At 39.0% G+C, this 230686-nt stretch carries 240 protein-coding genes, 3 tRNA genes, 1 other RNA gene, 5 pseudogenes and 2 other annotated features (2 of these 251 only partly in view); of the genes and pseudogenes, 187 read left to right on the plus strand and 62 right to left on the minus strand.

All coding sequences use genetic code 11. The annotated features are described in order from the left end of the window. Window positions 1-1417, plus strand: partial view of an ABC transporter substrate-binding protein gene (locus BQ5341_RS06250; protein WP_071131174.1) — the 3' portion only. The gene continues 281 nt to the left of window position 1, outside the view; 1417 of the gene's 1698 nt are visible here — the last part of the coding sequence; the start codon falls outside the window, past its left edge; it ends in the stop codon at window positions 1415-1417. A gap of 80 nt (window positions 1418-1497) precedes the next feature. On the opposite strand, the gene BQ5341_RS06255 is transcribed toward BQ5341_RS06250, so the two are convergent. Both BQ5341_RS06255 and BQ5341_RS06260 read right to left on the minus strand, forming a co-directional pair. Next, the gene (locus tag BQ5341_RS06255) at window positions 1498-1971 is read right to left on the minus strand and encodes a glutathione peroxidase (protein ID WP_071131175.1); all 474 of its coding nucleotides are present in this window, start codon (window positions 1969-1971) and stop codon (window positions 1498-1500) included. Next, complete coding sequence (locus tag BQ5341_RS06260) at window positions 1972-2343, minus strand: Lin0512 family protein (protein ID WP_071131176.1); 372 nt, start codon at window positions 2341-2343, stop codon at window positions 1972-1974. A 90-nt stretch (window positions 2344-2433) separates the two neighbouring features. Between BQ5341_RS06260 and BQ5341_RS06265 the strand changes: the two genes are divergently transcribed. Next, a complete protein-coding gene (locus tag BQ5341_RS06265) occupies window positions 2434-2751 on the plus strand; it encodes a hypothetical protein (RefSeq protein ID WP_106396180.1) in 318 nt (105 codons plus the stop codon). Window positions 2752-2940: 189 nt separating this feature from the next. Here the strand turns inward: BQ5341_RS06265 and BQ5341_RS06270 are convergent, their stop codons facing one another. From BQ5341_RS06270 to BQ5341_RS06300, 7 genes are all read right to left on the minus strand, one after another. After that, window positions 2941-4239: a dihydrolipoyl dehydrogenase family protein gene (locus tag BQ5341_RS06270; protein ID WP_071131177.1), complete on the minus strand. Its 1299-nt coding sequence runs from the start codon at window positions 4237-4239 to the stop codon at window positions 2941-2943. A gap of 1 nt (window position 4240) precedes the next feature. Further along, on the minus strand, window positions 4241-5188 hold the full coding sequence (locus BQ5341_RS06275) for an ABC transporter ATP-binding protein (protein ID WP_071131178.1): 948 nt from the start codon (window positions 5186-5188) through the stop codon (window positions 4241-4243). Next, a complete protein-coding gene (locus BQ5341_RS06280) occupies window positions 5188-6714 on the minus strand; it encodes an ABC transporter permease/substrate-binding protein (protein WP_071131179.1) in 1527 nt (508 codons plus the stop codon). The genes BQ5341_RS06275 and BQ5341_RS06280 overlap by 1 nt, the downstream gene beginning before the upstream one ends. Window positions 6715-7079: 365 nt before the next feature. Further along, window positions 7080-7718: a FusB/FusC family EF-G-binding protein gene (locus BQ5341_RS06285; protein WP_071131180.1), complete on the minus strand. Its 639-nt coding sequence runs from the start codon at window positions 7716-7718 to the stop codon at window positions 7080-7082. 183 nt (window positions 7719-7901) lie between these two features. After that, complete coding sequence (locus tag BQ5341_RS06290; protein ID WP_071131181.1) at window positions 7902-9185, minus strand: NAD(P)H-dependent oxidoreductase; 1284 nt, start codon at window positions 9183-9185, stop codon at window positions 7902-7904. Between the two features lie 14 nt (window positions 9186-9199). Beyond that, window positions 9200-9808: an NADPH-dependent FMN reductase gene (locus BQ5341_RS06295; protein ID WP_071131182.1), complete on the minus strand. Its 609-nt coding sequence runs from the start codon at window positions 9806-9808 to the stop codon at window positions 9200-9202. A gap of 23 nt (window positions 9809-9831) precedes the next feature. Continuing rightward, on the minus strand, window positions 9832-10737 hold the full coding sequence (locus tag BQ5341_RS06300; RefSeq protein ID WP_106396202.1) for an FAD:protein FMN transferase: 906 nt from the start codon (window positions 10735-10737) through the stop codon (window positions 9832-9834). Window positions 10738-11197: 460 nt separating this feature from the next. Between BQ5341_RS06300 and BQ5341_RS06305 the strand changes: the two genes are divergently transcribed. Next, the gene (locus BQ5341_RS06305; RefSeq protein WP_071131183.1) at window positions 11198-11596 is read left to right on the plus strand and encodes a VOC family protein; all 399 of its coding nucleotides are present in this window, start codon (window positions 11198-11200) and stop codon (window positions 11594-11596) included. 235 nt (window positions 11597-11831) lie between these two features. Here the strand turns inward: BQ5341_RS06305 and rlmH are convergent, their stop codons facing one another. Then, window positions 11832-12311, minus strand: coding sequence for a 23S rRNA (pseudouridine(1915)-N(3))-methyltransferase RlmH (gene rlmH / locus BQ5341_RS06310; protein WP_071131184.1), 480 nt, complete (start codon window positions 12309-12311; stop codon window positions 11832-11834). Window positions 12312-12563: 252 nt separating this feature from the next. On the opposite strand from rlmH, the gene BQ5341_RS06315 reads away from it, so the two are divergent. Next, complete coding sequence (locus tag BQ5341_RS06315; RefSeq protein ID WP_071131185.1) at window positions 12564-13886, plus strand: S1C family serine protease; 1323 nt, start codon at window positions 12564-12566, stop codon at window positions 13884-13886. 69 nt (window positions 13887-13955) lie between these two features. Here the strand turns inward: BQ5341_RS06315 and rlmD (BQ5341_RS06320) are convergent, their stop codons facing one another. Then, window positions 13956-15308: a 23S rRNA (uracil(1939)-C(5))-methyltransferase RlmD gene (rlmD, locus tag BQ5341_RS06320; protein ID WP_235836377.1), complete on the minus strand. Its 1353-nt coding sequence runs from the start codon at window positions 15306-15308 to the stop codon at window positions 13956-13958. Window positions 15309-15401: 93 nt separating this feature from the next. Between rlmD (BQ5341_RS06320) and BQ5341_RS06325 the strand changes: the two genes are divergently transcribed. From BQ5341_RS06325 to ntdP, 3 genes are all read left to right on the plus strand, one after another. Next, a complete protein-coding gene (locus BQ5341_RS06325) occupies window positions 15402-16190 on the plus strand; it encodes a RecX family transcriptional regulator (RefSeq protein ID WP_071131187.1) in 789 nt (262 codons plus the stop codon). Then, on the plus strand, window positions 16183-17328 hold the full coding sequence (gene mutY / locus BQ5341_RS06330; RefSeq protein WP_071131894.1) for an A/G-specific adenine glycosylase: 1146 nt from the start codon (window positions 16183-16185) through the stop codon (window positions 17326-17328). Before BQ5341_RS06325 ends, mutY begins: the two co-directional genes overlap by 8 nt. A gap of 127 nt (window positions 17329-17455) precedes the next feature. Further along, on the plus strand, window positions 17456-17989 hold the full coding sequence (ntdP, locus tag BQ5341_RS06335; protein ID WP_071131188.1) for a nucleoside tri-diphosphate phosphatase: 534 nt from the start codon (window positions 17456-17458) through the stop codon (window positions 17987-17989). A gap of 40 nt (window positions 17990-18029) precedes the next feature. On the opposite strand, the gene ndk is transcribed toward ntdP, so the two are convergent. Both ndk and BQ5341_RS06345 read right to left on the minus strand, forming a co-directional pair. Continuing rightward, window positions 18030-18437, minus strand: coding sequence for a nucleoside-diphosphate kinase (gene ndk, locus BQ5341_RS06340; RefSeq protein WP_071131189.1), 408 nt, complete (start codon window positions 18435-18437; stop codon window positions 18030-18032). Window positions 18438-18457: 20 nt separating this feature from the next. Beyond that, entirely contained in the window at window positions 18458-18895 is a 438-nt protein-coding gene (locus BQ5341_RS06345; protein ID WP_071131190.1) for a GNAT family N-acetyltransferase, read from the minus strand. Window positions 18896-19014: 119 nt separating this feature from the next. On the opposite strand from BQ5341_RS06345, the gene BQ5341_RS06350 reads away from it, so the two are divergent. The 4 genes from BQ5341_RS06350 (at window position 19015) to BQ5341_RS06365 (ending at window position 24002) form a co-directional block, all read left to right on the plus strand. Further along, window positions 19015-20142, plus strand: coding sequence for an AI-2E family transporter (locus BQ5341_RS06350; RefSeq protein WP_071131191.1), 1128 nt, complete (start codon window positions 19015-19017; stop codon window positions 20140-20142). A gap of 121 nt (window positions 20143-20263) precedes the next feature. Next, entirely contained in the window at window positions 20264-21646 is a 1383-nt protein-coding gene (locus tag BQ5341_RS06355) for a hemolysin family protein (RefSeq protein ID WP_071131192.1), read from the plus strand. After that, window positions 21636-21835: a binding site (T-box leader), on the plus strand. Its footprint overlaps the gene before it by 11 nt. 43 nt (window positions 21836-21878) lie before the next feature. After that, window positions 21879-23318 (plus strand): proline--tRNA ligase, encoded by a 1440-nt coding sequence (gene proS, locus BQ5341_RS06360; RefSeq protein ID WP_071131193.1) that lies wholly within the window; start codon window positions 21879-21881, stop codon window positions 23316-23318. A gap of 60 nt (window positions 23319-23378) precedes the next feature. After that, on the plus strand, window positions 23379-24002 hold the full coding sequence (locus BQ5341_RS06365) for an NAD(P)-dependent oxidoreductase (protein ID WP_071131194.1): 624 nt from the start codon (window positions 23379-23381) through the stop codon (window positions 24000-24002). A gap of 408 nt (window positions 24003-24410) precedes the next feature. Here the strand turns inward: BQ5341_RS06365 and BQ5341_RS06370 are convergent, their stop codons facing one another. Together BQ5341_RS06370 and BQ5341_RS06375 are read right to left on the minus strand one after the other, a co-directional pair. After that, a complete protein-coding gene (locus BQ5341_RS06370) occupies window positions 24411-25007 on the minus strand; it encodes an FUSC family protein (protein ID WP_071131195.1) in 597 nt (198 codons plus the stop codon). A 66-nt stretch (window positions 25008-25073) separates the two neighbouring features. Then, window positions 25074-26021, minus strand: coding sequence for a Gfo/Idh/MocA family protein (locus BQ5341_RS06375; protein WP_071131196.1), 948 nt, complete (start codon window positions 26019-26021; stop codon window positions 25074-25076). A gap of 186 nt (window positions 26022-26207) precedes the next feature. Here BQ5341_RS06375 and BQ5341_RS06380 point away from each other — a divergent pair, with 186 nt between their 5' ends. The 8 genes from BQ5341_RS06380 (at window position 26208) to BQ5341_RS06415 (ending at window position 32673) form a co-directional block, all read left to right on the plus strand. Continuing rightward, window positions 26208-26825: a hypothetical protein gene (locus BQ5341_RS06380; RefSeq protein WP_071131197.1), complete on the plus strand. Its 618-nt coding sequence runs from the start codon at window positions 26208-26210 to the stop codon at window positions 26823-26825. 106 nt (window positions 26826-26931) lie between these two features. After that, on the plus strand, window positions 26932-27594 hold the full coding sequence (locus BQ5341_RS06385) for a M15 family metallopeptidase (RefSeq protein WP_158661750.1): 663 nt from the start codon (window positions 26932-26934) through the stop codon (window positions 27592-27594). Window positions 27595-27610: 16 nt separating this feature from the next. Then, window positions 27611-28291 (plus strand): glycoside hydrolase family 73 protein, encoded by a 681-nt coding sequence (locus tag BQ5341_RS06390; RefSeq protein ID WP_071131198.1) that lies wholly within the window; start codon window positions 27611-27613, stop codon window positions 28289-28291. A 15-nt stretch (window positions 28292-28306) separates the two neighbouring features. After that, window positions 28307-28996, plus strand: coding sequence for a beta/alpha barrel domain-containing protein (locus BQ5341_RS06395; RefSeq protein WP_071131199.1), 690 nt, complete (start codon window positions 28307-28309; stop codon window positions 28994-28996). A gap of 187 nt (window positions 28997-29183) precedes the next feature. Next, complete coding sequence (locus BQ5341_RS06400; RefSeq protein ID WP_071131200.1) at window positions 29184-29786, plus strand: xanthine phosphoribosyltransferase; 603 nt, start codon at window positions 29184-29186, stop codon at window positions 29784-29786. After that, the gene (locus tag BQ5341_RS06405; protein WP_071131201.1) at window positions 29776-30897 is read left to right on the plus strand and encodes an ATP-grasp domain-containing protein; all 1122 of its coding nucleotides are present in this window, start codon (window positions 29776-29778) and stop codon (window positions 30895-30897) included. The genes BQ5341_RS06400 and BQ5341_RS06405 overlap by 11 nt, the downstream gene beginning before the upstream one ends. A 4-nt stretch (window positions 30898-30901) precedes the next feature. Then, entirely contained in the window at window positions 30902-32197 is a 1296-nt protein-coding gene (gene purB, locus BQ5341_RS06410; protein ID WP_071131202.1) for an adenylosuccinate lyase, read from the plus strand. A gap of 11 nt (window positions 32198-32208) precedes the next feature. Then, entirely contained in the window at window positions 32209-32673 is a 465-nt protein-coding gene (locus tag BQ5341_RS06415) for a DUF441 domain-containing protein (protein ID WP_071131896.1), read from the plus strand. A 68-nt stretch (window positions 32674-32741) separates the two neighbouring features. Here the strand turns inward: BQ5341_RS06415 and BQ5341_RS06420 are convergent, their stop codons facing one another. The 5 genes from BQ5341_RS06420 to BQ5341_RS06440 form a co-directional block, all read right to left on the minus strand. Continuing rightward, window positions 32742-33212, minus strand: coding sequence for an SRPBCC family protein (locus BQ5341_RS06420; RefSeq protein ID WP_071131203.1), 471 nt, complete (start codon window positions 33210-33212; stop codon window positions 32742-32744). A gap of 231 nt (window positions 33213-33443) precedes the next feature. Beyond that, window positions 33444-34109: an amino acid ABC transporter permease gene (locus BQ5341_RS06425; RefSeq protein ID WP_071131204.1), complete on the minus strand. Its 666-nt coding sequence runs from the start codon at window positions 34107-34109 to the stop codon at window positions 33444-33446. 14 nt (window positions 34110-34123) lie between these two features. After that, window positions 34124-34834 carry an amino acid ABC transporter permease gene (locus tag BQ5341_RS06430; RefSeq protein WP_071131205.1) on the minus strand — a complete coding sequence of 237 codons (711 nt, stop codon included), beginning with the start codon at window positions 34832-34834 and terminating at the stop codon, window positions 34124-34126. Beyond that, window positions 34834-35646 carry a transporter substrate-binding domain-containing protein gene (locus BQ5341_RS06435; RefSeq protein WP_071131206.1) on the minus strand — a complete coding sequence of 271 codons (813 nt, stop codon included), beginning with the start codon at window positions 35644-35646 and terminating at the stop codon, window positions 34834-34836. The genes BQ5341_RS06430 and BQ5341_RS06435 overlap by 1 nt, the downstream gene beginning before the upstream one ends. Before the next feature lie 13 nt (window positions 35647-35659). Beyond that, a complete protein-coding gene (locus tag BQ5341_RS06440; protein WP_071131207.1) occupies window positions 35660-36388 on the minus strand; it encodes an amino acid ABC transporter ATP-binding protein in 729 nt (242 codons plus the stop codon). A 272-nt stretch (window positions 36389-36660) separates the two neighbouring features. Here BQ5341_RS06440 and BQ5341_RS06445 point away from each other — a divergent pair, with 272 nt between their 5' ends. The 27 genes and pseudogenes from BQ5341_RS06445 to BQ5341_RS06580 all read left to right on the plus strand — a co-directional run bounded on the left by BQ5341_RS06445 (window position 36661) and on the right by BQ5341_RS06580 (window position 65362). Beyond that, window positions 36661-38016 carry an LCP family glycopolymer transferase gene (locus BQ5341_RS06445; RefSeq protein ID WP_071131208.1) on the plus strand — a complete coding sequence of 452 codons (1356 nt, stop codon included), beginning with the start codon at window positions 36661-36663 and terminating at the stop codon, window positions 38014-38016. Window positions 38017-38619: 603 nt separating this feature from the next. Further along, window positions 38620-40956 carry a UvrD-helicase domain-containing protein gene (locus tag BQ5341_RS06450; protein ID WP_071131209.1) on the plus strand — a complete coding sequence of 779 codons (2337 nt, stop codon included), beginning with the start codon at window positions 38620-38622 and terminating at the stop codon, window positions 40954-40956. Between the two features lie 2 nt (window positions 40957-40958). Beyond that, on the plus strand, window positions 40959-42980 hold the full coding sequence (ligA, locus tag BQ5341_RS06455) for an NAD-dependent DNA ligase LigA (RefSeq protein WP_407920138.1): 2022 nt from the start codon (window positions 40959-40961) through the stop codon (window positions 42978-42980). Beyond that, a complete protein-coding gene (locus BQ5341_RS06460) occupies window positions 42973-44064 on the plus strand; it encodes a CamS family sex pheromone protein (RefSeq protein ID WP_158661751.1) in 1092 nt (363 codons plus the stop codon). Before ligA ends, BQ5341_RS06460 begins: the two co-directional genes overlap by 8 nt. Before the next feature lie 53 nt (window positions 44065-44117). Continuing rightward, on the plus strand, window positions 44118-44423 hold the full coding sequence (gene gatC, locus BQ5341_RS06465) for an Asp-tRNA(Asn)/Glu-tRNA(Gln) amidotransferase subunit GatC (RefSeq protein ID WP_071131211.1): 306 nt from the start codon (window positions 44118-44120) through the stop codon (window positions 44421-44423). Beyond that, window positions 44423-45886 (plus strand): Asp-tRNA(Asn)/Glu-tRNA(Gln) amidotransferase subunit GatA, encoded by a 1464-nt coding sequence (gatA, locus tag BQ5341_RS06470; RefSeq protein WP_071131212.1) that lies wholly within the window; start codon window positions 44423-44425, stop codon window positions 45884-45886. Before gatC ends, gatA begins: the two co-directional genes overlap by 1 nt. A 1-nt stretch (window position 45887) precedes the next feature. Continuing rightward, window positions 45888-47324 carry an Asp-tRNA(Asn)/Glu-tRNA(Gln) amidotransferase subunit GatB gene (gene gatB, locus BQ5341_RS06475; RefSeq protein ID WP_071131213.1) on the plus strand — a complete coding sequence of 479 codons (1437 nt, stop codon included), beginning with the start codon at window positions 45888-45890 and terminating at the stop codon, window positions 47322-47324. Between the two features lie 9 nt (window positions 47325-47333). Continuing rightward, a complete protein-coding gene (locus BQ5341_RS06480) occupies window positions 47334-48356 on the plus strand; it encodes a diacylglycerol kinase (RefSeq protein WP_071131214.1) in 1023 nt (340 codons plus the stop codon). A 97-nt stretch (window positions 48357-48453) separates the two neighbouring features. Then, window positions 48454-49830 (plus strand): 23S rRNA (uracil(1939)-C(5))-methyltransferase RlmD, encoded by a 1377-nt coding sequence (gene rlmD / locus BQ5341_RS06485; protein WP_071131215.1) that lies wholly within the window; start codon window positions 48454-48456, stop codon window positions 49828-49830. 342 nt (window positions 49831-50172) lie between these two features. Further along, a protein-coding gene (locus tag BQ5341_RS06495; protein WP_106396145.1) for an IS3 family transposase occupies window positions 50173-51344 on the plus strand; the annotation gives its coding sequence in 2 pieces (ribosomal slippage) (window positions 50173-50449 and window positions 50449-51344; 1173 coding nt in all). A 119-nt stretch (window positions 51345-51463) separates the two neighbouring features. After that, a pseudogene (locus tag BQ5341_RS10315) lies at window positions 51464-51613 on the plus strand (ssDNA-binding protein); the annotation flags it as partial. 72 nt (window positions 51614-51685) lie between these two features. After that, entirely contained in the window at window positions 51686-53626 is a 1941-nt protein-coding gene (locus tag BQ5341_RS06500) for a DNA polymerase (RefSeq protein ID WP_071131216.1), read from the plus strand. Between the two features lie 55 nt (window positions 53627-53681). Beyond that, window positions 53682-53897, plus strand: a complete 216-nt coding sequence (locus BQ5341_RS06505) for an SHOCT domain-containing protein (RefSeq protein ID WP_071131217.1) — start codon at window positions 53682-53684, stop codon at window positions 53895-53897. Between the two features lie 58 nt (window positions 53898-53955). After that, window positions 53956-55521 carry a recombinase family protein gene (locus BQ5341_RS06510; protein ID WP_235836378.1) on the plus strand — a complete coding sequence of 522 codons (1566 nt, stop codon included), beginning with the start codon at window positions 53956-53958 and terminating at the stop codon, window positions 55519-55521. Continuing rightward, a complete protein-coding gene (locus BQ5341_RS06515) occupies window positions 55522-55938 on the plus strand; it encodes a serine integrase family protein (protein WP_071131219.1) in 417 nt (138 codons plus the stop codon). 19 nt (window positions 55939-55957) lie between these two features. After that, on the plus strand, window positions 55958-57502 hold the full coding sequence (locus BQ5341_RS06520) for a recombinase family protein (RefSeq protein WP_071131898.1): 1545 nt from the start codon (window positions 55958-55960) through the stop codon (window positions 57500-57502). 142 nt (window positions 57503-57644) lie between these two features. Next, a complete protein-coding gene (locus BQ5341_RS06525; RefSeq protein ID WP_071131220.1) occupies window positions 57645-57869 on the plus strand; it encodes a helix-turn-helix domain-containing protein in 225 nt (74 codons plus the stop codon). A 14-nt stretch (window positions 57870-57883) separates the two neighbouring features. Continuing rightward, complete coding sequence (locus BQ5341_RS06530) at window positions 57884-58228, plus strand: hypothetical protein (protein ID WP_071131221.1); 345 nt, start codon at window positions 57884-57886, stop codon at window positions 58226-58228. Between the two features lie 84 nt (window positions 58229-58312). Continuing rightward, the gene (locus tag BQ5341_RS06535; protein WP_158661752.1) at window positions 58313-59635 is read left to right on the plus strand and encodes a cellulose synthase; all 1323 of its coding nucleotides are present in this window, start codon (window positions 58313-58315) and stop codon (window positions 59633-59635) included. 135 nt (window positions 59636-59770) lie between these two features. Next, a complete protein-coding gene (locus BQ5341_RS06540) occupies window positions 59771-60676 on the plus strand; it encodes an AbiJ-NTD4 domain-containing protein (RefSeq protein ID WP_071131223.1) in 906 nt (301 codons plus the stop codon). 153 nt (window positions 60677-60829) lie between these two features. Continuing rightward, on the plus strand, window positions 60830-61612 hold the full coding sequence (locus BQ5341_RS06545; protein ID WP_071131224.1) for a hypothetical protein: 783 nt from the start codon (window positions 60830-60832) through the stop codon (window positions 61610-61612). A gap of 241 nt (window positions 61613-61853) precedes the next feature. Then, window positions 61854-62372 carry a ClbS/DfsB family four-helix bundle protein gene (locus BQ5341_RS06550; protein ID WP_071131225.1) on the plus strand — a complete coding sequence of 173 codons (519 nt, stop codon included), beginning with the start codon at window positions 61854-61856 and terminating at the stop codon, window positions 62370-62372. Between the two features lie 394 nt (window positions 62373-62766). Continuing rightward, complete coding sequence (locus tag BQ5341_RS06560) at window positions 62767-63189, plus strand: GNAT family N-acetyltransferase (RefSeq protein ID WP_071131227.1); 423 nt, start codon at window positions 62767-62769, stop codon at window positions 63187-63189. 90 nt (window positions 63190-63279) lie between these two features. Beyond that, window positions 63280-63822 (plus strand): HNH endonuclease, encoded by a 543-nt coding sequence (locus BQ5341_RS06565; RefSeq protein WP_071131228.1) that lies wholly within the window; start codon window positions 63280-63282, stop codon window positions 63820-63822. Between the two features lie 51 nt (window positions 63823-63873). Further along, window positions 63874-64293, plus strand: a complete 420-nt coding sequence (locus tag BQ5341_RS06570; RefSeq protein ID WP_071131229.1) for a cytidine deaminase family protein — start codon at window positions 63874-63876, stop codon at window positions 64291-64293. Window positions 64294-64309: 16 nt separating this feature from the next. Then, window positions 64310-64756 (plus strand): GNAT family N-acetyltransferase, encoded by a 447-nt coding sequence (locus BQ5341_RS06575; RefSeq protein ID WP_071131230.1) that lies wholly within the window; start codon window positions 64310-64312, stop codon window positions 64754-64756. A gap of 45 nt (window positions 64757-64801) precedes the next feature. After that, window positions 64802-65362 (plus strand): ATP-binding protein, encoded by a 561-nt coding sequence (locus BQ5341_RS06580; RefSeq protein ID WP_071131231.1) that lies wholly within the window; start codon window positions 64802-64804, stop codon window positions 65360-65362. 77 nt (window positions 65363-65439) lie between these two features. Here the strand turns inward: BQ5341_RS06580 and BQ5341_RS06585 are convergent, their stop codons facing one another. Both BQ5341_RS06585 and recU read right to left on the minus strand, forming a co-directional pair. Next, window positions 65440-67683: a transglycosylase domain-containing protein gene (locus BQ5341_RS06585; RefSeq protein ID WP_071131232.1), complete on the minus strand. Its 2244-nt coding sequence runs from the start codon at window positions 67681-67683 to the stop codon at window positions 65440-65442. Continuing rightward, the gene (gene recU / locus BQ5341_RS06590; protein ID WP_071131233.1) at window positions 67676-68314 is read right to left on the minus strand and encodes a Holliday junction resolvase RecU; all 639 of its coding nucleotides are present in this window, start codon (window positions 68312-68314) and stop codon (window positions 67676-67678) included. The genes BQ5341_RS06585 and recU overlap by 8 nt, the downstream gene beginning before the upstream one ends. A 79-nt stretch (window positions 68315-68393) precedes the next feature. On the opposite strand from recU, the gene BQ5341_RS06595 reads away from it, so the two are divergent. The 6 genes from BQ5341_RS06595 (at window position 68394) to BQ5341_RS06620 (ending at window position 75084) form a co-directional block, all read left to right on the plus strand. Continuing rightward, window positions 68394-68918, plus strand: coding sequence for an SLOG family protein (locus BQ5341_RS06595; protein ID WP_071131234.1), 525 nt, complete (start codon window positions 68394-68396; stop codon window positions 68916-68918). 143 nt (window positions 68919-69061) lie between these two features. Further along, the gene (gene gpsB / locus BQ5341_RS06600; protein WP_071131235.1) at window positions 69062-69436 is read left to right on the plus strand and encodes a cell division regulator GpsB; all 375 of its coding nucleotides are present in this window, start codon (window positions 69062-69064) and stop codon (window positions 69434-69436) included. Window positions 69437-69553: 117 nt separating this feature from the next. Continuing rightward, window positions 69554-69913: RNase P RNA component class B (gene rnpB, locus BQ5341_RS06605), an RNA gene on the plus strand. Between the two features lie 64 nt (window positions 69914-69977). Next, window positions 69978-71132, plus strand: coding sequence for a THUMP domain-containing class I SAM-dependent RNA methyltransferase (locus BQ5341_RS06610; protein WP_071131236.1), 1155 nt, complete (start codon window positions 69978-69980; stop codon window positions 71130-71132). Then, the gene (locus BQ5341_RS06615) at window positions 71129-72634 is read left to right on the plus strand and encodes a carboxypeptidase M32 (protein ID WP_071131237.1); all 1506 of its coding nucleotides are present in this window, start codon (window positions 71129-71131) and stop codon (window positions 72632-72634) included. Before BQ5341_RS06610 ends, BQ5341_RS06615 begins: the two co-directional genes overlap by 4 nt. A 62-nt stretch (window positions 72635-72696) precedes the next feature. Next, window positions 72697-75084 carry an ATP-dependent DNA helicase gene (locus BQ5341_RS06620; RefSeq protein ID WP_083378627.1) on the plus strand — a complete coding sequence of 796 codons (2388 nt, stop codon included), beginning with the start codon at window positions 72697-72699 and terminating at the stop codon, window positions 75082-75084. A 22-nt stretch (window positions 75085-75106) separates the two neighbouring features. Here BQ5341_RS06620 and BQ5341_RS06625 read toward each other — a convergent pair whose 3' ends face one another. Together BQ5341_RS06625 and BQ5341_RS06630 are read right to left on the minus strand one after the other, a co-directional pair. Beyond that, entirely contained in the window at window positions 75107-75565 is a 459-nt protein-coding gene (locus BQ5341_RS06625; protein WP_106396182.1) for an ASCH domain-containing protein, read from the minus strand. Continuing rightward, complete coding sequence (locus BQ5341_RS06630; RefSeq protein ID WP_071131901.1) at window positions 75558-76184, minus strand: MBL fold metallo-hydrolase; 627 nt, start codon at window positions 76182-76184, stop codon at window positions 75558-75560. Before BQ5341_RS06630 ends, BQ5341_RS06625 begins: the two co-directional genes overlap by 8 nt. Window positions 76185-76332: 148 nt before the next feature. On the opposite strand from BQ5341_RS06630, the gene BQ5341_RS06635 reads away from it, so the two are divergent. The 8 genes and pseudogenes from BQ5341_RS06635 to BQ5341_RS10665 all read left to right on the plus strand — a co-directional run. Continuing rightward, window positions 76333-76680 (plus strand): putative DNA-binding protein, encoded by a 348-nt coding sequence (locus tag BQ5341_RS06635; RefSeq protein ID WP_071131238.1) that lies wholly within the window; start codon window positions 76333-76335, stop codon window positions 76678-76680. 31 nt (window positions 76681-76711) lie between these two features. Then, a complete protein-coding gene (gene ffh, locus BQ5341_RS06640) occupies window positions 76712-78133 on the plus strand; it encodes a signal recognition particle protein (protein WP_071131239.1) in 1422 nt (473 codons plus the stop codon). A 117-nt stretch (window positions 78134-78250) separates the two neighbouring features. Continuing rightward, on the plus strand, window positions 78251-78523 hold the full coding sequence (rpsP, locus tag BQ5341_RS06645; RefSeq protein WP_071131240.1) for a 30S ribosomal protein S16: 273 nt from the start codon (window positions 78251-78253) through the stop codon (window positions 78521-78523). A 13-nt stretch (window positions 78524-78536) separates the two neighbouring features. Beyond that, the gene (locus tag BQ5341_RS06650; RefSeq protein ID WP_071131241.1) at window positions 78537-78788 is read left to right on the plus strand and encodes a KH domain-containing protein; all 252 of its coding nucleotides are present in this window, start codon (window positions 78537-78539) and stop codon (window positions 78786-78788) included. A gap of 66 nt (window positions 78789-78854) precedes the next feature. Continuing rightward, a complete protein-coding gene (rimM, locus tag BQ5341_RS06655) occupies window positions 78855-79379 on the plus strand; it encodes a ribosome maturation factor RimM (protein ID WP_071131242.1) in 525 nt (174 codons plus the stop codon). Then, window positions 79369-80142, plus strand: a complete 774-nt coding sequence (gene trmD / locus BQ5341_RS06660) for a tRNA (guanosine(37)-N1)-methyltransferase TrmD (protein ID WP_071131243.1) — start codon at window positions 79369-79371, stop codon at window positions 80140-80142. The genes rimM and trmD overlap by 11 nt, the downstream gene beginning before the upstream one ends. A 124-nt stretch (window positions 80143-80266) precedes the next feature. After that, window positions 80267-80614, plus strand: a complete 348-nt coding sequence (gene rplS / locus BQ5341_RS06665; protein WP_071131244.1) for a 50S ribosomal protein L19 — start codon at window positions 80267-80269, stop codon at window positions 80612-80614. Between the two features lie 145 nt (window positions 80615-80759). Then, a pseudogene (locus tag BQ5341_RS10665) lies at window positions 80760-80840 on the plus strand (oxidoreductase); the annotation flags it as partial. A 91-nt stretch (window positions 80841-80931) separates the two neighbouring features. Here BQ5341_RS10665 and BQ5341_RS06670 read toward each other — a convergent pair. Further along, window positions 80932-82038, minus strand: a complete 1107-nt coding sequence (locus BQ5341_RS06670; RefSeq protein ID WP_071131245.1) for an NADH-dependent flavin oxidoreductase — start codon at window positions 82036-82038, stop codon at window positions 80932-80934. A 149-nt stretch (window positions 82039-82187) separates the two neighbouring features. On the opposite strand from BQ5341_RS06670, the gene BQ5341_RS06675 reads away from it, so the two are divergent. From BQ5341_RS06675 to BQ5341_RS06695, 5 genes are all read left to right on the plus strand, one after another. Beyond that, window positions 82188-83087 (plus strand): LysR family transcriptional regulator, encoded by a 900-nt coding sequence (locus tag BQ5341_RS06675; protein WP_071131246.1) that lies wholly within the window; start codon window positions 82188-82190, stop codon window positions 83085-83087. Window positions 83088-83296: 209 nt separating this feature from the next. Further along, entirely contained in the window at window positions 83297-83824 is a 528-nt protein-coding gene (locus tag BQ5341_RS06680) for a flavodoxin (protein ID WP_071131247.1), read from the plus strand. Between the two features lie 15 nt (window positions 83825-83839). Next, entirely contained in the window at window positions 83840-84175 is a 336-nt protein-coding gene (locus BQ5341_RS06685) for a carboxymuconolactone decarboxylase family protein (RefSeq protein WP_071131248.1), read from the plus strand. A 15-nt stretch (window positions 84176-84190) separates the two neighbouring features. Beyond that, window positions 84191-84607: a cupin domain-containing protein gene (locus BQ5341_RS06690; RefSeq protein WP_071131249.1), complete on the plus strand. Its 417-nt coding sequence runs from the start codon at window positions 84191-84193 to the stop codon at window positions 84605-84607. Window positions 84608-84698: 91 nt separating this feature from the next. Next, window positions 84699-86453 carry a 1-deoxy-D-xylulose-5-phosphate synthase gene (locus tag BQ5341_RS06695; protein WP_071131250.1) on the plus strand — a complete coding sequence of 585 codons (1755 nt, stop codon included), beginning with the start codon at window positions 84699-84701 and terminating at the stop codon, window positions 86451-86453. A gap of 88 nt (window positions 86454-86541) precedes the next feature. Here BQ5341_RS06695 and BQ5341_RS06700 read toward each other — a convergent pair whose 3' ends face one another. Further along, the gene (locus BQ5341_RS06700; protein ID WP_071131251.1) at window positions 86542-87156 is read right to left on the minus strand and encodes a TMEM175 family protein; all 615 of its coding nucleotides are present in this window, start codon (window positions 87154-87156) and stop codon (window positions 86542-86544) included. Between the two features lie 248 nt (window positions 87157-87404). Here BQ5341_RS06700 and BQ5341_RS06705 point away from each other — a divergent pair, with 248 nt between their 5' ends. The 6 genes from BQ5341_RS06705 to BQ5341_RS06725 are packed head-to-tail and all read left to right on the plus strand — an operon-like array spanning window position 87405 to window position 91265. Then, entirely contained in the window at window positions 87405-88043 is a 639-nt protein-coding gene (locus tag BQ5341_RS06705) for an NAD(P)H-binding protein (RefSeq protein ID WP_071131252.1), read from the plus strand. A gap of 31 nt (window positions 88044-88074) precedes the next feature. Continuing rightward, a complete protein-coding gene (locus tag BQ5341_RS06710; RefSeq protein WP_235836379.1) occupies window positions 88075-88665 on the plus strand; it encodes a flavodoxin in 591 nt (196 codons plus the stop codon). Beyond that, entirely contained in the window at window positions 88662-88832 is a 171-nt protein-coding gene (locus BQ5341_RS10670; protein ID WP_235836380.1) for a hypothetical protein, read from the plus strand. Before BQ5341_RS06710 ends, BQ5341_RS10670 begins: the two co-directional genes overlap by 4 nt. A gap of 27 nt (window positions 88833-88859) precedes the next feature. Further along, the gene (locus tag BQ5341_RS06715; RefSeq protein WP_071131253.1) at window positions 88860-89276 is read left to right on the plus strand and encodes a MerR family transcriptional regulator; all 417 of its coding nucleotides are present in this window, start codon (window positions 88860-88862) and stop codon (window positions 89274-89276) included. A gap of 49 nt (window positions 89277-89325) precedes the next feature. Then, window positions 89326-90168: an aldo/keto reductase gene (locus tag BQ5341_RS06720; RefSeq protein ID WP_106396183.1), complete on the plus strand. Its 843-nt coding sequence runs from the start codon at window positions 89326-89328 to the stop codon at window positions 90166-90168. A 59-nt stretch (window positions 90169-90227) separates the two neighbouring features. Then, complete coding sequence (locus BQ5341_RS06725) at window positions 90228-91265, plus strand: zinc-dependent alcohol dehydrogenase family protein (protein WP_071131254.1); 1038 nt, start codon at window positions 90228-90230, stop codon at window positions 91263-91265. 61 nt (window positions 91266-91326) lie between these two features. On the opposite strand, the gene BQ5341_RS06730 is transcribed toward BQ5341_RS06725, so the two are convergent. After that, entirely contained in the window at window positions 91327-92298 is a 972-nt protein-coding gene (locus BQ5341_RS06730) for a VOC family protein (protein WP_071131255.1), read from the minus strand. Between the two features lie 25 nt (window positions 92299-92323). Here BQ5341_RS06730 and BQ5341_RS06735 point away from each other — a divergent pair, with 25 nt between their 5' ends. From BQ5341_RS06735 to BQ5341_RS06745, 3 genes are all read left to right on the plus strand, one after another. Then, window positions 92324-92899, plus strand: coding sequence for an alpha/beta hydrolase (locus tag BQ5341_RS06735; RefSeq protein ID WP_235836381.1), 576 nt, complete (start codon window positions 92324-92326; stop codon window positions 92897-92899). A 321-nt stretch (window positions 92900-93220) separates the two neighbouring features. Next, window positions 93221-93937: a DNA alkylation repair protein gene (locus BQ5341_RS06740; RefSeq protein ID WP_071131257.1), complete on the plus strand. Its 717-nt coding sequence runs from the start codon at window positions 93221-93223 to the stop codon at window positions 93935-93937. 215 nt (window positions 93938-94152) lie between these two features. Beyond that, entirely contained in the window at window positions 94153-95439 is a 1287-nt protein-coding gene (locus BQ5341_RS06745) for an ISL3 family transposase (protein ID WP_071131258.1), read from the plus strand. An 83-nt stretch (window positions 95440-95522) separates the two neighbouring features. Here BQ5341_RS06745 and BQ5341_RS06750 read toward each other — a convergent pair whose 3' ends face one another. The 4 genes from BQ5341_RS06750 to BQ5341_RS06765 all read right to left on the minus strand — a co-directional run bounded on the left by BQ5341_RS06750 (window position 95523) and on the right by BQ5341_RS06765 (window position 99027). Beyond that, window positions 95523-96149, minus strand: coding sequence for a hypothetical protein (locus BQ5341_RS06750; protein ID WP_071131259.1), 627 nt, complete (start codon window positions 96147-96149; stop codon window positions 95523-95525). Between the two features lie 18 nt (window positions 96150-96167). Then, a complete protein-coding gene (locus BQ5341_RS06755; protein WP_407920127.1) occupies window positions 96168-96881 on the minus strand; it encodes an ABC transporter ATP-binding protein in 714 nt (237 codons plus the stop codon). Window position 96882: 1 nt separating this feature from the next. Beyond that, window positions 96883-97977: an ABC transporter permease gene (locus tag BQ5341_RS06760; RefSeq protein WP_071131260.1), complete on the minus strand. Its 1095-nt coding sequence runs from the start codon at window positions 97975-97977 to the stop codon at window positions 96883-96885. 72 nt (window positions 97978-98049) lie between these two features. Beyond that, window positions 98050-99027 (minus strand): ADP-ribosylglycohydrolase family protein, encoded by a 978-nt coding sequence (locus BQ5341_RS06765; RefSeq protein ID WP_071131261.1) that lies wholly within the window; start codon window positions 99025-99027, stop codon window positions 98050-98052. 210 nt (window positions 99028-99237) lie between these two features. Here BQ5341_RS06765 and BQ5341_RS10500 point away from each other — a divergent pair, with 210 nt between their 5' ends. From BQ5341_RS10500 to BQ5341_RS10680, 12 genes are all read left to right on the plus strand, one after another. Beyond that, window positions 99238-99411, plus strand: coding sequence for a hypothetical protein (locus tag BQ5341_RS10500; protein ID WP_158661753.1), 174 nt, complete (start codon window positions 99238-99240; stop codon window positions 99409-99411). A gap of 172 nt (window positions 99412-99583) precedes the next feature. Continuing rightward, window positions 99584-99943 carry a type II toxin-antitoxin system RelE/ParE family toxin gene (locus BQ5341_RS06770; RefSeq protein ID WP_071131262.1) on the plus strand — a complete coding sequence of 120 codons (360 nt, stop codon included), beginning with the start codon at window positions 99584-99586 and terminating at the stop codon, window positions 99941-99943. Further along, window positions 99943-100218 carry a helix-turn-helix domain-containing protein gene (locus tag BQ5341_RS06775; RefSeq protein ID WP_071131263.1) on the plus strand — a complete coding sequence of 92 codons (276 nt, stop codon included), beginning with the start codon at window positions 99943-99945 and terminating at the stop codon, window positions 100216-100218. Before BQ5341_RS06770 ends, BQ5341_RS06775 begins: the two co-directional genes overlap by 1 nt. A gap of 229 nt (window positions 100219-100447) precedes the next feature. After that, entirely contained in the window at window positions 100448-101335 is an 888-nt protein-coding gene (galU, locus tag BQ5341_RS06780; RefSeq protein WP_071131264.1) for a UTP--glucose-1-phosphate uridylyltransferase GalU, read from the plus strand. A gap of 122 nt (window positions 101336-101457) precedes the next feature. Beyond that, window positions 101458-102630 carry a hypothetical protein gene (locus BQ5341_RS06785; protein ID WP_158661754.1) on the plus strand — a complete coding sequence of 391 codons (1173 nt, stop codon included), beginning with the start codon at window positions 101458-101460 and terminating at the stop codon, window positions 102628-102630. Between the two features lie 270 nt (window positions 102631-102900). Beyond that, window positions 102901-103740: a dTDP-4-dehydrorhamnose reductase gene (rfbD, locus tag BQ5341_RS06790; RefSeq protein ID WP_071131266.1), complete on the plus strand. Its 840-nt coding sequence runs from the start codon at window positions 102901-102903 to the stop codon at window positions 103738-103740. 303 nt (window positions 103741-104043) lie between these two features. Continuing rightward, a complete protein-coding gene (locus tag BQ5341_RS06795) occupies window positions 104044-104736 on the plus strand; it encodes a WxL domain-containing protein (RefSeq protein WP_071131267.1) in 693 nt (230 codons plus the stop codon). A 51-nt stretch (window positions 104737-104787) separates the two neighbouring features. Next, complete coding sequence (locus tag BQ5341_RS06800) at window positions 104788-105843, plus strand: WxLIP family cell surface protein (RefSeq protein ID WP_235836382.1); 1056 nt, start codon at window positions 104788-104790, stop codon at window positions 105841-105843. Between the two features lie 13 nt (window positions 105844-105856). Further along, complete coding sequence (locus tag BQ5341_RS06805) at window positions 105857-106246, plus strand: EF2685/EF0750 family sortase-dependent surface protein (RefSeq protein ID WP_071131268.1); 390 nt, start codon at window positions 105857-105859, stop codon at window positions 106244-106246. After that, entirely contained in the window at window positions 106227-108677 is a 2451-nt protein-coding gene (locus BQ5341_RS06810; protein WP_083378628.1) for a hypothetical protein, read from the plus strand. Before BQ5341_RS06805 ends, BQ5341_RS06810 begins: the two co-directional genes overlap by 20 nt. Window positions 108678-109303: 626 nt before the next feature. Then, window positions 109304-109630, plus strand: a complete 327-nt coding sequence (locus BQ5341_RS10675) for an HTH domain-containing protein (RefSeq protein ID WP_106396184.1) — start codon at window positions 109304-109306, stop codon at window positions 109628-109630. A 6-nt stretch (window positions 109631-109636) separates the two neighbouring features. Next, window positions 109637-110839, plus strand: a complete 1203-nt coding sequence (locus BQ5341_RS10680; RefSeq protein WP_106396185.1) for a helix-turn-helix domain-containing protein — start codon at window positions 109637-109639, stop codon at window positions 110837-110839. A 166-nt stretch (window positions 110840-111005) separates the two neighbouring features. On the opposite strand, the gene BQ5341_RS06825 is transcribed toward BQ5341_RS10680, so the two are convergent. Next, on the minus strand, window positions 111006-112301 hold the full coding sequence (locus BQ5341_RS06825) for an ISL3 family transposase (RefSeq protein WP_071131270.1): 1296 nt from the start codon (window positions 112299-112301) through the stop codon (window positions 111006-111008). 1023 nt (window positions 112302-113324) lie between these two features. Between BQ5341_RS06825 and BQ5341_RS06830 the strand changes: the two genes are divergently transcribed. The 6 genes from BQ5341_RS06830 to BQ5341_RS06855 all read left to right on the plus strand — a co-directional run bounded on the left by BQ5341_RS06830 (window position 113325) and on the right by BQ5341_RS06855 (window position 119267). After that, window positions 113325-114200, plus strand: coding sequence for a substrate-binding domain-containing protein (locus BQ5341_RS06830; protein ID WP_071131271.1), 876 nt, complete (start codon window positions 113325-113327; stop codon window positions 114198-114200). A gap of 118 nt (window positions 114201-114318) precedes the next feature. After that, complete coding sequence (pstC, locus tag BQ5341_RS06835; protein ID WP_071131272.1) at window positions 114319-115170, plus strand: phosphate ABC transporter permease subunit PstC; 852 nt, start codon at window positions 114319-114321, stop codon at window positions 115168-115170. Further along, the gene (gene pstA / locus BQ5341_RS06840; protein ID WP_083378629.1) at window positions 115157-116041 is read left to right on the plus strand and encodes a phosphate ABC transporter permease PstA; all 885 of its coding nucleotides are present in this window, start codon (window positions 115157-115159) and stop codon (window positions 116039-116041) included. Before pstC ends, pstA begins: the two co-directional genes overlap by 14 nt. Next, window positions 116038-116787: a phosphate ABC transporter ATP-binding protein PstB gene (gene pstB / locus BQ5341_RS06845; RefSeq protein WP_071131273.1), complete on the plus strand. Its 750-nt coding sequence runs from the start codon at window positions 116038-116040 to the stop codon at window positions 116785-116787. The genes pstA and pstB overlap by 4 nt, the downstream gene beginning before the upstream one ends. Window positions 116788-116889: 102 nt before the next feature. Then, entirely contained in the window at window positions 116890-117585 is a 696-nt protein-coding gene (locus BQ5341_RS06850) for a winged helix-turn-helix domain-containing protein (RefSeq protein ID WP_071131274.1), read from the plus strand. A gap of 23 nt (window positions 117586-117608) precedes the next feature. Further along, window positions 117609-119267, plus strand: coding sequence for a sensor histidine kinase (locus BQ5341_RS06855; RefSeq protein WP_071131275.1), 1659 nt, complete (start codon window positions 117609-117611; stop codon window positions 119265-119267). 126 nt (window positions 119268-119393) lie between these two features. Here BQ5341_RS06855 and BQ5341_RS06860 read toward each other — a convergent pair whose 3' ends face one another. Beyond that, window positions 119394-120689 (minus strand): ISL3 family transposase, encoded by a 1296-nt coding sequence (locus BQ5341_RS06860; protein WP_071131276.1) that lies wholly within the window; start codon window positions 120687-120689, stop codon window positions 119394-119396. 138 nt (window positions 120690-120827) lie between these two features. On the opposite strand from BQ5341_RS06860, the gene BQ5341_RS06865 reads away from it, so the two are divergent. The 4 genes from BQ5341_RS06865 (at window position 120828) to msrC (ending at window position 123480) form a co-directional block, all read left to right on the plus strand. After that, window positions 120828-120901, plus strand: a tRNA-Pro gene (locus tag BQ5341_RS06865). A 105-nt stretch (window positions 120902-121006) separates the two neighbouring features. Further along, entirely contained in the window at window positions 121007-121606 is a 600-nt protein-coding gene (locus BQ5341_RS06870) for a hypothetical protein (protein WP_071131277.1), read from the plus strand. Between the two features lie 147 nt (window positions 121607-121753). Continuing rightward, window positions 121754-123016 (plus strand): MFS transporter, encoded by a 1263-nt coding sequence (locus BQ5341_RS06875; RefSeq protein ID WP_071131278.1) that lies wholly within the window; start codon window positions 121754-121756, stop codon window positions 123014-123016. Beyond that, complete coding sequence (gene msrC / locus BQ5341_RS06880; RefSeq protein WP_071131279.1) at window positions 123013-123480, plus strand: free L-methionine (R)-S-oxide reductase MsrC; 468 nt, start codon at window positions 123013-123015, stop codon at window positions 123478-123480. Before BQ5341_RS06875 ends, msrC begins: the two co-directional genes overlap by 4 nt. A 55-nt stretch (window positions 123481-123535) precedes the next feature. Here msrC and BQ5341_RS06885 read toward each other — a convergent pair whose 3' ends face one another. Beyond that, window positions 123536-125452 carry an ABC-F family ATP-binding cassette domain-containing protein gene (locus BQ5341_RS06885; protein ID WP_071131280.1) on the minus strand — a complete coding sequence of 639 codons (1917 nt, stop codon included), beginning with the start codon at window positions 125450-125452 and terminating at the stop codon, window positions 123536-123538. A 187-nt stretch (window positions 125453-125639) separates the two neighbouring features. Here BQ5341_RS06885 and BQ5341_RS06890 point away from each other — a divergent pair, with 187 nt between their 5' ends. Then, window positions 125640-126272 carry a redox-sensing transcriptional repressor Rex gene (locus BQ5341_RS06890; protein ID WP_071131281.1) on the plus strand — a complete coding sequence of 211 codons (633 nt, stop codon included), beginning with the start codon at window positions 125640-125642 and terminating at the stop codon, window positions 126270-126272. A 48-nt stretch (window positions 126273-126320) separates the two neighbouring features. Here BQ5341_RS06890 and BQ5341_RS06895 read toward each other — a convergent pair whose 3' ends face one another. The 3 genes from BQ5341_RS06895 to BQ5341_RS06905 all read right to left on the minus strand — a co-directional run bounded on the left by BQ5341_RS06895 (window position 126321) and on the right by BQ5341_RS06905 (window position 129801). Beyond that, entirely contained in the window at window positions 126321-128663 is a 2343-nt protein-coding gene (locus tag BQ5341_RS06895; RefSeq protein ID WP_071131282.1) for an ABC transporter ATP-binding protein/permease, read from the minus strand. A 238-nt stretch (window positions 128664-128901) separates the two neighbouring features. Next, window positions 128902-129123, minus strand: a complete 222-nt coding sequence (locus BQ5341_RS06900; RefSeq protein ID WP_071131283.1) for a hypothetical protein — start codon at window positions 129121-129123, stop codon at window positions 128902-128904. Window positions 129124-129135: 12 nt separating this feature from the next. Continuing rightward, window positions 129136-129801: a CPBP family intramembrane glutamic endopeptidase gene (locus BQ5341_RS06905; RefSeq protein ID WP_071131284.1), complete on the minus strand. Its 666-nt coding sequence runs from the start codon at window positions 129799-129801 to the stop codon at window positions 129136-129138. Between the two features lie 216 nt (window positions 129802-130017). On the opposite strand from BQ5341_RS06905, the gene groES reads away from it, so the two are divergent. The 4 genes from groES (at window position 130018) to BQ5341_RS10505 (ending at window position 132890) form a co-directional block, all read left to right on the plus strand. Further along, window positions 130018-130302: a co-chaperone GroES gene (gene groES, locus BQ5341_RS06910; protein ID WP_071131285.1), complete on the plus strand. Its 285-nt coding sequence runs from the start codon at window positions 130018-130020 to the stop codon at window positions 130300-130302. Window positions 130303-130329: 27 nt separating this feature from the next. After that, window positions 130330-131952, plus strand: coding sequence for a chaperonin GroEL (gene groL, locus BQ5341_RS06915; RefSeq protein WP_071131286.1), 1623 nt, complete (start codon window positions 130330-130332; stop codon window positions 131950-131952). A gap of 215 nt (window positions 131953-132167) precedes the next feature. Further along, entirely contained in the window at window positions 132168-132539 is a 372-nt protein-coding gene (locus BQ5341_RS06920; RefSeq protein WP_071131287.1) for a hypothetical protein, read from the plus strand. A gap of 183 nt (window positions 132540-132722) precedes the next feature. After that, window positions 132723-132890 (plus strand): hypothetical protein, encoded by a 168-nt coding sequence (locus BQ5341_RS10505; RefSeq protein WP_158661755.1) that lies wholly within the window; start codon window positions 132723-132725, stop codon window positions 132888-132890. Between the two features lie 25 nt (window positions 132891-132915). On the opposite strand, the pseudogene BQ5341_RS06925 reads toward BQ5341_RS10505, so the two are convergent. Continuing rightward, window positions 132916-133263: pseudogene (locus tag BQ5341_RS06925) on the minus strand (transposase); the annotation flags it as partial. Between the two features lie 37 nt (window positions 133264-133300). Here BQ5341_RS06925 and BQ5341_RS06930 point away from each other — a divergent pair. Beyond that, a complete protein-coding gene (locus BQ5341_RS06930; protein ID WP_071131289.1) occupies window positions 133301-133657 on the plus strand; it encodes a hypothetical protein in 357 nt (118 codons plus the stop codon). Window positions 133658-133667: 10 nt separating this feature from the next. Next, on the plus strand, window positions 133668-133925 hold the full coding sequence (locus BQ5341_RS10685; RefSeq protein WP_071131290.1) for a hypothetical protein: 258 nt from the start codon (window positions 133668-133670) through the stop codon (window positions 133923-133925). A gap of 354 nt (window positions 133926-134279) precedes the next feature. On the opposite strand, the gene BQ5341_RS06940 is transcribed toward BQ5341_RS10685, so the two are convergent. Beyond that, window positions 134280-134966, minus strand: coding sequence for a DNA-directed RNA polymerase subunit omega (locus BQ5341_RS06940; RefSeq protein WP_071131291.1), 687 nt, complete (start codon window positions 134964-134966; stop codon window positions 134280-134282). 125 nt (window positions 134967-135091) lie between these two features. Continuing rightward, window positions 135092-136261 (minus strand): IS256 family transposase, encoded by a 1170-nt coding sequence (locus BQ5341_RS06945; RefSeq protein ID WP_071131292.1) that lies wholly within the window; start codon window positions 136259-136261, stop codon window positions 135092-135094. A 16-nt stretch (window positions 136262-136277) separates the two neighbouring features. Here BQ5341_RS06945 and BQ5341_RS06950 point away from each other — a divergent pair, with 16 nt between their 5' ends. From BQ5341_RS06950 to BQ5341_RS06995, 10 genes are all read left to right on the plus strand, one after another. After that, window positions 136278-136919, plus strand: coding sequence for a C39 family peptidase (locus tag BQ5341_RS06950; RefSeq protein WP_071131293.1), 642 nt, complete (start codon window positions 136278-136280; stop codon window positions 136917-136919). A gap of 48 nt (window positions 136920-136967) precedes the next feature. Beyond that, window positions 136968-137693, plus strand: coding sequence for a response regulator transcription factor (locus BQ5341_RS06955; protein WP_071131294.1), 726 nt, complete (start codon window positions 136968-136970; stop codon window positions 137691-137693). Continuing rightward, window positions 137686-138768, plus strand: coding sequence for a sensor histidine kinase (locus BQ5341_RS06960; RefSeq protein WP_106396186.1), 1083 nt, complete (start codon window positions 137686-137688; stop codon window positions 138766-138768). The genes BQ5341_RS06955 and BQ5341_RS06960 overlap by 8 nt, the downstream gene beginning before the upstream one ends. 85 nt (window positions 138769-138853) lie before the next feature. Beyond that, complete coding sequence (locus BQ5341_RS06965) at window positions 138854-139180, plus strand: hypothetical protein (RefSeq protein WP_071131295.1); 327 nt, start codon at window positions 138854-138856, stop codon at window positions 139178-139180. 59 nt (window positions 139181-139239) lie between these two features. Then, window positions 139240-140196: a glycosyltransferase family 2 protein gene (locus BQ5341_RS06970; protein ID WP_071131296.1), complete on the plus strand. Its 957-nt coding sequence runs from the start codon at window positions 139240-139242 to the stop codon at window positions 140194-140196. Beyond that, window positions 140177-141652, plus strand: a complete 1476-nt coding sequence (locus BQ5341_RS06975) for a nicotinate phosphoribosyltransferase (RefSeq protein WP_071131297.1) — start codon at window positions 140177-140179, stop codon at window positions 141650-141652. Before BQ5341_RS06970 ends, BQ5341_RS06975 begins: the two co-directional genes overlap by 20 nt. After that, entirely contained in the window at window positions 141652-142470 is an 819-nt protein-coding gene (gene nadE, locus BQ5341_RS06980; protein ID WP_071131298.1) for an NAD(+) synthase, read from the plus strand. Before BQ5341_RS06975 ends, nadE begins: the two co-directional genes overlap by 1 nt. A gap of 101 nt (window positions 142471-142571) precedes the next feature. After that, complete coding sequence (locus BQ5341_RS06985; RefSeq protein ID WP_071131299.1) at window positions 142572-144395, plus strand: LTA synthase family protein; 1824 nt, start codon at window positions 142572-142574, stop codon at window positions 144393-144395. A gap of 334 nt (window positions 144396-144729) precedes the next feature. Continuing rightward, window positions 144730-147408, plus strand: coding sequence for a cation-translocating P-type ATPase (locus tag BQ5341_RS06990; RefSeq protein WP_071131300.1), 2679 nt, complete (start codon window positions 144730-144732; stop codon window positions 147406-147408). 64 nt (window positions 147409-147472) lie between these two features. Further along, complete coding sequence (locus BQ5341_RS06995; protein WP_071131301.1) at window positions 147473-147892, plus strand: hypothetical protein; 420 nt, start codon at window positions 147473-147475, stop codon at window positions 147890-147892. Window positions 147893-147936: 44 nt separating this feature from the next. Here the strand turns inward: BQ5341_RS06995 and BQ5341_RS07000 are convergent, their stop codons facing one another. Then, complete coding sequence (locus BQ5341_RS07000) at window positions 147937-148959, minus strand: lactonase family protein (protein WP_071131908.1); 1023 nt, start codon at window positions 148957-148959, stop codon at window positions 147937-147939. 115 nt (window positions 148960-149074) lie between these two features. Here BQ5341_RS07000 and BQ5341_RS07005 point away from each other — a divergent pair, with 115 nt between their 5' ends. Together BQ5341_RS07005 and BQ5341_RS07010 are read left to right on the plus strand one after the other, a co-directional pair. Continuing rightward, on the plus strand, window positions 149075-149434 hold the full coding sequence (locus BQ5341_RS07005; protein WP_071131302.1) for a PTS glucitol/sorbitol transporter subunit IIA: 360 nt from the start codon (window positions 149075-149077) through the stop codon (window positions 149432-149434). Window positions 149435-149443: 9 nt separating this feature from the next. Continuing rightward, entirely contained in the window at window positions 149444-150649 is a 1206-nt protein-coding gene (locus tag BQ5341_RS07010; protein ID WP_071131303.1) for an AI-2E family transporter, read from the plus strand. Window positions 150650-150673: 24 nt separating this feature from the next. On the opposite strand, the gene BQ5341_RS07015 is transcribed toward BQ5341_RS07010, so the two are convergent. Then, window positions 150674-150967: a hypothetical protein gene (locus BQ5341_RS07015; protein ID WP_158661756.1), complete on the minus strand. Its 294-nt coding sequence runs from the start codon at window positions 150965-150967 to the stop codon at window positions 150674-150676. Window positions 150968-151156: 189 nt separating this feature from the next. Between BQ5341_RS07015 and BQ5341_RS07020 the strand changes: the two genes are divergently transcribed. The 6 genes from BQ5341_RS07020 (at window position 151157) to manA (ending at window position 158322) form a co-directional block, all read left to right on the plus strand. Further along, on the plus strand, window positions 151157-151822 hold the full coding sequence (locus tag BQ5341_RS07020; protein ID WP_071131305.1) for a TetR/AcrR family transcriptional regulator: 666 nt from the start codon (window positions 151157-151159) through the stop codon (window positions 151820-151822). Continuing rightward, window positions 151823-153550 carry an ABC transporter ATP-binding protein gene (locus BQ5341_RS07025; RefSeq protein ID WP_071131306.1) on the plus strand — a complete coding sequence of 576 codons (1728 nt, stop codon included), beginning with the start codon at window positions 151823-151825 and terminating at the stop codon, window positions 153548-153550. Next, window positions 153550-155445 carry an ABC transporter ATP-binding protein gene (locus tag BQ5341_RS07030; RefSeq protein ID WP_071131307.1) on the plus strand — a complete coding sequence of 632 codons (1896 nt, stop codon included), beginning with the start codon at window positions 153550-153552 and terminating at the stop codon, window positions 155443-155445. The genes BQ5341_RS07025 and BQ5341_RS07030 overlap by 1 nt, the downstream gene beginning before the upstream one ends. A gap of 140 nt (window positions 155446-155585) precedes the next feature. Continuing rightward, window positions 155586-156344 carry a VOC family protein gene (locus tag BQ5341_RS07035; protein WP_071131308.1) on the plus strand — a complete coding sequence of 253 codons (759 nt, stop codon included), beginning with the start codon at window positions 155586-155588 and terminating at the stop codon, window positions 156342-156344. Further along, window positions 156302-157351, plus strand: a complete 1050-nt coding sequence (locus BQ5341_RS07040) for a serine hydrolase domain-containing protein (protein ID WP_071131309.1) — start codon at window positions 156302-156304, stop codon at window positions 157349-157351. Before BQ5341_RS07035 ends, BQ5341_RS07040 begins: the two co-directional genes overlap by 43 nt. A 2-nt stretch (window positions 157352-157353) precedes the next feature. Further along, a complete protein-coding gene (manA, locus tag BQ5341_RS07045; RefSeq protein ID WP_205408742.1) occupies window positions 157354-158322 on the plus strand; it encodes a mannose-6-phosphate isomerase, class I in 969 nt (322 codons plus the stop codon). Window positions 158323-158358: 36 nt separating this feature from the next. Here the strand turns inward: manA and BQ5341_RS07050 are convergent, their stop codons facing one another. Next, window positions 158359-159072, minus strand: a complete 714-nt coding sequence (locus BQ5341_RS07050) for a type 1 glutamine amidotransferase (protein ID WP_071131311.1) — start codon at window positions 159070-159072, stop codon at window positions 158359-158361. A gap of 1 nt (window position 159073) precedes the next feature. After that, complete coding sequence (locus tag BQ5341_RS07055; protein WP_071131312.1) at window positions 159074-160414, minus strand: Mur ligase family protein; 1341 nt, start codon at window positions 160412-160414, stop codon at window positions 159074-159076. 247 nt (window positions 160415-160661) lie between these two features. Between BQ5341_RS07055 and wrbA the strand changes: the two genes are divergently transcribed. Beyond that, the gene (gene wrbA / locus BQ5341_RS07060; protein WP_205408743.1) at window positions 160662-161267 is read left to right on the plus strand and encodes an NAD(P)H:quinone oxidoreductase type IV; all 606 of its coding nucleotides are present in this window, start codon (window positions 160662-160664) and stop codon (window positions 161265-161267) included. Between the two features lie 70 nt (window positions 161268-161337). On the opposite strand, the gene BQ5341_RS07065 is transcribed toward wrbA, so the two are convergent. Next, window positions 161338-162078 carry a hypothetical protein gene (locus tag BQ5341_RS07065; protein WP_071131314.1) on the minus strand — a complete coding sequence of 247 codons (741 nt, stop codon included), beginning with the start codon at window positions 162076-162078 and terminating at the stop codon, window positions 161338-161340. Next, window positions 162071-162625 carry a sigma-70 family RNA polymerase sigma factor gene (locus BQ5341_RS07070; protein WP_071131315.1) on the minus strand — a complete coding sequence of 185 codons (555 nt, stop codon included), beginning with the start codon at window positions 162623-162625 and terminating at the stop codon, window positions 162071-162073. The genes BQ5341_RS07065 and BQ5341_RS07070 overlap by 8 nt, the downstream gene beginning before the upstream one ends. Before the next feature lie 189 nt (window positions 162626-162814). On the opposite strand from BQ5341_RS07070, the gene BQ5341_RS07075 reads away from it, so the two are divergent. From BQ5341_RS07075 to upp, 6 genes are all read left to right on the plus strand, one after another. Further along, a complete protein-coding gene (locus tag BQ5341_RS07075) occupies window positions 162815-163399 on the plus strand; it encodes a thymidine kinase (protein ID WP_071131316.1) in 585 nt (194 codons plus the stop codon). Between the two features lie 54 nt (window positions 163400-163453). Next, a complete protein-coding gene (gene prfA, locus BQ5341_RS07080) occupies window positions 163454-164533 on the plus strand; it encodes a peptide chain release factor 1 (protein WP_071131317.1) in 1080 nt (359 codons plus the stop codon). Further along, window positions 164523-165356 (plus strand): peptide chain release factor N(5)-glutamine methyltransferase, encoded by an 834-nt coding sequence (gene prmC / locus BQ5341_RS07085; protein WP_071131318.1) that lies wholly within the window; start codon window positions 164523-164525, stop codon window positions 165354-165356. The genes prfA and prmC overlap by 11 nt, the downstream gene beginning before the upstream one ends. A 42-nt stretch (window positions 165357-165398) precedes the next feature. Then, complete coding sequence (locus tag BQ5341_RS07090; RefSeq protein WP_071131319.1) at window positions 165399-166424, plus strand: L-threonylcarbamoyladenylate synthase; 1026 nt, start codon at window positions 165399-165401, stop codon at window positions 166422-166424. Between the two features lie 56 nt (window positions 166425-166480). Further along, entirely contained in the window at window positions 166481-167728 is a 1248-nt protein-coding gene (gene glyA, locus BQ5341_RS07095; protein ID WP_071131320.1) for a serine hydroxymethyltransferase, read from the plus strand. Between the two features lie 112 nt (window positions 167729-167840). Next, a complete protein-coding gene (upp, locus tag BQ5341_RS07100) occupies window positions 167841-168470 on the plus strand; it encodes a uracil phosphoribosyltransferase (RefSeq protein WP_071131321.1) in 630 nt (209 codons plus the stop codon). A 118-nt stretch (window positions 168471-168588) separates the two neighbouring features. On the opposite strand, the gene BQ5341_RS07105 is transcribed toward upp, so the two are convergent. The 3 genes from BQ5341_RS07105 to BQ5341_RS07115 all read right to left on the minus strand — a co-directional run bounded on the left by BQ5341_RS07105 (window position 168589) and on the right by BQ5341_RS07115 (window position 171357). Continuing rightward, window positions 168589-169875, minus strand: coding sequence for an ISL3 family transposase (locus BQ5341_RS07105; protein ID WP_071131322.1), 1287 nt, complete (start codon window positions 169873-169875; stop codon window positions 168589-168591). 910 nt (window positions 169876-170785) lie between these two features. Beyond that, the gene (locus BQ5341_RS07110) at window positions 170786-171025 is read right to left on the minus strand and encodes a hypothetical protein (protein WP_071131323.1); all 240 of its coding nucleotides are present in this window, start codon (window positions 171023-171025) and stop codon (window positions 170786-170788) included. 259 nt (window positions 171026-171284) lie between these two features. Continuing rightward, a tRNA-Thr gene (locus tag BQ5341_RS07115) sits at window positions 171285-171357 on the minus strand. A gap of 145 nt (window positions 171358-171502) precedes the next feature. On the opposite strand from BQ5341_RS07115, the gene BQ5341_RS07120 reads away from it, so the two are divergent. The 6 genes from BQ5341_RS07120 to BQ5341_RS07145 all read left to right on the plus strand — a co-directional run bounded on the left by BQ5341_RS07120 (window position 171503) and on the right by BQ5341_RS07145 (window position 176363). Beyond that, entirely contained in the window at window positions 171503-172687 is a 1185-nt protein-coding gene (locus tag BQ5341_RS07120) for an FtsW/RodA/SpoVE family cell cycle protein (protein WP_071131324.1), read from the plus strand. Further along, the gene (locus tag BQ5341_RS07125; protein ID WP_071131909.1) at window positions 172687-173043 is read left to right on the plus strand and encodes a Spx/MgsR family RNA polymerase-binding regulatory protein; all 357 of its coding nucleotides are present in this window, start codon (window positions 172687-172689) and stop codon (window positions 173041-173043) included. Before BQ5341_RS07120 ends, BQ5341_RS07125 begins: the two co-directional genes overlap by 1 nt. Continuing rightward, window positions 173040-173351: a glycine cleavage system H family protein gene (locus BQ5341_RS07130; RefSeq protein WP_071131325.1), complete on the plus strand. Its 312-nt coding sequence runs from the start codon at window positions 173040-173042 to the stop codon at window positions 173349-173351. Before BQ5341_RS07125 ends, BQ5341_RS07130 begins: the two co-directional genes overlap by 4 nt. Window positions 173352-173468: 117 nt before the next feature. After that, window positions 173469-173711: a binding site (T-box leader), on the plus strand. A gap of 57 nt (window positions 173712-173768) precedes the next feature. After that, a complete protein-coding gene (locus BQ5341_RS07135) occupies window positions 173769-174800 on the plus strand; it encodes a methionine ABC transporter ATP-binding protein (protein ID WP_071131326.1) in 1032 nt (343 codons plus the stop codon). Then, a complete protein-coding gene (locus tag BQ5341_RS07140; protein WP_071131327.1) occupies window positions 174793-175482 on the plus strand; it encodes a methionine ABC transporter permease in 690 nt (229 codons plus the stop codon). Before BQ5341_RS07135 ends, BQ5341_RS07140 begins: the two co-directional genes overlap by 8 nt. A 29-nt stretch (window positions 175483-175511) precedes the next feature. Continuing rightward, window positions 175512-176363: a MetQ/NlpA family ABC transporter substrate-binding protein gene (locus BQ5341_RS07145; protein ID WP_071131328.1), complete on the plus strand. Its 852-nt coding sequence runs from the start codon at window positions 175512-175514 to the stop codon at window positions 176361-176363. Between the two features lie 45 nt (window positions 176364-176408). Here the strand turns inward: BQ5341_RS07145 and BQ5341_RS07150 are convergent, their stop codons facing one another. The 4 genes from BQ5341_RS07150 to BQ5341_RS07160 form a co-directional block, all read right to left on the minus strand. Then, window positions 176409-177023 carry a flavin reductase family protein gene (locus BQ5341_RS07150; RefSeq protein ID WP_071131329.1) on the minus strand — a complete coding sequence of 205 codons (615 nt, stop codon included), beginning with the start codon at window positions 177021-177023 and terminating at the stop codon, window positions 176409-176411. A 3-nt stretch (window positions 177024-177026) separates the two neighbouring features. Continuing rightward, window positions 177027-178001, minus strand: a complete 975-nt coding sequence (locus tag BQ5341_RS07155; protein WP_071131910.1) for a ring-cleaving dioxygenase — start codon at window positions 177999-178001, stop codon at window positions 177027-177029. A 107-nt stretch (window positions 178002-178108) separates the two neighbouring features. Then, the gene (locus tag BQ5341_RS10510) at window positions 178109-178300 is read right to left on the minus strand and encodes a hypothetical protein (protein WP_158661757.1); all 192 of its coding nucleotides are present in this window, start codon (window positions 178298-178300) and stop codon (window positions 178109-178111) included. Then, window positions 178276-178800 carry a hypothetical protein gene (locus BQ5341_RS07160; RefSeq protein WP_071131330.1) on the minus strand — a complete coding sequence of 175 codons (525 nt, stop codon included), beginning with the start codon at window positions 178798-178800 and terminating at the stop codon, window positions 178276-178278. The genes BQ5341_RS10510 and BQ5341_RS07160 overlap by 25 nt, the downstream gene beginning before the upstream one ends. Before the next feature lie 168 nt (window positions 178801-178968). Here BQ5341_RS07160 and trpS point away from each other — a divergent pair, with 168 nt between their 5' ends. The 3 genes from trpS to BQ5341_RS07175 all read left to right on the plus strand — a co-directional run bounded on the left by trpS (window position 178969) and on the right by BQ5341_RS07175 (window position 181127). Beyond that, window positions 178969-179979, plus strand: coding sequence for a tryptophan--tRNA ligase (gene trpS / locus BQ5341_RS07165; protein WP_071131331.1), 1011 nt, complete (start codon window positions 178969-178971; stop codon window positions 179977-179979). Between the two features lie 371 nt (window positions 179980-180350). Continuing rightward, window positions 180351-180423: transfer RNA gene (locus tag BQ5341_RS07170), tRNA-Thr, on the plus strand. A gap of 206 nt (window positions 180424-180629) precedes the next feature. Further along, window positions 180630-181127, plus strand: a complete 498-nt coding sequence (locus BQ5341_RS07175) for a GNAT family N-acetyltransferase (RefSeq protein WP_071131332.1) — start codon at window positions 180630-180632, stop codon at window positions 181125-181127. Between the two features lie 63 nt (window positions 181128-181190). On the opposite strand, the gene BQ5341_RS07180 is transcribed toward BQ5341_RS07175, so the two are convergent. Next, on the minus strand, window positions 181191-182576 hold the full coding sequence (locus BQ5341_RS07180) for a PH domain-containing protein (RefSeq protein WP_083378633.1): 1386 nt from the start codon (window positions 182574-182576) through the stop codon (window positions 181191-181193). Then, window positions 182573-182956 carry a GntR family transcriptional regulator gene (locus BQ5341_RS07185; protein ID WP_071131334.1) on the minus strand — a complete coding sequence of 128 codons (384 nt, stop codon included), beginning with the start codon at window positions 182954-182956 and terminating at the stop codon, window positions 182573-182575. Before BQ5341_RS07185 ends, BQ5341_RS07180 begins: the two co-directional genes overlap by 4 nt. A 174-nt stretch (window positions 182957-183130) precedes the next feature. Here BQ5341_RS07185 and BQ5341_RS07190 point away from each other — a divergent pair, with 174 nt between their 5' ends. Continuing rightward, window positions 183131-184462: a C1 family peptidase gene (locus tag BQ5341_RS07190; protein ID WP_071131335.1), complete on the plus strand. Its 1332-nt coding sequence runs from the start codon at window positions 183131-183133 to the stop codon at window positions 184460-184462. A 52-nt stretch (window positions 184463-184514) separates the two neighbouring features. On the opposite strand, the gene BQ5341_RS07195 is transcribed toward BQ5341_RS07190, so the two are convergent. The 4 genes from BQ5341_RS07195 to BQ5341_RS07210 all read right to left on the minus strand — a co-directional run bounded on the left by BQ5341_RS07195 (window position 184515) and on the right by BQ5341_RS07210 (window position 188437). Further along, window positions 184515-185711, minus strand: coding sequence for a tyrosine-type recombinase/integrase (locus BQ5341_RS07195; protein ID WP_071131336.1), 1197 nt, complete (start codon window positions 185709-185711; stop codon window positions 184515-184517). A 123-nt stretch (window positions 185712-185834) separates the two neighbouring features. Next, entirely contained in the window at window positions 185835-186719 is an 885-nt protein-coding gene (locus tag BQ5341_RS07200; protein WP_071131337.1) for a hypothetical protein, read from the minus strand. 142 nt (window positions 186720-186861) lie between these two features. Continuing rightward, on the minus strand, window positions 186862-187794 hold the full coding sequence (locus BQ5341_RS07205; RefSeq protein WP_158661758.1) for an ImmA/IrrE family metallo-endopeptidase: 933 nt from the start codon (window positions 187792-187794) through the stop codon (window positions 186862-186864). A gap of 217 nt (window positions 187795-188011) precedes the next feature. Continuing rightward, window positions 188012-188437, minus strand: a complete 426-nt coding sequence (locus BQ5341_RS07210) for a helix-turn-helix domain-containing protein (RefSeq protein WP_071131339.1) — start codon at window positions 188435-188437, stop codon at window positions 188012-188014. Between the two features lie 133 nt (window positions 188438-188570). Here BQ5341_RS07210 and BQ5341_RS07215 point away from each other — a divergent pair, with 133 nt between their 5' ends. From BQ5341_RS07215 to BQ5341_RS07445, 48 genes and pseudogenes are all read left to right on the plus strand, one after another. After that, window positions 188571-188780, plus strand: a complete 210-nt coding sequence (locus BQ5341_RS07215; RefSeq protein WP_071131340.1) for a helix-turn-helix transcriptional regulator — start codon at window positions 188571-188573, stop codon at window positions 188778-188780. A gap of 26 nt (window positions 188781-188806) precedes the next feature. Then, window positions 188807-189073, plus strand: coding sequence for an excisionase (locus tag BQ5341_RS07220; protein WP_071131341.1), 267 nt, complete (start codon window positions 188807-188809; stop codon window positions 189071-189073). Between the two features lie 17 nt (window positions 189074-189090). Then, window positions 189091-189231 (plus strand): hypothetical protein, encoded by a 141-nt coding sequence (locus tag BQ5341_RS10590; protein WP_162840226.1) that lies wholly within the window; start codon window positions 189091-189093, stop codon window positions 189229-189231. 13 nt (window positions 189232-189244) lie between these two features. Next, window positions 189245-189469 (plus strand): hypothetical protein, encoded by a 225-nt coding sequence (locus BQ5341_RS07225; protein ID WP_071131342.1) that lies wholly within the window; start codon window positions 189245-189247, stop codon window positions 189467-189469. A gap of 44 nt (window positions 189470-189513) precedes the next feature. Next, window positions 189514-190257, plus strand: coding sequence for a hypothetical protein (locus BQ5341_RS07230; protein WP_071131343.1), 744 nt, complete (start codon window positions 189514-189516; stop codon window positions 190255-190257). A gap of 13 nt (window positions 190258-190270) precedes the next feature. Next, window positions 190271-190765, plus strand: coding sequence for a hypothetical protein (locus tag BQ5341_RS07235; RefSeq protein ID WP_071131344.1), 495 nt, complete (start codon window positions 190271-190273; stop codon window positions 190763-190765). Then, the gene (locus tag BQ5341_RS07240; protein WP_071131345.1) at window positions 190765-191940 is read left to right on the plus strand and encodes a DUF2800 domain-containing protein; all 1176 of its coding nucleotides are present in this window, start codon (window positions 190765-190767) and stop codon (window positions 191938-191940) included. The genes BQ5341_RS07235 and BQ5341_RS07240 overlap by 1 nt, the downstream gene beginning before the upstream one ends. 36 nt (window positions 191941-191976) lie before the next feature. Then, window positions 191977-192552 (plus strand): DUF2815 family protein, encoded by a 576-nt coding sequence (locus BQ5341_RS07245; protein ID WP_071131346.1) that lies wholly within the window; start codon window positions 191977-191979, stop codon window positions 192550-192552. A 57-nt stretch (window positions 192553-192609) separates the two neighbouring features. Further along, the gene (locus BQ5341_RS07250) at window positions 192610-193158 is read left to right on the plus strand and encodes a hypothetical protein (RefSeq protein ID WP_071131347.1); all 549 of its coding nucleotides are present in this window, start codon (window positions 192610-192612) and stop codon (window positions 193156-193158) included. After that, window positions 193155-195116: a DNA polymerase gene (locus BQ5341_RS07255; RefSeq protein ID WP_071131348.1), complete on the plus strand. Its 1962-nt coding sequence runs from the start codon at window positions 193155-193157 to the stop codon at window positions 195114-195116. The genes BQ5341_RS07250 and BQ5341_RS07255 overlap by 4 nt, the downstream gene beginning before the upstream one ends. Window positions 195117-195124: 8 nt before the next feature. Further along, window positions 195125-195340, plus strand: a complete 216-nt coding sequence (locus BQ5341_RS07260) for a hypothetical protein (protein WP_071131349.1) — start codon at window positions 195125-195127, stop codon at window positions 195338-195340. A 134-nt stretch (window positions 195341-195474) separates the two neighbouring features. After that, window positions 195475-195863: pseudogene (locus tag BQ5341_RS07265) on the plus strand (class I SAM-dependent methyltransferase). A 27-nt stretch (window positions 195864-195890) separates the two neighbouring features. After that, window positions 195891-198323 carry a virulence-associated E family protein gene (locus BQ5341_RS07270; protein ID WP_083378636.1) on the plus strand — a complete coding sequence of 811 codons (2433 nt, stop codon included), beginning with the start codon at window positions 195891-195893 and terminating at the stop codon, window positions 198321-198323. A gap of 340 nt (window positions 198324-198663) precedes the next feature. Then, window positions 198664-198963 carry a PDDEXK family nuclease gene (locus BQ5341_RS07275; protein ID WP_071131350.1) on the plus strand — a complete coding sequence of 100 codons (300 nt, stop codon included), beginning with the start codon at window positions 198664-198666 and terminating at the stop codon, window positions 198961-198963. Continuing rightward, window positions 198956-199369 (plus strand): HNH endonuclease signature motif containing protein, encoded by a 414-nt coding sequence (locus tag BQ5341_RS07280; protein ID WP_071131351.1) that lies wholly within the window; start codon window positions 198956-198958, stop codon window positions 199367-199369. The genes BQ5341_RS07275 and BQ5341_RS07280 overlap by 8 nt, the downstream gene beginning before the upstream one ends. Before the next feature lie 108 nt (window positions 199370-199477). After that, complete coding sequence (locus tag BQ5341_RS07285; protein ID WP_235836404.1) at window positions 199478-200767, plus strand: SNF2-related protein; 1290 nt, start codon at window positions 199478-199480, stop codon at window positions 200765-200767. After that, window positions 200742-201281: a hypothetical protein gene (locus BQ5341_RS07290; RefSeq protein ID WP_071131352.1), complete on the plus strand. Its 540-nt coding sequence runs from the start codon at window positions 200742-200744 to the stop codon at window positions 201279-201281. Before BQ5341_RS07285 ends, BQ5341_RS07290 begins: the two co-directional genes overlap by 26 nt. Window positions 201282-201422: 141 nt before the next feature. Next, window positions 201423-201875, plus strand: a complete 453-nt coding sequence (locus BQ5341_RS07295) for a terminase small subunit (RefSeq protein ID WP_071131353.1) — start codon at window positions 201423-201425, stop codon at window positions 201873-201875. Further along, window positions 201844-203139 (plus strand): PBSX family phage terminase large subunit, encoded by a 1296-nt coding sequence (locus BQ5341_RS07300; protein ID WP_071131354.1) that lies wholly within the window; start codon window positions 201844-201846, stop codon window positions 203137-203139. The genes BQ5341_RS07295 and BQ5341_RS07300 overlap by 32 nt, the downstream gene beginning before the upstream one ends. After that, window positions 203130-204551 (plus strand): phage portal protein, encoded by a 1422-nt coding sequence (locus BQ5341_RS07305; RefSeq protein ID WP_071131355.1) that lies wholly within the window; start codon window positions 203130-203132, stop codon window positions 204549-204551. Before BQ5341_RS07300 ends, BQ5341_RS07305 begins: the two co-directional genes overlap by 10 nt. Beyond that, window positions 204544-206325, plus strand: coding sequence for a minor capsid protein (locus BQ5341_RS07310; protein ID WP_071131356.1), 1782 nt, complete (start codon window positions 204544-204546; stop codon window positions 206323-206325). Before BQ5341_RS07305 ends, BQ5341_RS07310 begins: the two co-directional genes overlap by 8 nt. Continuing rightward, window positions 206325-206576, plus strand: coding sequence for a hypothetical protein (locus BQ5341_RS07315; protein WP_158661759.1), 252 nt, complete (start codon window positions 206325-206327; stop codon window positions 206574-206576). Before BQ5341_RS07310 ends, BQ5341_RS07315 begins: the two co-directional genes overlap by 1 nt. A gap of 58 nt (window positions 206577-206634) precedes the next feature. Next, window positions 206635-206856 carry a hypothetical protein gene (locus BQ5341_RS07320; RefSeq protein ID WP_071131358.1) on the plus strand — a complete coding sequence of 74 codons (222 nt, stop codon included), beginning with the start codon at window positions 206635-206637 and terminating at the stop codon, window positions 206854-206856. A gap of 104 nt (window positions 206857-206960) precedes the next feature. Further along, window positions 206961-207545 carry a phage scaffolding protein gene (locus BQ5341_RS07325; RefSeq protein ID WP_071131359.1) on the plus strand — a complete coding sequence of 195 codons (585 nt, stop codon included), beginning with the start codon at window positions 206961-206963 and terminating at the stop codon, window positions 207543-207545. Then, complete coding sequence (locus BQ5341_RS07330; protein ID WP_071131360.1) at window positions 207545-208570, plus strand: head protein; 1026 nt, start codon at window positions 207545-207547, stop codon at window positions 208568-208570. Before BQ5341_RS07325 ends, BQ5341_RS07330 begins: the two co-directional genes overlap by 1 nt. A 14-nt stretch (window positions 208571-208584) precedes the next feature. Next, on the plus strand, window positions 208585-208962 hold the full coding sequence (locus BQ5341_RS07335) for a head-tail connector protein (RefSeq protein ID WP_071131361.1): 378 nt from the start codon (window positions 208585-208587) through the stop codon (window positions 208960-208962). After that, a complete protein-coding gene (locus BQ5341_RS07340; RefSeq protein WP_071131362.1) occupies window positions 208962-209327 on the plus strand; it encodes a hypothetical protein in 366 nt (121 codons plus the stop codon). Before BQ5341_RS07335 ends, BQ5341_RS07340 begins: the two co-directional genes overlap by 1 nt. Then, window positions 209324-209803, plus strand: a complete 480-nt coding sequence (locus tag BQ5341_RS07345; protein ID WP_071131363.1) for an HK97 gp10 family phage protein — start codon at window positions 209324-209326, stop codon at window positions 209801-209803. Before BQ5341_RS07340 ends, BQ5341_RS07345 begins: the two co-directional genes overlap by 4 nt. Window positions 209804-209807: 4 nt before the next feature. After that, window positions 209808-210230, plus strand: coding sequence for a phage tail terminator family protein (locus BQ5341_RS07350; protein WP_071131364.1), 423 nt, complete (start codon window positions 209808-209810; stop codon window positions 210228-210230). Beyond that, window positions 210223-210420: a hypothetical protein gene (locus tag BQ5341_RS07355; protein WP_071131365.1), complete on the plus strand. Its 198-nt coding sequence runs from the start codon at window positions 210223-210225 to the stop codon at window positions 210418-210420. Before BQ5341_RS07350 ends, BQ5341_RS07355 begins: the two co-directional genes overlap by 8 nt. Next, complete coding sequence (locus BQ5341_RS07360) at window positions 210420-211724, plus strand: phage tail sheath family protein (RefSeq protein ID WP_071131366.1); 1305 nt, start codon at window positions 210420-210422, stop codon at window positions 211722-211724. Before BQ5341_RS07355 ends, BQ5341_RS07360 begins: the two co-directional genes overlap by 1 nt. A gap of 15 nt (window positions 211725-211739) precedes the next feature. Continuing rightward, the gene (locus BQ5341_RS07365; RefSeq protein WP_071131367.1) at window positions 211740-212204 is read left to right on the plus strand and encodes a phage tail tube protein; all 465 of its coding nucleotides are present in this window, start codon (window positions 211740-211742) and stop codon (window positions 212202-212204) included. A gap of 16 nt (window positions 212205-212220) precedes the next feature. Then, window positions 212221-212628, plus strand: coding sequence for a phage tail assembly chaperone (locus BQ5341_RS07370; RefSeq protein WP_235836384.1), 408 nt, complete (start codon window positions 212221-212223; stop codon window positions 212626-212628). Between the two features lie 600 nt (window positions 212629-213228). Continuing rightward, window positions 213229-214377, plus strand: a pseudogene (locus BQ5341_RS10690) (phage tail tape measure protein); the annotation flags it as partial. Between the two features lie 3195 nt (window positions 214378-217572). Next, window positions 217573-218265 carry a hypothetical protein gene (locus tag BQ5341_RS07385; protein WP_071131371.1) on the plus strand — a complete coding sequence of 231 codons (693 nt, stop codon included), beginning with the start codon at window positions 217573-217575 and terminating at the stop codon, window positions 218263-218265. Next, window positions 218262-219236 carry an XkdQ/YqbQ family protein gene (locus BQ5341_RS07390; RefSeq protein WP_071131372.1) on the plus strand — a complete coding sequence of 325 codons (975 nt, stop codon included), beginning with the start codon at window positions 218262-218264 and terminating at the stop codon, window positions 219234-219236. The genes BQ5341_RS07385 and BQ5341_RS07390 overlap by 4 nt, the downstream gene beginning before the upstream one ends. After that, window positions 219236-219538: a DUF2577 domain-containing protein gene (locus tag BQ5341_RS07395; RefSeq protein ID WP_071131373.1), complete on the plus strand. Its 303-nt coding sequence runs from the start codon at window positions 219236-219238 to the stop codon at window positions 219536-219538. Before BQ5341_RS07390 ends, BQ5341_RS07395 begins: the two co-directional genes overlap by 1 nt. A gap of 4 nt (window positions 219539-219542) precedes the next feature. Next, window positions 219543-219911 carry a DUF2634 domain-containing protein gene (locus tag BQ5341_RS07400; protein ID WP_071131374.1) on the plus strand — a complete coding sequence of 123 codons (369 nt, stop codon included), beginning with the start codon at window positions 219543-219545 and terminating at the stop codon, window positions 219909-219911. Further along, on the plus strand, window positions 219908-221044 hold the full coding sequence (locus tag BQ5341_RS07405) for a baseplate J/gp47 family protein (protein ID WP_071131375.1): 1137 nt from the start codon (window positions 219908-219910) through the stop codon (window positions 221042-221044). Before BQ5341_RS07400 ends, BQ5341_RS07405 begins: the two co-directional genes overlap by 4 nt. After that, window positions 221041-221823: a putative phage tail protein gene (locus BQ5341_RS07410; RefSeq protein ID WP_071131376.1), complete on the plus strand. Its 783-nt coding sequence runs from the start codon at window positions 221041-221043 to the stop codon at window positions 221821-221823. Before BQ5341_RS07405 ends, BQ5341_RS07410 begins: the two co-directional genes overlap by 4 nt. 20 nt (window positions 221824-221843) lie before the next feature. Then, on the plus strand, window positions 221844-223613 hold the full coding sequence (locus BQ5341_RS07415; RefSeq protein ID WP_205408744.1) for a phage tail-collar fiber domain-containing protein: 1770 nt from the start codon (window positions 221844-221846) through the stop codon (window positions 223611-223613). A gap of 291 nt (window positions 223614-223904) precedes the next feature. Continuing rightward, window positions 223905-224963, plus strand: coding sequence for an RNA-directed DNA polymerase (locus tag BQ5341_RS07420; protein WP_071131377.1), 1059 nt, complete (start codon window positions 223905-223907; stop codon window positions 224961-224963). After that, the gene (locus tag BQ5341_RS07425; protein ID WP_071131378.1) at window positions 224960-225223 is read left to right on the plus strand and encodes a hypothetical protein; all 264 of its coding nucleotides are present in this window, start codon (window positions 224960-224962) and stop codon (window positions 225221-225223) included. Before BQ5341_RS07420 ends, BQ5341_RS07425 begins: the two co-directional genes overlap by 4 nt. Window positions 225224-225225: 2 nt before the next feature. After that, on the plus strand, window positions 225226-225363 hold the full coding sequence (locus tag BQ5341_RS10515; RefSeq protein ID WP_158661760.1) for a hypothetical protein: 138 nt from the start codon (window positions 225226-225228) through the stop codon (window positions 225361-225363). Window positions 225364-225396: 33 nt separating this feature from the next. Continuing rightward, window positions 225397-225615, plus strand: coding sequence for a hypothetical protein (locus tag BQ5341_RS07430; RefSeq protein WP_071131379.1), 219 nt, complete (start codon window positions 225397-225399; stop codon window positions 225613-225615). Window position 225616: 1 nt separating this feature from the next. Beyond that, window positions 225617-225877 carry a holin gene (locus tag BQ5341_RS07435; protein ID WP_071131380.1) on the plus strand — a complete coding sequence of 87 codons (261 nt, stop codon included), beginning with the start codon at window positions 225617-225619 and terminating at the stop codon, window positions 225875-225877. Continuing rightward, window positions 225877-226854, plus strand: a complete 978-nt coding sequence (locus BQ5341_RS10520) for an N-acetylmuramoyl-L-alanine amidase (RefSeq protein ID WP_071131381.1) — start codon at window positions 225877-225879, stop codon at window positions 226852-226854. Before BQ5341_RS07435 ends, BQ5341_RS10520 begins: the two co-directional genes overlap by 1 nt. A 553-nt stretch (window positions 226855-227407) precedes the next feature. Beyond that, the gene (locus BQ5341_RS07445) at window positions 227408-227839 is read left to right on the plus strand and encodes a hypothetical protein (RefSeq protein WP_071131382.1); all 432 of its coding nucleotides are present in this window, start codon (window positions 227408-227410) and stop codon (window positions 227837-227839) included. 177 nt (window positions 227840-228016) lie between these two features. On the opposite strand, the gene BQ5341_RS07450 is transcribed toward BQ5341_RS07445, so the two are convergent. Next, the gene (locus tag BQ5341_RS07450; RefSeq protein ID WP_071131383.1) at window positions 228017-228196 is read right to left on the minus strand and encodes a hypothetical protein; all 180 of its coding nucleotides are present in this window, start codon (window positions 228194-228196) and stop codon (window positions 228017-228019) included. A gap of 185 nt (window positions 228197-228381) precedes the next feature. On the opposite strand from BQ5341_RS07450, the gene BQ5341_RS07455 reads away from it, so the two are divergent. Then, window positions 228382-229959 (plus strand): peptide chain release factor 3, encoded by a 1578-nt coding sequence (locus BQ5341_RS07455; protein WP_071131384.1) that lies wholly within the window; start codon window positions 228382-228384, stop codon window positions 229957-229959. 68 nt (window positions 229960-230027) lie between these two features. Here BQ5341_RS07455 and BQ5341_RS07460 read toward each other — a convergent pair whose 3' ends face one another. Both BQ5341_RS07460 and BQ5341_RS07465 read right to left on the minus strand, forming a co-directional pair. Then, complete coding sequence (locus BQ5341_RS07460) at window positions 230028-230330, minus strand: DUF1827 family protein (protein ID WP_071131385.1); 303 nt, start codon at window positions 230328-230330, stop codon at window positions 230028-230030. A 164-nt stretch (window positions 230331-230494) separates the two neighbouring features. Further along, window positions 230495-230686, minus strand: partial view of an ATP-dependent Clp protease ATP-binding subunit gene (locus tag BQ5341_RS07465; protein WP_071131386.1) — the final stretch only. 2157 nt of this gene lie beyond the right edge of the window; only the last 192 of its 2349 coding nucleotides appear in the window; the start codon falls outside the window, past its right edge; the stop codon is at window positions 230495-230497.

A 230686-nucleotide genomic window follows, 5' to 3' on the forward strand; every position in this document is an offset into this window, starting at 1 on the left:
CGTGCCGGCTGAATGGTTGCAGCCTTTTTATCAAGAAATACAAAAACATTTTGGTGTGACAACTGATAATGAAGAGTTTACCGTGATGCGGCAATTTATGATCCGGCCCCTGACGACGCTTGATCCGCTGAAGACCTCGATTTTTCGCGAGGTGAATATTCTCTATCAGTTAGGCGATTGTCTAGTAAAAATCAATGACGGAAAGCTTTTGCCTGGTTTAGCTCATCATTGGCAATTTAATTCGGAGAATCTTAGTTGGACATTTTATTTGCGCAAGGGGGTTTTATTTCATCACGGAAAAATATTGACCAGTGAAGATATTAGCTATACTTTCAAACGAATTCTTGACAGCTTTCGTCCATGGCAACTGGAACACTTAGTAAAAATTGTGCCTGCGGGCCAGTATCGTGTGACTTTTTATTTTAACCAAGAAGAGCCGTTGTTTCCAGCTTATTTAATAAGTTCATTATTTATTATTTTACCTAGTGATCGGCCTTTTTCTCCGGAAAATTGGAGTGGGACCGGGGCTTTTCGTTTGAAAGAAAATAATCAACAGCAAAGTGTCTTACATGCGTTTGATCAATATTATGACAAGCGCCCGCTACTTGATGAGGTGCAATTAATTGTCATGGATACTGACGAAAAAAAAAATCGGCAAGAGCTTTTAAAACGTGGGTACAAATTAGTTCAACAAGAAACTAGTGGCGTGGAATTTTTAGTGACCAATATGAAAAAGAACTCTGTCTTGCAAAAGCAAAAAGTACGACAAGCACTTTATGAGATAGCCGATCTTGCAAACTATCCGAACCGTCATGGGGAACTAGCTAGTCATTATTTTTCAAGTGATGAAAATAAGGAGGAAATCCCTCAGAAAAGTTTGATAACAGCGCAACGATATTTAAAAGAAGCAAATTATCAAGGAGAAGAAGTGATCTTAGGATATGTGGAATATGCTCAAAAAGCCCAAGAGTTTGCCCAGTGGCTGCAAAAGCGAGCTAAAAAAGTTGGCCTTCATTTAAAAATTGTCGGTTTTTCTTTTACCAATGAATTTTATAATGATTTTATTGAAAAAAATGTCGATGTCGTCTCGTTAGGTGATATTCCAGTGGCAGGCTCACTTTTTCCTTATTTGGAGTTTATCGCCAGTCCGACTTTGTTGATTCAGCGCTTGTTAGATGAACCGGCGCAAAAATATTTGGCGGAAATGATTGAATCGTATAAATTAGCGCCGATTACGGAGCGGTGCGCTGAGGATTTACAAATTGATCAATGGTTGACTAGCACATACCGGGTAATTTATACCATTCACCCGCAAAAAGAACATTTTATTCATCCGGTATTGGCAGGGTTAAATGCGCTAGCTTTAGAAAATTATGATTACCGTTTGGCGTGGACGGGTGATGGAAATGATTTTTGAAAATCAAAAAAAGGAAGCAGCAGAGTGCTTCCTTCGTTGATCAGACAATATTATTTAAAAAAATTTTTTGGCGAATTTTTTTATTTTAAATATTCTTCAATTTTTTCAGTCATTTTTAATGGCGATGTTTGAGGAGCAAAGCGAGTGACGGTTTTTCCATCGGGGCTGATTAAAAATTTGGTGAAGTTCCATTTAATCGCCTCACCCAACGTTCCACCAGCCGCTTCTTTTAAATATTTGAAAACAGGTTGCGTATTCGGTCCGTTCACATCATTAATTTCATGCATTGGAAAAGTCACGCCATAAGTCAGGCGACACTGCTCTTCAGCTTTTTGGCTGTCGTCGACTTCTTGTTTAAATTGATTCGAAGGAAATCCTAACACCACTAAACCTTGAGGACCGTATTGTTGATATAATTTTTCCAAAATTTCAAACTGAGGAGCCAAGCCGCATTTGGTGGCGGTGTTGACAATCACGATGGGGTGTCCTTGGTATTTTTCCAGCGAATAAGTTGCACCATCTGCGGTGGTAGCATTCAAATCATAAATTGACATTTATTTTTCCTCCTCATAATAAACTTCAACTGAAGCAATCACGATATACATCAGCTCATTGTGATCATTTTTTTCCGACAAATAAATGCCGCTCGTAGTTTTCATTCCGCCAACTTGCAAATCTAGCGTGACAGTGCCATAAGGAATTAATTTTTTGACCGCCGCTTGATCCAGTTCGGAAAAATCAGCAGGAAGGGCGAGTTTAACCACAACTTCCATCGCATTTAAATTTCCATCTGGCAAAAGATCAACAATGCCCGGCATCGAATTATGATAAATGGCGTTGCGCACCGCACGTTCGCTAGCTTTTGTAACATCTTGCCCATGAACATCGACGCCCATCCCAGTTTGAATAAATAGTAATTTTTTCATAGTTCACCTCTTGTTATAGTTTACCACACGGCGAAATTTGTAGCCTATTAGAAAGTTTCCGCTTATAATAAATCGAAGGATGTGTTTGCTTTGTACAATGAAGAAAGTTTTTTAGAAATTGGTTTGCACGTGGTTTATTTACCAGCCGAAATGGAAAATGGCCAACTGACTTATCAAGTGTTTTTAAAAGAATTACCGCTATTTTTAGGTGCTGGTGCCTCAAAACAAGCGGCTTTAATGCAACTGACTGAAAAATATTTGGCTTATCGAGAAAAAGTATTAGCCGACCAAGCCTTAGAGCAAGAAGAAACCGAAGAAGAAAAAACAATGCAGTTAGCAATCGACGAATTATTGCGTTATTACGACGGAGAAACATTCGACGGCTTTCAACTGTCGGATAAAGAGTAGCGATGATTTGACTGACACGTAGCAAAATTAGGAGCTATTTTAAAATAATTATATTTAAGACGAGTAGCTAAAGTTAGATTTTTAATCTGACGACGGCTACTCGTCTTAAACGGAAACAAATGAAAAACCCAGAAAAAATTAGCACTTTTAGCTAATTTTTTCTGGGTATTTTTTTGAAACGATCCAATTTTATTGAAGAAAATAATCTAAATCTGAGGCAATGGTTGGATAAGCAAAGATTTTCTTGGCTAATGTTTCACTCGTCCATTTCTCATCAATCGCAATGGCGAAAAAATTAATCAGCTCTTCGGCGTTACGAGATAACACAGCGGCGCCAAGTAAAGTTTTATCAGCATTGAAACTCAATTTAACGAGCGCTTTTTCTTCTTTGATGCGAGCGGCGGTGTACCAATGCGTCATGTTTATTATTTTACTATCCGCTGCGACAGTTCCTACTTGGGCCAATTTTTCCCGGGCAAAAAGGACGGTGGGGATTGCCGGATAAGCGATAGGTTCTGAATGGCCTAATAAAAATTGAGCGATATAATTTCCTTCAAAACTGGAGACCGGCGTGAGCTTGGCTTGTTTTTTATCTAAAACATCCCCTAGCGCAAAAATATGCGGCTGATTCGTTTGCAAAAATTCATTCACGACAATTCCTTTTTTATTAAAAGTGACGCCGGCTTTTTCTAATCCCAAATCGGTGTTAGCAGGGCGTCCGGTCGCACTTAATACAAAATCAGCTTGTCCCGAAAAATCTCCGCCAGTAACTAAAAATCTGCCATCTTTTTCTACAATTTTTTCCACATCAATGTCGACAAGATATTGTCCTTGATTTTTTTTAAATAGCGCAATATATTCATCAGCCAACTTAGAATCGAATCCTTTTAAAGCCTGGGAGCTCCGATTTAAAATGGTCACTTCACTACCAAATCCAGCGGCTAAATGAGCAAGTTCAAAGGCGATGTAACCTGCACCAATAATAATTATTTTTTTCGGTAGCTTTTCTAAGGCGAGAAAATCAGTGCTAGTTTTTAAAAATTCACTTCCGGGAAATTTTGGCAAATTCGAATGAGCACCCGTAGCAATAATAAATTTTTCTGCCTCGATTTTTTCTTTGTCAACAAGAATTGTATGAGCATCTAAAAAATTTGCTTGGCCGAAGAAAGTTTTAATACCGGCGGCGTTAAACCCTTTTTTTGTATTCTTAGAAACAGGATCGGTGAAGGATTTTTTAAATGCAGCAGCTTGTGAAAAATCAACCTCACCGGCAACTTTTACGCCAAAGTCAACTAACGCTTCTCCAGCTGCTTGGGCTTCTAACGGCGCTAGCAAAACTTTTTTGGGATCACAGCCGTCATTAGGACACGTGCCGCCAAATAATCTACGTTCGATGACCGCAACACGTAAGCCGGATTTTTTTAGCGGGTAAGCACAACTTGAAGCGCCGGGGCCGCTACCAATAATGACTACATCGAATTTTTCCATGTTACACCTCTTCTTGACTAATTTTTTTCAAAAATTCTTGGATAGTTAAATAGCCTAAAACGCGCTGTCCTTGTGTGAGATTAACACCTTCAGTGGTAGAAAAAACTTGTAATATTTCTTTTATCGAGGTATCTACTGAAACTTTGGGCGCTTCTTTATTTTCTTTAGCTAAATCAAAATGATGGAGATGCTCAGCTAAAGTTTGTTTTAGAAAATGCTTTTCATCCGCAGTATCTTTAAAAAATTGTTGGACAAATTCCGTTGCCGGTTCATTAATAATTTTTTCTGGCCGATCGCATTGAACGATTTTTCCTTCGTGCATCACGGCAATTCGCGTCCCTAAACGCAAAGCTTCTTGCATATTGTGGGTAACAAAAACGATGGTCGTTTGTAATTTTTCATGCAACGACAATACTAAATCTTGCAAACTCGTGCGTGAAATAGGATCCAGTGCCGAAAAGGGTTCATCCATTAAAATAATATCCGGCTCACTAGCAATTGCCCGCAAAATACCAATCCGCTGTTGCTCACCGCCAGATAATTCTTCAGGCATCCGCTGAGCATAAACGTCTGGATCTAAGCCAACATCAGCTAACAGGTGGCGAGTAGTTTTATGGCGTTTTTCTTTACTCCAACCTAACATTTCCGGAATAACTTCAATATTTTCTTGGACGGTCATAGTAGGGAAGAGGGCAATTTCTTGAAGGACGTAACCCATTTGCCAACGAACTTTTTGCAAATTATAGCTACTTAAATTTTTTTCTTTAAAATAAATCTCACCACTACTAGGTTGAATCAAGCCGTTGATCATTTTTAAAGTGGTGGTTTTTCCGCTACCGGAAGGGCCGACGAGGACAAAAATTTCGCCAGTGGCAATTTCAAAATTTAAATCTTGCAAAACTTTCTGCTCACCATATATTTTTTCCACATCTTTCATAGCTAAAATCATTAGTCCACCTCCAGTAAATCATGTTGTTGTAAATAATCTTTAGCGACTTCTTGTGGGGTTTTCTTTTCCACATTGACGGCATAATTCATAGTTACCATTTCATCTTCGGTAATTTTTCCAGCGAGTTTATTTAAAGCTTCCACAATTTCTGGATGCGTTTTGGCGAAACTCGTTTTCATTAAAGGAGCGCCGCGATACGATGGAAATAACTGCAAATCATCCGTTAAAGTGATCAAATCATATTCTTTAATTTGGCTATCGGTGGAATAACCGTCGATAATGTCTACATCATCATTCATTAAAGCCTGATAACGCAAGGACGGTTCCATACTTTGCACCGAAGAAAATTCCAGTCCATATAAAGTTTGCATGCCGGCATAACCATCCGTCCGATCAATAAATTCTAACGTAAATCCAGCGCGAATTTCATTTTGAATCGGCAATAAATCAGAAATATTTTCCAAGCCATGTTCCTGGGCAAATGCTCTTGTCACAGCTACCGTATAAGTATTTTCATAAGCCATTGGTGGAAGTAAAGTCATGGAAAATTGTTCTTGGAGTAAATCGGTGGCCAAAGTGGCGGTCTCTTCTGGCGATAAACTGGCGGGATCTTGATCGTTTTTCACCAGACTCGCTAAGACAGTTCCAGTAAATTCAGGATAAATATCGATTTGATCATTTTCTAAGGCGCTAAATAAAAAGCTCGTTTTACCGAAATTTTCTTTAACGGTCACTTTTACATCAGAATTTTCTTCAATTAATTGCTGATACATCGCCGTTAAAATAGTCGGCTCAGCCCCTAATTTTCCAGCGATGACAATTTCTTCAGTAGCGCCAGGCCGATTTTGCGCCCAAGTTAAGCCACCGATACCTAGCAAAAAAATAAGTAAAACAGCTACCGTCACGCGCGGGCGCCGATTTTGTAAAAAACGAATGAGAAAACTAAAAGTAATTGCCAATAAAGCAGAACTGATGGCCCCGATAATTGTCAGCTGCGGCGTGTTGCGATCAATGCCCAATAAAATAAAAGTTCCCAAACCGCCAGCGCCAATTAAAGCCGCTAAAGTCGCGGTGCCAATAATTAAAACGAGGGCGGTGCGAATGCCAGAAATAATTACAGGTAGAGCAATCGGAATTTCCACTTTCCATAATTTGCGCCATTTACTCATACCAAAAGCAGTCGCCGCTTCTTCAATCGACGGCTGAATCCCAGAAAGACCCAGATATGTATTTTGAAAAATAGGTAATAGAGCATATATAATCAAAGCAATCAGCGCCGGCGTTGTGCCGATGCCGACAATTGGAATTAATAAACCTAACAATGCTAGTGACGGAATAGTTTGCAAGACGCTAGTAATTTGTAAAATAATCTCAGCACCTTTTTTATGAGGCGCCAAAATAATCCCCAAAGGAATGGCAATCAAACAAGCAATCAAAAGGGCAGTCAGTGAAATAATCAAATGTTGTAAAAGAGCGGCCAAAAGTTCCTCTCGACGCTCCACCAAAGTTGTCCAAAATGTATTCATATATCCTCCAAAGTAAAAGTTTCTCTTTTAAGTTTACCGCACAAAAAAGAAATCCGACAAACAAAAGGTCTGTCGGATAAAAAAGGTTGTTAAATTTGCGAATTGACTCGTAGGAAAATAGAAAAATGGTGAATGGACGCAAAGCGGTCAGCAGGCATTTTGTCTTTTTCAAAAGAGTCAGCAAATTTCACACCGAGAAATAGGTTGTGCAATTTGCGAAATGACTCGTAGGAAAATAGAAAAATGGTGAATGAACGCAAAGCGGTCAGCAGGCATTTTGTCTTTTTCAAAAGAGTCAGCAAATTTCACACCGAAAAAAAGGTTGTGCAATTTCCAAATCGCTCGCTAGATAATGAAAACCTTGTCTAGCGCAAATGGTCCAAAAATTTTTGAAAATGTTCGTAGTCATGAAGTTGCTGGTTACAAATCTCACCGTCCACGCAAATATAATTTCCCCGCTTCGTGTAAGTTCCTTCACTACCGGTTTTAGTCGTCGCCATAAAAAGCGCCACATTACTCGTGTGATGACAGATGGCACAAATATTTCGTTTAATATTTGGTGAAAAACTTCCGTAAATACCACGCAGTTGTCCATTTTCGCCGTCGCGTGCTAAAATAAATTTTTTCTGGCTACCGGGATCATTCCAACTCAAATAAGAATAATTTCTTAAATCCCAATTGGCAAAAGCTGGGGGATTTAATTTTTTTACTTTACGAAAAACTTTTTCCATTTGTTTTTGACTAGGCGCTTCAAAAGGACTGACGACATTTTTTAAAAGCACCAATTCTTTTTCTAGGCGAGTTGAATTTATCGTGACGTCATCTAAGTGATTGCAAAACATTACTATTTCTTCGTGATTGCCGCCAATATTGGTAATTCTTTCAAAGGTTAACGCTTGAAAGGTGGCGACTGTTTTTAAATCATTGACACTATTGTAAGCATTGATTAATTGGTGTGCTAAAGCTTCGATGGCGAAATATTCCGCCGGTTGTAAATAAGGCATAATCTTCCTCTTTTCTCAAATTTACTTGTCGAAAATGCCTTGGTCGTAAACAGGCACCGTTTGTACCATTTTGACCACCTCCTTAAAAACTTTATTCATTATAACTTATTTTTATTTAAAATAAAAAAAACAGCTCTTAAAAGATAGCTTGTTTCGCTAACGTTTAAGAGCTGCATATTTTAATTAATCTTTTTTAGAAGCAGAACTTGTAGCATCAGCTACTGGAGCTGCTGAAACTACGGGTGCTTCAGGTTTAGTAGCTGGAGCATCGTCTTCTTTTGAAGCGGAGCTTGTAGCATCAGCCACAGGAGCAACAGGTTTGCTATCAGATTTTGAAGCGGAACTTGTAGCATCGGTGCCGCCAACTAATTTTTGGCCAGTTTGTTTTAAATACCATTCAATAATTGGATTGAAATCTAAAATATATTCGTTGATGCCGACATAATTTCCATCTTCATCATGCATGGCTTGATAATTATGAACCACATATTTATCAGCGTGTTTCGGCACGTGCACCCGAACAACATCTTGTTTACCGCTGCGCAATTGTTGAATAACCCATTCCACATTTTTATAAGCTTTTGGTGGGTGACATTTGGATAAAGGATTCCCTGGTTGTCCTGGAACGCGACCAGCCAACATTTCTTCTTTTGGCTTAGTGTAGTTGTAATATAAAAATTGATTATTGGCATCGGCAAATGTTAATTCCATTGGCATGGAAGCGAGGAACCAATTTAGTTGATCGACGGTTAAAATACCGCGATTTAATTTGACATAACTTTTTCCAGAAACGGCATTGACCTTGGCTTCGGCTTGTTCCACCCAGTCGTCAGCTTCTTTATCTAAACCTTCAATTGTAGTATCCACTTTACCGCGGGCTTGCAAATCTTCAGGTTGAGGTTTCACTTCAAGAGGTGCATTCATAGCTTTAGCGACATTGACAAATTGAATAAATTTATCGATACATAAAGTTAAAAATTTAATCGTGCCTTCGCTAATTAAATCACCATTTTGATCAAAAGCATCTTTCACATTGCCCAATAAAAATTCATTACCAGGCATCACCATTGCGTTAACTCCAGGAGCGTCTAAAATTTGGCGCAAATGTAATTGAGCGCGGGAAGATCCTTGATCGTAATAAGAAGCGCCGACAATCATCACCGGTTTATTTTCCAGTGGATGAATTTTGTAGCTGAGCCATTCTAAAACAGATTTCAAACCAGCAGGAATCGTGTGGTTGTGTTCAGGAGTAGCGATAATCACGCCATCTGCAGTTAAAATTTTGCGGGCTAATCTTTGGATAACTTGTGAGTTGGTGGCATCTTCACTTTGGTTAAACATAGGTACGTCTTTGATTTCTAAAATTTCCAAATCAAATTTTTGATAATAATTTTTCTCGATAAATTCTAAAAGTTTACGGTTATAAGAAAGTTCTGCATTGGATCCAACAATTCCGACGATTTTCATAAATTTTTTCCTCCTTAAATGTTTTCCCAGCTAAAGTTTTCGGCTTCTTTTTTATGTGCTTCATGGGCGTGGTTCAATTGTTGTGAAATATCCACGAAGGTCAAAAAGTCAGCAAAAAGTCCATTTAATGTTTTGGCAACATCTGGATTTGTCAAATTATTATTTTCGTCAAAAGCTTGCAAGGAATGAGCCAATAAAAATTCTGAGCTCGGCATAATCCGCGCTTGTAATTCTGGCGCGTCTAAAATTTGGCGAAGATGAGCTTGCGCCCGGCTAGTTCCTAATGTGCCGTAAGAAGCGCCGACTAGCATAACGGGTTTGTCCACAAAAGGAAAAATCCCAAATGACAACCAGCTTAACGCGTTCATTAATGAAGCGGTAATGGCGTGATCGTATTCTGGTGCGGCGATAATCACACCGTCAGAAGCTTCGATTTTTTCGGCTAATTCAGCAACAACTTCTGGTAATGCTTGGCCTAGTGGTTTGTTGAACATTGGCAACTGTTTAATTTCAGTCACTTCGATTTCCGCTTCTCCTGCAAAATGTTGGCTCATGTATTGCAGCAATTGGCGATTGGTTGATTGATCTGAGTTGGTGCCGACTAATCCAATAAATTTTTTCATTTAAATGACTTCCTTTCAAAATGTTATCCAAAAATAATTTTTTCTTGTAATGCTGGGGTATAAAAAAGTTGTCCGTTCTTAAGAACCACAACCGATTCAATATTAGGAAGCGTAGTTACTGTCGCTAAAATCTTTTCGTAGGGCTGTCCAAATAAACGCGTCGTCCAAATTTCACCGTCGACAGATTTATCAGAAATAATTGTCAAACTGGCGACATTCGTTTCCACCGGATAGCCGGTTTCCGGATTGAAAATATGATGATACGTTTGACCGTGGTCAGTCAACTGTCTTTCATAAATTCCCGAAGTAACGACCGATTGATTGCTCACTTTTATTTGACACAATAAATCATCACGGGCACCTTTTGGATTTTGAATGCCAATATGCCAAGTGCCATCGGTTTGCCGCGGCGAATGGCCGAGCGTCATAACATTTCCGCCAAGATTCAAGAGGGCGGAGTCGACGTTTTCTTCTTTTAAATAATCGATTAAAAGATCGGCGATAAATCCTTTGGCCAGCGCCCCAAGATCGAGACGCATGCCGGCGCGCTTTAGAAAAACAGTCTGTGCTGATTTATTTAAAATAATTTGCGAAAGATCAATTAATTTTAATTTTTCAGCAATCGTGTCGGCAGTTGGAACATTTGCTTCTTTAAAACCAATCCGCCATGTTTGAATCAGCGGGCCAATGGCGATGTTCAGCAAGCTATCAGAAGCTTGACTATTTTCAAGACCAAGAGCAATCAGCTGAAATAATTCCGGCTGAACTTTCACCGGCTTGATGCCAGCAGAAAGATTGACCGCCATTAATTCAGAAGAATCATCATTGGCCGAAAAGCGATGTTCATACATTTTTATCCGGCGCGATAATTCATTTAAAATACGATCCACGTCTTCAGCTACAACGGTAAAATCAATTACTGTCCCCATTAAATGAAGCGTTCGTGTACTATTTTCCAAAATCTCCCCACTTCTTTCAAAAATTTCCAAAACTTCTCCAAATGAAGACATGAGAAAACAGCAACCTGCAAAAGTTAAGGGATTGTGCGCTAAAGATAGCATTTTTGCAAGCCACTGTCACGAAAGATCTCTGATTTCTTTGGAAAAAATTTTTGGCAAGTGGAAAGTAACGAAAAAAGCAGAACATGTATGTATTTTCACATTTGCCACGGATAAATGATACTATTAATGAATAATTTAGTCAATGAAATATTCAAAAATTATATAAATTTAATTTTCTGGAAGGTCGTTTATAGGCGTAAATAATTTTTTTTGAGTGAAAAAAGTAAAATTTTTTTAAAAATAATTAAGCTGGCGCGAAAAAAAAGCAAAAGTTTTGACGATAAAGGGCCATCATGAGACGATTAAAAAACAAAAGGAGGCGTTTTACATGGCAACAAAAGTTTTTGTAACATTTCCGGTTAGCGATTTAATGAAGTCGCGAGATTTTTATCAGGCGCTAGGTTTTAAACAAAATATGACTTATTCCGATGAAACCACCAGCTCAATGGTCTGGGATGAGCATTTTACAGTGATGTTGACGACAAAAGATTTTTATCAAAAATTTATTCCTGGCCGAACGCTAATTGATGCCCGCAAGCAAAATGGTGCTTTAGTAGCATTTTTAATGAATTCAGCCGATGAGGTGCGGGAGTTTGCCAAAGTCGCACAAGAAAATGGCGGATCATTTTATCATTATGAAAGCGGCATTCCGGAAACAGAAATGTTAGGCTATGAAGTAGAGGATTTGGACGGCAATATTTTAGAGCCCACTTGGATGAAAGGATAATAGAATGAAAGGATAAAAGAGAAAAGCGCCCAAAAATTTGGACGCTTTTTTTTGTGTTTTGATTTTGAAAGATTTTTTGATTTACTCATGTATAGAATGCTTTTTTCACAACCTTATTGACGGTGTGAAAAAAGCTGTGGTTAGGAGAATAGATAAAATTTTTAAAAATCCAAGGGCGGGATTTTCGAAAAATCTTCCTAATTCTCTACACCACAACCCGCTTTTTTCACAGCCTTTATTTATGATAGGGTTCGTGGTGGATGATTTTGAAGGCGCGGTAGATTTGTTCGGTGAAAATGAGGCGCATTAATTGATGGGGGTAGGTCATTTTGCCAAAAGAAATCAAAGTGTCAGCGCTTTGATACACTTCTGGACTTAAGCCCAGCGAGCCGCCAATAATAAAAACAAAACTACTTTTTCCGTGCAAAGTTAATTTTTCAATTTCTCCAGCAAAGTCAACACTAGTTCGCTCCACGCCTTCAATGGCTAGGGCAAATACATAATCATCGTCTTTAATTTTGCTTAAAATGCGTTGGCCTTCTTTTTCTTTTACGTTGAGCATTTGGGCGGCACTTAAATTTTCCGGCGCTTTTTCGTCAGGAACTTCAATCATGGAAAATTTTGTATAAGCACCAAGGCGCTTAGCGTATTCTTGAATCCCGGCGATTAAATATTTTTCTTTCAGTTTACCTACAGTAATTAATTTAATTTGCATAGCAATCTCCATTTTCTTTGTTTCTGACCTTTCTTCTATTGTAAAGATTTTTCAAATGAAAGCCAAGTAGTGCAAGCATTTTAAAAAAAATGTTATAGTAAATTTGCTGGAGAAAGAAATTTAGCAAAAAAAAAATCTGATTTTAATAAAAGTCTCTTCATAATTTCTTCAAAGCTTGGTTTTACAATGAACTTGTAGCTGAAAAGCAACTAAATGACTTGAAGGAGGGAACGGTTTTTTAACCGCAATCTGATGGAAAGAAAAGATATTACACCAAATAATCAAAATCCCAAAAAAGGACACAATAGCTTAGTTTCAGGAATTCTTGGAGGTGTCGTGGGCGGCGCAGTTTTGTTCGGCGTGCTTTATTTTTCAACTGATCTGGGCGCGACGAATAATAATAATACGGCCGCTGAAACAACTACTAGTGGTATCGTCGATAGTTCAGGCAACACAGCAGTTAGTCAAATTTCTTACGATGTTGAATCTGATACCACAAATGCCGTAGAAAAAGTGCAAGATGCAGTCGTCTCGGTTGTTAATTTGCAAAAACTGCAAGAATCTAATAATCCATTCGGCGATATTTTTGGATCAGGATCTTCTAGTGGCGACACTACTGAAGATAGTACAACTACTGATGCCGCCGATTTAGAAGCGGCCAGTGAAGGAAGCGGCGTGATTTATAAAAAAGAAGGCAATACCGCTTATGTCGTCACCAATAATCACGTGGTAGAAGGGCAAGATGGTTTGCAAGTTTTGCTAGCTGATGGAACCACGGTCACCGCTGAATTAGTGGGGACAGATTCTTACACTGATCTGGCCGTTTTGAAAATTCCCGCTGAACACGTAACGAAAGTTGCCGAATTCGGCGACTCAGACGCATTAAAAGTTGGGGAACCGGCGATTGCCATTGGTTCACCATTAGGATCTGATTATGCAAATTCAGTAACGCAAGGAATTATTTCTTCCTTGAATCGTGAAATTGATTCGACAAATGAATCCGGTGAGCCGGTAAATATTAACGCCATTCAAACGGATGCGGCCATTAATCCCGGAAACTCTGGCGGTCCGCTCATTAATGCGGGTGGTCAAGTCGTTGGGATTAACTCAATTAAAATTACCGATTCAAATTCAGAAGTCACCGTCGAAGGTTTAGGATTTGCTATTCCAAGTAATGATGTGGTGACAATTATTAATCAATTGGAAGCTGATGGTACCGTTGCTCGGCCAGTGTTGGGCATTCAAACGACGGAATTAGCAAATATTACGACGCAACAAAGGGAACAAATTTTAGGATTGACTGAAGATATTGAAAATGGTGTTGTGGTCGTTGAAGTGCAAAATGCCACTCCAGCTGAAAAAGCCGGACTTCAACAATACGATGTCATTGTTAAAGCGGATGACACGGATATTGACGGTTATTCAACTTTAACGAAACTCCTGAAAAATAAAAAAATCGGCGACACAGTAACTTTAGAAGTTTACCGGGGCGACGAGAAAAAAACTATCGAAGTGGAATTAACTTTAGATGGTAATGATTTAACAACAGATGAAGCAACGGAAAGTTCGAATTAGTTTTACAAATTAACAGGAAAAAAATGGCTGAGCATTTTAATTTGCTCGGCCATTTTTTTGTTTGAATTATTATTTTTTTAGTCGCAGCTGAACTACTACTTCGCAACGCGCGGTTTGTGGGAACATATCGACTGATTGTAAATAGTCAACTTCGTAAAGTGTGGCCAATTTTTTTAAATCTCTTGCTAAAGTAGAGATGTTACAAGAGACATAGACTAATTTTTTTACTGGAAATTTCAGGAGTGTATTTAAAAGGGCGTCATCAAGTCCAGTCCGCGGTGGATCAACGACGATTGCATCGGGAATAAAGCCGTCGCGGTTCCATTTCGGGATTAATTTTTCGGCGGTGCCTACTTCATAACGAGTATTGGTGAGATTTTTCCGTTGGGCATTTTTTTTGGCATCGGCAATTGCTTCAGGAACGGTGTCCATCCCGCGAACTTCTTTTGCTAAATGAGCCAAACTTAAACCGATTGTCCCCACGCCGCAATAAGCATCGATTAAAGTTTCATTTTTTGAAAGTTGCAAGGCCTTGCGAACTTCGTCATACAGAATGATGGTTTGGGCGGGATTTAATTGAAAAAATGCCCGAGCAGAAAGGTCAAAAGAGATTTCTGAAAGTTGTTCGGTGATAGTTGCTTTTCCCCAAAGTAAAATAGTCTTGTCGCCAAAAATTTTGGAAGAAGTGGTGTCTTGGATATTTTGCATGACCGAAACTAATTGTGGGAATTTATTGGTAAGACTGGCGATGATTTCTTTTTTATAAGGGAAGTCTGCAGTATGAGTGATAAAAACTAGTTGTACTTCATCAAAATCTTGCGTAGTGCGGACCATTAATGTTTTTAACACGCCAGATTTTTTTCCTTCATCAAAAATCGGTACTGGATATTTTTTAAGTAAGTTAACGACTTCATTAATAATTTCTTGGGTGATAGGCATTTGCACGAGGCAATCGGTTAAAGCGACTAGTCGATGAGAATTTTCTTGAAAGAGCCCGGCAGCAGGTTTTCCAGCTAGCATTCGCACTTGAAATTGAGCTTTATTACGGTAACGCCAAGGATCTTCCATGCCCAGCGTTTTTTTGATTTTAAAATCTTGATAGCCGGCAGGTTTGAATTTTGCTAAAGATTGTTTTAATAAATCCCGTTTGAAATCTAACTGGGCAGCATAGTTCAAATGTTGCAACTGGCAACCGCCACACGTGTCATAAATTGGACAAGGCGGTACGGCTCGGTCAGGACTTTTTTGAAAAATTTTAACTAATCGGCCTTCGCTAAATTTCTGGCCATTTTTAGTAATTTGAATGGCAACTTTTTCTTTAGGTAAGGCGCCGGGGATAAAAACAATTTTATTGTGATAATAGGCGATGCCTTCTCCATTGATTCCTAATTTTTTAACGCGAACGGTAATTGTTTCAGACATGTGCATTCTCCTTATTGACTTGATTTGCTTAGTTGTTCTCATTCTAAACTAAAAAACTCTGTGCTACAATGAAATAAAAAAGGAGGCGAACATGTGCTAACCATCGAAAAAGTAAGTCAACAAAAGATGGGCTACCAACTCCATTTATCCGACCAAAGCACGTTACTAGTTTCTGAAGATCAACTGGTGGAGCATCGGTTATTAAAAGGGGCCGAAATTTCTCCAAGTTTACTAGAAACAATTAAAAAAGAAGGCTCCAAAATGGTGGGCTTGCAACTGGCGTACCATTATTTAAATTACGGCTTGCGCACAGAGTCAGAAGTGCGGCGTTATTTAAAAGACAAAGAAATACCGTCAGCTGACATTAAAGAAATTATCGTTCGGCTGAAACAATTAGAACTGGTCAATGATCAATTTTACGCCCAAAGTTTTGTCCGCACGCAAATGAAAACCGGCACAGCGGGTCCTAAAGTAGTCAGCCAAAAGTTACGAGAAAAAGGGGTCAAAAGTGAACTCGTTGCTGAAAGTTTGACCTTGTTTGATGAAAAGACAGAAGAAAAAATTGCTACAAGAGTTGCTAAAGTTTATTTAAAACGGCCGCAAAAAGTTTCTAAACGGCAAAAAATACAAAAACTAAGAGTTCATTTAATGCAAAAAGGATTTAGCGCGCCTGTCATTAGTAATGTTATCGAAGAAATTCCGCAAGAAGTAGAAGATGAAACAGATTTAATCGCCGAACTAGGAGAAAAAGCATTTAGCAAGTACGCTAAAGAACTCCCTGGCAAACGTCGTCAAAAAGTAAAGGAGACTTTGTACCGAAAAGGATTTGCTCTAGAAGCAATTAATGCTTTTGTGGAACAATTTGAAATGGATAATGAGTGAATATTTAACAAGTGACCAATTAAAAGAATTTCAAGAGCAATTTTTGGCTTGGTATGAAGCAGCTGGCCGGACTTATTTACCATGGCGGCAAAATCGAACCGCTTATGGCACTTGGGTTTCAGAAATTATGCTCCAACAAACTCGCGTCGAGTCGGTAATTCCTTATTTCCAAAAATTTATGGCGGCATTTCCCACAGTTGAAGATCTGGCTAAGGCTCCTGAAGCAGAAGTATTGAAAAATTGGGAAGGGCTGGGCTATTATTCCCGCGCTCGCAATTTACAAATTGGCGCCGGTCAAGTGTTGGCAGAATTTTCCGGAGAGATTCCTCATGAAGTTGAAAATCTTTTAAAAATTAAAGGCATCGGTCCTTATACCGCCGGCGCTATTTCTAGCATGGCTTTTAATGAAAAAGTCCCCGCCATCGATGGCAATCATATGCGGATTATTTCGCGTCTTTTTCAAATTTCTGATGATTTATCATTAAGTAAAACGCCGAAAAAATTTGCTGAAATTAGCGAAAATTTACTACCAAAAAATCGAGCAGGGGATTTTAATGAAGCGTTAATGGATTTAGGATCAATGATTTGTACGCCAAAAAATCCGAAATGTGAAATCTGTCCTTTGAAAAATTTTTGCCAAAGTTATAAAGAGCAAACACAAGAAGATTTTCCAGTGAAAACACCAAAAACGAAAGCTAAAGATGTTTATTATGTGGCTTTGGCGCTAGGAAATTCCAGCAATGAATTTTATTTAGAGCAACGAGCCGATAGTGGCTTATTAGCTAATTTTTGGCAGTTTCCGTTAGTCGCAGTCACCAAAGAAGAATTTGCGAAACTATCAACAGAAACCGCGGATCTCGATCTGTTTTCTGTTGCTGAAGAAAATTTCAACGAAACAGAACTTTTTTTAAAGCAGCAGTTTTCACAGTTGGATTTTTCAAAAATTGTTTTACAAAAACGCAGTCTAGGAAATATTCAACATATTTTCAGCCATTTAAAATGGCACGTGACGCTTTTTTACGGCCGGACCACCGACAACGCTACCCCTTTAGTCAATTTACAAGATACAAAACTGCCTCTACCTAAAGCCCAACATAAATTAATGGCGCTCCTAGTCAAAAATGGCTATGATTTTTAAAAGCGCAACAGCGAAAAATTTATTTGTTGACAGAATTTTTCTCTATTTTTATATTTTTTTAAATCTATGCTATAATTGTCCCGAGTTGACTTATAAAGTCAAATTTTTCTAAGAAAGCAGGACCGCTATGCAAGTTCCTAAAGAAGGAGAGTTTATTACCATCCAAAGTTACAAACACGATGGACACTTGCACCGGGTATGGCGGGACACCATGGTCCTTAAAACCAGCGAACATTCACTAATCGGCTTAAATGATCACACCTTAGTTACCGAATCTGATGGCAGACGGTGGGTAACACGTGAGCCGGCGATTGTTTATTTTCATAAGAAATACTGGTTTAATATCATTGCCATGCTGCGAGAAAAAGGGGTTTCTTACTATTGTAATTTAGCGAGTCCTTATCTGTTAGATGAAGAGGCGTTAAAATACATCGATTACGATTTAGACATAAAAGTTTTTCCGGATGGGGAAAAACGCCTTTTAGATGTGGATGAATATGAAATGCATAAGAAAAAAATGCATTATTCTCCTGAGATTGATTATATTTTAAAAGAAAATGTCAAAATTTTAGTTGATTGGATCAATAATGAGTCCGGTCCTTTTTCTCAAGGTTATATCGACGTGTGGTATGACCGCTATCAAGAGTTGTCTCAGAAGTGAAAAAAAGATTCGCTAGATTTTTCTAGCGAATCTTTTTTATTTATTCATTTTCTGGAAAAAAGCGAGCAATTTCAATGACGGCCGTATCTTTAGAATCGGAAGCGTGAATAACATTTTGCGTACCAGGTAAACCATAATCCCCGCGAATTGTGCCAGGGAGCGCTTCGTGAGACTTAGTAGCGCCGGTCATCCGGCGCACAATATCAATGACTTCTTCGCCTTCTAAAACTAAATAAACAACTGGACCTGAAATCATATAATCCACAAGCTCTTTGAAAAAATGGCGGCTGCTGAGATGGGCATAATGAATTTTGGCAATTTCTTCGGTCATCATCCCATAACGCATAGCAACAATAGTCAAATTCTTATTTTCAAAGCGGCCTAAAATTTTTCCGACTAAGCGTCGTTTGACGCCGTCTGGTTTAATAATAACTAATGTTTTTTCCATGAAAACACTCCTTTAGATGATTAGATTATATTTTTTTGCATCATTTTGTGCTCAATACCTGCATCTAAGAAAATTTCGCTAGTCACTTGATAACCTAATTTTTCATAAAAACCTAGAGCGGTCAGTTGCGCTCCTAAAATAATTGTCTTTCCATCGTGAGTTTTGGAAAAATTTTCCGCCTCTTTAACGAGTGCATCACCAATTTGGTGATGGCGATATGGTTTTAAAACAGCCATTCGTTGTAATTTCATCACGTGATTTTCTTGGGGCAAAAGGCGACAAGTCCCACAAGCATTTCCAAAATCATCATAATAAACAAAGTGAATACAATATGCTTCGTACTGATCGACCTCTTCGTTTAAAGGGACGTGCTGCTCTTTCATAAAGACCTCGCTGCGAATTCTTAAAGCATCAATATAGATTGGACTTAGCCTATCTCTCGTTTGTACAATTTTCAAAAAAATCCCTCACTTTAATAGAATAAATCTTAACGGAAAAAAAAGTTTATCAGCAGTAATTTTCCCTTTTGTTTAGTATACTATAAAATAGGAACGACAACAGACTTGGAGGGTTGCTTTTGTTAGATAAAGTCAGAAATTCAAAAATTATGTTTTGGTCATTGGAACTATTAATTATCGCCACCTTGATTTTTGTTAGTCAAAAAATTGATGGGATATTTGATCCAATTGCTACTTTTTTCTCCACGTTATTTGCGCCTATTCTAATTGCTGGCTTTTTGTTTTATGTTTTAAATCCGCTAGTTAATTTACTGGAGAAAATAAAAATTAAGCGGGTTTGGGGGACAGTGATCGTTTTTATTTTGCTGATTGCCATTATTGTGATCGCCTCGCTCACTTTTATTCCTTATTTAATAAGTCAAATTTCCACTTTAGTTGAAAATGCCCCCGAGACGGCTAAACAAATCGAAACATGGGCGCGAGGAATTGCTGAAGAACCTTTTTTAAAAGATTTAGATTTGGAACAATATATTAATCAAATTGATCTGTCTTATTCGGAAATTTTAACGAATTTATTTAAAGGAATTTCTGGGGGCATCGGTTCGATATTTTCTACCGTAGCTTCGGCAGTGGTAGTTTTAGTTACCGCGCCTTTTGTTTTATTTTATATGCTCAAAGACGGCGAGCGTCTACAACCGGCCATAGAAAAAATTACCCCTGAAAAATCGCGGAAAGATGTGATTACTTTATTAGGGCAAATGAATGACACGATTGCTACTTATATTTCTGGGCAAGCAATTGAAAGTCTGTTTGTAGCTACCTTTACTTTTATTGGCTACAGTATTATTGGTGTTGATTATGCGTTATTGTTCGGGGTGATTGCCGGCTTAACGAATTTAATTCCTTATATTGGTCCATATCTTGGATTGCTGCCAGCCGTGTTAGTAACGGTTTTTGATTCACCAATTAAAGCTTTATTGTGTTGTCTAGTCGTCTTAATTGTTCAACAATTGGACGGAAATATTATTTATCCTAATGTTATCGGAAAAAAATTAAAAATTCATCCATTGACGATTATTTTAATTTTACTTGTAGCAGGGAATTTATCAGGATTACTAGGGATTTTTCTAGGGGTTCCCATCTATGCAGTGGCTCGGACGATTGTGATTTATGTTTTCAATATTTATAAATTGCGAAAAGGTGAGGTGAAAAGCCAATCACAGCGCCCGCGAGTCTATCGAAGATAAGCGAATAAAATTATATGAAATTAATTGTCAAAACGTATTTCTTATGCTAATATTTTAAGTGATTAGACTTAGGTTTAATCACTTTTTTACTATTTGAGAATTTTGAAGGAGAGATGAGTAAATGGGTAATTCTGACCCCGATAGTTCGTCGCTGGTTGGCCAGATTATTTTGTTAGTAGTTTTAACGATGCTGAATGCTTTTTTAGCGGCTTCTGAAATGGCGGTTGTGTCCGTCAATAAGAACCGAGTGGAGCAAAAAGCAGGTGAAGGGGATAAAAAAAGTCTGCGGTTATTAGGCATTTTGCGTGATCCCAATAATTTTTTATCCACCATTCAAGTTGGAATAACTTTGATAAATATTTTGTCAGGGGCCTCACTGGCCGATTCTTTGTCCAACCGTTTAGCAAGTGCTTTGGGAAATTCAGCTGTTGCCAAGAATGTCTCTAGTATAATTATTTTGGCATTATTGACTTATGTATCGATTGTTTTTGGGGAATTGTATCCGAAACGGATTGCTTTAAACAAAGCTGAAGAAATTGCCAATGTCGCGTCCCATGTGGTTAAAATATTAGGTACAGTGATGAAACCATTCGTTTGGTTGCTCACTGCTTCAACAAGTTTATTGGCGCGGATTACGCCTATGACTTTTGACGATGAAGATTCTAAGCTGACCCGTGAAGAAATGCGGTATATGTTAGAAACTGAAGGTGTCTTAGAAGATGACGAATTGGAAATGCTCCAAGGGGTCTTTTCTTTAGATAATAAAGTGGCTCGAGAAGTTATGGTGCCTAGAACTGATGCTTTCATGGTAGATATTGACGACGATACACAAGAAAATATTAACGCGATTTTAGGCGAAAGTTATTCGCGAATTCCAGTTTACAAAGAAGATAAAGATAAAATTATCGGTGTGTTACACATTAAAAATTTACTCAAAGCCGCCCATAAAGTTGGTTTTGAAAATATTAAGTTACATGATGTGTTGCAAGAACCACTCTTTGTGCCGGAAACAATTTTTATTGATGATTTATTGTACGAACTGAAAAAAACGCAAAACCAAATGGCCATTTTACTTGATGAGTATGGTGGCGTGGTTGGTGTGGTTACTTTAGAAGACTTATTGGAAGAAATCGTCGGAGAAATCGATGATGAATCTGATGAAGTTGAAAAATTATATACCCAAATTTCGGAAAATGAATATTACGTTCAAGGGCGGATGTCCATTGACGAATTCAATGAAGAATTTGACACTGAATTAGAAATGCCTGACGTGGATACGATGGCCGGTTACTTAATTACTGCCCTAGGAATGATTCCTGATGAAGGAGAAAAATTATCCTACAACGTGGATCATCTGACGTTAACTTCTGAAGAGATGGAAGGCGCGCGGGTTTTATTATTAAGAGTCACTTTCCATCCTGATCAAGTCGGCGAAGATCCTGAAGTTGCTGAAGTGAAACATGGATTTTTAAAAGCTAATGGAAAAAATAACGACCAAGATTAAGCAAATGAATTAGTAAAAAGCTCTTTTTTGAAAGCGAGACTGCACTAGGTGAAAGGCAGTTAAAAAAATCTTTTGAACCTCTCATTTTTATTTGCCAAAAGCACGTTGACAGGCGTTAACTGTTTTGAGCGGGTTGAAATATTCAACCAAGCAAGGTGGTACCGCGATGACTAAAGTCTCGTCCTTACATATAAGGACGGGACTTTTTTATTTATTTTTAGGAGGAAAACAAATGAGTAATTTACAAAAAGAAGATTTTTCTAAATGGTATTTACAAACGATTCAACAAGCGGACTTGATGAGTTATTCACCAGTGCGGGGCTGTATTATTTTTAAACCAGATGGCTTTGAATTGTGGGAACATATTCAAGAAGAATTCAATAAATTTTTAAAAGCAGAAGGGATTCGTAATGCGTATTTTCCAATGTTGATTCCTTATAGTTTTTTTGCCAAAGAAAGTGATCATATTGAAGGATTCGCGCCAGAACTTCCTTGGGTAACTAAAGTCGGTAACGAAGAATTAGAAGAACCACTAGCTTTGCGTCCAACTAGTGAAACGATGATTGGTTCTGCTTTTTCAGAATGGATTAATTCCTATCGCGATCTGCCTTATGAAATCAATCAATGGGCCAATGTTTTTCGTTGGGAGAAAAAAACTTTACCATTTTTGCGGACGTCAGAATTTTTATGGCAAGAAGGCCACACTGCTCACGCTGACGAAGAAGATGCTCGCAGACGGACAATGCGCGTCTTAGAAGCTTATCGCGATTTGGCAGAAAATTTCTTGGCAATTCCTGTTTACGTGGGACAAAAAACACCTAGCGAACGATTTGCCGGTGCGGTTGATACGTATTCCATTGAAGCGATGATGAAAGACGGGAAAGCTGTTCAAGCTGGAACAAGTCATTACATGGGGACAAAATTTGCCGAAGCTTTCGATATTAAATATTTGAACGCGGAAAATGAACATGTTTTTGCTCACACAACTTCTTGGGGAATTTCTACTCGTTTAATCGGCGCTTTAATTATGACCCACGGCGACGAACAAGGTTTGGTTTTCCCACCAAAAGTTGCCCCAACACAAGTGGTCTTGATGCCGGTTGGTCCTTGGAAAAAAAATCCAGCGATTTTAGAAAAACTTGGCGCAATTAAAGAAGAGCTAGCTGCGAAAAATTTGCGGGTGCGCTTGGATGATTCAGACAACACGCCAGGATTCAAATTCAATGAATGGGAATTAAAAGGCGCTTGTTTGCGAATTGAAGTCGGACCACGGGATTTGGAAAATCAACATGCGATGGTGAAAGTTCGCGACCTTTCAGAAAAAGTAGCCGTCGATTTTCCAGAACTGACTGACTATGTAGAAGAACAATTGGCACAAATGCAAGTTCGCTTGTTGGAAAACGCGCGGTTGCGTAACAAAGCCAATGAACATTTGGACATTAATACGTTGGATGAATTGAAACAACATATTAAAACTTGCCAAGAAAATAACGAACCGACTGGATTTGTTTTAATCGGTTGGGACGGCAGCGAAGAAACAGAAGCGAAAATTAAAGAAGAAACAGGCTTTACGACGCGTAATATTCCATTTGAAGCACCAATGGAAAAAGCGGTGGATCTTGTTACAGGACTTCCTGCAACACAAACGGTCTGGATTGCTCGGGCCTATTAAGCAAAAAACTTTTGAAACCTCCCAAGGCCGAGTACACTATGGCTAAAGGAGGTTTTTTAAATGAAAATTGCAATTATTGGTGCCACTGGTCGGGCTGGCGGATTTATTTTAAAAGAAGCATTGGCACGAGGCCTTGAAGTTACAGCGATTGTCCGTCATCCAGAAAAATTAACGGAGGATGTACCTGTGTTAGCCAAAGATTTATTTGCTTTAACGACGAATGATTTGGAAAAATTTGATGTGGTGGTGGATGCTTTTAACGCCCCCAATGGTAAAGAGGAATTACACGAAAAATCAGTCGATCATCTGGTCCAAATTTTAACTGGCACAAAGACCCGCTTAATTGTTGTCGGCGGCGCTTCGTCTTTATTTATTAACCAAGAAAAAACGATCCGAATGATTGAACAAGTACCTAAAGATGCACCATTTTATCCAGTTGGTTTTTATATGACTCAAAGTTTGCTAGATTTAAAAAAATCAACAGTGGACTGGACTTATTTGTCACCAGCGCTATATTTTAATCCCAATGGTGAAAAAACAGGAAAATACCGCGTCAGCGACGATTTTTTAGTAACCGATGAAAGAGGACGGAGTGAAATTTCCATGGCCGATTACGCCATCGCCCTAGTAGACGAAATCCAACAACCAAAACACCAACAAAAACACTTTTCCGTGTTGAAATAAGGTTGTCAAAGGCGCGTTTAGTGACGTAGAAAAATAGGGAAATCATTAAAAATTCCGCTATTGGATTTTCAATGATTTCATCTTTTTTCCTAGTCACTGCGCCTGAGACACCGTCAATAAGGTTGTGTTTTGAACGCTTAATGGCGCAGAAAATTAGGGTAATGGTGTATGACTGCAAAGCAGGCAGAAGGCATTGCGTCTATTTTCCAAGCCACTGTTCAAAACACACCGTCAAATAAGGATGTCGAAAGTGTGTTCAGCTGCGCAGAAAATTAGAAAAACTGAGGACGAATGGAACATTCGCCCTCAGTTTTATCTATTTTCCTAGCAGTTACCTTTGAGACACCGTCAAAAGAATGTAAAAAATAAACCACAACATCAAAAGTATTTTCCTTTTGATGTTGTGGTTTATTTTTGGTAGCCAGTTTCTTTCAGTTCTGCTTCGACTTTTTCTTTTAATTTTTCTAGTTCGTTTTCTTTTTGTTTTAAATTTTTTAAATCCTCAACAATCGCTCGCTTTTTAAGTTTCGGGTTGGGTTTGATGGCCGCATTAATAGTGATGGCAATCGTCGTACCAATAAAAGTATCTAATACGCGATTGACAGCATACAAAAAATTCGGTTCTTCAAACAATCCCAAGGAAACAAGCAGCAATGTGGAAATGGCTGAAACAATCCCCATATTATTTCCGATGCCATCAGAAAAGACAATCGTCAAAATGACAAAAATTGGTAAGCAAAAAATCACCCAATTAGAATTTTCCGGAAAAAACATTCCTAAACTACTTAAAACCAACCCAAAAAACGCCCCAATAACATTGCCCAAAATTTTCGATTTGGAAAAAGAAACGCTTCTTGTTAAATCTTGACGCAAGGCAAAGACGGCTGATAAAGCAGCAATAATTGGGGTTGATCGATTGGTCCATTGAAATAAAACTAAAACGATAAAGACAGCTAAGGCAGTTTTTATCGTTCGCATGCCTAAGCGAAATCGGCCAAGCTTCATGATGCTCAACTCCTTTATTCAATTGTAAAGGAGTTTTTCATTTTTGAAAAATAATTGTCCTATTTCTTATTGGTGCCAGCGTTGTTGCATCTCATCTAATAAGGCGATAACGTCTTGCGTTAAGTCTAGCGATGCATTGGAAGCTCCGGCGATGACTTTCAAAAAGTTAGTCACTTCATAATTTAGCGCCTCTGAACTTGCGCCAACTTCAATTATTTCAGTTGTGCCATCATTATAAAAAATTTCGCAATGATCCGCGCGAGGGTAATCAGGAATTTGAATATAAGCTTGTTCAAAAGAAACGATGCCGACTTTGGGCATTTTTGCTTGGAAAGTCAGATTGACAGTTCCCATCTCCGGTCCATTTTGAAAAATAGTAACTGATTGTTCATCAACACCAGTGGAAAAAGGTTCCATAGTTGTCGCGATAATTTTCGGTTGATTGGTCATAAATTTACGCAAAAAAGAAACCGCGTAAGTCCCGATATCTAATAAAGCACCGCCGCCTAAATCGGGATTGAAAAAGCGATTGCTGGCAATGGGTTCTTTAAAAGATCCAAAAGGGGCTTGAATCATTTTTAAGCGACCGAAATCGCCATTAGCAATTAATTTGGCTAGTTTATCGTATAAAGGCATATTAAAAATTGTCATGGCTTCTTGCAAGACGAGTTGTTTTTCTTCGGCCAGCGCAATCAAAGCTGCCAATTCCGTAAGATTTACCGTGATTGCTTTTTCGCACAAGACATGTTTGCCGGCAACTAAAGCTTTTTGGCAATAACTAAAATGTTGCAAATTTGGCACCGAAACATAGACCGCATCAATATTTGGATCTTGCAGCAATTCATCATAAGAATCATAAGCGTGAGGAATGGCCAATTTTTCTGCAAAGGCGCGGGATTTTTCTGGAGTTCGGGAAGCACAACCATATAAAGTTGCTTCTGATTGATTAAAACTCAGAGCAAAACTTTCAGCAATATCGCCTAAACCAACGATGCCAAAATTAATTTTTTTCAAAATAAAATTCCTCCAATACGTTTTCTTTAAGAATAACAGAAGATGAGAAATTTTTCTAAAATTTGACGGTCACCAATTGCTAAATTTTTCTTCAAAGAAAGGGAAATGAAAGGTAAATTCGTGCTTTTCTTGGCAATTTTCAGTAAAATAGAGGTATAGGTTCTTTTAAAGTGGGGAGGGATTTTTATGCATCAAGTTTTAATTAATATTATCGTGGAAGCCATTATTGAACAATATCGTAGTGAAGAATATTTTTATCAAGAAATTTTAGGCGTGGATCATGCTAGTTGGCAACAATTTAAAGCAGGAACTAAGGCTCTGTCAGAAGAAAAGATGCAGCAAGTCAAAAATTTATTTAGCGATTATGAATGGATGTTAGTCCAAAAAATTATTCGCCAAACAATTATTTTTCCTGAGCGGCGCAATTTTGCAGTGGCAGAATATCGTCGATTGAAAACAACGATCGCCAAACATTGGCTCAATAATGGCGGCGTGGCGGAATTAATTTCTAAAAAAACTGAAGATCCGCTTGGAAAAAATTCCAAAGGCTACATTGATTTAAAAGTCTCCTTAAATTATGATCAATGGGGCTTTGATGATATTTTGTCCTTCCGCCTGCCAGCTCAAATTCAACAACAATTAGACGGGGCGACCGTTAGTCTTTTGGCTTGGGTAAATGAAAATTTAACCGACACGTATTTGCATTTGGAAAAATTTGACGACCAGCACGAGGTAAATCCAAATTTTGAAAGTCAAAGCGAAAATCAAAGCGAAAATCAAAATGAGGACCAAGCGCGTGTCTAAGTCATTTAAAAAAATTTTCTGGGTCTTTCTCATTAGCGGAAGCATGTTGATCCTGCTTAGTCCGTTAAAGACAGGTCACACTCAGGAAGCCCCAGAAAAATTTAATGTGACAAATTTTCCTCAGATTCAAAAAAATCAAATTGGAGATTTTGTTCAGCGATTGAAAAAAGCCCGGGACAATCAGTTGCCAACAATAGATGTCACTGATTGGCGCTTAATTTTAGTCAATCGCAATTATCCGATTACAAGTGAGCCAACGCATTTAACAACTTTTGATAATCGCCAAGTCGATGAGCGAATTATTCCTGAACTGACCGCCATGTTTACGGCAGCGTCCAATCAGCAGATTCAGTTAGAAGTGGTCTCGGCTTATCGCTCGGTAGAATACCAGGCGAATTTATTTAATCAAAGTATTGAAAAAGCCAGCGCTGAAGGGATGACGCCAGAACAAGCCAAAGAAGAAGCGTTGCGTTATCGAACGGAGCCTGGAACTAGTGAGCATCACACAGGGTTAGCGATTGACGTCTTAGACCGCAATTGGTTAGCTCAAGGTGGATTACTAAGCGAAGATTACGGTCAAACAGCTGGCGGAAAATGGTTGGCTGAAAATGTGGCGACATTTGGATTTATAATTCGTTATCCAGAAAATAAAATAAGTTCGACCTTTATTGAATACGAACCATGGCATTTGCGCTATGTCGGCGTTGAAAATGCAAAATATATGACGGAGCATCAATTAAGTTTAGAAGAATATTTAAGTCAAGGGTGACTTGTTAGGAGGGATTATGGTCAAAAAAAATAAAAAAAGGCGGCGGAGAAATAATTTCACGAAAAAAACGGATCGTGCGCGTCTGTCTACGCACTTTCTTATTACCGTCTTAGTAGTTGTTTTAGTGGGCTTTATTGGTATTTATCAATTAGGGAAAAATATTCTTTCACCAAGTCCAACAGTTGTAGCCCAAAATGAAACCATTACAACTCAAACTGATTTTATTAATGAACTGGCTCCTGCCGCCCAAGAGTTGCAGCAACAATATGGCGTTTTGCCTTCGATTATTTTGAGCCAAGCTATTTTAGAATCTGATTTTGGGAAAAGTCGTTTGGCAGCCGAGTTTCATAATTTATTTGGAATTAAAGCCGGAGACAATCAAGAAAAAGTGCATTTAGAAACTCAAGAATATTATGACGGCAAATGGGAAACTGTGACAGCGGACTTTCGGGTGTTTTCTAGCAACCAAGAAAGTTTAGCCGCCCACACTCAACTTTTTGTTAATGGAACCACTTGGAATCCTCAGCAATACGCCGATGTGCTGGTGGCAACCAACTATCAAGAAGCCGCCGCCGCTTTACAAACATCAGGCTATGCTACTGATCCTGATTACACACAAAAAATTATTCAAGTCATCGAGTCTTACGATTTGCAGCAATATGATCAAGCCAGCACCGCCACTTCCATTGTTGAATAAAGAAAGGGTGAGGAGATGTCTGAAGAAAAATTTATCCCGGAAATTATGACGGAATTGCGCAAAGATATTATTCAAGTCCCAGATGTGATGCGTAGAGCTAGCGGTATTTTAATTTTTGGTAAACGGATCCGCTCGATTATTTTTACTACGGATATTGCGATTATTCGCAATACGAACGCTGATGCCGTGATTGCCGTTTATCCTTTTACGCCGCATCCGGCGATTACAAAAAGTATTATTGAAGCTGCCGATATTCCTGTTTTCTCTGGCGTTGGTGGTGGCTTAACGCAAGGAAGTCGTTGCGCTTTTATGAGTTTATTTGCCGAATCGCAAGGTTCAATTGGGGTTGTTTTAAATGCTCCTACCCCTCTTGAAACAGTGGAAATGGTAAATAACGTCGTAGATATTCCGATTATTAGCACAGTAACTAGTATTTTAACTCCGGTGGCTGAAAAAATTTCGGCTGGCGTGGCGATTTTAAATATTTCAGCTGGAAAAGATACCGTTGCAACAGTCAAACATTTCCGTAATCTGTATCCACAATTGCCAATCATTGCTACTGGCGGTAATACGGATGAACAAATTTGTAATACAATTGCTGCTGGAGCCAATGCGGTGACTTACACGCCACCATCTAATGGAGAATTATTCGCCAAAAAAATGGAGAAATATCGTAAAACAGAACAAGATGATGCTAAAAAATAAAAATGCGCCAAAAATTTTTAAAGTAAAAAGTTAAAAAACTGCCGAGAAGTCGGCGGTTTTTTTGAAAAACTTGCCAATTTTTTTTCCTAGTGTTTAAATAGAATAATAGAATTTAAAGAAATTTTAAGATAGTAGCAAAAAAAATTCGCTGAAACTTTGGTGACTAAAAAAACTTGTTGGAGGAATTATGAGAGAATTAGAGGAACGGATCAGACAAGATGGGCGCGTTTTAAGTGACGGCGTGTTGAAAGTTGACGGTTTTATTACCCACCAAGTGGATCCTTTTTTGATGAAAAAAATCGGACAACGATTCGGTGAAATATTTGCTAAAGAAAATATTACGAAAGTAGTAACGATTGAATCATCAGGAATCGCACCGGCCATTTATACAGCTGAAGCGTTGGGGGTGCCCATGATTTTTGCTCGCAAGGCGAAAAGTTTAACGATGACTGAAGAATTACTTTCCACTGATGTTTATTCTTTCACCAAACAAGTGACGTCGACCATTAGCATTTCGCGGCGCTTTTTGGATGCGACTGATCATGTGCTAATTATTGATGATTTTTTAGCCAATGGAATGGCCGCCAAAGGGTTAACCGAACTCTGCCAACAAGCTGGAGCTAGTGTCGCGGGTATCGGGATATTAATTGAAAAATCATTCCAAAATGGCCGCGAATTTTTAACTGATGCTGGGTTGCCGGTTGTTTCTTTAGCGCGGATTGCGAATTTAGAAAATGGCACGATTACATTTTTGCCAGCTGACGATCAGGAGGTAGACGGTGGACAATAAAATTCCAATCGGATCAACTGTCGGAATCATCGGCGGAAATGAAAAAGGGCGAGCATTAGCAATTGCGGCTAAAAAAATGGGGATGAATGTCGGCTTATTAGATCCTGATTCCAAGAGCCCAGCCTCACGTTTTGCCGATTGGCAGATCACGGCTGATTTTTTTTCGGAAGAAGCAATGGCTGAAATTGCCCAAAATTGCCAAGTCGTCACTTATGCTAACGAAGATTTGCCGCCAGAAGAATTGCGGGAATTTTCTTTTCGAGTGAATTTACCTCAAGGGGCTGATTTTTTGGAAATCACCCAAAATCGATCTTTTGAAAAAGCTTATTTTGAAGACAATAATTTAGTCGTGGCACCATACGCCACGATTGTTTTAGTAACTGATATTCAAGAAGCCATCGATGGCATTGGCTATCCTTGTGTTTTGAAACTTTCCGAAAAAAAATCGCTAGGTCGCGGGCAAATTGTTTTATATTCGCCAGCTGATCTTCGTTTCGCCTTGGATCTTTTGCGATTTGGTCCTTGTGTTTTAGAAGCTTGGATTCCTAAAGAGCGAGAAATTACCGCCACTGTTGTTCGCAATGAAGCAGGGGAGATTTCCGTTTTTCCGGTAGTAGAAACTGTTTATCGCAAAAATCAATTACATCAAGCTTTATTGCCAGCGCGGATTGAACCAGAAATTGAACTTGAAGCGCAACGAATTGCAACAGTTTTAGCCGAAAATTTTGGTGTTTGTGGTACTTTGACGGTTGAACTTTTTGTTGGAAAATTAGGCGCCTTATTTATTAATGAAATGAGTTCAGTGATGCCAACGAGTGCTTTTATTTTCGAAAAAACTTGCACAACGGATTTAGCGACGCAACATTGGCGGAGTTTATTTAATTGGTCGTTAGGAAAAAGTAAAGTCTTAACAGGCGGCGTGATGGTTTCGGTTCTCGGTTCTGAAGCATTAGCTGTCGCCGATTATGTCAGTGAAAGTTCAGTCGTTGATTTTCAATATTACCAACGGGAAGAATATTTGGCCAATGACCGCATCGGACAACTCACGATACTTGGCGATGATTTATACGAAACATTAGAAAACTTGTATCAAACAAAAATTTGGGAGTGAAAACATGTTAAGTCGGTATACAAAAGACGCGATGGGCAACATTTGGACGGATGAAAATCGTTATCAAGCTTGGCTAGAAGTTGAAATTTTAGCAGTGGAAGCTTGGGCCGAACTTGGAGAAATTCCCGAAAGCGACGCCAAAAAAATTCGCGAAAATGCTTCTTTTGACGTGGACAGAATTGTTGAACTGGAAGAACAAACTCGCCATGATGTAGTGGCTTTTACGCGAGCAGTTTCTGAAAAATTAGGGCCAGAAAAAAAATGGGTTCACTACGGTTTAACATCGACGGACGTTGTGGATACGGCTTACGGCTATTTGTACAAACAAGCGAATGCTATTATTTTAGATGATTTAGAAAAATTTTTAGAAGTCTTGAAAGAAAAAGCTTTAACTTATAAATACACAGTGACCATGGGCCGGACTCACGGTGTTCATGCGGAACCTACGACATTTGGTTTGAAAATTGCTACTTGGTATTCAGAAATGAAACGCAATATTGAACGATTTAAAGCTGCCGCCAAAGGAATTGAAGCCGGAAAAATTTCTGGGGCAGTGGGAACTTTTGCGAACATTCCGCCTTTTGTAGAAGAATATGTTTGCGAACATTTAGGTCTTACACCACAAGAAATTTCTACACAAGTTTTGCCGCGGGATCTTCATGCGGAATACATTGCGACGATTGCTTTAATTGGCACTTCGATTGAACGTTTCGCTACTGAAATTCGTTCTTTGCAAAAATCAGAAACCCGCGAAGTAGAAGAATTTTTCGCTAAAGGACAAAAAGGCTCATCGGCGATGCCTCATAAACGTAATCCCATTGGCTCAGAAAATTTAACAGGATTAGCTCGTGTTTTGCGTGGTCACGTGATAACAGCCTACGAGGACGTAGCGCTATGGCATGAACGAGATATTTCTCATTCCTCAGCGGAGCGAATTATTATGCCGGACTCGACCATTTTAATTGATTATATGTTGCAAAGAGTCACTAACATCATTAAAAATCTGACGGTTTTTCCTGAAAAAATGCGGGAAAATATGGACGATACATTTGGTTTAATTTATTCCCAAAGAGTTTTATTGAAATTAATTGACCATGGATTGTCTCGTGAAGAAGCTTATGATTTAGTTCAACCGCAAACGGCGATTAGTTGGGATCAACAAACTTCTTTTGAAAAATTAATTCGGCAAGATGAAACTATTGGCAAACTTTTGAGTTCGGAAGAAATTACCGAAGCTTTCGATTATCATTGGCATTTAACACGGGTGGATGAAATTTTTCATCGCGTTGGTTTAGATTAATGGGGGCAGCTTTGGAAAGTTGGTTGTTTGTTGGCGTTATTGCCCTAATTGCTTTTTTAGGAAAAAATCAAAGTTTGTTAATTGCTGCTGGTGTCGTTTTAATTATCAAAATTATTCCGCAAAACGAAAAAATTTTCCAACTGGTGCAAGCTAAAGGAATTAATTGGGGCGTGACGATTATTTCCATCGCCATTTTGGTTCCCATTGCCACGGGTGACATTACGTTTACCGATTTATGGAATGCTTTTAAATCACCAATCGGTTGGGTCGCTATTTTTTGTGGAATTCTGGTGGCCTTACTATCGGCCAAAGGGGTCAACTTGATTGCCGAAAGCCCAGAAGTTACGGTGGCGCTAGTTTTAGGGACAATTATCGGCGTTGTTTTCTTAAAAGGAATCGCTGCTGGTCCCGTGATTGCTGCCGGTTTAACTTATTGGTTGATGCAAATTATTTTAACCATTGCTGGTAAATTTTAAAAAAAATAATCGTCTGTGAACTGGATTCCAAAAGTAAATTTTGGAAAGTCAGTTCAACGGACGATTTTTTAGTTGCTTAAAATTTCTTGGTAACTTTTAGCAATAGTATCAAATTTTTCTTGATCAAAAGTGTAATCTTCTTTGAGACAATTTTGCTTTAAATGCTGAATTTGTAACGTCCAACCAGCCAGATCTTTTACTAAATCTGGAAAAGTCGTCGGAATAATTTCTTGAAAGGTGAGTTGGACGAGTTTTTTTTCAACCGGGGCAATTTTAAAAGCGACCGTTGCTTCGGCCCAAGAATACTTGATGGCGTACGGCGCATCGTATAAAAGCAAACTCATCTCTTCTTTAATTCCATTAGCGGAAAAAAATAATTGCTGACTATCCGGCAAATTGTTAGCTTGGATTTCCGGAAACCATTTTTTATAGCCGGCGGTGGTCGAAATAAGATCCCACAGCTCTTCTTTAGTGGTGGTGATGTTTTCGACGATTGTTAAATTAATGGTGTTACTGTTTTTTTGTAATTGAAAAGTCATTTTATCCTCCCAAGGTGCAACGTACTGTAAGCGAATCCACCCTAAATTATCGCACCAAAAAAAAACTTTGTCAAACAAAGGATGTGTTTTGAACGGTTAATGGCGCAGAAAATTAGGGAAATGGTGAATGACTGCAAAGCAGGTAGTAGGCATTTCATCTATTTTCCAAGCCATTGTTCAAAACACACCGTCCAAAACATGATAAAAAAAGCATCCAGCTGGATGCTTTTTTTATCGTTGGTAGATCCAATTTCGTGAAAGCCATTTGGAAAAAAGAGACAGGGCAAAGTTGATTAAGAAATAAACGACAGCTAGTAAGGCGTACAAAATAAATACTTGTTGCAATGCATAATAGCGGCCCATCAGAATTTGTGCTTTGCCGGTGAAATCTTGAATGGCAATAACTGAATATAATAATGAAGTATCTTTAATGACGGTTGTAAATTGTGAAATAATCGCTGGCAACATCGCCCGAAACGCTTGCGGTAAGACGATGTAAAATAACGATTGAAGTTCGGTCATCCCTTGAGAGCGTGCTGCTTCCGTTTGTCCAACGGCGACAGCATTTAAACCACCGCGCAAAATTTCTCCAACAGCCGCTGAGGTGAAAATAGTAAAACTGACAATACCCGCGGGATAGGAGTTTAATTTAAATAAAATGAAGACGACATAAATCCATAACAGATTGGGAATGTTGCGGACAATTTCAATATAAGTTGTCGCTAGAAATTTCAGTGGGCGAGGTCCGTTATTTTTCAAAACGCCTAAAATCGTTCCAAAAATAATACTAAGAAAGATGGCCGCAACTGAAATTAGCAAAGTCGTTTGTAATCCTTCAAAGAGGAAGGAGAGATTATTTCTGGTGAATAAAGCTTGCATGTTCTCGCTAAAAGTCATCACATTCATCCTTCCTAGTAGGCATTTTTATTTTTAGCTTCGAAGCGACTGGCCAAGCGCGCCAATGGGAAGCATAAAATAAAATAGAGTAAACCGGCGAAAATAAATGCAGGTCCGTAATACAAATTATATCCTGACCAAGAATTAGCCATAAACATAATATCTGGACCAGCCACTAAGGCCACCAGCGAAGTATTTTTAATTAATGACACCACTTGGTTGGTAAATGGAGGTAAAAAGTAGCGCCAAGCTTGCGGCAAAATAATTTCCCGCATTGTTTTTAAATAAGAGAGCCCTTGAGATAACGCGGCTTCACTTTGTCCTTTTGGCACAGCAACGATCCCGGTACGAATTACTTCAGCCACGTAGGCGCCGTGATAAATGCCGACACACAAAATACCAATTGTGGAAACTTCTAAGACAATGCCGAAAAGTGGCAAGCCAAAATAAACAAAAAAGATTTGAATTAAGAGGGGGGTATTTTGGAAAAATTCTACATAGACTCGTGCAAGACCAGTTAAAAATTTATTTCTGGAAGAAGCCATGACGCCGAAAATAATGCCCAGGGCCACTGCTAAAATTAAGGCGCCGACAGAAATTTTAACGGTGTATAAAAAAGCGCCCCAAAAAACGCCTTGGTCTTGCCATAATGCTTCCCATTTGTAACCAGCCATGGGGCCATCGCCGGAAAAAGGATTACTTAAAGCAACAATTGTTGGTAACATTAGTCATCCTCCTCCGTCACATTTTGAATATTCCATTTGGAAAGTAATTCTTCCATCGTACCATCTTGAATAAATTCATTGACGGCATTGTCTAAAACTTCGGCCAGTTCTGTATTTCCTAAAGAAGAAGTGACACCATATTGCTGCGGTGCAAAACCAATGTCTAAAATTTCTGTTTCATCATCGACATAACCAGTTAAAATTGATTTATCGCCCGAAAAAGCGGCGATTCGTTTGGAAGTTAAAGCCAGCTTAAGCATCGGGTAAGGACCAAATTCTAGAAATTCAAAAGTTAAATTATCAGGTTCTCCTTGGGCTTCAATGGATTGTTTAGTGGTGGCAGATTGGGCGACGCCAATGACTTGCTTATCTAAAGAAGCTAAATCAGTAAAACCATCTTCTTTGCGGACGAGAAAACCGACTTCATCGGTATAATATGGCGGCGTAAAATGAAAACTTTTTCTCCGGTCTTCAGTAATAGTAAAAGTCGCAATTACAAGATCCACTTCACCATTATCTAACAAAGGTCCACGAGTTTTAGCCGTCACACCAACAAATTCAACATTTTTTTCAGAGCCGGTAATTTTTTCAGCCAGTTTGCGACCAAGATCGACTTCCATTCCTTCCATTTGACCTGTATCAGGATCTTCAAAGCCAAAATTTGGAACATCGAGTTTCACGCCAACTCTTAAAACGCCCCGTTCACGAATACTATCTGGAGTAATGACAGAAGTGGTTGACGTTTCGCTTGAACAGCCAGCAAAGGTAAATAAAAGCAGTCCTAGGAGCAGCGGCCAGAATATTTTTTTCATCAGGTGCTCCTTTCTATTTATGCAAAATTTTACTTAAGAAGCTAGACACTCGTTCCCCTTGATCTTCGGTGAAAAATTTCTCCGGTGGGGCAACAGCTTCGATTTTTCCATCAGCCATAAAAACAATTTTGTCCGCTACTTCCCGCGCAAAACCCATTTCGTGGGTAACAACGACCATGGTGATGTTCATCTCGGATAGATCAATCATTACATCAAGTACTTCTTGAATCATTTCTGGATCTAGCGCAGAAGTCGGTTCATCAAATAAAATAACTTCTGGATGCATATTCAGTGCGCGAGCGATGGCAACGCGTTGTTGTTGACCGCCAGATAATTGGCTTGGATAAGCATCTGCTTTATCTAAAAGTCCGATGCGGTCTAAATATTCGCGCCCGGTTTTTTCAGCTTCGGCTTTTTTGACGCCTTTTACTTTAATCGGCGCTAACGTTAAATTTTCTAAAACAGTTTTATGCGCGTACAAATTAAAATTTTGGAAAACCATTTGAATATTGGCGCGAATTTTATTAATCGGCGCTTTTTTTTCAGTAATATCAACACCGTCAATTAAAATACTACCATCGGAGACTGTTTCTAATTTGTTCATACAACGAATCAATGTGGATTTACCGGAACCACTTGGCCCAATAATCACCACTTTTTCCCCGTCAGCTATGGAAAGGTCAATGTCTTTGAGCACATGATGGTCGCCATAATATTTATTTACTTTGTTTAATTCAATCATCAAATCATCCTTTCTAGGGGTACTTCTTTTAATTTTAACAAATCAAAATTTAAAATAGCAACTTTTTTTTGAAAAGATTGCTTAAAAATGAAAAAAAACGGTATTGGTAAGAAAATTATAGCAGACATTTGAAGATTAGGTCAAACAATTCATGTGAGGTTTTCTGACATCAACAGATTTTGTTTGGAAAACGACAGCAGAATTTGCGCATTTAAAAAAATTGTGAGAAAATCAGCAAGAAGAAAATTTGCTGAGAATTAAAGGAGATTTTTATGAAGCATATGTCAAAAACTAAAAAAATTATTTTAAGCATTGTCGCTTTGGTCACTTTACTGGCTGGAGTGGGCTGTGCCTATGCCGTGAGTGCGGTGAAAAAAGCCAATCAAACAGTCGATGAAATTTATGAATCTGTCGATCGAGAAAAACCGGTGGATAATAATGACAAGCCGGTTAATTTTGAAGCGACGGAACCATTTTCTATTTTATTATTAGGTGTGGACACCGGTGGCTTAGGCCGCGAAGACCAAGGTCGTTCGGATACGATGATGGTGGTAACGATTAATCCGGAGCAAAAAAAATCAACGATTATTAGTTTGGATCGGGACATTTACACGCAAATTGTTGGGCACGGAACTTATGACAAATTAAATCATGCTTACGCTTTTGGTGGCGTCGGGATGGCGATGGATTCAGTGGAAGCTTTGCTAGATATTCCAATCAATCATTATTTAACGATTAATTTGCAAGGATTTGCTGATTTAGTAGATGCTGTGGGTGGCATTACGGTGGACAATCAATATCATTTTGAATTGGACGGCGTGGAGCTTTATCCAGGCAAACAAGATCTTGACGGCACCCAAGCATTGTCTTATGCCAGATTCCGTAAATACAACGCATCAACTGGTATGGGCGATCCTGAAGGGGATATCGGCCGGCAACGTCGGCAACGTGAAGTGATTGAAGCGATTGTCAAAAAAATATTGTCCTTCAATTCCATTTCCCGTTACGAAGATATTTTAGCGGCCGTGCAAAAAAATACGAAAACCGATCTCGTTTGGAATGATATGTTGAATATTGTTCAAGGATACACGGGCGCGGCTAACAATATTGAGCCTCTTCAATTGGAAGGCGAAGGCGTGATGATGGATGCTATTTATTATCAAAAATTGTATCCTGATAAATTGCTAACCATTCAAAATCAATTGAAAAATCAACTAGATTTACCAGAAGCTACCGAGTTGAATCGAAGCCATTATGCCGACAATCAATTTTACGGCGAAGGGACGACGGAAGAAAGCTCGGCAACCGAAGAAGAACGGCAGGCTGCTCTTGAAAATACCGACACGGAGGACTCGGACACTGATTGGCAAGACGACGATGATGTAAATAGTAATAATAGTTGGAGCGATGAAGGCAATCAAGGAGACGGTGGTCAAACAACACCATCAAGCACGACTCCGCCAAGTACAACTCCATCAAGTTCAACGCCGCCAGAGACCACGCCATCGGAGACGACTCCGTCAAGTAGCACACCAGAGAGCGAAACTCCGCCGGAAAGTTCAACCACACCCGAGACTCCAGTGGAAGAAACACCATCGTCCTCAGAACCAACTGCAGAAAATCCTTAAAAAATTAAGCAGTAGCGAAAAAAATAAATTTCAAATATGAAAAGACTGGAACTGAAAAGATTTTTCTTTTTGGTTCCAGTCTTTTTGAATTTTTTGAGACGAGTTTGTCACCACTTGATTTTACGGGGTGAAAAAAGCTGTGACTAGGAGAATAGATAAAATTTAAAAAATCCAAAAAACAGGATTTCCAAAAATTTTCCTAATTTTCTATGTCACAAGACGCTTTTTGTCTCCACCTGATTTTACGGGGCGAAAAAAGCTGTGACTAGGGAAAAAGATAAAATATCTTCTGAGTGCAAGCACTCATTCATCATTTTCCTATTTTCCTACGTCACAAGACGCTTTTTAGTCACCACCTGATTTTACGGGGCGAAAAAAGCTGTGACTAGGGAAAAAGATAAAATATCTTCTGAGTGCAAGCACTCATTCATCGTTTTCCTATTTTCCTACGTCACAAGACGCTTTTTAATCGCCACCTTTTTTTTATAATTTAGGTGAAACTTAAACTATTTTGGCTCATTTTTTGTTATACTGAGACTATTGAATTCGGCTGAAAATGTTGGCGTGTGTCCAAAAAATTTTCAGCTTTTTATAGGAGAAAAAATGAACCCAACTGAAATGTTATTAAAAAATATGAATCCGCAGCAGCAATTAGCTGTTGAAACAACGGAAGGCCCGCTTTTGTTGATGGCCGGAGCAGGTAGTGGAAAGACGCGGGTCTTGACCCATCGCATTGCTTATTTAATTATCGAAAAAGAAGTGAATCCCTGGAATATTTTGGCAATCACTTTTACTAATAAAGCTGCTAAGGAAATGAAAGAGCGGGTGGCCAATTTATTAATTACTGGTCAAGATGATGTCTGGGTTTCGACATTCCATGCTATGTGTGTGCGCATTTTGCGGCGGGATGTCGATAAAATTGGCTACAATCGCAATTTTACGATTGTCGATTCTGGCGAACAGTTGACGCTGATGAAACAAGTGGTGCGCAATTTAAATCTCGATAGCAAACAATACGATCCGCGCGGGATGTTATCAGCAATTTCTAGGGCGAAAAATAGTTTGCAAACGCCAAAAGATATGGCCGATTTAGCTGGGAATTATTTTGAAGAAGTGGTTGCCAAATGTTATGCTGCTTACCAAAAAGGACTACGTCAAAATGAGGCGATGGATTTTGATGATTTGATTATGAATACCATCCAATTATTTGAAAATCACGACGAGGTTTTAAGTTTTTATCAAAATAAATTTCACTATGTTCATGTGGATGAATATCAAGATACTAACCATGCCCAATATACGCTAGTCAATATGTTGGCGGCGCGTTTTAAAAATTTATGCGTTGTCGGTGATGCTGATCAAAGTATTTACGGCTGGCGCGGGGCAGATATGCAAAATATTTTGGATTTTGAAAAAGATTATCCTAATGCTCAAACTATTTTATTGGAGCAAAATTATCGTTCTACCAAAAATATTTTAGCAGCAGCCAATCAAGTGATTGATCATAATCAAAAACGTAAAGTGAAAAATTTGTGGACGGAAAACCTTGATGGGGAAAAAATTATCCATTATCAAGGTTCTGACGAACGAGATGAAACTCATTTTATTGTTCAACAAATGCAAAAACAACTTCAAGAAAATCAATTTAAATATGGCGATTTTGCCGTTTTATACCGAACCAATGCCCAGTCGCGGGTGTTAGAAGAAACGCTATTAAAATCAAATATTCCTTACAAGATGGTGGGCGGCCACAAATTCTACGAACGAAAAGAAATTCGTGATATTTTGGCGTATTTAACCGTAATTGCTAATCCTAAAGATTCTTTGAGTTTTGCGCGCATTGTCAATGTGCCAAAACGCGGTATTGGCGCTGGATCCATCGAAAAATTGCAAAACTTTGCTGATATTCACGATTTTTCTTTACTAGAGGCCGCTGAAAATGTGGCACTGGCTAACATTAGTGGTAAAGCCGGCCGGGAATTAGAAAACTTTTCAATTTTGCTAGAACAATTTGTACAACAAAGTGAATTTCTCAATGTCACTGAGTTGACCAAAGAAATTTTAGCTAAAACCGGCTACGAAACGGATTTAAAAAATCAAAAAACATTGGAAGCTGAATCCCGTTTAGAAAACTTGGAAGAATTTTTATCAGTGACGCAAGAATTTGATAAAAATTGGGCAGCTGGCAATATTCAAGTCGATCTTGAAATTAATCAAGAGCTAACGGACAACCAAGAAAATCAAGATAATGGAAATCCCGATGTGATAAATAGCATTAGTAGCGCCGATATTACTGAAGAGGACGATATCAATAAATTAGTTATTTTCTTAAATAATTTAGCATTGTTATCAGATCTTGATGATTTACCTGAAGAAACTAGCCAAGTGACCTTGATGACTTTGCATGCGGCCAAAGGTTTGGAATTTCCAGTCGTCTTTTTGATGGGCTTAGAAGAAGGAGTTTTCCCTTTATCACGCGCCTTAATGGAAGAAAATGAGCTGGAAGAAGAACGCCGTCTGGCTTACGTGGGCATTACCCGAGCTGAAAAAATTCTTTACTTAACCAATGCGCAAGCTAGAACTTTGTACGGACGGACGCAATATAATCGGCCGAGTCGTTTCTTAAGTGAAATTGATGCTGGTTTAATCGAGGAAGCCGGTGAGAAAAAAGCACCAGTTTTTAGAGCACAACGTAAAGCGTCTGCGCCACAAAATTTGTATCAACAACCGAAAGTTTCCGTCGTTTCCACCCGCCAAATGCAAGAAAATGTCGATCCGACAGGTTTTGTAATTGGCGATAAAGTGAAACATAAGAAATGGGGCGTGGGAACCGTCGTTGAAGTTACCGGCGTAAAAAATGATGCCGAATTAAAAGTCGCTTTTAAAGAGCAAGGAATCAAACGTTTATTAGCAGCTTTTGCTCCCATTGAAAAAATGTAAAGATCAGGAGGTCAATGATGTCAATCCAATCTGCAAAAAAGCAAGTGGCCGCCTTAAAAGAACAATTAAATAAATGGGCGCATGAATATTATGTTTTGGATCAGCCAACTGTTGAAGATTTTGAATACGACCGAATTTATCAGCAGCTAGTTGCTTTAGAAGAACAATTTCCTGAACTGGTGACTTCCGATTCTCCTACCCAACGAGTCGGTGGGAAGATTTTAAGTAATTTTGAAAAAGTCACTCATGAAATTCCCATGATGAGTCTAAGCGATGTTTTTTCCAAAGAAGAAATTATTGCTTTTGATGCGCGGGTAAAAAAATTATTAAATGTTTCGCAAGTAGATTATTGTTGCGAATTAAAAATTGATGGACTCGCCATTTCTTTACGATATGAAAATGGACATTTTGTTCGCGGAGCAACGCGCGGTAACGGGACAATTGGCGAAAATATTACCGATAATTTAAAAACGGTGAAGTCAATTCCTTATATTTTGCAGCAACCAGCAAGTTTTGAAGTCCGTGGCGAATGTTATATGCCTAAAGCTTCTTTCGTTGCTTTGAATCAAACACGCGAAGAGGAAGGGCTGGCTGTTTTTGCCAATCCGAGAAATGCCGCCGCCGGCTCTTTACGGCAATTAGATACCAAAATTACTTCAAAAAGAAATTTAAGTACTTTTTTATATACAGTAGCCGATTTTGGTCCATTAAAAGCGGAGAGTCAAAGTGCTGCGTTAAAAGAATTACAAACATATGGCTTGCGGGTCAATCCTGAGTTTCGATTAGTTCATAACGTAGAAGAAATTTGGGAATACGTTGAAGAATTTCATGAAAAACGGACGACCTTGCCTTATGAAATTGACGGCATCGTTATTAAAGTAAATTCATTTGCTCAACAAGAACAACTGGGCTATACCGTCAAAGTGCCCCGGTTTTCTACCGCTTATAAATTTCCGCCAGAAGAAGTAGAAACGGAAATTTTAGATATTGAATGGACAGTGGGACGGACAGGTGTTTTAACGCCAACTGCCGTTATGACACCAGTGAAAGTTGCCGGAACTACCGTATCTCGGGCGTCACTGCACAATGGGGATTTTATCCAGCAAAAAGATATTCGCCTAGGAGATCATGTCTTGATTTTTAAAGCCGGCGATATTATTCCGGAAGTGGCCAAAGTATTCACGGAAAAACGCACCACACAAGAGCCTTATCTTTTGCCAACAAATTGTCCAGTATGCCAAAGTCAATTGGTTCATTTGGATGAAGAAGTGGCGCTACGTTGCATTAATCCCATGTGTCCGGCACAATTAGCAGAAGGATTGAATCATTTTGTTAGCCGGAACGCCATGAATATCGATGGCTTAGGTCCAAAAATTATCCAACAACTATTTGAAAAAAAATTAGTAAAAGATGTGGCGGATCTTTATCGACTGAAAGTGGAAGATTTTTATCAATTAGATAAAGTAAAAGAAAAATCAGCGAATAATTTTTATACGGCGATCCAACAAAGCAAAAATAATTCCTTGGAACATCTTTTGTTTGGTTTAGGGATTCGTCATGTAGGAGCCAAAGCTGCTAAAATTTTGGCCGCCCATTTCGGCTCATTAGAAAAAATTGCCGAAGCCGATGTTTTAGAAATTCAACAACTAGAAACAATCGGGACAACCATTGCGGATAGTTTGACCGCTTATTTTGCCAAACCAGAAGTTGCTATTTTAATCAGTGAGTTAAAAGAATTAGGTGTTAATTTAAATTATTTAGGTGCTGCAGCAAGTAGCGATTCCATTTTTTCTGGAAAAACCATCGTCTTAACGGGCAAGCTAGAACAATTTACAAGAGAAGATTTAAAACAATTATTGGAAAGTCGCGGAGCCAAAGTCACCGGATCGGTTTCGGCCAAAACAGATTTCGTGATTGCCGGTAGTGATGCCGGATCGAAATTAGTGAAAGCTCAACAACTTGATATTCCCGTTTTAACCGAAGATGATTTCAAGCAACAATTACAGGAGGACGATCATGCATAAAAAAATGTTAATAAGCTTAAGTTTGACGGGGATTTTTTTATTATCCGCCTGTGGCCAATTAGAAAATGCCAATAACAATATCGATACTCAAACTGCTAATGATAATGCGACGATTACTACCGGGCGTGTTGATGACGGGGTTTACCAAGCGCTGCTGGTTGATGGTAAATATCAAACCGGTGTGGCCAATGATATTGAAACGTCCAGTTTGAATTCCAACTATAATCAAAGTAATTTTGAAACGGGCTTATTGCGTCTAGCGAAAGAAAATTTTTCCGTCAATGAATATTATTTTCAAGAAGGCCAAAAATTATCCGGCACAACTTTAAAATCATGGTTGCAACGAAAAAGCGCCGATAATCCAGATGGACTAAATCCTGAAGACGCCACGCGCGCCCAAGGAATTCAAAAAATTCTTGAGTATGATTTTGTTTCGGTGGACTCCGAACAATTAGCAGGAATTGTGATTGGGATTGCCTTAAATCAAGTCGATTACTCAGTCGATCCTAATGTAGAATTATCCGATGATGAACTTTTAAATCAAGGGCGCCAAGCTGCCAATTCGATTTTAACGCGGATGCGCCAAGATGCTGAGCTAAAAGAAATTCCTGTTTATGTGGCTTTATTTAAACAAGCGCAAAAAACAGAAGTGGCCGGTGGGAATTTTATTTTAGGTGCTTTATCAGAAAAAAGTGCGACGATTGAATCATGGAATACCGTTTCGGAAAATCATATTTTACTTCCTACCACCCAAAGTGAAAATGAAGCAACGCAAGATGGACTAGCTACCCAATTTGCCAATTTTAAATCTCAAACAATTGGCTTTTTCCCAAATTTAACCGGCGTAACAGGTTTAGCGTATTATACGGACGGCCAGTTGCTGAAATTAAGCATTGAAGTGCAATCGGGATATTATACCAAACCGGAAATCACCAGCTTCACTCAATTTGTCGGAAAAACGGCAGAAGATATTTTTGATGCTTCAATCCCTTGGGAAATCACGGTGAATTCAGTTAAGGGACCGCAAAGTTATATCGTAAAAAATGTTGGCAGCGATCAATCACTGGCCCATATTTTTAATTAAGTTGTAAATTATGATACACTAAAGGCGAAATTGACGAGAAAGAAGGAATTATTTTGGCAATTACTGATTTAGAAACCCAACACGTGGCCCAACTAGCAAAATTGAGTTTTACCCAAGAAGAACTGCCTGTATTTACCGCACAAATGGATAAAATTATTGAAATGGTTGAATTATTAGAAGCAGTAGACACAACAGGCGTTCCTTTAACCACCAGTGTGACCGACCGCTTAAATGTGACGCGAGAAGATGTCGCTGTTGCTGGAACTGATCGGGACGAATTAATGAAAAATGCCCCCGATGAAAAAGATGGCTATATTCGAGTGCCAGCAATTATGGAAACCGGCGAGGTGAATGCGTAATGGAACTGATGAAAAAAAGTATTGAAGAACTTCACCAACTATTAGTTAAAAAAGAAATTTCGGCTAGTGAATTAACGAAAGCTACTTTTAACCAAATTAAACAAACGGAACCTTCGATTAAAGCCTTTTTAACTTTAAACGAAGAAAATGCCCTGGCAACAGCTGAAAAAATCGACCAAGCAGGTATCGACGAAAATAATATTTTAGCCGGCATTCCCATGGGGATTAAAGATAATATTGTGACTAAAAACTTGCGGACCACAGCCGCTAGCAAAATGCTGGAAAATTTCCAACCGATTTATGACGCAACCGTCATGGAAAAATTACAAGCTCAGAAAATCATCACTGTTGGTAAAACAAATATGGATGAATTTGCCATGGGCGGATCAACGGAAACTTCTTATTTCCAAAAAACGGCCAACGCTTGGAATCAAACAAAAGTTCCCGGCGGTTCATCTGGTGGCTCAGCGGCTGCTGTCGCTTCATTTGAAGTACCGGCATCACTTGGTAGTGACACTGGGGGATCCATTCGCCAACCAGCGGCATTTAACGGGATTGTCGGTTTAAAACCAACTTATGGTCGCGTGTCGCGTTTTGGCTTAATTGCTTTTGCCTCAAGTCTTGATCAAATCGGACCGATGACTCGCAACGTAAAAGATAATGCCTTAGTATTAAATAGTATTACTGGTCACGATTCTCGTGATGCAACAAGTTCTTTACAAGATGTTCCTGATTTTTCTGCTAAAATTGGTCAAGAAATTAAAGGAATGAAAATTGCTTTACCAAAAGAATATTTAGAGAGCGGCGTGGATCCAGAAATCAAAGAAACGATTTTAAAAGCAGCTGAAACATTTAAAAAACTCGGTGCTACTGTAGAAGAAGTTTCTTTACCCCATTCTAAATATGGCGTGGCCGTTTATTATATTATGGCCAGTTCCGAAGCAAGCTCGAATTTACAAAGATTCGATGGCATTCGTTACGGCTTTAGAGCAAAAGATATTGAAAATCTGGATGATGTTTATGTAAAATCTCGTAGCGAAGGTTTCGGGATGGAAGTTAAACGCCGGATTATGTTAGGAACGTATTCCTTATCAGCAGGGTACTATGATGCTTACTTTAAAAAAGCTGCCCAAGTGCGGACTTTGATTTGCCAAGATTTTGCTAAAGTATTTGCCGATTACGATTTAATTATGGGACCAACAACACCATCTGTTGCCTTTGGTTTTGGCGATCATGTGAAAGATCCAGTGTCCATGTATCAAGCGGATTTATTAACCATTCCTGTCAACTTAGCTGGTCTTCCTGGCATTTCAATTCCGGCTGGATTTTCTGAAGGATTGCCAGTTGGGTTACAATTAATTGGTAAAGCTTTTGACGAAGCAACGATTTATCAAGCTGCGGCAGCTTTTGAAGGTGTGACGGATTATCACTTACAACAACCAAAGATTTTAGGAGGTTTTTAAGATGCATACAAATTTCGAAACCGTGATTGGGCTTGAAGTCCATGTTGAATTAAAAACCAATTCCAAAATTTTTTCTCCATCGCCTGCACAATTTGGTTCTGACCCTAATACCAACACTAACGTGATCGACTGGGGTTATCCTGGCGTATTGCCTGTGATGAACAAAGGGGCGCTAGCTTTTGGAATAAAAGCGGCCTTAGCGTTAAACTGTGAAATTTCTAAAGAAACGCATTTTGATCGTAAAAATTATTTTTACCCGGACAATCCGAAAGCTTATCAAATTTCACAATTTGATGAACCAATCGGCCACGATGGTTGGATTGAAATTGACGTTAATGGCGTCAAGAAAAAAATCCGCATCGAACGAGTTCATTTGGAAGAAGATGCTGGGAAAAATATTCACGGTAACGACGGGTATTCTTATGTCGATTTAAATCGCCAAGGCACGCCACTAATTGAGATTGTTTCTGAGGCCGACATGCGTTCACCAGAAGAAGCTTATGCTTATTTGGAAGCATTGCGTTCGATTATTCAATTTACCGAAGTATCTGATGTGAAAATGGAAGAAGGAAGTATGCGGTGTGATGCCAATATTTCAATTCGTCCTTATGGTCAAGAAAAATTTGGTACAAAAACAGAATTAAAAAATCTTAACTCCTTATCTTTTGTGAAAAAAGGGTTAGCTTTTGAAGAAATTCGCCAAGCAAAAGTTTTACTTGCCGGCGGAATTATTCAACAAGAAACGCGGCGTTTTGATGAAACAACGAGTCAAACAATTTTGATGCGGGTCAAAGAAGGATCGAGCGATTATCGTTATTTCCCGGAACCTGATTTGCCTCCATTTGAAATCAGTCAAGCTTGGATTGACGAAATTCGTAAAACTTTACCAGAAATGCCTAATGCGCGCCGCTTGCGTTATATAAATGAATTAGGTTTGCCAGAATATGACGCTATGGTTTTAACTTTAAGTAAAGAAATGTCGGACTTTTTTGAAGCAACAGTCGCTAATGGAGCGGATGCGAAACTTGCTTCCAACTGGTTAATGGGGGATGTTTCGGCCAATTTAAATGCGGAGAAAAAAGAATTAGCCGAAACAAAATTGACGCCAGAACATTTGGCAGAATTAATCCAACTCATTACTTCCGGAACTATTTCTTCAAAAATTGCCAAGCAAGTGTTTAAAGCCGTGATGGAAGATGGCGTGGCACCGAAAAATTATGTGGAAGAAAAAGGTCTCGTTCAATTATCTGATCCTGCCCAATTAATTCCAGTTATTACTGAAATTCTTGATAGCAATGAACAATCAGTAGCCGATTTTAAAAATGGAAAAGAACGAGCTACCGGATTTTTAGTAGGCCAAATTATGAAAAAAACGCGGGGGAAAGCCAATCCTTCCGTAGTCAATCAATTATTAATGGACGAACTAGCGAAAAGGTAGGTGGATTTCATGAAGGCGCGTGTGATTTATAATCCCGTTTCCGGCAAAGAAATAATGAAACAGAGTTTAGCGGATATATTAGATGTCTTAGAGCTTGCCGGTTATGAGGCGTCGGCTTTTGCCACCACCGTCGAAAAATATTCTGCCAAAAATGAAGCGCGGCGAGCAGCTCTTGCCGGTTTTGATTTGATTGTGGCTGCAGGTGGCGATGGCACCATTAATGAAGTAGTCAACGGAATTGCCGGATTGACGACTCGTCCTAAGATGGCCATCATTCCTGCTGGAACCACTAACGATTATGCTCGAGCTTTAAAAATTCCTCGGGATAATGTCCGCCAAGCTGCTGAAGTGATTTTGCAAGGAGACAGTATTAAAATGGATATCGGCCAAGCTAACGAACGATATTTTATTAATATTGCTGCTGGTGGCTATCTCACTGAGCTGACTTATGAAGTGCCAAGTGAGTTAAAATCAATTTTTGGTTATTTAGCTTATTTAGTAAAAGGCGCTGAGATGCTGCCGCGAGTCAAACCAATTGATGTTCATTTGGAATATGAAGAGGGAATTTACGACGGACCGGCTTCGATGTTTTTCTTAGGGCTCACCAATTCAGTAGGCGGCTTAGAACAAATTGCCCCCGATGCTAAATTAGATGACGGAAAATTTTCGTTAATTATTGTCAAAACCGCCAATTTATTTGAAATGTTGCACCTAGTGGCGATGGTCTTTAACGGTGGCCGCCATATCAATGATCCGCGGGTCATTTATACGAAGACGAATTTTTTGAAAGTCGTTGATAAAGAAAGCGAAAAACCAATGATGATTAATCTTGATGGGGAATATGGTGGCGATGCGCCCATGACATTTACCAATCATCACCAACACATTGAATTTTTCGCTAATGTTCACGATATTGCTGACGAAGCGCTGATGGATCCTATTTATGAAGAAAGTTCTCGCGCTTTTATTAACGAAGTGGAAGAACTCACCGACGAAGACATTGACGAAGATGGTAAGATTAATGGTAAATAAAATAAATTTAAAATAAACGAAACTAGAAATAAGCGGAACGAACTTTTTCATTGAGTTCGTTTCGTAGTACATAAAAAAATTTTTTAGAGGAGAAAACATGGAAAAAATTATTCCCGTCACAAAGAATCAAGAACTTGAAGTAGAAATTATCGATTTAACTAACGAAGGAATGGGTGTAGCCCGGGTCGACAATTTTGCGATTTTTATCGCTAATGCTTTGCCAGGTGAAATAGCAGAAATTCGAGTCGTTAAAGTTTTGAAAAAATTTGCTTTCGCCATTGTCTTAGAACTTAAAAAAGAAAGCCCAGATCGCGTGCCAGCTAAAAAAGAATTATTGCAAACTGGGATTGCTCCCTTGCAACATTTGGCTTACGATAAACAATTAGAATTCAAACAACACCAAGTAGAACACGTTTTAAAAACCATTGCTAAAATGCCTGACGTTCCTGTATTAGAAACAATCGGCGCAAAAAATCCAGTCGCTTATCGGAATAAAGCAGCATTACCTGTTCGCCGTAATGAAGGGAAACTTGAAGTAGGATTTTTCAAAAAAAATTCTCATGATTTAGTACCCATGACAGATTTTTATATTCAAGATCCAAAAATTGATGAAGCTGCACAAGTTATTTTAGGAATTTTAGAACGTTACAATGTCAAAGCTTATGATGAAAAAAATCAAGTGGGCTTTTTGCGTCACTTACTCATTCGTCGCAGTGATAACACGAAACAAATGATGGTAGTTTTAGTCACCAATAAAGATAAATTTTTCAAAAGTGCAGAAATCGCGGAAACGATTGTTCGCGAATTGCCAGAAGTTGTCTCAGTCATTCAAAATGTCAATCCTGAAAACACCAATGTTATTTTAGGTAAAGTCAATCACCAACTAATCGGCAATGGTTTTTACGAAGATACGTTGCTGGGAAAAACTTATCATATTTCGGCGGCTTCTTTTTATCAAGTCAATACACCACAAGCGGAAATTCTTTACCAAACAGCCATCGATTTTGCTGATTTGAAGAAATCTGATGTTGTCATTGATGCTTATTGCGGTATTGGGACAATTGCTTTGAGCTTAGCTGATAAAGTGGATCACGTTTATGGCGTGGAAGTTGTCCATGATGCAATTGTTGATGCAAAAACGAATGCAGCAATCAATGATGTGGACAATGTAAAATTCAAAGCCGGACTTGCTGAAGTTGTGATGCCAAAATGGCAAGAAAAAAACATTCACGCTAACGTTGTCGTAGTGGATCCACCACGTAAAGGATTAGCTGAAAGTTTCATCGAAGCAACTGTTAAAATGAATCCTGAAAGAATTATCTACATTTCCTGTAATCCAGCAACACTGGCTCGCGATTTGCGTTTGTTCGCTGACCTTGGTGATTACAAAGTTGAAAAAGTACAACCAGTTGATGTCTTTCCTCAAACTACCCACGTTGAGACGGTAGTATTGATGTCAAGGGTAGATAAATAAAAGTGTAATAAGACAAGTAAATAAAGGCTTTCCGTGATTTGAGGTCTGGTTTTAAGCCGGAAGGATAATCACGGTTTTTTGCTTTTAGGGAAGTTATCAAAGATTGGTGAATTTGAAAGTCTGTCCATGGAAAGATTTATTGGGGTGGTGAGTTGATAAAATGGTTGGCAAAATAATGGTGAGTTGACATGATGTATAGAATAAATATAGTATCAATCTCTAGTGTCTAAGAGTATATTTTTTTAACTCCACTCTTCACTTATCTATCTGAATCGGCTACACTAGACTAGACAAAAAAAATAAGGTGTGTAGAATAGAAAAAAACACACTGGAGGAATTTTTATGTCAAGACGTCCACGAAGAACTTATTCAAAAGAATTTAAACAACAGGTAGTCGATCTATATCTAGCCGGAAAATCACGGGTAGAAATTATTCGTGAGTATGAATTAACCGCTTCTTCTTTTGATAAATGGATTAAACAAGCAGAAACCTCTGGTTCTTTCAAAGAGAAAGATAACTTGACCCCAGAACAAAAAGAAATGATCGCTTTGCGCAAGCGAAACCAACAGCTAGAAATGGAAAATGATATTTTAAAGCAAGCAGCGCTGATATTCGGACGAAAAGACAAGTAATTGATGCCAATAAGCACAAATACTCGATATCAGCGATGTGTAAAGTCTTAGGAATTTCCCGTCAAACGTATTATTACCAGCCAAAACTCGTAAAAAATGAAGCTGAATTGGAAGAAGCTATCACAGAAGAATTTGTTCGTAATCGCAAGGCTTACGGCACAAGAAAATTAAAACAAATCTTAGCGAATCGCGACATCCAAGTGAGTCGTCGGAGAATCGGTCGCATCATGAAACAACGGGGATTGAAATCGAGCTATACTTTGGCTCATTTCAAAAACCATTCCTCTTCCTGTAATGAATCAAAAACAGATAATATTTTAGCTCGAGATTTTAGAAATAAAGAGCCTCTGGAAGCTATTGTCACTGATTTAACTTATGTACGTGTTGGGAAAAAATGGCATTATATTTGTTTGATTCTTGATTTGTTCAATCGAGAAATTATTGGGTATTCTTGTGGCAAAAGAAAAGATGCAAGCTTGGTCAAGCGGGCTTTTACTCGTATTTCTTATCCATTGACAGAAGTGCAGCTCTTCCACACCGATCGTGGAAAAGAATTTGACAATCAAACGATTGAAGAGATTATTGGAGCCTTTGGCATTACTCGCTCTCTGAGCAAAAAAGGTTGTCCTTATGATAATGCAGTAGCTGAATCTACATACAAGTCAGTGAAGGTAGAATTTGTTCATCAATTTCGGTTTGAGTCTTTGGAACAGTTAGAATTAGAATTATTTGACTACGTCAATTGGTGGAATCATTTACGATTGCATGGGACACTTGGTTACGAGACACCAATTGGATTTCGTTATCAGAGATTGGCGAAGCGAACCCTTGATAATGAGCGCGGATATGATACACCGAGTGAGGCGGCTTCATTCATTTGAGTGAGCTTCTGCCGTAGAGAATCATATCCGAGGAGGCTCATTGTCAAGGGCAATCGGAATAATAACACGAGACAAAAAATGACACCTTATAAATTTTGTCAAAAAAAGTGTTGCCATTTCACTTCTATGCTTTCAACTCAAATGGTAATAAAGGTGTTGCTTGCGGTCTTGGTAACATTCAAAAAATTAAAGACGGAGAACCTCTAGGCGGTAAGTCTTCTGCAGTAGATGATTTTACGACTCTTGCAGATGATGACTTCCTTGCATAAAAGGAATATAAAACTTGACGGTGGTGGAGGACTTCCCTCTGCCACCTTTTTAATTTAGGAAAGGTGGTAGCTATGAAAAACTTAGAAATTGATATTGAAACTTATTCATCTACCAATCTACAAAAGAGTGGTGTTTATCGTTACGTAGAAGCAGATGATTTTGAGGTGATGCTGTTTGGTTATGCGATTGACGGTGGTGAAGTTAAGGTCGTTGATTTGATGAATGGAGAAAAGATTCCAAAAGAAATCCTAGATGCCTTAACCGATGAAACCATTACGAAGTGGGCATTTAATGCTCAGTTTGAGCGAGTTTGCCTTTCACGTCATTTAGGCTACCCTACTGGGACTTATCTAAATCCTTCCTCATGGAAATGTTCCATGGTTTGGTCTGCCTATATGGGACTTCCTCTTTCTTTAGAAGGTGTAGGTGCAGTGCTAGGACTTGAAAAGCAAAAGCTGACAGAGGGTAAAGACCTGATACGATATTTTTGTCTTCCATGTACTCCAACAAAAATAAATGGTGGTAGAACCCGTAACCTACCCACTGATGAAATCGATAAATGGCAGCAGTTCAAAGCATATAACAAGCGTGATGTGGAGGCAGAAATACAGATACAACAAAGATTGATCAAGTTTCCAGTACCAGAGGACATCTGGGATGAGTATCATCTCGACCAAGAAATCAACGATCGAGGCATAAAGGTGGATATGGATTTTGTTAAACAGGCCATCGCCATGGATGACATATCTCATGAAAAACTACTAACCGTCATGCAGCAGATAACAAATCTGGATAACCCAAACTCAGTACAACAGATGAAAAGCTGGCTTTGTGAAAATGGTCTAGAGATGGAGACTCTCGGTAAAAAAGCTGTCGCTGAGAAACTTGAGGAAACAGATGGTGAACTAAATGAAGTTCTTTCACTTCGTCAGCAACTGGCAAAATCCTCGGTAAAGAAATATACAGCAATGGAAAATGCGGTTTGTAGTGATTCAAGAGCCAGGGGAATGTTTCAGTTTTATGGAGCTAACAGAACCGGTCGCTTTGCCGGTAGGCTTGTGCAATTGCAAAATCTCCCTCAGAACCATATGCCAGATTTAAAAGAGGCGCGAAATATTGTCAGAAATGGTGATGTTGAAACACTGGAAATGCTCTATGAAGATATACCCGATACACTCTCACAACTAATTCGTACAGCCTTTGTACCAAAAGAAGGTCATAAGTTTATTGTGGCTGACTTTTCAGCCATTGAGGCTCGTGTGCTTTCATGGCTTGCAGGTGAGACATGGCGAACGGATGTATTTGCTAATGGTGGTGATATCTACTGCGCATCTGCCTCACAGATGTTTGGTGTTCCCGTTGAAAAGCATGGTGTGAACGGCCACTTGAGACAGAAGGGTAAAATTGCTGAATTGGCACTGGGTTATGGTGGTTCTGTTGGTGCGCTAAAAGCCATGGGTGCATTAGAGATGGGGCTTGAAGAGGAAGAATTAAAACCGCTTGTGAATGCCTGGAGAATGTCTAATCCCAACATCACACAGTTCTGGTGGGATGTAGATCGGACGGCTAAACAATGCGTTAAGGAAAATAAGTCACAAGAAACCCATAACATCGAGTTTCATTGTTTTAGTGGCATGCTTTTTATCGTTCTTCCCTCAGGTAGACGGCTTGCCTATGTAAAACCTCGAATCGGTGAGAATCAGTTTGGTGGTGAGTCCGTGACCTATGAAGGAGTAGGTGGAACAAAGAAATGGGAGCGTCTTGAAAGTTACGGTCCTAAGTTTGTAGAGAATATTGTTCAAGCCATCTCCCGTGATATTTTGATGTATTCAATGAAGATGCTTAGTACTTATCGTATTGTGGCTCATGTCCATGATGAAGTCATTATTGAAGCCAATTCTAAAATATCTGTTACTGAAGTATGTAAACAGATGAGTCAAGTGCCACCTTGGGCAAAAGGGCTGCTCCTTGATGCCGATGGCTATGAATGTGAATTTTATCAAAAAGATTAAAGAAATCATCAGATTTCACCTCCTGCCGTGGCTACTAGGTAGGAGGTGTTTTTCTATGAACATTTATGAAGTAAAAGATGGCTGTCCGTTAAAGGGCAAGACCGATCAGATGACTGAGGAAGAATTACAAAAGGAATATGACTTTCACATAGCAGAGAGCATTGTCGCAAACCTATATAAAGAAGGCAAAATCACAGCGGATGAATTACACAAAATATCAGCCTTGAACAGGCAGAAATTCTCTCCCCGTTTAGCCGAGATTATGTCCTGAAAAGCTTGCTATTAATAGCTTTTAGAGTGATGTATGTAATGGGCGAAAGTGAGGTGAGATGATGAAAAAGATAACAAAAATAGATGAACTGCCCCAAATGCAACCATCCAACACTAAACTTAGAGTTGCAGCTTATGCCAGGGTATCAACCGATAGTGATGAACAGCTTGAAAGCCTTAAGGCACAGCGTAAACACTATGAGCGATATATTAAGTCTAATCCAGAATGGGTGTTTGCTGGTCTTTATTATGATGAAGGGATCTCCGGCACCAAGATGGAGAAACGGACTGAACTGCTCCGTATGATACGAGATTGTAAGCAAGGTCGGATTGATTTTATTATCACCAAATCAATCAGCCGCTTTGCTCGTAATACAGTAGATTGTCTAGAGTTAGTAAGAAAACTGATTGATATCGGTGTTTATATTTATTTTGAAAAAGAGAATCTAAATACGGGTGATATGGAAAGTGAGCTGATGCTTTCTATCCTTTCTGGATTTGCTGCAGAAGAGTCTGCATCTATTTCACAAAACTCAACATGGTCCATTCAAAAGAGATTTCAAAACGGCAGTTATGTTGGTACTGCACCGTATGGATATTCCAAGGCGGATGGCAAGATGTTTATAGTTTCAGATGAAGCTGAAATCATCAAACGTATTTTTTCTGAATTCCTATCTGGAAAAGGTAGCAGTACCATAGCAAGAGGTTTGAACAAAGATAAGATTCCTGCTAAACGAGGGAATCACTGGAGTTCAGGCACGATCATTGACATGCTCCGAAACGAAAAATACATGGGAGATGTTTTGTTACAAAAGACCTACACCGATAGTTACTATAACCGCCATCCGAATACAGGTGAAAAAGACCAGTATTATTACAAGGACAATCATGAACCTATTGTAAGTAGAGAAGATTTTGCTAAGGCACAAGATCTCATCGATGAAAGAGCCAAGATAAAGAGTAAGGGCATGAAAAAGAACGTTTATCTTAATCGATATGCTTTAAGTGGCAAGATTGTCTGTGGAGAGTGTGGTCGCAATTTTAGGAGAAAGACAAACTACTCAGCTGGTAGGAGTTACATTGCTTGGAGTTGCATCGGTCATATCGAAGACAAAGAGAGTTGCTCCATGTTGTTCTTGCGAGATGGAGAAATAAAAGCCACATTGACCACCATGATGAACAAGCTTGCTTTCAGTAACAAGCTAATCCTAGAGCCACTTTTCAAATCAATTAGCCAAATCGATGAAGAAAGCGACCGTGAAAGAATGGATGCTATTGATAAGCGAATGGAACAATTAATGGAAGAACGCAATACACTTATTACACTGATGGCCAAAGGTTTCCTGGAGCCTGCTCTTTTTAATCAGGAACGTAATGTCTTGGATAGTGAGATAAAAAATCTTACAACTGAAAAAACAAACCTGGTAACGAACTCTACAAGTGGGGTTTTGCGAGCAAACGATATAAAGGACCTCATTGATTACGTGTCAGCAGATAATTTTAATGGTGACTACACGGAAGAATTATTTGAAGAATTTGTAGAGAACATCATTGTAAATTCCAGGGATGAGCTGACATTCAATTTGAAATGTGGTCTTTCACTGAAAGAAAAGGTGGTGAGATAAATGGCATATGTTCCCTATGGATACAGAATTCAAGACGGAGTGGTTATTGTCGATGAAATGGCAGCAGGTCAAGTAAAGGTATTCTTTGAGAAATACATATCAGGACTATCCCTTACAGTGGCTGGCGAACAGGCAGGTATTGATAAGACACACTCTGTGATGGGTCGCATTTTGAAAAACGTCAACTACCTCGGAAATGATACGTATCCAGCAATTATTGATAAAGAGATATTTGATAAAGCTGAAGAAGTTAGAGATAAGCGTGCAAAGGATTTAGGACGAGTGGTAGAGCTTGCCGCTTTCACCTCTCCCCCTCCCAAAGAGCGATTTAAAATGAGAAAGGCAGATAATAAGATGCCAGTTGATCCTTTTGAACGAGCAGAATACTTATATAGTCTGATAGAAAGCGAGGAATAAAGTGACAGAGAAAAATATAATGGTTATTCCTGCTCGTAAAAGAGTAGGAAGTACAGCCGCAAAAGAAAAGATAAAGAAACTTCGTGTTGCTGCCTATTGCCGTGTTTCTACAGAAACAGAAGAACAAAACTCTAGTTATGAGGTTCAGGTCGCACACTATACAGAGTTTATAAAGAAGAATACTGAATGGGAGTTTGCCGGCATCTTTGCAGATGATGGTATCTCCGGGACGAACACCAAAAAGCGTGACGAATTTAATCGTATGATTGCAGAGTGTATGGATGGTAACATCGACATGGTTATTACTAAATCCATCAGCCGATTTGCACGTAACACCCTAGACTGCCTTCAATACATTAGACAGCTCAAGGATAAAAACATATCCGTCTATTTTGAAAAAGAGAATATCAACACCATGGATGCCAAGGGCGAGGTTTTGCTGACGATTATGGCATCTTTGGCACAACAGGAAAGCCAGAGCCTTTCACAAAACGTTAAGCTTGGGCTACAGTACCGATATCAACAAGGAAAGGTGCAGGTCAACCATAAACGGTTTATGGGCTACACCAAAGATGAAGATGGAAATTTAATTATTGTCCCCGAAGAAGCTGAGATTATCAAACGCATCTACCGAGAATACCTTGAAGGTCAGAGTCTGGTAGGCATTGGTCGAGGTCTTGAAAAGGATGGTATTTTAACAGCAGCAGGAAAACCAAGATGGCGACCGGAATCAGTTAAAAAAATCCTCCAAAACGAAAAATACATCGGAGATGCCCTTTTACAGAAGACTGTTACTGTAGATTTTCTAACCAAGAAACGAGTTAAGAATGAAGGTCATCTTCCCCAGTATTATGTTGAAAATAGCCATGAGGCGATTATTCCTAAAGAGTTATTTTTGCAGGTGCAGGAAGAGATTCATCGAAGAAGCAATATCTACACAGGAGAAGGCAAGAACAAACGAATTTATAGTAGCAAGTACGCTTTAAGTGCCATTACCTTCTGTGGAGATTGTGGCGATATTTATAGGAGAACCTATTGGAATATTCATGGTAGAAAAGAATTTGTCTGGCGATGCGTGACTAGAATCGAGCAAGGTCCTGAAGTTTGTAAGAACCGAACCGTAAAAGAAGATGAACTCTATGGTGCTGTAATGACCGCAATTAATAAGCTACTTGCAGGTGGCAACAACATGATAAAGACCCTGGAAGAGAACATTCATGCTGTGATTGGTGAAACCACAGAGTATCAAATTTCAGAGATTAACAACTTACTGGAGGAAAAGCAAAAAGAACTTATCAAGCTGGCGAACAAGGGTCAAGACTATGAACACCTAGCAGATGAGATTGATGAGCTGAGAGACAAGCGACAGATCCTTTTAGTAGAAGATGCCTCCCTCAGTGGCGAGAACGAGCGAATCAATGAGCTGATTGAATTTATCCGCAAGAACAAATTCCGCACCTTAGAATATGATGATAAGCTTGTAAGGAAGATAATCCAGAGCGTTACAGTCTATGAAGACCACTTCGTCATAGCCTTCAAATCTGGCATCGAAATGGAAATATGAAAACCAGAAGTAAATAGCCCATGACTCTACAGTAGAGTTGTGGGTTTTCTTTTGCTTGCTGATTATAATAATATTTTAATAACTATTGTGTTTATCAACCAAATGGTTTATAATATTCTTAGCGTAAACTTGGAGGTGCTGTATGACTACGGCAGAAATGATTAAAGAACTGTGTGAGCAAATGAATATAAGTGTTTCCGAACTTGCTAGACGTATTGGCCAGACTCCACAGAATTTCAATAAAAAATTACAACGAGAAACAGTAACCTTGGATGAGTTGAAGGCCATTGCTGATGTGCTAGGTGTCAAGTTTGTGCAGGCTTTTATATTGCCTGATGGCAATGAAATAAAGACGGGTAACGAGTAAAGGAGGCGGTTATTATGGGAAAATATACAGATGAAGAAATAAGAAATTGCAAAAAAGTTACGTTAAAAATTGCTGGTGACTATCTGGGTATTTCACCAAATGCGGTCGGAATTGGTATGAGAAATAACTTACTGCCAATAGGTCTTGCTATTCATAACGAAGAAAAGAATCGCAGGTTCAGTGAGAGTTGGTCTTATCATATCGTTGCAGAGAGATTAATCGCATATAATCATGGAACAATTTCCGAAATCCATGTTCAAAATATTGAGAAAGGGTTAGATAAAATCGTAGAAGAATTTTCTAACCTTAAACAAGAACTGCTTTTTATATTAAGCGAAAACGAGGTACCAGAGAATTAGAACTTTTTGAGTATGCGTTTTCGCTAGGAAAATATAAAAATGCGAACTTGAAATTCAGGTCAAAAGGAAAGGATGGTGGTACAAATGATGATGAAGTTCACTAGAGAACAATTGTATAAAGAGATATGGGAAACTAGTGCTCGTCAAGTTGCTATTAAATATAGTTTAAACTATCAGAAGCTACTAAACCAATGCAAAGAGATCAGCATTCCTTTACCTGGTGGCAAGTATTTTTATAATAGACAGCACGGTTTAGATATAGACAATTTAATAACTCCACTTCCTGATTCTAAAATAAGTGATATTGAAGTAGAGAAACAGAGAAGTAGAATTCAGAAAAAAGAGACTGTTGTAGAATTTGAGAAAGATAAAAGAATTAATACCGAGAAAACTCTTGAAACTGATTCTAATCAGAATAAAACTGTCAACAAGGTAAAGATCTTATTTGATAGGGACACTTTATATTCTTCTCTTAATTTCTTAGAGAGGGAGAAGAAAGACTCTATTATAAAAATTTTGTCTGAATTTGAAATTAGTGAGAGCAAAAGACTTCATAAAAAAGTTATTACTTATAAAGAAAGCATTATTGCTTGGAATAAAAGAGTAAAAGCATCTGAACGAGATTATTATGATCCAAGATATCAAAGAAATGATTTGTCTCAGCCAAAATTTATTAAGGATGTATCCAAGGAACAGCTACCTAGACTTTATAGAATATTAGATATGCTTTGTACAATTTTTGAAAAACTAGGAGAAATAATAATAGATGATTTAAGAATTCAAATTGGTAAGGATATTGTAAGCTTTGAAGTTATTGAGAGTACAGACAAAGTAAACCACGAATTAACCAAAGAAGAAGCACAGCAGCTAGTTAAATACAATGATGAAGTAAAGAGACACAGCTATGTCTCTAAGCCAAATATTCGAAAATATGACTACATACCCAATGGATTATTAAGAATTAAGATGTCAAATGGTAAATATATTAAAGATACAAAATCGAATAAATTGGAAGACATGCTCCCTGAAATAGTGATTCTGTTTTATCAGTGTTATTTCGAAATTCGTACTCAAAGGGAAGATTGGGAAGAAGCACAACGTAAATGTGAAGAAGAAAAGCAAAAAGCAAGAATGCTTCAAGAACGCATAGATCAAGAAAAGAAGAAAACAAGAGAGTTTCTAAATATGCTTTCAGATTATAAGCTTGCCGATGAAATCAGGAAGTTTGTAGATATACTGAAAGATAGTGATAAAGCTGATCAAGAAACCATTGAGTGGATGTCAAGAAAGGCCGATTGGATTGATCCTACAATCTCAGCTGAGGACGAACTTTTGGGAAAAAGAGAACATTACAAATCTGATGAAGAAAAAAATAAATTCTTAAAAGAAGAAAAGTATTATTGGTAAATAAGAACTTTTAGTGTAGTTTTTCGATATTGGAACTTGTTCAGTGATGAAATTAACCCACGAAAACAGATTCTAAATTAATGATGGTCATTTTAGTGGCTTAATATATAAAACAAATTTATGAGGAGATGGCTTATGAGATTATACTCTGAAAGACATGGTATAAGAGCACCGCAGGAAAAGACATATTCTATTAACAGAGATATGTATTCATTGCTCTTAGATTGCTGCAAAAGATATCAAAAGAATTTAACACATATTTTTGCTCTAAATTGTCATCACGACTTTACTGATAGCGACTATATTGCATTTGATGAAAACGGATTCGCAACAAGAATAAAGATAAGAATACCATCTCTCTTTCGTGATGAGTATAACAGAATTAGCACACCGCAATATGGAGATGAATACGATCAATATTCGCTTTTAGACCTTATTGAGTTCTTTGCACAAAATATTAAGGATATCTCAGAACGATGGAATAATGAGAGATACCGAAACTACCAAACGATAGATTGCCATGATTCTTCAGATGTATTTGCAAATTTCCAAGAGGCAATAAATGAAATATTCTCTGAGTCTGGGTTGTTATATGAACTTACGGACGAAAAGATTATTGCAAGAATTGTTGAGAACAGTCCACTTACAGCGGAAATAGAAAAATCTTTTACATCGGTACATGAGCAAGGCTCAAGAGAGTTGTTGAAAGATGCCGTTGCATTATATAAAACACCAAACCCAGCAGCTCGGCAAGATTCAGTTGAAAAGATATGGGATGCATTAGAACGCTTAAAAACTTACTATACAACATTAGATAAGAAACATTCATCAGAAAAAATAGTGAATGATATGGCAAACGGGAATGATAAGTTTGTAGATCTATTTAATGCTGAATTTAAGACCTTGACAGATATAGGAAATAAATACCGCATTCGTCATCATGAAACTAATAAGATTGATATCACCGATATCCGCTACTACGATTATCTTTTTAATCGGTGTTTATCACTAATTGCTTTAGCAATACAATATCTTGTTTAAGGATAATGCTTGTATCATCGAGCTTTGGACTTTACCAGATGGTGATGAAATAAAGTGCGGTAATGAGCCCGAGTAACTTTATAAATTAGAATTTGTAGTGATGATTATCTGAAGATGCATTACGAAATTGATCAAAAGAATTGGAGTGACAGTATGGATTTAAAAGATTTTTACTTCCAAAATATACAAAAGGATGAATATCATTATCGTTTTTACGATTCGATTGAGAACGTTAATAATGTTTACAATGTATTTAGTGGTTATACGGAAGTAGAGGATTATGAATTTGAGGTGTATGATGCAGAGGAATCGATAAAAAAGTTTAGGGAACTATGCCAGCCAGATGTAGATTTTTCTGGTAGTGAAAATAAATGTTGGTTTTATCTCATATCGTATTATTTATACAAAGTAGGATATGTGATAAAAGAATTTCCTAGATTATTGGCACGACCACCTGTTGCACCTAGTGACTTTACTTATGGAGAAATTAGAAACAGAATTATTGCAGAGGGAGATGATGATAATGGGACTGTTCGATATGCTGTCAGAAGAACATTTGTTGCAAGGTTGACATTTGAACAGAAAACAACCTATGTTGATATAGATGATTCAATCAATCAAAAGTTTATTGAGATATCAAACCGACAAGCATCATTCAATAATATGAGTACAGATGAAAAACTTGCAGAGATAGCAAATTTAATAGAAAGTTTATTAAAGAAGAACGGTAAGTTTCTTACACTTGATTATTCTACGATTTGTTTTGATTATATTTCTAACGATGTAGTAACAAGCTATAGAAAGAAAATGCATTGTTTTAGGCATGCCACAGATGATGCAATATCGGAAAGAAAAACCTATTCGGAAGAACAAAAAAGCTTCTTTGTTGATTACGGATTGACCATTGTTAAAGTAATACATTCTTTGCTGGAATAAAAACTGAGTAGACAAGTTTTTCGGGACAAACATGATTCCAACTTGTCGGAGGCATTTTTTCAAATCGGATAAAGGAACTGATAGCTTCCCACATACGAAAGCCATCAGTGGATTAATTCCCCGATTTCATTTATGTTACAAATTTGAGCCATAGAGGTTCAAGAGGTTTACCATCGTAATTATTCTATTTTTCTAGAAAGATTATTATCAATTAGACCTTGTATTAATAACAGGAGGTATTATGAGAACATATAAAGATAAAGAAGAGCTAAAATTTGAGATAAATAAAAGTTTTGAAAAGTATATTTCTGAATTTAATAATATCCCAGAATCACTGAAAGACAAAAGCGTTGACGAAGTTGACAGAACACCATCTGAAAACCTTGCTTATCAAGTTGGCTGGACAACATTGCTCCTGCAATGGGAAGCCGATGAGAAAAATGGCTTAACAGTAAAGACACCATCAGATATGTTTAGGTGGAATCAGCTTGGTGAATTATATCAGTGGTTTTCAGATACCTATGCAAATTTATCCTTAGAGGAGTTAAAGGATAGGCTAAACAGAAATGTTATTTCAATCAATAAAATGATTGATGTACTAAGTGATGAAGAATTATTTTTACCTCATATGAGAAAGTGGGCTGATGAAGCTACAAAAACAGCAGTATGGGAAGTATATAAATTTATTCACGTTAATACTGTTGCTCCTTTTGGGACTTTTAGAACCAAGATAAGAAAATGGAAAAAGATAGCACTATGAAACTAAGTTCAGTTACTTGGCAAACTATTCTCATAAGTACAATCCTATCTGGATATGTTCCTGCATACAAGGTTCAATCTTGGATATCTTCCCACATACGCAAGTCCACAATGGATATGTTCCCTCAAAGAGAATTAAGTAAAAAAGGAAAATGGAAATTGTCCTTTGACAGCTATGAATTCCTCTCAAAACATGTGGAAAGCGTGACATTGCTGACAAAAGCCTAGAAGTAAGTCACTAGAAAATTATGCTAGTCCAATATGTGAACTAGTTTTTCATCTCTTAGGTAAATAACAAGTGCTGCTTGTTATTTACCTTTTTTAGTTTATTTTAAGAAAATTGCTGAGCTCTAGAGCAATAAGTACCAAGATTATTTACGAGAGGAGAACAGATCATGATTAGAAAAATGCAGAACGCAGATCTAAACACAGTCGCAGATATTTGGCTAGATACGAATATTTCGGCTCATAATTTCATTTCTAAACAGTATTGGAATGAAAATTTTGAAATAGTTAAGGAAATGCTTTTGCAAGCTGAAGTTTATGTCTACGAGGATAAAAATGAAATACAAGCATTTATCGGCTTAAGTGATAATTATGTGGCAGGCATTTTTGTTTGTAGTGATGCCCAATCCAGTGGTATCGGTAAGCAACTCCTTGATTTTGTAAAGAGCATAAAAAAACAGTTAACATTGAGTGTCTATCAAAAAAATACTCAAGCAATAAAGTTCTATCAAAGAGAAAAATTCACTATCCAATCTGAAAAAATAGATGAAGAAACTGGTGAAAAAGAATATATGATGGTTTGTGGAGAGTAAGTTTTAGTGCCTATTAATTTACTAAAATACTGAGTGTAAAAAACAAATAGTAGGTGTAATCTTATTGAATAAATAGGGGTTGGTCGAATTTTGAAGGAAAAAGAGTTTGCCACTATCGGTGAATATTTATATTGGCGATATGCCAATATGGCTATGGCCCACGTTGCATTGAAAAATTCTCGTGAAAAGTATGAAGTAGCTGACTATATGATTAGAGCAAAACTATATAAAGGATTATGTACAGGTAATATGAACATCGCCTCTTTGTACGACGACGAGAAGTATAAACTTAATAACATTAGTTGCTGTTATTGTGGTGGCAGTAACGAGTTGACTCTTGATCATATAATACCAAAGTTCTCTGGAGGTAAAGATACAGGGGATAATATCATGTATGCTTGTAAAACTTGTAATTCTTCAAAAAATAAAAATGATCTACTTGTTTGGTATCAAAAGCGAAATGAATTTCCACCAATATTAGTTTTAAGACGATATTTGAAGTTAGCTTTTATTAATTTAAAAGAAGCTGAGAAACTAGATTTTCCAATTGACCAACTGGAAAATAATAACAGATTATTTAGAATAGATTTACTACCATATCAATTTCCACAACCTAATCTTTTGAGATTATAGTTAAAATTAAGGCTTTGGAAATACTTTTAAAAAATAAAAGGAGTTTAAAACATGAACAATTGGAATGAATTATATGAACTTGCAAAAGAAAAACTAAATCCTAGAATGATTACGCCATTCATTGAAGCTGGTGGGGTGGCGGCGGCCATTCTTACGGATCAAGGAAACATTTATACGGGCGTTTGTATTGATACGGCGTGCACGCTTGGCATGTGTGCTGAGCGTAATGCGATTGCCAACATGATTACCAACGGCGAAAGTAAAATTGTTAAACTCGTTTGTGTTATGAGAGATGGTAGCGTCGGTTCTCCTTGTGGTGCTTGCCGGGAATATTTAATGCAGCTGGATAAAAACAGCGGTCAAATGGAAATTTTAGTTGATTATGATAATAAAAAAACGGTGACTCTCGAAGAACTTGTTCCTGATTGGTGGGGGACAAAAAGAATGCTTAATCTCATCGAGGCAGAGTGATAGGATAATTTTAAAAATGTTGCTTAGAAGATACACGACAGCTGATTGTACTGAAATGGCCGAATTATTTTATCAGACAGTTCACTCGGTCAATGCCAAGGATTACACGAAAGAACAATTAAACGCTTGGGCAACCGGAGCGATTGATTTGAACCAGTGGAATCAATCATTTTTGAATCATTTTACATTAGTCGCTGTTAAAAATAATAAAATCGTCGGCTTTGGAGATATTGATGATACAGGTTATCTTGACCGGTTGTATGTGGATAAAGACTTTCAAAACCAGGGAATTGCAACGGCCATTTGTGCGGAATTAGAAAAAAGTATTCCGACTGGTCCCATTACAACCCATGCATCAATTACAGCCAAACTATTTTTTCAGCGCCGAGGCTATCGGGTGATAAAAGAACAACAAGTTATTAGAAATGGTATTTCTTTAACCAATTTTCTGATGGAAAAATAAAATTTCAATTCTTAAAAAAAAATTGTCTATGAAAGGGAAATCTGCATGAAGTTAGTCATAATTATCGGGCCGCACGCAGTAGGGAAAATGACGGTGGGACAAGAGTTAGCCAAGGAAACCGGCTTAAAATTATTCCATAACCATATGACCATTGATCCAATTTCTGAATTATTTAGCAGCTCACCGCAAGAGTTTGACCGCTTAAAAGAATTATTTCGCCATGAGATTTTCGATGCCTTTTCCAAAACTGACGAATACGGGATGATTTTCACTTTTATGTGGCGCTTTGATTGTCCAGAAGATGAGGATTATATCGAAAATATCGAAAAATTGTTTTTAGAAAGAGGCGCGGAAGTTTATTTCGTAGAACTTTCAGCTGATTTTGATTTGCGGATTGAGCGCAACAAAACGGAAAATCGTCTTTTAAATAAATCCACGAAGCGCAATATTGTTCAGTCGGAAAAATTTTTTAGAGAGACAGAAAATAAATACCGCCTGAATTCAATAGATGGAGAAATCAAAAAAGAAAATTATCTGCGCATCAATAATAGCAATCTGTCGCCTCAAAAAGTAGCGACCATGATCAAAGAAAAATTTGAATTGTAATTAATTTTATATCGTAAGCCAAAAAGTGCCTCACAAACATTAGACTAAAATCTAATGTTTGTGAGGCACTTTATTTTTTAAGCTGCGGGGACTTCTTCTTCTGGCAGATCGCCACCTCCGCCTGCTGGTGGTGTGACTTCTTCTGGTGTGCTTGAAGTTTCTGGTTCGGAACTTGGCACGGTCTCACTAGGGACAGTGACACTAGACGAGGTTTCCGGTGCGCTACTGCTTTCCACAACTGAACTTTCTTGGGTTGAGCTGCTGGATGGAGTTGGTACAGAAGGAGTAGTGGACGCCGAGGAACTTGTTGGTGTCGATGAAGGTCGAACTTGTTGTTCAAATCCTTTCACGTACAAAATATTTCCCACTTGAACAACGCTGTCTGGTTTTTCCCAATCTGTATTCGGAACATTTTCGGCAAGTTTGGCCATCATATTTTTATAAACCGAAGCGGCTACCGAATGATAGCTGGAAGGAATCGCTTGGAAATAATCATCGTAACCTGTCCAAACTGACATTACATAATTTTGCGTGTAGCCGACAAAAGTCACATCAGGCACGCCTTCTTTGTCGCCTTTAATTTGATCATAAACTTCAGCGTCATAATTACTAGTCCCCGTTTTTCCAGCTTGAATTAATCCAGGAATCGCGGCCGTAGTTCCGGTCCCGCTTGAGACAACATCTTTTAACATATCCGTCATAATGTAGGCGGTGGAATCTTTCATCGCTTGGCTGGATTCTGGGGCAAATATTTCTTCGGTGTCGTCTGGATAAATAATTTTATTGACATAAAATGGTGTGGAATAAATACCGGCGTTAGCAAATGCGGCATATCCACCAGCTAATTGTTCAGTGGATAATGGTCCGGAAATCGCAGATCCTCCTTGAATTTCTTCTAAGTGAATGCCTAATTTTTGTAAAAATTCATCTGCTTGATCAACGCCGACTTCCATCAATGTTTTTACCGCCGGCACATTACGAGAATCAGTTAACGCTTGGCGCATCGTAATCGTGCCTAAATAGCGGCGATCATAATTTTGGACGGATAAATCAGTGCCGGGATATTGATAAGGTTCGTCGACAATTGTTTTGGCGGTGGAATAATTTAAATATTCAATGGCTGGTCCGTAATCAATTAGAGGTTTCATCGTGGAACCAACATCACGACCATTTGTTCCATCGTTAGTAGCACGGTTTAAACCAAATTGCACATTGTCGGCCACTTTTCGGCCGCCGATTTGGGCCACAACAGCGCCGGTCGTCGGATCAAGAACAGTCGAAGCTACTTGCATTTGATCATCAGGAAAAGCGACAATTTCTTGATCGTTAACAATATTATAAAGATTAATTTGTTGCTCCAAGTTGATATTTAGATAAATATCCATCCCTTGGGTGAAAGGATCAAGGCCCGTTTTTTCTTGCACTTCATCAATGGCACTAGTCAAATAGTTATCGATATATTTTCTATTGCCAGTTAAATCACTTAAACTTTGCAAGCCGTCAGAAATATCAGTAGCGACTGCTTCATCGTATTCGGTTTGCGAAATTTTGTCGGCGTCTAACATGGTGGAAAGGACAATGTCGCGGCGCTCTTTGGCATTATCAGGATGAACATACGGATCGAAAGTAGAAGGGGCATTGGGTATAGCTGCCAGTAAAGCTGCTTGAGCAGTCGTTAGTTCGCTGGCGGGTTTGCCGTAATATGTTTCAGCGGCGGTTCCCATGCCGGAAATCCCATTTCCCATATAGACTTTATTAATATACAAAGTTAAAATTTCTTCTTTGGATTTTTCTCGTTCCAATTTTAAAGCGAGCCACGCTTCTTGGGCTTTACGTTTTAATGTTTGGTCAGAAGCTTTGGTGGAGAAAAAGGAAAGTTTGATCAACTGTTGGGTTAAAGTCGAGCCACCACCAGTAATACCACCGGCCCGCAAATTTCCTAAAGCAGAGCCAACAATTCGAATTGGATCGATACCGGGATGTTGATAAAACCGTTTATCTTCTACAGAAATAACAGCGTCGGCTAACACTTGAGGCACTTCACTAGATTTTAATTGGATTCTTTTTTCTGCGCCTAGTTCAGCTAAAAGATTGCCTTCTGGATCAAAAAATCTGGTGGAAACAGCGTCGGTTAATTTGGATTCATCAAGTTCGGGTGCATCTCTGACATAATAGGCAAATAATAACCCGCCGGCTAAAATTGCCAGAGCAAATATCGCCACAAGAATTAATAATATTTTTTTCCAAAGTTTGCGTTTCTTTTTTTTCACCGGTTTGTGTTGCGAACGAGCGTTACGAGAAGTGCGTGTTTGTTCACTCATGAAAAGCCTCCTTTTGGGCAATCATTTTTTCAATCACAGATAAATAAGGAATACGTGGGGCAATTTTTTCGGGTAATTCAGTGGCGAGCGTTTCAATCGTCTGTAAGGGAATTGATTTTTTGCCAGAAACTTGTTGATCCCAAAAAACAATTAAATCTTCAGCTGCTAAATAAAAACAACGATTTAAAGTTGAAAAATAAAGCAAAACAAAACAAATTCCCTTTTGCGCCAGACAGTTTTTAAAATGGTCAATCTGATGTTGATGAAAATTTTTCAACGGAAAACTAGTTTTATTTTTTGTTTCTTTAGCTTCAAAGTCTAAATAATACCCATTGAATACGCCGTTGTAATCGGTAGTAGAAGCTTGGCTAAAATAAGCTTCACGAATCACCGCTGCCGAGCGCTTCGGATAATCCACTTTGACAATTTGCAATGGGGTTGGTTTTTTATGAACCACCGCCAAATTTTTCGCTAAGTAATAGGCGTTGCTATCATTAATCGCTTCTTCAAGATTCATCCCCCGATTGGCAAAATTCGTCGGCGCTTTTCTTAAAACTGGGCCTTGCTTTTTTGGCAATTGTTTAGGAAAATGAAGAGGAGAGGCGGCGCCTTTTGGATAATGGATGGTCATCTTTTCACCTGCTTTTTTGGGCGATTTTAATTGCTTCATCTAGAATTATAACAAATAATCAGGGGAGGGAGGAATTTTTATGAAAAATCTGTACGTCTCGGGTTATCGTAGCTTTGAATTGAGTATTTTTCAAGAAAATGACCCGAAAATCACTCGAATTAAAGAAGTTTTAAAAAGTAATTTGAAAGAACAACTAGAAGAAGGGCTCGAATGGGTGATTATTTCCGGAAATCTCGGTGTAGAACAGTGGACGGCAAGTGTCGTAACGGGCCTTAAAGAAGAGTATCCAGAGTTAAAACTAGGAATTATTTATCCTTTTAAAGATTTTGGTAGCCAGTGGAAAGAAAATAATCAAGAAAAAAAAATCGCCGTCGAGGCCCAGGCTGATTTTGTCGATTCAGTCAGTCATGCGCCGTATCAAAATCCCGGACAGTTAAAAAATCACACGCAATTTTTGCTGCAACATACAGACGGGGCCATCTTAGTTTATGATGATGAATTTCCTGGTAAGACGGAATTTTTTTATAAAGAAGCTCTCAAACAGGAGAATTATCAGCTGTCCACCATTTCTTTTGATGATTTGCAGAATTTTGAAAGCTATTAAATTACTATAAGTGACTGTAAAATGTCAAAAAACATTAAAACAATTGTAAATTTAATGGATTCGATGTTTTTTTTTTGACGAAAATTTGCTATGATAGATACTGAGTAAAAGATTTTATTAAATCGTGGTTAGGTGGGATGATTATGCCAGAATTAAACTTAGGTGCTAAAGATATTTTGCAAAAAGAGTTCAAACAAAAAATGCGCGGCTACGATCCAGATGAAGTGGACGAATTTTTAGACCTCGTCATTAAAGATTATGAAGCGTACAACAAAGAATTAAATTTATTAAGAGAAGATAACGAACGTTTGTCAGCGAAAATCGATCAATTGAATCGCGCTCAACAAACCATGAGCCGCGTGCAAAAAGATGTGCCAAAAGCAACGAACGCCGTAACGAATTTTGATATTTTGAAACGTTTATCTAATTTAGAAAAAGAAGTTTTCGGAAAAAAATTAGATGAAGAAGTTGCCGACAATAGTCGCGATAATGATTTAGAAAAGACGAAGCAATTTTAATAATATCTTGTAATTAACAATGGCTTAGTATATTGTAACTAGGAACGAAGCAATCATGTTTTTTATGTAACGGTCGCCGTTACGGATTGATTGGATAAATTGAATAATGATTTTGTGATTATTAGGTAATTGCGGCAAAATTTATTTTGCTGAGGAAAGTCCATGCTCGCACCGACTGAGATGTCGGTAGTGTTCGTGCTTAGCGAAACCATAAGCTAAGGTACCTTAATAGGTAACGGCAGAAAAAAATCCTAAGGGCAACTATGGATGAGTATTCTTGAAAGTGCCACAGTGACGAAGCGTATTTGGAAACGAAGACGGTGGAACGCGGTAAACCCCTCGAGCGAGCAACCCAAACAATGGTCGGGGCGCTTTTCTACGGAAATGAACGGATGAAGAGACGAGAAATCGGAGATAGATAATTACCCACGTGTTTTTTTACCTGGAAAAACACTGGACAGAACATGGCTTACAGATAATCACAAATCAGGTTTGCCTTCTTGCAATTTGCGGGAAGGTTTTTTTTAAAATGGAGGGAATTATGAAAGAGAATTTTAATTTATTAGCCACTTGTGGCGCTGGATTAGAGGCGTTAGTGGGAAAAGAATTACAACATTTAGGAATGGATAATACAGTAGAAAATGGTCGTGCCAGATTTGTCGGCACCAAAGAAACTATTGCCAAGACAAATTTATGGTTACGGGTCGCTGACCGGGTAAAAATTATTGTCGGCGAATTTGAAGCTACAACTTTTGATCAATTATTTGAAGGCGTTAAAGCGATGGATTGGGAGAATTATTTGCCAATGGATGCAGAATTTCCAGTCGCTGGAAAATCAGTCCGCTCCACTCTTTTTTCAACACCAGACGTGCAAGCAATTACTAAAAAAGCCATCGTTGAAAAATTAAAAGCTGTTTATCACCGTCCAAGTTCAGTGCCATTGCCAGAAACTGGCGCTTTATTTCAATTGGAAGTTTCGATTTTAAAAGATCATGTGATGGTGACGTTAGACACAACCGGTCCTTCTTTATTTAAACGTGGCTACCGTAAAGAAAAAGGTGGCGCACCTTTAAAAGAAAATATGGCCGCCGCTTTAGTTATTTTAAGCAATTGGCATTTTGACCGACCATTTGTCGATCCCGTTTGTGGTTCAGGAACGATTTGTATTGAAGCGGCGATGTTGGGAGCTAATATTGCGCCTGGTAGTAATCGTGAATTTACTTGCGAGAGCTGGCCTTATTTTGAAGCGGAAATTTTTGAAAATGCGCGGACCCAAGCTGATGAAGCCGTCAATTACGATATTATTTTAGACATTGCCGGTTCTGATATTGATGGCTCTATGATTGAAATTGCCAAGCGCAACGCTGAAGAAGCGGGCGTAGCGGAACATATTACGTTCAAACAATTAGCAGTGAAAGATTTTAAAACAGATAAAGAATATGGCGTAATGGTCGCTAATCCTCCTTACGGCGAACGATTAGGTGAAGAGGCTAATGTCCAAAAATTATACCAAGAACTTGGACAAGTTTTCCGTCCAATGACTACTTGGAGCAAATATATTTTAACTAGTGATTTAACTTTCGAAAAAGCTTACGGCATGCGGGCAACTAAGAAAAGAAAATTATATAACGGCGCCTTGCGAACGGATTTATTCCAATTTTGGGGCAGCCGTCCTAAAAGAGGAGGAGTACAATGAGTCAAGTAACTGAAGTTGATTTTTTAGCGTTAATTAAAAAGGAAGATTTGTTGAATCGTTCTTTGGCGCTTTTAGAATGGGACGAACAAACAGGTATGCCAGAAGCTGCCAGTGAGTATCGGTCGGAAATGAATAGTTTATTGACTGAGTTACGATTTGAAACGGCTAATGGTTCTGATATGAAAAATTTCTTGACGTATTTTGAAAATCATCAAGACCAACTTTCTGAAGTAGGAAAATCCGTCTATCAACAAGCGAAAAAAGATTTTGATCTCTTTGCTAAAATTGATCAAGACGATTATGTCGCTTACCAAAAAGACGTTTCGAAAGCTTATAGTGCTTGGGCCAAAGCTCGAAAAGCCAAAGACTTTCAAATTTTTGCTCCTAGTCTAGAAAAAATTGTCGCGCATTTAAAACAGTTTATTCCGTTGTGGCAAAAAGATGAAAAAACGCCGTATGATGTGTTATTAAATCAATACGAACCAGGCATGACAGTAGAAATTTTAGATGAAGTTTTTGCGCAATTGTTAGCAGGGATTACTAAAATTCGCCAAACGTTAAAAGAAAAGGGAACAGAACCTGAGATCGATTTCTTGCACCGATTCGTTTCAAAAGAACAACAACAACAATTTGTTAGAGCGCTAGCTGAAAAAGTTGGTTATGATTTTAAGCGCGGCCGTTTAGATGATACGATTCATCCATTCATGACCGGTATTAATCGCTTGGATGCGCGGATTACCACTCGCTGGGATGAGCACGATTTTATGATGGCTACTTTTGGGGTTATTCATGAAGCGGGTCATGGCGTTTATGAACAAAATGTCGATCCGAAATTTGATTATACGAATCTTTCCGGCGGCGTTTCGATGGGTATTCACGAGTCGCAATCGCTGTTTAATGAAATTATTATCGGCTCGTCTAAAAACTTTTGGCAAACCAATTATCCGATGTTTCAAGAAATCACTGGCGATACTTTCGCTGATATTTCTTTTGAAGATTTCTATCGTTCTATGAAACAAACGAAAAGTTCCTTGATTCGAATTGAAGCCGATCCTTTAACGTATCCGATTCATATTATTATTCGTTATGAAATTGAAAAAGAATTGTTTAATGGAAACTTAGCCGTGGCTGATTTGCCTAAAGTTTGGGCTGAAAAATACCAAGAATATCTTGGTGTGACACCAGCAAATGATTTAGAAGGTGTCTTGCAAGATGTCCATTGGTCTGGTGGAAGCTTTGGCTATTTCCCAAGTTACGCATTAGGCTACATGTATGCCGCGCAACTATATGACGCGATGAATGAGGATCAAGACGTGGAAGAAATTTTATTGACAGATGATTATTCACCCATTGTTAAATGGAATACTGAAAAAATTCACCAATATGGCGCTAGCAAACAACCAAATTGGCTGATGGAACAAGCTTGTGGCCAGCAGTTGAATCCCCAACATTTGTTAAATTATTTGCAAAAAATTTATTTTGATGTTTATCAAGTGAAATAAAAGTAAAGTAGGAGAAGGCCGCGGATTTTTGCGGTCTTTTTTTAACGGGAGGTGAAAAAATCGTGGAAAAAGAAATTTCTGTCCGGAATTTAGTGGAATTTATTATGAAAACTGGCGACTTAATTTCTGGAAAAAATTCACAACACACAGCGGAAATGGGTGCGAAAATTCACCGCCGTTTGCAAGGGCAAAAGCAAAAAGCCAATCCCAATTATCAAAAAGAAGTGGCGGTAAAATTTACATATAAAGCCTCGGAGTTGGAATTTCTAATTCGTGGGCGAATTGACGGATTATATGAAGAGGACGCTCTTTGGGTCGTTGACGAAATAAAAACTTCTGAAGATGAGTGGGAAACCTTGACGGAAAAGCAAGTTGATCTTTATTTTGCCCAAGCAATGTTCTATGCCTATTTTTTAGCTGGTGAAAAAAATCTAGAACAAGTAGCTTGTGACCTGATTTATTTTGAAGTGTTAACGGAAAATATTCAAGTCACCCGCCGCACATTTACTAAAGAGGCATTAGCGGATTTTGTAGCGGACATCTTAGATCAATATGCTAAATGGTATCGTCTGGTAGAAGGATTTGAAGAAACAGCCGAAAAAACCATTGGAGAAATGACTTTTCCTTACCCTCAATATCGCAAAGGCCAACACCAGTTGATGGGTGTTGTTTATAAATCGGTTATGAGTCAAAAACAATTATTTTTACAAGCGCCAACAGGAACCGGTAAGACGATTTCCACTTTATTTCCAGCGTTAAAAGTCTTAGCCGCCAAAAAAATTCCGCGTATTTTTTACCTCACCGCTAAAACCATCACCCGCACTGTCGCCGAAGAAGGACTCTTAGCCATGCATCGTACCGGTTTAAAAATTAAAACCGTCACTATTACGGCTAAAGATAAAATTAGTTTTCCATTACCAGATGGACTGGAAGCTCATGAAAGTCCTTATTCAATTGGTTATTATGACCGCGTCAATGAAGGACTATGGGATATTTTATCCAATGAAGATTTCATCACGCGGCCAGTTATTGAAAATTACGCCAAAAAGCATTCCTTAGATCCTTTTGAATTTTCTTTAGATATTGCTCTTTTTTGCCAAGTGGTGATTTGTGATTACAATTATGTATACGATCCGCTAGTTTATTTGCGGCGCTTTTTTGAAGAAGTCACAGAAAAAAATGCGCCCCTTTTGCTAGTAGATGAAGCGCATAATTTGGTTAGCCGAGCTAAAGAAATGTATTCAGCCACTCTTTCTTTAAAAAAAACGCAGGCGGCTTTGAAGTATTTTAAAACAATTCCTGAAACCAATTCTTTCACTAAAAAAGGCCGGCGCTTATTTAATAAGGTGGTTAAACTTTTAAAAGAAAAAAAGGAAGAACAAACAGTGGTTTTTGCCACCCAAAAGGAAAACTGGCTAGAATTAATGGAGGTCCTAACACCTTTAGTAGAATTTTTACTAGAATATTTGCCCACCAAGAAATTTAATGAACAGCAACAAGTACTAGATTGGACCTTTGAAGCGCGAGGATTTTTAAAAATTGGGGAACTATTTGATGAGGAATTTGTATTAGGAATAGAAACGGATCGCTATGATTTTTTAGTTAAAATCATTTGTTTAGATCCGGCTAAATTCTTAGAAGCACGCCACCAACAAGCGTATAGTAGTATTTTATTTTCAGCGACCTTGAGTCCAATGGATTATTTTAAAGAGCGCCTGGGAGCTGTGAAGCCGGTGCATTTTTCTTTATCCTCGCCATTTCCTAGAGATCACCAGCAAGTGATTATTGCCGATTATATCGAAACGACATTTTACAAACGAGCTGAAAATATCGAGAAAATTGTCGATGCGATTTATTTTTTAGCGACAAGTCAAACAGGGAATTATTTCGTATTTTGTCCGTCGACTATTTTTATGGAGCAAATTTATGAGGCCTTTTCGAGTAGGTACAATGAAAAGGTTATCCTTTTAAAACAAGAACCGGAAATGACTGAAATACAGCGGGAAGAATTTCTGGAGCAATTTAAAGAAAATCCCGAAAAAAAGACGAATAAAAGTTTAGTCGCTTTTGCTCTTTTAGGTGGTATTTTTTCAGAAGGGATTGATCTAAAAGGGACACGATTAATTGGTACCGCGATTGTGGGGGTAGGTTTACCGCAAATCAATCCTGTATTAGACCTTGAAAAAAATTATTACCAAGAAAAAAATGGCCAAGGATTTGCCTACGCCTATCAATTACCAGGGATGAATAAAGTCTTACAAGCAGTAGGACGGGTCATCCGCACACCAGAAGATTATGGCTTGATTTTTTTATTAGATGCGCGTTTTTTACGACTTGACTATCAAAAATTACTGCCAGTTGATTGGCAGGTGGGCGTGGCCCATAATGCTCTGGGTTTACAAGAAGGAGCGCAAGCATTTTGGCAGCAAAAAAAGACTGAGCAAAATTAATTAAATTTTGCCCAGTCTTTTTCTAGTTAACAACATCAAAAATTTCATAAACGACTAAAGCTTCTTTACGAAAAGGTAAGCCACAACTGTTGGCTTCTTTAGTGAAGAATTCTTCGTGTACTTTTTTCCAATAAGCCAATGATCTGTCGCCTTCGCCTTCTAAATAAGCGTGGGCGGCGGTGACTTGTTGAAAAGAAATAAATTCCACCACTTTTGTTTGGATAACAACTTTGGCTTCTTGGGCACTATTTAGTATGACGGAATATTCGCCAACTTTAGGAAATTCATCTTTTTCAAGCAGATAAAGATCGTAGTAAGAGGCGGTGCCGCGTTTTTTTCCTTGCAACACGAGATCTAACAATTCATCTACTTGCTGAGAGTCACCACCAAAAGCCCAACTAGTGTAAGGTGTCTCTTCAGGTAACTTGTTTTTTATAGTAAAATCCCGCCAAAATTCTTCAATGGATAATGAATTATTCAAATAAATTCCCCCCAGTTAAAAACGGATTTTCAATTAGTTCCGAACCAATCGTAGTATTTTCGCCGTGCCCTGGAAAAATCAAAGTCTCTTTTGGCAAAATACAAAGTTTTTCTGTGATGCTCTTAAGTAAAGTATTTTTGTCACCAGTAGGAAAATCAGTCCGGCCAATACTTTGTTTAAATAAAGTATCCCCCACAATTGCAAAGTCAGAAAACAATAAACTAACAGAACCAAAAGAATGTCCCGGTGTTTCTACCACTTGAAAAGAAAACTCACCTAACGCCATCATCGGCTGATAAGGATGCGTCGCCGCGCCACTAATGAAGGGCGCACCAAACATTTCCGATAAATTATAATAAGAATCTTGTAGCCATGCCGCTTCTTTACTACTTAAAAAAACGGGCACCGGATATTCATTTAATAAAAAATCTAAGGCGCCAAAATGATCAAAGTGGGCATGGGTTAATAAAATTGCCGCCACAATTTTGCCGGTATGTTTAATTTCTTCAACAATTTTTTCTCCGTCAGAACCGGGGTCGACGACTAACAATTCTTCTTGGCCAATAAGCAAATAACAATTTTCAGCCATCGGTCCAGTGACAATTTGCATAATACGCATAAATTCAGCTCCCATTTTCATTCCTTGTTGATTCATTATAACAATTTTTAAGGGTCAAGACTACTGACAATAGGGCTGAGGTACTTTGGCAGGCGGGTTATTTCATGGTATACTAAGGAAGTTCAAATAATGAATCAAGGAGGCTATGATGGATCAAGAAATCGAAAAAACCAATCGTCTGAATGCACTCTTTGAGTTTTATGCGACGCTACTTACCGAAAAACAAATGAATTATCTAGAGCTTTACTATGCTGACGATTACTCCTTGGGGGAAATTGCCGAGATGTATGGCGTTTCCCGCCAAGCCGTGTATGATAATATTAAACGTTCCAGTAAACTCCTAGAAAATTATGAAAAAAAACTCTCTCTCTATTCAAATTATTTAGTGCGGGATGAAATTTTCCAGGAACTTAAAAATTACGCCACCAAAAATTATCCTAACGATGAAATGCTCCAATTATTTGTCGACCGTCTAGAAGATTTAGAAGAAGAATAAAAAACTACATAAAATAAAGTGAGGAAATCAGATGGCTTTTGAAAGTTTAACCCAGCGTCTTCAAGGCGCCATGAGCAAATTACGCCGTAAAGGCAAAGTATCGGAATCTGACGTTAAAGAAATGATGCGGGAAATCCGCCTAGCTTTACTTGAAGCCGACGTCAATTACAAAGTGGTGAAAGATTTTACCAAACGAGTTTCAGATCGTGCAGTGGGTCAAGAAGTATTGGACTCTCTTTCGGCCGCCCAACAAATTGTCAAAATCGTTGACGAAGAACTTACGGCTACTTTAGGTAGCGAGGCCGTTCTTTTAAATAAAAATCCTAAAATTCCCACCGTCATTATGATGGTGGGTCTTCAAGGGGCCGGGAAAACGACTTTTGCCGGAAAACTTTCGCAGTTTCTAAAGAAAAATGAAAATGCCCGTCCACTTTTAATTGCCGGAGACGTTTATCGTCCAGCGGCCATTGATCAATTAAAAGTGATTGGTGAACAATTAGAGGTGCCGGTTTTTGATTTAGGAACTGATGTATCGCCTGTCGAAATTGTTCGTCAAGGGTTAAATCAAGCACACGAACAAAAAAATGATTACGTCATTATCGATACCGCCGGCCGTTTGCATATTGATGAAAAATTAATGGGCGAACTAAAAGATATTAAAGCTTTAGCCAACCCTAACGAAATCTTACTTGTTGTGGATGCCATGACAGGTCAAGATGCCGTCAATGTGGCGGAAAGTTTTAACGAACAACTTGATATTACCGGGGTTGTCTTAACGAAACTCGATGGGGATACGCGTGGTGGGGCGGCTCTGTCCATTCGCGCAGTTACCGGCAAACCAATTAAATTTTCTGGGACTGGTGAAAAATTAACTGATTTAGAAATTTTTTATCCAGACCGGATGTCTTCACGGATTTTAGGGATGGGGGATTTGCTCACCTTAATTGAAAAAGCGCAACTCGATTACGATGAACAAAAAACGCAAGACCTCGCTGAAAAAATGCGGGAAAATAGTTTTGACTTTAATGATTTTATTGAGCAATTAGATCAAGTCATGGGCATGGGTCCAATTGAAGATTTAATGAAAATGATTCCGGGGATGAGTAATATGCCCGGCATTGAAAATGTTAAAGTCGATCCTAAAGACATTGACCGCAAAAAAGCGATTGTCTTTTCCATGACACCCGCCGAAAGAGAAAATCCAGATTTATTGAATCCTTCTCGTCGTCGCCGAATCGCTGCTGGTTCCGGAAATTCAGTTATTGAAGTCAATCGGATGATTAAACAATTTAATGAATCGAAAAAAATGATGCAACAAATGACAAAAGGGAATTTCAATATGCCGGGAATGGATAATATGTTTGGCCAAGGAGTCAAAGGAAAATTATCTAAAATGGCGATGAAATCCTATATGAAAAAAACTGGTAAAGCTAAAAAGAAAAAGAAAAAATAAAATATCCCGATAAAAAACACAAAAATTTTTCACCCTGTAAAGAAAAAAGACTTTACACCCTTAAAAAAAGATGCTATACTAATTTTCGTTAAGAAATTATGATGGAGGTGCCAAATAATGGCAGTTAAAATTCGTTTAAAACGTATGGGTTCAAAGAAAGCTCCTTTTTACAGAATCGTTGTTGCTGATTCTCGTTCACCACGTGATGGTCGTTACATCGAAGTAGTTGGAACTTACAACCCTTTAAAAAATCCAGCTGAAGTGAAATTACAAGAAGGAGAAATTCTTGATTGGTTACAAAAAGGTGCACAACCTTCTGATACTGTTCGGAATTTACTTTCTACAGCCGGAATTATGAAGAAACATCACGAAGCAAAATACACTAAGTAAGGTGGTTTTTGATTTGTCAGATGTCAAAGAGCTGGTTTTAAATATCGCGCGTCCTTTGGTAAGTTTTCCTGATGAAGTGAGCTTAGAAGTTGTGGAGTCGGCTGATTTTTTAGAATATAATTTAGCAGTCAATCCTGAAGACTTGGGCCGCATTATCGGCAAACAAGGCCGAGTGGCTAAAGCCATTCGCACCATCGTTTACTCCGTGCGAGTAGACGGTCCAAAAAAAGTTCGCTTGAATATAATAGATCGGACCAGCAAATAAAAAGGGAGTGCAGGGAAAAACTGCACTCTTTTTTTTGTAAATGTTTTGTAAATGAAGGAGGAATTTATGGCTAACTTTTTAACAGTCGGCAATATTGTCAACACCCAAGGCCTAAAAGGCGAACTTCGCGTTATGAGCCAAACGGATTTTCCTGAGGAGCGCTTTAAAGTCGGCGCCAAACTTTTTATTGAGACGAAAACGGAAAAAATTCCTGTGACTATTAAAACCCATCGCCTGCATAAAAATTTTCAACTCGTTAGTTTTGTGGATTATCCTTCAATTAATGATGTGGAAAAATATAAAGGCACCCGCTTAGTGGTGGATGCTAGCGAATTATCTGATGATGATTTGGCTGAAGATGAATTTTACTATCACGAAATTATTGGTCTTGAAGTGATTGACGAAAATGGCCAAAATCTCGGTAAGGTTTCTGAAATTTTAGAAACAGGCGCCAATGATGTTTGGACCGTCAAAAAACCCGGCCGCAAAGATTGGTATTTACCTTACATTGATCAAGTCGTTAAAGAAATCGATCTTGATCATGGTGTAGTCAAGATTGAAATGATGGAGGGTTTAATCGATGAAGATTGACGTCTTAACCTTATTTCCCGGCATGTTTACCGGGCCCATGGGGGAGTCAATTATCGGTAAAGCACTGGAAAAAGATTTGCTCCAATTAAATTTAACGGATTTTCGCGCCTTTTCTGATAACAAACACCACACTGTCGATGATTATCCATATGGTGGCGGAGCGGGGATGTTATTAAAAGCACAACCGATTTTTGCCGCTTTAAAAGATATTGAAGAAAAAAATCCAGAAACAAAAAAACGAGTGATTTTACTAGATCCTGCTGGTGAACGTTTCGATCAAAAAATGGCTGAAGATTTTTCAAAAGAAGAACATTTAGTATTTATTTGTGGACATTACGAGGGTTACGACGAGCGGATTAAAACATTAGTCACTGACGAAGTTTCTCTCGGAGATTACGTATTAACGGGTGGGGAGCTGGGAGCTATGGTGATGATCGATGCCACGGTGCGCCTATTGCCAGATGTTTTAGGTAATCAAACGTCAGCGCCTAGTGATTCATTTTCCACCGGACTTTTGGAACATCCGCAATACACGCGGCCGCCTGAATTTAACGGCATGGAAGTGCCCTTTGTTTTACGAAATGGCAATCACGCTTTAATCGAAGAATGGCAACTAAAAGAATCTTTACGGAAAACGAAAACGCGCCGGCCAGATCTTTTAGAAAAAATTGAACTGACGAAACAAATGAAAAAATTATTACATGAAATTAAACGTGAAGAAGATTTAGAAAAGAATCCGGAAAAAGTTGATCCAGAAATGTAAATCTGCTTTACATCGGGCTTTACTTTATGATAAACTGAGAACTTGAGTGGGCGACACTCATCAATTACGATATTCCGCTGGAGTGCAAACTTTAATGAATGTTGGGAATAAAGGAGAGGATTAAATGAATCCATTAATCGCAGAATTAACAAAAGAACAATTACGCAGTGATCTACCAGCTTTTCGCCCAGGGGACACCGTACGCGTTCATGCAAAAGTAGTCGAAGGAACACGGGAACGGATCCAGTTGTTTGAAGGCGTAGTTATTAAACGTCGTGGCGCTGGTATCTCAGAAACTTACACAGTTCGTAAAATTTCTAACGGTGTTGGCGTGGAAAGAACTTTCCCACTACACACACCACGTGTTGCTAAATTAGAAGTTGTCCGTTTTGGTAAAGTTCGTCGTGCTAAATTGTACTACTTACGTGCCTTACACGGTAAAGCTGCCCGGATCAAAGAAGTCCGTCGTTAAGCTTTCATTATTTAAAAAGAGAAGAACCGCTGAGAAATCAGCGGTTCTTTTTTTGTCGTTGTTATTTTATTTTGAGAAAATCCTACATTGCAATATTAAATAGAACATCAATATTCATGGTACTTCGGGAGTCCCCCCTTAATAAATTGTAGCATATGCAATTGACCAACCAGAAGATGTAAATGTAAATGAATTTACAGTAGGACCAACGAATCAACCATGGTAAATTCATTTCAAGTAATAACTATTGTAAAAAATTTTATGGGCATTTCTAATTTTGAGCCAAAAAAAAGGAGTAGAAATTCTACTCCGAAAAATTAAATATTTGGTATGGAACGATAACGTTGATCTAAAAATTTAAATAATGGGGTGGCAAACGAAGTATAAGATAGCGCATCGGCAAAGTCGCCGCTAAACATGGCTGGATCATTATTTGTAGCTAATTTTAATGGCCAAGTTGGATCGAACAATAATTGTTGACCTACCGCTACAAATTCTGCGTCGGTTAAAACATTTTCTACATCAGTCCGGGTGCGGACGCCACCAACGCCAACTAGTGGCATCTTACCTTGAATTGCTTCATGAATATAGGCTAACATCGAATTTTCTTGATACGCTTTATCTTGCGCAAGGCGATCGTAAGTATTCAGGGATAAATGCAAGTAATCTAATTTAGTTTCCCGCAACTTGGTCATCAACCATAAAGTATCAGCAAAACGAATTCCCGGTGTTTCAAATTCTTCAGAGGAAAAACGGTAGCCGACGATAAATGGTTTTATTGCGTAATTTTTTACAGCCTCAAAAACACAATCCAATAATTCAGCGATAAATGTATATCTTTGTTCAAGATCGCCACCATATTTATCAGTCCGCCGATTCGAATGAGGAGAGAAAAATTGTTGAATCAAATACGTATTAGCACCGTGCAATTCAATGCCGTCGAAGCCTGCTTGAATCGCCCGCCGTGTAGCTTCACCGAAAGCCTTGATCGTGGCCTGAATTTCGTCAATGGTAAGAGCGCGAGGAATTTCAGCGTCTGGTCGTAGGGCGGCTATTGCACTTGCCGAAACGGGTTGAATACCCGATAAAGTTGCTGAGTGAGTCATTCGGCCACCGTGAAAAATTTGGATAATTGCTTTGGCGCCTTCAGCTTTGATAGCGCTGGCTAATAAAGTTAACTCTGGCAACATTTCATCATCAGCGATGCTGAGTTCCCCCGGCCAACCTTTACCGATTGCTTCCACATTGGCAGCGCCAGTAATTACTGCGCCCAATCCTTTTGAACGTTGGGCATAGTAGTTGATTTCATTTTCGGTAATGGTCCCATTATAAAAACTCTGGCTAGTAGTCATTGGTGCCATCATTAGTCGATTTTTCAGAGTAACGCCAGATGGTAAAGTTAAAGATTGATCAAATGAAATCATGAAATAGCCTCCATAAAATAAAATTTGCCTTACATATTGTAAGGTGCTATCTTTAACATACGCTGATGAAAATTTGATGTCAAACATCCTGTATCTGTTTTAATTTGGAGACAGGGAGATAAATAAAAATCGGTGACGGAGGATTAGAGATGGAAATTCGCTTATTAAAATATTTTTCTGTGATTGCTCAAGAAGGAACCATTTCTCAAGCAGCCGAAGTATTGCACATTACACAACCGACATTAAGCCGCCAATTAAAAGAATTGGAAGATGAATTGGGGACGGCATTATTTATCCGCGAAAAAAGGAAAATGGTCTTAACTGAAGCCGGGCGCTTTTTAAAAAGTCGTGCTGAAGAAATTTTGAGTTTAGCAGATCAAACACAACGAGAATTTGAAAATCGCCGGAAACAATTATTTAGCGGGCACTTTACAATTGGTTGTGTCGAAGCAGATAATTCCGACACGTTAGCTATGATGTTAGAAGAGATGGTTAGCGATTATCCGGAGGTGCATTTTCATATTCATAGCGGTACCGGCGATGATATTACGGATCGATTGGATAAAGGGCTGTTGGATTTGGCGATTTTACTGGAGCCGGTTTCCACAGATAAGTATGAAACAATTATTTTACCGCGGAAAGAAAAATGGGGCTTGTTAACTTCTGTTGATTCCTTTCTTTCTCAAAAAGATGAGTTGACGAAAGAAGATGTTCAAGGGATTCCCTTGTTAATTTCCAGAAGGCCTGAAGTTCAAGAATTATTTGGTGAGTGGTTAGGCGTTGATACTGAAAAACTGCCGATTGTCGGCACATTTTATTTAATTTTTAATGTCTTTTCGTTAGTTGAAAATAGAGTAGGATCGGCGCTGACAATTGAAGGCGCTGTTTCCAATCGAAATATTGAGACGATTAAGTTTATGCCCTTGGCACCAGAAATAGAAACCAATTGTGTATTAGTTTGGAAAAAGAATCGCGTCATGTCGCCCGTTGTTATGGAATTTATTAAGCGATTCAAGGAATCTTTTCCGGAAAATGAAAATAATAAATAAAATTCAGTTAAGCTGCCTCGTAGTTTTTTACCAGGCAGCTTTTTTGCGGTCTAAAATTGAAGTTGAATCGCCAGATAATATTTCATAAAAAAGTTAGTAAGCTTTAAAATAATGCCTTATAAGCATAGAGGGCGAATTGTTTAAGCATTATACATCAGTCACTGCACCGACTACAATAAGAAATATAGAAAAGCTAAGAAGGTGAAAAGATGACTGCTGTACTTTATTTTTCAAGGGCAGATGAAAATTTGATCAACGGGAAACCGGAAAAGTTAACAAAAGGAAATACGCAAATCGTAGCTGAAAAAATCGCCTTAAAATTAGGCTGTCAGTCCTATTGTATTGAACCCGCTGTGCCATATCCTAATAATTATCAGGATACGGTTGGTCGAGCCAAAAAAGAAAAAAACAGCCAATATTATCCTGAACTAAAAGAAATTTCTTTAGATTTAAGCCAGGAAAAAAATATTTTTTTAGGTTTTCCAAATTGGTGGGGGACTTATCCTCGGGTTATAGCAAGTTTTCTGCGGGATTATTCCATGGATGGAAAAATGATTTATCCATTTTGCACCCACGAAGGTTCGGCATTTGGTAATAGCTTAGCCGATTTGAAAAAAACTTGTCCTAAAAGTGTGATTCAAACCGGTTTATCGGTGCAAGGATCGCGAGTAGCGAAATCTGATGAAGCAGTGAAAAATTGGCTATGTCAGTATTATTGTAATCAAAAAGATATTTAGGGGAGGAAGATTATTATGGTAAAAAAACAAACAGCAGGTAGAGATAATTTAGGAGATTTCGCTCCGAAGTTCGCCCAATTAAATGATGATGTATTATTTGGTGAAGTGTGGTCACGGGAAAGTGAATTGCCTCTTCATCAAAGAAGTTTAGTTACAATTTCTGCTTTGATTTCAGGTGGAAATTTTGAACAATTACCAGCGCATTTAAAAATGGGGAAAGAAAATGGGATTACCGAAAAAGAAATTTCAGAAGTGATTACCCATTTGGCGTTTTATGTCGGTTGGCCAAAAGCTTGGTCGGCGTTTAATTTGGCAAAAGAAATTTATCAAACGGATGTCAATCAAGATTAATAGGAGGAAATGATTATGGCAAAATTTGAAGAAATAAAAAATGGTGTGATTTTTCCAGTTGGCGAAAAAAATGATGCTTTTGCAAAATATTTTAGCGGACAAAGTTATTTAGATATGTTAGTGGCCGATCCGGATATCAATGTTAGTGTCGGCAATGTGACCTTTGAACCCGGATGTCGCAATAATTGGCATATTCATCATGATGGCTATCAATTACTTCTGGTGACCGGTGGCGAAGGTTGGTACCAAGAAGCAGGCAAAGCGCCACAATTTTTAACAGCTGGTGATGTTGTGGTGATAAAAGATGGAGTGAAACATTGGCACGGTGCCACCAAAGACAGTTGGTTTGCTCACATTGCCATTACTGCAGGTTCTACGCAGTGGTGTGAAGAAGTAACCGACGAGAGTTACGATAAATTACAAAATAAATAAAATTGAGATACTCATACAATAGAAATTAAAAAAATGCCGAGGTTCAGTAGTTAAAATATTTAAATGTGCAGGAAAATAAAGGAGATAAAAAATGTTATTAGAAAAAATTCAAGGTCCAGAAGATGTAAAAAAATTATCAGATGAAGAGTTGCAAAATCTTGTGACAGAAGCAAGAGCCGCGCTCTTACAAAAAGTCAGCCATCATGGAGGACACAATGGACCTAATCTGGGCGTGGTGGAAATGACAGTAGCTATGCATTATGTATTTCATTCGCCTGTCGACAAATTTATTTTTGATGTTTCACATCAATCGTATATTCACAAAATGTTGACTGGTCGGGCCCAAGCTTTCCTCGATCCAGCGCATTATGACGATATTTCTGGTTATACAAATCCTAAAGAAAGCCAACATGATTTATTTACTGTGGGCCACACGTCAACCTCGATTGCTTTGGCAAATGGCGTGGCGAAAGCTCGTGATTTGAAAAATGGAAATTATAACGTGGTGGCGGTAATTGGCGATGGCTCGCTTTCTGGTGGCTTGGCTTATGAAGGTTTGAATAATGTGGTAGAACAAGGAACCAATACTATTGTGATCGTCAATGATAATAATCAATCGATTGCTAAAAATCATGGGGGACTGTATAAAAATCTCCGGGACTTAAGAGAATCCAATGGGCAAGCGGAAAATAATTTCTTTAAAGCAATTGGTTTTGAGTATCATTATTTAGATAACGGTAACGACTTAAAAGCTTTAATTCAATTATTTCAAGAAGTAAAAGACAGTGATCATCCTGTTTTGCTCCATATTCATACAATTAAAGGGAAAGGATTTAAATTTGCTGAGGAAAATCGCGAAGCCTTTCATGCTGGTGGTCCCTTTTGTTTAGAAACAGGGAAATATATTTCTGACGGAAATAATCAGGCAACCTATGATTCCATTACCGCAGAATTTATGCTAGAAAAAATGGCGCAAGATCCTAAAGTAGTTGCTGTCAATGCCGGGACGCCAATGATTTTATTTACCGAAGAACAAAGAGTGCAAGCGGGGAAACAATTTGTCGATGTAGGAATCGCTGAAGAGCAAGCTGCCACCATGACTGCCGGCTTAGCGAAAAATGGCGCCAAACCTGTTTGGGCAGTTTTTTCAACGTTCATGCAACGGAGCTATGATCAAATTTCTCATGATTTGGCTTTAAATGATTTGCCTGGAACAATTTTAGTTTATTTGGCCTCGGTAAATGGCATGAATGATGAAAGTCATTTAGGCATGTTTGATATTTCTTTTTTGAGTCATATTCCGAATTTAGTGTATTTGGCGCCAACCTCAAAAGAAGAATATTTGGCGATGTTGAATTGGTCCATCGACCAAACCGGTCATCCAGTGGCAATTCAAGTTCCCGTTGGCCCACTGAAAGAAACCGGCTTTAAAGACACCACCGATTATTCAAAATTATATCAAAATCAGGTGAGCCAAAAAGGTTCACAAGTAGCCTTAATGGGTGTTAGCAATTTTTACGGTTTGGCTGAAAAAGTCGCCGCTGCGCTTGAAAGTCAACACGGCATTAAAGCAACACTAATTAATCCTAAATTTATTTCTGGTCTAGACACGAACTTGCTTGATCAATTAAAAGCCGATCACCAATTAGTTGTGACTTTGGAAGATGGTATTGTCGATGGCGGTTATGGTCAAACTGTCGCTAGTTATTTTGGAAATTCAAATGTGAAAGTTCAAAATTACGGTCTGGAAAAAGCATTTCATGATCGTTATAACTCAGCTGAACTTTTAGCCCAAACTGGAATTACCGTTGAAAATATTGTTGATCAAATAATTAAAGCTTTATAAAACTGAAAAACTTTTGAAATTAAATTCTTAAAAAAAGACCGCCCCTGTGTAAAGGACAGGTGGCGGTCTTTTTAATAGCTAAATTTTTTTAAGTGAAGGAATCTTTTTGTTCCGGGGGTAGATGGTGTCTTTGTTTGAGATTTTTAATTTGATTGGGAATGACTAAGACAATTAAAGTAAGTAAAACTGAATACATCATAGCAGGTGGAAAAATAGTGAGTGCCAAAATCAAACCAATAATTTTAATCAAAACATCGATTTGAAGCCAGTGGTTTCTTGTTTTGATTAGTTCAGCGACAAATTTTTCCTCTTGATTGGCTTTGGACAAAGTGTGGTAAGTCAAAAGATTAGCTAGCGTGATAAAAAGAACAATCATGCCGTAAAATCCTTGGGCCGCCGTGTTATTAAAATTTTCCGAAACAAGTGACGTGGCATAGGGAAATAAAGAAGAAAAAAATAACATTACCATCGTAGCCCAGATCGTTTGTCCATTGATCCGTTTAATTTTGTACCACTCATTATGGAGATTGATCCACATTGTTCCTAACCAAAAAAAAGATAAAGTATAGGCGAAGAAATTTTCTTTCAAGGCCCAAAATCCTGCAAGCGTCACCGGGTCGGGCTTGTTTAATTCTAAAACTAAAATAGTCATAATGATAGCTAAGACAGCATCGATAAAAGTCGTTAAACGTTCTTTATTCATCTTCGGGCTCCAATCTATTTTTAATTGCTGGGTCGACGCATTTGTCGGCACTTTATTATAGCGCTTCTTTAAATGATTGTATAAGTTAAAGCGACGGTCTTGTTGAGTAAAAATGCTTTTTAGGCATAATTAGAAAGTTAGCTAAGGGATTATATTGTACAAATGAAGAAATCAAAATTAAAATACTTGCTATAGAGTCCACTCGAGGGTTTATGCTTAGTTTGTTAAGAAAAAAAGGAGGAAGAAAAATGAAAATTATGATTTTAGGAGCAGCTGGACAAATTGGCCGGATGGTGAGTGAAAATATGTTGGATCAAACCGATAACAAGCTCGTGTTATACGGACGAAATATCAGCAAACGTTTAGAAAATTTGGCAGGTCCGCGCGTTGAATTAGTCGACGGTACTTTTCAAGAAATTGAAAAAATCAAAAAAAATCTTGCCGGAGTCGATGCTGTTTATTTAAGTTTTGTAGCAGGCGACGATCTTATGGAACCACTAATTAAAGTTCTAGAAGAAACGGGTGTGCAACGATTTATTGCCGCTAGTGTTCCGGATTTGTATCAAGAAGTTGCTGGTAAATTTCAAAAATGGTATCGAGAAAATACTGGACTTGTTTGGCAAACGGCGTATAAAAAATCTGCTGATTTAATCGAAGCCAGTGCTTTAGATTATATTATTTTGCGGATTACTTGGTTGTATAATCAACCAGGCAACACTAAAATTCAAATTTCTAAAAAAGGCGAGCCATTTACGCAAGCGCAAGTCACTCGTCAAGCAGTCGCTCAATTTGTTGTCGATTTACTAACTGGTAAAGCCGATTATCATCGCGAAAGTTTAGGACTTGGCGAACCGAATACTGAATTTGCAAAACCTAGTTGGTATTAAAAATTTTTCTCAAGTGAAGTGGAGGAACTGATTGAAAAAGAAAATAATTTTATTGAGTTTGACTTGTTTAATCTTAGTGATTGGAGGAATCATGATCTTAAATTTTATGAAAAATAAATCAGAAAGCACCACCAACAATCAAATCACAACAGCAGGCGAAATAAACGGCGCGCCGATTACGGCTTTCCAACTTGGGAAAAGTGATGGTACTTGGCGTAATGGCGCAGGAACCGTTTCGGATGGGAAAGACACTAACGCCACCAATCAACCGACTAGAAAAATAACATCTGAAGCGCAAGAAATTATTATTTATTTTTCTCGCTCCGGCAGTACCGAGTTATTGGCTAGTATGGTGGCTGAAAAAACGGGGGCCGATATTTTAGAAATTGTGGTGGCAAGCCCTTATGCTGCTAATTATCAAAAAACGTTAGACCGAGCGAATAATGAACGGGAGCAGGAAAATTTTCCTACTTTAAACCTTGATTTGCCCAACTTAAATCAATATACGACCGTTTACTTAGGTTATCCGATTTGGGCGATGACTTTGCCGCATCCTATGACTTCTTTTTTGCAAACTTACGGCCAGTCACTGTCTGAAAAAAGGATTGCGCCTTTTTTATGACGCAAGGGGGTTATGGTCAAGGGGATAGCGTCAACTTTATTGAAGAAATTTTAAATAAACAAGGAGCACAGGGCAATGAATTTACCGAAGCGCTCGTGGTTGACGGCAATAAAGTGGATTTGGCTTCAGAGACAGTTGACCAGTGGCTAAAGGAAATTAAAAAATAAAGCGAATAACCAGAAAGGAAATGAGAAATGAACAGTAAAAAAGTTGCCGAAATTCTTGATATTTCGGTGGATACGCTACGCTATTACGAACGGGTGGGGGTGATTCCGCCAGTGGTTCGCGATGAGAATGGCTATCGCAATTACCAAGACAGAGATCTTAACTGGATTTTTTTAGCCAAAAGTTTGCGCAATGCGGGCATGTCCATTGAATCCATGATTGAATTTGCGACTTTGGCCCAGACAAAAGGCGATGTCAGCGTCGCTCAAAAGGAAGTGTTGCATGAACAACTGGAGCAGTTGAATCAAAAATTTGCTGAGTTAGAAAAAACGCGCAAACTATTGCAATATAAAATTGATACCTACGATGATCATTTGGCGAAATTTAAAAGTGGTGCCATGGCCGATCAAATGGATCAATTATGGAAGATGAGCCAGTTTCAATAATAAAAAATTAATTTAGGCTAAAGCCTGATAAAAAAAGGAGAAAAAAATCATGAATATTCCTACATTTACATTAAATAACGGGGTGGAAATTCCGGCAGCCGGTTTTGGCGTATTTCAAGTTGAAAATGGTCAAACAAAACAAGTTGTGCTTGAGGCACTTAAAGCGGGCTATCGTTTAATCGATACTGCTCAAGCTTACGGCAATGAAGCTGAAGTGGGTGAGGCGATAAAAGAGTCTGGTATTAAACGGGAAGAATTATTTATTACAACAAAAGTTTGGGTCAGCGACACCGGTTATGAAAAAACCAAAAAAGAATTTCAAGCAGCTCTTGATCGTTTGCAATTAGATTACTTGGATTTATTTTTAATTCACCAACCTTATGGCGATGTTTACGGCTCATGGCGCACGATGGAAGAATTACAAAAAGAAGGCAAAATTCGGGCGATTGGGATTTCTAATTTTAACGCCGATCGTTTTGTAGATTTGAATGCCCACAATGAAGTGACGCCTCAAGTCAACCAAATCGAAATTAATCCTTGGAATCAACAACATGAAGAGATTACTTGGCATGAAAAATTAAATATTCAAGCTGAAGCGTGGGCCCCATTTGCAGAAGGGAAACTCGATTTATTTACGAATGAAGTTCTTTCTAAAATTGGCGAAAATCATAAAAAGAGTGTTGGCCAAGTTGTCTTGCGTTGGCTTTATCAACGAGGAATTGTCAGCTTAGCAAAATCCGTCCGTCCAGAACGGATGAAAGAAAATATTGCTATTTTTGATTTTGAATTAACAGCTGAAGAAATGATAGAAATTACTGATCTTGATTTGAAAAAATCAGCTTTCTTTGACCACCGCGACCCAGAAATGGTGGAGCGTCTTGCTGGCGTTTAAAAGCAATTTACTTTTTAAAATAGCTAATTAAAAAATATGATAAAAGAGGAGCGTTAAAAATGAAAGCAGGAATTTTTATTGAACCAGGAAAAGTAGGGATTGAAGAAACAGCAAAGCCAACGATTGAAAAACCAACCGATGCCCTAATTCGCATTGTTAGAGCATGTGTTTGCGGTTCGGATTTATGGTGGTTTCGCGGAATTAGCCAACGAGAAAGTCATTCGTTTATCGGACATGAAGCGATTGGTGTCGTTGAAGAAGTTGGTTCGCAAGTGACGAATGTAAAAGCTGGTGATTTTGTGATTGTTCCTTTTACTCATGGTTGCGGACATTGTGCAGCTTGTCTAGCCGGTTTTGATGGGAATTGTTTGAATCAAGAAAGTGGCGGCAACGGCGGCTATCAAGGAGAATATTTACGTTTTACCAATGCTAACTGGGCGTTAGTAAAAATTCCTGGTCAACCTGAAGATTATTCTGATGAACAGTTGAACTCCCTTTTAACCTTAGCAGACGTTATGGCAACCGGGTATCATGCCGCAGCTACCGCTGAAGTAAAAGCTGGCGATACAGTAGTTGTCATTGGTGACGGTGCGGTTGGTTTATGTGGCGTCATTGCCGCTAAATTACGGGGAGCAAAACGAATTATTGCTCTAAGTCGCCATGAAGATCGTCAAAAGTTAGCTGTGGAATTTGGCGCCACCGATATTGTGGCGGAACGCGGGGACGAAGCAGTTGCCAAAGTTTTAGCATTAACTGGAAATATTGGAGCCGATGCGATTTTAGAATGTGTCGGGACGGAACAATCTGTCGATACCGCTATTAAAGTCGGCCGTCCAGGGGCTATCGTTGGTCGCGTGGGTGTTCCTCAAAAAGCGGAAATGAACACGAATAATTTATTTTGGAAAAATATTGGTTTACGTGGCGGCATTGCATCAGTGATAACTTATGATCGAGAAATTTTATTACAAGCTGTTTTAAGCGGAGAAATTAATCCAGGAAAAGTATTTACCAAACGTTTCACTCTGGATGAAATTCAACAAGCCTATGAAGCTATGGATAAACGTGAAGCTGTTAAGTCGCTGATCGTAATTGACTAGTTGTCATTAAAAATTGAAGAAAAAACCCCGCCACCGAATTTTTTTTCGGTGGCGGGGTTTTTTATGGTCGTTGCATGGAAAGCACGTGTTCAATTTCCACGCGATCGGGTTCTAAAAATTTTGGCAAATATAACGGAATTTTGGTAATATCGTCGATTTGCACGGCAAAAGCGGAAGGATCCAAAAATCCTGCATTAGTAGCAATTTCAAATAATAATAAATTCGGTTCCCTAAAATAAAGCGAGGTGAAAAATTCCCGCGGTAAAATTCCCGAGTTATTAAAACTGCGAGCATCAAGAACTTTACTGCGAGCAAAAAGTTCATCTTCATCTAAGACACCAAAAGCAACGTGTTGAATCCCGCCGATGCCCAGATTTGCCAAAGGATTTTTACGATCGGCAATCACATGGACTTCTTGATAAAAATCAGGGTAATCATTATGCATGATTTCCACATCAAATTCTGTTTCAAAAAACTTTGCTTGGCCAATTTTTTGCCAATTCAACAATTGAGTCAATTCTTTGATCGTAGCTTCTTGATATTGCACTCTCAGCTGAATGGCATCAAGCGCTAAAATGCGATGTTCTTCAGGGATATCACTTCCTGTATAAGGATAAAAAAGTTCGGATTTCTCAAAATCTCCTAAAGGAACGAGTCCGATTTGCGTTTGATCAGGAGCGTCAAAGCGTAAAATTGGACGACCGTTAAAATTTTCGATACCATAAGATAAAATCCCCGCTTTTTCCAAGCGCTCTTCCCAATAAGTCAGAGAAGCAGTACTTGGCACTTTTAAAAGAACGCGTTCAATATTATTAGTGCCAAATTGATGTTGCTCACCGATTAACACTTCAAAAAAAGTCAACTCGGTGCCGGGGCGATTGTGTTCATCGGAAAAAAAGAGATGAATCATTTCATGGTCGTCTTGGTTAATGGTTTTCATCAGTAATTTTAACCCTAGCACCCGATGATAAAAATCGTAGGTAGTCATATGATTACTGTTTAAAATGGAAACGTGGTGGATTTGTGCATGCATATAAAAAATTCCTTTCTGGAGGTTTATGATGGATTATTTTTTTCAACAAGGGGATGACGAAACATTAGTCGTCGGTTTTCACGGCATGGGCAACAACGAGTATCAACTGCTCACCATAATTGCCCAACTGTATCCCACAGCTAGTATTTTAACGTATTTAGGGCCGTTAGGAAATAAAAGTGCCCGCCGCTTTTTTTCGCCGCTTGAAAATGGCAAAGTGGATCGAGCGGCCTTTACTGCATCTGCCAGTGAATTTTTGGAAAATGATTGGCCGAAGTTTGCTGATCGTTTCAAAAAAGTCATCTTCATTGGCTATTCTAACGGGGCGAATTTTATTTTAGGATTATTAGAGCAACAACCAGAACTAGCCGAAAAAATTATTTTGTTACATCCAAGCTTTTTGAATTTTGAATTTCAACAAGGCGCCAACACTGAAATATGGCTAACAACAGGCTCGATGGATAGTGAAAGTTTACCTGGCGATGTTTTAAAACTGCAACAACAACTGCAAAAAACATTTCCTAATACTCAGCTGATCCTAGTTGATGGGATGCACGGTATCACCGATGATGAAATCGAAAAATTAAAAAAGAACATCTAACCAAAATTAAACCAGCGTCTGTGGATAGATTTCCTCCTGTATTAGACACTGTCATTTTTGAGTTGAAGTTTACTCGTTTTCTTGTGATTTAGCCACTGAGAAGACCCCCTTTCTTTGGTTAGGTTTTGGCGATTTAACCATAGCAGATTGGGGTTCTTTTTGTACACTCAAAAGGGATTAGATAACGAAACAAAAAACAGTGTTGAGTCGGCATTTGAATAGTATTTCAAAAGAACTGCGAATAATTTAGGTTATTATATAAATAAAATTAGTCGAATTACAAAAATTACGCGATACTATTTCTAAAAAAGGAGACTTCATATGTCTATAGACTTGACTGCCAGGCAATTTCTCGATGAATTAGAGGACCTTCAATCTGAGGAAGAGCTGGATAAATATCAGCGCTTTTTCACATTTGAAAAAGACAAACAGTCGGTGCAAGATTATTTTATCGGTGTACGGATGGGGGATGTCTTCAAATTAGCCAAGAAGTTCATTCAGCTTCCACTTTCAGAAATTGAAAAAGTCTTAGAAAGCCCAATTCATGAAGCACGTGTTGGAGCTGTGAGTGTTATGGATTGGCAGGCACGAAGCAGGAGAATTACTGAAGATCAGCGTAAGCAATTAGTAGAACTTTATTTGCGTCGTCATGATCGTATTAATAATTGGGATATTGTCGATCGCAGTGCACCATGGGTAGTGGGGAGATACTTAATCGATAAACCTCGGGATGTTCTTTATGATTTGGCAAAATCGCAAAATATTTGGGAACGACGAACTGCAATGGTCACTACAGGATTTTTTATTAAGCAAGGAGAAATAAAAGATACGTTTGAAATTGCGAAACTACTGATAAAAGATCCAGAAGATCTGATTCATAAAGCTTCCGGTTGGATGTTACGAGCAGCAGGTGATGCAGATGAAACACAATTACTCGCATTTCTTGAAAAATATGCGCATGATATGTCACGTGTTCAATTGAGATATGCAATGGAGCATTTGACCAAAGAGCAAAAGGAACACTTTCGCACTCTATAAAAAATAATTTTTGAAGTAGTCTTGCCAAAAGAGACAAGAAAAAACTGCCGTAAAAAGAAATTTCTTTTTACAGCAGTTTTTTTTGGCTCTATAATTTATTGGACTGATAGAATAAAAATTCTGTCGGTCCCTATTTGTATAAAAAAACAAGAAAACATACAAATTTTCCGTTAGAATAGAATCACCATCATCACATTCTGGGGAGGAAAATTTGTATGTTCGAATTCAATGATATCAAAAAATTGCTTAGAATAAAAGACTCAAATATTGAAATTCATAGTGTTGAGGAAGAAAGGGACAAAAAAGGTGGGCATCTCGTCGTCTATGCTTCCTTAACGAATCAAGTTTCACGCTGTCCTGAGTGTGGTCAGGCAGATGAAAAAACGATTGTTAAAAATGGCGGAAAACATTCTCGAATCCTTTTAAATTCTGCGGGCAACCAGAGGACTTATCTCAATCTCAAGAAACAAAGATATCTCTGCCGCAACTGCCATAGTTATTTTACCGCCAAAACGTACCTAGTGGATCGCTTTTGCTTTATTGCTAAACAAGTATTTTACAAGGCATTTGAGGAGCTCACTGAAAAAAATACGGCTAAAAATATTGCCAAACATTGTTTCGTTTCTAGTTCTACTTTACAAAAATCAATCGACTTATTAGGTCAGGAAATCAACATTAAAAAGAATTGGTTGCCCAAATGTTTACTATTTGATGAATTTCGTTCTTTAACCACTGACAAAGGAAAATTTGCTTTTTCTTGTATGGATGGTGATACGGGCAAACTGTTTGATATTCTTCCTAGCCGCAGAAAGAATGACCTTGTGGACTATTTTATGAGCTTCGATCGCCAGGCCCGGCACAGTGTTCGTTACGTGGTGTCGGATATGAATGCCCCGTATCTAAAAGTTGTTAAAATTTGTTTCCCTAACGCTAAGCTTATCATTGACCGATTTCATATTGTCCAGCACATGAACCGTTGCTTTGATAACCTGCGGGTCAGAGTAATGAAAAGCCTCAATCAAAACGATCCCTCACAGGCCAAACAATACCGGCAATTAAAAAAGCTCAATCGTCTTCTTTTAATGAGTCACGATAAATTAGATTTTCAAACATTTAAAAAAAGAGCGAATTTTAGTTGGAGCTACTTAACACAAACCGAAATCGTGGACCGACTTTTAACCATTTCTGAGGATCTTTCCCTGGGCTACAACTACTACCAAGATTTGATTTACGCCTTCAATCATAAGGATGGCGGCGAATTTTATCGTCTTTTAAATGAGATGCCTGAAGAAATTCCCGCCGAACTCCAAATATTAAAACGTACTTTCCGTAAACACGAAGCAGGCATTCGCCTGTCTTTAGAAAAATCCTATTCCAATGCAAAACTAGAAAATATCCACACCCATATAAAAGTCCTCAAAAGAGTCGCTTACGGGTATCGAAATTTCTCCAACATGCGCGCTCGAATCTTCTTAACCAACAACCTTATTTCTATTAAATAAAAAAACAGCCAAAGCAGAAAATAAATTCTGCCTTAACTGTTTTAAATAATCCTATCAGTCCGATTTGACATTGAGCCTTTTTTTTATGGTCGCGTATTTTGAAGTTGTCGGAAGGAATAATAATTTCTTGTTAAATCTTCTTTTAACTGTTCATCAGACTTATTGATAATGTCGGATAAAACATCGGATTGACCTTTTTCATCGATGTACTTTTTTAAAGATTTGAAGAGTTCAGGTTTTTCGCTGAGCAATTCAATAGCGGAGACATTAAAGATGTTGGCAACATATTCTCCAAAAAAGTTTTCGTAAAAAATATCAGCGAAAGTCAATTTTGGATGTTCCTCTAATAAATTATTTAAAGCATCAGCCACTAGTGCTACGACTTCGCTTGATTTTACGGCATCAATTTCCGGAAGATCATCGGCTGCTTGCAAAAAATTACCGGGAGCTACTAAGTCGAGATCTTGATCGGCGACTGCTTGAGTAAATAAATCAATAATACCAGCACCTTTAGCCATGACAGAAACAATTTCCACTGCGCCCACGTGTAATAGTTGCGTTTGGGCAGGATAATCATTTTCCATCGCGGCGGCTTTTCCAGCAATATCATTAGCAATTTTCCCTAAAATTTCTGGGCTTTCATGAATCTTTTCTAAAAAACTTGTGAGGTGATTGTTCAAAAGCATTTGAAATTGGGCACTACTTTCCATAGTTAACTCCTCTAAATTTTATTTTTGGCTTAAAAGTCCATCTTCCATCGTGTAAACAACATCGCAAAATTCGGTCATCCGCACATCATGAGTTACCATAATGGTCGCTTTATTTTGGCGGTGGGCCTCGTCGGCGAGTCTTTTGACTACCTCAAACGCATGCACGGTATCTAAGGCAGCAGTTGGTTCGTCGGCTAAAATTAATTCCGGATCATTATATAAAGCTTTAGCAATGGCGATGCGTTGGCGTTCACCACCAGAAAGATCGCGGGGCATTTTTTCTAATAAATCACTTGTATCAAGATCTTTCATTAGTTGATCTAATTTTTCAGCTTGAAAGGAGCGTTTCTCTAATTGATCAATAAAACGAAATTGATCTTTAACATTTAAAAAAGGAACAAGATTGGTTCCTTGTAAAATAAAGCCGATTTTTTTTAGTCGTAAAGCGGCGCGATTTTTTTCGGGAAATTTGGTCACATCTTCTCCAACCAGTAAAACTTGACCATCAGTGGGTTGTTGCAGCGTACCGGCAATGGTCAAAAAAGTTGACTTACCAGAACCGGAAGGACCAACAATGGCGGCAAATTCACCAGGAAAGATTTTAAAATGAATTCCTTTAAGTGCTTTTACGAGCGTGTGGTCGGCGCCAAAATTTTTAGTGACGTTAATCATTTCTAAACTAGGGGTTTGGTTGAGATTTTGCTTCGTTTTTTGCTTCATTTTTTGTTTCATCTTATCCTCCAATGGCCACAACCGGGTCGATTTTTAAAACACTCGGTAGACAGAACAAGCCGCCTAATGTGCCCATCACAATTAAAATTCCTCCGTAAAGCGTCCACTGAAGCAAATCAGCGGTAAATGGCATGCCCGCTGGGAAAAATAGGCTCAAGATCCAAGTGATTACAAAGGCCAATAAAGTTCCCACAAAAGTCATCAGTAAACTTTGAGCTAAAATTGATTTTCCTAAAACTGAAGTAGGAACACCTTGTGCTTTTAAAATACCGAATAATTGTTTTTTTTGTAAAGTTAAGACGTACATGAAGATTGCCACAATGGCTGCGGCAATTAAAATTAAAATATAAACCATCATACCAAGCGTTAAACGTTCGGCCGTGTAGCCTGGTAAATTATCGATAAAAGTATCATAACTTAATTTGCTTAACGGTGATTCTTTGGTTTGCGTTAATAAAACGTCAGATAAATCAGAGGCATCAAAGGCGATGGCGTTGATTTGCATCTGTGATTCATCTTCAGGAATTGCGCCATATTTTAATAATTGAAAAGTGGCTACGTTCGTGTAAACCACCGGCTCCACTGAATAGGTGGTCGCTTGACTAATGCCGACAATCGTTAGTTCTTGATCACTATTACCAATAGTGACAGTGTCATTGATTTTTAAATCTTGTTCGTCGGCTAAATTTTCACTGACAACAATTTCATTATTTTCTTGAAAGAGTCGGCCATCTTCTATTTTAGGAGCGATAAAACTTTCAGCGTCCAATCCAAAAACAGAAACATTATCTTTGGTGGCTTCTTTAACATCGCGGCTTAGTGCGCCGGAATAAAATCCTACCGCGGCTGTTTGATCCGCTTGGACCCGATTTAAATCGTCGACAGTTAAATTTGAAGCGGTGACGATTTGGTTGGCATTTTCATTTAAAACAAAGCCCGAGGCGTTAAAATCTGCGACGGCTTTTTTGTGGCCATCAGAAAGTCCGGCAGATAAACCGGCTAAAACAAAAACCACTAAGGCAATTAGAAAAACAATGCCCGTTAATAATCCGTAGCGCAGTTTGGCATCTTTAATTTCTTTTAGTGCTAAAAACATTTACTCAGTCCTTACGATTTAGATTGCTAGATTAGTCTAGCACAAATAGCCACGATTCCCTAAGTAAATTGGTTAGAGCATTTTTGTAGCAAATGCTTCAATGACCGTGTCGATCCATTCTTTTTTTTGTAACTGATCTAACCATTCAGCAGGAATTGATTCCAAGCCATAATAAATCCCGGCCAGTCCGCCACTTAATGAAGCAATAGTATCAGCGTCGCCACCAAGGTTAACAGCTTTTAACGTACAATCGGCATAATTGCGCCCAGAAAGAAAACTCCACAGGCTCGCTTCTAAAGTGTCTACAACATAGCCAGACGATTTTATTTCTTTGCGAGGTAACATGCCGAAATAAGTATTAAAAATGCGGGCAAAATACGCAGACTCTTGTTGGAAAGCCGGATTGCTTTGATAATAATCCCGCGCTTTTTTGAGTCCACTGGCCACCGCCGCTCCTTTAAAATGTTTTCCGCCATTTAATTTGGCAGTCATTAATTCATTAGCAATCACCAAATACAACCCACAAGCCATCAAATTACGAGGATGAGCATGGGTAATTCTAGCAAAATTATGAATCACATCATAGCTTTGAGGATCTGTGGCAAAATTGTCGCCAAATTTTTTCCGTAAATCAAATAATACGGGCATCATCCGCATCAAGGCACCATTTCCATTATCCGACTCGGCACTGCCACCGCAGCGTAAAGCGGTGAGTCCACCTTCGAAACGTGAAATAGCTCGCTCAGTACTAATACCAATATCAAAACAAATACCAAAAGGCGTGTACTCGCCTTGGCGCAACCAAGCTAAAAAGCGTGTCATCACATCATTAAAATCGTCATCATGTTCGGTCAAACTGACGATTGTAGCTAAACTCATGGATGAATCATCGGACCAAGTGCCCGCTGGTTGATTATGAGTACCAAAACTTCTTAAACCAGTCACCGGTTGCTTCGTTAAACGTTCTCGCGGCATAAATTCCACCGGCACACCCACGCTATCACCAAGAATACTTCCTAAAATCGCCGCTTGTAAAATATTTTTTTCCAATCATGCACCTTCTTTCTTGTCTACTTATTTATATTGTAGAAGATATTAGGTAGAAAGGCAAAAAGGAATGCCAAAAAAATGTGAATTCAATCTGGTGACAAAGGATTTATTTTTTTAAATGTCCAACTTTAGTCTGATGACCGAATTTTTTTCTTTAGGTATGATAAATCTATCAACCAACCAGTCATAAATTTGAAAGGACGAAAAATAATGGACAACACAAATCAAGGACACGGCTTTTTTTTGACCATGCTATTGGGTCTCCTGGCTCTTTCAATGAATTGGTACATGTTAAGCGCACTGTTTATTATTACGGGGGTCATTGTTCAAATTACCCTTTGGACCCAGCAGTTGGCAGCCAAAAAAGAAACAACGATTAAATAAGTAATAAATAGCGCGGCTCAAAATATCTGGTGGCAGTAATTATTTTTTGATTTCACTTTCAAAATCCAAATAACAACTCATTTTAAAAAAATTGAGAAACTTGTTTGGATTTTTTTACAAAAAAACGATAGCATATATTGAATGTTTTTGATATATATGCTATCATATATTTATGGAGAAACCACAATTTGAATTTTACACCCGCCAGAATGGACATAATGAATTTATTGAGTTTTTAAATAATCTTCCTGCAAAGGACCAACAAAAATTATTGGCAGTGATTAGCAACGTTCAAGAACATGGGCTATTAGTTGCACGTAGAATGAAATGGATAAAAAAATTGGAAGATAATTTATTTGAGTTACGGTCAGAATCCGGAAATAACATTCAACGAGGACTATACTTTCATGTGAAGGAAAATGAATTTGTTGTTACTCACGGTTTTACAAAAAAAACGCAAAAGACGCCGACAAGAGAAATAACTCATGCTTTAGAAATCAGAGATGAGTTTCAAAAAGGAGGGAATAACTGATGGCATCAATTAAATTTAATGATTATTTGTCTGAGCAGCTTAAGAATCCCGACTTTAAAAAGGGATTTGAAACAGAAGATTCTAAATTGAAAAGTGCTGTTGCTTTGTTCAAAGCAAGAGAAGAAGCTGGGTTATCTCAAAGAGAACTTGCTCAACTTGCTTCACTTCCTCAATCGACTATTGCACGAGTTGAAAGAGGCGATAATACTAGTTTTGATACGTTATCTAAAATTGCTTATGCCCTTGGAAAAAAATTAGAAGTGAATTTCATCTAGGTTATTTAAAAAAATTAGTGAGTATGAAGGCTGAAAATGTATAATACATTAGGCAAAATTGATGTATAAGAAAATAATTTTGTATAGAAAAGAGTAAAAGTCCAATGAGCAGCAAGTCAGACTTGTTGCTTTTTTTATGCATTTATTTTGGAAAATAAGGTGCAGACTAGCGACAAGTAAGTTATAATGGGCACAATGCATCACAATTTTTTTAAAGGAGCGTTTGACTATGCAAAAAGTTCGTAAAGCAATTATTCCAGCAGCAGGTTTGGGGACACGGTTTTTACCGGCCACTAAAGCCATTGCCAAAGAAATGTTACCGATTGTAGATAAACCAACGATTCAATTTATTGTCGAAGAAGCGATTGCTTCAGGAATTGAGGATATTTTAGTCATCACCGGTAAAGGAAAACGGCCAATTGAAGATCACTTTGACGCCAATTTAGAATTGGAACAAAATTTGCGGGCTAAAGGAAAAAAAGAATTGCTAGCTTTAGTTGAAGAAACGACGGCTATTAAATTGCATTTTATCCGCCAAAAACATCCGCGGGGCTTAGGCGATGCAGTATTGCAAGCAAAAGCTTTTGTGGGCAATGAACCATTTGTCGTGATGTTAGGCGATGACTTGATGGAAGACACGATCCCATTGACCAAACAATTAATGAATGATTTTGATGTGACTCAATCTTCGACTTTGGCAGTAATGAAAGTGCCTCACGAAGAAACATCTCGCTACGGCATTATTAATCCTTCCGGCAAAATCGAAAAAGGATTGTACAATGTGACCGACTTTGTGGAAAAACCAACGCCAGAAGAGGCGCCTAGTGATTTGGCAATTATTGGTCGTTATTTATTAAAACCTGAAATTTTTGAAATTTTGGAGCACCAAGCACCAGGCGCTGGTGGCGAAATTCAATTAACAGATGCGATTAATACTTTAAATAACACGCAGCGGGTTTTTGCGCGAGAATTTTTGGGACAACGCTATGATGTCGGGGACAAATTAGGGTTTGTGGAAACCAATATTTTATACGGATTGAAGCATCCAGAAATTAAAGATGATTTGAAAAAGTTTTTAATTTCATTAGTTGCTGAAATGGATACCGAAAAAAAATAAATAAAAAAGACGAAACTTAAAACGAGTTTCGTCTTTTTCTTGGCGGAAAGTCCTAATTTTAGTATAATTAAATTAAGGAGCTTAACAAAAATTTAAAAATTAATTAGAAAGTGGGAAGGACTATGCGAAGGCAGAGGCGCAGAAAAAAGCGAATTATATTTTATGGTATCGTAGCCGGACTTGTGGTATTTTTGGCGGCCTTTAGTCTGTATTTAGGTGTGTTCGCTACTAAGAATGTTAGTGGCGCCGAAGATTTGCACACTCGCTATGTTGCTTTAAGTGAAAAAGTCAGCCAGTTTTATGACACGGATCAAAAAGATTTTTTAGCTGAAAATCTCACCGCTCACCAATTAGAAAATGCCCAAAAATCGTTGCGGAATTTGAAAATAAAAGAAAATGAAATTGCTCAACTGACACTTAAAAATGATGATCGTGGATTTCTAACCCAATCAGAAGGTTTGCGAAGTAGCGTTTTGGAAGATTTGACTATGATTGAAAAGAAGTTCAATGCTCAATTGGATACGAATTTACTTTTTGAAGAAGTGGCGTTAACCGGGAGTCGTTTGACAAACGGTGTGCCTTTGATAGATATTATTACTGCCAAAGGTTTTTTGACGGTGACTGATGGTTTTGAAGCTAATTTTCAAGGAGTTAGTGATGGATGGACGGTGGCGATTCGCAGTTTATTTAAAGAAGGAGCCAATCAATTGGCGGCCATCACGCAGGCAAAAAGATTGTTGACAGCTTACAGTCAAGATCAAAATCCTGATAATCATGCCACAGCGAAAGCTCAGATTGAAAAAATTGCCAACGAAAAAGTTCGGGACAAATTATTAGCCGAATTAGGTGATCCAACTTCGATTGTAGCAGACGAAATCGCGACACCGGAAGAAGAAGCTGCGCTAGAAGACTTGCAAAAGCCAGCTGAAATTATACCGAATAGACCAATAGTTCCAGGTCCAATTGAAAATAATAGCGATAACTCTTCTTCGACAAATAATTCAGAATCGAATAGTTCAAGCTCCAATAGTTCAAGCTCAAATAATTCCGGTTCCAATAATTCAAGTTCAAACAATTCCGACTCAAGTAGTTCTGAATCGAACAACTCAAGTTCAGAGAATTCTACTACACCGCCAAGCACTTCGACTCCGCCAAGCACCACGCCAGAAGAATCATTGCCGCCAGTAACTGAACCTGATCCCGGAGAAAATCCAGAACCTAATCCAGATTCCGGTACAAATGGTTCCAGCACCAGTGAGGGCAGCTATGAATCATTGGTGGAAACTGGGGATTAAGTAAGCTAAAAAAATTGTGAACTCGTCTTAAAACAAATAATTGTTCCACGTAATATTTAGCGAAATTAAAGTTGTCAGACATTTTTTTAAACGAAAAATGTCTGGCAATTTTTTTTGAAAATTTTTCAAAGTGTTCTTCATTAAATTTATGGCAAAGTGAGACTTAAAAAAAGAAAAATTTCCCGGTTTTATAGCCTACAAGTAGTTTATTTTAGCTTTATACGGTATACTTTTGAAGTGAGGAATTTTAGTGAGAAAGTAGGAAAACAGATGATATTAATTACCGGTGGAAATGGTCAACTTGGGACCGAATTGCAACATTTATTAACAGAAAAAAATGAACGGTTCATCGCAACGGACGTTTCAGAATTAGATATTACTGATCGCGCGGCAACTTTTGAATATATTGAAAAATTGCGGCCAGAAGTTATCTATCATTGTGCGGCTTATACGGCAGTGGACAAAGCCGAAGACGAAGGAAAAGCGCTAGACGAAAAAATCAATGTCGATGGCACTTGCAATGTTTCAGAAGCAGCGGCAAAAGTTGGTGCTAAACTTGTTTACATTTCTACAGATTATGTTTTTGATGGCACGAAAAAAGATGACGAATATGAAGTTGATGACAAACCAAATCCATTAAATGAATATGGTCGTACTAAGTTAATGGGTGAAGTGGCGGTTCGCGCATCAGGGGCTTCTTATTATATTATTCGCACTAGCTGGGTCTTTGGTTTGTACGGGAAAAATTTTGTTTTCACTATGCAAAATCTAGCAAAAAACCACGATACTTTAACCGTGGTTGACGATCAAGTCGGCCGGCCAACTTGGACTCGAACGTTAGCTGAGTTTATGACATATGCAGTGGAAAAAGAAATTCCGCTTGGGATATATCATCTTTCAAATGACAATAGCTGTTCTTGGTATGAATTTGCTAAAGAAATTTTGAAAGACACTGATGTAACAGTGAAGCCAGTCATGAGCGCCGAATTTCCACAAAAAGCTCGTCGTCCCCAATATTCAGTCATGAGCTTAGAAAAAACAAAAAAAACCGGTTTTGTCATTCCAACATGGCAAGAAGCTTTAGCAAAAATGATTGCCTTGCAAAAATAAAAGATAAATCTTTAAAAAATGAACGTCATCTGATTTTTTAGATGACGTTCATTTTTTTTGGCGTAGTAATTGGTTTTCTAACTAGCAGCTTTTTTCAAATAAAAAAAAGACAAATTCTAGAAAAAATAAACATTTTTCGTAAAGTAAAAGTTTGTTATAACAGAATTTTCTCGAATCTCCTTGAAAAGACTAGCTTTTAAAAAAATTTAGCTCACGAATTCTAAAAAAAAGTGAAAACTTGATTTTTTTTTACTTGTTTTATCCCTTATGCTTAGCTTGTAAAAAATAAAGGAGGGATTCATCATGTCAAGCAAAAAATTATTGGGCAGCCTGTTGTTGTCCGCTATCGCATTAGGAAGTTTTGTTTCTGTTAGTCAAGCTGCAGGGAAATCAACGACTACTGGAGATATTACTTTTACTGAAGCCACGGGTCCAGTTGATCCATTAGATCCAACTGATCCAACGAAACCAATTGACCCAGAAGATCCAGGCAATCCTCCGACTGGCCAAGTTGGACCGTTGACATTGGACGTGGCACCAAACTTACCATTTGGCACTCATGAAATTACTGGTAATGCCATCAAAGCAACGGTTGATACTGAAAAAAATGATTCACCGTATATCCAAGTTTCTGACCGTCGTGGCGCTAACGCTGACGGAAAAGGTCAAGGTTGGCATTTGACGGTGGCCATCAGTGATTTCACAAATAGCACACAAACTTTGCAAGGAACACAATTAAGTTTTAATGGTACCGGAAATGTTTTACCACACACAAGCTCAGCCACTGCCGCCGAAGCTCCTCTTTCTAAAGAAATTAAGGGCTTGGATAAAACAGATGGAGAAGTTTTAATCTGGGATGCAGCTGTTGGACAAGGGATTGGCTCTTGGGTAGATGTTTACAGTCCAGAAAATATTACGTTAGACGTACCAAATCCTGCACTTGGGACTTATAATGCTACGTTAACCTGGAATTTAACAGCTGGGCCAGCAGCTTAATAATTGAAGGGGAGGAAATTTTCTCCCCTTTTTTTTCAAGGGGGAATTACCATGAAGAACAAAAAAATAAAATGGTTGTTGCTTATCGTCTTAGGCTTGATGAGTTGGAGTATTAGTTTGCCAGTATCAGCGGAGGAGAATGTTGCTAATTTTGGAGTGAAACCAATTTTACCTGATAATCAAATGGAAAATATTGGTGGCTATTTTGATTTAATTGTCACACCAGATCTGGAACAAACCTTACAAATTGAAATTTCCAATTCATCAGACGAAGATCGCGTTTTTGAAGTTCAAATCAATCCGGCCATGACAAGTGACGGCGGAACAATTGATTATAGTCAAACAGAACCACGCTTAGATGATTCACTGCCATTTGATATTCGCCAATTTTTGACTGTTACACAAAATGAAATCGAAATTCCAGCGCATCAGTCAATCGTTGTGCCGGTAAAATTAGTTATCCCGACAGAAAAATTTTCTGGGCGCGTATTAGCTGGGATTCATGTGCTGCCAAAAGATATTAGTACGACAAATAGCAAGGATGAAAATTCGCTGGAAATTAATAATCGGTTTGCTTATAACATTGCCGTGTCCTTAAGAGAAGAGCTAACAATAATTGAACCAGATTTAAAATTATTAGAAGGACAAGTTAGCGCAGTGAATGCCAGTCCTGCTGTTCAATTTCTTTTTCAAAATCCAATGGGAACAATTATTCCTAATCTTGTTTTTACTAGCACCGTTTATTATGATGATCAATTGTATATTGATAATACGTCAAAAGAATTTTTAGTTGCGCCAAATTCAAATTTTCATCTGAATCTTGATTTGGCTGGAGACAAGGCGAAAGCTGGCGATTATCACGCTGAAATTGTGGCCAAATCTGGTGACCAATACGAGTGGCATTTTACTTATGATTTTTCCATTGCCAAAAAGCAAGCCGATGAAGTGAATGAAAGTTCGATTTTTGCCGTGAAAGATAATCATTTTCCATGGTTGACTTTATTGTTGGTGGTGGCGATTGTGATTTTACTATTTTTGATTTTCTTCTTGATTTTCTGGAAGCGCCGGAAAAAAGAAGAGGATGAGGTGGAAACAGCAACCCATTAAGGAGGGCTTCCTCATGAAAAAAATTTTTAATGGTGGCAGGCCTTTGGTGTTGCTGGCAATAATCAGTCTCTGTTTATTCGGATTCGGGTCATTGGTTGCAGCTGTCGATACCGAATCGGGAATTACTTTTGTGGAAGGTTCAGAACCAAGCGAACCGACAGAACCAAGTGAACCCACAGAGCCAAGCGAACCAGGAAAGCCAACTGAGCCAACGACGCCAGGACAACCTACTACGCCAACAAAACCCGTCACGCCAGAAAAACCCAATCATCACTTGCCGCAAACCGGTAGTGTAGAACAAAATTTTTTGTGGTTAGTTTTAATTATTTTACTGGTCATTTTATTTATAATTTTGTGGAAACGGAAAAAGGAGGATGAAGACGATGAGAAAAATCATTCTTAAAAAAATGAACTTGCTTTCGATAGTCATCATCTTGAGTTCGCTGTTCACTGTCTTTTTTTCCATTCCGCAAAAAATTAGTGCTGTTGGATCATCTGTTCCCGATATTACTTACGATAAAGATACGTATGAAAATATTACGCCAACAAACGGAACGGCTGGGGGCATCACTGCTGGTAATTTTGATCAGCTAACTGGTGCTAACCAAACGCCTACTTTAGATGTTAATTATACTACCGATAGTTCTGATGATCCGTGGCAAGGTGGATTTTTAAATCTCACTTGGACGAACCACGTAAAATTGACTACCAGTTTTTGGGACCCATTAAATACAAACATAAGAAACTATGGATTTGCATTTGCCGGGATTATTAATTTGCCAAAAGAACTTTTGACGAGTGATGTGCTAAAAGCCCTTGACTGGTCCAGCGCGAAGCTCGCGATTAGTAATGCTAATATTTCTTTAGATAGCTCGAGTTTAATGTCTGCAGGAAATCATGCCTTGCGTTTTGGACTAGGAAATTGGGATTACGATAACAGTATGGGAATTTACAATAACATCTCTAACAAAAATGATATTGTTATGAAGTTAACTCTAAAAATCGATGTTACTAAGTTAACTGCCGATGGAAATAAATTTGATACGAGTCCCGGTAAAATTTTAAGTAAGGGGAAATTAACCCCAGCCTTATTGCGAAAAGAAGCATTTTCAGTCGCATTTTATGATGCCAGTAATGTGGTGCAAGATCGAAACGCACTAGTATTGCCTGGTGGTCGTTTCTATCCGAAGTTAACCAATGGCATACCAAGTCCAATCCCAGCTACAACCGCCACGAAAGATCTCCCCACTTGGAATAGTTATATTTCACCGTGGGATAACAATGGAAAATATAATAATTTAGCTGACACGGCCGAATATGTAGACGGAGTTAATAAAAATTTGGCCGGAACGACTAGTAATCGAACAGTGACTTTAGATTTATTAGAAGGAAGTTTTGCGCAACTTCCTGTTAATCGCTTCAATCGCGTGGTTAATTTTTTTACTGGGAAAAATGAAACTGCCGGCAGCACATTGACCCACGCACCACTTTCGACAACGGGTTTAAATCAAGGAACAAAAATTATTTATCGCGGTAGTGATCTTACCGGAACGCTACTATCACCGGTTGGACTGACCGTTTTAGAAAAATATTCTTTAGATGCAACAGTTACGCCGACTAATCTTACGCCGAACACGACCAATTTTGGCTTACTGATTCCTAGTAAAATTTTTGAAGTGAAAGCCGATTGGAAAGCTACCAGTTTGCGCCAAGGAGAAATTCGTTATCGCTTGTTTAATGCCGCCAGTCAATTGTTAGTTTCTGGTTTTACCGATCAATTATTTTCGGAAATTAAAAATCCGCTAGGCTCCAGCAATATATTTCCTGCCTCAACGCAAATGCCAGCACTGGCCACTGGACAATATTATTTTGATTACAAATTAGTTGACCCGGCATTAAACAGTGCCTATCCAGCAAGTGCGTATCAATGGGCCTCAAGTGCTGGGATAACCAAACTTCCGCTAATTACAGTAGCAGATTTTCCGCAAATTTCAGCGACAGCGCAAGTGACAAATTTACAAACGAACCAAACTGGAACGGCGATCACTGGTTATTTAGGGCAAACGGTTCGGCAAACGAATACGTTTACCTTAGATGTTCTTGGAAATCCCTTGGCCGATACAAAAGTAACGGTGACTTTGCCAGCGAATACGGAATTTGTTGCCGGTTCATTAAAAATTAACGGCAATGCGCGCACAGAAATTGTTACGGCAACGGGGACGAGTATTTCCGTTGGGGCGATGACAAAAGTGGGACAAACACACACCGTGACCTTTGATTATGTGGTGAAAAATAGTCCGACGAATGTTATCACGACGATTCCAGCTAAACACAGCGGCAATCTTGTGGTGCCAACCAATATTAAAGTTCCTCTGACGGATGTTCTTTCGCCAGTAAATACAATCACCACACCTAAAGATGTTTTAGAATTAATTAGCGTGCCGGATAAAATTAGTTTTGGCGTCCATGAGGTTCCAGCGACCAATGCTCAATATACTGGTGTTGGTCCCGGACAAATTAAAGTTTACAACTCAAGAAGTATCACAACGCCATGGCAAATTTCTGCAACTTTAACGAAAGAATTTCAAACAGCTAGCGGTCAAAAATTAGTCAACGCCTTGTCATATCAAATCGGTAATGTTTCAAAAAATTTAGTCTTGAATCAAACGACGCCACTTTATAGTAATGCCGGAGTTGATCAAGGCGAAATTACTTTAAATAGTAGCAATGCTGATCAATTTAAGATGAGTTTAAATCCTGGGGCCGCAGTTCAAGTCGGTGTTCCATACCAAGCGGAGATTACTTGGGAACTCACCGCCGGACCGACCCAATAAAAAAATGGCACCAACTTAATTTGTCCCCCTTAAAAAAATGAAGCCGTGAGCTTAGCCCACAGCTTCATTTTTATTTTGTTTTCATCAATATTATTCAGCTTTTCTTAATTTAGAAAATAAACATTTATTGAACGACGGCCAGATCACTAACAATCTGATCAAGGAAATCTGTTTCCCATAAAATAATTTCAATTTGTTTCTTAAAAGAATCCAAGACCCCCGTATGAAATGTTTTGGGAAGAGCGGCTGTAGATAGACCTAAATTTTCTAAAAAATTGCAACGTTCTTTTCTCGTTGATAAAATTTTTCCGGAAGTAAAGGCGGGGAAAAGTTTTTCGGGTCGTTTTAAGGCAAACGCGAGGGGAATCAGTTGTTTAACTTCGGCGGTAAAATTTTTTGGTCGGCAAAATAAAAATAAGCTTGATTCATTAGAAAACCTCCTTTTTGTAAATGATATCAGAAAACGATTTATTTTGCATGAAAATGAGGATTAAATTGTCGAAAAAACGAGATTCTAAAAGCTTTAATAAAGCAAGAAACATGCGAAATGAAATATCCAGTTGAAAAATCATTTCCACTAATGTTAAACTAAGGAAAAACAGGGTGATTTTTAGGGGGAAATAAGGATGGAACTTTTTCATTTGCTGGAAAAAAATGAGCAACGACAAATAAAAATTTTTCAGTTTCTACTAAAACAACCCCGTGTTTCGGAAAAGGAAATCTCTCAGCGCTTGAAAATTGATCGGTCAACAATTCGTGAAGATGTTGATGGATTGAGTGGACATTTAATGCCATTTGCCGATAAATTACAAGTATTTTATGATGATAATCAGCTGTTACTGCACCGTTTGGGAAATGTTTCGGCCTCTGATATTTATTATGAATACTTAAAAGAGTCGGTAAAATATATCATTTTAATGAATTTATTGGAACACGGCAGCTTCCAGCGCTAAAAATTATTGACGGAGTTAAATCTTTCGCAAGCGACCTTCACACGGCGGGTAAAAGAATTGAATGAAGATTTGGTTGAGTTTCATGTGCAAATTAAAAATGGACGAATGAAAGGTCCCGAACTTCAAGTGCGTTATTTTTATTTTCAGCTATTATTGTTTGGCCGGCCGTATTTAGTAAATCTTCAACAGTTTTCCCAGAATGCACATGATCAAATTTTGACTTTTTTAAACAAACAATTTAACTTTCCTTATACGCAAGATGGCAAAATCAAGTTTGAAATTTGGCTCTATATTTTACAAAAACGATTACGTTATGGACGTCATGAAACGTTAGATTATCGAGATTTACCAGTTCATTTGCTTCAAGAAAGTAATTTTATTTCTTTAATGCAAAATACATTGTTGCGCTTTGCGTTGCAGTCGGCTTTTGCTTGGAATCAGTATGAATCGTTGATTTTTTACTTGTTTATGATTAGTAGTTTCACGTTGGATACTACCAATCATTTTGTCCAGGACTTTTTGTTACAGGAAAAAAATAATGATACTTTGGTGAACGGTTTGACTGAGCAATTTGAAAATACGATGGCTCATTTTTTGCCTTTTTATACTTTTTCCAAAGATTTTAGTCGGAAAATTAACTTAAACGTTAGCCAAAATCATTTTCGGCTAGTGTATATGCGCGGGTGGATTTCAGTTTTTGGTCGGATTGGTCTCCAGGATCGCTTGGCGCATTTTGAAGATCAAAACTTGCTTAATCTTTGCCAAACATTGACGGATAATTCGTTAAATTATTTAAAATTATCCCAACAAGACCGCGATTTTTCTCAAGTGGAATTATTTGGTCGATATGCGTCGATTTTGCAATTAATTTTTAAAGAAGTCGAGCTGCGTTTGCAAATTGCTTGTGATTTTCCTTATGAGCGCTTGATGCAAGATATTGTCATTGAGATGGTGCGGGAGCGCTTGATCAATTCGGTGAAGTGGGATCTGATGAAATACGATGCCAGCAGTCGTTATGATGTGATTTTATCTTCGCAAATTAAAGAATATCCTAACGCCCATCAAGCTAAAATTTTTGTTATGTTAAGTAATGAATTTGATTTTGATTTTCCTTATTTAAATGAATTATTAAAAGCGACTTATTTAGAAAAAATGCAAGAACGGATGCGGCAAGTGCCCGAATTTCCACTGGAGGCACCACTTTCATAAAATAACGACGCCAAGATTTTCCTAAAGCAAAATTTATCCAGCGACTCGCTTAAAGTGGTATACTAGTTCTCGTGGCAATTTACGGGCTCTTTGTCAAATAGGACTGATTGACATCCATTTTAAAAACAGGCAATGAAAAGGCAAACTTTTCGTTGCCTGTTTTTCGTTATTTTATTTCTATTAAACCGTTCAGTAGAAAGATTCTAATTTTTGTGTTGGTATAAGATTTAAAGCCGTAGAGATTTCGTTTCAGTGTCTTAATGTGGGTGTTTTTGGCTTCGATCTTCCCGTTTGAATAGGGATATTTCATTGCGTTCCTAATACCTGTTTCGTAAGTCATTAAGTGTACCAAGATATGTCTAAAATCTTCATCAAGTTCAAGTGGAAGGTTCTGTAATATATCGAAAAATTCCGTATCATCTTTCCGCCTTATAGCATCAGTCAGGCTGTGGAAGCAATCATAAGCAAGCCTTAGGGCTGATGAATAAGAAAGCAGTCGATCAAGCATCATCTGTTCTGTTAGAAGTGGAAATCTTGGTGTTGGAAAGCTTCGCCAAGATTTATAAGTACTAATATCTATATTTTGACTATTTTTTAAGAAGCGTCTCCAGTTACTTTTAATTTTTCTGGCAGCTGATTTATTGCCATTAGTCATGAGATGTTTAAACTCTCGAACTCGAAACTCATTAAAAGCATCATTAAGTCGTTTGATAATATGAAACCGATCAATAATAAGTTCAGCATTCTTAAACACCTTAGGAATAAGCTGAAAATAGGCAGCATTCATGTCTGTGACGATAAATCTTACCCTTTCACAGTCGGGACTTTTCTTAAAATGGTCAACAAGATAATCTAGTTTTTTACTCGGTAGAATATCTACTAATTTTCCGCTTTCTCCGTCGGCACAGATAAATGTCATCTTATCTTCTACAGAAAGGTGAGATTTAAATTCATCGACCATTAATACCTTTGGAAGAGCAATACCTTCATCCCCAGGGATGTAGTCCTCTAGAGAACGCAAAAGTCGAAGTACTGTATTGACTGAAACACTACATAGTTTAGCGATTAAGGTAGCTGATATCTTTTCTTTTAACAGACTTAGAATTTTTAGTTTAACGTGGGTAGCAATAAAGCAAAATTCATCGACTAGCTGTGTTTGGAGTGTCCAAAAACTTTTGCAAGAACGACAAGCAAATCTTTGCTTTGCCAATCTCATTACCGTTGGAAGAAATTGATAGGGCTCGAACCTTAAGACACTTTTTTTAAAGCCATTTTTTACGATATTTCTTTTTTTCTCTTCGCCAATGGCGGAGCAACCACAGTTGAGACAACGATCAGGAGAATTAGTAAGCCGCGCCTCAATCACCATTGTATTAGTATGATTTATCATCTCTTGATGACTAGAAAGGATAGTTAAATCTTTCTCTGTAATTCTTAGTAAATCTTTGATATCATTAGTCATGGCATATCGTCCTCTTTTCTGGTTTTGTGTGGTAACTTTATCTTAACAGAGAACGATATGTTTTTTAATATAACCAAAAATTGGACTGGTAGAATTTTTTAAAATTCTATCAGTCCAATAAAGTATAGCGCCAAAATTTGCGTCAAAAGAAGACCTCGACAAAATCAATGCTGATTTTGTTGGGGTCTTTTTGTGTTATCTGGAGAACTATTAGTCGTAAACTTGTTGTTTTGATACAAAAATGATTTGGAGAACGTTGTCCTCCGTGTCAAAAATTTCAACGCTGTGAGCCAAGCCCTGAGCCAAGCCCTGAGCCAAGAAGGGCACTTGTCTCATGCCTTGTCAGTATTCTAAGCTCCACAAAGCGGTCGCTAATAATACTGTCACGGCGTTAAATTTTTTCCACGTCGGCCAACTTAAACCTCGCATACATCATTAATTTTGTTTGGAGAGGGTGACGAGTAAAGATAGTTTGGCAGTATTAATGTGACTACGTATAAATGTTGGCTAAATCGGCACAATTATTTGGCAAATTAACATTTTCCACAGGCTCGACTTGTAAAGGTTATCGTATTCATGAATGTACAAAAATAGTCAAAATGAATCAACCACAAAACAATCTTTATTCGTCACCATACCAAAAACAAAATGTTTCACCTTGTGTGATGTAGTAGACCGTGGTGATCATTAGGCGTTCCGTAGTGGTAGGATGCTTAGCGACCGTTTTTTGGAGCTTAGCATCCTAATGAAGCTGAGACAAAGTGATTTTCTTTGGCTCAGCTGAGGTCCATTACGGATAACGACGAAGAGCATCCGGGCTACGCTAACACCAACAAATCAACGATTTGGCTTTTATTGTTTTGACCTTTTTCATTTTGACCTTTCTTTTATTTTGATTTTTCTTTTTCCTTTTGACTTAAGATTCATTTTACATAACCTTTACAAACACCTGCTAACGGATTTTACAAACGTTGCTTATGATAAGGCTGTAACACAACGATGTAAAAAAATGGAGGAACACAGATGAAATGGAGAAAATTTTTACCACTAATAGCTGGAGCAGCGCTAATTTTGGGCGCTTGTGGCAATAAAAGTAAGGCCAGTGCGACGTCCGAAAAAGCTGACGGCGGCGCGATTTCCGTGGTGACCCGCGAAGAAGGTTCGGGGACGCGCGGGGCGTTTATCGAACTCTTTGGCCTTGAAGAAAAAAATGCGGCCGGGGAAAAAATCGACCACACGAGCACCAAAGCAGAAGTAACCAACAGCACTTCAGTGATGTTGACGACGGTTGCCGGCAACAAAAACGCGCTCGGTTACGTGTCGCTCGGTTCGTTGACCAAACAAGTGAAGGCGGTCAAAATTGACGGCGTTTTGCCAACAGTTGAAACAGTCAAAGATGGCAGCTACACCATTTCGCGGCCGTTTAATATCGTGCAAAAGAAAACCGATAACCCGGTAGCGCAAGAGTTCGTGGCGTTCATTTTAAGCAAAGAGGGCCAAGCGGTCGTTGAAAAAAATGGCTACATCTCAAAAGGTGCCGACAAGAATTTCATGAGCGTCGTGCCCGCAGGAAAAATTACCGTGGCCGGCTCGTCATCCATTACACCGGTGATGGAAAAATTGAAGGAAGCTTACCTCGAAATTAACGCCAAAGCGACCATCGACATTCAACAAAGCGACTCGTCAACTGGTGTGAGCGCCACGCAAGACGGCGTGGCCGACATCGGCATGGTTTCACGCGAGCTGAAAGACACTGAAAAAGGGTTGCAAGCAACTGTGATCGCTCTCGATGGCATTGCGGTTATCGTGAATCCTGACCAAGCCAAAGCAGCACTAACCAAAGACGACGTGAAAGCCATTTACAGCGGCGACACGACGGACTGGGGCAACATTAAATAAAGCACGACCGTTCACAATCAGGCGGGCAGCCCGGTAAGCGGTGAGTCTCTGTCCCAGTTGTCCGCCTACATAGCAGTAAAAATTGCGCCGAAATTGGCCAAAGAAAGAAGTTGAGTTCATGCGCGAAAAAAGTTTCAAGGCGATATTTTTTGCCAGCGCGTTAATCGCGGTTTTATCGCTGACCTTAATCAGCGTATTTCTCCTGATGAACGGCGTGCCGGCTGTCGAAAAAGTTGGGCTAACGAAAGTGTTGACCGGCGTTGACTGGCACCCGGCGCAAAATTTATACGGCATTTTGCCGATGATTTTGGGCACCTTGTACGTGACTGGCGGCGCGCTGTTACTCAGCGTGCCCACCGGCATTTTGGGCGCGGTGTTTCTAGCCTTTTTTTGCCCGCCGAAAATTTACCCGTTTTTCAAACAAATGGTGGCGCTGATGGCCGGCATTCCTTCCATTTTGTACGGTTTGTTCGGCTTAGTAGTGTTAGTGCCGCTCATCCAACCGTTTAACGGCAGCGGCAAAGGCCTGTTTACCGCCGCGCTTTTGCTTGGGCTGATGATTTTGCCGACGATTATGACCGTCAGTGAGGACGCCTTGCAAATGGTGCCGGAAAGTTATTACGAAGGCTCGATTGCTCTGGGCGCCAGTCACGAGCGCACCGTGTTTAGCGTGATGGTTCCAGCTGCCAAATCGGGCATCACGGCAGGGGTTGTTTTAGGTATGGGCCGTGGCATCGGCGAAACGATGGCGGTGGTCATGGTAGCCGGCAACCAAGCCATTTTACCAAGTGGATTATTTTCCGGCGTGCGCACGCTCACGACCAACATCGTGATGGAGATGGGGTATGCGACCGATTTACACCGGGCGATGCTGATCGCCACCGGATTTTTCCTCTTCTTCCTCATCTTGCTAATCAACGTCATCTTCACTTTGTTCAAAGAAAGGGGCCGTCAAAATGGATATTACTAGAGAGTTTGCGGCAGTGCCCACTAACACCACCACCGTGCGGCCAAAGAAAAAACGCAACCGGCGCGGCTTGTTAAAAGGTCTGGTCTACGCCAACGCCGCTGTGATTGGGGCGTTGATGGTGTGGCTCGTCGGTTATTTATTATGGACGGGCGTGCCGGCGATTAAAGTGAGCTTGTTTGCCATCACTTACACGTCAGAAAACGTCTCCCTTTTGCCCGCGCTCATCAACACGCTGACTTTTGTCGGGCTGACGTTAGCGCTCGCTTGTCCCATCGGTGTGTTTGCGGCGATTTATTTTGTAGAATACGCCGTGGCTGAAAGCCATTTTGTTAAAATGTTGCGCGTGGCCACCGAAACTTTAGCGGGCGTGCCTTCTATTGTGTTCGGCTTATTTGGTTACTTGTGCTTTGTGGTGACGCTCAAACTCGGCTACTCGGTTTTGGCCGGCAGCTTGACGCTGGCGATGATGGTGTTACCAGTCATCATCCGCACCGCTGAAGAAGCACTCCTCGCCGTCCCGGCCAGCTACCGCGAAGGCAGTTACGCGCTCGGCGCGGGCAAAGTGCGCACCATTTTTAAAGTGGTGTTGCCCGTGGCCGGCCCCGGCATCACGAGCGGTATTATTTTAAGCATCGGCCGCATCGTCGGCGAGACTGCCGCCTTGATTTACACGGCCGGCACCTTGGCCGAAGTCGCCGCCCCGCTGTCGTCGGGCCGCACGCTTTCTGTGCACATGTACGCCCTAATGTCAGAAGGCTTGCACGTCAAAGAAGCGCAGGGTACCGCCGTCATTTTGCTACTCATCGTCATTAGCCTCAACCTCTGCACCACCTTACTAACGAAAAAATTTCAGAAGGAGCACCGCGGATGACAGCTTTTACTATTGAAAATTTAAATTTGGCGTACGGCGAGCACGTGGCGCTGAAAAATATTAATTTGCTCATTCCCAAGCAACAAATTACCGCCTTTATTGGGCCGTCCGGCTGTGGCAAGTCGACGCTCATGAAGACGCTCAACCGCATGAACGATTTTGTGCCGTCGTGTACGATTACCGGCAGTGTGCTACTGGAAGGTGAAGATATTTATCAAATGAAAGACGTCGACAACTTGCGCAAAAAAGTAGGTATGGTGTTTCAAAAAGCCAACGCCTTTCAAATGTCGATTTTTGATAACATCGCTTACGGTATTAAGACCCACGAAAGTTTGAATCGCGACGAGATGAAACAACGCGTGGAAGAAGCACTGCGCCAAGCTGTCTTGTGGGATGAAGTGAAAGACCGGTTGCACAAGAGTGCGCTCAGTTTGTCTGGTGGTCAGCAGCAGCGCCTGTGCATCGCGCGGGCGCTAGCGGTCAAGCCTGACATTTTGCTCATGGACGAGTCAACCAGCTCGCTTGACCCCATCTCCACCGCCAAAATTGAAGAACTTGCGATGACGCTGAAAGCACGGTACACTATTGTCATGGTGACCCACAACATGCAACAAGCCGCCCGCGTCTCCGACCAAACCGCCTTTTTCTTAAACGGCAAACTGATTGAATGTCAGCCGACCGCCCAGCTTTTTTCGCTGCCGGAACAAGAAGAAACGGCCAATTATATTTCGGGCCGCTTCGGGTAAACGTTAAGCTGCAAGGTGCGCGTCACATGTGGCATGCAGGAAAATCATTTAGCAAAATACTTACAACACGCAGCCGTAATATTACGCCAAGGGGGTGGCCAGGTGATCTATATCGTTGAAGATGATGAAAACATTCGGGAGTTGGTTTGTTACACGCTGTCGAGCATGGTCTTGCCGACGCTCGGCTTTGCTGAAAGTGGCGCGCTTGAGCACGCTTTGGCCGAAAAATTACCGGAGCTGTTAATTTTGGATATCATGTTGCCGGGAAAAGATGGCTTGACCATCTTAAAAGAGTTGCGCGCCCAGGCCGCAACGGCGCAGTTGCCCGTGCTCATTTTGAGCGCTAAAGAGAGTGAGTTTGATAAAGTATCCGGCCTGAACTTGGGGGCCGATGATTATTTGGCGAAACCTTTTGGCGCGATGGAACTGGTGGCGCGCGTGAAGGCTTTGTTGCGGCGCGCAGGCTTTCAAACGGAGGATGCGAGCAAATCAACGCTGACGTTTGGAGCGATTGAATTTGACCAAGAGGCACACCGGATGACGCTAGCTGGCCAGCCGCTACCGCTGACCACCAAAGAATTTGAACTCTTCCGCTTATTTTTGGAAAATCCGCGACTGGCTTTTAGTCGCGAGCAGCTGCTCGATACGATTTGGGGCTATCACTACGACGGTGAGAGTCGCACGGTTGACGTGCACGTGGCTTCGCTGCGGCAAAAGTTAGGCGAGGCCGCCTACCAAATTGAAACCATTCGTGGCTTCGGCTATCGTTTTCAGCCTGGCCCCGCCGTTGTCCAGTAAACTAAGGCGAGGAGGCCGATGAGATGAAGAAAAAAATATTTAAACAGAGCCTGACGCTGACGGTCGTCGCGTTACTTTTAACGGTGTTACTTATGGGAGCGGTGATTTTCTCCCAGCTGCAACAGCGTTTTTTTGCTGACTTAAAAAATGAAGCTACCGCGCTGACTAAAGTGTGGGAAAAATCTGGCGCAACCGGCTTGGAACACGTCGTCTCAACCGACCGCCTGACGTTAGTGGCTGAAGATGGCACCGTCTTGATGGACAACCAAGCACCAATCGCGACGATGGCTAATCACAACGCGCGCCCAGAAATTATTGCTGCCAGAAAAAACGGAAGCGGGCAAAGTCAACGCGAGTCAGACACCTTGCTGTCGAAAAATTTTTACTACGCGGTGCGCCTGACAGGAGGGCACGTCTTACGCGTCTCCACGACTGAAGAAAGTTTTATGGCTCTTTATGTACGCTTCGCCTGGCCGTTGCTCGGCATTTTCATTATCGCGGCGGCGTTAGCTTACGTGTTTGCCCGGCGTGTGGCCAAACAATTGGTCGCCCCACTCAACGCGCTCAACCTCAACGACCCGCGCCAAACGAGCACGTATCCAGAATTGACGCCGCTGGTTGAACGTCTTGAGGCGCAAAATAATAAAATTGCCCAACAAATGCGCAACATTCAGGCCAAGGAGCGCCAGTTGACGCTCATTACCGACAACATGAAAGAAGGCATCTTGCTACTCGACGCTAAAAATACGCTCCTGGTCGCAAATCCGGTCGCGCGCGAAGTGTTGAGCCTACCTGCCGATCCGGCAACACTGCTCCCGGACCTTTTTAAAAATCAGCCGGAAATTTTAGCCGCTTTGGCACCGTCTGAAAAAAAACCAGCGCAGGAAGTAACGTTTAAAGAAGGCGGTCGTTTGTACCGGCTCTCGGTGAATGCTATTTTTGAGGGAGCAGAATTTGTGGGCACCGTCTTATTGCTGTTTGATATTACCGACAACGCGACCCAAGAAGCGCTGCGGCGCGAATTCACGGCCAACGTCACCCACGAATTGAAGACTCCTTTGACCAGTATTTCTGGCTATGCGGAAATTATTCATGCTGGCATTGTGAAAAAGGCGGATATTCCAAATTTTGCTCAGCGGATTTATGATGAGGCGCAGCGGTTAATTGCCTTGGTGAATGACATCTTGCACCTTTCAAAACTTGAGGGGCAAGAGACGCGCGTCCGCGCGGCCGTGAATTGGCCGGAACTCGTCGGCCAGATGCAAAAAACGCTCGCCTTGCCCTTAGCGGAAAAAAATCAGCAGTTGACTGTGCACTATCAGGGTGACACGAGTTATCAAGGCTATCCGTCCGTGCTGCAAGATAGCCTCTATAATTTGTTGGAAAATGCCCACAAATATAGCGGGCCGCACACGACCATTGAACTCGACATCGCAGCCCACCCCGGTGAAGTAACGCTCACGGTTAGTGATGCGGGGCCGGGAATTCCGTTAGCCGAAAGAGAGCGCATCTTTGAACGTTTTTATCGCATTGATAAAAGCCACAGCCCACAAATCCCGGGGACCGGCTTAGGCCTGGCTATCGTCAAGCACGGCGTCCAACTTCATCACGGTCGCATCGACATTACTACTAATCCAGCAGGGGGCACGACGTTTATCGTGCACTTGCCCATTGAAAATTAACATATAAAAAAAGCTGTTCAAGTAACGCCTCATCGCAAATGAAGGGCTCTTTGTCAAATCGGACTGATTGACATCCATTTTAAAAACAGGCAATGAAAAGGCAAACTTTTCGTTGCCTGTTTTTTGTTAGTTTATTTCTATTAAACCGTTCAGTAGAAAGATTCTAGTTTTTGTGTTGGTATAAGATTTAAAGCCGTAGAGATTTCGTTTCAGTGTCTTAATGTGGGTGTTTTTAGCTTCTATCTTCCCATTTGAATAAGGATACTTCATTGCGTTTCTAATACCTGTTTCGTAAGTTAGTAAGTGCACCAAGATATGGCTAAAATCTTCATCAAGTTCAAGTGGAAGGTTCTGTAATATATCGAAAAATTCTATATCATCCTTCCGCCTCATAGCATCAGTTAGGATGTGGAAGCAATCATAAGCAAGCCTTAGGGCTGGCGAATAAGAAAGCAGTCGATCAATCATCATCTGTTCAGTGAGAAGTGGAAATTTTGGTGTTGGAAAACTTCGCCAAGATTTATAAGTACTAATATCTATATTTTGACTATTTTTTAAGAAGCGCCGCCAGTTACTTTTAATTTTTCTGGCAGCTGATCTATTTCCGTTAGTCATAAGACGTTTAACCTCTCGAACTCGAAACTCATTAAAAGCATCATTTAGGCGTTTGATAATATGAAATCGATCAATGATAAGTTCAGCGTTTTTAAACACCTTAGGAATAAGTTGAAAGTAGGCAGCGTTCATGTCTGTGACGATAAATTTTACCTTTTCACAGTCTGGACTTTTCTTAAAATGGTCAACAAGATAATCTAATTTTTTACTAGGAAGAATATCTACTAATTTTCCGCTTTCTCCATCGGCACAGATAAATGTCATCTTATCTTCTACAGAAAGGTGAGATTTAAATTCGTCGACCATTAATACCTTTGGAAGAGCAATGCCTTCATCCCCAGGGATGTAGTCCTCTAGAGAACGCAAAAGCCGAAGGACTGTATTAACTGAGACACTACATAGTTTAGCGATTAAGGTAGCTGATATTTTTTCTTTTAACAGGCTCAGAATTTTTAGTTTAACGTGGGTAGCAATAAAACAAAATTCATCAACTAGCTGTGTTTGGATTGTCCAAAAACTTTTGCAAGAGCGACAAGCAAATCTTTGCTTTGCCAATCTCATCACCGTTGGAAGAAATTGATAGGGCTCAAACCTTATGACGCTTTTTTTTAAGCCGTTTTTTACGATATTTCTTTTTTTCCCTTCGCCAATGGCGGGACACCCACAGTTAAGACAACGATCAGGAGAATTAGTAAGTCGCGCCTCAATCACCATGGTATTAGCATGATTTATCATCTCCTGATGACTAGATAGAATAGTTAAATCTTTTTCTGTAATTCTTAGTAAATCTTTGATATCATTAGTCATGGCATATCGTCCTCTTTTCTGGTTTTGTGTGGTAACTTTATCTTAACAGAGAACGATATGTTTTTTAATATAAACAAAAATTGGGCTGGTAGAATTTTTTAAAATTCTATCAGTCCAATAAAGTATAGAGCCAATTTACGGGAAGTGGCTCAGCTTGGTAGAGCACCTGCTTCGGGAGTAGGGGGTCGCAGGTTCAAATCCTGTCTTCCCGATAATTATGAAAATAACCAAACCAAAATTTATTTTTTGGTCTGGTTATTTTTTTTCGTCTTTTTTTTCAATCCCGTTTACACTTAAAGTAACAGGAGGTGAGGGCGATGGCGAAAAATTTAAAAAATAAAATCGGCTGGCGGATGTTTTTGGGGATTTTGACTTTGTTGGTGGCAGTTTTTATTGCGATGGGTGTAAAAAATCAGCAAAATCAATTTTCCGGACAATTAGAAGATTTGAAACAAATAGTGGAACGGTTGGACACTTTAATGCTCGAGATAGAAGCAGGTTTTAGTGACGATGCAAATATTTTTTTGAGTCAAAATCTGACGCAAGAACAGTTGACAACATTCACCCGGGAACGCACCGCAATTTCTAGTGTAACATCTGACGTTCCTCACCTTAATCCGCAGATTGCCGCTTATCAAAAAGAAATTATTGAAAAAAAAGCCCAGATTGATGAACTTCTCCAAGTTTTGCAAGCAAAATTTCAGTGGCAAAGACGACTAAATGAAAGTTTTTCTCAACCTATCATCACAGAAAATCAAGTCAACGATCGACTTTTAACTCAGCCACAACGCTCCATCACTTATTATCAGGTGCTAGAAAATGATTTGACTGAACAATTTGTAACAGACAATTGGCAACAACTAATGAAAACTACTTTGGCTGATATTTTAGCAAGTTTTTCTGTTGAGGGAAAATAACTTGCAGTGGACAAGGCTTTTCGCTATAATCAAATGAATCTAACAGAAAGTAGGGATGATTTTGACATTTTATGGCCAACTATTTTCATACGCAGGGCGCTTGCGTCCGAGCTTCTAAAACGCATATTAAATTTTTAGGAGAAGATCATGGAAAATAATTTAAAAAAACATTGGCACCAGAATTTTTACTTTTTCTTGGGAGGCCAATTCTTATCAGGAATTACTAGTATGATTGTGCAGTACTCGATTATTTGGTATTTGTATAATGAAACAAAATCAGCCACGATTGTTAGTTTGGCAACGTTACTTGGGATGATTCCCATGGTTTTACTTTCGCCATTTGCCGGACCACTAATTGATCGGGTCAACAAGAAAAAATTACTCATCTTAACAGATTTTATTGTGGCACTTTTTGCCTTAATTCTCGCTATCGTGGGATTTTTAACAGCAGGCTTTCCAATCTGGCTAGTATTTGTTTCTCTTTTTGTCCGCTCAGTAGCTCAAACTTTTCAGATGCCTACCATTCAATCCGTCTTGCCAACTTTGGTGCCGGAAAGTCAATTAACTAAAGCCAATGGTCAGTTGGGAATGGTCCAATCGGCCAATTTTATTATTGCACCAGCATTAGGGGCGCAACTTTTTGCCACGTTTGATATGAATTATTTAATTTTATTAGATGTTGTCGGTGCGATTTTCGGGATTGGTTTATTACTTTTTGTGACCATTCCGAAAATAAATGCTGCTGGCGAAAAAATTCATTTTTTAAGCGACACAGTATTTGGTTTTAATCAGTTGGTGAAAAATCGCGGACTGTGGGCGATTACGATTATTGGCGCACTTTTCACGTTAATTTTTATGCCAGCAGCCAGTCTTTATCCAGTGATGACCATGGATTATTTTCAAGGAACGGTTCAACAAGCCGGATTGATCGAAACGATTTATGCAGTCGGGATGCTTGTAGGCGGTACGTTCATTGGCCTTTTTGGGAAATTTAAAAATCGGGTTAAACCAATTGTAGCCTCTTATCTTATTTTAGGCATAACAGTTGGCGGGTCCGGTTTATTACCTGGCAATCAGCGGGGATTTATTTTATTTATCCTCTTAAATGGCATCGCCGGACTGGCGACACCTTATTTCAATACGTTATTAATGGCCATGATTCAACAAAGTTATCCGCCACAAATTTTAGGGCGCGTGTTAGGTGTGTTAAATTCATTAATGAGTTTAACAGGACCCGTGGGCTTAATTTTTGCCGGGCCGTTAGCTGATTATCTCGGCGTGGAGAAAATTTTTCTCATTGCCGGAATTGGCACGTTACTTTGTGGCTTGGCCATGTTCCTGACGCCAAGTGCCCGCAATTATGATCTAGATTTACAAGCACGTTTGCATCAAGAAGGAGATTTAAAATGACAAAAGAAAAAATCGACCGCTATAAATTATTATTGGCACAAACGGAAGGGCTTTTGGAGATGGAGCAAGAAAAAATTGCCAGTCTAGCCAATATTAGTGCGGCGTTAAATGAAACGTTGGATCATTCGGTTTATACGGGATTTTATTTGTATGATAGCAGCGAACTTGTCTTAGGGCCATTTCAAGGACGAGTGAGCTGCACACGAATTCAACTTGGTAAAGGGGTTTGTGGTCAATCAGCTGCGGAAAATACAACGTTAATCGTTGATGATGTCACTAAGCATGAAAATTATATTTCTTGTGATTCAGCGGCCATGAGTGAAATTGTTGTGCCACTTTATAAAAATCAACAACTTTTAGGAGTCATTGATTTGGATAATGACCAAGTAGGTGCGTATGATCAAATTGATCAAGAGTATTTAGAAAAACTTGCCGCTCTGATGGTGGAAAAAATTCATTGGTAAAAATAAAAAAAGCAGTGACCAAAAAGATTTTTCTTTTTGGTCACTGCTTTTTTTACTACAATTCTTCTAACGTCAAACTTTTTTCTTCCCAAGCGTTGAGCACTTCTTGTTGTTTAATCGCTAATGCATCGAGTTGCGCGGCCATTTGGGTGAGTTTTTCGTGGTCTTGCGCATTTTCAGGTAAAGCCATCGTTTCTTTTAAAGTTTGTTCGTCTTCTTCTAATTGCGCTAATTGTTCTTCTAAGGCCGTGATTTCCCGGGTCAAAGTTCGAACTTGTTTTTGTCGTTCTTTTTCAATTACTGGTTTCGTTTTCGGCGCAATTTTTTCAATTTCCTGTTGGGCTTGGGCAGCAAGTTCTGCTTCTTCTTGTTTTTTTTCTAAGTAATAATCATAATCACCTAAATACATGCGGCTGCCATTTTCAGACAACTCCACGATTTTACTAGCGATCCGGTTAATAAAATACCGATCGTGTGAAACGAAAAAAAGTGTGCCGTCATAATCGATCAAAGCATTTTCCAACACTTCTTTAGCATCAATATCTAAATGATTGGTCGGTTCATCCAAAACTAAAAAGTTTTCTTTTTGCATCGCCAATTTAGCCAAAGCGAGCCGGGCTTTTTCGCCACCAGATAATAAAGCGACGGGTTTTTTCACATCATCGCCGAAAAAGAGAAAACTTCCGAGAACGGTGCGAATATTTTTTTCAGGTGTGGTGGGATGTTCGTCCCATAATTCAGCTAAGACCGTTTTATTGGAATGAAGTTGCGCTTGTTCTTGATCGTAATAGCCCAGATCCACATTGCTCCCAAGGCGAACGGATCCAGAAATTAGCGGATGATCATGAGTGATGGCTTTTAGTAAAGTGGATTTGCCAATCCCATTTGGACCAACGAGAGCCACCGCATCGTGACGTCTAATATCCAAATGAATAGGAGCGGAAATTACTTTTCCGTCATAACCAATCGCACCATTGTCGACTTGTAAAACAATATTTCCTGAAACAGTTTCAAAATTAAATAAAATTCTAGCCGAACGTTGATCACCTTGGGGACGATCCAGTCGATCCATTTTTTCTAATTGTTTTCGTCTACTTTGGGCTCGCTTTGTAGTCGAGGCGCGGACGAGATTTTTAGCAACAAAATCTTCCAGCTTAGCAATTTCTGTTTGTTGTTTATCATAAGCTTTTTGTTCAGTAGCTAACTGTTGGGCTTTTAAATCAAGATATTGCGAATAGTTTCCTCTGTAGCGGGTGATTTTGGCCCGCGATAATTCGTAAACATCTTCAGCAATTTTATCAAGAAAATAGCGGTCATGAGAAACAATCAACAAAGCACCACGATAGCCTTGCAAATAATTTTCTAACCAAGTCAACGTATCAATATCTAAATGGTTTGTCGGTTCATCCAAAACCAAAAGTTCAGGTTTTAATAAAAGTAGGCGGGCCAAAGCGAGCCGCGTTTTTTGACCACCAGAAAGTTCGGAAACTTTTTGTTCATAAAAACTTTCATCAAATTTAAACCCATGAAGCACCGAACGAATTTCAGCTTCGTAGCCGTAACCATTTTCTTCTTGAAAATCGTGTTGTAGTTGTTCATAGTCAGTTAATAATTTTTCGTAATCGCCATTGTGATCGGCTGTGGCGGCAATTTTTTCTTCTAACTGGCGTAAGCGACGCTCCATTTGCATCACCGGCTCAAAGACCATCAGCATTTCAGCATAAACGGTTTGATCACTTTCCAGCCCATTATCTTGAGCTAAATAACCAATCGTCAGATTTTTTTTAGTAATTACAGAACCGGCATCGGGACTTTCAATGCCGACTAGCATTTTTAATAAGGTACTTTTTCCGACGCCATTGCGGCCGACTAAAGCCACGCGGGCGTGATCTTGAATGTCCATTTGAATGTTTTCAAATAAAACATCAGCGCCAAATAAACGAGCCAAGGCGTTGGCTTGTAAAATAATCATCCGAAAACCTCCTTTTATTGAAGATGATTTGCTCTAAATAGTAGTCTACCATATGTTTGATTAAAAAAAATAGCTTGGCAAAAATTTTCTCACAAGTGCAAGACAAAATGATTGCCAAAGTGCATAGGTTACTGCTATAGTGTCTTATAAGGGATTGTGAATTTTTTTATAAGAAGGAGAAATGAACTTGAAAAACGCTGTAATTCCAAGAGCAACTGCAAAACGATTACCGTTATATTACCGTTATTTGCAAGTTTTGCATAATGCGGGTAAAGATAAAGTGTCATCTACTGAACTTTCAGAAGCCGTTCAAGTAGATAGCGCCACGATTCGTCGTGATTTTTCATATTTTGGCGAATTAGGCAAACGCGGTTATGGCTACGATGTGGAAAAATTAAATAATTTTTTTGCCAAAACATTGAGCGAAGATGAACTTACAAACGTCGCTTTAATTGGGGTGGGGAATTTGGGGAATGCGCTATTGAAGTATCGCTTCCACCAAAGTAATTCCATTCGCGTGTCATGTGCGTTTGATGTAAATGAAGATTTGGTTGGTCGGATTGTTGACGGGATTCCCGTTTATCCAATGACTGATATGGTGGAACAAATTTCCATTCAACAAATCGAAGTCGCTATTTTAACTGTGCCACAAGAAAGTGCGCAAGCTGTTACGGATAAATTAGTTGAAGCGGGTATTAAAGGAATCATGAACTTTACGCCAGTCCGCTTGGTGAAACCAGCCGCGGTCCAAGTGCAAAATGTTGATTTAACAAATGAACTCCAAACATTAATTTATTTTTTACATCACTATACAGATTAATAAATACTGAAACCCGCCGTAAATTTGTGGCGGGTATTTATTTTGATTTTATTCAGCTCTTAAAGCGATGGCGGCATCTTTTTTGGCGGCCATGCGCGCTGGGAGGTGTCCGCCTGCCATAGTGAGTAAGGTGGAGACGACGATTAAAAGAACGCCGTGAACAGGATTGAGTTGGGCTACATTTTTTAATTCGGTCATGTTGTACAAAATGGCATTAATTGGGAAAGTTAATAACCAAGCAATCACGACGCCTAATGTTCCAGAAGCGACACCTAAAATAAAAGTTTCAGCGTCAAAAACACGAGTAATATCTTTTTTCCGAGCACCTAATGCTTTTAAAACGCCAATTTCTTTTGTCCGTTCAATAACGGAAGTGTAGGTGATAATGCCAATCATGATCATGGAAGTGACAAGAGAAATTCCGGCAAAAGCAATCAAGACGTAAGTGATGGCATCCATCAAGCCGCCTGTTAATTGGGTCATAGTTCCGGCTAAATCAGAATAAATAATTTGATCAGCTTTATCTTTGCCTTCATTGAAATCATCAAGGTAATCTAAAATTTGATCTTTGTCTTTGTAATTATTTGGATAAATCATAATGGAATTAGGAATTGAATCGCCACCAAGATAAGCGATTAAACTTGTTTTAGTAGTGTCATCTAATTTTTCATTAGTCATCACATTGAGTTCACTGTCTCTTTGGGCGGCCACAATATCAGAATTTTCATTGTCAGTCACAATTTGACTAGTTAAATCATTGGAATAAGCAATCCCAGGTGCTAATAAATCCATCGTCGAACTTGTTTTCGTCCGAACGATGCCAGAAATTTTTAGCGTTTGATTGTTGCTTGCTTGATACACGCTAGCTAAATCTTGATTAGGAATGAAATTTCCAGTAGGTAGTTGTTGGTAGTAATCATTATTTTGGACAAGTTTAAATTCAGTATTTAAAATATCGTCAAAATTTAATTCAGTGTTATCTTCAAGATCAAAGCCGAGATTATTTAAAGCGGCGATGTTGGTATTATTATTCCCATCAACGACTAGTACCACATCAGTCACACTTGCCGGATAGCTCCCGCCAAGCAGCTCATAATTATCTTGTAAAAAATTCCCCTTAGATTCGTCCAGTGCAGTAGGGAAAGTGGAGACGCCAACGCCAGTCATACTAGAAACGGCCGAAGCCATCCCGCCGAAACTATCGGAAGATGAAGTGTTTGATAATTGAACAGTAGTCACTGTGCCATCAACATCCCGCAATAAATTCATCCCAGTGATGCGCGTGTAGCCAATATTATTAGTCAAATCTGGATCAATGTTAGCCAAGTAATCGAGATACTCTTGATTAATATTATTTGTATGTTGCAAGCGATCTTGATCAGAAATTTTAGCTGTTACTGTGTCAGTATCCGGGAAAGTTCCTTTATCGGTCCCTAACATTTCATCAGGGTTAGTTGTTTGGTCGGCGGTCACTTGAGAAATTGTAATAGGAAATTTTGACAAAGTTTCGGCTTGGGTTTGATCGATTTGATTTTGAAACCCAGTTGATAACGATAAAACAATTCCAATACTAATAATCCCGATAGAAGAGGCGAAAGCTGTTAAAAAAGTCCGACCTTTTTTAGTCCGTAAATTATTTGCGGAAAGTTTTAAGGCCGTCATAAATTTCATTTTGGTGCGTTTTAATTGAAATTGTTCCCCTTTTTGGCCTTCAGTGTGAGGATTTGAGTCGTTGACAACACGGCCATCGGAAAATTCAATAATTCGATCAGCATAATCTTTAGCTAGTTCCGGATTGTGAGTCACCATAATTACTAATTTTTCTTTGGATAAATCTTGAATCAAAGCCATAATTTGTTTACTAGTTTCAGTATCAAGGGCACCCGTTGGTTCATCACATAATAAAATATCAGGATTATTGGCTAAAGCACGAGCGATGGCCACCCGTTGCATTTGTCCGCCGGAAAGTTGATTTGGTTTTTTGTTCATATGGTCTTTTAAACCAACGCGCTCCAAAGCTTCTCTGGCTTGTTTAAGTTTTTGTTCTTTAGGAACACCGGACAAAGTCATGCCAAGTTCCACGTTATCAATAATTCCTAAGTGAGAAATTAAATTATAACTTTGAAAAACAAAGCCGATTGAATTATTTCTGTAGGCATCCCAGTCGGCGGGTTTAAAAGTTTTGGTGGATTTTCCGTCGATGATTAAATCTCCAGAATCGTAATTGTCCAAACCGCCGATGACATTTAACATCGTAGTTTTACCAGATCCGGACGCTCCTAAAATGGCGACAAATTCTTGGCGGCGAAAAGCAACCGACACGCCATCTAAGGCTTTTGTCGTTGTATCGCCAACTGTGTAATACTTTTTGATATCTTTTAATTCTAACAAATAGTTCATCCCTTTTTCGTTTATTTACTTGTGTTAAGTGCTCATGGTTTCCTGATGCAAACTGCTACTTATTATCTTAAAAAAATCTGCAGATTGCAAATGAATTGGATAGGAGCTTATAAAAATGATGAAAATTTATGATTTCTTTATCAATCGCTGTGAAATTAAGTTGGTAAAAAAAAAAATCCGGAGAAATTTTTCTCCAGATTTTCTAGTTTGCTAATTTTTTAAATTTTTTTTAAATGTCGTCGTTGTCTTCGTCATTTTTTCTGCGTTCCAAATATAATTTGTAATACAAAATCGCTAGCACAACGATAATCACCACAAATTTGATAGCTTCAACAATAAAATGGGTGGTGCTATTTTCAATACCTTTAATCAATAAGTTGGTGACTTCATTAAGAATTGCAGCCGCTAACCCCAGTAAAACAATGTGCCAATAGCGAGGTCCAGTTTTCATTATCTTTCCTCCTTAAAAATAGCGGGCCATCCAGATGGGAATTAAATTAATGAGAATAACTAAAGTGTTCATTCCAGCATGGGCAATGATTGAGGTGAGAATTTTCCCGGTGTTACGATAAATTAAAGCCAGCGTCATGCCCATTGTAAAATACAAAAGAAAATGACCATCTTGATGAGCTAAATAAAAAAGTAAACTGGAAGCAACTGCGCCAATCCAAAAATTAAAATGATTTCCTAAAAAACCAATCAAAGTGCGCCGGAAGAATATTTCTTCCATAATGGGTCCAGCGATACTCACCAGCAAGATAAAGGCAAAATTTTGTTGGATGACGTCTAAGATGCCTTGCGTATTTTCCGATCCTTGCAGTCCACCGGTTAAAGCCGCTTCAATTAAGTTAGCGCCGATTTGAACTGCCGTAACAATGGCAATACCGATAATGCCTTCGTAAATGGCTTTTGATGATTTTGTCTGGGTGGATTTTTTTTCAACGACCAAATCTTCATTGAGTTTGGGGACAAAATAAATCATTAATGCTGCGCCAATGACGTAAAAGATAATCGTTAAGGTGCTGGCTTGTCCGGCGTCTAATTTGAACATAACGGTGAGTAAACTTGGGGCAAAAAGAGCGACAAAATAAGTGACTAAATTTAATAGTGCATAAGGATTTAAAGTCATAAGTACCTCCTTAAAGTTTGAGATTAGTATAGCACGTAAAAAGTCAGCTGACAAAAGGCAGATGAGATAAAAGGCGCTGAAGGATAATTCTATTTTAGAAATTTTTTTAGTCATTAGCAAAAATCTTGCAATATCCATTAAACATGCTACAATAAATATTGTAGTTAGCACTCAAGGTAAAAGAGTGCTAAAAAATAGTTAACTGGAGGGATTTTCGTGTTACGACCATTAGGAGATCGAGTATTGATTGAAGTGGCAAAAGAAGAAGAAAAAACTATCGGCGGTATCGTCTTAGCTTCTTCAGCCAAAGAAAAACCACAAAACGGAACGGTCATTGCAGTAGGTTCTGGCTTAGTTTTAGACAACGGTGAAAAAGCACCAATGTCTGTTAAAGTAAATGACCGCGTGATGTTTGAAAAATACGCTGGTGCTGAAGTGAAATATGAAGGCCAAGAGTATTTAATTGTTCACGAAAAAGATATTGTCGCAATTGTTGAATAAAAAAAATTTATTTGAGGTGAAAAAATAATGGCAAAAGATATTAAATTTTCAGAAGATGCAAGAAGTGCGATGTTGCGCGGTGTCGATATTTTAGCGAATACCGTTAAAGTCACTTTAGGGCCAAAAGGACGCAATGTCGTTTTAGAAAAATCATATGGTTCTCCATTAATTACTAACGATGGTGTGACCATTGCAAAAGAAATCGAATTAGAAGATCATTTTGAAAATATGGGGGCAAAACTTGTTTCTGAAGTCGCTTCAAAAACAAATGATATTGCTGGTGACGGAACAACAACCGCCACTTTATTAACTCAAGCAATCGTTCGTGAAGGTTTGAAAAACGTGACAGCTGGTGCCAATCCAATGGGCATTCGTCGTGGGATTGAACTAGCTACGAAAAAAGCAGTGGAAGAACTTCATAAAATTTCGATCGTTGTGGATACAAAAGAAGCTATTGCTCAATTAGCATCTGTTTCTTCAGGTTCTGAAGAAGTTGGGAAATTAATTGCTGAAGCGATGGAAAAAGTTGGTAACGATGGTGTGATTACTATTGAAGAATCAAAAGGGATCGAAACTGAACTTGACGTGGTAGAAGGTATGCAATTTGACCGCGGCTATTTATCCCAATATATGGTGACTGATAATGATAAAATGGAAGCTGCTTTAGAGAATCCATACATTTTAATTACCGACAAAAAGATTTCTAACATTCAAGATGTTTTACCAATGTTGGAACAAATTTTACAACAAGGTCGCTCTTTGTTAATTATTGCTGACGACGTTGATGGCGAAGCATTACCAACCTTGGTTTTAAATAAATTACGTGGAACGTTCAATGTCGTTGCTGTTAAAGCACCAGGATTTGGCGATCGTCGTAAAGCTATGTTAGAAGACGTTGCTGTTTTAACTGGCGGGACGGTTATCACGGAAGATCTTGGCTTGGAATTAAAAGATACAACGTTAGAACAATTAGGAACAGCTGGTAAAGTGGTTGTTAATAAAGACACAACGACGATTGTTGAAGGCGCTGGTGGAAAAACTGCCGTAGCCGATCGTGTGAAATTAATTCGCAACCAAATTGCGGAAACAACTTCTGATTTTGATCGGGAAAAATTACAAGAACGTTTAGCTAAACTTGCTGGCGGTGTGGCTGTTGTTAAAGTTGGGGCAGCTACTGAAACTGAATTAAAAGAATTAAAATTAAGAATTGAAGATGCCTTAAACGCAACGCGCGCGGGTGTTGAAGAAGGGATGGTCTCCGGTGGGGGAACTGCTTTAGTCAATGTGATTGGCGCCGTTGCAGCTCTAGAAGCTGAAGGCGATGTAGCAACCGGCATTAAAATTGTTGTTCGGGCTTTAGAAGAACCAATTCGCCAAATTGCAGAAAATGCTGGGTATGAAGGTTCCGTTATCGTGGACAAATTAAAATCAGTTGAAATTGGAACGGGCTTTAATGCGGCCAACGGTGAATGGGTCAACATGGTAGAAGTCGGCATTGTTGATCCTACGAAAGTTACTCGTTCAGCTTTACAAAATGCAGCTAGTGTTGCAGCCTTGTTGTTAACAACAGAAGCAGTTGTTGCTGACAAACCTGAACCTGCTGCTCCTGCAATGCCTGCCATGGATCCAAGCATGGGCGGCATGATGTAAAAAAGATTTCAAAGACAAAAAAGTAAACAGAATTCACTTTAAGTGGATTTTGTTTACTTTTTTTTGTTGCAATAACTGATCTAAATTTTTTTAAATAAAAATAGATGAAACCGCTTGTTTTCAGGAGTGAATAAGCCTATAGTAAAGCTATACTTAATGGGGAAGTTAAAAATGGAGGAGAGATCTTTTTATTAAAAAGAAGGTAGGTGTGGTGTGTGGAAAAAATTTTCAGTTTTATTCTATGGTGTTTAATGGGTTTGGTTCTTTTTGGCTACAATTATTTTACAGCAAAGCAGATTAAAGCAGGAAAAAGTATCCGGTTTGAAAAATTATTAGTAAAAAATAATTTCTTTCAATACACACAAAAGATACGAAAAGAAACAGCACAGCGAACGACTATAAAAGGCGTGATCGTAGCTTTCTTATATGTACTTACGCTAAGTTATTTTTATCTGCCAAGCTTTGATTTCAAACAAAGTAATAATCAATTCGTTTTGGTACTTTTGCTTTTTACTTCTGTAGTGTATTTAATGCCCGTCAGTTATCTAAGCATCTGGTTTGCAAGAAGAAAGGACTTGAAAAAATAAACTTTAAATAAAAATCTAATCCTTTATTTCTCTCCTTTATTTTTCTCTCGTTCACTTTATCTTTAACTTTCTCCAAAATGAAAAGCAATCATCAGCTTTTCGTCAGACTTTATTCATAAAAAACAGAAAAACAAACTTCTTTTCTTTGGTAAATTGAATTTATCAAGGAGAGGAGTTTTTTTAATGGCAAAAATTAAATCAAGGCACAAGAAACGTTTCCGGCGTCAAAAGCAATTTATATTTTTATTATGTGTAGTGATTTTTGGTCTTTTTATGAAAAGTCGTTTTTCTAACGCTAGTACGCAAGGAGAATTTTTGGGTGTGTCAAGAAGTTTGTGTAAATTCATTTAAACCTTATTCAGTTTGATTTATATTTTTAAAACATTGAATCCAATGTGTCCTGGCATTGTTTAAAACCTTTATGGGCTCTACCAGTTTTTTTATTATTATAATCAACCATTTGGGTGACTAAAAAACGATCAAGAGCTTCTTCATTAGGAAATTGTTCTTTGATTTTTGTTTTTCTTTTCAACTGTTTATTGAAAGATTCAATAATGTTGGTGGAATAAATAGTACCTCGAATAGCTTTGGGAAATTGCGTGAAGGTCAGGAGATTTTCTGTGTTTTGAAGAGAGTGCGTCATTCTTGGATAACGTTTCTCCCATTTTTCTATAAAGGTTTGGATTTTTTCTTCACCCTCTTTAAAATTGATCGCATGATGAATTCCTAATTAAAGCAATGAATGACAGGAGCTGGTTGATATGAGCTTACACGTATACCACGACCGCAAGAAATTGAAATGGCAAGGATTCATGCTGTCCGAGCATAATGCCATGATGGCAAAAGATGAAAAAGAACGAAAATTTATTTGGCCGGCTAAAGAGCTTATGACCAAGGAAGAAATTGATCGTATACTATATGAAGCGAAATTAAAAAATAGAGCCGTTGCCATCCAAAAAGAAGAGATGAACGAAGAAGGTTTATACTCCCCTGACGTTACCGGAAAGATACAAGGATATGATGAACTAGGTGTGTTTATTAGCGGTCAGAAAGTCGATTATGATGAGATACGTAGCGTAGAATTTTTTGAGGAAAAGAAATGGTCTGATTTAAGCTGAGGTGATCTATATGTTAAAAAAATCTGGAGTCGTGACGAAAATCAAGATACTAAATACGACGAGCAAGACACCGCTCATCTATTTTAAGTTAGACGATTGCAACTGTCTGATTGCTGCACACTCCCTCTCGTTTCTAGCGGACGTGGCGGAGAATACTAAGATAGGCATTTCGGGACTATATAATAGTAGGAATCAGTTTGTAGTGAAAAAATATGCAGTGGTAGGCATGACGAAGATTATGATGGAGTTTGAAATGATGAGAATATAAATACCCACTCTCTAGTAGGATAAAGAGTGGGCAAAAGAAAGTGAGAGTGGACTACTCTCTAATTAGTAGTTTATCATTTTTAGGTTTCAACGCAATAAAAAAACAGGCACCTATCGCCAGGGTGCCTGCCCTCCCTAAAAGGGAGTAGAAATGGATAGTTTCTGAATGTCAGTTTAGCATAAAACGGTTTCAGCAACAAAAATCATACTATTTTAACACAAAAAGGGCTCCCGATTACTCGAATGCTCCTTGCAGAAAATAAAGATTTTCTTGGATTGGTTTTATTATACAACGTAACGCTTACATGTGCAATAGAAAAGATCCTAGCGTAGGTAGGCTAAGATCTTTTTTAATTTATTTATGTTGGTCGACTAATTGTTGGGACTTGTTCGTTATGTCTTTTACATCTTGGTTAGCTTTGTTTAATTTATCAATATACACTTTTAAATCAGAATTTTCTTTAGTTGCATTTGCTAACTGCTGTTTAGTAGAATCGAGCTCTGCTTGTAAAGAATTCTTTTCACTGTTTAATGTGTTGATTTGGTCATTTAGTGAATTAATGGTATTTCGCAGATCATTCGCTTGATTTAATGCTTCTTGCAGTTTAGAATTCCATTCTTGATTTTTCTGATTGATCTCTTGATTTTTTTGATCAATTTCTTTCAATTTGTCCGCAATTTCTTGCTGTTTAGATTGTAACTCTCCATTTTTACTATTTAATTGAGATTCTAAACTAGTTTTTTCTCCAGCTAGTTGATTATTTTCATTTTTTAAATTCTCTAACTGTTGCCGATAACCGTCAATATCTTTTTGAAACTGATTTAATTGGTTCTGTGTACTAGTTGATTCATTGGATAATTGTGCGATTTTCTGTTCCTTGACTGATAGTGAGTTACTCAACTTGTCTAAGTTACTATTGATGGTAGAAATATTATCTTCCCCACCCCATTTTAAAATGCTATCTGCATAACTTTTACTAGTTAAACCAATAAATATTAGTACAACGATGAGTGTTCCGATTACATATTTTTTCTTTTTCATTATTCAATTTTCTCCTTACATATATAAAAGCGACATAGCAACTCTTATATAATAGAGTTTTATCTAGGGTGTGTCAAGAAGTTTGTGTAAATTCATTTAAACCTTATTCAGTTTGATTTATATTTTTAAAACATTGAATCCAATGTGTCCTGGCATTGTTTAAAACCTTTATGGGCTCTACCAGTTTTTTTATTATTATAATCAACCATTTGGGTGACTAAAAAACGATCAAGAGCTTCTTCATTAGGAAATTGTTCTTTGATTTTTGTTTTTCTTTTCAACTGTTTATTGAAAGATTCAATAATGTTGGTGGAATAAATAGTACCTCGAATAGCTTTGGGAAATTGCGTGAAGGTCAGGAGATTTTCTGTGTTTTGAAGAGAGTGCGTCATTCTTGGATAACGTTTCTCCCATTTTTCTATAAAGGTTTGGATTTTTTCTTCACCCTCTTTAAAATTGATCGCATGATGAATTCCTTTGAAATCACTGGCTACTTCTTTACGATCAGAAACGCGAACCTTTCCCATAATGTTTCGGTTAATGTGCACAAGACATCGTTGAAATTTAGCTTGGGGATAATTTCTTTCGCAAGCATTTTGAATAGCGGTCATGCCATCGGCAACGATAAGTTGCACATCAGTTAGTCCTCTAGAAACAAGACTGCCTAATAAATCGGACCAAGCAGCATCTGATTCTTGTGGGGCAATAAGATAATCTAAAATTTCTTTTTCTCCAGAAGAAGTAATCCCTAAAGCAATATGTACCGCTTCTTTCTGGACAGCGTCACGTCTTAAGGGAATATATGTAGCATCTAGAAAAAGACAAACATATTGTGAATGAAAAATAGGACGGGAATGAAAAGCAGTCACTTGTTCATCAACCATTTTTGTAATGTTAGAAATGGTCGTAGGACTATAGTGTGAACCATACATCTTTTCAATTAAATCGGCAATTTCTCTAGTGGTAATGCCTTTTTCATAGAGTTGGATAATAGTCGTTTCTAAGCTGTCAATACGATGAGTATAAGGAGGAATTAAAGACTGATGAAATTCTCCTTTTCTGTCCCTAGGGACGCGCACATTAATTTGACCAAACTGTGTATCTAATCGTCTTGTGTAGTCACCATTTCGATAGTTACCGTTATTGAGTCGCGCGTAAGGATTATAGCCGAGAATAGCAGTTAATTCACTTTCTAAAAGAGTATTCATTGTGGTTTCAAGCTGATTGCGAAAAACTTCTGTTAAATTTGTATTTTCTAGTAGTGCTTGAGCGATTTCTTTGTTAAACTGATTCATGGGAAGACCTCTTTCGTTGATTTGGTTTAGTCGCTTTAATCATACGAATAAGGTCTTCCTTTTTCAATACCCTAATTTACACAAACTATTTTACGCTCTCGAATTTTTACCCCAGCAATTTACCGAAGAAATTAATGAGAATTTTGCCAGTCGTTATCAAACGACGTTACCCATGGTTTTACAAAAAGAGGAGCGGTGGGAAAATCTCCATTACGGTATTGGTTCAGAAAATAGTTTTGCCGACAATGCTTGTGCGATTGCTAGTCTGGCTATGATTGAAGGATATTTTCAACAAAGTCCAGCGCCGGTTGAAGAAATTTTGCAATGGGCTGGTGACACGTATTATGTGCCGGGAGCTGGGACTAGTTGGCAAATTTTTATTGAGTTTGCCCGGGCGAATCAATTAGGTTATGAAGATTTAGGGAGTGATTCTAACGCCTTAATGAATCATTTGGCGCAAAATCATCCGGTTGTTGTTTCGGTAGGTCCTGGAGAATTTACCACAACCGGACATATTATGGTCTTAACTAATGGCGGTAACGGTGAAATCCAAGTTTATGATCCTAATGACACGCCAGAAAAAAATCATTTTGCAAAAACTTTTGACGTGGGCATTTTTCAACAAGAGGCGCTTCATTATTGGGCGTTTTGGTCCTAGGCAGTCCCGATTAGATTCTGCTATAATGAAAAAAAAGGAGCAGATGACATGGTGACGATTGCTTTAGTGGAAGATGAAAAAGAAATTGCTGATTTATTGGCAACTTATTTAGAAAATGAAGGCTATACAGTAAAGGCTTTTTATGACGGGATTTCCGCTCATAATTATTTTTTAGAAAACCAACCGGATTTAGCACTGTTAGATGTGATGTTGCCGGATATTACGGGGCTTACTCTGCTCCAAGAAATTCGCCGAGAACATTTTTATCCAGTGATTTTTTTAACTGCCAAAGGGGAAGCGCTAGATAAAATAAACGGACTAACTTTAGGGGCGGATGATTATATTACGAAACCTTTCAATCCTTTAGAAGTAGTGGCGCGGGTCAAGACACAATTGCGCCGGGTCCAACGTTATAATCAATCAACAATAATTTCAACTGAAAAAAATGAAGCTAAAGATATGGAAGAAATCCAGGTGAAAGGCTATGACCGCCACGGTTTACGCTTAGAACCACAAGCCCATAAAGTTTTTTTATACGATAAAGAAATTTTTTTGACGCCGCTGGAATTTTCGATTTTATCTTTATTAATGGAGCAACAAGGAAATGTCGTCTCCTCAGAAAAGATTTTTGAAACAGTCTGGGGCGAAAAATTTTTAGACAATAACAATACGGTGATGGCCCATATTGCTCGATTAAGAGAAAAATTAAGCGACACACCGCAAAAACCGAAATTTATAAAAACCGTGTGGGGAGTGGGGTATACACTTGTCTAATAGAAATCAGCAAATAACTCGTAAGATATTTCGTCAATTTTTAATTACTTGGTTATTATTTATCGGAGTTACTCTTGGTTTAACGGCAATTATTCTTTTTTTGAGTAGCCAAACAACGTGGTATGGAACGGAAACTTTTTATCCAATTTTCTCTTTGATTCATGATTATTTAACGCCGTTCTTGCTTGTTTTTTTAGTTGTGGTGACAGCCGTTATTATCTACTATTATCTTCATAAAAGTTTATCTTTAGTCAATGAAGTAGTAGAAGGAGCGGAATCCATCATTAATGATCCGCAAAAAAATCTTGTTTTTTCGCCTGATTTAAAAGAGACGCAAGATCAACTAAATACGATTCGAACGGAAAATATTAAAAACCAACGAGCAGCAGTCGAAGCAGAATCTCGTAAAAATGATTTGATTGTTTATCTAGCTCACGATCTTCGGACGCCGTTAACTTCGGTAATAGGTTACTTAACCTTATTAAAAGACGATCCGGATTTATCAGCGGAAGCTAAGGCCCGCTACACAGAAATTTCTTTAGAAAAAGCGTTGCGTTTGGAAAATTTAATTGGTGATTTTTTTGAAATTACCCGCTTTAATTTGACCACCTTAACTTTGTCCAAAGAACCATTTTACTTAACTCGCGCCTTAGAACAAGTGACTTTTGAATTTTTGCCATTGATGGCTGAAAAAAATCTCACTTGGGATTTACAATTAGGCGACAATCTGGAAATTTCCGCCGATCCTGATAAATTAGCTCGGGTTTTTGATAACTTGATTAAAAATGCTTTAAACTATGCGCCGGCAAATTCTGTTCTAACTTTAAAAGTGACAGAACAATCGCAGTCGGTTGTTATCACTTTAAGCAATCAAGGCAAAACCATTCCGCCAGAAAAATTACCGCATTTGTTCGAACCATTTTATCGTTACGATGCCGCGCGGACAACGAGCACCGGCGGAACAGGGCTAGGATTATCGATTGCAAAAGAAATTGTCGAACTCCATCATGGCTTAATTTCAGCTGAAAGTGTGGATAGTGTAATTACTATGACCGTGGTTCTGCCCAAAAAATAAAAGTAAAAGTAAAATCGCTAGGATGTGCGACTTTACTTTTACTTTTTTCATTTTACGGTATACTAGAAAAAAGGAAGTGATCGATTTGTTTACAAGAGAAGATGATGATTTTATTTTACGCCAGGTCAAATCGCTAGCCCAAGGTTTAGGGAAATTTCTTGGCAAAAAAAGTTTCTATGAACTTTTATCGATGGAACAAAAACAACAAGTGCCAGAATCGCGCTACGATGATTTTTTGAAAGTTTTAGCTTTAGAAGAAAAAATGACCGCCGAACAAATTTCAGTGGAAACAGTGGCGACACTAACGAATTTTCCAAAAAGTGACTTGCAAGCAATATTGACAGCTCGTCGTTTGCCGACGCCAGCAGAAAGTGTTAAAATTGCCGCTTTTGTTGATGGGACGCTTCGTTAATTTTTTGCAAACGAATGAAAATTTGGTAAAATGAGGTCATGTCAAAAGGAGGTCAGTGGATGAATTTAGCTGTGGTGGTGCCATGTTTTAATGAAGCGGCAGCTTTGCCCTATTTTTTAAAAGAAATGGCAGAAGTTGAAAGTAGCTTGCCAGTTGACGTGGACTATTTTTTTGTTGACGATGGATCCACCGATGATACGTTAAATATCTTAAAAGAAGCAGCCACTAAAAATTCCCACCTTCAATATTTATCTTTATCCAGAAATTTTGGTAAAGAAGCGGCGCTATATGCCGGATTATCAGCGACAAATCACGATTATATTGCCGTGATGGATGCGGATTTGCAAGATCCGCCGGCATTATTAAAAGAAATGCTGCGTTTAGTCCAAGAAGAACATTACGATATGGTGGGCACCAAACGTCAAGATCGACGCGGGGAGCCGTGGCTACGGAGTTTTTTCTCCCGCTCTTTTTATTTTTTAATGAAAAAAATTTCCAACACACCGCTTGAACCTGGCGTTCGCGATTACCGACTCATGACCCGCCAAGTGGTTGAAGCGGTCTTATCGGTATCTGAGTATAATCGTTTTTCTAAAGGAATTTTTTCTTGGGTAGGTTTTAAAACTATTTATTTGCCTTATGAAAATCACGAACGAATCGCCGGGGAAACGTCTTGGTCTTTTTGGCAATTATTTTCTTATTCATTAGAAGCGATTGTCAATTTTTCTGATGTACCTTTGACCCTTGCTTCATTGGTAGGAGTGGTTGCTTGTTTGGCGGCGATTATTTCCACAATTGTGATTGTCGTCCGAACGCTAATGTTTGGCGATCCTACAAGCGGGTGGCCGTCACTTGCCACAATTATTTTATTTGTCGGCGGTCTGCAATTATTTTCCCTGGGAATTGTGGGCAAATACATCGGTAAAATCTTTCTTGAAACCAAAAATCGTCCCCGCTATTTATTAAAAGAGACGAATTTAAAAAAGGAGCACGAACATGAACATGTATCCAGATGATTCTTTAACCTTACACACGGACCTTTATCAAATAAATATGATGCAAACCTATTGGGAGCTTGGACGGGCGGATTTACATTCTGTTTTTGAAGTTTATTTTCGTGAATTACCTTTTCAAAATGGTTACGCCATTTTTGCCGGGTTGCAACGGGTAGTGAATTATTTAGAGCAATTAACTTTTTCTGAAACGGATTTGGCTTATTTAAAAGATCTTGGTTACTCCGCAGAATTTCTTGCTTATTTAAAAGATTTTAAATTTTCCTGTACCGTCCGCTCAGTGGTTGAAGGGGATTTGGTTTTCCATAATGAACCTTTGATGCAAGTGGAAGGTCCTTTAGCCCAATGTCAATTGGTGGAAACGGCCTTGTTAAATATTATTAATTATCAAACATTAATCGCCACGAAAGCCGCCCGGATTAAATCGGTCATCGGTCAAGATCCTTTATTAGAATTCGGGACTCGCAGAGCGCAAGAATTGGATGCCGCCATTTGGGGGACGCGCGCGGCTTTTATTGGCGGTGCTGATGCTACAAGTAATGTGCGGGCGGGGAAAATTTTTGGGATTGCTGTTTCAGGGACCCATGCGCATTCACTCGTTCAATCTTACGGCAATGATTACGATGCATTTATGGCTTATGGAAAAACCCATGTGGATTGTGTTTTTCTAGTAGATACATACGACACGCTGAAATCCGGTGTGCCAAACGCCATTAAAGTGGCCCGCGAACTTGGCGATAAAATTAATTTTCAAGGAGTGCGGATTGACTCAGGCGATATGGCGTATATTTCAAAACGGGTCCGAGAACAATTAGACGACGCTGGTTTTCCAGATGCAAAAATTTATGCTTCTAATGATTTGGATGAAAATACAATTTTGTCTTTGAAAATGCAAAAAGCAAAAATCGACGTCTGGGGTGTGGGGACAAAACTCATTACCGCCTACGATCAACCCGCTTTAGGTGCCGTTTATAAATTAGTTTCCATTGAAAACGAACAAGGAAAAATGATCGATACGATCAAATTATCTGGTAACGCCGAAAAAGTTTCCACCCCAGGAAAAAAACAAGTTTGGCGAATCACCCGAAAAGATGGCGGAAAATCAGAAGGCGACTATATCACTTTGATGGATGAAGATCCGCGAAAAGAAGAAGAACTTTATATGTTCCATCCGGTGCATACTTATATTCATAAACGGGTTCGGAATTTTTGCGCCCGACCATTGTTGCAAACAATTTATCAAGATGGGAAACGAATTTATGAGATGCCAACTCTGACTGAAATTAAAGAAAGTGCCCGCCAAAATCTGGATTCTTTATGGGATGAATACAAGCGCGATTTAAATCCGCAACCATATCCTGTCGACCTTTCTTCTGATCTTTGGAATCACAAAATGAAATTAATTGAGAGTGTCCGCCGGCAAGTTCAAGCGCTGGCACCAGAAAGGACCGATGATTAATGCGACCATTACAAGAAAAAATTATTCAAGAACTCAAAGTTCAACCAACGATTGATTCGGAAAAAGAAATTCGCCGCAGCATTGATTTTTTAAAAAGTTACGCTAAAAAAAATTCATTTTTAAAAAGTTTTGTTTTAGGAATTTCTGGTGGTCAAGATTCTACTTTAGCCGGCAAACTCGCCCAAATGGCTAGCAGCGAACTGCAAGCAGAAGGAATTGATTTTCAATTTATTGCCATTCGCCTGCCTTATGGTACGCAAAAAGATGAAATCGACGCTCAAAAAGCGCTGGCTTTTATTCAGCCAGATCAGTCGATGACTATCGATATTAAACCTGCCGTTGAAGCGCTGGTGGCCAGCATGCCTCAAGGTGTTGAAATCAGCGATTTTAACAAAGGAAATATTAAGGCGCGCCAGCGGATGGTGGCCCAATATGCAGTGGCTGGGCAATTGGCCGGTGCGGTAATTGGTACCGATCACGCGGCGGAAAATATTACTGGATTTTTCACTAAATTTGGTGATGGGGCTGCTGACTTAACGCCTTTATATCGTTTAAATAAACGCCAAGGAAAAATGTTACTGCAACATCTCGGTGCCGATTCTGCTCTTTATGAAAAAATTCCTACCGCCGACCTAGAGGATGACAAACCGCTAATCGCTGATGAAGTGGCGCTAGGTGTGACATATGCCAATATCGATGATTATTTAGAAGGCCGCGACATTGACACTAAGGCGGCTGAAAAAATTGAAAATTGGTTTTTAAAAACAGAACACAAGCGGCATTTGCCAATCACGGTATTTGATGATTTCTGGAAATAAGTTAAAAATATGAGTAAGAGATTTTTAAAGTTAGTCAGACGAATGAAGACGGTGGCCAAAAAGATTTTTCTTTTTGGTCATTGTCTTGTTAAGGAGCAATCATGAAAAAGAAATATTCCAATCAGCGCGGTGTAATTTATTTGCTGGTACTTTTGATCGTTAGTTATTTAGGAAATTTATATTTACAATTTATGCAAAATAATATGTCGCTAGATCTGGCGTTAAAATTTGCCCTGTCTTGGCACACGGAAAAATTTTTAATATCGACGGTCGTCCTATTTTTCGGAGCCCTTTTTTTAGCCAGTTTATTAGGTAGTTTAGCAGCTGGAATTGGTGTGTTTAGCGTGGCGACATTTCTAATCGGCGTAGCTACATATTTAAAAATGAAATACCGGATGGAGCCGGTTTACCCGGATGATTTAAAAATGATTACCGAATTTTCACTGTTAAAAGATATGGCAGGGTGGCCGCTCTTTATTTTGGCGATTGTTTTAATTATTCTGGTGGTGTTCTTAGCGTTATGGCAATTGAAAAAAAGTTTTCGTTTACCAAAACGTCGGCAAATTTGGCGGGTGGGACTACTTATTTTAAGCAGCTTATTTTTATTTTACGCCGCGCAATTTAACCGCACCGGCAATCTTTTGAAAAAAGCGTATGATCGAACTGCTTTGTGGATTCCGTATTCACAAAAAATGAATTATTACAATGTCGGCTTTGTCGGCGGCTTTTTATTTAATTTAAATGTGCCAGCCATGGACGAGCCAACTGATTATTCTAAAGAAACGATGACTGACTTAGCTGAAAAATACGCCCAAGAAGCGACAGAAAACAACTCGGCGGCAGAAAGTGCGCAACCAAACATTATTTTTGTAATGTCAGAAAGTTTTTCAGATGGTACCAAACTTAATGGCGTTGATTTGTCGGCTGATCCTTTGGCGGCATTTAAAGAATTACAAAACACAACTTATGCCGGACAAATGCTCTCGTCAGGATTTGGCGGCGGCACGGCTAATATTGAATTTGAAGCGCTGACCAGTTTTTCTATGGAATTATTTAATCCGCAAATGACCACACCTTATACGATGTTGGTGCCAAAAGTCGAAACTTTTCCAAGCGTGGTGGATTTATTAAAAACAGCAGGCTATGACGCAACGGCAATTCATCCATACAATACGAGTATGTACAAGCGCCAAGACGTTTATGAAACGTTAGGATTTGATAATTTTTTGTCGGAAAAAACTATGACCCACACCGATACTGTTGAAAATAATCCTTATATTAGTGATGCCAGTGCTTATGCTGAAATTTTGGATACTTTAAAAGAAACTGATACGCCGCAATTTATGCACTTGGTCACTATGCAAACCCATATGCCTTATGCCAATAAATATCCGCAACTGGATTACTTGACCACACCGCAAAATGCTACGATGGAAAATTATTACCAAGATGTCCATGTGGCTGCCGATGCTTTGGAAGATTTTTTGCAAGAATTGACAGATTTGCCGCAGCGGACACTGGTGGTTTTTTGGGGCGATCATTTGCCAAGTATTTATTCTGAGGAAATTCAAGCAGAAAATACGGCCGCCCAACTCCATTTAACAGAATTTTTATTTTACGATACGCAAGGTCAGTTGACTGAAAAAAATCAACATGATGCCATTGTGTCGCCGATTTATTTTGCGCCGGATTTATTTCAACAAGCCGGTCTAAAAGAATCACCGTTTTATGCTTTTTTGCACCAACTGCAAGCAGATATGCCAGCCTTTGAAAAAAATATGTACTATAACGGCCATGATTTTACTGAAACATTTGATTTTAGCCAACAAGCTGAAGAGTTATACCACGATTATCAATTAATTCAATACGACGCCACCAGTGGCGAACAATATTTAAGTGAGGAAGACTTTTTTACGGTATCTTAAAATCAAAAAAAATTAAAAGAGTTCAAAATCCATCGGTGATTTTGAACTCTTTTTTTATTTCTGAAAGTGAGTTTTTACGGCATTATTTTTTTGAAGAATTGTTTTTAATTTCTTAATAGGAAATGATTGTCGCCAAGACTTTTTTTAGGTATAATGAGTTAGTAATTATTTTCATAGGGGAGTAACTGGCAGTATGTCTGCGGCAACATCATCATCTTGGAACTTCGCGTTTCTGGTGTTGTCTTAAACGGTGAGACTTATGTATTGCCACACGGCGTACACGAGTCGTTTTTTTTTACTCGTGTTCGGCCAAATATTATTTAGGAGGCGCCAAATGTCCGAAGAGAAGAAGCAACAAGTGCAAGGAACTTTTTATACGATGTCCCAAGACGACACGTTAAAAGCCTTGCAATCATCAAAAGAAGGATTGAGCCAAAGTGAAGTCAGCAAACGCCTGGCGGAATATGGTCCCAATGCTTTAGATGAAGGGAAGAAAAAATCTTTATTAGTGAAATTTTTCGAGCAGTTCAAAGATTTCATGATTATTGTTTTATTAGTGGCGGCAGTTATCTCAGCTGTAATTGGTCACGAAATTACCGATGCGATTATTATTTTAGTCGTGGTTATCGTTAATGCGGTCTTCGGTGTATTCCAAGAAGCAAAAGCTGAACAAGCCATTGATGCACTAAAAGAAATGGCCTCACCATCAGCCAATGTGAAACGAGACGGACATATTGTTACGGTTAAAAGTGACGAACTTGTACCTGGCGATCTCGTTTTACTAGAAGCCGGCGATGTTGTGCCAGCGGATTTGCGAATTATTGAAGGCGCAAGTTTGAAAATTGAAGAAGCTGCTTTAACTGGTGAGTCTGTGCCGGTGGAAAAATCAGCAACGACTTTAACAGATGGCGAAACTGGAATTGGCGATCGGGTCAATATGGCTTTCATGACGTCAAACGTAACATATGGTCGGGCAACAGGTGTCGTTGTTGGCACCGGGATGAATACCGAAGTCGGAAAAATTGCCGGCATGTTGGCCCAAGCCGATGAAACACAAACACCATTAAAAGAAAACTTGAACTCATTAGGAAAAGTTTTAACGATTGCGATTTTAATTGTCGCCGCTGTAATGTTTGTTGTGGGAATTATTCAAGGCCGTGACGTCTTAGAAATGTTATTGACCGCTATTTCCTTAGCCGTAGCTGCAATTCCTGAAGGTTTACCAGCGATTGTAACGATTATTTTAGCTTTAGGTACGCAAAAAATGGCCAAACGGAATGCGATTGTACGTAAATTGCCAGCCGTTGAAACATTAGGTTCGACTGATATTATTTGTTCCGATAAAACAGGGACGTTAACTTTAAACCAAATGACCGTTGAAGGTTTGTACACGAACGGCAAAGTCATTCCAGCTAGCGAAAATGTACCAGAAGAAGATTTAGCTTTAAAAGTAATGACTTTTGCAAATGACACCAAAGTTTCCCAAGAAGGCGCCTTAATTGGTGACCCAACGGAAACCGCGATGGTTCAATTTGCTATGGATCGTAATTATCCTTTAAATGCTAAATTAAAAGCTGAACCACGGGTGGCTGAAGTTCCTTTTGATTCTGATCGGAAATTAATGTCAACGATTCATCAATTAGAAAATGGTAAATTTTTTGTTGCTACAAAAGGTGCGCCTGATGTTTTAATTTCTCTTTGTCGTTTAGTAGAAGAAAATGGCGCCCAAGTTCCGTTAACTGATGCTAAGAAAAAAGAAATTTTGACAAATAATACGAACATGGCAAAACAAGCATGGCGCGTCTTGGCGATGGCTTACAAAATCGTCGACACTATGCCTGCGGAAATGACTTCTGAAGTTGTTGAAAAAGATTTAATTTTTGCGGGCCTTGTTGGGATGATTGACCCTGAACGTAAAGAAGCTGCTGAAGCGGTAAAAGTTGCCAAATCTGCTGGCATTCGTCCAATCATGATTACCGGCGACCACAAAGATACTGCCGAAGCAATTGCTGGACGGTTAGGAATTATTAAACCTGGCGATGACGATGCTGTTTTAACTGGTGCCCAATTAAATGAAATGTCTGATGAAGAATTTGCTCAAAAAGCAAGTCAATATTCCGTTTATGCGCGGGTTTCTCCTGAACATAAAGTACGGATTGTCAAAGCTTGGCAAAAAGAAGGTAAAGTAGTTGCCATGACTGGTGACGGTGTGAACGACGCGCCAGCTTTAAAAGCTGCTGATATCGGAATTGGGATGGGGATTACCGGAACAGAAGTTTCTAAAGGCGCTTCTGATATGGTCTTAGCTGATGATAATTTCTCAACAATTGTTGTCGCTGTTGAAGAAGGTCGGAAAGTTTTCTCCAATATTCAAAAAACAATTCAATATTTACTTTCCGCTAACTTAGGTGAAGTATTGACCTTGTTTATCGCAACGATGCTTGGTTGGGACACATTGCTCCCAGTTCACTTATTGTGGATTAACTTAGTCACTGATACTTTCCCAGCAATTGCTTTAGGATTAGAACCAGCTGAAAAAGATGTGATGGATCATGCACCACGTGGTCGGGAATCGAACTTTTTCTCCGGCGGTGTCTTCTCTAGTGTGATTTATCAAGGATTGACACAAGGATTTTTAGCCCTCTTTATTTATCAAATGGCTTTATTGTTCCCAGCTCATCCTGGTAATGAAACTTTGATTCATGGCGATGCATTAACCATGACATTTGCAACGTTAGGTTTGATTCAATTGTTCCACGCCTTTAACGTTAAATCAATTCACCAATCATTATTCACAGTTGGATTATTCCGCAATAAAACATTCAACTGGGCGATTTTACTTTCCGCAGTTTTACTAGCTGCAACGATTGTTATTCCTGGATTTAACAATTTATTCCGGGTGTCGCATTTAGATACGTATCAATGGTTGAAAGTTTTTGCAACTAGTTTCGCGATTATTCCAATTGTAGAAATCGTGAAATTTATCCAACGAAAAATGGGCATTACAAATTAATTAAATAAATAAAAAATTGGCGTGAGGCATTGGCCTCGCGCCTTTTGTTAGGAGCGTTTTATTAATGAAGACGAATATGAAGGGCTATTTAGAAAAGTTAAATGAATTTGTTCAAGGGAGCGAAGGCGTAGCTGATAAAATGGATCCATTTTACCAACAAGCGGCCGAAAATTTAACAGAAAATAAATTAAGTGCTGAAAACTTAGCGGCAATTCACGAAAATTTTGCTAGTGGGGTTGCTGAATATCGGGTGATGTTAGAAAAACTGACCCAAATGAAGCCGCCAGCAAAAGCAATGGGTTTGCATTTGCGTTTGCAAAAAACATTTGCTCGCTACGTAGAAGAATGCCAAATGATGGTCGAAGCCGTTGATGGAAAGCTTGATGTTGAAAAATTTCAAGCAGCCGAAGCCGCTCAAGACAAATCGTCCAATGATATTGGCTATTGCGTGCAAAAAATTACCGCCATCTTAACTGGACGGTAAAAATAAAAAATCCTGTCGCAACTTTTGCGGCAGGATTTATTTTTTTAAGCTGGGAAATGAACACAAACAGCTTCCGGAGCGTAGCAAGAATTTTCTAGGAAGGTGAGCGTGCCATCAGAATTTTTTTCAAAAAGAGATAAGTGATCTGATTTTTGATGGGCGCAAATTAAAAATTGATCATTTTTCGAAAAGTTAAAATCACGCGGGAAATCACCATGACTATCGGTAATAGCAACGAGAGCAAGCATTGTTCCATTTTCATTTATGGCAAAAATAGCAATCGAATTATGTCCGCGGTTAGAAGCATAAAGGAAACGGCCATCTTGACTAATACGAATGGCGCCACCAGAATTTTCACCAGTGAAATCTGCTGGTAAAGTGGAAATTGTTTGCAAACTTTCAAAATGTCCATCAGAAAAATATTGTAAGACCGTTACCGTACCGGCAAGTTCACCGACAAGATAAGCGACGGATTGTTTCGGATGAAAAACCAAATGGCGAGGGCCGGTGCCAGGTAACTCATTAAAAACAGCAACTTCAGTTAATTTGCCATCTTCAGCTACATCATACGTATAAACGCCGTCAGTCCCAAGATCACAAGCAATCAGACGATTATCCGGTGCCAAGTCGGTATAGTGAACGTGTGGTTTTTCTTGATTGGCATGCGGACCGCTTCCTTCATGCAAGACTTCATCGGCAAGCTCTAAGCCACCATTTTTTAAAATCTTGTAACTCCGTAAGTCGCCTAGATGATAATTGGCCGAATAAACTAATTGACGCTTTTGATCGACAGCCACATAACAAGGGGAGTTGCCAGGTTTAGTTACCGCATTAATTAATTGGTAGTCGCCCGCACTTGTTTTTTCATAACTCATCAGCCCGCCACCGTCATCATTGGTGCCGACTGTGTACAAAATTTCGCCGTCTGTCGTTAAATAAGTAGGATTTTTTTCTTTTTGTACGAGTTGGACCGGTAGTAATGTTTTATTTTCAACATCCAACGTTCCTTCATAAATGCCTTGACTTTCTTTGCGGGTATAAGTGCCCAATAAAAATTTTTCCAAAATAAGTCCTCCTTGATTGTCTGAATTTATTTCAAGTATAGCATAAGTTTTTTTGGCTGTGGTATAATATGAGCAAAGGAATGCTTTAAGCAAACCAGAATAGAAGGCGGAGGAAATTATGCAAGCAGAAATTATTGAAATTGGCGATAAAGCATGGGATGAAAGCGAACCGATGTTGATTTTATTTGGAGAAAAAATTACGCCGGAACTAAAAGCCTATTCAGTGGTCCAAAGATTTCCAGAAAATGTCGTGCCAGCTACTTTAGTGGTGGGAGACACGCTAAAATTTGGCGATCAAAGTTATACAATTGAAAAAGTTGGACGTTTAGCTAATGCGAATTTGCAAGAGTTGGGCCATGTGACTTTAGTCTTCGGACCACTTCCAACTCACGATGAATTAGTTAATGCTCTTTATTTAAATCCCCACACTTTACCAAAAATGGCTGTCGGTGACAAGATTACTTATCCGGAAAATTAAGGAGTCGCCATGGAAAAAAAGAAGCGTCCCTCATGGTTTTGGAAATGGTTTTTAAATAATCAAGTGGTGGCTGGTTTATTAATTGTCTTACTAGTCTTACTTATTTTGCTGGCTTTTACGAAAGTCGCTTATTTATTTGAACCTATTATGCAATTTTTCACCATTGTCGGCTTGCCGATTTTAGTTAGCGTAGTGCTCTATTATTTTTTTGTACCAGTCGTTGATTTTCTAGAAAAGAAAAAAGTGCCGCGAGTCATTGGGATTATTTTACTTTTCTTAGTCATTATTGGACTTTTGATTTGGGGCGGGGCAGTGGCTGTGCCGAAAATTCGTGAGCAAACGTTGAGTTTTGCCGATAATTCACCTTATTATGTCGATACAATTTCGGCCCAAGCAGAAAAATTATTTGCCACCGAATGGATGAAACAACTCCAACCGCAGATCGAATCGATGATTGATCAAGCAATGGATTCTTTAAGTAATATTTTGCAAAATTTATCAAAAACAACGTTCCAAAGCATCGGAAATATTGTTGGAGCTGTGGCCAATACGGTCTTAGTCATTATCACAACACCATTTATCTTGTTTTATTTATTAAAAGACGGTAAAAAAATGCCTGCTTACTTGGTGCAATTTTTGCCCAATCGTTGGCGGAAAACGACAATGCAAGTTCTCCACGAGATGAATGATAAAGTGTCCAAATATATTCGCGGGCAACTAGTGGTGGCCGTTACGGTAGCGATTATGTTTATTATTGGCTTTTCAATTATTGGACTTGATTACGCGGTGACCTTTGGCGTTTTGGCGGGATTTTTAAATTTGATTCCTTATTTGGGATCATTTTTGGCAATGATTCCGGCAGTATTTTTAGCGTTAGTTGCCGGGCCATTTATGGTTTTAAAAGTGGCCATCGTTTTTGTTATTGAACAAACACTTGAAGGGCGCTTTGTTTCGCCACTTGTTTTAGGTAGCCAGTTGAACATTCATCCGGTGACGATTATTTTTGTTTTACTCACTTCAGGGAAAATTTTCGGATTAGCGGGTGTGGTATTAGGAATTCCGGCTTATGCGGCCTTAAAAGTACTCGTCACTTATATTTTTGAGTGGTATAAAAAAGTTTCCAAACTGTATAATGATCAACCACTTTTATTAGTGGAATCAGTGGAAAAAGAAGACCAAGAAGAAACACCAAATAAAAAAGAGGAAGAAAATTAAAAATTTTCTTCCTCTTTTTTGCATTTATACGAGATGATTTTGGAGGCTGTAGAGCCCGCCGATTAAAAATTGGGTATTCAACCCTTTTTTGGCAAAATGTTGAGCTAGCACTTGACTAGAACGACCATGTTTCGAAATAAAAAAGTAATTTTTTTCTTGATCCCAGTTAGTAAAATTAGGAGTAGCAGTGACGGGAATATCTTTGATTAAGAAATCGGGCGTCAACTCCTCAAGAGGCAGACCGGTTAAATTGATCAAAATATTTTGGGAGCTCGGCTGCAGTTGCAAAAATTCTTCGACTGTTAAACCGTACATCATATCCCTCCTTTCTTGACTTGGAAATTGTAGCGAGATTTCAAGTTAATTGCAACTATTTAGCTTTTATCTTAGAAAAATTTTCAGAAAAAGTTTTAATTTCGAATAAAAGTACTTGCTATCTGCTGAAAATTTTTTTATAATGACAAGGTGTCATATGACAATCTGTCACAAAACAGAAAGGAGAGGCCGATGCCTAAAGAAACTTTTTTTAATTTAGCCAAAGAAAAACAAGAGCGCATTTTGAGTGCGGCACGGATTGAGTTTTCCCGAGCCGATTTAAAAGATGCTTCAGTAAATCAAATTATTAAATTGGCTGATATCCCACGGGGAAGTTTTTACCAGTATTTTGAAGACAAAGAAGATTTATATTTTTATTATTTGTCGAATTTGGGAAAGCAAACGAAAATGAACTTTGAGACTGCATTTAAAGAAAGTCGTGGAGATTTTTTTGTAGCGGTGGAACTTTTTTCAACGACATTTATGACGATGATTTTAGAAGGGCCAGATAAAGAATTTTACGGACACGTGTTTACTGGCATGGATTTTCATTCCTCCGACAAGGCTTTGCCTTTTAATCATCCGCCTCATCCTCATCACGGTGGGCCAAAAGAATTACCAGAATTTTTAAAGACCGTTGATTTTGAAAAATTAAAACTGGAAAGTCCAGAAGAACTAATGATTTTATTTAAATTAGTGATGACGATTTTTGTCCACACCATCGCCGAAGCCTACAAACCTCAAGAAGATGGGACGCAATTGTCCAAAGAAGAAGTACTGCGCCGCTTTAATTTACGGCTAAATTGGCTGAAATATGGAGCCTATCAAAAACCTATTAGTGGCAAGGAGGAAAAATAAATGTGGAAAATGTTAAAACGGATGTCACCAGTTTCGTTAATTATGGCCATCTTTTTTATGGTTATTCAAGTAGTAGCAGATTTGTATTTGCCAACCTTAACGTCAAACATTATTAATGACGGGGTGGCAAAAGGAAATGTCGATTATATTTGGCAAATGGGCTTTATCATGTTGGGATTTTCTTTAATTTCAATTGTCGCCGCCCTAGGAAATACGTATTTTGCCACGCGAGAATCACAAAAAGTGGGGAAAAATTTACGTTCAGAAATTTATAGCAAGGTTGAACATTATTCCAATAATGAATTTGACAAATTCGGCACAGCTTCATTAATTACTAGAACCACCAATGACGTCAACCAAATTCAAATGGTTATCCAAATGGCGCTTCGCATGATGATCAACGCACCAATTACTTTAATCGGTGCCAGCTTCATGTCTTATCAAAAAAATTCTCAACTGACTAGAATTTTTATTGTCGTTTTACCAATTATGGCGGTCTTAATTTTAGTAGTTATGTATTTGGCTGTGCCATTATTCAAAAGTATGCAAGCTAAGACCGACCGTTTGAACTTAGTCTTTCGTGAAGGTTTAACTGGCGCTCGAGTGATTCGTGCTTTTGACAAAGGGGAATTTGAATCAGAACGATTTGATGTAGCCAATAAAGATTACACGCATGTTTCCATTAAAGTGCAAACAATTATGGCCGTCATGATGCCCATGATGACTTTAATTATGAGTGGAACTAATATTGCCATCACTTGGTTTGGTGGTCATTACATTGCCGATATGACGATGGAAGTCGGAGACATGGTGGCCTTTACTACTTATGCTATGCAAATTTTGATGAGCTTTATGATGTTAGCAATGATTTTCATTTTTATTCCGCGGGCCCAAGCTTCTGCTGAACGGATTAATGAAGTGTTAGACACGAAAAGTGATGTCCAAGATCTTGCATCTACTAAAGCTTTAACTTATGAAGGGGATAAAACTACTTTAGCTTTTGACAAAGTTGATTATCGTTACAAAGGCGCAGAATCACCAGCGCTGACGGATATCGATTTTAAAGCTCATTCAGGTGACGTTGTGGCCATTATCGGCGGAACTGGTTCTGGTAAATCGACTTTAGTCAATTTAATTCCGCGGTTTTATGATATAGAAAAAGGAAATATTTTGCTAAATGGTGTGGACATTGCGACAGTCGCTCAAGCAGATTTGCGCGACGATATTGGTTATGTTCCGCAAAAAGCGGTTCTCTTTTCAGGAACGATTCGTTCTAATTTACAATATGGCAATCCTAATGCGACAGATGAAGAAATTTGGAAGGCATTAGAAATTGCTCAAGCCAAAGATTTTGTCAGCGAGTTACCAGATCAACTGGATGCCATCGTCGAACAAGGCGGGGATAATTTCTCTGGTGGACAAAAGCAACGGCTAGCAATTGGTCGAGCTTTAATCAAAAAAACAGATGTCTATATTTTCGATGATTCATTTTCAGCATTAGATTTTAAAACCGATGCTAAATTGCGTGAAGCTTTGAAAGAAAATATTCAAGAAGCCATTTTGATTATTGTGGCTCAACGTGTGTCCACAGTTATGCAAGCTGATACGATTCTAGTAATTGACGAAGGTCGACAAGTGGGACGCGGCACGCATCAAGAGTTAATGAGCAATAATCAAACGTATCAAGAAATTGTTCATTCCCAATTAAAAGAGGAGGATTTGGACTAATGGAAAATAATAAAAAAACAAAAACAACTCCTACTGTTCAACGTCGTGGTCACGGTCCTGGTGGCGGTATGGGAATGAAACCTGAAAAAGCAAAAAATTTCGGTGGAACTTTGAAACGTCTTTTTGCTTACTTGTCTAAAAAAATCTATTTAATTATTTTTGTTTTAGTTTTAGCCATAGCTTCAACCATTTTCCAAATTGTAACTCCGAAAATTTTAGGCCGGGCGACTACTGAAATTTTTGCCGGCGTGCAAAAAGGGATGGATTTAATTGGTCAAGGGGAAACAATCACTGAATTGCCAATTGATTTTGAAAAAATTACCCAGATCATTTTACTAGTCATCATTTTGTATTTGGGATCGGCGCTCTTTAATTTTATTCAACAATTTGTAATGACCCGGGTTTCACAAAATACTGTTTATGAAATGCGGAAAGATTTAAAAGAAAAAATGAATCGCGTGCCGATTAAATATTACGATACGCATTCTAACGGGGACATTATGAGTCGGGCCATTAACGATATGGATAATGTGGCTGGAACTTTGCAACAAAGTCTGACTCAGTTAATCACGAGTGTCGTGCAATTTGTCGGAGTCTTAGTGATGATGCTGACTATTTCTTGGCAATTAACTTTAGTAGCAATTGCCACGGTGCCATTAAGTTTAGTTGTCGTAATGATTATTGCACCGAAATCACAAAAATATTTTGCCACTCAACAAAAAAGCTTAGGTTTGCTTAATAATCAAGTGGAAGAAACTTATGGCGGACATACCGTTGTGAAAAGTTTTAATCACCAAGAAGCCGATATTAAAGATTTTGAAGTAGAAAATGAAAATTTATATATATCTGGCTGGAAAGCTCAATTTATCTCAGCTTTGATTATGCCGATGATGAACTTTATTAAAAATCTCGGGTACGTTTTTGTTGCCGTTTTAGGTGGGATTAAAGTTGCCAATGGTCAAATGAATTTAGGGGATGTGCAAGCTTTCTTACAATACACGAACCAATTTTCCCAACCCATTACGCAAATCGCTTCTTTAATGAACACAATTCAAAGCACGGTAGCTTCCGCCGAACGAATTTTTGAAGTATTAGACGAAGAAGAAATGGTTAATAAACCTTCCGGACTTAGTGTCGAAGAAAATTCTCCTTACAAAGTCGCTTTTGAAAATGTTCAATTCGGATATAATGAACAGGCACCTTTGATGACTGACTTTAGCCTCAATGTTTCCTCTGGAGAAATGGTAGCCATTGTTGGACCAACTGGTGCTGGTAAGACGACGTTAATTAATTTGCTAGAAAGATTTTATGATGTGACTGGCGGATCAATTCGTTATGAAGGAAAAGACACGAGAGATATTGGCCAAAATGATTTGCGGAGTCATTTTTCTATGGTTTTACAAGATACATGGCTCTTTACTGGATCCATTTATGATAATATTTTGTACGGACGCCAAGAGGCAACCGAAGAAGAAGTTTACCAAGCAGCGCGCGCCGCTCACGTGGATGATTTTGTTCGGAAATTACCAAACGGCTATAAAACGGTCTTAAATGAAGAAGCGTCCAATATTTCTCAAGGTCAACGGCAATTGATTACCATTGCGCGAGCATTTTTAGCCAATCCAGATGTTTTAATTCTCGATGAAGCCACAAGCTCAGTTGATACACGGACAGAAATTCTGATTCAAAAAGCGATGGGGACTTTGTTGAAACACCGGACAAGTTTTGTCGTCGCTCACCGTTTGTCGACCATTCGTGATGCCGATAATATTATTGTGATGGATCACGGTTCGATTGTAGAAACCGGAACTCATGATAATTTAATGGCCAAAAATGGTTTCTACGCTGATTTATATAACTCACAATTCGCCAAAGGACCAGTAATCGAAGGTTGATTTTACAGCGAGTAATAATTTTAAATCTTTGCCCATCATTTTTTGATGGGCAATTTTTTTCAAAAAATTTTTCGGACATCCTAAATTCTTGAGGTTTTAAGCTCGGGAGCTTACAATTAAGTTTAAAGGGGGGGACAAACATGGATTTTCAATTAACGAATCCGGTGGTAGAATATTTAGCCATTCGCGTTCATGATTTGGAAAAAGCGGTGGAATTTTACCGATCGGTGCCAGGTTTAGTTTTGCTTTCTGAAGAAAATAACTTAGCCTTTTTTAGTTCCCACCATGAGCAAAATGCGTTTTTAATTCTTGAGGATTGGTCAGGGGAAGCAATGTCTGGATCCAGCAAGTTGGCCCGTCTTGCTTTGCGCGTGGCTGATGCCAGTTCTTTTTATTTGCTCCAGGAAATTTTTACTAAAAAAGATATTCCGCTAATTCACTTGGTGGATGAAAATATCAATAAAGCATTGAGCATCAAGGATCCAGAAGGTAATGTGGTGACTTTTTTTGTTGATGAAAAATCAACTTCACAAAAACATTTATATGAAATGGGTAAAATTCATCTGCAAGTAAATCAGCTGGATAAAGCGGAAGAATTTTTGGAAAATGTCTTAGGCTTGCCGGTTATTTTTGATCAGGGCCAGTATTTTACCTTAAATAGTTCCCAGTGGCTCGGTCTGCAAAAAATTGACACCGAGACCAAAAAAGAAGCAGCGGGATTAGATTTTATTGTCGTATCACTACCTAATCAAGAGGAATTACAAAACTTAGTGGATCAGTTACGGGCAAAAAAAATTGATTTTTTCAAAGACGCGAAATTAACAATTGTGACGATTTTTGACTTATCGGGGGTGGAATGGTGGTTTGTAGACCGGACGAATCGCAAAGTCCAGCATTAAACGAGCAAAAAAATAATTTGGAAAAAAATCAAGCTAACAAAAAAGCTTTGGACTTTTTATTTCAAGCCGTTGCTAATCATGATTTTCCAGGATTCGTAGTTTCTTTTTATGAAGATGGAAAATTTTCCACCACCGCTTTTGGTGACCGTCAAGTTGTGCCAGAACGTTTACCCATGAGAGAAAATTTTTATTTTGATTTAGCCTCGTTGACGAAGATGTTCACGGCGATTTTAACGATTAAAGTTTTTACTGAAAAAAACTTTTCTTTACATGACCCCGTGCAAAAATTTTTACCAGCATTTGAAAATAAACAAGCAACCGTGATGGACTTATTAACTCACACGGCCCAATTGACGGGATTCATTAAAAATCGCAACGAATTAGCCAAAGAAGAATTGCAGCACGCTTTATTGAAATTGCAACCAACAGCACCAATTGGCAGTAGCCCGGTGTATTCCGATCATCATTTTTTGATTTTAGGCTTTTTGTTAGCAGAAATTACCGGGGAAACTTTAGTAAAATTAGTCGACGAAAAAATTAACGACATCATTGGCAGCAAATTTACTTTTTATCCGCCTAGAGAACTGACGGTGCCCACTCGTCCGATAGATGGCGGTAACGGACAATTTCTTTATAATTTACAAGGAAATGTTCACGATCCTAAAGCGCAGATTTTTAACGGAGTAGCTGGTCACGCGGGTTTATTTGGACGGATGGAAGACTTACAACTTTTTTTGAAAAATTTATTAAATAATCCTCGTTTTTTCGAGGCAAATCAATTACAATTAATCAGTAAAGAGCAAACGCAAGGGTTTTCTCGCAGTGCCGGATTTAAATTAATCGGCAATTATTTTAGTCATACAGGTTATACAGGAACTTTTTTTATTGGGGAGCCGGATTTAAAAAAAGGGATGATTTTTTTGTGCAATCGACTCCAGTACGGCGACCAACTGGAAAATTATCTTAAAGTAAGAGATCAATTTATTAAAATCTATTGTAGAGGATGAATTTGATGGAGCCATTATTTTTACAACCAGTTTTTCAAGAAAAAATTTGGGGCGGAAAAAAATTAGCCGAAGTATTTCACTATGATTTACCTAGTGATACGGTGGGAGAATGCTGGGGAATTTCAGCTCATCCTCACGGTGTTTCGACGGTTTTAAACGGTCCATACAAAGGAAAAAAACTTAACGAATTGTGGCAAGAAGCGCCGCAATTATTTGGCCATCCTAAAGAAAAAATTTTTCCATTGCTCGTTAAAATTCTGGATGCTAAAGAAGCCTTGTCCGTCCAAGTGCATCCCGATGATGCTTATGGAGAAAAACATGCCGGAGAACTAGGAAAAACAGAATGCTGGTACATTATTGACGCCGATCCAGGTGCGGAAATTATTTATGGACATCATGCAAAAACCCGGGAACAATTGGCGGAAATGATTGAAAAAAAAGAATGGGCTGCCTTATTTACCCATGTACCAGTGAAAGCTGGCGATTTTTTCTACGTGCCAGCAGGAACCATTCATGCAATCGGCGCTGGGGTATTGATTTTGGAAACCCAACAATCATCTGACACCACTTATCGCGTGTATGATTATGATCGGAAAGATGCTGAGGGAAAATTGCGGGAATTACATTTGAAAGAATCCATTGATGTGACGACTGTTCCTCAGAAAAATCCCGTTTTACACACGGTGGAAAAAAATATCGGAAAAAGTTCCATCACAGAATTTGTCCATGCTGAATATTTTTCAGTTTACTTGTGGGAAGTGGAAGGGCAATTGAATTTACACGCCACCGCTCCTTATACGTTAGCGACAGTGATTAAAGGCTATGGTCAACTGGAAGTTTTAAATAATAACGGTCTAGTGGAAAAAACCTATCCTTTAGAACTAGGGCAACATTTTATTTTACCTAATGAAATTAAAAATTGGCGCATTTCTGGCAGTTTAAAAATTGTCGCCTCAACGCCAGCTGAATAAAAAAACAACCGACCAATTTTTTTGGTCGGTTGTTTTTTATCTATTGGTTGATGAATCGCTAAGTAAAACTTCATTACTTGGTAAGGTGATGCCGGGATATTTTTTTTGGAGCGCCGTTTTAATTAAACGTAACGCCAAAACCGGGTTCCGCGCTAGAATTGGCCCGTGAAAATAAGTACCGAAAACATTTTTATAAACAACGCCTTCTGAACCATCTTCTCCGTTATTTCCTTTTCCCATCACCACTTTGCCTAAAGGTTTTTCACCTTCACCTAGAAAAGTCCGACCGTTGTGATTTTCAAAACCATAATATGTTTCATTGAATTCTTGATTGTAAATTTCCGTATCACCAATAAAACGATTGTGATCTTGGCTTAAAGTGTAGTGATCTAACGCTGAGATGCCGGGAATTTTTTCGCCATGGGCCCCTAAATAATAATGACCCAACAATTGATAACCGCCACAAACTGCCAGCATCACACCATCGTCTTCGATAAATTCAGTGAGGGCTTCTTTTTTTGTTTGAATATCTTCTGAGACAATCAGCTGTTCAAAATCTTGACCGCCGCCAAAGAAAATCAAATCGAAATCTTCAGGATGAAATGCTTCATGAATCGAAATGACCGAAGAATGAAAGGCCACGTTCATTTTTTCTGTGTAATATTTCAAAAGTAACATATTACCATTATCGCCGTACGTATTCAGCAAGTTTCCGTAAAGGTGGCCAACTCTAAGTTCAAGATTTTCCATCTTACATCCCTCCTTTAATGATGCCGGCTTTAGCGAGCTCTTTTCTAAATTGCAGCACAGCCGTATAGGTCGCTAAAATATAAACATTTTTTGTGGGTAGTTGTTGAATTTTTTCAATGGCCGTTTTAAAATCACTGACTTCTGCCAAATCTTCTTTAGGGACACCAGCGACTTTTAAACGCAGCGCCATATCTTTATGGCGATCGCCACCGGCAATAAATTTAGGAATATTTAGTTGAGCTAATTTTTCATGCTCGCCATCCCAAATCCAAGAAACATCAATCCCATCAGCTGGATTGGAATTTAAAAAACTAACGAGAGAAAAGGGTGGCGGCGTTAAAGCAATCAGATCGATGACTTGATTTAAGCCCACCGGATTTTTTACTAAAATAAGCGTGCAAACTTTGTCCCCAATCTGAATCACTTCTTGGCGGCCAAATATTTTTTCATCGTAAGCAAGACCCTGAGCGATTTTTTCAGGAGTGACGCTATAATATTCTCCCACACTTGCTGCAGCTAACGCATTATAAACATTATACAAACCACCAACTTGTAGGTGATAATCGTGATTGTCAATTGTAAAATCAGAAGAAAGATTATCCATTTTAGAAATATTGGTGAGTTGATAATTTAATTGCGGGCGAGAGAAACCACAATGAGGACAATAATAATCGCCTAAATTTGCATAAGTAATCATTTTATAATGCAAAAGATGGTGACATTGCGGGCACAAAATGCCATCAGTATTATAATGAGGCATCTGCTCAAGTGGTTTTTGATGATTGAATCCATAATAAATTCGCTCGTTGACTGTTTCTAGTGAATTAAAAATCGGTGAGTCGCCATTGGCTAAAATTTTCGCCTCGGGGGCTTTTTTTGCGCCATCAACAATCATTTGATAAGTGGTATAAATTTCGCCGTAGCGGTCCATTTGATCACGAAAAATATTCGTGAAAACGAAAAGTTGTGGCTTAATATATTCGGTAATTTTAGAAAGGGAAGCTTCATCAATTTCTAAAACGGCAAATTTTTTGCCTTTATTTTTTTTCGCCGATAAAAAAGTTGAAACAATCCCTTGAACCATGTTGGCTCCAGTGGGATTAGTGAGGACATTATCGTATTGTTGTTTTAAAATATTAACAGTTAAAGCCGTCGTTAAAGTTTTTCCATTGGTACCAGTGATAACAACAACTTCATAATCGCGGGCTAAAGTATCAAGAATATTCGGTTGGATTTTTAAAGCAAGTTTTCCCGGATAGCTTGATCCGCCTTTTAAAAAGGTATGTAAAAACCATTGGGCAGTTTTGCCGGCAACAATGGCGGTTAAACTTTTCAAATTCATGAGATTCCTCCAAATTTCAAGCTAAAATCAATCCAAGTGTAACATAATTTTTTTTAAAAATTAAGCAGTGTTGCGTTCAGAGAAATATTTTAAGAAAAATTTGGGAAAAGCATTGATTAAAAAGTCATGATTAAAGTGAAGCCGTGAAGCACTTTACAAGCAGACTCTAGCAAATGATTTGTCAGAACTGCCAAGGCTTGTTACGCTTAAAGTAGGAATGAGATTGGAATGAGAAAGGGAGATTGCAATGGTTAAACTTTTAATTGCGTATTATAGTTCGACAGGTAATGGCACAAAGATGGCTCACTTTGCCCAAAAAGCCGCCGAAGATTTTGGCGCTGAAGTACGCTTGCGGCAAATTCCTGAACTGGCACCAGATGTTGCGATTGATGCCAATCCATTATGGCGAAAAAATGTGGAGGCCACTAAAGATATTCCAATAGCCAAAAGTGATGATTTGATTTGGGCGGATGCTTTCGTCTTTTCTTCTCCATCCCGCTTTGGTGTGATGGCAGCCCAAATGAAACAATTTATGGATATGCAAGGGGGCTTGTGGTTTGCTGGGAAACTGGCCAATAAAGCAATCACTGCTTTTTCTTCGGCGCAAAATGCCCACGGTGGACAAGAAGAAGTGATTCAAAGTATTTATACAGTAGCCCAACATTGGGGCTGTTTAATTGTGCCGCCTGGCTATGTTGATGAAAAAAGTTACGGCTCCGGTGGAAACCCTTATGGCACGTCAGCGACAATTACCCCAGAAGGAAAAATGGTCGCAGAAGACGAAGTAGACGGCGCGATTAATGCCCAAGTCAAACGACTTTTATCCATTACGACTATTTTAGCTGGAGAATAAAAATAAAAAAAATTGCCGAAAAAAATTCGGCAATTTTTTTGTTTTATGGCAAGAAAGAACGAAGAGGTCCTTAGTGGAAGAAGGCTAACAGTAAAGCCAACAGGAAAAGACCGAGTAACACAAACCAACCGATATTAGCCCAACCAGCAAGTTTTAAGCTGAATAAAGGATTGCCGAAGAAATAATCCCAACGCCGTTTGCGAAAGACACCGGCGTATTTATTTACTTTATTTTTTAAAGCGGGGACTTCTTTAAAGACTTTCAGCAAAGTTAAAGCATCTTTTTGGTTAAACATTTCTGTAAAGTAATGATCTTGACTTTCAAAATCTAGCATATAAAAATTCGTGGCCCCTTTTTTAGCCATTTCAATAACATTTTTATTATTATTAGGACCAAAAATGCCAATCTTGTAAGCTTCCAGGTGAATACTTTCAATCAATTCATAAGGGTAAGTATAATATTGACCTTCCTCTAAAAAATCCAAGACAACAAAAAAGATTATTTTTTTGGGAGTGAATAGCAGTAGACGATTGCTTCTCAAATCATAAAAAGTATTGACATATTGCCGCGCTTTTTCAGTTCTCGCGTAACTCATACCCATGATGCCAGTCGTAAAAATAGCCGAGTTTTCTTCATTAGTCATGGGCACCATCGCCAAAATCGGTTCATCTGGACCTAATTGATCTTTCCAAATTTTTTTTAACTCTTCAACTAAAATATACATTTGCGTTTGTTTAAATTTCTTTTTCGTATCAGACGGTAAAGTGCCGGCTTGAATTACGGATTTAAAAGCGTTATGTTGATTAAGCATGGAATTGCTCCTTTCCTAATACTCGCGCCAATTTTTTGCGGCCACGGGAGAGATGATTATAAATTTTTGCCGGACTCAACTTTAAATCAGCGCCAATTTCTTCGGCAGTTTCTTCATAAAAGTAATAGCGTAGAAAAATGGTTTGATCTAAAGATTTCAAACTTTGCAAGTGAGCCATGAAAAATTCTTGTGCTAATGCGGGATCTTGGATAGCGAAATCTTCTTGCCATTTTTCTAAAGAAATTTCTTTTTTGTGATTTTTTTCTTGCCGCAAAAAATCCAAGGTAGTATGCTTAGCCACTGCGGTTAACCACGTTTTAAGAAGTGATTTTTGTGGGTCGTACAGCTGACTTTTTTCCCAAATTTTAAAATAAACTTCATTTTCTAAATCTGGCAGTTGACTATGCAAAAAAGATGGCAAATGTTGTAAGATTTCTTGATGAATTGCTTGTTTATAGGTTTTAATCAAAAGCTCTAAACCAACAAAATCTCGCTGATTTAATAAGTCTATGATTTGTTGATCAACAGTCGATGAGGTTTCAGACATTTTTTCTCCTTTCGATATTTTTTTTGGTCATTATTTTTGTTCTACACTGCCTTATACGTGGGACAATCGGTTTTTCTATCATTTATCTTCAAGTATACCAGATTTAATTTATCTTTAGATTTCGGTGAAAATCTAGCTATTTTCCGCTTTTTTCTGTATAATATTTCCGATAAGCAAGGAGGAATTTGGGTGGCTCAATTATTTTTTAAATACGGCGCTATGAACTCGGGAAAAACCATCGAGATTTTAAAAGTGGCCCACAATTATGAAGAACAAAATAAATCGGTAGTGATTTTCACTTCCGGTCTAGATAACCGCGCGGGTGTGGGTTATGTGGCAAGTCGGATTGGTTTAAAACGCGAGGCGATTCCGATTTTTTCAGAGACAACTATTTTTGAAATTGTTGATGCTATTTCTCCGCGGCCGGCTTGTGTTTTAATTGACGAAGCCCAATTTTTAGAAAAACAACATGTCTTAGATCTAGCCAAAATTGTCGACGAACTACAAATTCCAGTAATGGCTTTTGGTTTGAAAAATGATTTCCGCAATGAATTATTTTCCGGCAGTAAATATTTATTTTTATACGCCGACAAAATTGAAGAACTGAAAACCATTTGTTGGTTCTGTCATAAAAAAGCCACGATGAATTTACATTTTGTCGACGGCAAGCCAACGTATACCGGCGATCAAATTCAAATTGGCGGCAATGAAAGTTTTTATCCGGTGTGTCGCTATCATTATTCCCACCCGCTCATTGAAAATTTGCCGAAATAACTACTAACTAAAACAACAACTATTGAAACAACTAAGAGTTCACAAGGAGGATATATGTACGATCAATTACAGTCTTTGGCCGATCGCTATGAAGAGTTAGGAGAATTGCTCTCTGACCCTGAGGTGATTTCTGACACAAAGCGTTTTTTACAATTATCAAAAGAAGAAGCCGGTTTGCGAGAAACGGTGGCTGTTTATCGCCGCTACAAAGAAGTCGAAAAAGAAATTTCTGAAACAGAAGAATTATTAAGCGAAAATCTAGACGGTGAAATGGCTGAAATGGCCAAAGAAGAACTGTCTACTTTGAAAAAAGAAAAAGAAGCGCTAGAAGAACGCGTGAAAATTCTTTTACTACCAAAAGATCCTAACGATGATAAAAATATTATTTTAGAAATTCGCGGCGCAGCAGGTGGCGATGAAGCGGCCTTATTTGCTGGGGATTTATTAACCATGTATCAAAGATATTCCGAAGCACAAGGCTGGCGCTTTGAAATTATGGAAGCCAATGTCACGGGAATCGGTGGTTATAAAGAAGTTGTCGCCATGATTTCTGGTGAAAATGTTTTCTCAAAATTAAAATACGAATCAGGCGCACACCGGGTGCAACGGGTGCCTTCTACCGAATCTCAAGGACGGATTCACACCTCAACTTCGACAGTCGTTATTATGCCAGAAGCTGAAGAAGTGGAACTCGATATGCCAGAAAAAGATATTCGGGTAGATATTTATCACGCTTCTGGAGCGGGTGGACAGCACGTCAACAAAACCGCCTCTGCTGTTCGTTTGACCCATTTACCTACAGGAATTGCTGTGGCGATGCAAGATGAACGTTCACAAATTAAAAACCGCGAAAAAGCGATGAAAATTTTGCGGGCAAGAGTGTATGATCATTATGCTCACGCCGCGCAAAGTGAATATGATGCCAATCGTAAATCAGCTGTGGGAACTGGCGATCGCTCCGAACGTATTCGGACGTATAATTTTCCGCAAAATCGCGTGACGGATCATCGGATTGGTTTAACGATTCAAAAATTAGATCAAATTCTTAACGGAAAACTTGATGAAATTATTGATGCGTTAATTATGTATGATCAAACAAAAAAACTAGAAGAGTTGCAAGAGAATGGCTATTAAAACTTACTTTGAAGCTCACAAACGAGCTTCTTTGTTTTTACAAAGTCGAAGCAAAGATCCCGACCAAATTTTATTTTTATTGTTGCAACAATTAGGTTGGAGTAAAACTATTTGGCTAATGAAAATGAATGAAGAAATTCCTGAAGATGTGGAAGAACTATTGGAAGATGATCTTGATTTATTACTGGCCGATCAGCCTGTCCAATACATTTTAGGTTTCACCGAATTTTTCGGCTTGCGTTTTTCTGTCAATGAAAATACCTTAATTCCTCGTGTGGAAACTGAAGAATTAGTCGAGCTTGTTTTGGCAAAAACACCAAAGACGGCGCTAAAAGTTTTAGATATTGGCACAGGCAGTGGGGCGATTGCGATTAGTCTGAAAAAAAATCGCCAAGATTGGCAAGTAGAAGCTTCCGATATTTCCACGGCCGCTTTGCAAGTGGCTAGGCACAACGCGCTAGATCTCGGTTGTGATGTGAATTTTATCAAAAGCGATGTCTTAAGCGATATTTCAGAGAGGTTCGATATTTTAGTTTCCAATCCGCCTTATATTGCTAGAAGTGAAGAGCATTTAATGGATGCTTCCGTTTTAAAATACGAACCGCACACCGCTCTTTTTGCTGAAAATGATGGCCTAGCCATTTACGAAAAAATTGCGAAAGAAGCGCCAAGAAAATTAAATCCAGGCGGGAAAATTTTTCTAGAAATTGGTTTTGCCCAAAAAGACGCCGTGGAAAAAATCTTTCGCCAATCATTTCCCGAAAAAAAAGTGCAAACTTTTAAAGATATGGCCGGTCGCGATCGGATGGTAGTCATTGAATAATTGAAAGATTCAATAAAAGAAAGAAAAGAAAGAAGAGAAACGATGGAAACAAAAATCTTAACTAAAAATGATTTAGACCAAGCCGTCTCTTTCATTCAAGCAGGCGAGCTAGTAGCGTTTCCCACCGAAACAGTTTATGGACTTGGTGCTGATTGTGAAAATGAACAAGCCGTCGCTAAAGTTTTTGCCGCAAAAGGTCGGCCTAGCGACAATCCGTTAATTGTCACAGTGGCCAGTCTTTCCCAAATTGAAAAATATGTCGGCAAACTGCCAGCTAATTTTAAAAAACTTGCTGAAAAATTTTGGCCAGGACCTTTAACGATGATTTTACCAATTTTACCCGATGCTTTATCTCCATTAGTCACCGGTGGCTTAAAAACTTGTGCCTTTCGGATGCCAGATAACGCCTTAACCCTTGAGCTAATTAAAAAAAGCAACCGCGCCTTAGTCGGTCCTTCTGCCAATACTTCAGGGAAACCATCGCCCACGAGTGCAGAGCATGTTTATCATGACTTAAAAGGAAAAATTGCCGGCATTTTAGACGATGGTCCAACAACTTTTGGAGTGGAATCAACCGTTTTAGATTTAAGTAGCGCGCCTTTAATTTTGCGGCCAGGATCGATTACCGCCGAACAGTTAAGTGACGCACTAGGTGTTGATGTTTCTTTAGATCAACATTTAGTTGGCAAAAGCGAAACACCCAAAGCACCCGGGATGAAATATAAACATTATTCTCCAAATGCTGAGGTAGTAATGATGCCAGTAAATGCCCACGTTGAAGTTTGGCAACGAGCACTGCTTGATTTTCCAGGAAAAAAAATTGGCCTTTTAGCACCAGATCATATTTTGCAAAAATTAGTTTCAGAAAAATTCACGGATTCATTTTCTTTAGGAGAAGATCATCCAGCAAGTTTTAATCATTTTCTTTTTGCGGGCCTCAGAGCGCTTGATGAAAGTTGCGAAGTCATTTTGGCGGCGACACTTTCAGGCGAAGGGGCAGGGGCGGCTTATATGAATCGTTTGAAAAAAGCTAGCGGCAATGTTTGGTGTCAAAGGAATAATTCCTAACATAAATATCTTTTCCTATGCTACACTATTTGTAATAAACGTAAGGAGTGGTGTCGATGTTTGAACAAGTAAAAGACTTTGATCCAGAAATTTTTGGAACAATTGAAAAAGAATTGGGTCGCCAACAAAGAAATATTGAATTAATTGCTTCTGAAAATTTTGTTTCGCCTCAAGTTTTAGCCGCTCAAGGAAGTATTTTAACGAACAAATACGCAGAAGGTTATCCTGGACATCGTTATTACGGGGGCTGTGAATATATTGATATTGTTGAAAATTTAGCTATTGACCGGGCCAAACAATTATTCGGCGCTAAATTTGCCAATGTCCAACCACATTCTGGCTCTCAAGCCAATGCTGCTGCTTATAAAGCGCTAGTGCAACCAGGAGATGTTATTTTAGGCATGGATCTTGTTGCCGGCGGTCATTTAACACATGGCTCTCCGGTGAATTTTTCTGGTCAAATGTATCATTTTGAAAGTTATGGCGTGGATCCGGTAACAGAAGTGATTGATTATAATGTTGTCCGAATTCAAGCGCGGAAATTTCAACCAAAATTAATCGTTGCCGGCGCCTCAGCTTACGGTCGAACGATTGATTTCAAAAAATTCCGGGAAATCGCTGATGAAGTTGGCGCTTATTTGATGGTGGACATGGCTCACATCGCAGGACTAGTAGCAGCGGGCCTTCATCCAAATCCAATGCCTTACGCCGACGTGGTGACGTCAACGACCCATAAAACATTGCGGGGTCCACGAGGCGGATTAATTTTAACTAACGATGAAACTTTGGCTAAAAAAATTAATTCAGCCATTTTCCCCGGCACACAAGGCGGCCCCTTGGAACACGTGATTGCAGCTAAAGCAGTGGCTTTTAAAGAAGCGTTGCAACCAGAATTTATCGAATACGCCCAACAAATTATTGATAACGCCAAAGCTATGGCTAAAGTTTTCAATCAAACACCAGAAATCCGCGTGATTTCCGGCGATGTGGACAATCATTTAATTTTACTAGATGTGACAGGTTTTGGTTTGACTGGAAAAGAAGCGGAACTTTTGCTGGATTCTGTGGGGATTACGGTCAATAAAAATAGTATTCCTTTTGAATCTCAAAAACCGACAGTCACTTCTGGCATTCGGGTGGGAACACCGGCGATTACCACTCGTGGCTTTAAAGAAGAGGAATCCATTGAAGTGGCAAAAATGATTGTTAAAGCTTTAAGTCATCCGCAAAATGAAGAAATTTTGCAACAAGTGCAAACGGATGCCGGAGAACTGACGGCTAAATTTCCATTACCATATAAATAAAGAAAAAGTGAGGGAAAATTTTAAAATTTTTTCTCACTTTTTTGTAGTTTAGACTAGCTATTTTTAGTTTTATACACTAGAATGAAAAGGATAAAAAAAAGGAGCTGACACAATGGGAAAATTTCAAGTGATTGATCATCCGTTAATTCAACACAAGTTAACAATTATTCGGGATAAAAATTGTGGGACCAAAGTATTTCGTGAGGTCGTGGATGAAATCGCCATGTTAATGGCTTTTGAAGTGTCGCGCGATATGCCGCTAGAAGACGTTGAGATCGAAACGCCAATCGGTAAATCCGTTCAGAAAACCTTAAGTGGGAAAAAAGTTGCTATTGTGCCAATTTTAAGAGCAGGTCTGGGCATGGTTGACGGGATTTTGGAATTAATTCCAGCGGCCAAAGTCGGACACATCGGGATGTACCGCGATCACGAAACATTGAAACCAGTAGAATATTTTGTTAAGTTACCTAGTGATATTGCTACTCGTCAATTGTTTGTTGTCGATCCAATGCTGGCTACCGGTGGATCAGCAATTATGGCCATCGATGCGTTGAAAGAACGTGGCGCGTCCAATATGAAATTTGTTTGCCTTGTCGCTGCTCCAGAAGGCGTCAAAGCTTTACAAGAAGCGCACCCAGATGTTGATATTTATGTGGCTGCTTTAGATGAAAAATTAAATGAAGATGGCTATATCGTTCCAGGTCTAGGCGATGCCGGTGACCGTTTGTTCGGAACAAAATAAAAAAAAGAAAAAGCGAAATCGTTATGATTTCGCTTTTTTATGGCTCAATGTCAAATCGGACTGATAGGATTATTTAAAACAGTTAAGGCAGAATTTATTTTCTGCTTTGGCTGTTTTTTTATTTAATAGAAATAAGGTTGTTGGTTAAGAAGATTCGAGCGCGCATGTTGGAGAAATTTCGATACCCGTAAGCGACTCTTTTGAGGACTTTTATATGGGTGTGGATATTTTCTAGTTTTGCATTGGAATAGGATTTTTCTAAAGACAGGCGAATGCCTGCTTCGTGTTTACGGAAAGTACGTTTTAATATTTGGAGTTCGGCGGGAATTTCTTCAGGCATCTCATTTAAAAGACGATAAAATTCGCCGCCATCCTTATGATTGAAGGCGTAAATCAAATCTTGGTAGTAGTTGTAGCCCAGGGAAAGATCCTCAGAAATGGTTAAAAGTCGGTCCACGATTTCGGTTTGTGTTAAGTAGCTCCAACTAAAATTCGCTCTTTTTTTAAATGTTTGAAAATCTAATTTATCGTGACTCATTAAAAGAAGACGATTGAGCTTTTTTAATTGCCGGTATTGTTTGGCCTGTGAGGGATCGTTTTGATTGAGGCTTTTCATTACTCTGACCCGCAGGTTATCAAAGCAACGGTTCATGTGCTGGACAATATGAAATCGGTCAATGATAAGCTTAGCGTTAGGGAAACAAATTTTAACAACTTTTAGATACGGGGCATTCATATCCGACACCACGTAACGAACACTGTGCCGGGCCTGGCGATCGAAGCTCATAAAATAGTCCACAAGGTCATTCTTTCTGCGGCTAGGAAGAATATCAAACAGTTTGCCCGTATCACCATCCATACAAGAAAAAGCAAATTTTCCTTTGTCAGTGGTTAAAGAACGAAATTCATCAAATAGTAAACATTTGGGCAACCAATTCTTTTTAATGTTGATTTCCTGACCTAATAAGTCGATTGATTTTTGTAAAGTAGAACTAGAAACGAAACAATGTTTGGCAATATTTTTAGCCGTATTTTTTTCAGTGAGCTCCTCAAATGCCTTGTAAAATACTTGTTTAGCAATAAAGCAAAAGCGATCCACTAGGTACGTTTTGGCGGTAAAATAACTATGGCAGTTGCGGCAGAGATATCTTTGTTTCTTGAGATTGAGATAAGTCCTCTGGTTGCCCGCAGAATTTAAAAGGATTCGAGACTGTTTTCCGCCATTTTTAACAATCGTTTTTTCATCTGCCTGACCACACTCAGGACAGCGTGAAACTTGATTCGTTAAGGAAGCATAGACGACGAGATGCCCACCTTTTTTGTCCCTTTCTTCCTCAACACTATGAATTTCAATATTTGAGTCTTTTATTCTAAGCAATTTTTTGATATCATTGAATTCGAACATACAAATTTTCCTCCCCAGAATGTGATGATGGTGATTCTATTCTAACGGAAAATTTGTATGTTTTCTTGTTTTTTTATACAAATAGGGACCGACAGAATTTTTATTCTATCAGTCCAATAAATTATAGAGCCTTTTTTATTTGGTCAAGTGATTATCAAAGATTCGTTTTGTTATGGAAAAGATTATTTTTAAAGTACCAAGTCAAGAGCAGTAAACTATAGGTGCATAAAATAATTGTTAAGGTATAATCAATGAGTCATCCTTAGTTTAGAGCTTTGAAAAACTTAAAATATTCCATCTTGATTTAATTTGGATTAATTTTTGTTAAAAAACAACAAAAAAATGAAGCATCCTAACACTCCCCAAACTTTAAAAGTTTATCCAATATAATCATCTGATAAAATTTGCAACATCGCTGTTCGTTTTTTTTATAACCTTGATTTAACGGTATAAAAAAAGCAGCGACTAGGCAAATAGATAAAATTTCCGGTGAATTAATGATTCATCCTCAATTTCCCTAATTTGCTACATCGCTACTCGCTTTTTTTATAACCTTGATTGACGGTATAAAAAAAGCAACTCCTATGAAAAAAGAAAAAATGTTTTCTGAGGCGTTGCCTCATACACCATTTTCCTATTTTTCTACGGAGCTACTCGCTTTTTTTATAGCCTTGATTGACGGTATAAAAAAGCAGCGATTAGGCAAATAGATAAAATTTCCGGTGAATTTATGATTCATCCTCAATTTTCCTAATTTGCTACATCGCTACTCGCTTTTTTTATAACCTTGATTGACGGTATAAAAAAAGCAGCTCCTATGAAAAAAGAAAAAATGTTTTCTGAGGCGTTGCCTCATACACCATTTTCCTATTTTTCTACATCGCTACTCGCTTTTTTTATAACCTTGATTTTAAACGCGTTCTAGTTTTTTGTAGTTAATGACGACAACGCCATTTGTTTGGAAGACAAACTTTTCATTTTCGGGCTTTTGATCAATTTCCACGACGGCGGAATTGGTCAATTGCTTGGTTACAGTGCCTGTGAGGTGACGGCCATTAATGACGAATGATACTTTGGCATCTTTGACAAAATTCTCGCCGAAATCAGAAGGTTCCGGGCGATGATTGTAACTGTTATTAAATCCTACCATCTAAAAAACCACCCTTTCTTAGTCATTATAACATAGATTAGTCAAACTTGTAAGGAAGAGGTCATAAAAAAAACGAGTGTTTTAGATTGAGTAAATATAAATGATAAAAAAACTTGTTTTACTTTGTGAAAAAAACTTTTTTGTCCGTAATTTGTTCATGTTAATTTACTTTTTAATATTTTATACAAAAAAAGAACCTCACTAAATGTTGATTTAGCAAGGTTTCTATTTAAAAAAAATTATTTTATTTTATCTTTTATGCCAGCTGCAGGATTCGAACCTGTGACCCCCGCGTTACGAGTGCGATGCTCTACCGACTGAGCTAAGCTGGCTCAACTTTTTTATTATAGCGAAGACTAGAAATTTTGTAAAGACCTAGCAGAAAAAAATTTAAGGTTAAATTTCTCTAAGGGGACTTTCCATTTTCGTCCTAGGGCTCTATAATAGGGTAAGACTTTTTACGGAAAAGGGGTCAATATGGACACAACGAAAAAAAATAATTTAGACAATCGAATTGATTATGGAATCATTTTGCCAGTTTTTATGCTGGCGGTTATTGGGCTATTGTCATTATATGTGGCGCTCGCTCAAGATGTGCGGCAGCCAGATATTATGGGCGATGTGCTAAAGCAAGGATTATGGTACATTCTTGGTGGCGTGGCGATTATCATTTTAATGCAATTTTCCAGCAAAATTTTATGGCGCTTGACGCCGATTTTTTATGCTCTTGGTTTAGGACTTATGGTCGCTTTATTACAATTTTACGATCCAAACTTAGCCGCATTAACAGGTTCAAAGAACTGGTTTGTCCTTGGACCGTTATCTTTTCAACCAGCTGAGTTAATGAAAATTGCTTATATTTTGATGATGGCCTTTGTAGTGACGCGCCACAATTTACATCACAAGCCCCGCAGTGTGCGGAGCGATTTTTTATTGTTAGGAAAAATGATTTTAGTTTCTGCGCCAGTCATTGGACTTGTTTTAATGCAAAAAGATTTCGGGACGATGTTAGTTTTCTTGGCGATTTTTGCCGGCGTCTTTTTAATGTCGGGAATTACTTGGAAAATCGAATTGCCATTAATTGTTTTTGTCGTAGTCGTTGCCGCTGGGACAATTTATTTAGTAACGACAGATTCTGGGCGGGAATTGCTTTACAAAGTTGGATTCCATTCGTATCAGTTTGATCGGATTGACTCTTGGCTTGATCCATTTCATGATACGACCGGGAAAAGTTACCAACCGGCTCAAGCGCTGATGGCGATTGGATCTGGCGGGATTTTTGGTAAAGGATTTAATGTCAGTGAAGTTTACGTGCCAGTTCGAGAAAGTGATATGATTTTTTCGGTCATTGGCGAAAACTTTGGTTTTGTCGGCGGAACAGTCGTGATTTTGCTTTATTTTTATTTGATTTATCGGATGGTGCTCGTTTGTTTTGCTACGAATAATGAATTTTACGCCTACATTTCAACGGGAATCATTATGATGATTTTATTTCACGTCTTTGAAAACATCGGCGCAAATATTGGCCTCTTGCCGTTAACTGGGATTCCACTTCCTTTTATTTCTCAAGGGGGATCGGCTTTATTAAGTAATTTAATTGGCGTCGGGCTCTTGCTGTCGATGCGATTTCAAGCAGAAAAAGATACGGGGGTGCTTCATTGATGCTGACATTTTTTTGGTATGAAAAATGTTCCACTTGTCAAAAGGCGAAAGCTTGGTTAGATGAAAATAATATTTCTTATGAATTAAAAGATTTGATGACACAAACTCCAAGTGCTGAAAATTTCCAACAATATTTAACCGAAAGCAAATTACCAACTCGGCGATTTTTCAACACGTCAGGAGCTTTATATCGAAAAAAAAATTTAAAAACACAAGTGGAAGATTTCTCGATTCAGCAAGCAGCTGAACTTTTAGCTAGTGACGGTTATTTAGTGCGGCGACCACTTTTGATTTTAGACGGGCATTTTTTTGCCAATGGTTTTGTTGAAGAAAAATATGAGGAGTTAAAAAAATGAAAACAACTGCTGATGGTTTATTATTTATCCAAACGCTCGATAACAAAGTGCGGATTGGTTTAACCGCGCAAGCCCAAGAAGATTTAGGGAAAGTCACTTTTGTAAATTTGCCAAAAATTGGCGCGGAATTTAAAAAAGGGGATTCATTGGTCGAAGTGGAAGCTGAAAAAGCAGTCAATGAATTTGTCGCACCGATTGCCGGCACAATTACCGCTGTTCACCAAGAAGCTAGCGATCAACCTGAGCTGTTAGATAATCCTGAAGCGTTCAGTGCCTGGCTTGTAGAAATGATTCCAGCCGCCCAATAATTTATAAAGAAATGAAGATCGGCCAGCTGTGAAAATAATTTTCAAAAAATTTTTTTAAAAAGTGTTGACAGAATTTAAAAGAGTTGGTATGATTCATTCAGTTCTTAAATTAAATAAAAAAAAGCTTTGAAAAGAAGAGTAAGTTTCCGGAAACTTTGTAAAGAGAGTCCCGTTTGGTGAAAAGGGATAAGGGAAAAGAAACTGAAGATGGTCTTGGAGCAGAGTAGGCAAGTGTATTCAGCTTATTCCGGTAACGCCCGATAATGCGTCACAGTATGCGGCAACAAGTACTGGGTGAGGCAAAACTTGCAAAAGTTTTGTAAAAAAAGGTGGTAACACGAAGCTAAATTCGTCCTTTCTTTATCTATATTTATAGATAAGGAGAGGGCGATTTTTTTTATGGAGAAAGGGGTAATTATGTCAATCATTCAATTAAAAGGCGTGGAAAAAACATTCCACGATAAGACCGAAGAAGTATTTGCCGTTCAAGAAGTTGATTTAACTGTTGAAGCTGGTGATATTTACGGTATTGTTGGTTATTCTGGTGCCGGCAAATCTACTTTGGTTCGTTTACTCAATGGACTGGAGCAGCCGACCAAAGGCATTGTTAAAGTTCACGATCAAGATATTACGCAATTATCAACAAAAGATTTACGCAATTTTCGTCGGAAAATCGGGATGATTTTTCAACATTTTAATTTATTATGGTCAAAAACAGTTTTAGAAAATATTCAATTGCCACTAAAAATTGCCGGTGTACCAAAAGCTCAACGTAAAGAACGGGCGGAAGAATTATTAGCCCTCGTTGGTTTAACCGGTCGCGGCGATCATTATCCAGCTCAGTTATCCGGCGGCCAAAAGCAAAGAGTCGGAATTGCTAGAGCACTTGCTAATCGGCCAGAAATTTTACTTTGTGACGAGGCAACTAGTGCCTTAGATCCACAAACGACCGATGAAGTTTTGGATTTACTGATGGACATTAACAAAAAGCTTGGCTTAACGATTGTTTTAATTACTCACGAAATGCACGTCATTCGCAAAATTTGTAATAAAGTCGCGGTGATGGAAAAAGGGCGCATCGTTGAACGTGGCGATACATTGGAAATTTTCCGTAATCCCCAACAAGAAGTGACGAAACGATTTGTTAAAAAAGAAACGGCTGAAGATGATACTGAACAAATTCTGCAAGCTTTTCGCAATGAAAATCCTGATGGGCTAATTGTTAATCTTCATTTTACAAAAGATTCCGCCAATGAGCCGGTGATTTCTCAAGCCATTCGAAAATATCCGATTGATATTAGCGTCATTCACGGCGGGATTCAAAAAACAATTGATGGTCGCTTCGGTAATTTGACCGTCATGATTTCAGGAAATGAATTGCACCAACAACAAGCGCTAGTTTTTTTCAAAGGGCAAGGCGTGGAAGTGGAGGTGTTGAAAGGTGAATGAAGAAACTTTTGTTGAAAAATATTTAAATTTTAGCGAAGTAGACTGGCCGAAAGTTTGGGAAGCCACTCGCGATACGATTACTTTAACTCTTGTCGCCACCGTGATTATTTTCGTTGTAGGATTAATTTTGGGAGTTTTGCTTTACAGTTTATCTCGCAATAAAAGTGGGTTGGGCCGAGTGGGATACGGTATAGTAACTGTTATCACTAATGTTTTACGAGCGATTCCTTTTATGATTTTACTGATTTTATTGATGCCTTTTACAAAACAAGTGATGGGTACCATGATTGGTGTCATTGCCGCTTATCCGGCCTTGATTTTATCTTCCGCCCCATTTTTTGCGCGGATGGTAGAGTTGGCTTTGCGGGAAGTGGATGGCGGCGTATTAGAAGCGGCCAATGCGATGGGCGCGACTAAAGCACAAATTTTGTTTAAAGTATTATTGCCAGAAAGTTTGCCGGCTTTAGTTTCCGGTTTAACTGTGACGACTGTTTCCATGATTGGTTTTACCGCCATGGCTGGGGTCATCGGCGCAGGTGGGCTAGGGCAGTTGGCTTGGAATTCAGGATTTCAAAGAAATAATTTCACTGTCATTGTCGTTGCGACAATTATTATTACCTTGTTCGTTTTCTTAGTGCAAGGATTGGGCGATTTTATCGTCAAAAAAATTGATAAACGTTAAATAAAAAAAAGAAAAGAAGGAATTTATTTATGAAAAAGAAATTATTAACGATCGCTACTTTAGGAATTGCCGCACTTACTTTGGCTGCTTGTGGATCAAGCAATGATACTGATACAGCTTCAACTGGTTCATCAGCTTCTGGAGAATTAGAAACTTTAATCGTTGGTGCTTCACCAAGTCCTCATGCTGAAATTTTGGAACATGTCATGCCTCTTTTGGAAGAAAAAGGGATCAAGTTAGAAATTAAAGAATTTACCGATTATGTGTTACCAGATACGACCTTGGTTGCTGGCGATATTGATGCGAACTATTTTGCTCACACACCATTTATTAATGCTTTCAATGCTGAAAACAACGATGCTTTAGGGATTGCTGGTGCCGTTCATGTGGAACCTTTAGGCGCTTATTCCAAACGCTACGATGATATTGCCGATTTGCCAGATGGCGCGACGGTCTTAACTTCTACGAATACACCAGATTATGGCCGAATCTTAACTATTTTAATTGCTGCTGATTTAGTGACGGTAAAAGATGGCGTGGATTTGGAAACAGCAACTTTTGATGATATTGATGAAAATCCTAAAAATTTAACTTTCAAAACAGATATTGCCCCAGAATTATTAACTTCAGCTTATGATAATGACGAAGGCGACTTGATTTTCATTAACGCCAACTTCGCTTATCAATCGGGCTTAAACCCAGTGGAAGATTCCATCTTACTTGAAGGCGACGATTCCTTGTACGCCAACGTGATTGCCGTTCGTAAAGGGGAAGAAGAAGATTCTCGGATTGTCAAATTACTTGAAGTGCTTCATGAAAAAGAAGTTCAAGATTGGATTTTAGAAAAATGGGACGGTTCAGTAAAACCTGTCAGTGAATAATAAATAAAAAAATTCTCCGCAAATTTAATTTTGCGGAGAATTTTTTTATGGACGCGGTAGATAAATCTCGTCAGCTAGCGTTGCGTAATTTGGTCCAGCTAATCGAGCGACTGGTTTTAAAGCATCCAGTTTTAAATAATTTTTTTCAGCGTCAAATATTTCATCAGCAAAATGAAATATTTTCGCTTCTAAAATAAATAAATCAGTCACTATTTGCCCGTTGCGGTCTTTAATTTCAATATGCTGGTATAAAGTCGATTCCATTCTTACACTCGCTAGCGCAATCGCTGGCGTGGAAATTACTGTGGAATCAATGAGGGGAATATTGAGTTCAGCCGTTTCAGAAATAGTATCGGGATATTTTTTAGATGTCGCATTCATCAGAGCCAAATTTTTTTCTTCGACTAAATGAACCACCGCTTCTTTTTGCTGTAATAAATTTTTAGCACTATCTTTCATTTTCCCATCGACGCGTAAAATAGCTACCGAAAAAAGTGGGAGCTGGTTACTGACGCCAGAAAAAAAACTAAAAGGCGCAGCATTGACCAGATCGTCTTGGTTACAAGTAGTCAACCAAGCGATCGCTCGGGGAATGATTAATCCGGATAAAAATTTATAATTTTCCGCCGGACTTAAGTCTTCACAACGAAATTGATTCATAGGCTAGGTCCGTGGTTTGTTATGCGCTGTCGTGTCAAATGGTCGAACCATGGCTTCAATTTCAGCACGTTTGCCTTCTAAAAATGGTGGCAAGGACAAGATTTCACCGGCTGTTTCATAATTTTCATCTTGCAAGAAACCAGGACCATCAGTAGCAAGTTCAAATAAAACGCCAGGAGCGGCCATAAAATATTCGCTAGCAAAATAAAAACGATCGACAAATCCTGAGTTTGGAAATTCTAATTCATCAATTTTTTTAATCCAATAACGCAAGGCATCTTGATCGGCCACCCGTAAAGCCAGGTGATGGACTGAGCCATACCCTTGAATAGCATCGGCCAAATCATTGCGGTGTTCGATAATTAAGGAAGCCCCATTGCCGCCTTCGCCGATTTCAAACAGATGAAATTGTCCATCCGTTGCCACATAGTTAAAGCCTAACACTTCTTCTAAAAGTAATTTCATATGATCATAATTAGAAACAGTAACAACAGTTGGTCCTAAGCCGACAACCGTATTTTCTTTTTCAACGGGAGAATTTTTCCAAGGGGTACCAGGAGCGACACCGTGGTCATTTTCATCAGAAACAAGTTGATATTGTTGGCCATCAAAATCTTCAAAATGTAAGATTTTTTTGCCGAATTGTTCAAAAATTTGACCATGTTTAATTTCTAAGGCGCTGAAACGTTCCGCCCAAAAAGATAAAGCAAGGTCACTTTGTACCCGGAAACCAGTCCGTGAAATAGAGTTCGTTCCGCGACGACCTTTTTGAATGCCAGGAAAATCAAAGAAAGTTACATCCGTACCAGCTGAGCCCATATCATCGGTGAAATATAAATGATACGTTTGGATATCATCTTGGTTGACCGTTTTTTTAATTAAGCGCAAGCCTAAGACGTTGGTGAAAAAATCGTAAATTTTAGGGGAGCTTGAAGTAATTGCTGTTACATGGTGGAGTCCGCGAATTTGTGTATCAATTGTTTTTTCCATAAAAAAAATCTCCTTCAAAAAAATATTTTTCTTACTAAAAGTAAGCATAACATTTTTTGAAGAAGATGCAATTTATTTGTCTTGGAGAACTTTTCTCAATTAACATTATTGACAATCGAAAGCTTTTCTACTTTAATTTCTGGAATCGTAATGTCCGATCCATTTAGAGTCGTATAATCGGTTAAACCGTTGTAAAGTCCGGTGAAGGTCACTTGGTCAAACATTAAAAGACGGGGTTCAGCAATAATATCAGTCACATGCATCAAAAGCTGAGAATTATTATCCACCGCAATATAAATATCCAACAGCTGACCGGTGCCAAAAATTCTAATATTTTTCCTGAAAAACTGACCTGCTGCCCAGCATAATAAATCGGATTGCGAAGGATTTGATCGTAAGTGGGAGTGCTTGTCGAGCTAGGATTATCAGCGACTTGAACGGCGCTAGTGTCCGTTTGACTAGCATTTGTAGTGGAGACCTCACTAGTGGAAGTTGGCGCGTTAGTATCGATTGTTGGAAGGGCTTGGACTTTCTTTTCTATTAGTTGATCAATTCGTCCTTCTAAATGGAAATTTTCTTGTTGAATTGCAACAACATAAAATAGCAGCAAAATAAAACCAATCCAAACAAAAAATCCTGAGCTCAAGAAAAGTTTGTGATTTCTAGTCAGGTCGCCTCGGGCTTTGATAACGGCGATTAATCCTAGGGGCCAAAAAAAGATTAATAATAAATAAAGGCGCGAAGGAGTTGAAAAAAAATTAAAAAAGCGGTTACTCGAGTTACCCAAATAAATTTCCTCCCAGAAATCATTATAATTAGCTTGATTTTACCAAATAATTAAGAGAAATTCAATCAAAAAATGGTCTATACTAAATTTTTTTTCAGCAGAGAAGTCTTGAGTCTTTGTTAAAAAAACGGTACACTAAAAAATGACAGAACAAAGGAGGAAATATTTTTGACAAATACAATTTTAACCGGCGATCGGCCCACTGGAAAGCTTCATTTAGGACATTATGTAGGGAGTTTAAAAAATCGGGTCGCTCTTCAAGAAGATCCTGAAAATAAAATGTTCATTATGGTCGCTGACCAACAAGCTTTAACCGATAATGCCCGCAATCCGCAAAAAGTGGCGGATAATATTATGGAAGTGGCGTTAGATTATTTGGCAGCCGGACTTGATCCTAGTAAGTCGACTATTTTTATTCAATCACAAATTCCCCAACTTGCTGAACTGACTTTATATTTTATGAATTTAGTAACCGTTTCGCGGGTGAAAAGAAATCCGACTGTGAAAGCTGAAATTTTGCAAAAAGAATTTGGTGAAAGTATTCCTACTGGCTTTTTTGTTTATCCAATTGCCCAAGCAGCCGACATTACCGCCTTTAAAGCGAATTTGGTGCCAGTCGGAGACGATCAACAACCGATGCTAGAACAAACTCGCGAAATTGTGCGGGACTTTAACAATATTTATGCGCCAGTTTTAGTTGAACCAGTGGCTGTGTTACCACCAAAAGGAAGCGGGCGTTTGCCAGGAATCGATGGTCAAGGCAAAATGAGTAAATCGTTGAATAACGGTATTTATTTGGCTGATTCCATGGATGTCGTCAAGAAAAAAGTGATGCAAATGTATACTGATCCGCAACATATTCATGTGGCCGATCCTGGACGAGTGGAAGGAAATATGGTTTTCACTTATTTGGATGTATTTGGCACAGACTCAGAAAAAATTGCCGACTTGAAAGCTCAATATCAAAAAGGTGGATTAGGGGACGTGGCGATCAAACGATATTTAATTGACGTTTTAGATAATCAACTGACGCCCATGAGAGAGCGCCGAGAAATGTTTGCCAAAGATCCAGCGGCCATTTATGAAATGTTACAAAAAGGCTCTGAAGCAGCTGAAAAAGTGGCTGCCCAAACTTTATCTGAAGTAAAAACTGCGATGGGAATTAATTATTTTAAATAAAAAAATGGACACGCCAAAATGTATGGCGTGTCTTTTTTGGCAGTTTCTTTTTCAGCAGTGGCGTTGAAAATCAAATTAAAAAAAAGAAAACCAATTGCAAAAACAAAAACGCCCATCACTATAATGAAGAACAATAGTGACAAAAATGGGAATCCCTTCGTTATAAAAACTAGCCATCATCAAGCCACCTCGAAACCGCTATTTTTATTAGTGTAGTGCAGTAAGAGGCCGTTGATAAGTGATTTTAAAAAGTCGGAGCGGCAATTTTGCTAAATTATTTTCGGGAATTTCTCTTGACACAACTTTAAAAATCAGTTATTCTATTTTTTGTGTTCAATAACATTTTTTTAATGAAAATAGCTTCAATTTTTGCCGCCTTAGCTCAGCAGGTAGAGCGCTTCCATGGTAAGGAAGAGGTCGTCGGTTCGAATCCGACAGGTGGCTCTTTGTGTACCGTTAAATCAAGGTTTCTTAGCCGCTTGACCAAAATTTGACCAAAATAATCGAGACTTTTTACTTTAAAAAAGCCAAATTTAAATTTTTTATTTTTAATTTTTTGTTCACACATTTTATTGGTCTAAAATTCGCTTAATTCTTTTTTGAAATTCGTCGACGGTGTTTTTTTACTAAGCAAAGAAAAGAGTTTAAAAATGATGATTACATTTAGAAAAGCTGAGTTGAAAGATTTACCTGCTATCACGGAAATTTATAATCACGCGGTGATTGCTGGAGAAATTACCGCCACCTTAAAACCGGTGACCATAGAAGAACAAGCGATTTGGTTTGCTAAACATTCGGAAATCCGTCCACTTTTAGTAGCTTGCCAGCAAGGGAAAATAATCGGATGGGCTTCACTATCTGATTTTTACGGACGAGTGGCTTATGAAAAAACGGTAGAAGTGAGCATTTATTTAGCCAAAGATGCGCAAGGGTTAGGTCTTGGCGCTCAATGTTTAAGTGAGTTAGAAAAAATCGGTGAAGAAATTGGTTTAACTACTTTTTTGGCTTTTATTTTTTCTACTAATCAGGCTAGTTGCCATTTATTTGAAAAATTTGGCTATCAGAGATACGGATTTTTGCCGCAAGTCGCCGATACTGGGGATAAGTTATTAGATTTAATTATTTTCGGGAAAAGATTTAAAAAGTGACATGCATTTCGATTATTAAAATCAAAAAACCTGTCTGAACTTAATCAGACAGGTTTTTTTGATTTATTTAGTGAATTGACTCGTTAATTCTTCGGCTAATTTTTTAGTGTCGGCACTATTTTTACTGGCAAAATAATAAATTGTATTTTTGGTGGAGATTTTTAAAATAGGTTGACTAGGTTGGTAAATATAAAGTTTCGCAGAACTACCGGCTATTTGAAATTTTCCAGTTAAATAATGATTGGTGGCTGTTCCAGCAATGCGTAGCCGATTTTTGGGAAGCTCAGAAATTTCTTCAACTCGTTCAATCTCAGAAAATTTAATATGGGCATCTGCGGCAAGTGGCGCTTTTAGTAAAACCACTTGATCTTGAATTTCCCCCACGAAAGCATCATCACTAAAGTCCGCTTTTAGCATGGGCACCGTGACAAAGACGACCAACGCAACTAAGAAAACTCCCAGTAAACTATAAATCAATTTACCGAAAGGACGACCGAAATTTACCGAAATATTCATCCCAATGCGGTCCGGGACATTCAACCGTTTGTCGGCAGGGTTATTATAAATGCCAAAGCGCCAAAATGGATCCTCATCCCGATAAATGATCTGACTTTTCGCGAGCAAATTATCTTGTTTTTTGCGCGTATTAAAAAGCAACCAGAAAGTCCAGCCAATGTAGGCAATTACGGCTATGATTAAGACGCTAAACAAAATAGTATCAAAAGGAGGGATAGCGTTCAGAGACAAAGGAATAAAAAACGGAATCACAGCAAGAACCAGACTGGAGACCCCAGTTAAAAGCGACCAGTCATGGACAAATAAATCGTTGAACTGCTGATTAATTGAGGCATCTTTTGTGTTAGCCTTCACTGGCAAATGTTTAATAATTTGATACAGACCAACAAATAAGAACGTCAGGGCCATTGATCCAATCAAGGTCCACCAAAAAGCAGCGCCGGTTTTAAAAATAGTATAAATCAGCCAACTGGCGATAATATTTAAGAGCAGGCTCAGCATAAACCACCAGGGAGAAATAATTTTTTGATTTTTTTGTTGAATCGTTTTCGTGTCGACAATTATTTTTTCAGCGGTGGGGACTTGCCAATTTTGGGCGACTTTTAAATGATACAAGCGGCCGATAGAAATAACTTGAAGAGCATAAAAAACGCCAATTTCAGCGAACATGCCGACAAAAAAATAAAGAATCAGCAAGGAATCGTAAGAAATAAAAAGTAAAGGCAAATAAAAAATAATTGAAAAAAGAGCGACGAATAAATTTTTCTGGCGATGTTTTTTGATGAAATCAGCAAGTTCCTCGCTGTGTAACGCCTCATTCGGTAAAGTATTTTCTAATAAAATATTTTTGTGCGGGCGGCTTTGCAGAATGCTCATGCCATAAAAAATACCGCTAATCATAATCATAATTAAATAAAAAATAAAATTCATCATTGATGTTCCTTTCTAAATGTTTCCAAAATATTTGCAGCAAGTGTCAGGCATTCTTCAGCTGATTTTCCATGGTTAAACCAATCCGCTAAAAGTAACGAGAGCTCTTGGGTAAAATGATCGACAAAATCATTGGCTTCCGGAATGCTTTCGGCAATTTTCGTACCGGTCCGGCGATCAGTCACCAGATAGCCGTCTTCTTTTAAAGCAGTGTAAGCTTTAGAAACGGTCATCATGTTGACGCCAATTTCATCAGCTAAAGCCCGCACTGAAGGGAGCTGCTCACCAAAAGCCAACTGACCATGGGCCAAGCCTAAAATAATTTGCCGCTTCATTTGTAAATATAACGGCTCGTTACTTTGTGGATCTATTTCTAAAATCATTTTGCTAACCTCCTTTGATATCTTGTATTATACACGCTAATACAGATAAGACAAGAAGAAAGTTTATCAATTATTTTTTTTGAAAATTTTCATGAATTTTCATTCAGCCCTTGAACTTCATTTTTAAAAAGAGTAGAATGGCTTAGAAATTAAAATTTGCTAAGGAGTGATTCAATGTCACACGAAATTACAGCGGAACAAACGCAAAACTTTCGCGAAAAATTTGTTCAAGATGGCAAAAAATTAGCCGTTCAACGGGCCGTTACTAAAAACGGAATCTTAAGCTCTGCTGAAAGCCAATTAGGCCATGTCAATAATACACCGGTTTTTTCTATCGATCTGACAACAGGTCCGGTAGCTAACCAAAAACAATCTGGCCGTTGCTGGATGTTTGCAGCTTTAAATACTTTCCGTCATAAATTATTAGGACAATTTCAATTAAAAGATTTCGAATTGTCCCAAAGTTATACTTTTTTCTGGGATAAATATGAAAAAGCCAATTGGTTTTACGAAAATATTCTCGGGACAGCTGAAGAAGATTTAACTAGCCGCAAAGTGGCTTTTCTTTTACAAACACCACAACAAGACGGCGGCCAATGGGATATGATTGTTTCTTTATTCCAAAAATATGGCGTCGTACCAAAAACGGTATTTCCCGAATCAGCTGCAAGTTCTAACTCACGGGAATTAAATTCTTTACTTAACAAAAAATTGCGTAAAGATGCTCAAATTTTACGGGAATTGGTTGCTTCTGATGCAGCCGTTGAAGAAATTGCTGATGTTAAAGAAGGCATGTTAGCTGAAATTTATAATTTCTTATCCGCTTCTTTAGGCACACCACCTGCTACTTTTGATTTTGAATATCGCAATGGTGATGGCGATTATCATATTGCCCAAAATTTAACACCAAAATCATTTTACGATGAATATGTTGGCGTTGACCTTGACGAATATGTAAGTATTATCAATGCACCAACAAAAGACAAACCTTATGATAAATCTTATACTGTGGAATTATTAGGGAATGTCGTTGATGGCAAACAAGTGAAATATTTGAATGTCGATATGTCTACTTTCAAAAAATTAGCCATCGCTCAACTTGAACAAGGCGAATCTGTTTGGTTTGGCTGTGATGTTGGTCAATCTTCCCAACGTCAATCAGGAATTATGGCTAATGATATTTATGATTTAAATGGTACTTTTGATTTTGATTTAAATACGACTAAAGCTCAACGCCTTGATTATGGCGAAAGCTTAATGACGCACGCTATGGTCTTAACTGGTGTGGATCTTGTCAATGGTCAATCAACAAAATGGAAAGTCGAAAATTCATGGGGCGATAAAGTTGGCGAAAAAGGATTTTTCGTTGCTAGCGACGCTTGGATGGATGAATACACTTATCAAATCGTTGTTCGCAAAGAATTTTTATCTGAAGATCAACTAAAAGCTTTTGAAGCTGAACCAAAAGTTCTTGCACCTTGGGATCCAATGGGCGCCCTTGCGTAGCAAGGACTACAGACGTTTTTTCGTCTGAGGGGGCAGTAAGGGGGCAGACTTATTAAAAACTATTCAGGGTTTTTAGTAAGTCTGTTTTTTGTTTTTTTGTGACGTGCATATAAATTTTTTCAGTTGTCTCTCGGTCCTCGTGTCCAACACGTTCCATAATTACCTGCAGTGGGACTTTTTTTTCAGCCAGCAAACTGATATGTGTATGTCTAAAAACATGGGTGCTCGCTTTTGTGGTAATCCCAAATTCTTGCTGATGTGCATTAAGAAAACCATTTAAAGTTCCTAGGTCGTACGGCTTACCATGGCGAGTAACAAATAGAAAATTTGTCTTTTTATCTTTGATAAATTGGTTATGGTAAATGCGGCTCTTAATGATTTCAACTGCTTTGTCTCCAAGTTCAATTGTTCGGAATGATTTTTTGGTTTTTGGTGGTACTTTTTTTCGACGCGTCTTGCTTCTGACTGCGTTGTCAAAAGTTCCGTGAATGTCTAATAAGAATCCTTCACGAAAATTTTTTTCCTCCAGCGCCATGACTTCGCCAAATCGCATGCCCGTTAAATATTGAAGTTCAAAAACTTGAGTATATAGAGGGTTGTAGCTATTACATATTTCAAAAATTTTTTTGACCTCGTCCTTTTCAAAGTAGCGGGGGATTTGCCTTTTCTCCATGTCTTGAATTGTTTTTAGCGGCTCCTTGATTCGCGAGAAGTGGATTTGGTCCAGATTTCGTACATATCTTTTCTTATAGGCAAGGGTGAATGCTCCACGGATGATTGCTCTGAATCGTTTGACGTAAGATTTTTGATAACCTATGTCAAAGGTCATACGGTCGTAAAAAGCTTGTACATCATCAAATGTGACGTCCTGGACCCGCATATTTATTTCAAGGATCATTAACTTATTTTTAAGAGCGTCAATGCCGTAGCTATACCCAGACAAAGTCGAACCCTTAACTGGCCGGATAGACCTAGGATCATTAATTTCTAGGAACCATTCATCTATCATATCCCCAAGTGTCTTATCATTTGGGATAATTCCATTTTCTTGCGACTTGGCTTTAACCTTGTCTGTTTCTTCGGCAATCATGCGATTAAGTTCTTTTTGGGCAAAATTCCAGACCTGGCGATTATTTTTTTCAAGCGTGATGGATTTTTTTATAAGTTTTTTTGTTTCTGGATTTTCAAATCTTTCTATGTACTTATAAGTAGTTTTACCTTTTTTATCCGTTCTTTCTTCTACCCACATTTTGATTTTCTCCTTTTTGTGCTAAAATAGGGTACAGAAAAGAGACCTATTTCAGGTTTATTTTTGCTATGACACATCCACGTTCTTGCCGGGCGGGGGATGTGTCTTTTTTTGTTTAAAATTCTATTCTTCTATTTGCCACCAAGACCTCGCAAAGTCAGCGACATTTTTATTCTGCGTAATTTTAGCTTTTTCAGAATTGATAAATGCGGGGTCCCAATCTGATTTGACAACAAAACCTAGCTCGTTGTCCGACAATATCGTTTTAACACTGATTCCGACGTTTGAGAACTGAGACAAATCTGTATCACTTAACAACCTAACTGCTTGCGCCACTTGGTTAATGGCGCTTTTCAGCGACCCCGCACTTTCCAAAGTAATTTGAGTTGTGTAGTTGCCGTCTTCAATATAGATGCCATTTACTTCCAAAACCTGTAAATTACTTAAATGATTGATGAAAGCTTCGTTTGTATCCATTGCTAAATTTTCTGTGATATTACGGGGCTCTTCAGCTGTTGATGAACTAATAGTTTCGCTAGATTCTTTCGTTTCCGAAGAGTTGTCTTTTTGTCTACTGCCATCATAGTCGTGATCAGTATATCCGATGATAATATTTGAACCCTCATCTGCGTAAAAACCATATTTTTCACCGACTTCTTTATCTCCGTAATACGTAACATTTGGTTGATCTGCATCAAGTTGATCACAGTCGCCTATTTTGATTGCTCTTTGATTCGTATCTGCTTTTTTATCAAAGTTTACTACTACAAAATCAGCAGTCAAATCCGCTTGTTGGAATAAATTTTCGACTTCTTCTTTTGATTTAAAGTAGGGATCTGGGATTTCAACTTTCCCTGCTAGAACTTTATCAGCATTTTTAGTTGCTTCAGCGACAACTTTATCTTGTCTGTTGTTTTCAAATTGTGATTTAATCTCAGAACCACCAACTAAAATTACTAGAACAATAACAACCCAAACCCACTTTCTTTGCAACAATGGCTTCTTCATTTTTTCTCCTCCAAAAAAGTATTTAGCTCCCACTTAGCGGCAGGCAGTGGTAGTCGCCAGATTTCTACATAGCTTTAAAACAGTAGCCCAGGAACCAAAGTTTAATATTTGTTTCCATTTTTGCATCTTTTTTGTTTTTGAGTTAATTCGTAGCTCCCGATGCAAATACCCTACTCGTATTATTTGAAAAGGAATTTGGAAGTGTTTGAAGTCTTTTTTCTTGTTCCTCCTTTTCATCTTCCCAGCTTTTAAGAAGTCGCTGATAGTAGAAAGATGTTATACCTCCACAAAAAGGGCAGAAGCGAGCATCTCCGGAGAGACCATACTGTCCTTGTCCACAGCCACCTGATGACTGGATAGTTTCTGATGGCGTCATGGGGTATTCGGGCATTTCTCCTAAACACCGATTCATAATGTTTGTGCCACAAACTTGACAGGCATTTTGTGTTTCTGTTAGTTGCTCGTTTCCACATTTTGGACACGTAGTCGCGCGATAGAACTCATTTAATTTAAAACCTGAATATTTCATTTCGTTAGTCCTTTCCAAATAGAATGAAGTGTAAGTCTTATAAGCTGATTCAAGGAAATTTTTCCCAGAACAAATCTTACAAAATTTTTCTTTTGTTGGCTGTAGTGTTTTGCAAGTTAAACAAAGTTTAGTTTGGGAATCACGATTTATAAAATCAATAAAATTGTTCACCATAGGGTGGTGCTCTCGAACGATGTTCGAATTTCTATACCTCTTGTCAATATCGTTAATAATATGAAGTGCAACAGTATAAGAGGTATCAAATGCAAATTCAATGCACTCCGCTGTAATAGTTTCCCAATTGACTAGATATGTATCCACAAGAGGGATTGGGGCTAATAAGCGCTTCGCAAAATAGTTTGCTTCTTTTTCAAAGATATCATATTCGGATTCGGACAGAGAATATCGGGATAAATTTGTTTTTTTTGTCAATTCATTGTGCTTAAGTAAATAGTGTCCTAATTCATGCGCAATTGTGAATCGAGAGCGACCTATGTTGCTAACGGTATCATTATAAAAAATGATAAACTGCCCGTCTTTTCGCATCCATAAACATCCTTCCTCTGAGTCAAGTTCTTCATAAACTTCGTCGAGAGTGAGGTCGTTTTTTTTTGCAAAACTAGTGTATTTCTGTATGTGCAGATTCGGAATATCACGAATAATCTTCTTTACCGAGATTGGTAGATTTTTCTGGTTACATGTTAAAACAGTATCATATGCAATACTTTGTGCGTATGCATAATCAGGGCTATTTGTAATACTCCTACAGGTCGTCATCATCGTTATCTTCTTTAAAACTGCCATTGTCTATATCATCAAAGGTGGCTTCCATTATTTTCAAAAGTCTTTTTTGATCCTTCTGATTGAGCTTTTTTGACTTCCGTTGAATTTGAAAAAATTCCGGAGTATCTCCCACCTCTATTGAAGGCGATTCCTCATATCCCTCATATATACCAAATTCGATATAGTCATCCATGACCTCTTCAGAAACAATATCGGTTAAGAAAAATTCGGTCTGGATATTAAAAACTTTTGCCAGCTTCTTCAAATTGTCTTTTGATGGCTCTCGGTCACCATTCATATAATAGCTTATCTGTTGTGGAGATATTTTTGATTGTCTTGATAATTCTGCCTGAGACCAGCCTCGCAGACTTGTTAGTTTTTGAAGTCTTACTTTAAATGGTACCATTTTCATTCCTCCTGCATAAGTATTTAATTTAATAATATTGTATCACTACCTGTTTATAAAATCAAATTTTTTATCACTACTAGTTGACATCAACAAATAGTGATGATATATTGTTGTCAAGGAGGTGATATAAATGAAAGAACGCATCTGGCTAAGAAAAAAACGAGAGAAGGCAGGATTAACTATTTTGGAGGCTTCTAGACTGACAGAGCTATCCAAGCAAGGATATTGGTTTATTGAATCCGGTCGTAGAGATCCAAGTGTGCACACCGCAATGCGAATAGCAAAAGCGTTTAGCTTTGAATGGACTATTTTTTTTGATAAAAATATCAACAAATGTTGATATTTTAAGAGAGGAGGTATGAGCCCATGCCCAAACCAATTCAGATTGATTTGGAGGAAGTAGCGATGGATCCCGAACGAGCCGAAATTAAATACGGTAGCAAGGACGTTGTAATTAAAATGTACTCTATTTCGAAGGCAAGTCTTAACAAATGGATCAGTCAAATGTCCGAAATTCCGGAATTTGCATCTGGCGTTATTCATCCCACGCACAAAATTGTTTTGATTGAGTTAGACACCTTCGATTTGTTTGTGCGATGGATGGATAAAAATCGTTACCGTCGAAAAAAATAATTTAGGGGGCAGAACAAATGAAAAAAAGAGGGTTAGCAGCAATTCATCCGGTAACTGGTGTTATCAAATTACGGCGTACACAGGCGATAGCATACTTAAGTTTACTAACTAATGCTGTTGCTGTGACAGTCATTATTATTATGTGGATGACAAGATAAGGAGGAAACAGACATGCGAAATAAATATCCGGGTCGCTGTTATCGATGTGGTCGCCTTGTCAAAACCGGCGAAGGTCATTTTGAGCGGATTGCTGGTGAAGGGTGGCGCGTACAGCACGCAGACTGCGCTATTAAATATCGCGGGACAGATGTTGGATTAACAGCCACAAACACAAAAAATGAACAGAAGATAAAAAAAGAGCCTTTATCAGCAGCAACTGACAAAGGCCTGAAATAAATAATCTACAGCTACATTGTAGCAGAAAGGAACGATTTTAAGAAGTGGATAAAATCGATATCTTACAAAAGCATTATTCGACTTTCAAGGAGTTGAAAGCCAAAAAGGCTCCCAAAGAACCCAAAAAGCCAGCAGAACCAGAGTTAGAAAAAGAAAAAGAGAGCTTATCTTATAAGAAAAAGTATTCCGCCTGGGTTAAAAGATTGGAAGATTTCAGAACAAAATATGAGCAGTGGGAAAAAATAGAGCAGCGAACAAGCAATATCCGGCAAATCAAAATTTCATCTTATGGTTTTGCCCAAGCGGGAAGTGCGCATCGGCTTGTTCGGCTTGGTGGAATCTTAAATGAGGTAGAAGATGATTATTTTTTGGGAACTGACGGGAAGAGCTATCCCGACTTCGATCGTATTGTAGATTCACTGCAGGTGGCAAAAAGTTCTTTATTTTTAGATGTAAGTGACTTTAAAAAATCAACGATGATTTTAGAAAAGGCTTGTGAAACAGCTACTTTTGAATATATTACTAAGGACGATGAGTCTTATATCGAATTCATTCCTCTTCATGAAATAAAAGAGCCCCTGGAAAAAGCCACGGTCAAGATTAATAACTGGCAGGATGCCGAACCTCTTAAGTTTGGAATCAACACAAGATATTTAAATGATGTTTTTAAACTGGCTTCTAGCTTAAACATTCAAATGATTGAATTGCAGTTCATTTCAAGCGTGATGCCTGTCCGATTTGTTGCGAAAGATTTTTATTATTTGGTTACACCAATACGAATTTCATAAGGAGGAAAAATTAATGTCAATTACACTAACAATCAGCGCAGAAACGGTGGAAGAACTAATGAATCACGTTTATGCATTTTCAAACAACCCAGTACCAGTTCTGGAAAAGGCAGTCGCTGAGGTCAAAGGAAAAAAAGAAGTAACGGAAGCAGAAAAACAAAAGAAAAAGGTGTCCACACCGAAAAAAGAAGTGGACTCTACGGACTTGATCTCAGACACCGAACCATCAAAAACTGACGAAGCAGTAGAGCGTACTAAAGAAGAGGATTCATCCGAGATAGTAGATGAAAATGACGACGAGAACGAAAAATCAGCAACAAAAGGAAAGTACCCAAACGCCAAAAAAACTGATGTTCAAAAAGCAATGAAGGATGCCATCAGTGCTGGCCACCGCGATGCAGTAAAGATTGCTTTTAGTCGGATGAATGTTGAAAAGTTAAGTGACCTGCAAGAAGCAGATTATTCCGTATTCTTGACGGACTTAGAAGTGCTGGTAGGTGAAAAATAATGCCGGTTAATGGACATGCCATGTTAGGAGCCAGTAGCGCCCATCGGTGGCTCATTTGCCCGCCGATTGCACGACTAGAAGAACAGTTCAAAGATAGTAGCAGTGTTTTTGCGGAAGAAGGTACCGCAGCCCACAGCTTGGCTGAAATCAAGCTGCAATATGAAACAGGGAAGATATCTAAACGGGCTTACTCCATACGCTTCAATAAATTCAAAGCCATGAACAGCTATTTCAGTCAATCAATGGATGACTATGTGAATGATCATGTGGGAATGGTGATGGAACATGTCAACTCTTACGAAAATGCGGATGTTGATCTAGAAGTCCGGGTGGATTTTAGTCCTTGGGTGCCTGATGGATTTGGTACTAGCGACGTTGTTATTTTAGCTGATGGGGTCGTGGAAATTATTGACCTCAAATACGGCAAAGGCGTTCCCGTTGATGCTTATCAAAATGTCCAACTTATGCTTTACGCACTGGGTGTTGTGAATATTTACGATTTAGCTTATGAATTTGACAAGGTAAAAATGACCATCGTTCAGCCGCGGCTAGATAATGTCTCCACGTTTGAAATAGAAAAGGATGAATTACTTTACTGGGCGGATAACTATGTAGCTCCTCGCGCTGTTCAAGCATATGAGGGTATCGGAGAATGGACCATTACAGACGACGTAGTGAAGTTTTCCAAAGTTCGTGCCCAACTTCGTCCAAGAGCCGAAAAGAACTTTCAACTGGTTGATAAATATGAGTTGAAAGAGGCACCTTTGCTAGAACCCAGCGAAATCGCTGAAATTCTTGAACGGTCATCGGAAATCAAAAAATGGCTGGAGCACGTTGAGCAATATGCGTTAGGTCAAGCACTTAAAGGCGAAGACAACTACCCGGGTTGGAAACTTGTTGCTGGTCGTAGCAATCGAAAAATAGCTGATGAAGAAACAGTACTGTATCTATTAGAAGCCGAGGGTTTTGAAGATGAACAAATCTTAAAGCCAAGATCACTTCAAACCATCACTTCATTAGAAAAATTAGTTGGCAAAAAGCAATTTGAAGAACTGGCATCCCCTTATATTATGAAGCCCGAGGGCAAACCCGTTCTAGTGCCGGAAAAGGATAAACGTCCAGCGCTCAATAGTTTAGATCAAGCAATAGATGATTTTGATGGAATCAACGAATAAAAAAAAACAACTAAAAATAGAAAGCAGGAATTTAAAATGGCAAAAGCAAACGGAACGAAAGTAATTACAAACAAGGTGCGTTTAAGCTATGCAAATGTATTACAACCAAAGGCGTTTGAAGGGCAAGAAGCTAAATATTCGACAATGCTTATCATCGATAAAAGCGATAAAGAAACACTTGACGCGATGAAAAAAGCTATTAAAGCTGCGTATGAAGCTGCAAAAGATAATAAGTTAAAAGGTGTAAAACCCGGAAATCTTAAAACGACCTTACGGGATGCGGACGAAGAAATGGACACAGATGAACAACCAGAATTCGCAAATAAAATGTTTATCAATGTCTCTAGTAAAACGAAACCCCAAGTTGTGAAACGTGAGGGAGGTATGTTGGTTAAAACTGATAGCCCAGATGATGTCTACAGTGGTGTTTATGCGATTGCATCCATCAATTTTTATGCGTATGCAACGGCAGGAAATAAAGGAATCAGTGCGGGTCTTAACAACATTTTAACCACAGGGAAAGGCGATTTCTTAGGTGGACGCGCCAATGCTGAATCTGATTTTTCGGATGTTGATTGGGAAGATGACAGTGACGACGACATGTTTGCATAAATCTAATAGCTGGGGGCGGAAACGCCCCTTTTCTTTTAGTAGAAAGGATCAAAAAAAATGAAACCAACAAAAAAACGTTTAGAAAAACAGGTACAAATAACTCGCTCAAAGGTATTAAATAATTTACGAGAAGATCGAAATTCCGTATTACTAGATCACGTATCGAGCTGGTGGGAACAGAATGATTCCGATTTTGAAATCTTAAAATCCCACTTCCAGAAAGTACAGGATTTTCTCATATCAAATAATGTTTTAGTGGAGTTTACAAACTCCCTTGGCACATATTTCTATGGTAGCTCCTCTAGACATCAAGTTAAAGATTTTAAAGAATATAAGCAACACTTTTTTGAAAACTTGAAAACTGATTCAATCCCTGGTTACGGAAAAGTGCAAGTTCCCTTTGATAAAAAAAGGGAAGTGATTAATGAACAATACGATGCAATTCTGGCTAATTTAGATAAGTTGACTGCTAAAAAAGGTGTGGAATATCTAGCTGAATTGGGCTTTGATATCGATGTATTTAAGGAGGAAGAAGTACAACTACCCATGGTCTTAGTTGACAAGTCAAAGCTTGGTCTGCCAATAAAAAAGGCTGAGAATGTATGAAAACTTTAAATATAGATATTGAAACGTATTCTGCCGTGGATTTACCGAAAGTGGGTGTTTATAAATACGCTGACAGTCCGAATTTTGAGATTTTGCTATTCGCTTATTCTGTTGATGGCGGGGACGTCGAAATCATAGACACGACGAAAAACCAAATACCCGATGAAATTTTAAGAGCCTTGTCTGACGATGAGGTTTTAAAAATTGCTTTTAACGCACAATTTGAACGGGTCTGCTTATCTTATTATTACTTTGGTGGCAACTTTTTAAATCCAGCTGCCTGGCATTGTACCATGGTCCATGCAAATGAATTAGGCTTACCCGCATCTTTGGGACAATGCGCGAAGTATCTCAATATTGAACAGCAAAAGGACACAAGAGGCACACAGTTAATCAATTTCTTTTCGAAGCCTTGTAAGCCGACAAAGGCAAATGGGCAACGGGCAAGAAATTTACCCGAACACGATCCAGAAAAATGGGCAACTTTTACTGATTATTGCGTACAGGACGTGAATGTTGAAATGGCCATTGCCAAAAAGCTCAATCGTTTTCCAGTAAAAGAAAGTGAATGGGAACTATACAGCTTAGATCAGCGAATCAATGATAGAGGGGCTGAAATAGATCATGAATTGGCAGCTGCGGCGATTGACATCATGGCGGAACTGACAGAAAGAAATACAGAAAAACTAAAAGAAGTAACGGGACTAGAAAATCCCAATTCTTTGAAGCAATTCAAAGAATGGTTAGCAGTGCAAGGGACACCTTTTGAAACATTAGGTAAAGATGCCGTGCAACTAGCATTGAAAGTAAGTCCGATGTCCGACATTGTTCGTCGAGCTTTAGAAATAAGATTACAGTTATCCAACTCAAGTACAAAAAAGTACATCATGATGGATGGCGCACGTTGTAGGGACAGACGTATTCATGGCATTTTACAGTTTTATGGTGCTAACCGTACCGGACGCTGGGCGGGTCGTTTGCTACAAGTACAGAATCTCCCAAGAAACTATCTCAATGAGATTGGTTTTGCCCGGGAGCTGGTCAAAGCGAAAGACACCGAATCCATCGAGATGATGTATGACGGGGTATCAGATACCTTGAAGCAATTGATCCGCACGGGGCTTGTCGCAAAAGAGGGACATCGGTTTATTATCTCTGACTTTTCAGCTATCGAGGCACGAGTAATCGCCTGGTACGCCAATCAAGAATGGGTGCTTGATGTTTTCCGCACTCACGGAAAAATCTATGAAGCGACTGCCGCGCAAATGTTCCATCTTGGCGAAGTGACCGAGTATAACTGGAAAAGCCCTGAGGGCAAGGCGATGCGACAACGTGGAAAAGTAGCCACTCTCGCATTGGGCTACCAAGGCGGACCCGGCGCCTTAAAAGCAATGGGGGCTTTGGAAAACGGCATTAAAGAAAATGAATTACAAGATATTGTAGATCGTTGGAGAGACACCAATAAACGCATTAAGAATTTTTGGTTCAGCACGCAAAAAGCAGTCATTGATTGCCTTCAAAATGGTGGTGTGAGAAAAGGACCTAGAGGGCTGAAATTCTTCAAAAAAGGCGGTTTTCTTTTCATTCAGCTGCCAAGTGGCAGAAAGTTAGCTTACGCCAAAGCGCATTTAGAAGAAGGTGATTATGGTCCTGCTGTTTTTTATGAGGGTCAGGGTGATAAAGTGATGTTCACAAAACAGCAAACTTATGGCGGAAAACTGGTGGAAAATATTGTCCAGGCGACTGCAAGAGATGTTCTGGCTGAGGCGATGCTCAGGTTAGAGAATGAAGGCTATCCAATTGTTTTCCATATCCATGATGAGGCAGTGGCGGAGGTGCCAGATGCTGAAAAGTCCATCGATGAAATGAATGAGATTTTAGCTGTCGTACCTGATTGGGCAGAAGGGTTACCCCTAGCCGCTGCCGGATTTGAAACGAAATATTATATGAAGGATTAGGTGGAAAAATGATTGTTTATCAAGCAATTGGGTTAAAAACCGGCATTGTGTATTGTGAGGGTGATCAAGCTTTCGTTTTGCGTTCCCTGCAAGACAGATATCCATCCATGGACAAATCTGTTGGCGGGCAAGTTCCGGGTTCATCAAGAAAGCAGCGGCCAAGAAATGTAAAAAGTGTTTATCCCGAACCATTACACATTTGCAGAATAGGAGTTGTCCAATAAATACTCCGCAACATTAATGGGGAAGCGAATGACATCGACAATTTGCCCAGGAAGGTGAAAAAGTGAAAATTTTAGATGCTTGTTGTGGTTCAAAATTATTTTGGTTTGACAAAGAGAATAGTTTTACCACCTATATGGAATTCGAGAAGAAAACTATGAAATTTGTGGCAAAAAAATAAATGTGAAGCCAGACGTAGTAGCGGATTTCAGAAATATGCCTTTTGATGACAGCACATACGACTTAGTTGTATTTGATCCACCTCATTTAAAATGGGCCGGTCAGAAGTCAATTATGAAAGCTCAGTATGGTCAACTGGATAAGAACAGCTGGCCAGAAGACATTAGACAGGGAATGGCTGAATGTCTACGAGTTTTGAAACCTAGTGGGACATTAATTTTTAAATGGAATGAGAACCAAGTAAAGTTAAGAGAAGTATTAAAAGCAATTGAACCCGTATCGCCATTATTCGGGAATCGTAGGGCAGAGACTCACTGGTTAGTTTTTATGAAGTCTGAGATTTAAAAAATGAGAGAGAAAGGAGACAGAGATTTGGAACAGCCTAGAAAGTTAGAAAAAATAAAATACGATGGCAAACTAAATCTTGCGATTGGCAGCTCCAAAACCGAGAAACGTTGGAAGAATCGGGAGTGGTCGTGGTCTGAGTTCTTACAACGGCTGAAGACACCGACCATCACGCAAGAAACGGTTGAAGACTACAAGAAGATGCCAAAGTCGCGTCAAGACGACGTAAAAGACGTTGGCGGCTTTGTGGGTGGTTGGCTGAAAGAAGGTAAGCGAAAGAAAGGTTACGCCCAACAGCGTAGCCTTGTGACTCTTGACGCTGATAGCACCACTCTAGAATTTTGGGATGATGTGAAAATGCTGTTTGATCATGCAGCAGCCGTTTATACGACCCACAGTCATTTGGTGAAAGGTCCTCGTTACCGTTTAATTATTCCCTTAAGTCGGTCTGTCACTGCAGAAGAATACGAGCCATTAGCTAGAAAATTGGCTGAGATGTTTGGCATGGATAATTTCGATGATACCACCTACCAAGCGGAACGGCTGATGTATTTTCCCAGTCATTCGATTGATGGCGAATATGTTAGTAGCTTTCTTGATTTACCCTGGATAGACCCCGATGCCGTTTTAGCGGAGTATGCCGATTGGCGGGACTCAAGTTTTTGGCCTGAGAGCAGTCGAGGTCGCAGCATCCGAGAAACACAAGCGAAAAAAGCAGGAGATCCATTAGCTAAAAAAGGAATTGTCGGGGCGTTTTGTCGAACCTACGACATTGTGTCGGCGATTGAAACATTCTTGCCAGATATTTATGGGCAAACGGGGCATGATGACCGATGGACGTTCTTAGGCGGAACCACCAGTGGTGGACTAGTCATTTACGAGGATAAATTCGCTTTTAGTCATCATGGGACTGATCCCGTGGGAGACCAACTAGTCAATGCTTTTGACCTCGTTCGGATTCATAAATTCGGGGATTTAGACGATGATGTAAAACCTACGACAAGAATTGACAGCTACCCATCTTATAAGGCCATGCGTGAAATGGCGATGGACGATAGGGCAGTTACCAAGTTGATTCAGTCTGATAAATTAAGCCAGGCACTGGAAGACTTTGAAGGTGATCTAGAAGAACTAGATGCTGATGAGGAAAACTGGTTTGAAAATCTGAATCTTGAAGTTGATGAGTATGGTCAAATTGCAGCCTCCGCCAAAAATTTAGAAATTATTATGCTAAACGATCCGAATTTAAAAAAGAAAATCTACATGAACGCTTTTTCAAATCGGATTGAGATTAAGGCAAATCTGCCTTGGCGAAAAGTTGAACGAGATAAAACCTGGAAAGATAGCGATGACTCTGGGTTACGAGTTTATATTGAAAAGATTTATGGCATTGTGAACCGTGGAAAAATTGACGACATGTTGGCGCAGGAAATCGAAAGAAATTCATATGATCCTGTAAAAGATTATTTAGATGGCTTGAATTGGGATGGCTCCTCTCGTGTCGAAACAATTTTAATGGATTATCTGGGTGCGCAAGACTTGCTATTTAATCGCGTAGTCATGCGAAAATTTTTAGCTGCTGCGGTGGCACGAATCTATATTCCGGGTTTCAAGTTTGACTACATGTTAGTGACTAGTGGGCCGCAAGGAATAGGTAAGACGCTACTGCCCTCGGTTCTTGCAGGGGATTGGTTTTCCAATAGCCTGGAGGGTGTCACCGGAAAAGATGCCTATGAGGCTTTACAGGGTGTTTGGATTATGGAAATGGGCGAACTGTCAGCCACGAAAAAAGCAGACATCGAAGCGACCAAACATTTCATCAGCAAGCAAGAAGACATCTTTCGTGTCGCCTATGGTCGTCACAAATCTTATTTTAAGCGGAGATGTGTTTTTTGGGGAACCACGAATGACACTGAATTTTTGAGGGACAGAACCGGAAACCGTCGTTTTTGGCCGGTAGATGTGGGTCTCGAACCGATAAAAAATAAGGTGTGGGAAATGCCTGACGAAACCCGAGATCAGATTTGGGCAGAAGCTGTTATTATTTGGAAGTCTGGTGAGCAGCTTTATTTGACGGACGAACAGGAACAAATGGCATTGGAACAACAAGAATTTCATACTGAAAATTCTAGTATGGAAGGCGAAATTATGGAATTTTTGGATATTCCTATTACCGAAGATTGGTATGAACTGAGTAGGCAAGAACGTCGTGAATTTATCCAGGGGCAGGGAACTGAGATCCAGGAAGATGGTAAGGTGCGACGTGACAAAGTATGTATCTTAGAGATTTGGAATGAACTTTATAATGGAGATTCCAAAAATATTCACCCAGCAAAAGCTGCCGAAATCAGACAAATTTTGAACCATTCAAGCGGGTGGAAAAAGTATCATTTAAGTCGCGGGAGATTACGTTTTGGAAAAGGGTATGGACTACAAACAGCCTTTATACGATCCGAATAATGGATACGGGTGTGGATACACCCAAAACCGAGAATGTTGATTTGACGGCTTTTTAGCCGTATCCATCTTTTTTTCAGAATGGATACGGCTTACAGAACAAACGTTCGTACCCTGTATCCAGTGTATCCATTAATTTTTGACATGGATACGGGGGTGGATACGGGCAAACACTTAGAGCTGTAAGGGATTAGATAGCAAAGTATCCATTGTATCCATAAATAACTCTTATTTGTAGAAAAGGGTAATACACATATATAAGGGGTATAGATATATATGTGAAACAGGGGTATACACCTATACGCGCGAGAGCAGGATACATTGGATACGCAGGAGGGCAGAAATGGAATTAGAAAAAGACGTGGAGAGTTACTTGAAAAGAGAAATCAAAAAACGAGGCGGGCAAAGTTTCAAATGGACTTCCACAATCCGAGGAGTGCCTGATCAAATTGTCTGCTTGCCAAACGGTGATACGATTTTTGTAGAATTGAAAAAAGCTGATGGTAAAACCCGCAAAATTCAAGACAAAGTCATCAAGGATTTACGAGATTTAAAACAAGCTGTTTTCGTGTGCCATTCAAGAACCGAAGTTTCCGCTTTGGTACAAAATTTAGAAATGATTGGGTGTTTTGAACATGCCTAGAAAATACGATAGGAATAGAATTTGTGATTTATGCGGAGCGACTTTTGAGGGTTATCCCGGAAAGCCCCGAGGCAAAAATACTTATTGCAGCAAAGATTGTCGACTGAAAGCTATGAGTATTCGAAATAGAACAACTCAAAGAGTGAATAAACCCGGCGGTCTGACATTTGAGGAGAGAACAAAAATAAGAAATGAACGGTTAGGCAAAGGTGCAGGCGAAAGCTATACCAAATACTATGGCAGGCATGAACATCGGGTCGTAGCTGAAGAAATGATTGGTAGGCCCCTTAGAGCAGGAGAGGTGGTTCATCACATTGACCATAATCGGAGAAACAATAATCCAGAAAACTTGATGGTTTTTCCCAGCCAGGCAGACCACATGTTTTGGGAGCATCACTGCGAATAAAAGGGAGGGATCAAAATGAAAGTAAAATTACACCCATATCAAGAGTATTCAAAAGGTTGGATTTTAGACCACCCCTACTGCGCCCTACTCTTAGATATGGGACTTTAACTGGGCAAAACCTTGGCAAGTTTAACCGCAATCGATGAGTTGTTAAATACATTTGAAGTGATTCAGAATGTTTTAGTTATTGCCCCTTTATCTGTGGCAGAGAAGACCTGGACAGATGAAATCGAGAAGTGGGACCAATTGAACCACCTAACATTTTCTAAAATCCTCGGACCACAAAAAAAACGACTAGAGGCCTTACAGAAAAAAGCGGATGTTTATTTAATCAATCGGGAAAATGTTGTGTGGTTGGTAGAACACTTTAAACGGGATTGGCCTTTTAAAACTGTCATCATTGACGAGCTTTCCAGTTTTAAGGATCCAAGCGCTAAACGTTTCAAGGCTTTGCGAAAGGTCCGACCTTTTATGGAACGTGTCATTGGGTTGACGGGTACCCCAGCACCGAACAGCCTTTTAGACTTGTGGCCACAAATCTATTTGCTTGACCAGGGGGAGCGTTTAGGAAAAACGATCACGGAATACCGCAGCAAGTATTTCACCCCGGGTCAAAAAAACGGGCATATCGTTTACAGTTGGGAACTGGTCCCAGGAGCAGAAAAAGCAATTCATGAGAAAATTGGCGATATTTGCGTCAGCATGAAAGCAAAAGATTACCTGCAGTTGCCGCCAAGAACCAATAACATCGTGAACGTAGAACTTTCAGCAACTGACTGGAAAAAATACAAAGAGCTTGAACGGGATTATGTGTTAGAATTGCCCGATTCTGATGTGGTTGCTTTAAATGCAGCAACCCTTTCGAATAAATTGTTGCAACTAGCCAATGGCTGCATCTATGATGAAAACAGAGAGCCGCAAATTATCCACGAGAAAAAGCTAGATGCTTTACAACAAATCATCGAGGAGGCACAGGGTCAGCCCGTACTGGTCTTTTATCAATATAAGCATGACTTGTCACGAATCCAAAACAAATTCAAACAGGCACGGCTTTTGGACGTCTCCACCGGCGATATTCAAAAGTGGAATGAGGGAAAGATTCCAATCCTTTTAGCCCATCCACAATCTGCCGGTCATGGACTAAATCTTCAAGCAGGTGGGCATATCATTGTCTGGTTTGGACTAACATGGTCTTTGGAGTTTTACCAACAAGCCAACGCCAGACTCGACAGGCAAGGACAGAAAGAGCCTGTCATCGTCCACCATCTCGTTGCAAAAGGAACCATCGATGAGGACGTTATGAAAGCTTTGCAAAATAAAGAATTGGGACAAGAGGCTTTGATGCAGGCCGTCAAAGCACGAATCAAAGAATATGGAGGAAATTTTGATGACAAGTAGTGGATTGACGAAACATCAGCTTGAGATTATCGCTGGGGCAGTTTTGAAGGAACACGAAAAAAATTTTGGAAAACAAGTCGAAATTAAAAAAGACTGGCGGCTACGAAATACAAAACTTTTGCTAAAAAATTATACTTGGTTAAAAAAGCATTGCGAAGAAATTATTGAAACAATGGACGACTATGAAGAGGTCATTTTTGATCCACAAGAATTAAGCCTAAAAGCCTTGATGAAATACAAAGCGAAAACAAAGCGCATGCTTGATTATTTTGATGCAACATGGGGATCTTATAAAGCATATTGCGCGTCAAAAGGTGATGCCAATTTGCGGCGTTGTCAAGTCCTGGAAAAGCTTTATATTTTGCCAGAAACAACCAAAAAAGTGGCTCTGGCCGAAAGTTTAGGACTTGACGAAAGGACGGTTAGACGCGATGAAAACAAGGCTACACAAGAGCTTTCCATCTTTCTTTTTGGCATTGACAGTCTGACCGACCTCGAACAAATGATGTATTAAGTAAATGTCCAAAGCATGGTATTGAAAGCGCCGATTTTAAATGTTAAGATGATAGCGTGAAATAAAAGTAGTATTTCAAAAAGGCATCAGGCTAACAAGGCTTGATGCCTTTTATCGTGTAAAAAAAGGAGATGAATAGACATGGCGATTACCGCCAAACAGCAAATTTTTGCGGATGAATACCTAAAAGATTTAAATGGCACGAGAGCTTATAAAGTTGCTTATCCGAACGTGAAAAAGGATCAAGTAGCAGCGACTGCTGCAGGAAGATTGTTGAGAAATGTTGAGGTTAAAGCATATATAGACGAGCAACTTGAAAAAATGCATAACGAACGCACCGCAGATGCGCAAGAAGTTTTAGAGTATTTGACGTCAGTGATGCGCGGAAAAGAGACAGAAGAAACCTTGATTAATCGTGGCGAAGGTGTCCAGGGTGTCACTGATTTAGAAGTTAGCGCTAAAGACCGCTTAAAAGCTGCTGAGCTTTTAGGTAAGCGCCATGCCTTATTTACCGACAAAACAGAATTATCCATTGTTGACCCGCCAACTTTTGTTGACGATTATGCTGCTGCAGGTGATGCGGATGGCAATTAAAAAAATCTCCGATTTTATTCCACCAGCTTTTTCACCGATGTGGCGAGCAGCAAACGACCCCAAAAAACTTCATGTAGTTTGCGAGGGGGGTCGGGGTTCTGGCAAGTCATCAGACCTGGCCCACACGATTGTGCAGCTAATCATGCGATACCCGGTTAATGCGGTTGTTGTTCGATATATCTTTGATAACATCGAATTATCGGTTTATGAGCAAATTAAATGGGCTATATCCGAGCAGGATCTCGATGGCTATTTTAAAATTAGTAAAAGTCCAATGCGGATTTTGTATAAGCCGCGCGGCAATTACATTGCTTTTCGTGGGGGCCAAAACCCCGAGCGGATAAAATCCCTAAAAGACAGCAAATTCCCCTTTGCAATAGCGTGGGTTGAAGAATTAGCCGAATTTAAGCTAGAGGAAGATGTCACGACCATCACAAACTCTTTGTTACGAGGAGAGTTGCCAGATGGTCTTTTTTATAAATTTTTTTATAGCTACAACCCGCCAAAGCGAAAGCAGTCATGGGTCAATAAAAAATACGGGACTAGTTTTCAGCCAGCAAATACTTTTGTACACCACTCGACCTATTTGGATAATCCTTATATTTCAAAAGCCTTTACCGAGGAAGCTGAAACCACCAAAGAGCGCAACGAACGGCGATATGAATGGGAATATATGGGCAAGGCCATTGGCTCAGGCGTTGTGCCTTTTGATAATTTACGAGTCAAAGCTGACAGCATCACCGATAAAATGGTGGCTAATTTTGACAACATCAGAAATGGTCTAGATTTTGGTTATGCTACTGATCCCGTCGCTTTCGTTCGTTGGCATTATGATAAAAAGCGAAATGGCATCTACGCCGTCGATGAAATTTACGGCGTAAAAGTCAGTAACCGTGAACTGGCCAAAAAGTTAGACAAAAAAGGCTATCAAAACGACGAAATTAAGGGCGATTCCGCTGAGCCAAAATCAATTGACGAATTAAAAGTGCAACATGGCATCACAAAAATAAAGGGTGTTAAAAAAGGTCCCGATTCCGTCGAGTATGGCGAGCGCTGGTTAGATGACCTAGACTTTATTTGTATTGACCCCAATCGAACGCCAAACATCGCCCGGGAATTTGAAAATATTGATTATGAGGTGGATCGTGATGGTAATCCTAAAGCGCGGCTGGAAGATAAAGATAATCACACAATCGATGCAACGCGATATGCTTTTGCGGACGATATGAAACAAAGAAAGGCAGGTGTATCTGTATGGAAATAGAAACAGTAAAAAAGCTCATTCGTAAGATTATGCGTCAACGATCATCAGACGTTGGAAGAACGCGAAAATCAGAGCTTTACTACGAAAACAGGAATGATATTTTGCGACAACGTAACCCCTTAGCAGAAAAGCTTGAGAAGCAGCAGGATCCGGCGAATCCGATGCGCAATGCAGACAATCGAATTAGCCATCCCTGGCATCAACTGTTGCTGGACCAAAAGGCTGCGTATACCATGACGGTGCCGCCACTTTTTGATGTTGACGACGAAAAAATGAACGATGAAATTGTTAAACTTTTGGGGGATCGCTATGCCAACATCGCCAAAGATTTATGCGTAAAAGCTGGCAATGCTGGCGTTGCATGGTTACATGTTTGGATTGACGAAAAGACCCGATTTTTTAAGTATGCGATTGTCGACAGTAAGCAGATTATCCCCATTTACTCAAAGCGCTTGGATAAAGAGCTCATTGGTGTCATGCGGGTTTACGAGGAGTATGACGAGGCTGGTGATACCTTGCAGGTTTACGAGATTTGGAATGAGAGGGAATGCCAAACTTACAGCAAAAAAAAAGCTGCTATTTTTGACGAGATCAAAGAACATCAAATGTTCTCAGAAATCGATTTGTCCACCGGCGAAATTGTCGGCGCCTCAAATGCTTTTAAACACGATTGGGGAAAAGTGCCATTTATTCCATTCCGCAACAATCCGTCAGAAATGCGGGACCTGACAAGATATAAAAAGCTGATTGATGTTTATGACAAAGTCTATTCCGGTTTTGTTAATGATTTAGATGATGTGCAAGAAATCATTTTTGTACTCACGAATTATGGTGGTCAGGATAAAGAGACTTTTTTATCAGATCTCAAAAAGTACAAAATGGTAAAAGTTGATGATGATGGCGATGCAAAAAGTGGCGTAAATACTTTAGCTATCGACATTCCTATTGAGGCACGAGCCAAAATTTTGGAAATTACACGAGAAGCCATTTTTACTCACGGTCAAGGTGTGGATCCTCAAAAAAATATTGGCCAAAATAATTCTGGTGCTGCATTGAAATATATGTATTCATTGTTGGAATTAAAAGCCTCGATGTTGGAAACCGAATTTCGCGCGGGTTTTGCGGAGCTTATCCGCTTTATCCTTAAGTACGAAAATCACGATGCAGATGTGACTGTAAAACAGACGTGGACCCGATCAGCGATTAATAATGATTTGGAGCTTGCGGACATTGTCGCTAAGCTTGCCCCAAATACTTCCCAAGAAAATATTGCCAAATCTAATCCATTGGTGGAGGACTGGGAAACCGAAATCGCCAATCTGGAAAAAGAAAAGGCTCAAGATTTTAGGGCTCAGGACGATTACAGAACGGATGAAAAGCTTAACTTAAACGGGGATGAGGCTGATGAGTAAGCTACCGTATTGGAAACGGCGCATGCTGCAAGTCTCTCAGCTGCAAGATGAAAAGACCCAAACTTATATCGCACAAATGACCAAAGATTACGAACGATTGTCTAAGAGCATCAGCAGCGAGATTAAAACATGGGTGGAAAGATATGCCGATAATGACCAAATTTCAGCGGCAGAAGTCCGCCAGCAGCTTTCAAAAAAAGAACGGCAAAGCTGGTCTATGAGACTGGATGAATTTCGTGAGAAGGCAATTGACGGCGGCTACGATCAAGAGCTAAATCGGGAATATTTTAAATCACGTATTACACGATTAGAGCAGCTGCAAAGTCAGCTTTATTTCGAGTTGGCGGAAGAGGGAAAAAAGCAAAATGCTAATCTCGAAAAATATTTAAGTGAGATGTTGGACGACTCATACATGCGCTACATTTACGAATTTACTGATCGCGGTGCTTTTGCAATCAATTTTGGCCACTACTCGAATCGTGCTTTAAAAATCGCCATCATGAAGCCATGGAAAGGAGGCAACTTTTCCCAGCGCGTTTGGGGCAACCATTTAGACAGGTTACCGGACAAATTACAAAAAACCATGACCTTGGCCATCACGCAGGGCTGGGGCGTAAATCGTACAGTAGAGGCTATGATGGAAGGCGTTGATAAAACGCTAAAAACAAGAATGGTGACTTTAGTCCAAACAGAATCGGCGCATCTAGCGGAGGTGGCCAACGAGAAAGCCATGGAAGAAACTGGCGTCGAAAAATGGGAATGGTTGGCGACACTGGAAAGCCACACATGTGAACGCTGCGCAGGATTAGATGGTCAAGAATTCGATTTAGGCGATGAGACTGCGCCAGAATGCCCGGACCATCCAAATTGCCGCTGTACGCGCGTTCCTGCGCTAGCCGGGTGGAAATCAGCATCTCGCTGGCAAAGAGACCCAGAAACGGGAAAAGGTGATGTCAGTAAAAATCAAACTTTTGACGAGTGGAAAGAGTCACAAAATACTCCGGCATCACTTCAAAATGTGGCGGATGGTATTAATTTGGAAACGGCTAATAGCAGTGATATAATTAAGCTAGGCAAAATGTTCGAAGAGAAATATAAAGTTTCCGAGGCCATTGGGAACAAAGCTAAGCTGAAAAACATTTTTAGTAACTACCGTGAAATGGGCGGTAAAGTCCCCGGCGCAGCGTGGTTTAGCAAGTCAAATAGTAAGACAAAAAGTCAGCTGCAAGAGGCATTTAGCTTTTATCCAAAGCAATGGGCAAATTATATTGCTGATAATGACAAGAAAATTTTCGCAGGTAAAAGCACTCGTGGTTTCTTTTCACACGAAATGGTAACTGCTAAGGCCAATTTTCTCTCTGGCACTAAGCGCGGCGACGGTATAAGCATTTATTCGTCGGGAACACGAAAAACAACAGCTTACCACGAGATTGGCCATATGGTAGACCATTTTAATTCTAATTTGATACGAATTGAAAAAGATTTTATTGCTAAAAGAACTGCTGCCGAAAATTTCACGCGGCTAAATGTAATATTCCCATATAATGGGTATGGGAATAACGAAGTCACAAAAAAAGATAATTTTATAAGCCCTTATATTGGCAAGGACTATGGCAACCGTGCCACTGAAGTTTTTAGCATGGGATTGGAAAGTATCTTTGAGCCAGAGGACGGTTTTGTTAAAGGCATCGAAAATGGGGAAGCAATTTACGCAAAAATTACTGACGACATGGAATACCTGCATTTAATTATCGGATTAATTTTGAAGGGGTGATGATGATGGACAAAAAAATACAAAAGTTATTTGACAAAGTCGATGCTTTGAAAGCAATGTACACGAACCATTTTGGTCAAACATTACCCGATAAAATAATTGGATGGTGGGACCCGACAAATATTTCTAACTATCCCGATGAGCTGTCAAACGGAGTCGATCAGATGGAAAAAGATATTTTAAATGCCATTAAGTCAAATACACCAATCGGAGAGATACCTGCAGATAAGTGGAAAAAATTGATATTTTAGCACTTAGTCAATAAAAGGCTGAGTGCTATTTTTGCACACAAAAGTAAGGGGGAACAGAATGGATTTCAAAGAATTAAAGCGTAAAAAAGAGCGTGGGGTTTCCAACGAAGAATTTATGGACCAGTCAAAAGAATTTTTTGTTGACGCTGATACGATTATCATAGTTGGTATCAATCCAGATGGAATCATTAGCACATTTTACACGCAAGCTACTTCACTGACTGCTATCGGCATGATGGAAGTGGCTAAATCACAACTTATTTCAGAAATGGAAGTCTAGCAATTGTTAGGCTTTTTTATTTTGAATTAATTCGACCGGAACGTCGTTAAACTACCAAGTCCGTCGGTGTCGTTGCACCGTCAAAACTCGAAAGGATGAATGGAATGAAAAGAGAAGATTTGAAGAAGTTAGGATTGACCGATGAACAGATTGAGGCAGTTATCACCTCGCATGGTCAAACAGTGCAGTCGCTTAATAGTCAAATTGCTACGTTGCAACAGTCAGAAACAGAAATAAAAAGCCAGTTATCAGATCGTGACAAAGATTTGAAAAAGCTACAAAAAGATAATGGTGATAACGAGGCATTCAAAACTCAAATCACCGATTTGCAGCAACAATACAAAGACTTGGAAAAATCTAGTGCAGAGAAGTTAACGTCTATTCAACGCAACGCTGCACTTGACCAAGTACTTTCTGGTTCCAAAGCTAAAAATCCGAAAGCTGTCACTGCCCTGTTGGACCAAGAAAAAATCGTCTTTAAAGATGGCGAACTATCCGGTGTCAAAGAACAAATTGAAGCCTTACAAAAATCAGATGCCTATTTATTTGATATGGGTAGGAAGCAAGGCGGATATGACCCAACTGGTGGCAAAGAAGTTACAAATTATGCTTCTTTTGAAGAGGCAATGGAAAAAGGAGACGTTGATAGTTTCCTAAAACAACAAATCGAAAGCGAGGAAAATGAATAATGGCAAATGAAATGACAAAGATTCTGGACACGATTACGCCAGAACAATTTACCAAATATACAAACTGGTACGCTGAGCAAAATTCGGCTTTTATCCAAAGCGGCATCTTAGTACAAACACCAACTTTAGACCAAATGATTACAGCTGGGGGCTTATTAGTCACCATGCCGGAATGGGGAAAAACTGTTTTAACTGATCAAGTGTTGGCAGAAGATACTTCCCTTGAAACTGGTAAAGTTGCTGCTAAAAAACAAGTAGCTCCAGTGCTTTATCGGGGGACTGGCGCAGCTTATACGGACTTGTCCGCAATCGTAGCGGGTTCTAATCCAGCTACACAAATCTTAAATGACTTTGGTGTTTACACAATTGAATCCGATCAAGAGATTTTACAATCTATTATCAAAGCTTTGTTTGCAAAAGGTACAGGAGCCAGCAAAGGCGCTTTGGCCGATTCTCATGTTTCTGATCAATCTGGTAATGCTAATCCAGTCATCAGCCCAGAAATGGTAATTGATGCACGTTCGATTTTAGGTACTTCTCGAAACAAATTAGTCGCAATCGCGATGCATTCGAAAGTGAAAGCTGAACTGGAAAAACAAAATACACAAACGAGACACTATATTCCTGCCAGCGAATCTAAAGCCGGCTTTGATACGTATTTAGGGATGCGAGTTGTTGAAGATGATGCTTTGTTGCCAGATGTGAACAATGTTTATGACACGTATTTATATGCCAATGGTGCTTTTGGACGTAACACCGCGACACCTGCGGATATGGTGACATATGAACCAGACCGTGACAAAGCAAAAGGCAATAATATGCTTTATGTACGTCGGGCACGCGTCATTCATCCTTTTGGTTTGTCGTTTGTAAACAAAACTGTATCTGGCTTAACACCAACAAATGCTGATTTAGCTTTACCAGCGAACTGGTCTAAAGTTCGCGATGATAAAAAAATCGGTTTGATTTGCCTGCGTCATAAAATTAGTGCCGATATTCCGGTACAAGCTACTCCCGAGGTTTAAGGTGGTGATGACTGATGAAAGAATTGGCTGATCGTTTGCTTGAAAAACTTAAAAAGCTAAAAGGCATCGCTGAGTCAACATCATCAGACGAGGTCTTTATTTTTGCAGTGGAAACAGCGATTTTAGACATCTTAAATTACTGCCATCTCGGAGTTGATGAGTGGCCGGATACTTTAGATAATACGGCAATTTTGATGAGTATTGATCTTATCAATGAGACGGCCATGACTTTAAATCCAGATGATGTTGCCGGCGTTAAGTCATTGACTGAGGGCGATTTTTCCATCACAACAGAAACTAAAGCGGAGGTGATGCAAAAGCTTTTAAGTGCACCATCTTTTGCCCGCAAGTACACCCGCAATTTAAACGCGTTTAGAAAGTTGGCGCTGTGATGGATATCTACACATTTGCCAAAAAAGAATTTGAAAAGCAGTACGACTCAAAAATGACCATTTTAATTAATGAGCCGGTAAAAGTCGGGGCGATAACTAAAAATCAGTGGGTTGCAAAAATTACTGATCGGCCTTGTCGCATTGCACAGAAGCGGGTAACTAATCCAGCTGCTGGTGAAACAGCACCGCAAATCGCTTATGTTACTACGCTTTACTGCGACCCAGGGATTAAGATTTTGCCAGGTAGCCGCGTGACAGTAACAGATCCCCATGGCGTTGCCCGCGATTATAAAAGGTCATCGGAGGGCTTTAGTAGCTATCTCACCCACCAAGAAATTGTGATGATGCGGGAGGTTACGGCTTGAGCGATGACGGCTTTAATTTTGACGAGTTTTTAAAATTTGCCAATGACTTTAATAAGACTTTGCAAGAAGAAAATTTTATTATGGATGTCATGAATTATCTGGGTAATGTGATGATTCGCGATGTTAAAATGCGTACACCTGTTGGCCAGTACAGCAACAAAGTCTTTTTTGTAAAAGGTGGTAAATTGTTGGTATTTGAGGCGGATAAAGGCTCAGGCCGAGCTGGTGGCGAATTGCGGCGTAATTGGATTTTAAATGGTGTGCAAAAAGTTGGCGATGAATTTGTGGTAACCATCAGCAATAACACCGAGTATGCATCATATGTGGAAAACGGTCACCGCACCGCTGATCATAGTGGGTGGGTGGAAGGCCAATTTTTCTTGAAAATTACAATGGATGAAATCCAAGAAAAGTTGCCGTCAATCGTCGGGCCAGCTTACAAATCTTATCTTGGGGCATTTGGATTTAAGGAGTGATGGCATGGATATTACTTTAGCAATTGCAAATCAGTTGGCCGTGATTATGCCGGATGCAACGATTTATCGGGAGCAACAGGAACAAAGTTTTGACGAACCGTCCTTTTACATTTATGAGATCTCAGCAAGCTCAAAAGGCGAATTGATGTCTTATGAGGCAAGAAAGCATCTTTATTGTGTGATGTGGTTTCCAGACAGTAAGCAAGATGACCCTGGAATAAAAGAACAGTGTGAAAACATGCGTAGTAAGCTCTTAGACGAGTTTCAACGATTAGATGAAGTATCGCTCACACCGTTTGAAAAAGAAGCTAAAATCGTTGATGGCGCATTGCAGTTTATATTTAAGTTGCGGTACCGGGTTGGTCTAGAAAACAAGGCAACCAAAATTGAAAGCTTAGAACAACAAGGAGGTTTGAAACGTGGCTAAAACTACGAAAAAAGAACTAAAAATAATCGAACCATCTGATCCGAAATATCCAAAAAAAGATATTTTGGCATCGGAACAATTTACAAAAATCGAACGAGATTTTCTTTCAGCATTTCTTCCTGATGGCGAAAATACTATTGAAGAAGCTAAGCAAACTCTCGAAAAAATTAGAAAAGGAGCTGTTAAATAATGGCAGGTGGAACATGGACAGCACAAAATAAAGTGCGCCCGGGCGCATATGTAAATGTTAAATCGAATGGCAATGTCGGGACTTCGGGAACTACAAACGGGATTATGACATTACCTTTAGTTTTGGACTTTGGTCCAGAGGGAACGATTGTGGAGGTCAGTGGCACGTCTGATTTAACCGCATTTGGTTACGATTTAGGAAATGAAAAAATGTTGCTTTTACGTGAAGCTTTGAAACAAGCTGCGACAGTTTTGTTATATCGTATCGGTACTGGTGTGAAAGCGACTGTGACGGAAGGAACAGTTTCTGTTACTGCTCTTTTTGGCGGTGTACGAGGCAATGATATCAATGTGGCATCAAAAGCTAATGTAAATGCGCCGGGGTCATTTGACGTAGAAACTTATGTCGCAGGACGGCTAGTTGATGCGCAAACGGTAAAGACAGCGGAAGAGCTAAAAGCCAATCGCGTTGTAGAGTTTTCTGGTACTGGTGAAATGACTGCTTTTTCCGTATCTTTGGAAGGTGGCACGAATACGGCTGCAACAGTCGACGACTATATGACATATTTTAGTAAGATCCAGGTCTTTGATTTCAACACTATGGCTTTACCGATTTCTGATGAAGCAATTAAAGCTGCTGGTGCATCGTTTATTAAACGGATGCGCGATGAAGAAGGCAAGAAATGCCAGTTAGTCGTTGCGGGATATTCAGCTGACAGTGAAGCAATTATCAGTGTTAAAAATGGCGTCATTTTATCTGACGGCACAACGATTTCAGCTGAACAAGCGACAGCTTGGGTTGCTGCTGTTTCTGCTGCAGCTGGTGTCGCCACGTCTCTGACTTATAAGAAATATGATGGCGCCATTGATGTCACGCAACGTTTCGTGAATTCGGAAATCATTTCTGCTTTGCAAAAAGGAGAATTTTTATTTACTGAAAAACGTGGCGAAGCAGTGATTGAGCAAGACATCAATAGCCTATCAACATTTACGAGTGAAAAGGGTCAGGACTTCAGCAAAAATCGTGTCTTACGAGTGCTCGATGATATTGCCAATAACTCGAAAAAAACTTTTGAGGATAACTATATTGGCAAAGTCAATAATGATCAAGATGGCCGCGAATTGTTCAAAGCAAATCGGATTACTTACTTTGATTCATTACAAGCTGCTGGAGCTATTGCTAATTTTGTGGCTGATGATATTTCTGTTGAGTCAGGCGAGGCTAAAGATTCCGTTGTTTTGATGGTCGCAGTGCAACCAATCGATGCAATGGAAAAACTATATATGACGGTTCAAGTCGTCTAAGAGGAGGAATAAGTAATGGGATTTTTAAAAGCAGGAGATGTTATTTCTGGTCGTGAGGGTACAGCCTTCATGACCATTGATGGTCGGAATGTACCGATGTTTTTCTTGAAAAATATTGAAGCCTCCATCGAGTTAGTAAAAACCGAAGTGCCTGTTTTAGGCAAACGAATGAATCAACAAAAAGTAACTGGGGCAAATGGCACTGGCTCCATGAACATTCATAAGGTGACGAGCGAATTTATGATGATTGGGATCAATTATCTAAAGACTGGGATTATCCCGGAAGTCACTATCAAAGTAACCAATGATGACCCCAATTCAAAAATTGGCCGGCAAACAGTTCTTTTGAAAGAGGTCCTGCTGGATTCAATCATGATTGCGAAATTGGATGTAGAGTCAGAAACACTCGATGAGGACGTCGACTTTACATTTAGCGATGCAGACCCACTAGAAACATTTGCAGAACCGATTTTAGGATAAATGGGGGGAAATGAATTTGAGTAAAGTAGTTGACATTAAAAGCTTTTTAATCACCAACGAAAATGAAACAAAAGAAGTGAAAATTGAACGATTTCCGGAACCTTTTGTCATCTCATCTCTTGGTGAAACGGAAAATGACCGGCTGAAAAAAGCAAACACCTCAACGCGCCGAAGCAAATCTGGCAGTCTTGTAAAAGATTTAGACACCGACAAATATGGCGATGCCTTGTTGGCGCGATGTGTGGTAGGTCCTGATCTAAAAGATGCGGAACTACAAGCATTTTTTAAAACACCAGGCGACGAAATTGCCACGCTAAAAGCTATGCTACGTGCGGGTGAGTATGCCTCTTTAGTCAAAGAAGTCCTAGAATTTAACGGATTCAATGAAGATGAAGAGGAAATTAAAGACGAAGTAAAAAACTAATAAATGACGGTAACGCCGATTTTGTGTACGCCTATCATGCGTACCACGCAAATGGGATGTTGCCGTCTGTTTTTTCTGATTTACCTCGTCGGGAACAATTAATGATTATGGCTTTTATCGATGTGAAAATTGAAGCAGAAGAAAAGGCATCAAAAAAAATGAAATCAAAAAGCAGGTGAGTGAATGGCAACGTCTTTAGAAGCAAGTCTAAAGTTGCGCGATCAGTTTACCTCAACTCTGCAAAAAGTCGATTCGTCCATGCAAAAAGCCACGAAATCCATGACTGGCTTTAAAGAGAAAGTTGCTGGCCCAGTACAAGCCTTGAAAAAGATGACTAACGCAGCAGCTGAAAGTTTTAGCAAGCTGCAGTCAAATGTAAAAAGTGGTATGTCAACAGCCGGCGAAGTAGTCAAGACTGGCACGGAAAGAATCATCACACTGTTTGGGAGTTTTGGGAATCGTATTTCGTCACGGCTAAATTTATCGGGAATTAAAGATAAATTTAGCGAAGCTTTTAATAAGGTACAATCAGATACAACGGCGGGAGTTTCCGCGGTTGGAAGTGCAGCATCAGCTTTGAAATCTAAGCTCTCAGGACCAATGGATTCCGCGGTTGCGGTTGTCAAAACGGGCGCCGCAAAAATCAAAAACTTTTTAAAAGATTCTGGCGATGCGTTTAAAATTTTTGGTGCGGATGCAAAAACAGGCTTAAGTAAAATTGAGAGTGCTTTTACGCCACTTGGTAATTTTCTTAAGGCAGGTGCAGTGGCGGGTACTGCTGCGCTTGTCGGATTAGGCAAAAAAATCTATGACGTGGCCGGCGGGTTTGATACTCAGATGTCGAGAGTTCAAGCCATCTCAGGGGCAACAGGCGACTCATTTCAACAAATGCGTGACCAAGCGATTGAACTTGGTGCTAAGACTGCATTCAGTGCAACAGAATCAGCGGCGGGTATGGAAAACTTGGCTTCTGCCGGTTTTAATGCACAAGAAGTTATTGCAGCTATGCCGGGACTTTTAGACTTGGCCGCAGTATCTGGCGGTGATGTGGCGCTTGCTTCTGAAAATGCCGCAACAGCATTACGAGGATTTGGACTTGATGCTGGCCAGGCAGGACACGTAGCCGATGTTTTCGCAAGAGCTGCTGCAGATACAAACGCTGAAGTTGGAGATATGGGCGAGGCGATGAAATATGTTGCTCCAGTAGCTAGCTCGATGGGGCTATCTATTGAAGAAGTCGCTGCATCTATCGGAATCATGAGTGATGCTGGTGTCAAAGGCTCCCAAGCCGGAACGGCGTTGCGCGGTGCTTTATCGCGTTTAGCTAAGCCCACCGACGCAATGCAAGAAACAATGGGTCAACTCGGACTCAATTTTTATGATGCAAATGGCCAGATGAAGCCTCTTACTGACCAAGTGGGCATGTTACAGGGTGCTTTTAAAGGATTAACACCGGAACAACAACAGAACGCATTGGTGACTCTGTACGGCCAAGAATCACTATCTGGGATGATGGCATTAGTTGCCAAAGGTCCCGAAGCTCTTGGTAAATTAACAAATTCCTTAAAGGATAGTTCAGGCGCTGCTGCTGAAATGGCTGAAATTATGCAAAATAATCTCCAGTCGAAGTTAGAACAACTTGGAGGCGCGTTTGAATCTGGCTTAATCAACATTGGTGACCGGATTTTTCCAATCATTAAACCTGTCATTGAAGAGTTTACTACCTTCATTGAAAAAACTTTATCAGCGGATAGCATCGGAAAATTTTTCGATAAGCTTGCAAAATATGGGGCTGTTTTAAAATCAGCTTTTGATGATGTTAAAGGTCCGGTTTCTGATGCGTTCGGCGCAATCAAGGATAGCTTAAATGAACTCAATGGCGGATTTGGCAGTGAAAAGAGCGTCGGAAACTTTAAAGATTTTGTTAGTGGAATTACTGAAGGAATTAAAAAACTTGCAGACTTCGCTGAAAAGCACGCTGACTCAATCGCCAAAATAATTGATATGCTACCAAAAATTGCTGGAGCATTCTTGGCTTTCAAAATAGGCAAAGGGATTTTAACTCCATTCTTGAATTTCGGTTCGGGAATCCTGACTTTAACAAAAGGATTTGGGAAACTCGGCGGCGGATTAGGAAAAGCCATTGGCGGTATTTTTAAGAAATTACCGGGTAAAGATGCAACAGGGGGAGGCAGCGGTGATTTAGGTGCCACTGCTGCAGTTAGTCCTTTGCAGACGTTCCTCGGAACCATGAACGGATTTGCCAAAGGTGCAACTACTCTTGTACTAATTTTTGGTGTGATTAAGTTGATTGAGGAATTAGCTCAAGCACTGAAAGATATTAATGACAAAGTGCCAAGTGACCTTTCGAAACTCGCGCCTAAGTTCTTGAATATGGGAATTGCGCTGGTAGGTATGGGGGCATTTGTTAAGATTGCAGAACGCTTCTCTAAAGATACAAAAGGCGCTGTTCGAGGTCTAGCAGTCGTTGCTGGTATCAGTGGGAATCTAATTTTAGCGGCAATCGCCATGAAAGAAATCAACGACAAGGTGCCGGATGATATCGGTAATTTTGCTAGTAAAATGGCAAATATGGGGATTGCTTTAGCTGGTATGGGTATTTTGGTTTTAGCTGCTGGAAAACTAACGTCAATGAATCCTACAGGAGCTATCGCAGGTCTAGCTGTTATCGCTGGAATATCTTTGGAACTTATGTTAGCTGCAGAAGCAATGCAACAAGTTGACGAGAAAGTGCCGGACGATATAGGTAGCTTTGCTTCTAAAATCGCGAATATAGCGATTGCTATTGGTGGCATGGGAATCCTAGTCGGAGTTGTTGGAGCATTGATGGCAACAGGAATTGGCGCTCTCATCGGCGGAGCTGGCCTTTTGGCTGTGGCCGCCTTAGCTGGCGAGATCATGCTAGTGGCCGAGGCTATCGCTCAGATGGATGCCAAGGTGCCGGATGACCTTTCTTCGGTTAAGACAAAAATCGACAATATTGCTGAAACAATTGGTTACTTTACTGCGGCTAATTTAGGTGGGGTTTTAGATCTATTTTCAAATGCTGTTGGTGTTTTAAATGTTAGTGTGGTTACTACTGGAATCAATAAGTTTATCGACCTGGCAGAATCATTGCAACAGTTTGATAATATTGTGGTTTCTAATACAGCAGGTACAAAGATTGAGCAAATTCAAGCTGTCATCGAATCAATTGCTAAATCTGATTTAGGTGATTTGATTTCAAGCGGGTTTACAGCAATTGATACTGCAATCGTAAATACTACACTGCAAAAATTAGTTGAAATTGGAACGATTCTAACCCAATTTGAGTCACTAGAGTTTAATGCTGGAACAGTCACTAGCAAAATCGATAGCATTCAATCAGTTATTGATTCGTTAAGCAGCGGAGGAATTTTATCAAAAATTTCTTCAATTTTTGGCGGAGGGCTGGATACAGCCAAATTTGCAATTGCGAAAGATGCTTTTCATCAATTAGTTGATATTGGTAATAGTATTTCTACTTTGCAAGGAATTACGGTTAATGCAGAAGATGCAAAATCGAAGGTAAAAGCAATTAATTCGGTTGTTGAAGCATTAGGCTCATCAAACTTAATTGAATTAATTGGAACGATGATTAAATCAGCTCAATTGACTGAGGTGATAAGCACACTTGATGCCATGTTCAATTTGATTGCGCCAATTAATCAAATCGCGGATGCTGATGTCAAAGCTCTTATTGCATCGCAAAAAATTGAACGCATTGGAACAATGATTGAAGCATTGGGTACCGCGAATTTAACAGATTATTTTGGAACAATGATTAAGGCTGCGCAACTGGGAGAAGTAAAAAGCTCTCTGACCGCAATGTTTAATTTAATCACTCCAATTAATCAGATTGCTGATGCCGATATTCAAGCGGCCGCTGCTGTTTCAAAAATCAATCAAATAAGTGATATTATTCAGGCGGTTGGAACAGGAAATATAGGTACTTTAATTGGCGGAATGGTCAAAAATGGACAACTCGAAGAAGCTAAAAATTCTTTGGCTATGCTATTTGACTTAGTTTCATCTGTCAATCAGATTGCAACGGCAGAAATTCAGTCTGCGGCCGCAATCGCGAAGATTAATGAGATTAAAACTGTTTTATCAGCATTGAATGGTATCGGTAGTGAAACTGGCGATGTCGGATCAGTTGCTACTGGTTTCTTGATGTTGAGTTCTGCGTTTAGCAGCGTTGCAACTACTTCTGCGGTGGCTGCTGCGGGATTGAATTCAGTTGCTACAGCTTTTCAAACCATGAATAGTGCGACAACTGCAGGTATGGCTGCATTTAATGTGACAGTTTCTAGCGGAATGAACAAAGCAATAGCTACGGTAAAAGCTGGTAATGCATCAATTGTTTCTGCTTTTTCTGGATTGCGTGGACAATTGCAATCTGCCGGTGCTTATGCAATGTCTGGTTTATCGGCCGGTATTCAATCCGGCGCTGGGTCTGCAATTACGGCGGCCCAATCCGTGGCTAATCAAGTTTCGGCAACGATTAGATCAGCATTGAAAATTCATTCTCCTTCGCGCGTTATGATGGAGATTGGCGGATTTGTTGGTGCGGGTTTAGCAAATGGAATCTCGGCTACTAAAGACCTTGTCGCAAGTGCAAGTAATGCATTGGCTTTTGCATCGGTCCCAGAACCATTAGGAGACCTCAGTGCGAACGGCACAATCACTAATAGCGTGCAACTTGATGACAGCGAAATTTCAAGGTTGAAAGCTTCAGCAAGTCAACAAATTGTTGTGAATCAAAAACAAGTGACGCCACAAGTTACAATCAATATTGAGAACAAAGATGGACAGCCAATTGACCATGAAGCTTTACTAAAAGAGTTAGAAGATAAAGTTTTAGAGATGGCCGAAGCTGATTTGAGTTAAAAGGAGGGATAAACTTTGGCAATACGTTTTTATTTAGAAATTGGAGGGAAACGTTATATTTTGCCGGTCAATCCAGGCTCGGTTAAAATGGCTATTCCTTCAAATAACCAATCGGCCGAAGTCGTTAAATTAGGCGAAATCACACAATTAGCAAAAAATGGGTTGAAGTCATTAAGCTTCAGCTCGTTTTTTGCTGTTGATAAAAAGTTTGGTTATGTGAATCAAGACGCCACATTTCTTGAGCCTAAGAAATATGTTGAGTTGATTGAGTCAGCAATGAATAATTTAAAGCCAATCCGTTTCATTGTCACGGATACAAACATCAATATGTTAGTTTCCATTGATTCGTTTGATTGGTCAATAAATGATGCAACAAATGATTATGACTACTCGATCACTCTTAAAGAGTACAAAGAATATGGCGCGAAGTTTGTTAAAAATGTTGATAAGCCAAAGCCTAAACCGAAGCCCGCACCGCGCCCTGCCACAACTCAAGCCATTACGGTTGGCTGTAAGGTTCGCGTAAATGGCAGATTACATCGTGATTCATATGGTTCTGCGCCTGGTCAAACCGAGGTTAATGCGGAGCGATTAGTTTCAATCATCGTTTCAAATCCTAAAGGTGGCCAGAATTATCCGTACCACGTCACTACTCTTAACGGTGGATGGCGCGGTTGGGTTACAAAGGGTTCGGTGACGCGCATATGAATTTGAAAATCTTGGGTACCAGCGTTACGTATTACACTCAATACGATTTATCGGAAATTGTTTCAAGCCCTGTCTGGTACACGTCGATGGACTCACAACCGGGGAAATTTAGTTTTTCGATTACTGAAGATAAGGCAGTGTTTTATCGTTCAGGTGATATCATTGAGGCTTTCGCTGATGACAAACAATTTTTTAAAGGGAAAATTTTTATCCGGCGAAAACAAAAAGATGGCTTGTGGAAAATAGTTGCGTACGACAATCTTCGGTATTTACAAAATGAAGATACAATCGTTTTTGGTGCATCAACTGCTTCAGAAAGGTTCAAAAAAATATGTGAGATACAAGGCCTGAGCTACAAAATTAGTCAGGCCTCATCATATAAATGTGCCGGGGTTATTGAAGATGCTAAAACTTATTTTTCCATGTTATCGGATGCGCTTGATGAAACAAGAACGGCTACAACTTATCGTTATTTTGTCTATGATGATTCGGGTACATTGAAATTTGCTGATGTTGATTATTTAATGACAAATTTGCTTTTGGGCGATGAGTCGTTGATAACCGATTACAGTTACGAAAGCAGTATTGATGAAGCGTACAACTCTATTAAAGTAATTCGCGAGGATGAAAAAACTAAGTCAAGGCAAGTCTTTACTGCAACCAGCGATAAAACAATTGCCGTGTGGGGAAAGCTCCAGAAAGTTGAAAAGGCGACTGATGCAGATATGAATGCCAACCAATTACAAAAACAGGCGAATGATGCGCTTAAGCAAAATAATGCTGAAGCAACATCCTTATCACTTGAATCAATTGGCAATATGGCGATTAGAGCTGGTAACAGCTTTACATTGCTTCTCTCTGACCTGAAGCGGGAATGGGGCAAAGATACTCGGAAGGTTTTAGTTAGATCGTGTACCCACACTTTTAGCCCTGTTCATACGCAGTCAATGGAAGTTGAGGTGATTGGATAATGGCCGGGGAAAAACTTGCAAGGCTTATCAAAGACCAAAGAATTCCGCATAGTGATTTAGCAGATGTTTTATTTGGTGCAGTTACTAGTACCTCACCTCTCAAAATTAGAGTGAATCCACAGCTTGAAATTGGAGCTGACAATATTATTTTGTCGGAGCTTGTAAAAGAAAAAATTATTACTATTACGATTGATGGAAAATCAGGTAGTGCAACAGTATTTGAAGCGCTGAAATCTGGCGATAGAGTTGTGATGCTTCGGTTTTCTAAGGGCCAAAAATATTATGTATTAGAAAGGGGATGAGAAGATGGATGAAATTATTTCAATTGAACCCTCTCGAACTTACCGGATTTTAAATGGTCGCGTGAGTGGATGGATTGATGAAATGGATGCAATTCGGCAAAGTGTCGAAAAGATTTTACAGACGGAACGGTTTCGGTTTGAAATCTATTCAGATGAATATGGAATTGAATTGGAAAATTTGTTTGGCCAATCTTTTGATTTAGTTGCTGCCGAATGTGAACGAGTTGTGAAAGAATCGCTGTTGTCTGATGAGCGAATTGTTAGTATTGATGATTTTGAAATTGTTCAGCAATCGAAATCTTCCGCCTTGATCGCCTTTCAAGTGGTTAGTGTTTTTGGCGCTTTTAAAGTAGAGCAGGAGGTGACATTATGAATCCAGAAGACATTGGTAAATTTCTAGAAAAATATACCTATGACTACTACATTGAAGAAGCTCTTTCGCAAGTCCCTGATACGATTGATAAACGTGAGGGATCAATTATTTATGATGCCCTTGCGCCCGCATGTTATCAACTTGCACTATTCAGCATGGATCTAAAAAATATCATGCTCGATTCTTTCGTGCAAACAGCCACTGAAGGTTATCTGGACTTAAGAGCTGAAGAACATGGACTAAAAAGAATAGTTGCAACTAAATCTATTGTCACCGGCGTTTTTACAGATCCCGATGGCAAGCCCTATAAGCAACTGGTTGAGGGTAATCGGTTTTCCAGTATTGGTGAAAACCCTGCTTATTATTCTGTGATTCAGCAAGTTACTGATGGAAATTACACGCTCATGAGTGAATCGTTTGGAACGGTTGGAAATCAGTATATTGGGCAATTACTTCCCATCGACCATTTCAATGGACTGGGTGAAGGCAACTTAACTGAGGTCACTATTCCGGCCAGAGATGTTGAAACAGATGATGATCTGCGTGCTCGCATTTTGAAAACCTATGAGGTCAATCAGTATGGTGGAAATATCGAAGATTATATTCAATTTACCTCGAAAATTGATGGCGTTGGTGCAGTCCAGGTTTACCCTATCTGGAAAGGGGGTGGGACGGTTCGCATTGTCATTTTGAGTAATTCTTTAGATTTGCCAACCAATGCGTTACTGACCAATGTACAAACAGTAATTGACCCAACTGGCGATCAAAAAGGATACGGCATTGCGCCAATCGGACACGAGGTAACTATCGCAGCGCCAGCTGTCAAAACTATCAATGTCGCGCTTCACATTGACACAGAAGTTGGCGTTACGTTGGACTCAATAAAAAACAGTATTGATGCCGCGCTAAAAGAACACTTTTTAACCATTCGGAAAACATGGGGCAATCATGATGAGCTTTACAAGTACCAGCAAACTATCTATCGGTCGCAGCTGATGGCAACACTCTTAAAAATTACAGGCGTGGCCAATGTCAGCAATGTAAAATTAAATGGCGCTGAAAAAGACCTGGTCTTAGTTTTGGATAACGGTTTGCAAGAATGCGCCTTTTTGGGGACGGTGAGCTATCAATGATAGAGGCTCAAGACCTAAAAAAAATGCTGCCGAACTGGTACGAAAATATTTTTGAAACCAAGTTATTGATGGAAATAGAACAAGAATTATTTGATGAGCTGGCTTTGCAAATCAAACAAACGCAAAGTAATCAATACGTTTCTACAGCAGATTCTGAAACTTTGGCCGTGTATGAAAATATGCTGCGGATAGTCCGCCAAAGTGGAGACACATTAGAGATGCGTCGCTTTAGAATTTTATCCCGGCTATCTACTCAAAAGCCATATACAAAAAGGTACTTGGAGGAGGTGCTGCTTAGCTTTGGCAGCTCTGTAACAATCACTAGTATTTTTGATGAGTATCGCGTAATTATTGAGAGTTACTTTGAGCATCAAGGCCAAATGAGCGATTTGGACTACATGATTCGCACAATTATCCCGGCCAATCTGGTGGCGGATGTCAATAATCATCTAGCTCTAGGCGATTTGATAGAGCAGATTTTTTTAGGTGCTGCTTTATCAGCCGGCGAGTTTGTAACGATCACGCAAGATTTTAAGCAAACAAGTCAAACCGGGCAAAGTGTTTTGGCTGGAACGGGTGTTACGGCCGGTCATTTTAATGGGGTAACTGCTGATTTTAAAGCAAATACTGCCGCCACACAAAGCCAAAAAATTGCGGTGGCCAGCACACTTTTAGCGCAGAGCGATTTGACTCACGACTATCAAGCAGCGCTAGCAACAAAGCAAAAAGCGATTCAATCGGCCGGCGCAGTGTCTGCTGATTTTATTACTTTGGACTAAAAAAAGGAGAGTGAAAACTTTTGGAATTTAATCAATCTGTTATTACCACAAAGGGCCGTACGTTGATGGCCAAATTGTTATCCGGGCGCACGACTGCAGCTTTTACAAAAATTGTAACTAGCTCAACGGTCTACGCCGTTTCCGCGCTCGAGGGGCTGACTGGTGTCACTAGCATCAAGCAGACAACAACTTGTCAAGCCAAGCCTAATAACGGCGCGACCGTATCTGTAGAGGGTGCTTTTGACAATAAAGGTTTGGCCGCAGGTTACGATGTAAATACGATTGGACTTTACGCCAGCGATCCCGACGAGGGCGAAATTTTATATGCAGTGGCCACTGCCAAAACCAAAGGCTTTATGCCGGCAGATACAGGCGTGTCTAGCACAGGTTTAGTTGTTCGTTTTTACACTGAAGTGGGCAACGCCAGTCAAGTCACGATGACCGTCGACAGCGCAGCTTTTGCCACAAAGGGTGACATCAAAGAGATAAAAAGTGATGTCGAGGACCTGCAAGGTTTTGTCGGCTATAACGACGCTGAGATTTTCGGCACGGAAGTCGATATGACTAACAAGACTTTTAAACGGTTGGCTGGGTCAATTAACCGCTCGCCAGTGGAAGGATTTGACACCATCAACACTTTTGGTGGTCGTAAGCGATGCATCTTAACCGACGATGGGAAAGTGCTAGCATACTTTGGCGAAACTGGCTACACGGAAACAGGGGCACTTTTACAAGCCATCACAAAAAATGAAGTGGTCTATCCAATCGGTACTAAAGTGCAAGTCATGGTGGAACAACCACTTTTTTATTACCGGGTAACACCGCTGGTGATGGACCCGATTACAGATGGCAAAGGTTTCCATCTGCGAAAAGCCCGCTATTATGTATCAGACAAACCTAAAACCGGCTTTAAAGTACATCCGGCCTTCATCGTAAATGGTGCCGTAAAGGAAAAAATTTATTTATCTGCTTTTGAAGGTTCTATCTATGATACTTCAACGGCTGCTTATATTTTAAACGATGAACAGATTGCTGATTTTTCTGCAGACACTTTTGCATCGATTGCAGGAGCTAAGCCTGCATCAGGTCTTACGCAAGATTTGACCCGTGCAAATCTCCGTTTACTAGCTCAAAAGCGCGGCGCGGGATGGCAACAAGCTTATGCGGCGACAGTGGCCATGACGCAGCTGTTATTTTTGATTGAGTACAACACATTTAACTGGCAAAGTATTTTGGGATTGGGTGCCACCCTTAAAACTGATGACCCGGCAAGTAACATGGCGGAAGTCAGCGGCGGAACGGCAACACTTGGAAATAAGAGTGGTCAGGTCGCAAACCAAAACCAAATCAACATTACAAGCTATCGTGGTGAAGAAAATTTTTACGGCAACATCTGGAAAAACGTGGATGGCATGAACATCATGGCAAATGGCGTGCATTCCATGTTTATCGCGGACCATGATTTTGTGGAAAGCTCTTCTGCCGGAGCCTATCAGGATTGCGGCTTTACACCAGCAAAGGCAAATGGCTATACGTCTGCTTTTGGATATGGGGGCGGTGATTTTGATTGGCTCTTCATTTCCAGTGAGGTCGCCGGCAATTCGAGTGTGCCAGTCGGAGATTATTTTTATCAAAACTATACTGCTACGGATGGCAGCGGCTGGCGTTCTGCTCGGCTTGGCGGGCGTTGGACTGATTCTTCTAATGCGGGCGGTTTCTATTGGAATCTGGGCGATTGGTCGGCGGCTCGGGATCGTGGTATCGGCGGGCGCCTGGTGTATGTCGCTTAGGATTTAAAAGCTTTTTTGGCAATGTTGCGTTGATTTATCATCCGCCCTTTTATCCCCAGCGGGAATTGGAATAATTCTTCTAATACGGGCAGTTTCTATTGGAATCTGAACAATTGGTCGGCGAATCGGAATCGTAATATCAGCGGGCACCTAGTAAATGCAAATTAAAGTACCACCGTGAAACAGCATTGCCATGCCACTTGGCAAAATATAAAAAATGAGTGATGCCCGGTGAGTAGGTTGACTCTCGAAAGTCGGGCTTGAACTTGCATACAATAGGAGAAAAAACTATTGAAAAGAATCGGTAACCTGTATGAAAAAATCTATGATATGGATAATTTAAAATTGGCTCATATACATGCCCGAAAAGGTAAAGGCTGGTATGAAGAAGTAAAAGCCATGAATAAAGACCCAGATAAATATTTAAATCTATTGCAGGAAATGCTTATTAATCATACTTATCAGACATCAGAGTATAAGACCTTTATCAAAAAAGAAAAGGCCAAAGAGCGCCTGATTTATAAGCTTCCATATTTTCCTGATCGTATTTGTCAGTGGGCAATTTTGCAGGCAGTTGAGCCATATCTGCTTAAGTTTTTAACGGCAGATACCTATTCAGCTATACCTAAAAAAGGCATTCATGACTGTCTTAAAAGGGTGCAAAGAGCGGTCAATAGTGAGAGCCCTGGCACAAAATATTGTCTCAAGATTGATGCCAAGAAATTTTATCCGTCAATTAATCACGACATCTTAAAAGCAAAGTACCGGCGACTTTTTAAAGACCAGGAGTTGCTTTGGCTGTTGGATGAGATAATTGATTCTACGCCAGGAGATACAGGAATTCCCATTGGTAATTACTTATCGCAATACAGCGGTAATTTTTATCTGGGCGCTTTTGATCACTGGGCAAAAGAGGTTTTGCGGGTCAAATACTACTATAGATATATGGATGACATAGTCATTTTTGACGAGTCTAAAGAGATACTACACAATCAGCGTAAGCAAATAGATCAGTATTTTGTTGAGACGCTTAAGCTCACTGTAAAAGACAATTGGCAGGTCTTTCCGACAAATGTCAGAGGTGTTGACTTTGTCGGCTATCGCGTTTTTAAGGGTTATACGTTGCTGCGGAAATCCACCGCAACAAATATGAAGCGGCAACTGCGAAAAATTCGCAGAAGGCATGAGGCTGGAGAGGAGATTAGTTTTACTGATTTTTGCTCGGTCCAGTCCTATAAAGGCTGGATAAAGCACTGCAACAGCTATCGGCTTTACAAAAAGTATTTTGAGCCAATAGAGCCAGCCATTAAAGAATATTATGATAAAAATTTGAAAGGTGGAAGAGCATGAAAAATCATGGGTTAGTGAAAAGCACCGTAGAGCCACAAGCACTTGTGGTGGATGATGAAAGTGTCTGGGTGGCAGAAAACGTCACACCCGTAAAAGAAGAGGCAGCAGAAGGCGAACAGGCCTTTGAGGGCTACGAGTATCAGCTGCATCAGTACTCAAAAGATGAGTACATTTTGCTGCTGGATCAGCGTGACAAAAACAAATCAGATGCGATTTTGGAGCTGTCCGAAATCGTGGCAGGAATGATGGAGGGGGCGTAAAAATGGTAAATTTTTTTGTGGGTGAAATCCAAATCGGGCGTATCACCGTTGAGGCAGTACCATCGCTTTGGCGCAAAAAGGTACAAGCTAAAATTACGGAATTGACGGAAAAAGAAAGCGCGGAAGAGGCCGAAAAATAGGCCTCTATTTTTTTTGAAAAGAAGGAATGGGGATTGAGTGAAACAATTATCGTGTCGGTCATCAGCTTGGTTGGCACACTTGGTGGAGCTTTTGGCGGGATTGTGGTTGCTAATAAGCTGACCACATATCGAATTGAGCAACTTGAAAAAAAAGTAGAAAAACACAACAACATCGTCGAACGCACTTTTGAGCTCGAGGGTAAAATGCGGGAAGCGGAACACGACATTATGGAAATGAAAGGGAAGAAATAATATGAACAACATTTTAGCAGCAGCAAGCGTAATTGGTGTAATCGTAATGGCGGTCACCCAGCTGGTTAAGTCCAGCGTGCCAGATAACAAGTGGTTGCCTGTAATCAATGTCTTTATCGGTCTTTTGCTAGGGGTCGCTTATGCGGCCTCTTTTGCATCAGGAGAGATTGTTTTATATGCCTGGGGCGGAGCTATCGCAGGACTAGCTGCGGGTGGCTTTTATGACCTTGGCGCGGGCTTAATTAAAAAGGAGGAAAAATAATGTTGCCTATTCAAAAGCGCATCTCAGCGTATAATTTTAATAATAGCAATAGCGTAAAATATATTGTGGTGCATGATGTTGGCGCGCAATCTACTGCAAAAAATAACGTGGATTACTTTTTTGGCGGCAATCGAAACGCCTCCGCGCATTATTTTGTTGATGATTCCAGCATTTGGCAAAGTGTAGAAGAAAGTCATGGGGCTTGGCATTGCGGGGATGGTCATGGTAAATATGGTATTACTAACTCAAATAGCATTGGGATTGAGATGTGCTTACCCAGTGGCGCGGTAACGGAAAAAACAGAAGCTAATACCTTAGAACTCGTCAAACATTTGCAATCAAAATATGGGGTGGATAATGCGCATGTTGTGCGCCACTATGATGCCAGCCGTAAAAATTGCCCGGCGCAATTTAATTTGGATGGCAAATGGACGCGATGGAATGCCTTTAAAGCTAAGCTTGCGGGCACGCCCAGTAAACCCGCTGCTGACGTTCCTGCACCATCTAAGCCAGCTGCCGGTGGAGGATATGTTGTAAAAGCATGGAACAAAAAACAAGTAGTTGATATCGACGTTTTAAACGTCCGGACGACTGCCACAAGTCAGTCTACACTAGTGCGGCAGCTTAAAAAGGGACAAACATTTACCGCCACGCGAATCATCACCAACGGCGAACAAGTTGGCCAATATAAGTCATGGTTTGAGGCGGATGGCTGGGGTTGGGTTTCTGGGGCGTATGTGACAGAGATTAAAGCAAGCACGCCAAAGTTAAAAGGCTCGGATTTACCAAATTCCGGCCGATACACTTTTACCGCGAATACAAATATCAGATCTAATGCTTCGACTGGCTCATCTGTTGTTGGACTATATTCAAAAGGTCAATCAGTCATCTATGACAGCAAAGTGACCGCTGGTGGTTACGTGTGGCTATCCTACATTGGAGCCTCTGGCAATCGGAGATATGTTGCTGTAGTTTAATAATAGAAGAAACCCCACATTCATTCGCGAGCGTGGGGTTATTTTTTTTATTCTTATGAATTTTTAAGGGGGCAAAAAGGGGGCAAAAGTAATAATACTTTGTCTGTTTTTCGTCATTTTTGACTGAAAGTTTTATCTTAATGTAACCTTAAAATGCCGGTATTATCGCATTTTACTACTTCTGGAAAATTATTGGCAAAACCTTGGGATCCCATGGGCGCCCTTGCTTAAAAATTCTCCAATTGCTTTTCTTCTCAGTAGGATAGCGGCAGACTTACTCAAAACTATTTAAGTTTTGAGTAAGTCTTTTTTTGCGTTAAAAAAAGGTTTGGAATTTATATTAAAAGGATAAAAGAACCAATTACGACCAAAAACAGACCATTTACGACAAGAGTATTGATTAAAAAAAGAACTAAGATATACTCAGTGTAGAAAGCAAAAGTGAGTCAGATAAGTCATCAAGAAATGAAAGGATGTCGTTTGGTTTTAAAATTTTTTTTCTAAAAATGAAGTTTGTCTAACAAAAAATATTATGAAGTGGTAGGTGTAATCTATGTCGGTCAAACCCAAGTTAAAGGTTAGGTTGATTCTAAGAATTCTAAATGGTTTAGTCATCTTAAGTTTGCTTGTCGGTATCGTCTATCTTTTGATTGAGAAAAAACAAACGGCAGATGTTTTTCAGCGCTCCATCCTTACTTCTGAATATCTTGCTAAAGATATCCCAGCCGATTTTTGGCAAAATGATGGTGGAAATGCAGTCCAAATAATGCCCAATTATGAAAAGAAAAATTATGTTCAATTTGTATCTAGTGATCAAACTGATCGCAAAATTATCTGGGAAACGAAATATGAATTGATTGGTAATGGCGTTTTTCAATTAGGTGAGAATGAAGGATTTTTAGTGACCTCGCCAACGGGTCTTCTTCAAGTTAAATTAAAGAAAGTCCATCCTTTGATTTTTGAAGAATATATGGTCAAAAAATGATTACAACTTAAAAAAAGGAAGCTACCCTTCAAAATAAGGGATAGCTTCCTTTTTTATTTCAAGCCAAATGACCACGTCTGATTAAACAAAATAATAGAAAGAAAAAAATGCCCATCAAAAATTAGTCGGCAGACTAAACTTTGACGGGCATTTATCGATGGTGCTGGATGATAATTATTAACGGTCTTCTGGAAATGGTCCTTGGGTTTGATCAGGGGTGACATAAAAATCTTTATTTAAGGCGTCGATATCTTCAGGATTTTTATCCTCAAGATTTTCTAACTTCGCTTTTTTTCGATCCGCCTGAGCAAGTTTTTCCTCTAATTCTTCTTTGGTAGGCTTTTTTTTGTCTGTCATAAATAATCCCTCCTTGTAGTTTAAGCATACAAGAGATTTTATTATTTGAAAAAGATATGCACCTAGAAAAAATTTTTTTGAAAATTGTATCCGGCGCGTGTTATACTAATTTGAATCTAAAAGTGAGGTTGAACAATGTAAATAGAAAATTTAAATCAAAATGACCACTTAAAAAAGGAGCAACTATGAAAAACGAACACTTAAAACAAGAGGTGGATTCTCGCCGCACCTTTGCGATTATTTCTCACCCGGATGCCGGGAAAACAACAATTACTGAACAACTTTTACTATTCGGTGGCGCGATTCGCCAAGCTGGAACAGTTAAAGGGAAAAAAACTGGGAATTTTGCTAAGTCTGACTGGATGGAAATTGAAAAACAGCGGGGGATATCTGTTACTAGTTCCGTCATGCAATTTGATTACGATGGCAAGCGTGTGAATATTTTAGACACTCCCGGCCATGAAGATTTTTCTGAAGATACGTATCGAACCTTAATGGCTGTTGACGCTGCTGTGATGGTAATTGACTCGGCTAAAGGGATCGAAGCCCAGACAAAAAAACTATTTAAAGTTGTCAAAGCTCGGGGCATTCCAATTTTTACTTTCATTAATAAATTAGACCGGGACGGCCGTGAACCTTTAGATCTGTTAGAAGAATTAGAAGATTTACTGCAAATTGAATCTTATCCGATGAATTGGCCCATTGGCATGGGGAAAGGTTTGATTGGCCTTTATGATTTATATCATCATCGCCTAGAAACGTATCGGCCAAAAGTCGATAGCGAACGATTTATTCCGCTGGATTCTCAAGGAAAAATCCCCGCCAATCATCCGTTAAATCAAGATAATATTTACACCCAAGCGTTAGAGGATGTTGAACTTTTAACTGGCGCCGGTGATAGTTTCGATATGGAAAAAGTCGCCCACGGAAAACAAACGTTAGTCTTTTTTGGTTCGGCTTTAACGAATTTTGGCGTGCAAACTTTCTTAGAGACTTTTCTAAAATTTGCCCCTAAACCACATGCCCACGATACAGAAGAAGGTGTTGAAGTTTCACCATATAATGAAAACTTTTCTGGTTTTATTTTTAAAATTCAAGCCAATATGAATCCTGCTCATCGAGACCGGATTGCTTTTTTACGGATTTGTTCGGGGACTTTTGAACGTGGGATGGATGTTTTTTTACAACGCACCGGCAAAAAAATGAAGCTAGCCAACTCGACACAATTTATGGCCGACACGCGGGAAACACTTGAGTCAGCCGTGGCCGGAGACATTATCGGTTTATATGACACTGGGAATTTTCAAATTGGCGACACTTTAACAGAAACTAAAGAACCATTACAATATGAAAAATTGCCACAATTTACCCCAGAATTATTTATGAAAGTTTCCGCTAAAAATGTTATGAAGCAAAAATCATTTCATAAAGGAATCAATCAACTGGTGCAAGAAGGGGCCATTCAGCTTTATAAAACGTATTTATCTGATGAATATATTTTAGGAGCAGTCGGGCAATTGCAATTTGAAGTTTTCCAATACCGGATGCAAAATGAATACAACACCGAAGTAAACTTAACGCCAATGGGAACGAAACAAGCCCGCTGGATTGAAGCGGAAGATTTAGATGAGTCCATGTCTAGTTCACGGAATATTTTAGCCAAAGATCGCTTCGGCCAACCACTTTTCCTTTTTGAAAATGAATTCGCTATGCGCTGGTTTAAAGAAAAATATCCTAAAGTCACTTTAAAAAGTTTACTATAAAAAAGTCTTGCAAATAAAAAAAGACTTACAAAAAAAGCCTCGCAAATATAAATTTGCGGGGCAATTTTTTAAGCTGCTGGCAAGCGTTTGATGGATAATTCCACCACGCCTTTCAAATGAATGACTTCGATATCTTTGCGATCAAAAACAAGATGTTGATTCCGTTTGTAATAATCTAGAACAAATTCAACTTCAGTACTTTGGACATTTCTAACCTTATTAATCAGTAAAATTTCAATATGAGTTGCTGCTTCAGTGTAAACTACCGTTGTTTGTCCGAGTGAATACACGCGAACGAAATTTGCATCGGTATTTTCTAATTGTTTTTGCACAAGGCGCCCGTGCGAATTGGTGACGTCAATCATTTTCATGCCGTACACATCCTTTGAAAGTGTCTTTTCTTTAGTATAGTTTTTTTAAATAGAAAACACAAAGTTTTTTTCTGAAAAACTGCCTAAATTTCCGTTAAGTTTTCGAGCATTATAGAAATTTTTGAGAAAAAAAGCACCGCAAAACTTTGCAGTGCTCATTTTTTTTATTCTTCTTTTTTGTCTTTAAGATCGTCTTTTGTTTTTGTTTCGGTTTTAGCTTTCGGTTTTCTCTTCGCTGGTGCTTTTTTTGGCTTTTCTGGCAAATCTTCAACGACTTGAATTTGGTCATCTAATAAAACAGCTTTTAAATTTTGGACTTTAGGATGATTGAGATAAAAGTCGGCAATTCCATCTTC

This window comes from Enterococcus timonensis, from assembly GCF_900104595.1.
GTDB lineage: Bacteria > Bacillota > Bacilli > Lactobacillales > Enterococcaceae > Enterococcus_J > Enterococcus_J timonensis.

Coding starts and splice junctions, on each gene's coding strand:
- proS (WP_071131193.1), top strand. CDS start 21,879: ATGAGTAATTTACAAAAAGAAGATTTTTCTAAATGGTATTTACAAACG.
- BQ5341_RS10590 (WP_162840226.1), top strand. CDS start 189,091: ATGAAAAAAAGAGGGTTAGCAGCAATTCATCCGGTAACTGGTGTTATC.
- BQ5341_RS06705 (WP_071131252.1), top strand. CDS start 87,405: ATGAAAATTATGATTTTAGGAGCAGCTGGACAAATTGGCCGGATGGTG.
- BQ5341_RS06365 (WP_071131194.1), top strand. CDS start 23,379: ATGAAAATTGCAATTATTGGTGCCACTGGTCGGGCTGGCGGATTTATT.
- BQ5341_RS06560 (WP_071131227.1), top strand. CDS start 62,767: ATGATTAGAAAAATGCAGAACGCAGATCTAAACACAGTCGCAGATATT.
- BQ5341_RS06285 (WP_071131180.1), bottom strand. CDS start 7,718: ATGCCTTATTTACAACCGGCGGAATATTTCGCCATCGAAGCTTTAGCA.
- BQ5341_RS06735 (WP_235836381.1), top strand. CDS start 92,324: ATGATGGATTATTTTTTTCAACAAGGGGATGACGAAACATTAGTCGTC.
- gatA (WP_071131212.1), top strand. CDS start 44,423: ATGGAACTGATGAAAAAAAGTATTGAAGAACTTCACCAACTATTAGTT.
- BQ5341_RS07030 (WP_071131307.1), top strand. CDS start 153,550: ATGGAAAATAATAAAAAAACAAAAACAACTCCTACTGTTCAACGTCGT.
- BQ5341_RS06975 (WP_071131297.1), top strand. CDS start 140,177: ATGAACATGTATCCAGATGATTCTTTAACCTTACACACGGACCTTTAT.
- galU (WP_071131264.1), top strand. CDS start 100,448: ATGCAAAAAGTTCGTAAAGCAATTATTCCAGCAGCAGGTTTGGGGACA.
- BQ5341_RS06745 (WP_071131258.1), top strand. CDS start 94,153: ATGTTCGAATTCAATGATATCAAAAAATTGCTTAGAATAAAAGACTCA.
- rlmD (WP_235836377.1), bottom strand. CDS start 15,308: ATGTCTGAAACAATTACCGTTCGCGTTAAAAAATTAGGAATCAATGGA.
- BQ5341_RS06260 (WP_071131176.1), bottom strand. CDS start 2,343: ATGAAAAAATTACTATTTATTCAAACTGGGATGGGCGTCGATGTTCAT.
- BQ5341_RS07295 (WP_071131353.1), top strand. CDS start 201,423: ATGGCGATTACCGCCAAACAGCAAATTTTTGCGGATGAATACCTAAAA.
- BQ5341_RS06460 (WP_158661751.1), top strand. CDS start 42,973: ATGCATAAAAAAATGTTAATAAGCTTAAGTTTGACGGGGATTTTTTTA.
- BQ5341_RS06970 (WP_071131296.1), top strand. CDS start 139,240: ATGAATTTAGCTGTGGTGGTGCCATGTTTTAATGAAGCGGCAGCTTTG.
- BQ5341_RS06280 (WP_071131179.1), bottom strand. CDS start 6,714: ATGAATACATTTTGGACAACTTTGGTGGAGCGTCGAGAGGAACTTTTG.
- BQ5341_RS07200 (WP_071131337.1), bottom strand. CDS start 186,719: ATGAAGAAGCCATTGTTGCAAAGAAAGTGGGTTTGGGTTGTTATTGTT.
- BQ5341_RS07400 (WP_071131374.1), top strand. CDS start 219,543: ATGGATGAAATTATTTCAATTGAACCCTCTCGAACTTACCGGATTTTA.
- prfA (WP_071131317.1), top strand. CDS start 163,454: ATGTACGATCAATTACAGTCTTTGGCCGATCGCTATGAAGAGTTAGGA.
- BQ5341_RS06755 (WP_407920127.1), bottom strand. CDS start 96,881: ATGAAACAAAAAATGAAGCAAAAAACGAAGCAAAATCTCAACCAAACC.
- BQ5341_RS07110 (WP_071131323.1), bottom strand. CDS start 171,025: ATGGTAGGATTTAATAACAGTTACAATCATCGCCCGGAACCTTCTGAT.
- BQ5341_RS07280 (WP_071131351.1), top strand. CDS start 198,956: ATGCCTAGAAAATACGATAGGAATAGAATTTGTGATTTATGCGGAGCG.
- BQ5341_RS06575 (WP_071131230.1), top strand. CDS start 64,310: ATGTTGCTTAGAAGATACACGACAGCTGATTGTACTGAAATGGCCGAA.
- BQ5341_RS06550 (WP_071131225.1), top strand. CDS start 61,854: ATGAGAACATATAAAGATAAAGAAGAGCTAAAATTTGAGATAAATAAA.
- BQ5341_RS06940 (WP_071131291.1), bottom strand. CDS start 134,966: ATGAAAAAGAAAAAATATGTAATCGGAACACTCATCGTTGTACTAATA.
- BQ5341_RS07410 (WP_071131376.1), top strand. CDS start 221,041: ATGATAGAGGCTCAAGACCTAAAAAAAATGCTGCCGAACTGGTACGAA.
- BQ5341_RS06670 (WP_071131245.1), bottom strand. CDS start 82,038: ATGATTTCATTTGATCAATCTTTAACTTTACCATCTGGCGTTACTCTG.
- BQ5341_RS06585 (WP_071131232.1), bottom strand. CDS start 67,683: ATGAGTGAACAAACACGCACTTCTCGTAACGCTCGTTCGCAACACAAA.
- BQ5341_RS07215 (WP_071131340.1), top strand. CDS start 188,571: ATGAAAGAACGCATCTGGCTAAGAAAAAAACGAGAGAAGGCAGGATTA.
- BQ5341_RS06255 (WP_071131175.1), bottom strand. CDS start 1,971: ATGTCAATTTATGATTTGAATGCTACCACCGCAGATGGTGCAACTTAT.
- BQ5341_RS07205 (WP_158661758.1), bottom strand. CDS start 187,794: ATGCGAAAAGACGGGCAGTTTATCATTTTTTATAATGATACCGTTAGC.
- BQ5341_RS06440 (WP_071131207.1), bottom strand. CDS start 36,388: ATGATTGAATTAAACAAAGTAAATAAATATTATGGCGACCATCATGTG.
- BQ5341_RS07015 (WP_158661756.1), bottom strand. CDS start 150,967: ATGATGTACGGTTTAACAGTCGAAGAATTTTTGCAACTGCAGCCGAGC.
- BQ5341_RS07070 (WP_071131315.1), bottom strand. CDS start 162,625: ATGTCTGAAACCTCATCGACTGTTGATCAACAAATCATAGACTTATTA.
- BQ5341_RS06945 (WP_071131292.1), bottom strand. CDS start 136,261: ATGAATCAGTTTAACAAAGAAATCGCTCAAGCACTACTAGAAAATACA.
- gatB (WP_071131213.1), top strand. CDS start 45,888: ATGCATACAAATTTCGAAACCGTGATTGGGCTTGAAGTCCATGTTGAA.
- BQ5341_RS07275 (WP_071131350.1), top strand. CDS start 198,664: ATGGAATTAGAAAAAGACGTGGAGAGTTACTTGAAAAGAGAAATCAAA.
- BQ5341_RS07335 (WP_071131361.1), top strand. CDS start 208,585: ATGAAAGAATTGGCTGATCGTTTGCTTGAAAAACTTAAAAAGCTAAAA.
- BQ5341_RS07350 (WP_071131364.1), top strand. CDS start 209,808: ATGGATATTACTTTAGCAATTGCAAATCAGTTGGCCGTGATTATGCCG.
- BQ5341_RS06775 (WP_071131263.1), top strand. CDS start 99,943: ATGGCATCAATTAAATTTAATGATTATTTGTCTGAGCAGCTTAAGAAT.
- BQ5341_RS10520 (WP_071131381.1), top strand. CDS start 225,877: ATGTTGCCTATTCAAAAGCGCATCTCAGCGTATAATTTTAATAATAGC.
- BQ5341_RS07175 (WP_071131332.1), top strand. CDS start 180,630: ATGATGATTACATTTAGAAAAGCTGAGTTGAAAGATTTACCTGCTATC.
- BQ5341_RS06610 (WP_071131236.1), top strand. CDS start 69,978: ATGAAAGAGAATTTTAATTTATTAGCCACTTGTGGCGCTGGATTAGAG.
- BQ5341_RS06730 (WP_071131255.1), bottom strand. CDS start 92,298: ATGCATGCACAAATCCACCACGTTTCCATTTTAAACAGTAATCATATG.
- BQ5341_RS07235 (WP_071131344.1), top strand. CDS start 190,271: ATGTCAATTACACTAACAATCAGCGCAGAAACGGTGGAAGAACTAATG.
- pstC (WP_071131272.1), top strand. CDS start 114,319: ATGCGCGAAAAAAGTTTCAAGGCGATATTTTTTGCCAGCGCGTTAATC.
- BQ5341_RS07180 (WP_083378633.1), bottom strand. CDS start 182,576: ATGATGAATTTTATTTTTTATTTAATTATGATTATGATTAGCGGTATT.
- BQ5341_RS07020 (WP_071131305.1), top strand. CDS start 151,157: ATGCCTAAAGAAACTTTTTTTAATTTAGCCAAAGAAAAACAAGAGCGC.
- BQ5341_RS10515 (WP_158661760.1), top strand. CDS start 225,226: ATGGTAAATTTTTTTGTGGGTGAAATCCAAATCGGGCGTATCACCGTT.
- BQ5341_RS06450 (WP_071131209.1), top strand. CDS start 38,620: ATGAACCCAACTGAAATGTTATTAAAAAATATGAATCCGCAGCAGCAA.
- BQ5341_RS06595 (WP_071131234.1), top strand. CDS start 68,394: ATGAAAAATCTGTACGTCTCGGGTTATCGTAGCTTTGAATTGAGTATT.
- BQ5341_RS07445 (WP_071131382.1), top strand. CDS start 227,408: ATGTCGGTCAAACCCAAGTTAAAGGTTAGGTTGATTCTAAGAATTCTA.
- BQ5341_RS07455 (WP_071131384.1), top strand. CDS start 228,382: ATGAAAAACGAACACTTAAAACAAGAGGTGGATTCTCGCCGCACCTTT.
- glyA (WP_071131320.1), top strand. CDS start 166,481: ATGTTTGAACAAGTAAAAGACTTTGATCCAGAAATTTTTGGAACAATT.
- BQ5341_RS07305 (WP_071131355.1), top strand. CDS start 203,130: ATGGAAATAGAAACAGTAAAAAAGCTCATTCGTAAGATTATGCGTCAA.
- BQ5341_RS07190 (WP_071131335.1), top strand. CDS start 183,131: ATGTCACACGAAATTACAGCGGAACAAACGCAAAACTTTCGCGAAAAA.
- BQ5341_RS06695 (WP_071131250.1), top strand. CDS start 84,699: ATGTTATTAGAAAAAATTCAAGGTCCAGAAGATGTAAAAAAATTATCA.
- BQ5341_RS06515 (WP_071131219.1), top strand. CDS start 55,522: ATGGCATATGTTCCCTATGGATACAGAATTCAAGACGGAGTGGTTATT.
- BQ5341_RS07325 (WP_071131359.1), top strand. CDS start 206,961: ATGAAAAGAGAAGATTTGAAGAAGTTAGGATTGACCGATGAACAGATT.
- BQ5341_RS06795 (WP_071131267.1), top strand. CDS start 104,044: ATGTCAAGCAAAAAATTATTGGGCAGCCTGTTGTTGTCCGCTATCGCA.
- pstA (WP_083378629.1), top strand. CDS start 115,157: ATGGATATTACTAGAGAGTTTGCGGCAGTGCCCACTAACACCACCACC.
- BQ5341_RS06535 (WP_158661752.1), top strand. CDS start 58,313: ATGATGATGAAGTTCACTAGAGAACAATTGTATAAAGAGATATGGGAA.
- BQ5341_RS06675 (WP_071131246.1), top strand. CDS start 82,188: ATGGAAATTCGCTTATTAAAATATTTTTCTGTGATTGCTCAAGAAGGA.
- BQ5341_RS06870 (WP_071131277.1), top strand. CDS start 121,007: ATGGCGAAAAATTTAAAAAATAAAATCGGCTGGCGGATGTTTTTGGGG.
- BQ5341_RS06690 (WP_071131249.1), top strand. CDS start 84,191: ATGGCAAAATTTGAAGAAATAAAAAATGGTGTGATTTTTCCAGTTGGC.
- BQ5341_RS06715 (WP_071131253.1), top strand. CDS start 88,860: ATGAACAGTAAAAAAGTTGCCGAAATTCTTGATATTTCGGTGGATACG.
- BQ5341_RS06770 (WP_071131262.1), top strand. CDS start 99,584: ATGGAGAAACCACAATTTGAATTTTACACCCGCCAGAATGGACATAAT.
- BQ5341_RS06400 (WP_071131200.1), top strand. CDS start 29,184: ATGAGAGAATTAGAGGAACGGATCAGACAAGATGGGCGCGTTTTAAGT.
- BQ5341_RS06300 (WP_106396202.1), bottom strand. CDS start 10,737: ATGGGGACAGTAATTGATTTTACCGTTGTAGCTGAAGACGTGGATCGT.
- BQ5341_RS06615 (WP_071131237.1), top strand. CDS start 71,129: ATGAGTCAAGTAACTGAAGTTGATTTTTTAGCGTTAATTAAAAAGGAA.
- BQ5341_RS06720 (WP_106396183.1), top strand. CDS start 89,326: ATGAATATTCCTACATTTACATTAAATAACGGGGTGGAAATTCCGGCA.
- BQ5341_RS07225 (WP_071131342.1), top strand. CDS start 189,245: ATGCGAAATAAATATCCGGGTCGCTGTTATCGATGTGGTCGCCTTGTC.
- BQ5341_RS06800 (WP_235836382.1), top strand. CDS start 104,788: ATGAAGAACAAAAAAATAAAATGGTTGTTGCTTATCGTCTTAGGCTTG.
- prmC (WP_071131318.1), top strand. CDS start 164,523: ATGGCTATTAAAACTTACTTTGAAGCTCACAAACGAGCTTCTTTGTTT.
- BQ5341_RS07395 (WP_071131373.1), top strand. CDS start 219,236: ATGGCCGGGGAAAAACTTGCAAGGCTTATCAAAGACCAAAGAATTCCG.
- BQ5341_RS06380 (WP_071131197.1), top strand. CDS start 26,208: ATGCATCAAGTTTTAATTAATATTATCGTGGAAGCCATTATTGAACAA.
- BQ5341_RS06725 (WP_071131254.1), top strand. CDS start 90,228: ATGAAAGCAGGAATTTTTATTGAACCAGGAAAAGTAGGGATTGAAGAA.
- BQ5341_RS07055 (WP_071131312.1), bottom strand. CDS start 160,414: ATGAATTTGAAAAGTTTAACCGCCATTGTTGCCGGCAAAACTGCCCAA.
- BQ5341_RS06955 (WP_071131294.1), top strand. CDS start 136,968: ATGGTGACGATTGCTTTAGTGGAAGATGAAAAAGAAATTGCTGATTTA.
- BQ5341_RS06395 (WP_071131199.1), top strand. CDS start 28,307: ATGTCTGAAGAAAAATTTATCCCGGAAATTATGACGGAATTGCGCAAA.
- rlmH (WP_071131184.1), bottom strand. CDS start 12,311: ATGCAAATTAAATTAATTACTGTAGGTAAACTGAAAGAAAAATATTTA.
- BQ5341_RS06740 (WP_071131257.1), top strand. CDS start 93,221: ATGTCTATAGACTTGACTGCCAGGCAATTTCTCGATGAATTAGAGGAC.
- BQ5341_RS07260 (WP_071131349.1), top strand. CDS start 195,125: ATGATTGTTTATCAAGCAATTGGGTTAAAAACCGGCATTGTGTATTGT.
- BQ5341_RS06425 (WP_071131204.1), bottom strand. CDS start 34,109: ATGACTTTTAGCGAGAACATGCAAGCTTTATTCACCAGAAATAATCTC.
- upp (WP_071131321.1), top strand. CDS start 167,841: ATGGGAAAATTTCAAGTGATTGATCATCCGTTAATTCAACACAAGTTA.
- BQ5341_RS06875 (WP_071131278.1), top strand. CDS start 121,754: ATGGAAAATAATTTAAAAAAACATTGGCACCAGAATTTTTACTTTTTC.
- BQ5341_RS06630 (WP_071131901.1), bottom strand. CDS start 76,184: ATGCGTATTATGCAAATTGTCACTGGACCGATGGCTGAAAATTGTTAT.
- BQ5341_RS06270 (WP_071131177.1), bottom strand. CDS start 4,239: ATGGAAAAATTCGATGTAGTCATTATTGGTAGCGGCCCCGGCGCTTCA.
- BQ5341_RS07460 (WP_071131385.1), bottom strand. CDS start 230,330: ATGAAAATGATTGACGTCACCAATTCGCACGGGCGCCTTGTGCAAAAA.
- BQ5341_RS07150 (WP_071131329.1), bottom strand. CDS start 177,023: ATGAATCAATTTCGTTGTGAAGACTTAAGTCCGGCGGAAAATTATAAA.
- BQ5341_RS07365 (WP_071131367.1), top strand. CDS start 211,740: ATGGGATTTTTAAAAGCAGGAGATGTTATTTCTGGTCGTGAGGGTACA.
- BQ5341_RS07125 (WP_071131909.1), top strand. CDS start 172,687: ATGCTGACATTTTTTTGGTATGAAAAATGTTCCACTTGTCAAAAGGCG.
- BQ5341_RS07255 (WP_071131348.1), top strand. CDS start 193,155: ATGAAAACTTTAAATATAGATATTGAAACGTATTCTGCCGTGGATTTA.
- BQ5341_RS06545 (WP_071131224.1), top strand. CDS start 60,830: ATGGATTTAAAAGATTTTTACTTCCAAAATATACAAAAGGATGAATAT.
- BQ5341_RS07300 (WP_071131354.1), top strand. CDS start 201,844: ATGCTGCTGCAGGTGATGCGGATGGCAATTAAAAAAATCTCCGATTTT.
- BQ5341_RS06580 (WP_071131231.1), top strand. CDS start 64,802: ATGAAGTTAGTCATAATTATCGGGCCGCACGCAGTAGGGAAAATGACG.
- BQ5341_RS07450 (WP_071131383.1), bottom strand. CDS start 228,196: ATGACAGACAAAAAAAAGCCTACCAAAGAAGAATTAGAGGAAAAACTT.
- BQ5341_RS06570 (WP_071131229.1), top strand. CDS start 63,874: ATGAACAATTGGAATGAATTATATGAACTTGCAAAAGAAAAACTAAAT.
- BQ5341_RS07425 (WP_071131378.1), top strand. CDS start 224,960: ATGAAAAATCATGGGTTAGTGAAAAGCACCGTAGAGCCACAAGCACTT.
- BQ5341_RS07290 (WP_071131352.1), top strand. CDS start 200,742: ATGGAGGAAATTTTGATGACAAGTAGTGGATTGACGAAACATCAGCTT.
- BQ5341_RS10685 (WP_071131290.1), top strand. CDS start 133,668: ATGTTAAAAAAATCTGGAGTCGTGACGAAAATCAAGATACTAAATACG.
- BQ5341_RS06985 (WP_071131299.1), top strand. CDS start 142,572: ATGAAAAAGAAATATTCCAATCAGCGCGGTGTAATTTATTTGCTGGTA.
- BQ5341_RS07105 (WP_071131322.1), bottom strand. CDS start 169,875: ATGTTCGAATTCAATGATATCAAAAAATTGCTTAGAATAAAAGACTCA.
- mutY (WP_071131894.1), top strand. CDS start 16,183: ATGAGTGAATATTTAACAAGTGACCAATTAAAAGAATTTCAAGAGCAA.
- BQ5341_RS07315 (WP_158661759.1), top strand. CDS start 206,325: ATGATGATGGACAAAAAAATACAAAAGTTATTTGACAAAGTCGATGCT.
- BQ5341_RS06480 (WP_071131214.1), top strand. CDS start 47,334: ATGAAGGCGCGTGTGATTTATAATCCCGTTTCCGGCAAAGAAATAATG.
- BQ5341_RS07050 (WP_071131311.1), bottom strand. CDS start 159,072: ATGGAAAATCTTGAACTTAGAGTTGGCCACCTTTACGGAAACTTGCTG.
- BQ5341_RS06305 (WP_071131183.1), top strand. CDS start 11,198: ATGGCAACAAAAGTTTTTGTAACATTTCCGGTTAGCGATTTAATGAAG.
- BQ5341_RS07005 (WP_071131302.1), top strand. CDS start 149,075: ATGCAAGCAGAAATTATTGAAATTGGCGATAAAGCATGGGATGAAAGC.
- recU (WP_071131233.1), bottom strand. CDS start 68,314: ATGACCATCCATTATCCAAAAGGCGCCGCCTCTCCTCTTCATTTTCCT.
- wrbA (WP_205408743.1), top strand. CDS start 160,662: ATGGTTAAACTTTTAATTGCGTATTATAGTTCGACAGGTAATGGCACA.
- BQ5341_RS06785 (WP_158661754.1), top strand. CDS start 101,458: ATGCGAAGGCAGAGGCGCAGAAAAAAGCGAATTATATTTTATGGTATC.
- BQ5341_RS07405 (WP_071131375.1), top strand. CDS start 219,908: ATGAATCCAGAAGACATTGGTAAATTTCTAGAAAAATATACCTATGAC.
- BQ5341_RS07210 (WP_071131339.1), bottom strand. CDS start 188,437: ATGGTACCATTTAAAGTAAGACTTCAAAAACTAACAAGTCTGCGAGGC.
- BQ5341_RS07245 (WP_071131346.1), top strand. CDS start 191,977: ATGGCAAAAGCAAACGGAACGAAAGTAATTACAAACAAGGTGCGTTTA.
- BQ5341_RS07120 (WP_071131324.1), top strand. CDS start 171,503: ATGGACACAACGAAAAAAAATAATTTAGACAATCGAATTGATTATGGA.
- BQ5341_RS10505 (WP_158661755.1), top strand. CDS start 132,723: ATGGCAAAAATTAAATCAAGGCACAAGAAACGTTTCCGGCGTCAAAAG.
- BQ5341_RS06520 (WP_071131898.1), top strand. CDS start 55,958: ATGGTTATTCCTGCTCGTAAAAGAGTAGGAAGTACAGCCGCAAAAGAA.
- BQ5341_RS06990 (WP_071131300.1), top strand. CDS start 144,730: ATGTCCGAAGAGAAGAAGCAACAAGTGCAAGGAACTTTTTATACGATG.
- rpsP (WP_071131240.1), top strand. CDS start 78,251: ATGGCAGTTAAAATTCGTTTAAAACGTATGGGTTCAAAGAAAGCTCCT.
- BQ5341_RS06930 (WP_071131289.1), top strand. CDS start 133,301: ATGAGCTTACACGTATACCACGACCGCAAGAAATTGAAATGGCAAGGA.
- BQ5341_RS06390 (WP_071131198.1), top strand. CDS start 27,611: ATGGTCAAAAAAAATAAAAAAAGGCGGCGGAGAAATAATTTCACGAAA.
- BQ5341_RS06500 (WP_071131216.1), top strand. CDS start 51,686: ATGAAAAACTTAGAAATTGATATTGAAACTTATTCATCTACCAATCTA.
- BQ5341_RS07330 (WP_071131360.1), top strand. CDS start 207,545: ATGGCAAATGAAATGACAAAGATTCTGGACACGATTACGCCAGAACAA.
- BQ5341_RS07145 (WP_071131328.1), top strand. CDS start 175,512: ATGAAAAAGAAATTATTAACGATCGCTACTTTAGGAATTGCCGCACTT.
- BQ5341_RS06685 (WP_071131248.1), top strand. CDS start 83,840: ATGGTAAAAAAACAAACAGCAGGTAGAGATAATTTAGGAGATTTCGCT.
- BQ5341_RS06290 (WP_071131181.1), bottom strand. CDS start 9,185: ATGAAAATCGTCGGAATTGTTGGATCCAATGCAGAACTTTCTTATAAC.
- BQ5341_RS07390 (WP_071131372.1), top strand. CDS start 218,262: ATGAATTTGAAAATCTTGGGTACCAGCGTTACGTATTACACTCAATAC.
- BQ5341_RS06680 (WP_071131247.1), top strand. CDS start 83,297: ATGACTGCTGTACTTTATTTTTCAAGGGCAGATGAAAATTTGATCAAC.
- BQ5341_RS06435 (WP_071131206.1), bottom strand. CDS start 35,646: ATGAAAAAAATATTCTGGCCGCTGCTCCTAGGACTGCTTTTATTTACC.
- BQ5341_RS07240 (WP_071131345.1), top strand. CDS start 190,765: ATGCCGGTTAATGGACATGCCATGTTAGGAGCCAGTAGCGCCCATCGG.
- BQ5341_RS06855 (WP_071131275.1), top strand. CDS start 117,609: ATGAAGAAAAAAATATTTAAACAGAGCCTGACGCTGACGGTCGTCGCG.
- BQ5341_RS06905 (WP_071131284.1), bottom strand. CDS start 129,801: ATGACTTTAAATCCTTATGCACTATTAAATTTAGTCACTTATTTTGTC.
- BQ5341_RS07310 (WP_071131356.1), top strand. CDS start 204,544: ATGAGTAAGCTACCGTATTGGAAACGGCGCATGCTGCAAGTCTCTCAG.
- rimM (WP_071131242.1), top strand. CDS start 78,855: ATGGCTAACTTTTTAACAGTCGGCAATATTGTCAACACCCAAGGCCTA.
- BQ5341_RS06430 (WP_071131205.1), bottom strand. CDS start 34,834: ATGTTACCAACAATTGTTGCTTTAAGTAATCCTTTTTCCGGCGATGGC.
- BQ5341_RS07250 (WP_071131347.1), top strand. CDS start 192,610: ATGAAACCAACAAAAAAACGTTTAGAAAAACAGGTACAAATAACTCGC.
- BQ5341_RS06315 (WP_071131185.1), top strand. CDS start 12,564: ATGGAAAGAAAAGATATTACACCAAATAATCAAAATCCCAAAAAAGGA.
- pstB (WP_071131273.1), top strand. CDS start 116,038: ATGACAGCTTTTACTATTGAAAATTTAAATTTGGCGTACGGCGAGCAC.
- BQ5341_RS06525 (WP_071131220.1), top strand. CDS start 57,645: ATGACTACGGCAGAAATGATTAAAGAACTGTGTGAGCAAATGAATATA.
- rlmD (WP_071131215.1), top strand. CDS start 48,454: ATGGAAAAAATTATTCCCGTCACAAAGAATCAAGAACTTGAAGTAGAA.
- BQ5341_RS07130 (WP_071131325.1), top strand. CDS start 173,040: ATGAAAACAACTGCTGATGGTTTATTATTTATCCAAACGCTCGATAAC.
- purB (WP_071131202.1), top strand. CDS start 30,902: ATGTTAAGTCGGTATACAAAAGACGCGATGGGCAACATTTGGACGGAT.
- BQ5341_RS06370 (WP_071131195.1), bottom strand. CDS start 25,007: ATGAAGCTTGGCCGATTTCGCTTAGGCATGCGAACGATAAAAACTGCC.
- BQ5341_RS07220 (WP_071131341.1), top strand. CDS start 188,807: ATGCCCAAACCAATTCAGATTGATTTGGAGGAAGTAGCGATGGATCCC.
- BQ5341_RS06505 (WP_071131217.1), top strand. CDS start 53,682: ATGAACATTTATGAAGTAAAAGATGGCTGTCCGTTAAAGGGCAAGACC.
- BQ5341_RS06295 (WP_071131182.1), bottom strand. CDS start 9,808: ATGAAAAAATTTATTGGATTAGTCGGCACCAACTCAGATCAATCAACC.
- BQ5341_RS06900 (WP_071131283.1), bottom strand. CDS start 129,123: ATGAAAACTGGACCTCGCTATTGGCACATTGTTTTACTGGGGTTAGCG.
- BQ5341_RS07040 (WP_071131309.1), top strand. CDS start 156,302: ATGGTGGTTTGTAGACCGGACGAATCGCAAAGTCCAGCATTAAACGAG.
- BQ5341_RS07065 (WP_071131314.1), bottom strand. CDS start 162,078: ATGCTTAATCAACATAACGCTTTTAAATCCGTAATTCAAGCCGGCACT.
- ffh (WP_071131239.1), top strand. CDS start 76,712: ATGGCTTTTGAAAGTTTAACCCAGCGTCTTCAAGGCGCCATGAGCAAA.
- BQ5341_RS07195 (WP_071131336.1), bottom strand. CDS start 185,711: ATGTGGGTAGAAGAAAGAACGGATAAAAAAGGTAAAACTACTTATAAG.
- groL (WP_071131286.1), top strand. CDS start 130,330: ATGGCAAAAGATATTAAATTTTCAGAAGATGCAAGAAGTGCGATGTTG.
- BQ5341_RS06530 (WP_071131221.1), top strand. CDS start 57,884: ATGGGAAAATATACAGATGAAGAAATAAGAAATTGCAAAAAAGTTACG.
- BQ5341_RS07035 (WP_071131308.1), top strand. CDS start 155,586: ATGGATTTTCAATTAACGAATCCGGTGGTAGAATATTTAGCCATTCGC.
- BQ5341_RS07435 (WP_071131380.1), top strand. CDS start 225,617: ATGAACAACATTTTAGCAGCAGCAAGCGTAATTGGTGTAATCGTAATG.
- BQ5341_RS10500 (WP_158661753.1), top strand. CDS start 99,238: ATGGACAACACAAATCAAGGACACGGCTTTTTTTTGACCATGCTATTG.
- rfbD (WP_071131266.1), top strand. CDS start 102,901: ATGATATTAATTACCGGTGGAAATGGTCAACTTGGGACCGAATTGCAA.
- BQ5341_RS06750 (WP_071131259.1), bottom strand. CDS start 96,149: ATGGAAAGTAGTGCCCAATTTCAAATGCTTTTGAACAATCACCTCACA.
- BQ5341_RS07090 (WP_071131319.1), top strand. CDS start 165,399: ATGGAAACAAAAATCTTAACTAAAAATGATTTAGACCAAGCCGTCTCT.
- rplS (WP_071131244.1), top strand. CDS start 80,267: ATGAATCCATTAATCGCAGAATTAACAAAAGAACAATTACGCAGTGAT.
- BQ5341_RS06805 (WP_071131268.1), top strand. CDS start 105,857: ATGAAAAAAATTTTTAATGGTGGCAGGCCTTTGGTGTTGCTGGCAATA.
- BQ5341_RS07340 (WP_071131362.1), top strand. CDS start 208,962: ATGGATATCTACACATTTGCCAAAAAAGAATTTGAAAAGCAGTACGAC.
- BQ5341_RS07360 (WP_071131366.1), top strand. CDS start 210,420: ATGGCAGGTGGAACATGGACAGCACAAAATAAAGTGCGCCCGGGCGCA.
- gpsB (WP_071131235.1), top strand. CDS start 69,062: ATGCCAGAATTAAACTTAGGTGCTAAAGATATTTTGCAAAAAGAGTTC.
- BQ5341_RS06540 (WP_071131223.1), top strand. CDS start 59,771: ATGAGATTATACTCTGAAAGACATGGTATAAGAGCACCGCAGGAAAAG.
- BQ5341_RS06635 (WP_071131238.1), top strand. CDS start 76,333: ATGGATCAAGAAATCGAAAAAACCAATCGTCTGAATGCACTCTTTGAG.
- trmD (WP_071131243.1), top strand. CDS start 79,369: ATGAAGATTGACGTCTTAACCTTATTTCCCGGCATGTTTACCGGGCCC.
- BQ5341_RS06810 (WP_083378628.1), top strand. CDS start 106,227: ATGAGAAAAATCATTCTTAAAAAAATGAACTTGCTTTCGATAGTCATC.
- BQ5341_RS07320 (WP_071131358.1), top strand. CDS start 206,635: ATGGATTTCAAAGAATTAAAGCGTAAAAAAGAGCGTGGGGTTTCCAAC.
- ntdP (WP_071131188.1), top strand. CDS start 17,456: ATGCAAGTTCCTAAAGAAGGAGAGTTTATTACCATCCAAAGTTACAAA.
- BQ5341_RS07185 (WP_071131334.1), bottom strand. CDS start 182,956: ATGATTTTAGAAATAGATCCACAAAGTAACGAGCCGTTATATTTACAA.
- BQ5341_RS06830 (WP_071131271.1), top strand. CDS start 113,325: ATGAAATGGAGAAAATTTTTACCACTAATAGCTGGAGCAGCGCTAATT.
- BQ5341_RS06860 (WP_071131276.1), bottom strand. CDS start 120,689: ATGACTAATGATATCAAAGATTTACTAAGAATTACAGAAAAAGATTTA.
- BQ5341_RS06445 (WP_071131208.1), top strand. CDS start 36,661: ATGAAGCATATGTCAAAAACTAAAAAAATTATTTTAAGCATTGTCGCT.
- BQ5341_RS07010 (WP_071131303.1), top strand. CDS start 149,444: ATGGAAAAAAAGAAGCGTCCCTCATGGTTTTGGAAATGGTTTTTAAAT.
- BQ5341_RS10675 (WP_106396184.1), top strand. CDS start 109,304: ATGGAACTTTTTCATTTGCTGGAAAAAAATGAGCAACGACAAATAAAA.
- BQ5341_RS06420 (WP_071131203.1), bottom strand. CDS start 33,212: ATGACTTTTCAATTACAAAAAAACAGTAACACCATTAATTTAACAATC.
- BQ5341_RS06355 (WP_071131192.1), top strand. CDS start 20,264: ATGGGTAATTCTGACCCCGATAGTTCGTCGCTGGTTGGCCAGATTATT.
- msrC (WP_071131279.1), top strand. CDS start 123,013: ATGACAAAAGAAAAAATCGACCGCTATAAATTATTATTGGCACAAACG.
- nadE (WP_071131298.1), top strand. CDS start 141,652: ATGCGACCATTACAAGAAAAAATTATTCAAGAACTCAAAGTTCAACCA.
- BQ5341_RS07025 (WP_071131306.1), top strand. CDS start 151,823: ATGTGGAAAATGTTAAAACGGATGTCACCAGTTTCGTTAATTATGGCC.
- BQ5341_RS06510 (WP_235836378.1), top strand. CDS start 53,956: ATGATGAAAAAGATAACAAAAATAGATGAACTGCCCCAAATGCAACCA.
- BQ5341_RS06995 (WP_071131301.1), top strand. CDS start 147,473: ATGAAGACGAATATGAAGGGCTATTTAGAAAAGTTAAATGAATTTGTT.
- BQ5341_RS10670 (WP_235836380.1), top strand. CDS start 88,662: ATGACGCAAGGGGGTTATGGTCAAGGGGATAGCGTCAACTTTATTGAA.
- ndk (WP_071131189.1), bottom strand. CDS start 18,437: ATGGAAAAAACATTAGTTATTATTAAACCAGACGGCGTCAAACGACGC.
- BQ5341_RS07135 (WP_071131326.1), top strand. CDS start 173,769: ATGTCAATCATTCAATTAAAAGGCGTGGAAAAAACATTCCACGATAAG.
- BQ5341_RS06275 (WP_071131178.1), bottom strand. CDS start 5,188: ATGATTTTAGCTATGAAAGATGTGGAAAAAATATATGGTGAGCAGAAA.
- BQ5341_RS06700 (WP_071131251.1), bottom strand. CDS start 87,156: ATGAATAAAGAACGTTTAACGACTTTTATCGATGCTGTCTTAGCTATC.
- BQ5341_RS06760 (WP_071131260.1), bottom strand. CDS start 97,977: ATGTTTTTAGCACTAAAAGAAATTAAAGATGCCAAACTGCGCTACGGA.
- BQ5341_RS06825 (WP_071131270.1), bottom strand. CDS start 112,301: ATGACTAATGATATCAAAGATTTACTAAGAATTACAGAGAAAGATTTA.
- BQ5341_RS06885 (WP_071131280.1), bottom strand. CDS start 125,452: ATGATTATTTTACAAGCCAACGCCTTGGCTCGTTTATTTGGCGCTGAT.